This is a genomic window from Marinobacter lutaoensis, from assembly GCF_001981305.1.
GTDB classification, from domain to species: Bacteria; Pseudomonadota; Gammaproteobacteria; order Pseudomonadales; family Oleiphilaceae; genus Marinobacter; species Marinobacter lutaoensis.
On sequence record NZ_MSCW01000004.1, the window covers coordinates 1 to 227156 of the forward strand.

The following is a 227156-nucleotide window of genomic DNA, read 5'->3' on the forward strand; positions in this document are numbered from 1 at the left end:
ACGCCGAGGCGCTCACGCTGGAACGCATCTGGGTGGCGGAGTAAACGCGCGAGATCATGCAGAATCGCTTACTGAAAAAATCGGGATTCGGACGTTACGGATGCGAAGGAATGGAATCGGGATTCTGTTATGGGTGGCTGTCCTATTCGTGGCCGGCAATAACGCTTGGCGTGTCTACACCTCGGCCGCACCCGTTATGACCGCGTCGGTGTCGTCCGATGGCGCTTACGCCCTCACCGCCCACCGCGACCAGAAGCTGATCCTTTGGAGTCTGGCTCACCAGACACGAGAACCAAAAAAAGCCCCGCCCCCATGTGAGGGGCGCGGGGCCGAAGGTCGCCCGCCGGCTATGAGAAGCGGGCGACGCCCTTGGTACCGATTACCAGCGGGCGGTCAGCGCTACGCGCAGGGTGCGTCCCGGCTCGTTGACGCGGACCGCCTCGGGATTGAAGGGATCGGTGTTGGCCCGGCTGACGTGGGGAGCCCAGGCCTTGTCGAACAGGTTGTCGAGCGCCCAACCGAGGCTGAGGTTGCGCATCAGCGGATGGTTGCCGGACAGATTCAGCACGCCGTAGCCGGCCGAGGGCCCCGCGTCCAGGCCGGACACCGGATCGATCCGCTCCTGGCGGCGCGCTACCTGCCATTCCGCCTGTAGCGTATGACCTTGGGCCTGCCAGGCCAGGGTTTGCACGAACTGCACTGGCGGAATCTGCGGCAGCGCCGTGCCGTCGTCACGATTCTCGCCACGGACCGAGGCCAGCTTGGAGCGGGTGCTCCAGCGCCCGTTGTTCCATTGCAGGGCCGCTTCGACGCCCAGCAGGCGGGCGCTCACACTGCGGTAGCGCACCTGGTCCGAGGGGGTCTGGTCGCGCAGCACGAAGTCATCCACCCGGTCGACCCACAACGCCGGCCGCCACTGCCAGTTTCCGTCCTGTCCGGACAGAGCCAGCTCCAGCTTGTGGTGCTTCTCGGTGTCGAGGCCCGGGTTGCCGACCCAGCCGGTGCCGCGCACGATGTAGCGCTCGGTCACGCCTGGGGAGCGCACGCTGTGGGAGGCGGTCAGCTCCAGCGCCTGACGGTCGGAGAAACGCCAGTCGCCGCTCAGGAAGCCGCTGATGTTGTCGTCCACGGCATCCACGTCCGTCACGCCGTAGACGCTCTGGTACACCGAGGCCGGCGTCATCGGCATCGACGTCGGGTTCATCCGGAAACTGTCCCCGGCGCGGGTGGCGTCCATCTCCACCCGGTCGTAGCGCAGCCCGGCACCGAGGCGAAGGTTGACCCGGATACGGTGGAAGGCTTCCGCGAACAGGCCGACCCGGTCCCGCTCGACCCCGGGCCAAAGTAGCGAGGCCGTGTTGTCGAGGGCCATGCCGTTGTACATGGTGGCGTCCCAGTCGTTGCTTTCCACATCTACGCCCACGGCCAGATCCTTGGTGTAGCCGATGCTCTGGTCCAGGGTCAGCCGGGCGCCCCGGGTGCGGGTCTCGGAAGCGGTCAGCATTTTCATGGTGGCGTCACGCAGGCTGAAGTTGTCCATGACATGGTCGACATCCGCCTGCCAAGCCATCAGGTTCCAGCCGCCGTTGGCCACCGGCGCGCCGAGTTCCAGGCGGTACAGGTCGGTGTCGGTCTTCGGCGCGTCCATCCCGGCGCCGGCGTATTTCACGTCCCGCTCTTCCTGGCGGCTGGCCATGCCCTTGACGTAGAGGCCGCTGTCCGAAGTCCAGGCGCCGTCCAGCCGGCCCTCGGTGTTCTGGTAGGCGCTGCGCACGGTCTCGCCATCGCCGTCCTGGTAATCGTCCGCTTCGTCGTAACCGGCGGCCAGCCGCAGCCAGGCTTCGTCGCTGCCGACGGCGGCACTGCCGTTGACCAGCCAGCCGTCGCCATTGTCGGCGCCGCCGACGGTGAGGTGGCCGGTGCTGGCGCCGTCACCGAAGTCCGGCGCGGCGGTGGTGGCCACCACCTGGCCGCCGGCGATGGCGCCCCAGCGCAGGGTGCGGTTGCTGGTCCGCACCTCCAGCGCCGGCGGCAGGGCGGCACTGAGCCGGCTGGTGGGTGGGTCCATTCGGTTTGGGCAGGCGCCCTCGACCCGGATGCCGTCCAGCAGCACGTCCACCCGTTCCCGGCTCTGGCCCCGCACCACCGGCTCCAGGCCGCGCCCCCCCATCCGTGACAGCGACACCGCCGGATCCGCATCCAGCCGAGACACCGGCTCCGGCGTCAGGGCGGCTTCTGCCAGCCGTGCCGTTTCCGGGGATTGGCCTTCGGTTACCCGAATCAGGGGCGATGAGTCCAGGGTCTGGGCCTGGGCCGGCAGCGCGGCGGCACCGGCGACCATCAGTCCGATCACACGTGCCAGGGGCGTTTGGGTCATGGTTTCAAAGTCCTCGCCAGGGTCAATGCAACTTGGAAAATCGGTGTGGCGGCCATGATAGGGCCTGAACGCGGCGTTGGCTTGGGACACAATGCCGCACCCGAACAGGCCCTTCCATTGCTAGAATGCCGGCATGGAATGGTTGACTCACTCACAAGCCGGCTTTCGCCAGTCCGCCCGCTACCTGCTGTGGATGCGGGTGGCCATCATCGCCATCGCCCTGGTGGCGATGGCGATCGCCGAAACCATGGTGGCCCTACCCTACCGGGGCGAGGCGGTGCTGCTGTGCCTGGCCTACGGCGTGCTCTCGGTCTTGGCGTGGCTGTGGTTCATGCGCCGGCCGCCGGCCGCCCCGGTACCGGTCAGCGCCACCTTTCTGGCCGATCTGGCACTGATCGGCGGCTGGCTGTACCTGACCGGCGGCTACACCAATCCCCTAGTGTCGCTGCTGCTGTTGCCAATCGCGGTGGCCATCATTCTGGTGCCGGTCCGGCACAGCCTGGTGATCACGCTGGCCGGCATAGCCGTCTACACCGCGCTGATGCTCTGGCATGCCCCGATCGGCGCACAGGATCATCACCACGGCAACCTGGCGCAGCTGCACCTGGTGGGCATGTGGGCGACCTTCGCCCTGACCGCCGTGATCCTGCTGCTGGTGGCCGGCACCCTGGCACGGCGGCTGCGCCGCCAGCAGAGCCAGCTGGCGCGGTTTCGTGAGAACCGGCTGCGGGACGAGCAAATCATCGCCCTGGGCCTGTCCGCGGCGGCGGTGGCACACCGCCTGGGCACGCCCCTGAACACCCTGACCCTGTTGCTGGAGGAAGTCCGCGCCCAGCTGACCGCCCCCACCGGGCCAGACCGCGAAGCCGTGCGGGACGATCTGGACACCATGGAGCAGCAGCTGCGACTGTGCAGCGAGCATCTGCAACACCTCACCCGGGCGGCGGTGGAAGCCAAGGGCGCCCGCCGTGAAGTCCTGCCGGTGGCGCACTGGCTGGCGCGCCTGCGCGAGTCCGCCACCCTGCTGTGGCCGTCGGGCCCGATCCAGTGGCGACTGCCGTTTCCGGACACGCCGGTGGCGGTGGACGCCACCCTCGACCAGGCGGTGCTGAACCTGTTGGCGAACGCCCTGACCGCCAGCCCGGCGTGGGTCGGGGTCAGTGCCCGGGACACCGGCGACGGTCGGGTGGAAGTGGTGGTGGAAGATCAGGGGGACGGTCTGGAGGCGGCACTGCAGGGGGCACCGGGGGAGGAGGTGGTGGACTCCCGCAACGGCCTGGGTGTTGGCCTGTTCCTGTCCAACGCCACCATCCAGCGGCTGGGCGGCACCCTCAAGGCCCGCACCACCGGCCAGGGCACCACCATGGTGATCGACCTGCCCCGGGCCAGCGACACAGGAGCGCGAACGTGAGCGATGAGAGCCAGTGGCTGCTGATCGACGACGATGAATCCTTCCTGCGGGTGCTGCAGCGCTCGCTGGGGCGCCAGGGCGTCACCGCCCGGACCGCGAGCACGCCGGAACAAGCCCTGGAGGCCATCCGCCAGCCGGCCATCCGCCGCTGCGTGCTGGACCTGAACCTGGCCGGCGCCAGCGGCCTGCAGCTGTTGCCGGAACTGCGCGCCCGGCGCCCGGACCTGGAGGTGCTGGTGCTGACCGGTTACGGCAGCATCGCCACGGCGGTGGAAGCCATGCGGCGCGGCGCCGTGAACTACCTGTGCAAGCCGGTGACCGTGGCCCAGCTGCTGGCCGGCTTCGAACCCCTGGAAACACCCCCGGCCCTGCGTCCGGAACCACCCTCGGTGGAGGAGATGGAGTGGGAGCACATTCAGCGGGTGCTGAACGAACATCAGGGCAACATTTCCGCCACGGCCCGGGCCCTCAACATGCACCGGCGCACCCTTCAGCGCAAACTCCAGAAACACTCCCGCTGGCGCGGCTGACAATCGCCCGAAAAAATGATCTGGATCAATAAATTGCAATCAGGCGTCCGTGCACCGGCCGGACAGATCCGGTAGCATCGGTGGGCTCTCTGGCCCTCGAATCCCTGCCGGCACGCACGATGCCCGCATGAGTGCTACAGTCACAGAAGATACACAGGGAGGTGCGCTGGCCAGATGCCAGGACAATCAAGGGAGCCGAGCGAGCCACATGCCAAAACCGACGGATGCCGTAGCCCTTCCCCAGGGCATTGAAGCCAAACGTCTGGCCGTGATTGCCACCGCCACGCCCAACCTGGTGCTGCTCCTGGCCGCGGATGGCACCATCGAATGGGTCAATCCCAGCTTCGAAACCCAGTCCGGCTACCCGCTGTCGGAACTCCGGGGCCGCCGCCCCTGCGACAGGCTGTACGGCCCGGACACCGACCGGGACGCCCTGGCCAGAATCCAGCAACACCTGGATCAACGGCTGCCGGTGTCGGAAGACATCCTGCAGTACACCCGCCACGGCACCCCCTACTGGGTCCATGCCGTGTGCCTGCCCATCGGCGAGGCGCAGGGGCTGGCCCCCGGCTATGTCGTCATCCAGAACAACATCTCCGATCGCAAGCACAGCGAGCGCAGCCTGCGCATTGCCGCCAGCGTGTTCGATCGCAGCCACGAGGCGATCGTGATCACCGATCACAACAATCGCATTCTGGACGTCAACCCGGCCTTCTCCCGGATCACCGGCTACCGCCGCGACGAGGTGCTGGGGCTGGATCCGTCCATTCTCAGCTCGGGCCGCCACAGCGCCGCCTACTACCGGTCCATGTGGCAGGCAATCGAGAAGCACGACCATTGGCGCGGCGAAATCTGGAACCGGCGCAAGAACGGCGAGGAGTACGCCGAGCTGCTGTCCATCAGCCGGGTGCACCTGGATGAACCGGGGCAGTTCTACCACGTCGCCGCCTTTTCCGACATCACCGCCCTGAAGAACCACGCACGCGAACTCAACCGCGCCGCCAACTACGACGAACTCACCGGCCTGCCCAACCGCCAGCGGCTGGAAGAGCGCCTGCGCACGGCCCGGCGCCACGCCGAACGGCAGGGCCGGACCCTGTCCGTGTGCTATCTGGACATCGACGGTTTCAAGGCCTTCAACGACCGCATGGGACACGCCCTGGGTGACCAGGTGCTGCGGGTACTGGCCGACCGCCTGAGCCGGACCCTGCGCAGCGGCGACACCGTCGCCCGCATTGCCGGCGACGAGTTCGTGATCCTGCTCCAGAACGACCACGGCGAGGCCGTCTACCAGCGGATTCTGGCCACCATCAACGAGCCCATCGAGATCGGCAGCCAGAGCATCCGCCTGACCGCCAGCCTCGGCATCACCCATTTCCCCGAGGACGGCGCCGAGGTGGAGGGCCTGATCCGGCACGCCGACCAGGCCATGTATTCCGCCAAGGAAAAGGGACGCAACCAGTTCCACATGTTTGACCCCGGTCTGGACGAATGCCGCCGGCAGCGGCGCAACCAGCTGATGGAACTGTCCCGGGCCCTGGAGCACGGCGAGCTCGAACTCTTCTTCCAACCTCAGGTCCGGGTTTCGGACAACGCACTGATCGGGTTCGAGGCCCTGATCCGCTGGCGCCATCCGGAACGCGGCCTGCTGCTACCGCACCAGTTCCTGCCGGCGGTGGCCGACAGCCATCTGGAAACGCCCCTGGGACAGTGGGTGCTCAAGGAAGCCCTGCAGCAGCTCAACCTGTGGCGGGCGGCCGGGGAATCGCTCGGCGTCAGCATCAACATCAGCGTGCAGCACCTGCTGGACCGGAACTTCGTCCCGCATCTGGAGGATTACCTGCACAGCCACCCGGACGTCGACCCCGGCAGCATTACCCTGGAGGTTCTGGAAACCGCGGCGCTGAAGGATCTCAAGCGGGCCAGCGAGGTCCTGACCCGCTGCCAGGGGCTGGGACTGCAGGTGGCCCTGGACGACTTCGGCACCGGTTTTTCCTCCCTGACCTACCTGCGTACCCTGCCGGTGGACCTGATCAAGATCGACCAGAGCTTCGTCCTGAACATGCTCGACGACGCCAGCGACCGGGCCATTGTGGAAAGCGTGATTTTCCTGGCCCAGCGCTTCGCCCATCCGGTACTGGCCGAGGGCGTGGAAACCATGGAGCATGCGAGCGTGCTGCGGGAGATGGGCTGCAACCTGGTCCAGGGCTTCGGCATCGCTCGGCCCATGCCCGCCGCCGACACCCTGGCCTGGGCCCGTCAATGGCGCGGCCAGGCGCAGCGTCAGGGCGCCGGACGGCTCAGCCCGAGCCTGACCGGCGGCGAGGGGATCTGACCGGACCGAGCCGGCGCCCTAGGGCCGGTACCGGCGCGGATCCAGGGTGGTCAGCCGGTCGGGATGAAACACCATCAGACCGGTCACGAATGTGCCGTTGACAAACCCTTCCGGCAACATGAACAGGGGCAGGTAACGGATGTACTCGTCCACCAGCACATCCAGGGTATAAACACCGCCGCTCCAGAGCATCAGACACATCACCAAGCCGGCCGAGGCCACCGCCAGGGCCGCCCCGAAAAAGCCGCAGAAGAAGATATAGGCGAAGAAATTCCGGAAGTTGCGGTGGCGCTCCCACAGCATGATGCCGTGGCTCACCAGCGCCGGGACCATCACCGTCACCAAGCCGTTGGCGGCGAACATCAGCAGCGGCTCGCGGCCGGTCACCACGGTCAGCACCAGCGCCAGCAACCCGCTGAACACCGCCAACCCCCAGCCCAGCATCAGGGTGATCACGGTCATGCCGAAAATGTGAATGGCCAGGCCCGGCGAAATACCGGCCCGCAACTGCCACAGGAAACCCAGGGCCACGGCGGCCCCGTAGAACGAATGCTGCAGCGCGTCGTCCTTCCGGAACGCCCGCCAGTCCACGGCGCGCGCCGCCTGGATCAGGATCAGCACAAACAGGACAGCCGTGACCAGCCACTGGCTGCCCGATAGCAGGTTGTCTGTCATGCCCATGGCAACTTCCCCTCGGTCCTCAGCTCGGGCGAAGCCCCATGATACCGCCTACCCCCGTCCCCTGACCAAGCCGGGCCGGCGGACTAGGCGGTCCGGGCCAGGGCGGGCTGGCGTTCGGTGAGCGCCTGCCAGGCCTCGAAGGTGCTCAGGAACACCCGGCCGCTCAGGTGTGCCAGCAGCTCGGTGTCCCGCAGGCGGTCCATCACCGGCCCCTTCACCTCCGACAGGTGCAGACGCACGCCGGCGTCTTTCAGGCGCTCGTTGATGGCCTCCAGGCTCTCCAGTGCCGAGGCATCGATCAGATTGACCGCCGGGCACACCAGCACCAGGTCACGCAGTTCCCGTTCCCGGTTCACCAGATCCAGCACCGTTTCCTCCAGGAACCGGGCGTTGGCGAAATACAGGCTCTCGTCGACTCGCAGAAAGGTCACCTTCGGACACAACTCCACCTGATGCCGTAGCACGTTGCGGAAGTGCTCGGTGCCGGGCACCCGGCCCACCACCGCGCAGTGCGGCCGGCTGGTCCGATACAGGAACAGGCCGATGGACAGCGCCACGCCGGCGATGATGCCCGCCTCCACGCTGTGCAGCAGGGTCAGCAGGATGGTGGCCAGCATGGCGCCGAAATCCGCCTTGGAGTAGCGCCAGGTCCGCACCAGCGCCGGCAGGTCGATCAGCGACACCACCGCGACAATGATGGTGGCCGCCAGGGTGGCCTTGGGCAGGTAGGCAATGGCTGGCGTCACGAACACCGTTGCCAGGGCGATCCCCACCGCGGTGAAGGCGCCGGCGGCCGGGGTTTCGGCGCCGGCGTCAAAGTTGACCACGGAACGGGAGAACCCGCCGGTCACCGGCATACCGCCAGACAGCCCGGCGCCCAGATTGGCGGTGCCCAGACCGATCAGCTCCTGGTCCGGGTCGATCCGCTGCCGGCGCTTGGCGGCCAGGGTCTGCCCCACCGAGACCGACTCCACGAAGCCGACCACGCTGATCAGCAGCGCACCGACCGCCAGCTGCGACCACAGCCCCGGCTCCAGCGGCGGCAGGGTCAGCGATGGCAGGCCGGAGGGCACCTGGCCCACCAGGCGTACCCCCGCCTGCGCCAGGCCGAAAGCCCAGGCGACCCAGGTGGTGACCAGCACCGACAGGATCGGTGCCGTCTTGGTCAGGATGTCGGCCAGGCGCGCGCCCATGCCCAGGGCCATCAGCCAGGGTTTCAGGTAACGGCGCGCCCACAGCAGGAACAGCAGGGCCCCGGTGCCGATGGCCAGGGTGTGCAGGTTGGTGTGGGCGAGGTTGCGGGCCAGCGAGAGCAGGATATCCACGAGGTTGTGGCCGGACGCCTCGATCCCCAGCAGGTGCTTGAGCTGACTGGCGGCGATCACCAGACCGGAGGCGGTGATGAAGCCGGAGATCACCGGGTGGCTCAGGAAATTGGCCAGAAAGCCGAGCTTCAACACGCCCATCAGCGTCAGCATCAGTCCCGACATTACCGCCAGCAGCACCGCGCCGGCGACATAGGCGTCCGTGCCGGCTTCGGCGATCGGCGCCAGTGCCGCGGCGGTCATCAGCGAGGCCACCGCCACCGGGCCCACCGACAGCGTCCGGCTGGTCCCGAACACCGCGTAGATGGCCAGCGGCAAGATACTGGCGTACAACCCCACCTGGGCGGGCAACCCGGCCAGCAGCGCGTAGGCCAGCGATTGGGGGATCAGCATGACGGTGACGATCAGCGCGGCCACCAGATCGCTGGTGGCCTGATCGCGACCGTACCCGGGGGCCCACTGCAGGATGGGCAGGTACCGCTTGAGTCGATTCATGCCAGGCTCAGAACAGGTTGATCGGTACTTTCAGGTAGACCTGGCCGTTGTCCTCCGGCGGCGGCATGTGGCCGGCGCGCATGTTGACCTGGACCGACGGCAGGATCAGCCGCGGCATGTCCAGGGTCGCGTCCCGCTCGGTGCGCATGCGCACGAACTCGTCCTCGGTGATGCCGTCATGGACGTGCACATTGGACTCGCGCTGTTCCGCCACCGTGGTCTCGAACAGGTACTCGTCCCGGCCCGGTGCCTTGTAGTCGTGGCACATGAACAGGCGGGTCTCCGGCGGCAGGCTCAACACCTTGCGGATGGAACGGTACAGGGTGCGGGCATCGCCGCCGGGGAAATCACAGCGAGCGGTGCCGTAGTCCGGCATGAACAGGGTATCACCGACGAAGGCGGCGTCGCCAATCACGTAGGTCAGACAGGCGGGGGTGTGCCCCGGCGTGTGCAGGACCCGGCCTTCCAGGTTGCCGATCCGGAAGGTGTCGCCTTCCCGGAACAGGCGGTCAAACTGGCTGCCGTCCCGGGCGAACTCGGTGCCGGCGTTGAAGGCCTTGCCGAAGATCTCCTGGACATCGACGATGTGGGCCCCGATGCCGGTCCGGCCGCCCAGCTGCTCGTGCAGGTACGGCGCCGCGGACAGATGGTCGGCGTGGACATGGGTTTCCAGAATCCATTCCACCGACAGGCCGTTGTCCCGCACGTAGCGGATGATCTCATCGGCGGAGCGGACGTCGGTTCGGCCGGCGGCGTAGTCGAAGTCCAGAACCGAATCCACGATGGCACAGGACTGGCTGTCGGGATCGCGCACCACGTAACTGAAGGTGTTGGTGGGCTCGTCAAAAAAATGCTGGACGGCTGGCTGGCTCATGACATTCACCTCGGCTCTTGCGATATATCCATTTAAGTCTAAGGATATACCAAAGAGAAATATATGGTGAAATGTCAATTTTTCATATCAGGGCCGGTGCTGATACCCGGCCCCTCCGGGAAACCGCCGTCCGGGGCCGGTGACCCGCCCTTACTCCAGGCTCGCCAGCTTACGCCGGATCTCCTCGCGCCGGCCGGCGTCGGCCAAGGCCCGGCCCGGACGATCCGGGGCTTTGAGTGCCTTGCTCAGGTAGTCCCGGGCCCGCTCCGGCTCGCCCTGCTCGATCAGGAAATCGCCGTAGAAGTAGTTCGGATCAATGCCCTTAGGGTTGAGTTCCAGAGCCTTGCGCAGGTACTCCCGGGCCTTGTCGTCGTCCCCGAAGCCCAGGGGCCAGCCCGGCACTTGGTAGTAGAGACTGCCCAGGGAGGTGTAGGCGGAGCCGTCCAGTGCCGTGGCGTCCAGCTCCAGGGCCTGCTCCAAGGCTTGGCGGGCACGCTTGACCAAGCCCAGCGCTGCCAGCCCGCCCTTGGCTCCGGCATAGGTGCTCAGCACGATGCCCTGCCAGATTCTCGGCTCGGCCCGGTCCGGATAGGCTGCCACCAGCGTCTCGGCCTCCTTCGCCAGCGCCTCGAACGCCGATGCCCTGTCGCCCTCCGGCAGCCGGTACTGAATCTCGGCCCAGCGATGCTGGATCCGAGCCAAGTCCGTGCCCAGGTCTCCGGCCCAGGCCGGCGTGATCAGCAGCGCCAGCCAGACAACCAGCCATCGTGTCATGACGTCACCCCCGAATCGAGAAAGCGCCGGATCACCGGCAGTTGTTTCAGCAGAGCCCGGTCCACCAGGCACGGCAGCACTCCGTTGACCACCACGAACAGCTTCTCCGGCCAGCCCAGAAAACGGCGCCGGTCCCCCCGCGCCATGGCTCGAAGGATTTCCCGGGCCACCCGTTCCGGTGTGTCCATGGTATTGCCCAGTGCCCGGTTCAGGGCGGTCACCGGCTCCGGGTTCATGGCCGTGGCGGTGGCCCGGGGCGCGACATAGATCACCTGGACCGGCGTGTCGGCCAGCTCCCGCCGCAGCGCCTCGGTGAATCCCCGCAGGCCGAACTTGCTGGCGCAGTAGGCGGTGTAGCCCGGATAGCCGATGCTGCCGAAAGTGGAACCGACGAACACCAGGGTCCCGGCCCCCAGTCGCTGGAATCTGGGCCCGAAATGCCGGGCCACCAGCATCGCCGAGCGCAGGTTGACGTCCAGCTGGGCCGCCAGTGCCGCCAGCGGCAACGTGTCGTAAGCGGCGAACCGGTTCTGGCCGGCACAATGGATGACGCCGTCGATGCCCGGGTAGGCGCTGCTCAGGCGTTCCAGCTGGTCGGGCAGATCGTCACCCGCCAAATCCAGCTGCACGCTGGACAGCCCCGGCCGGTGCGGCACCCGCTCCGGCCTGCGGGCGGCGACGATCACCCGGGCACCGGCGGCCAGCAGCGGCTCGATCAGTGCCCGACCAATGCCGCCGGTACCGCCCAGCAGCAGGTATTCCCGGTCATGCAGCCTCATGGTTTGCCTCCCCGGCCCGTTGCGGCAGCGGGATGCTGTGCAGCATGTCGCCGTAGAGCCGGTACACCATGCGGGCGGCTTCGATGATCGCCTGCTGATCGTCCGGGTGTTCGATGCGATTCATCAGATTGCGGAAAAATTCGAAGTGCTCCTGATCCAGGGCGCCGTGCGAATACAGGTAGCTGAACGCCCGGTCCGGCAGTCCGAGCTGCTGCTGGATGGCCTGGCCGAGGGGCGTCGCCAGCTCGATGGAGGTGCCTTCGAGCACCTGCACCATGCCAAAGAACGCGACCGGGTTGCCGCGTTCGATCACGTCGTAGAGGTACGCCACCATCAGCTCGATGGCGACATGGGGGCGGCTGTGGCGCACAGCCTCTCGGTCCTCGCCGCAGGCAGCCAGGTCGTCGAGAATCCACTCGTGGTGGCCGTATTCTTCCTCGATGTACTCCACCAGCGCCTTGCGAACAAATTCCAGCCGTTCCGGCAGGCGGGCCCCGCAGGCCATCATCAGCGGCACCGTGTGCTTGACGTGGTGGAAGGCCTGGGTCAGAAACCAGGTGTAACTGTCCAGATGGAACCGCCCCTCGCGGATTGCGGTGATCACCGGAGCGCCCAGAACATGGGCCCGGGCCTCGGCGGTTTCGGTTTGCAGGCGATCAAAGAATGCCATGTGAGTGCCTCCTGGCGTGGGTGATGAGCAGGTCTGTGCGGCGTGGGCCGCCGCGTCGGTATTCAGGGGTGTCGCCTCGGCCAGCAGCGCTGGCAGATCCTGTCGGATGCGGTGGCGCACCGGCCGGCCGTTGGCGGTGAGGTAGCCATCGGCGGGGCTGAGCGGTCGCTGCCGGACAAACACCTGAGCCAGCCGGGCGTAGTCCGGCAAGGTGGCGTTGAGCCGGTTCAGAGCGGCCCGCAGCCGCTCGGGTGGCCACGGGCCGGTCAGTACCAGCAGCGCCGACAGCCGGGGTTCGCCATCGCCGAACACCACCGCTTGGCGGGCCCCCAGGGCCTGGGTCAGTTCACTTTCCAGCCACTCGGGGCTGACATTGCGACCGAAGCTGGTGATCAGCAGATGTTTGGCGCGTCCGTTGACCCGCAGGAAGCCGGCCTCGTCGTAGTCGCCGAGATCGCCGGTGTCCAGCGGTGTTTCCGGCGTCCCGGTCTGGCCGAGGTATCCCAGGAAAGCGTTGCCCCGCACCTGGATATGGCCCTTGTCATCCACCGTCACCCGGACATGGGACAACGGCTTGCCGACGGTGCCCGGACGGTCGTCGCCCGGTACGTTGAGGGCCACCACCGAACCGCACTCGGACAGGCCGTAACCCTCATACAGGGGCAATCCGGCGGCGCGCCCCCGGTGCAGCAGATCGGGCGACACCCGGCCACCGCCCACCGCCAGGAACCGGAACCCGCCGGTGTCGAGCGCCCCCTGCTCCGCCGCGGCCACCAGGGCCAGGGCCAGCTCTGGCACCAGGATCAGCGACTGCGGCCGGTGCCGGTTCAGGGCCGACACCATGCGCCCGGCCTCCAGGCCGCTGCTGCCGGTCATCCCCAGGGACCCCAGCGGCGCCACCGTGACCGTGGCGCCCATCAGCAGCGGCAGGTACACCCCAGCGACGTTTTCCAACAGCGTGGCCAGCGGCAGCAGGCACAGGTGCCGCCGCAGGGGGACGCCGGCCAGACGCGACTGCAGCGCCAGACTGGTGGCCGTCATCTGCGCCGCCGACAGACAGACACCCTTGGGGGTACCGGTACTGCCGGAGGTGAAGGTGATCTTGGCGGTCCCCGCCGGCAACCCGGAGCCAACCGGCGCCTCTGGCAGGGGGCGCCACCAGACGCCCTGGCCCAGCGGTTGCGCGCCCTCGGCCGGCTCGCTGTGGAGCATCGCCTCCAACCCCGCCTGCGCCGTCAGGTGCGCGACCTGGGCCGGGGAGAAGAACCCCGGCACCGGCACACAGACGACACCGGCCTGCAGGCAGGCCAGGTCCGCCAGCACCCAGGCCAGCGTGTTGTCGCCACACAGGCCCACCCGTTGTACCCCGGCCCGGCCCAGCGCCCGGGCCAGGCTGTCGATCGCCGCCGGCAGGTCGCCGTAACGGAGACCGCCCTCGGGGGAAACCAGCGCCGGCCGCTCCGGATGCCGCGCCGCGGCCTGGCGTATCCGCTCAAGCAGTGCAGCCATAACGCCCTCCCTCGCCGGCATAGCCGGCCGGCCCGGGTCCGGCTACCGGCCGCACCCGCTGCAACAGGCCGGTTCGGGCCAGGGCCGCCAGGCCCTCCGGCACCGACATCGCCATCACCACCGGCCGGTGCTCGTAGTAGCGCCCCCAGCCGCGGCCACCGTCGGGCAGGCGGGCGGGGTCGGCCGGGGCCAGCACCCGGGTGCCAATCCCGAGCCGGTCGAAACCGTTGCGCAGCTGACCGGTTCCGGTACAGACCACCCAGCGGTAACCCTCGGCGTCCAGCCAGACGGCCAGGGCCGCAAACAGGTAGCGGCTGACCCCGACCTCGACCCCCGCCAGGTGGGCGATCTCCGCCACCTGGCCGCGCTCCGGAGCGCCCGGCAGCCACTGTTCCACCGGCGCCGACAGATAGTCCTCCAGAAACAACCGCTCGCGACCGGCGTTGCGGAGTCCCACCGCCGCCAGCAGCGAGCCCTGGGCGGTGGTCAGGGTCAGCCATGCCGGTACCCGCAGCACCGGATCGGCACCGTAGGCCTGCCGGAACCGGCGCCGGACGAAGGCCGCGACGGCATCGGCGGTCCCGGAACCGGGGCCGACCCGGTTCAGCCAGCGTCCGGCACAGCGGACCAGCGGCACCGACTCGCCGGACCCCGGCGGACAACAGGTGGACATCACAAGCGGATCGGACATAACGGAACTCCAGCAACGGGGCCTCGCCCCAAGGGTACGGTTGCCAGAGTAGGGGGCGGGGCTTAACGCAGCCTTAAGGGCACCCGTGGAAAACCTTAAGCCAGCCTTAAGCTTCTCGGCCCCGGGGGCTTAAGGCTGGCTTAAGGAAGACTGGGTAGAGTGCCAGCCTGTCCCAATCGCCGGAGGGAAGCTCATGGTTCCGCAGACGCGCTTACACACCCGACACCGGTCACTGCCCAGGTTCCTCGTGATCGGGGGGCTGGCCACGCTGGCCCACTGGGGCGTGATGGCGCAGCTGCTGCACCTGGGGACCGGCCCCTACCTGGCCACCGGCTGGGGCGCCCTGACCGGCCTGGTGCTGAACTACCTCGGCCAGCACCGCTTGGCCTTCCGCTCCACGCTGCGCCACCGTGTCGCCCTGCCCCGGTACCTGGCCGCCGCCGGCACCGGCTGGCTGCTGAACCTGGGGGCTTTTGCCGCGGCGCTGGCGGTTCTGGATACCGTGGCACTGGCCCAGGTCCTGGCGACCGGAGGCGTGGCGCTGATCAACTACCTCATTGCCGATGGATTTGTCTTCCATGAACAGTCGAGCCAAGACCTACCCTGACCCGATGCTGAGCATCGTGATCCCGGTGCACAACGAGGCGGAGGTGATCCCGACGTTGCTGAACCGGCTGACCCAGGTGACCCGAACTCTGGACGGGCCGGTGGAGCTGCTGTTCGTCGACGACGGCAGCCGCGACAACTCCGTGGCCCTGCTGTTGCAGGCCCGCCGCCGGCACCCCGGCATCCGGGTGCTGCAGCTGTCGCGCAATTTCGGCAAGGAGGCGGCGGTGTCCGCCGGCCTTCAGCACGCCCGGGGCGAGGCGGTCATCCTCATGGACGCCGACCTGCAGGACCCCCCGGAACGGATTCCGGATATGCTGGCGGCCTGGCGCAAGGGGGCCGACGTGGTGTTGATGAAGCGCCGGACCCGGGCCGGCGAGAGCTGGCTCAAGCGCCTGACCGCACACCTGTTTTACCGTCTGATCAACCGGATCAGCGACGCGCCGATTCCGGTCGACACCGGCGATTTCCGGCTGATGAGCCGGCGCACGGTGGACGCTCTGAATCGCCTGCCCGAGCGCAACCGCTACCTCAAGGGCATGTTCGCCTGGGTCGGCATGCCCACGGTCACTCTGGAGTTCGACCGGGACCCGCGGCTGGCCGGTCGCACCAAGTGGAACTACCTCAAGCTCATGCACCTGGCGATGGAAGGGATCACGTCCTTCTCCACCCGGCCGCTGCGCCTGGCGCTGGTGCTGGGGCTACTGGCGGCGGGCACCGGCGGGCTGTTCGGGGTCTGGGAAGTGCTCAAGGCCCTGATCTTCGGCATCGACACCCCCGGCTACGCCTCGATGATCGCCATGATCACCTTCCTGTCGGGGGTCCAGCTGCTGTGCCTGGGCCTGCTCGGTGAATACGTCGGTCGGATCTACATGGAAACCAAGCAGCGTCCGGTGTTCATCGTCGCCGAAGACAGCGACGACAGCGCCCATCGACATCTGCCGCAACTGCGAGTCGCCGGCCATGACCCGGATCATTAATCCCCTGCTGGGCCTGCTGCTGGCCATCCTGTTGCTGCGCCTCGGGCTGGCGGCGGTGCTGCCGCTGGCCGACACCACCGAGCCCCGATACGCGGAAATCGCCCGGCTGATGGCCATCAGCGGCGACTGGATCACGCCCTGGTACGAACCCGGGGTGCCGTTCTGGGGCAAGCCACCGCTGTCGTTCTGGGCCCAGGCGCTGTCGTTCCGCTGGCTGGGCGTTTCCGAGCTGGCCGGCCGCCTGCCCTCCTGGCTCGCCACCCTGGCCATCGTCTACCTGGTCTACCGGACCCGGCGCGCCCTGCATCCGCGGCCGCACACGCCGCAGGCGCGCGACGCCGGGCTCTGGGCCGCCCTGATCTTCGCCACCACCACGCTCGGGTTCATGAGCGCCGGCACGGTGATGACCGACTCGTTCCTGGCGCTGGGCACTACCTTGGCACTGGCCAGCCTGGTGCTGCGGCTGCAGGGCGCCGCCCCGGTCTGGGGCGTGCTGTTCTTCCTGGGGCTGGCCATCGGGCTGCTGGCCAAGGGGCCCCTGACGCTGGTGCTGACCGGGCTGCCGATCGGCGTCTGGGTGCTGTCCACCGGCCAGTGGCGGCGCCTGTGGCAGTGTCTGCCCTGGCGTTCCGGCAGCCTGCTGACCCTGGCGCTGGTGCTGCCCTGGTACCTGCTGGCGGAGTGGAAGACCCCGGGCTTTCTGGACTACTTCATCGTCGGCGAGCATTTCAAGCGTTTCCTGGTCAGCAACTGGCAGGGGGACCGCTACGGCAACGCCCACGACTTCGCCCGGGGCACCATCTGGCTGTTCCTGCTGCTGGCCAGCCTGCCCTGGGGGCCGGTGGCCCTGGCCCGCTGGCGCCACCGTCCGGATCCGGACACCTGGCAGCCGGCGGCGGCCGGCATCGGTCGACTGGTCGTCGCCGCCGCCCTGACACCGGCACTGTTCTTCACCCTGGCCGGCAACATTCTCTGGACCTACGTTCTGCCGGGCCTGCCGTTCCTCGCGGTGCTGGCGACCCAGCGGCCACCGCGGCGCGCCCGGAGCCGGCAGGCCGCCCTGGCCGGAGTCCTGCTGATCCCGATGCTGGGCGTGGCGGCCGGCGGCTGGTTTGCTTGGCACCCGGACCGGCTGAAAACGGAAAAGGGGCTGATCCAGCGGCTCGAGCAACGGCCCGGCGCCGACCTGGCGCAGCTCACCTACATCAAGGCGGCCCCCTACTCCGCCCGTTTCTACAGCCGGGGCCAGGTCCGGACGATGGACCGGCAGACACTGACGCGGCGGCTGGATGCCGGTGACCTGACCGGCCTGAGCCTGGTGGCCGTCAGCAATCGCGACCACGCCCTGCTGGCGCGCTTGTCCGAGCTGACCCCGCCACTCGACCGGAACAGCCGCTACACTCTGTTCCGACTGCCACGGTCGAATGGCGACGCCACCCGGCCGGCCCGGGCCGGCCGGATGCACTACAATGCAAGCGAACCGCCCCTCGCGGCCGGAACGCCCCCGACCAGGACCGAACCGACGGACAGGCCATCCCATGCGAATACTGCTGGTTGAAGACGACCACCTGCTGGCCAACACCATGCTGGACATGCTCCGGGAGGAGCCCAACACCGTGGACTGGGTCGACGACGGCCGCCAGGCCCTGCACGCCCTGGCCGAGGAACACTTCGACTTGGCCATTCTGGATCTGACACTGCCCCGGGTCGACGGCCTGGACATCGTGCGCCAGGTGCGCCAGCAGGGCAACGACACCCCGATCATCATCCTGACCGCCCGGGCCGATCTGGAGGAGAAACTGCAGGGTCTGGACGCCGGGGCCGACGATTACCTCACCAAGCCCTTCGCGATGGCGGAACTCAAGGCCCGCATCCGGGCGGTGACCCGGCGGGGCCAAGGCGGCAGCCGGAGCGCTGAGCTGGCCGTCGGCCGGCTCACCCTGAACACCGACACCGGCCATCTGAGCATCGGCGGCGACACCCTGGCGCTGCCGCGCAGCGAGTTCCTGATCCTGCATTACCTGATGCGCCATCCGGATCAGGTTGCCACCCGACGGCGCCTGGAGGAGCAGCTGTACGGCTGGGATCAGGGGGCCGAGAGCAATGCCCTGGAGGTACACGTGCACCACCTGCGCCGGCGCATTGGCAAAGCCACCATCCGCACCGTGCGGGGGGTCGGTTACCTGCTGGACAGCCAGGCCGCCGCCGAGGCGCCGCCATGTCCCTGACCCGGACCCTCACCCTGCTGATCACCACCACGGTCCTGGTGATCGCGCTGATCGCCGCGCTCTGGAGCTACTCCCGAAGCAACCATCAGTTGGAGGAAGTGTTTGACGCGGAACTGGCGCAAAGCACCCGCATCGTCCAGGGTCTGATCCGTCACCTGGCCGGGAGGCAACCCCTGGAGCAGCTGTTCCATACCCTGGTCGAGATGCTGCAACTGCCAGAAAGTCCGGCCGTCGAGGGCGACGCCGACAGCGACGATGAAATCCTGCCCAACGGCGCCGGCCACAAGTACGAACGGAAGCTGGCCTTCGAGGTCTGGTCCGACCAACGCCAGCCTCTGCTGGACACCCTCAACGCCGACGATGCCGCCGGCCTGGAACCCGGCTTCGACTGGGCGGAGTCGGGCGGCTACCGCTGGCGGACCTTCACCCTGCGCGACCCGGTCACCGGCTTCTGGATCCGCGCCGCGCAACGGGAGGACGTGCGCCAGGAACTGAGCCAGGAGCTGGCCCTGGGCAATGTGTTGCCACTGCTGCTGGCGTTGCCGGTGCTGGTGGCGGCGGCGATTGCCGCCATCCAGTTCAGTTTCCGGCCCTTGCGACGGCTGGAGCGGCCGATCCGGAACATGGCGCCGGAGCGCATCCACCCCCTGGACGACCGCCAGGCGCCGCGGGAGGTGGTGGGTCTGGTGCAGGCGGTCAACGGCCTGCTCAAGCGCCTGGATCAGGCCCTGGAGCGGGAACGGCGGTTCTCCGCCGACGCCGCGCACGAGCTGAGAACGCCGCTCACCGCACTGCGGCTGAATCTGGAGAAACTGTCGGAACGCCACCCGGATGAGTTCGGCGGCCTGACCGCCTCGGTGGATCGCATGGTGCATCTGGTGGAACAGATGCTGCTGCTGAGCCGAGTCGACGCCGGCGTCGACTTCCGGACCGAGCGCCAGGACCTGGTGGAGCTGGTGGAACAGAGCATCGCCGACGTCACCCCCCTGGCCCTGAAAAAGCGGATTGAGCCCGAGCTGGACTCCGCCTGCGTGCTGGCGCTGGTGTCCTGCCATGGCGCCCTGATCAACACCCTGTTGCGGTCGCTGCTGGCCAACGCAATCCAGTACAGCCCCGCCGGCACCCGGGTAACCACCACCCTGAGGGAAGACGCCGGCGGCTATCTGGTGCGAATTTGCGACCAGGGGCCCGGCATTCCGCCCGAGGCCCGGGAACGGGCCCTCAGCCGCTTCACCCGCCTGGACCAACGTCAGGGCGAGGGTGCCGGCCTGGGGCTGGCGATCGCCCGCCGCATCGCCGAGCTGCACAAGGGCAGCCTGACCCTGGGTGACCGTGACGACGGCGGCCCCGGCCTGTGCGTGTCGGTCTGGCTGCCCGCCAGCGCCTAGCCGGGCACGAACACCGGATGGCCGTCCAGTTCGGTGGCCCTCAGCGACTGCCCGTACAGATTCTCCAGCGCCGCCGGCACCAGCATTTCCCGCACGGGTCCCCAGCACGCCTGACCATCTGGGAACAGCAGCAGCACCCGGTCGCACCAGCGCGCCGCCAGGTTCAGATCGTGCAGGCTCATGACCAGAGTGCGGCCCTCCCCGGCCAGCGCCCGTATCAGCTTCATCACCGCCACCTGATGATGCAGGTCCAGGTGATTGGTCGGTTCGTCCAGCAGCCAGACCCCCGGATCCTGGGTCAGCACCGTCGCCAACCGCACCCGCTGCCGCTCACCGCCGGACAGGGTGGTCACCAGGCGCTGTTCCAGATGGGCCATGTCGACCCGGTACAGAGCCTCCCGGGCCCGGGCTAGGTCGGCGGCGGACTCCATCTGCCAGGGCGCCAGCCAGGGATGGCGCCCGACCAGCGCAGTCTCCAGCACGGTGGCGGGGAAGCCGTCCTGGGGCTCCTGGAACACCAGGCCCAGGCGCCGGGCCAACTGCCGGCGACTCAGCTGCGGCAGCGGCGTCCCGCCGACGCGGACTTCGCCGCGCCGCGGCTCGCGCAGGCCGGCCAGGGTATGCAGCAGGCTGGTTTTGCCGACACCGTTAGGCCCCAGGATGCCCCAGACCTCGCCGGCCGCCGCCGACCACGACAGAGGCGCACCGTCGGTGCGGCCGGGGATGTCGACGATCAGCTCCCGAAGTTCCAGCATGGCCATGTCAGCGGTTCCGGTACAGCAGGTAGAGGAAGGTGGGCACGCCGATCATGGCGGTGACCACGCCCACCGGCAACTGCTCCGGCGCCACCACCCCCCGCGCCAGGGTATCGGCCAGCACCAGCAAGGTGCCGCCGGCCAGGGCGCAGGCCGGTAGGATCAGCCGCTGGTCGTTGCCGAGCAGCAGGCGCAGCAGGTGTGGGACCACCAGGCCGACAAAACCGACCGTGCCGGCGATGGTCACGGCGGTGGCAGTCATCAGGCTGGCGACCAGGTAGACCAGCCATTCCAGGGGCCGGACCGAAACCCCCAGCACGGCCGCCTGCAGGGGTCCCCGGGCAAGCACGTTGAGGGTCCGGCCGAGGGGCATCAGCAGCACACACACCCCAACCAGCAGTGCCAGCGCCGGCCCCGGCGACGCCGACTGGGACAGATCACCCATCAGCCAGTAGAGCATGCCCGGCAACTGCCGGGCCGGTGCCACCGCCAGCACCAGGGTGATCAACGCGCCCCAGCCGGAGGCCATCACCACCCCGGTCAACAGCAGCCGGGCCGGGGTCCAGCTACCGCTGCCATGGGCCAGCCCGAACACCAGCAGGGTCGACAGCAGGGCGCCGGCGAAGGCGGAGCCGGACACCAGCCAACCGGCCAGTCCGGACAGCATCGCCAGCAGCGCCGCGAAGGCCGCGCCTCCGGACAGGCCCAGCACGTAGGGATCGGCCAGGGGATTGCGCAGCAGCACCTGCATCAAGGCCCCCGCCACCGCCAGCAGGCCGCCGGTGGCAAAGGCCCCGAGCGTCCTCGGCAGTCGCAGTTCCAGCACCAGGGTGCGCTGCAGTTCGCTGCCACCGCCGGAGAGCACCGCCAGCACCTGTTCCAAGGACAGGTCGGCGCTGCCGGTGGCCACCGAGACCAGCACCGCCGCCAGTGCCGCCAGCAGCAGCAACGACAGCGGCCGGAGCAGATCAGAGGCGGCCACGGGCCTGCTCCAGACGCTGGCACAGTTCATGACTGCCCGCCGCCACCCGCAGGGTCGGCCGCTGCAGCAGCGACGGAGTCATCAGGAACAGGTTGTCCCGGGCCACCGCGGTCAGCTCCGGGAAGCGGCGCCAGCGCGCCAGCCAGCCGCCGTCGCCCCGACCGGCGGTGACGATCGCTTCCGGGTCTGCCGCCAGCACCGACTCCACCGTGACCCGGGGTACCAGCCGGGGCGAGTCGGCAAACACGTTGCGCCCTCCGCACAGGGCGATGGCCTTGCTGATCAGCTCGTCGCCGTTGACGGTCATCAGCGGCTGGTCCCAGACCTGGTAAAACACCCGCACCGGCCGGGCCTCACGGTAGCGGACCCGCAACTCGTCGATGGCGGCGCGGAACGCCGCCGCGCGCCGGGCCGCCAGGGCGTCATGTCCGGTCAGGTGCCCCAGCGCCTCCACCGCCCCGGCAATGTCGTCGAAGTCCCGGGGCGCCAGCCAGAACACCGGCACGCCGAGAGCCGCGAGGCGGTCCAGCTGGGTGCGGGCGTTGCCGTCGGTCCAGGCCACCACCAGCTCCGGTGCCAGGGCGACGATGGCCTCGAGGTCCAGCCGCTGACTGTCCCCCACCTGGGGCAGGCGGGCGGCCTCCGGCGGGTAGTCGCTCCAAGCGCTGACCGCCACCACCGCGTCGCCGGCTCCGGCGGAAAACAGCAACTCGGTGGCGCCCGGGGACAATGACACGACGCGCCCGGCCGGCGCCTCCAGACACAGCCGCTGCGCCAGGGCGTCGACCGCGCACCGGGGCGTCGCGGCCTGGCAAGCCAGGGACAGCAGCGCCAACAGGGCCAGTCCGGTGATGCGCGCCAACGCCGTGCTCATGAGGGTGTCGAGTCTCCCGGGGTGAGGTTACGGATGAAAATCATAGCGCGCCGACAGGAACACGATCCGGCCCGCGCTGATGTAGTCGGTCCCCGGCGCGTACCGGGCGGTGGCGTATTCCTTGTCCGCCACGTTGTCCACCGAGAGGGCGGCCCGCAGTCCCGGCATCAGCTCCCTGGATACCCGCAGGTCCCAGACGCCGAAGCCGGCAATACGCTCGCGTTTCGTGGTGAACGTGCTGCTGTCGTACACGTCATCGTCCCGATGGCTTTCGGCACGGAAGGTGGCCCCGAAGTTCCAGCGGGCCACCGTCTTGTCGAGATCGACCCGGACGGTGTTTTCCGCCCGCCGGACCAGCGGCTCGCCGGTCTGACGGTCCTCATAGTCGCCCACGGTCGCGGCGGCCTGCACGCGCCAGCCGGCCTGCTCCCAGCCACCGGTCAGCTCGATGCCCCGAAGCCGGGCCTCCGGCACGCTGCTGGCGGCGTTCTGTTTCGGCAAGGACAGGTCGTCCACATCCGAATGGAATACCGCGATGTCCCAGAAGGCGTGGGCATACCGTCCTTCCATTCCCAGTTCATAACTGACCGCTTCTTCCGGTTCAAGGTCCGGATTGCCAAATCCCGGATAGTACAGGTCATTGAAGGACGGCGCCTTGAACGAGGTTGCGGCACTGGCCCGCAGGCGGTGATGGCGGTCCAGCCGGTAGCCCACGGCGGAACCCCAGGTGGTCTGGTCGCCATAGGCTTCGTTGTCGTCGTTGCGCAGGCTGAGGTTGACATCGGTGCGACCGAAATTGAGCAGGGCCTGACCGAAGAAGGCGTGGTTGGAGCGGCTGGACTCGTCGTACGTCGTGGAGCCGTCCACCTGATCCACCTGGGACTCCGCGCCGATGACAAACTCATGAACCCCCAGCGTCACCCAGTTTTCGAGCCGGGAGGTACGGGTGACCGTGTCAATTTCATAGGGGCCGCCCCAGGTGCCGAAGGTTTCACCATCGATTTCATCCCTTGCGTCGGAAAACTGAAGGACGGTCCTCCAGGCCTCGGTCACCGGCACCTCCACCTGGACCCCGGCGGTCTGGAACAGAAAATCATCCTCCCCGCCTTCATACTCGACGTTGCCTTCCGCCGACAAAAACGTGAATCCGGCTTTGACGCCGTTGCCAAAGGTGTGGCTGGCACTGGCAACACCCGAGGTGTTCCGGTATCCCTTGTCGTCGCCGCCTTCGATGACCGGCGCGCCATCGGTACGGTAACGATTCACGCCCAGGGCGGCCCGGGTCCCGTTCTCGTTGACCGACGCGCCGGCGCCGTATTGCCGGGCATCGAAATTGCCACCGCCCACTTCCAGCCACGCGGAATGGCCAGGCTCCGAAGGCAGGGTAAAGGCCTGCACCACCCCGCCCACGGCATCCGCGCCGTACAGACTGCTGCGGCTGCCGCGGACAATTTCAACCCGTCGGATCAGCTGCGGAGGCAGATAGTTCCAGGCCGGCGAGCCGGTGGTGGCGGAGCGGATCCGGATTCCGTCCACCAACAGCGCCGAGGCATCGGAGGCGTGACCGCGCATGAAGACGCTGGTCTGCTTGCCGAACGAGCCGCTCTCGGTCAGAGACACCCCCGGCTGGGCGGCCATGACCTCGGAAAAGTTCACAGGCTGCTGGCGACGCAGGTCTTCCTCATCGACAACGGTCACGGAGGACAGCGTCTCACCCACGGTTGCCGGACCGAGCGTCGCGGTCACCACAATCGGATCCAGCCTGTCGGCATCTTCGTTTTCGGACTGGGCCGCCACGGCAAGGGGCAGGGCCGCCAGGGAAAGGCCGGCAAGGGTTGCCGGAATGGAACGTCTGGACATGTCTGTATTACTCCGCAGATCGCGCGCACCCGCACGGGAATCAGGCTTCGGTTGACCGGTTGCGGAGACATCCTCTGGGGCAGGAGGCAGACCGGCCGAGACGGGGGCCGGAATGTCGCCCACCCACGCTGCCCTCCGCAACTCCGGGTGTCCTTCCAGGCCGGTCTCCGGGCTTGCAGGTGGAAGCGCGCTTCCCGGGCAATCACCTTCCCATGCCAAGGGGCACAGTGGCGCGTTTGATTGCCGTTAACCTGCTTACCGTTGCGGGGGCAGCATCGGACTTGCTCTGGCCAGGGCCAGGCGCACCGATTTCCCGTTTCATCCGTCGCGCTTTGCGACGGACACCTGGAAAGGTGCCGCAAGGCTAGCAACAGCCGGCTCCGGGGTCAATCGGCGGAGCCGGGCTCCGGCGTGGCCAGCGCCGCCGCCTGTTGCTATAGTCCTTGATTAACTTACAGTTTTGCTTTCACACTCAAGCCAGGTCAGGGACGCGCATGCAGGCGGAACTCATCGATATCCGGAATCACATGGCCCAGTACCCGCCCTTCGACGAGATGCCGGAGGCACTGCTGGAGCAGGTGGTGCAGAGCATCGAGGTGCAGTATTTCCGGGCCGGAAGCGCCATTCTCGACTTCGGCCAGGACAGCCGCTGGCTCTATTACATCCGCAGCGGCGCGGTGGAGGTCTTCCGCCGCTCCGGCGAGTTGTACAACCGTCTCGGCGAGGGCGAGATCTTCGGCCAGATCGGCCTGCTGATGAACAAGCGGGTCCGGTTCCCGGCCCGGGCGCTGGAGGACACCCTGGTGTACCGGATTCCCGACGCCACCTTCCAGTACCTGTTCGAGCATGACGAGAATTTCGCCGACTTTGTCGAGATCGAGGACCGCAGCCGGTTGCGCTCGGCGCTGTCACGCCGGGAGAAGGCCAATGACCTGATGACGGCGCGGGTAACCCGCCTGATCGCCCGGCCAACGGTCTGGGCGCCCTGGACCGTGCGCCTGCAGGAAGCCGCCCGGATCATGACCGAACAGGGGGTCTCGGCGCTGCTGCTGATGGACGAAAGCACGATCCCGCCCCGGCTCAAGGGCATCGTCACCGACCGCGACCTGCGCACCCGGGCGGTCACCGAGGCGCTGCCCTCGGAAACCCCGATCAGCGACATCATGACCTCCGACCTGATCACCATCCGCTCCAGCGCCTACATCTTCGAGGCGATGCTGACCATGCTGCACAACAACGTCCATCACCTGCCGGTGATGGACGGCGACGAGGTGCGCGGCGTCATCGCCCTCTCGGACATCGTCAAGTACGAGAGCCAGAGCAGCCTGTACCTGGTCAGCAACATCCACCGCCAGAAGGACCTCAAGGGGCTGAAGCGGATCAGCCAGGAGGTTCCGGACACCTTCGTGCGCATGGTCAACGAGGACGCCAACTCCCACATGATCGGCAGCGCCATGGCGGGCATCGGCCGCAGCTTCACCCAGCGCCTGCTGGAGCTGGGCGAGGAAATGCTGGGCCCGCCGCCGGTGCCCTACTGTTTCATGGCCCTGGGCTCCATGGCCCGGGACGAGCAGCTGGTGGTTACCGACCAGGACAACGCCATGATCCTGGACGACCGTTTCGTGGCCGAGCAGCACGACGCGTATTTCCTGGCCCTGGCCCGGTTCGTCAGCGATGGCCTGGCCGAGTGTGGCTACACCTACTGCACCGGCGACATCATGGCCACCAACCCGAAATGGCGGCAGCCGCTGCGGGTCTGGCAGCAGTACTTCACCGACTGGATCGAGCACCCCAAGGCCGAGGCGCTGCTCAACAGCAACATCTTCTTCGATCTGGACGGCATCCATGGCCAGACCGAGTTTGCCGAAACCCTGAAAACCCTGATCGCGGAGAAGGCCAGCCACAGCCAGCGGTTCCTCACCCTGCTGGCGCGCAACGCCCTGAACCGAACCCCACCGCTGGGTTTTTTCCGGACCTTCGTGCTGGAGGAGGACGGCCAGCACCGCAAGACCTTCAACCTCAAGCGTCGCGGCACCGCGCCCCTGTCCGACTTGATCCGGGTGCATGCACTGGCCTGCGGTTCCCGGGCCCAGAACTCGTTCGAGCGGCTGCGCGATATCGGCAAGACCAAACTGCTGCTGGAGGACGACCTGGGGAACCTGAGGGACGCCCTGGAGTTCATTTCCATCGTCCGCATCCGGCACCAGGCCCTGGCCATCGAGGCCGGACGCAAGCCGGACAACAACGTGCAGCCGGAAGACCTGTCGCCGTTCGAGCGCAGCCACCTGAAGGACGCCTTCCAGGTGGTCAGCAACGCTCAGAAATTCCTGCGTTTCCGCTACAACGCCCAGGTCGGCCGCAATGCGCAGTAAGACCTCCATCGGCAAGGCCAGGCACCAGAACACCGACTGGCCGGCCCAGTACCGTGCCCTGGCCGCCCACACCCGGTCGCCCCAGCTCCGGGCCTTCTACCAGGCCGGCTGCGTGGCGCCGGACACAGCCATGGCGGAGGTGCCACTGGTGGCGCTGGATTTCGAGACCACCGGCCTGGACCCGAACCGGCATTCCATCGTCAGTATCGGCGTGGTGCCCTTCACCCTCCAGGGCATCCCGCTGGCACAGGCCTGGCATCAGCTGGTGCGGCCCCTGTTGCCGTTGAGCCGGGACTCGGTGGCGGTGCACGGCATCACCCACTCCGACCTGGATCAGGCGCCGGACCTGGCGGAGGTGCTGGATACCCTGTTCGGCTACCTGAACGGCCGCATTCCGGTGGTGCATTACCGGGCCATCGAGCGCCCATTCCTCAATGTCGCGTTGCAGTGGCGACTGGGCGAGGGCATCCGCTTTCCGGTACTCGACACCATGGCCATCGAGGCCCATCTGCATCCGAACCGGCACCCCAGCCGCTGGCAGAGGCTGCTGGGCAGGCAACCGGTCTCCATCCGCCTGGCGGACAGCCGGGGCCGTTACGGCCTGCCCCACTACCCGTCCCACAACGCCCTGACCGACGCCCTCGCCACCGCAGAGTTGCTGCAGGCGCAGATCCAGCATCATTTTCGCCCGGACACCCCGATCCGGGACCTGTGGCTGTAACGGGAGCGGGGGCGGGGGTTTTTGGTTAGACTAGGCGCCAAACGTGCAGTGAGGTTTCCGTGACAGGCAGGACAACAACGAAAGCGACGCCGGCCGATGCCTTCAGACGGGCCCGGCGGATGTGGCTCAAGGGCGAACGCATCCACCTCGCCTCCCTGGCGGACGAGCTCGCCATCGGGCGCGCCACCCTGTTTCGCTGGGTCGGCAACAAGGACCTGCTGATCGGCGAGATTCTCTGGTCCCTGTACGATCCCCTGCGCCAGGACGCCCTGGCGCGGACCCCGGGCGAAGGCGTCGATTACGTGGTGGCGGTGTACCGTTACATCAACTCCACCATCCTGCACTTCGAGCCGCTGCGGCGCTTCATCCACCAGGACCCGGAATACGCCCTCAAGATCCTGACCTCGTCCCAGTCCCTGCTGCACCGGCGCACGGTGGCCGCCAATACCGAGCTGCTGCGGTCACAGGTGGCGCGGGGTACGCTGGACCCGCCCATGAACCTGGACAGCCTGTCTTACTTCATGGTGCGCCTGGCCGAATCTTGCCTGTACAGCGACATCATCGGCGGTCGGGAACCCCGTGACGAGGAACTGGAGGACGCCTGCACCGCCGTGCGCATCCTGCTGGGCGGGCAGGCCTGACCGGGCCCGGCTCAGAGCTGGAGCGAACGCACTTCCAGGAACTCTTCCAGCCCCCACCGACCGAACTCCCGACCCAGGCCGGAATGGCCGAAACCACCGAACGGCGCCCGGGGGTTGAAGGCCCCGCCATTGACCGTCACCTGACCGCTGCGCAGACGGCCCGCCACCTGGCGAGCCCGCTCCGGATCGGCGGACCACACGGCGCCGGACAGGCCATAACGGGTGCCGTTGGCGATACCGATCGCCTCGGCCTCGTCCCGGTAGGGGATGACACACAGCACCGGCCCGAAGATTTCCTCCTGAGCGATACGGCTGTCCGGGCGCACATGGCCGAACACCGTCGCCTTGACGAAGTAGCCCCGCGCACAGCCTTCCGGCGCGTCCGGCCCGCCCGTCACCAGCGTGGCGCCTTCGGTCAGCCCCAGCCGGATGTAGTCCAGCACCCGCCGGTGCTGCTGCGCGGACGCCAGCGGCCCCAGGCGCGTGGCCTCATCCAGGGGATTGCCCGGGGTCATCCGCGCCACCGCCGCCGCAGCCAGCTCGCAGGCCTCGTCATGGCGGTCGGCGGGCACCAGCAGCCGGGTCAGGGCGGTGCAGGTCTGACCGGAGTTGAGCAGACAACTGTTGACGGTGCCCTTGACCGCCGCCGCCAGATCCGCATCCGGCAGCACCAGCGAAGCGGACTTGCCCCCCAGCTCCAGGGCCAGGCGCTTGCAATCGTCGGCGGCGGCGTGGGCGACACGCCGGCCGGTGTCGGTGGAGCCGGTGAAGGACAGCATGCGCACGTCCGGGTGGTGAATCAGGGCTTCGCCGGCGGTGGCGCCGGGGCCACAGACGAGGTTGAAGACCCCGGGCGGCAGCCCGGTACTGTCCAGGATTTCCGCCAGGATGTAGGCACTCTGGGGCGCCACTTCCGAGGGCTTGAGCACCACCGTACACCCCGCTGCCAGAGCCGGCACCACTTTCAGGACCGCCTGATGCAGCGGGTAATTCCAGGGTGTGATGCAGCCCACCACGCCCACCGGCAGGTACTGCACCTCGGAGTTGCCGACGGTCTCCCGGAACGGGAAGCTGGGCAGCAGGTCCAGATACGTCCGGGTCACGGTGGCCGGCAGTCCGGCCTGGATGGCGGTGGCCAGCCGGATCGGCATGCCCACTTCGCGACACACCGTCTGCGCGATCTCCCCGGCCCGGGCCAGGAGGCCCGAGTGCAGCTGCTCCAGTACCGCCAGACGGCGCGCCACCGGGCTTTGCGACCAGTCGTCAAAGGCGGCATGGGCCGCCGCCACCGCCTGGTCCATTTCAGCAGCCCCGGCCGCCGGCACCCGGGCGATCACCTCGCCGGTGGCGGCCTCGTGGACGTCGATCATGTCGCCGTCCCAGGCCACCCAGCGACCGTTGATGTAATTCCTGTTCAGCGTGTTCATGACACCTCCCGCGGCGCGTCGGAGCCTCTCATGTCAGATCGCCGAAACACCGGCCCTCGCGGACCAGGCGTTCCAGCAGCGGTGCCGGGCGCCACGACTCGCCACCCAGCCGCTCATGGTACCCACGGACGGCGGCCAGGATGGTGTCCAGGCCCACCTGGTCGGCCCAAAACAGAGGGCCGCCCCGGTAGGCCGGGAAGCCGTAGCCGTGGATCCAGATGACATCGATGTCCAGGGGGCGGTCGGCGATGCCTTCCTCCAGAATCCGGGCCGCCTCGTTGATCATCACGTACAGGCAGCGCTCAAGGATTTCCTGGTCGTCGATGGTACGGGTAGCGATCCCCTGCGCGCGCCGGAAGTCCTCGATCAGGGTCGCTACGTCCGGGTCCGGAAGCGGTGTCCGGCTGCCGTCCTCGTAGCGGTACACGCCGGCCTGGGTCTTCTGCCCGAGCCGGCCCCGTGCCACCAGCGTATCCATCCAGCTGTCGGGCACCACGACACCGGCCTTGCGCCGTTCTTCCCGGATGCGGTACCCCACATCGAGGCCCGCCAGATCGGCCATGGCGAACGGCCCCATCGGGAAGCCGAGATCGGTCAGCACCCGATCCACCTGCTGGGGGCTGGCCCCCTCGTTGACCAGCGCCAGCGCTTCGGCACCACGGACATGCAGCATCCGGTTGCCCACGAAGCCATAGCCGTTGCCCACCATCACGCCGACTTTGCCGATCCGGCGCGCCACCGCCATCACCGTGGCCTTGACCTCGTCCGAAGTCCGGCGGCCACGCACATTTTCCAGCAATTTCATGACGTTGGCGGGGCTGAAGAAGTGCATGCCCACCACGTCCTCCGGGCGGCGGGTGGCCGAGGCGATGGCGTCGATGTCCAGAGTGGAGGTGTTGGAGGCGAGGATGGCGCCGGGCTTGCAGACCGCATCCAGACGGGCAAAGATCGCCTGCTTGACGGCCAGATCCTCGAACACCGCCTCGATCACCAGGTCCACGTCCCGAAGGTCGTCGTAGTCGAGGCTGGGCTGGATCCGTGCCATGCGCTCCTCAATCTGGGCCGGGCTCAGTTTGCCCTTGCGGGCGGAATGCTCATAGTTGCGGCGAATCACCGCCAGCCCCCGGTCAAGCGCATCCTGACTGGCGTCCAGCAGAACCACCGGCATCCCGGCGTTGGCGAAATTCATGGCGATGCCACCGCCCATGGTACCGGCACCGACGACACCGACACGGCGAACCTCGCGAACCGGGGTCTCCTTGGCCAGGCCCTTCACCTTGGCAACCTGGCGCTCGGCGAAGAAGGCATGCACCAGGCCCGCGCGCTGGGGCGAGGCCATGCAGTCCAGGAACAGGGCCCGCTCCCGTTTCATGCCCTCGTCAAATGGCAGCGTGAACGCCGCTTCCACCGCGTCCACGCACTTGAACGGCGAGAACAGCCCCCGGGCCCGGATCTTCAAAGCATCCCGGAACTGTTGGAACACCTCGCTGCCCCGGTCCGCCTCCAGTTTGTCGGTGAGATCGCGGACACGGCGCACCGGGCGCCCCTCCGCCAGCACCCGTCGGGCGAAGGCCAGCCCCACCTGGCGGATATCGCCATCGGGCTCAACCGCGTCAACGATGCCCAGCGCCAGCGCTTCCTCGGCGCCGATGGGATCGCCCCGGGTGATCATCTCCAGCGCCTTGGCGGCGCCCGTCAGACGCGGCAGCCGCTGGGTGCCACCGGCGCCCGGCAGCAGGCCCAGTTTCACCTCCGGCAGGCCGACCCGGGCCGACGCCACGGCCACCCGGTAGTGACAGCCGAGCGCGGTCTCCAGGCCGCCCCCCAGGGCGGTGCCGTGAATCGCCGCCACCACCGGCTTGGTGCTGTTCTCGAACCGATGGATCACCTCCGGCAGGGTCGGCTCCAGCATCGGTTTGCCAAACTCCCGGATATCCGCCCCGGCCATGAAGGTGCGGCCCTCGCAGACCAGCAGCAGGACCCCGGCACCGGCATCCGCCAGCCCCTGCTCCAGGGCCGCCACCAGCCCGCTCCGGACGCCGTGGCCCAGGGCATTGACCGGCGGATAGTTCACGCAAATCACACCCACGCGGTCTTCACGGGTGTAGGTCACGACCTCGGACATACGCTTACCTCGCCACTTATATGGAATGTTGTTTTAACTAGCGAAACATAGGCGCGATTTAATACCAGTTTTTCACGGGATTCAACTTCCGGGGGTGACCGGCCCCGCCGGTATCAGCCGTGCTCGGCCAGCAGCTCCGCGAATATCGCCATGCCTTCGTCAACGACCTCCAGGGGGGCCGTCAGCGCCGGCAAAAAGCGGATTACGTTGCTCCGAATACCGCAGGTCAGCAGAATCAGGCCACGCCCGACCGCCTCCGCCGCCAGCGTTTTCGGCAGCTCGGTGTTGGGTCGGCTGGCCTGGCCGTCGTGAACGAACTCCACCGCCACCATGGCCCCCAGCTGGCGGACATCACCGATGATTTCCGGATGGCGGGCCTGCAGCTCGCGCAGCCTGCCACCGATCCGTTCGCCAACGGCCAGGGCACGCTGGCACAGCCGTTCCTCTTCGATGACCGCCAACACCGCCAGGCCCGCGGCACAGGCAATGGGCGAACCGCCGTAGGTGCCCCCCAGTCCCCCCGGGTTCGCCGCGTCCATGATCTCCGCCTTGCCAACCACCGCCGACAGCGGGAAGCCGCCCGCGATGCCCTTGGCCATGGTCATGATATCGGCCTCGATCCCCGCGTACTCGAGGGCGAACATCTTGCCGGTGCGGGCAAACCCGGTCTGGATTTCATCACAGATCAACAGGATGCCATGTTCATCACAGAGCGCCCGCAGCCGTTGCAGAAACTCGACGGGGGCCCGGTAGAAGCCACCCTCGCCCTGGACCGGCTCAATGACCACCGCCGCCACCTGATCCGGCTCGATGTCGGTCTTGAAGCGCATCCGCAGGGCCTCGAACACCTGGTCGTCGGACACGCCGTGATAGGCATTGGGGTACGGCAGACGATAGAGGTCGCCGGGGAAGGGCCCAAAACCCGCCTTGTAGGGCGCCACCTTGCCGGTCAGCCCCAGAGTCAGGTTGGTGCGGCCATGGAAGCCGCCGTCAAACGCGACGATGGCCCTGCGGCCGGTATGGGCCCGGGCGATCTTGACCGCGTTCTCCACCGCCTCCGCGCCGGTGCTGGCGAACATGGCCTTTTTCGCACTCGGACCAGGGGCGATCCGCACCAGCCGTTCCGCCAGTTCCACGGCAACGGCGTAGGGGGTGACGGTCAGGCAGCTGTGGGTGACCTTGTCCAGCTGGTTCCGGACCGCGGCGATCACCTTGGGGTGGCAGTGGCCGGTATTGACCACGGCGATACCGGCGCCGAAGTCGATGTAGCGCTTACCCTCGACATCCCACAGTTCCGCGTTGCGCGCCCGGTCCACGTAGATCGGGGCCAGGTTTCCCATTCCCCGGGCGATCACGGCTTCCTTGCGCTGTTGCAAGTGTTCGTTGGTCATGAATGAAACTCCATGGTTACGGCGGTTCAGAAACGGCCAACCGCCCGTCAGATGACTCGGCGCCCGGGTCAGCCGGGCCCCGGATGAATGTGTCCGGAAACACCCGGGCGCGTTACAACCCGCCCAGGCACAGGTACTTGAGTTCGGTGAACTCTTCCAGGCCGTACTTGGACCCCTCCCGACCGAGGCCCGACTCCTTGACGCCGCCGAACGGCGCCACTTCATTGGAGATCGCCCCCTCGTTGATCCCGACCATGCCGTATTCGAGGCCCTCGGCCACCCGCCAGATCCGCCCGACATCCCGGCTGTAGAAATAGGCCGCCAGGCCGAACGGGGTATCGTTGGCAATGGCCAGGGCCTCGGCCTCATCCCTGAAGGCAAGCACCGGCACCACGGGGCCGAAAATTTCCTCCCGGCACACCGACATGCCGGCGTCGACACCGGTCAGCACCGTCGGTGCGTAGAAGCCCGGCCCCGCCGGGTGGCGCTGCCCGCCCGCCAGCACCTGGGCTCCCGCCGAGCGGGCCTCGTTGACCAGGCGCTCGACCTTGGCCACGGCACTCTCATTGATCAGCGGCCCCAGGGTCACGCCGGTCTCGAGGCCATTCCCGACCTCAAGCTGGCTGACGGCGTGCGCCAGCCGGTCGAGGAAGGCGTCGTAGACGCGCTCCTGCACCAGAATTCGGTTGGCGCACACACAGGTCTGGCCGGCATTGCGAAACTTGGACCGCATCAGGCCCTGGACCGCGGCGTCGAGATCGGCATCGTCGAACACGATAAACGGGGCATTGCCCCCCAGTTCGAGGCCGAGCTTTTTCACGGTATCCGCGCACTGGCGCATCAGGGTCTTCCCCACCGGGGTCGAGCCGGTGAACGTCAGTTTTCGCACCCGAGGATCCGCGCACAGGGCTTGGCCAATCTCCGCCGCCCGCGTGCTGAGCACCAGTTGCAGGGCCTCGTCCGGAACCCCCGCCCGGTAGGCCAGGTTGACCAGCGCGATCGCCGACAGGGGGGTCAACTCCGACGGTTTGAGCACCACCGTGCAACCGGCGGCCAGCGCGGGCGCGACTTTCCGGGTGATCATCGCATTGGGGAAGTTCCACGGCGTGATCGCCGCCACGACACCGACCCCCTGGCGCAGCACGACCAGACGCTGGTTCGCCTGGTGGGCGGGGATGACATCGCCGTACAGCCGTTTCGCTTCCTCGGCAAACCACTCGACAAAGGAGGCACCGTAGAGCACTTCCCCCCGGGCCTCGGCCAGGGGTTTTCCCTGCTCCAGGGTCATCAGGGTGGCCAGGTCATCGGCATGTTCGACAATCAGGTCGAACCAACGCCGCAACACCGAGGCCCGGGCCTTGGCCGACAGCCGCTGCCAGGCTGGCAGCGCGCGACTGGCACGGGCAATGGCCGTTTCGGCGTCACCGGCACTGGCGTCGGCCAAGACCGCCAGGGTCTCGCCGGTGGCGGGGTTGGTGACCGCGAAGGTGCGGCTCCGGGCATGGCCGTCGCCGGGGCATTCTCCGGCCCGGTACCAGGGCGCCAGCAGGTGACTGAAATCGGATATAGGGGAACGGTTATTGCTTGCAAACATCGGTCTGATCACTCCGTGGAAGGGGCCGGCCTGTTCGCCCTAAGTAGGGGTGGCCTGCGCGTGCGGATCATCTTAGAGTGGGACCAAAAGTTTTATAAATAACGATGATTAAACATTTACTTTTATGAACGTAAAACAAAATCAGGACACCCCCAGCCCGGCCTCAGCGGTTATGGCGGAGCTGGGACAGGTGGGCGATTACGAGATCCGGCTGTTGCGGGTATTCAAGACCGTGGTGGAGTGTGGCGGCTTTTCCGCCGCCGAGGCCGTGCTCAACGTTAGCCGTTCCACCATCAGCGTGCACATGTCCAATCTGGAACAGCGCCTGAAGCTGACCCTGTGCACCCGGGGGCGCTCGGGCTTCGCCCTGACCGAGGACGGGGTCATCATCTACGACGCCGTACGGCGACTGTTCTCCCAGATGGAGGATTTCCGCTCCACCGTCAACGCGCTGCACGTGCAGGTCAGCGGCGAACTGAACCTGGTCGCCAGCGATACCATCAGCCTCGACAGCCGCAGCTGTTTTCCCGACGTGCTGGGGGCCTTCTGCCAGCGCGCGCCCGACGTCTACATCAACTTCGAAACCGCGCCCATGAACGAGATCGAGCGGCGCATTCTCAACGACGAGGCGGATGTGGGGTTCATCCCCTACCACCGGGAGCTGGACGGCCTGGTGTACCAGCCACTGTACGAAGAAACCTGCTACCTGTACTGCAGTGACGGCCATCCCCTGTTCGACCTCGACGACACCCCCGACCGGATCCGCGCCCGGGTGGGGGAATACAAACTGGTGCACGCGGGCATTCAGACCAACCCGCAGGTTGCCGTCCAGTTGCAGGGGCTGAACAAGGCCGCCTCGGCCTACTACTACGAAACCCGCCTTGCCATGGTGCTGTCCGGCGCCTATCTGGGCTTCCTGCCGGAGCAGTACGTCGAGCCCTGGGTCCAAAAGGGAAAGCTCAAGCCACTGCTGCCGGATGAGCGGGTGTACAAGCTCGGGATCGCCGCCATTACCCGCCGTCACGGCCGCTTCAACAAACCCAGGGATGTGTTCATGGAAGTTCTGGTTCAACACACCCGGCCGGAATTTCAGGCCGAGAGCCGGTGATCACGGTCGGGGCAAGCGCCCCGGCTCCGCCCATTCCGATACTTTTTTTACTCTTATTGCATACATAATCCCAAAATAATTCATATTTAAATCAAGGATATATGTAACATTGCCCGGCCTGTGCTAGCCTGTCCGGCAAGCACCCAGTCATGGTCATTGATGGCGAGAGACGGACATCATGATGAAAGTCATCAGTTTCGGAGAGGCCCTGATCGACATGCTCTCCAACCGCGTGGCCGGCACCGCGCCGGACGGGCCGGAAACCTTCACCCGCTTCCCGGGCGGCGCCCCGGCCAACGTCGCGGTGGCCGTCGCCAAGCTCGGCGGCCGCAGCTACTTCGCCGGCAAGGTGGGTCGGGACATGTTCGGCGATTGTCTGCGCGACGCAATGGCGGCGGCGGGCGTCCGCACCGACTATCTGCTGCAGACCGACCAGGCCAAAACCGCCCTGGCCTTCGTCTCCCTCGATGCCCGGGGCGAGCGCTCGTTCGAGTTCTACCGCTCGCCGTCGGCGGACCTGCTGTTCCGGCCCGAGGAGTTTCGGCCGGCGTGGTTTGCCGAGCCCGGCCTGTTCCATTTCTGCTCCAACACGCTGACCGAACCCGGCATTCGCGCCACCACCCTGGCCGGCATCGAACAGGCCCGCGCCGCCGGGTACCTGATCAGCTTTGACGTCAATCTGCGCCACAACCTGTGGCCGGCCGGGGTCGACCCGACGCCCTTCCTGTGGCAGGCCATCGCCCGCAGCGACCTGCTCAAGCTGTGCCGCGAGGAGCTGGCGTTCCTGTGCCGGGACCGGACCGAAGCCCAGGTGCTGGAGCGGATCCGCGCCGCCGGCGTCAGCCTGATCCTGATTACCGACGGCGGCGACCCGCTGTGCTATCAGGGCACGCGCCTAGCGGGCCGGCTGCACCCCCCGGCCACGCGGGCGGTCGACACCACGGCGGCCGGGGATGCCTTTACCGGGGGCGTCCTCTACGCCCTGGCGGAACGGGGTATCGATCGCGACCGCCTGGCCGCTCTGGACGACCGGGACCAGCTTGAGGCGATCCTGGACCTGGGGATGCGCTGCGGCGCGTTCACTGTCACCCGCAAGGGCGCCTTCGACGCCCTGCCCACTCAGGCAGACCTGAACGCCTAGTCCCGGCGCGTTGCCTGCGGCCTTCAGGCATCGGGGTGAAGCTGGTTCAGGTGCCGGCGGTAGCGTTGATAGGCGTCCCGGTAGCGGGCCACCGCCCCGGCCTCGGGCGTCACCGCCGAATCCGGGTCCAGGGCAACGAAACGGCCACACAGCTCCGCCAGGGAAACACCGGTGCCTCGCTGATGCTGTTCGCACCAGGCGGCCTGGATCGCCGCCCCCAACGCGGCGGCCTCCCCCACCCGGGGGCAGACCACCTGGGTGTCGAGAATCTCGGCCACCAGCCGGCGCCAGAGCGGGCTGCGCGCACCGCCCCCGATCAGGCGGATACTGTCGCAGCGGATTCCACTGGCCCGCAGCAGGTCGAGGCCATGGCGCAGGCCGAAGGTGGTCCCTTCCAGAGCCGCCCGGCAAAGATTGGCGGGAGTCAGATTCTGGGTGTTCAGTCCGAGCAGGCTGCCGCTGGCCCGGGGCAACGCCGGCACCCGCTCACCGTTCAGGAACGGCAGCAGGGTGATGCCGCCGGCGCCGATGCCGGCGCGGTCGGCCTCCTGCTGGAAGCGCTCGAGATCGTAACCGAACAGCGTGCGCACCTGATGGACGACCCCGGTCAGGTTCATGGTACAGATCAACGGCAGCCAGGCATTGCTGGAGGAACAGAACGGTGCCACCAGCGGCGACGACAGCACCGGCGGACGCTCGGTGCAGGCATAGAGCGCGCCGGACGTGCCAAGGCTCAGGGTGACAATGCCATCGGCGATGTTGCCGGTGCCGATGGCGCCCATCATGTTGTCGCCACCGCCGCTGGCCACCAGCACACCCTCCGCCAGCCCCAGCTCCCGCGCCAACGCCGGGCGCACCGTCGCCACCGGTTCCTCGGCCCGGAGCAGCCGTGGCAACGCCCGCTCCAGCCGCCCGTCCGGTGCGATCAAAGCCAGCACCTCGGGCGCCCAACGCCGGGTGCGCACATCGAAGTAGCCGGTACCGGAGGCGTCGCCACGCTCGGCGGCGCACTCACCGGTCAGCCAGTAATTGAGGTAATCGTGCGGCAGCAGGATCGTGCCGATCCGCCCGAAGGCCTCGGGCTCGTGCTGTTTCAGCCACAGCAGTTTGGACAGCGTATAGCCGGTGGCCGGCACCAGCCCCAGCCGTTCGAGACAGCCCGCCTCGCCCCCCAGCTGCGCCACCAGTTGGGCGTTCTGGGCCGCGCTTTCGGTGTCGCACCAGAGCTTGGCCGGCCGGATGACCGCGCCGGCACGATCCAGCAGCACCATGCCATGCTGCTGTCCGGACACGCCAATGGCACGGATCGCCCGGCCGTCGATGCCGGCACGGTCGAGCGCCTGACGATAGGCCTGGCGGAAGGCGTGAGTCCACCACTCAACGCGCTGCTCGCGGCGGCCGTTGGCGGCGCTGATCAGCTCATGGGCGGCCTGTCCTTCGCCCCGGATGCGAGCCTGCTCGGGATCCAGGATCACCACCTTGGTCCCCTGCGTGCCGCAGTCGACACCCAGATACATGGCTTACCGCCTCCCCGTCAGACGCTCGCGCAGCAGCTGTTCCAGCCGCCGCTGATCCGCCTCGAACCCCCGGATGCCCTCGGCCAGCTTGTCGGTGGCCATGGCATCCTCGTTCATCCGCCAGCGGAACTCGGCCTCGGTCAGCGGCGCCACGGGTTCCGCCGGTGCCTGCGGCTCCCGCCCCAGAACCGGTTCCAGCAGACCGTGCGTCGACGCCAGCTCATCGAGCAGCTCCGGGCTGATGGTCAGGCGGTCGCAGCCGGCGAGCGCCAGGATCTCGCCACAGTTGCGAAAACTCGCGCCCATGACCCGGGTGCGGTAGCCCTGCTGCCAGAAGTAACGCTGGATGCGCTGCACCGAGCGTACCCCCGGTTCCTGCGCCGGCGGGTCCTGCCGCTCCGGTTGGTGGCGCCGGTACCAGTCCAGGATCCGGCCCACGAAGGGCGAGATCAGCCATACGCCGGCCTCGGCGCAGGCCCGGGCCTGGACAAAGCTGAAGATCAGGGTGAGGTTGCAGGCAATGCCCTCGCGCTCGAGCACCTCGGCGGCGCGGATCCCCTCCCAGGTCGCGGCCAGCTTGATCAGGACCCGGTCGCGGCCGACGCCGGCCTGTTCATAGCCCGCAATCAGACGCCGTGCCTTGGCAATGCTGGCCTCGGTATCGAAGGACAGGCGGGCGTTGACCTCGGTGGAAACACGCCCCGGCACCGCCTCCAGGATCCGGCAGCCCAGGGCCACCACCAGGCGATCGCAGGCATCGTCGATGATCGCCTCCAGGTCCCCGCCGGTGCCGGCCGAAGCCTGCAGGACCGGATCGATCAGGGCGTCGTACTGGCCCGACTGCACCGCCTTCAGAATCAGCGACGGGTTGGTGGTGGCATCCTCCGGGGCGAAGCGGCGGATCGCCTCCAGATCGCCGGTATCGGCGACCACGACACTGTACTGTTTTAACTGCTCCAGAAGCGTGGGCATTCCTGAATTCTCCTTGACCGGGCCCGGACCACCGGGCCACACACTGAAGGGGTATCCGCCGGCGCCGGGCCGGCTCATTCAGCCAGCGTCAGCGCCAGGGTCCTGCGTACCCCCAGGGTCTGCAGGCGCTCGAGCTGCCGGCGGAAGGCGTCCACGAACGCCGGACAGGCTGGAATCTTCCGCCCGAATACCGGCTCCAGCGCCAGCACCCGCTCGACCTGGTCCGGCCCGGGGCGGGTCGCCTGAGCGACCTGTTCGGCCCGGGGGTCGCCCACCGTGAACGGGCGCCCCTGCTCATCCACCGCCCGCTGATACTGCACCCAGGCAGCGAAGATGAGGGCGGTCCGTGCCAGTGGCGCGCCGGTATCGATCTGGCGCATCAGGGTCGGCACCACGAACTTCGGCAGCCGTGACGAGCCGTCGTAGCCGATCCGGCTGATCTGGTCGCCGATGGCGACATTGGCGAAACGCTGGATCAGGGTGTCCTTGTACGCCGTCAGGTCGATACCGGGCACCGGTTTCAGCCCGGGCGTCACGTCCCGGTCCATATAGGCCCGGACATAGTCACGCAGTTGCCGGTCCTGCATGGTTTCATGGGCGTAGCGGTGGCCCAGCAGAGCCCCGAGGTAGGCCAAGGCCTGGTGGCCGCCGTTGAGCAGGCCAATCTTCATGTCCTCGTAGGGGGTCACGTCGTCGGTGAACTGGACGCCAACCGTTTCCCAGGCGGGCCGGCCGTCGCAGAAACGGTCCTCCAGAACCCACTGCGAGAAGGGTTCGGCCACCACCGGCCAGGCGTCCTCGATGCCGGTTTCCGCCTGCAGCCGGCGCCGGTGGGCGTCGCTGGTGGTCGGCGTGATGCGGTCTACCATCGAATTGGGGAAACAGACGTGCTCGGCGATCCAGTCGCCCAGGGCAGGATCGCGCCGCCGGGCAAATCCCAGCAGAGCGTTGCGCGCCACCCGGCCGTTGTGCGGCAGGTTATCGCAGGACATCACGGTGAACGGCGCAACGCCGGCGGCGCGCCGACGCGCCAGCGCCTCGGCCAGGAAACCGAACACCGTGGTGGGTGCCTCGGGGTGCGCCAGGTCGTGGCGGATCGCCGGCAGGTCGGCGAGAAACTCGCCGGTGTCGTCATCGGTGCAGTAACCGCCTTCGGTGATGGTCAGGGAGACGATGCGCGTCTGCGGCGACGCCAGCCGGGCGATCAGCCCCGGACGGTCCTCGTCGGCGAGCAGGAAGTCGCCGATCGCCCCCACCACCTGGATCCGGGTGTCGGCGCTGTCGCCCAGCTCGTAGAGGGTGTAGAGATAGTCCTGGGACACCAGCGCCTCACGCATGGCGCGGTCTTCCGGGCGCAGGCCGGCGCCGCAAATGCCCCATTCCATTGCCTGCCCCTGCTGGAGCAGCTGTTCGGTGTAAATGGCCTGATGCGCACGGTGGAAGCCGCCGACCCCAATGTGCACGATGCCCTGCCGGACCCGGCGGCGGTCGTACACGGGCCGGAGCACCCGCGCCGGCAGTCGAGCCAGTGTTTCGCTGTTGAGTTTCATCGTCGTTACCCCGGGCCGTTCGGCCCTGCCGTTGGTCATCCAGGGGGCGCCGCGGACAAGCAGCCCCGGGCCCGCCAGCCGGCGGGCCAGAATCCGGTTTGCACAGGTGTGGTTGCGAGGGCTCAGGCAGCCTGTGCCGGCGCCCCCGGTTTGGGCATGGCCCGGCCACTGGCGTCGAACAGGTGGCCGTGGGCGAGATCCGGCAGCAGCCCCACCCGGTCACCGAAACGCCCGGAGAAGTCTCCCGGGGCCCGCACGGTGAGGGTCTCGCCGCTGTCCGTCCTGACATAGCAGTAGGTGTCGGCCCCAAGGTGCTCAGTGACATCCAGGGTGACCTGGAACGGGCTCGCCTGGGCCTCGCACACCTGGATATGCTCCGGCCGTATCCCCAGCGTCACCGCGTCCCCCGGTTTCAGGCCCCGTCCCTCCAGCTCCAGGCGATACTCCGGCCCGCACGCCAGGGCCACCGAGACCGTGGAAGCCTCCGCCGCCGTCACCCGGCCATCGAGGAAGGCCATTCGCGGCGTGCCGATGAAGCCAGCCACGAAGCGGTTCACGGGGTGGTGATACAGCGTCAGCGGCGAGCCCACCTGTTCGATGCGGCCGCCGTTGAGCACCACGACCTTGTCCGCCAGCGTCATGGCCTCCACCTGGTCGTGGGTGACATAGATCATGGTGGCGTTCAGCTCCTGGTGCAGTCGCGCCAGTTCCAGCCGCATCTGCACGCGCAGCGCGGCATCCAGGTTGGAGAGGGGTTCATCAAACAGGAAGATCTTCGGATGACGGACGATCGCGCGCCCGATCGCCACCCGCTGGCGCTGACCGCCGGACAGGGCCCTGGGCTTGCGCTCCAGCAGGGGCTCAAGCTCCAGGATGCGGGCCGCCTCCGCCACCTTGGCCGCCACCTCGGCCTTGTCGACGCGGGCCAGGTCCAGCGCGAACGAGAGGTTCTTCCTCACGGTCATGTGCGGATACAGGGCGTAGGTCTGGAACACCATCGCCAGGTCGCGCCGAGCCGGCGCCATGTCGGTGATCTCGCGGTCGTCCAGATAGATGTGGCCGCCGGTCACCTCCTCCAGCCCGGCGATCAGGCGCAGCAGCGTGGATTTGCCACAGCCCGAGGGGCCGACGAAGACCACGAACTCATGGTCCTTGATGTCCAGATCAATGCCCTTGATGATTTCGGTCCCCTCGAAGACCTTGTGCAGATTACGGATTGTCAGATTCGCCATGGGGAAACCTTTTGTTATTTGACAGCACCGAAGGAAAGACCACGGACCAGTTGTTTCTGGCTCAGCCAGCCGAAGACCAGGATCGGCGCACAGGCCAGGGTCGAGACCGCGGACAGCTTCGCCCAGAACAGCCCCTCGGGGCTTGAGTAGGACGCCACCAGCGCCGTCAGCGGCGCGGCACTGGAGGAGGTGAGGTTGAGCGACCAGAACGCTTCGTTCCAGCTCAGGATCAGCGACAGCAGCACGGTGGAGGCGAGGCCGCCCTTGGCGATCGGCAGCAGCACGCGGCAGATCTCCTGCGCCGCCGTGGCACCGTCCAGGCGGGCCGCTTCGAGAATGTCCCGGGGGATTTCCTTGAAGTAGGTGTACACCATCCACACCATGATCGGCAGGTTGATCAGCGTGTAGATGATCACCAGTCCGGTCTTGGTATCGAGCAGGCCGAACTGTTTGAACAGCAGGTAGATGGGCACCAGCACCCCCACCGGCGGCAGCATCTTGGTGGACAGCATCCACAGCAGCGTACCCTTGGTGCGCCGGGTCTCGAAGAACGCCATGGAATACGCCGCCGGCACCGCCAGCAGCATGCCGAACAGGGTCGAGCCGAAGGACACCACCACCGAGTTCCAGGCGTAGTGGAAGTAGTCGCTGCGCTCGTCGATGTGCAGGTAGTTCTCCAGCGTCGGCCGGAACCACAGTTCCGGCGGGCTGGCGAAGGCCGCCAGCTCGGTCTTGAAGCTGGTCAGGATCATCCAGAGGATGGGGAAGAACAGCGCCAGGGCCACCAGCCAGGCCAGAGTGCCCAGCAGCAGGGTGCGCAGGCGACGCGTCTGTTTCAGGGTCAGCATCGTCTCGTCTCCTCAGGCCTTGTCGGTCAGGTTCCTGCCGATCATCCGTACCAGGACGAAGGCGGCGATGTTGGCGATGACCACCGCAATCAACCCGCCCGCCGAGGCCATGCCCACGTCGAACTGCAGCAGTGCCTGGCTGTAGATCAGGTACGCCAGGTTGGTGGTGTCGTAGCCGGGACCGCCGCCGGTGGTGGTGTAGATCTCGGCGAAGATCGACAGCAGGAAGATGGTCTCGATCATGATCACCACGGCGATGGGGCGGGCCAGGTGCGGCAGGGTGATGTGCCGGAAGATCGCCAACGGGCCGGCGCCGTCGAGGCGAGCGGCATCCTTCTGCTCCTGGTCCAGGGACTGCATGGCGGTCATCAGGATCAGCACCGCGAACGGGATCCACTGCCAGGACACGATCATGATGATCGACAGCAGCGGATACTCGGCGAACCAGTCGACCGGGGTGGCGCCGAACAGGCGCCAGACGGCAGCAAATACGCCGGACACCGGGTGCAGCAGCAGGTTTTTCCACACCAGGGCACTGACCGTGGGCATGATAAAGAACGGCGAGATCAGCATCACCCGCACGATGCCGCGCCCGAAGAACGGGGTGTCCACCAGTACCGCGATCAGGACCCCGGCGATCACGCTGATCGCCAGCACCGAAAGCACCAGCCACAGGGTGTTCAGGGCCCCGGCGACGAACCCCTCGTCGGTCAGGAAGTAGTGGTAGTTCTCCAGCCCGACGAACGGCTCGTCCCCGGGGTAGAGCAGGTTGTAGCGGATCAGGGAGAAATAGACCGTCATGGCCAGCGGCACCGCCATCCACAGCAGCAGCGACGCCACCGACGGCGACAGCATCGCCAGCCCGATGCGGCGCCCCCGACGGAGGCGGGGCGCCGGGTGTCGCGTTGTCGTTCCAGTTCTGGCCTCAGTCACGGTGTTCACCCCTGCCTGCAGACTCGTGATACTCATGGCTTGTTCCCATCCTTGTGAGTCGGCGCAAACCGCCCGGCGAACCGGGCCAGGTGCATCACTTGATGTAGCGCGCGCGTTTCATTTCCCGCTCGGACACCGCCTGGGCACTTTTCAGCGCCTGGGGCACCGACAGGCTGCCGGAAAGAGCACCGGAAACCAGCTTGCCGACCTGGGTGGCGATGGACTGGAACTCCGGAATCGAGACCAGCTGGATGCCGGTATAGGGCACCGGCTTGAGCGTCGGATCGTTCGGGTCGGCCCGCTCCAGCGAGGTCAGGGTCACCGCGGCGAACGGTGCCGCGTTCATGTACGCCTCGTTGCGGTAGGTGGACAAGCGGGTACCGGGGGGAATCGCGGCAATGCCGTACCGTTCCGCAACCAGCTCGGAATACTCCTTGGACGTCGCCCAGACCGCGAACGCCCGGGCCGCGTCCTTGGCATCGGAGCTGGAGGGGATCGCCAGCGCCCAGGACCAAAGCCAGCCTGCGCCCTTCGCCGTCACTTCCTTCGGCGCCAGCGCGAATCCGACCGCATCCGCCACCTCGCTCTGACTCGGATCGGTCACGAAGGCACCGGCCACGGTGGCGTCCACCCAGAGGGCACACTTGCCGGAATTGAACAACGCCAGATTTTCGTTAAAACCGTTGGACGAGGCGCCGGGCGGACCATACTGTCCCAGCAGATCGGTGTAGAAGGTGATGGCCCGGGTCCACTCGGGGCCGGTGAACTCGGGGTGCCAAGCCTCGTCGAACCACCGGGCCCCGAAGGCGTTGGCCAGCGTGGTCACCAGCGCCATGTTTTCACCCCAGCCGGCCTTGCCCCGCAGGCAGATGCCGTACTGTTCCTGCTCCGGCCGGTTCAGGGTCTTGGCGAACTCGCGGATCTGGTCCCAGCTGGGCTGTTCCGACATCGACAGTCCGGCGGCCTCGAACAGGTCCTTGCGGTAGTAGGTCATCGAGCTTTCGGCGTAGAACGGCAGGCCGTAGAGCGTGCCGTCCACCGACAGGCCATCCCGGACCGACGGGAAGATGTCGTCGACGTCGTAGCTGGCCGGCAGGTTCTCCATGGGCGTCAGCCAGCCCCGCGCACCCCACAGGCCGGTCTCGTACAGGCCGATGGTCATCAGGTCGAACTGTCCACCCTCGGTGGCGATATCGGTGGTCAGGCGCTGGCGCAGCACGTTCTCTTCCAGCACCACCCAGTCCAGCCGGATATCCGGGTGGGTTTTCTCGAACTCGGCGGAAAGCTTCTGCATCCGGACCATGTCACCGTTGTTGACCGTCCCGATGGTGACGGTGGTGCTGGCCCATGCGGTGGACGACATGGCGATGGCGGATGCCATCAGCACGGGAACTAGGCGGGTTTTCATCAAGACACACTCCTTTGCCGTGGCCGGCTCGTTGTTATCGTTCTAGGCACCCGACCGCCGTGCCGGAGGGGAACGGCGGGGAGCGAGGGTGACCCAATTAGACTGCATGCCCGGAGCCCGGACAAATCCATAATTGACTCAATCCCTGTACTTTTTTGCACACCCCGGAGCCCGGAATGGGCGGGCGGGCTGCCGCTCGCCTTGCCGGTTTACCCGTTTTTTCATTGGCTTATGGATTCCTGAAAAATCGGCGGGGTGAACAAAGTGTACAGATCCGGTGCAATTTCCTATCATGGGCCGTCACAAACAAAAACAACAGGCACCCAGGTGACGGCCATGACCTCTCGCCCACTTCGCCAATCCGATCCGTCGTACGAGCTGATTCCCCCGAAAACCAACGGTTCGATCCTGTACCGCCAGCACGGCTTCCCGGACGAGCTGGTGCGCTGGCACTACCACAAGGAATACGAGCTGCACCTGATCACCCACAGCACGGGCAAGGTGTTCGTCGGGGATTACATCGGTAACTTCTATCCCGGCAACCTGATCCTGACCGGCCCCAACCTGCCACACAACTGGATCAGCCATACCGACGAGCAGGACGTCTACCCGGAGCGCGACCGCGTGGTGGTGTTCACCGACGAGGTCATCCAGTCCGCCCGCCAGGTGATGCCGGAGTTCGGAGAACTGGACGACCTGCTCTACCGTTCGCGCTTTGGCATCCAGTTCGAAGGCCGGGACACGATCCGCCGCGCCTACGACCTGATGGACCGGATCGCCCACTCGGACGGGCTGGAAAGCCTGGGGCACTTCCTGGTGTTCATGGACATGCTGGCCAAAACCGACGACTACCGGCTGCTGTCGAGCGAAAACTACTTCTCGGTCGCCGGTGAAAAGAACCAGCAGCGGGTCAACCAGGCGGTGAACTACATCTTCGATCACTACCACGAGGACCTGTGCCTGGAGGAGGTGGCCGCCGAGCTGGACATGAAACCCTCCTACTTTTCACGTTTCTTCCGCCAGGCAACGGGGCGCCGCTTCGTGGAGTTCGTCAACAGCCTGCGCATCAACCGGGCTTGCGACCGCCTGGCCCACAGCGACATGTCGATCACCGAGATCTGCTTTGATGTCGGCTTCACCAACATTTCCAACTTCAACCGCCGGTTCATGGCCCTGAAAGGGATGACCCCCTCCGAATACCGCCGGCTCGCCGCGGTGGCCTGCTCGATCGAATGATCCGCGCCGGCGGGCCGCAGGGCCGTGCCACCTGTTGGTGCAAGGCGCCGGCAAAGGTTGAGCGGAGTTAACCTGAACATCGACTATTTGATATTTATCCCCCTATTCCCCTCATGCAGACTGCCCCTTGCCAGCCGTTGGATGCCAAGCGTTTGCATTTGCAAACGGCTCTTGGCTCAACCCTGTGCGAGTCATAACAACAACCTACCGCCAACACGCTACCGCCCAAGTGGCGCAACCTTGCAGTAGAACTAAGGGACTCGGAAAAATGAACGCTTTCTGGAAGACCACACGTAAAACACTCACGGCATTCGTTCTGGCCCTCGTGGCCGGCGTGACATCCATGCAGGCCATGGCGGAACAGACCTTCAACTGGCGCTTCAGCAACCTCTATTCCCGCGGCACCGCCTATGCGGAGGTCTATGAAAACTTCGCCAGAAACATCGAAACCATGTCCAACGGACGCATCAGGATCCAGGTGCTGTACGCTGGCGAGGGCGTGGGCCAGACCGGCGTGCTGGGCGCGGTCAAGTCCGGTCTGGTGCAAATGGGCGCCATCTTTCAGCCCGCCCATTCCGGTGAGATCCCCTTTGGCGTGGTGGAAATCGGTTTGCCCGGAACCACGGACGACGCCACCAAGCTGAGCGCGCTGTTCCACGAACAGGGCTGGCAGCCCATCCTCGAACAGGCCTACAACCAGCAGGGCGTCGAGTGGATCGAAACCTACTTTCAGCCCGCCGTCTATGTCCTCACCAACAAGCCCATCCGCTCCATCGATGACTTCAAGGGTCTGAAAATCCGCGCCCCCGGAGCCTATGGCAAATTCTTCCGCGAGCTGGGTGCCTCCCCGGTTTCCCTGGCCTGGAATGAAATCTATACGTCCCTGGCCACCGGCGTGATCGACGGCTCCATCGGCTCCAACCTGATCGACCACCGGGACGGCAACCACGTGGAAGTGGCGAAATACATGTACCCCCTGCCGGTGGCCGGTGCCCAGGCCATGCCGATCATCGTCAACAAGAAAGCCTGGGACAGCCTGCCGGAGGACCTCAAGGCGATCGTGAAAACCGCCGGCGCCCGGCATGCCCAGGAACAGCTGGACAAGTCCACGGTCTGGGTCAGCCAGGCGGTGGCGGACATGGAAGCCAAGGGACTGCAGTGGAGCCCCGAGCCGTCCGAGGCAGACCGCCAGGCCTGGCGGGCAGCGGCCAGGAAGGTCTGGAACGACTACGCCAAGGGCGACAAGATCAGCGCCGAGCTGGTGAAGATTCTGGAAGCCTCCGGCGCCGCCCACTAGGCAACGGAGCCTCGATGTCATGTTGTATTCGATCCTTCGATGCTGGTGCCAGGCGGTGGAGGCCCTGGTCACCGGCCTCGGGCGCCTGGTTGCCTGGGGCGTGCCCCTGCTGGCCCTGGTCGTCGCGTTTGAAGTGGTCTCCCGCTACCTGCTGAACCGTCCCACCGTATGGGCGTTCGATGTGTCCCTCTTCATCTTTGCCTACGTCGGCGCCCTTGGCGGCGCGTTCGCGCAGCAGCGCAAGGCACACATCAATGTGGACATTCTCTACCTGAGTGTTCCCCCTCGCTGGAAACACGTTTTCAACCTGCTGTCCTACCTGCTGGGGGGCTTTTTCCTGGTCATTGTCTGCCACCTAGGCTGGGGCAAGATGGAAGAAGCCATCGAATTCGATTACCGCCGGCAAAGTGAATGGGCTCCCTCGATGATCCATTTCTGGGTCATGATCGTGGCGGCATCGGCGGTGTTTCTGCTGCAGCTGAGCAGTGATTTCCTGCAGAACCTCTGGCAGCTGATGACCGGCCAGCCATTGCTCGATGACAGGGAGACGGGAGGTTCCGCATGATCAGCGTGGAGCTGCTGACCGCCGTTCTGTTCGGCTGCATCCTGATCGCCTTTGCCCTCGGGGTACAGGTGGGGCTGGCGCTGGGTGGCATTGCCATGCTGGTGGGCTACTTCACCTGGGGCGACGCGGTGTTCAACGTGGTCCCCACCACCCTGGAAGACAACTTCTTCAATTTCATCCTGCTGTCCATTCCCCTGTACATCTACATGGGCCAGCTGCTGACCCGCTCGGGGGTTGGCGAGGCCATGTTCAGCGCCAGTCAGGCCGTCATTGGCCGGGTCCGGGGGTCACTGGCCATCAGCGTGATCATCGTCTGCTCGCTGATCGGCGCCATGGTGGGGATTATCGGGGCGGGGATCATGACCTCGGGCAGCATCGCCCTGAAGCCCATGCTGGAGCGGGGCTATGACAAGCGTCTGGCGCTGGGGGTGATCATGGCCGGCGGCGGCCTCGGCATCCTGATCCCGCCCAGCGTGCCCATGATCATGTACAGCGCAGTCACGCAAAATTCCGTGGGCCGTCTCTTTGTCGCGGCCATCGTACCGGCGTTGCTGGCCGTGTTGATGTTCATCGCCTACATCGTCATCTCCTGCCGGCTCAACCCGGAGCGGGCCCCGCTGATGACCGAGGAAGAGCAGAACATGACCGGCCGGCAGCGCCTCAAGCGACTGCGGGACGGGGGACTGGGCCTGCTCCTGATCGTCGCGGTGCTGGGCTCGATCATGGCCGGCATCGCCACCCCGACCGAATCCGGCGCCATCGGCGTCATCGGCGTCATCGGCGCGGTGCTGCTCGCGGTGATCTACCGGCGCTTCAAACCCAGCCTCCTGCGCGTGGCCGGGGTGGAGACGACACTGCTGGTGGCGGTGGCCATGTGGATCATCATCGGCGCGTCGGTGTTCAGCAACTTTCATCTGTTGATGGGCATCCAGGGCCTGGTGGCCCGGTTTACCGCCGATCTGGGGCTGCCGCCCTGGGGGGTGATTCTGCTCATGCAGGGGATCATGCTGCTGCTGGGCTTCATCATCGACGAGTTCATCATCGTGCTCATGTGCGCCCCGATCTTCACGCCCATCGCCGTCAGCCTGGGCTATGATCCGGTCTGGTTCGGCATCCTGATGATTCTCAACATCGAAATTGCCATCCAGACCCCCCCCTATGGCTTCGCCCTGTTCTATCTCAAGGGCATCGCGCCACCGGGCGTCACGATGCTGGACATCTACCGCTCGATCACACCCTTCGTGCTGATCAAGCTGGCGGTCCTGATGCTCTGCATCGTGTTCCCCGAGCTGGTGCTGTGGCTGCCCGACCGGCTGATGGGCCCGGGTTGACCCCAGTGTCGCGCCGGCTCAGACCCCCAGCGACTCGATATCGCCCGCCAGCATGGCCAGCTGGTGGGCGATGGTGTCCCGCAGCCGGTCGGCGGGTACCAGGTAGGAGGGTGCGGAGCAGGTCAGCGCCATGATGGTGCCGTCCTGCAGGTGAATGGGCACGCCGGCGGAGTTGATGTTGCGGTCCCATTCCCCCAGGGATAGACAGAAGCCATGGGCCCTGTAGTCCTCCATGGCCTGCGTCAGGCCCTGCCGTTTCTCCGGCCAGTCCTCGCCATACTTGAGCGCCAGGGCGTCATCCAGCAGCGCGCGGTCCTGATCGCCGATGGCACAGTAATAAGCCCGACCGGCGGCCGTGGTGGCCAGGGGCAGCTTCAAGCCAATCTCCATACGCAGCAGCGAGGCTTCCGGCGGCAGCCGGTTCTCCACGTAGATCATGTGCAGGCGGTCCCGGCAGGTCAGCCCGACCGACATGTTGGTTTGGCGGGCAAACTCGTCCATGTAGGGCTTGGCCAGCTGGCGCACCTTGAGGTTGGAGACGTAGGCGTAGCCCAGGGCAAGCACGCCGGAGCTGAGCTGGTACTTTTCCAGCTGGGTGTTGTAGCTGAGGTAGCCCAGTTTGGTCAGGGTGTACGTCATCCGGGACACCGTGGGCTTGGGCAGGCCGGTGATGCGGGCGATGTCCTGGTTGCCGAGGATCACCGACCCCTGGGTGAAGGCGCGCAACACATCCAGGCCCCGGGACAGGGACTCCACGAACTTGCGGTCTTTTTCCGGTTTCACCGGCTCGCCCGCGTCGAAGGCCACCATCAGTTCCGGTGCGTTGTTTTTTGTCCGTGCCATCGTGGGGCGTCCTCCTGCTGATTCGCCAGTGCCGGTTCCGGGATCTGCTCGCATGTCGTCGGTCACCAAGAAGGCGCCATTTTAAGCGGTTAACCGCCGCCAGCACCAGAAACACGGCTCAAAATCCGCACCAACCCCCACCCATTTCGACCCGGCTTTTCAATCTGCCCGTGAATGTCGTGCCCCGCCGAGGCCTGCGCCAGGCTTGCATTCCCTATTCGGTCAAACTACGCTCTGAAAACCACAAATACAAAACTCTGTTTCGCACAACGAAACAGAACCGCAAATCACGCCATCAACAGGAGACTCACCATGGCTTCCGCCCCCTGGGACGACCTGCTCCATCTGGATCAGCAGCTGGACGAAACCGAACGCCAGGTCCGGGACAGCATCCGCAGCTTCTGCAACCAGCGCCTGATGCCCGGCATCCTCGAGGCCAACCGCCACGAAACCTTCGACCGCACCCTCTTCAACGAAATGGGCGAGCTGGGCATGCTCGGCGCGACCCTGCCGGAAGAATACGGCGGTCCGGGCCTCAACCATGTCTGCTACGGCCTGATCGCCCGGGAGGTCGAGCGGGTGGACTCGGCCTACCGGTCGGCGCTCAGCGTTCAGTCCTCGCTGGTCATGTACCCGATCTTCCGCTACGGCCAGGAGGCGCTGAAAAAGCGCATCCTGCCGAAGCTCGCATCCGGCGAGTGGGTGGGCTGCTTCGGCCTGACCGAGCCGAACCACGGCTCCGATCCCGGCGGCATGGAAACCCGCGCCCAAAAGGTCGACGGCGGTTACCGGCTGAGCGGCGCCAAGACCTGGATCACCAACGCTCCGATCGCCGATGTCTGTGTGGTCTGGGCCAAGCTGGAGGGACAGGTGACGGGGTTTGTCATCGAACGGGCGGGCGCCACCGGGCTGGACACCCCGAAGATCCCGGGCAAGTTCTCCCTGCGAGCCTCGGAGACGGGTTCCATTTTCATGGATGAGGTGTTCGTGCCGGAGGAAAACCGGCTGGGGGTGGAGGGCCTGAAGGGCCCCCTGAGCTGCCTGACCAAGGCCCGCTACGGCATCAGCTGGGGCGCCCTGGGCGCTGCCGAGTTCTGCTGGCACGCGGCCCGCCGCTACACCCTGGAACGCACGCAGTTCGGCCGGCCACTGGCGGCCAACCAGCTGGTGCAGAAGAAACTGGTGGACATGCAGACTGAAATCACCCTGGGACTGCAGGCGGTGCTGCGGCTCGGACGGATGATGGATGAGGGCACCGCGACACCGGATGCGGTGTCCCTGCTCAAACGCAACAACTGCGGCAAAGCCCTGGACATCGCCCGGGTCGCCCGTGACCTGCACGGCGGCAACGGGATCTGCGACGAGTACCACGTCATCCGCCACGTGATGAATCTGGAAGCCGTGAACACCTACGAAGGCACCCACGACATCCATGCCCTGATCCTGGGGCGGGGCCAAACCGGCATTCAGGCGTTCAGCTGAGCCGGCGTGGACGGCCGCCGGATGGCGGCCGTCCCGACGCTCATCCGATATCCACCAGGACTTCGCCGGGCACCACCCGGTCGCCCTTGGTCACGAACACGCCCTGCACCGTGCCGGACACCGTGGCCTTGACCTCGGTTTCCATTTTCATGGCCTCGACGATCAACACCGGGTCGCCGGCCGTCACCGTGTCCCCTTCCTTCACCAGGACATCGACGATGTTGCCCGGCATGCTGGTGGTGACATGCCCTTCCTTGGTGGCACTGGCACGGCCGCCGGATTTGGCGCCACGCTCGGCGGCGTCCGCCTCGGATTCCAGATGCACTTCCTCCGGCACCCCGTCCACCGTCATGTAAAAGCGGCGTTCGCGCTCGCTGACCGGGTTGGCGCCGGTCACGTGGATGTCGTAGGACTCGCCGTGCACGGTGATCTTGAACCGGGTCGCCACGGGGCCACCGCCTCCCGGGGTGGGCTCCGGCTCCAGCGGCTCCGGCTGCAGAGTGCCGTCACGGCGCTGCTCCAGATAGGTGCGGGCCTGATCCGGGAACATGGCGTAGGTGAGCACGTCCTCCTCACAGGTCGCCAGGTCGCCCACCTGCGTCCGCAGCTCGGCCAGCTCCCTCGGAATCAGGTTGGCGGGCCGCTCCTCGATCAGCTCCTCCTTACCCACGGCCCGCCGCTGCAGCTCCGGATCCACCGGGGCCGGAGCCTTGCCGTACCAGCCCTGCAGGTACTTCTTGACCTCGTTGGTGATGGACTCGTAACGCTTGCCGGACAGCACGTTGATCACCGCCTGGGTACCGACGATCTGGGAGGTCGGGGTCACCAGAGGCGGATAGCCCAGGTCCTTGCGCACCCGGGGGATTTCCTCGAACACGTCCTGAATGCGCTCCAGCGCGCCCTGCTCCCGCAGCTGGTTGGCGAGGTTCGACATCATACCGCCCGGCACCTGGGACAGCAGCACCGAGGTGTCCACGCCGTTGTACTCGCTCTCAAACTGGTGGTATTTCTTGCGCACTTCCCGGAAGTGGCGGGTGGCCTTGTCCAGCAGCGCCAGGTCCAGGCCCGTGTCGTAGCCGGCGTCGTGCAGAGCCGCCACCAGGGATTCGGTGGGGGGATGGCTGGTGCCGCCGGCGAAGGCGGACAGGGCGGTGTCGATGTGATCCACCCCGGCTTCCATCGCCGCCCACTGGCACATGGGGGCCATGCCGGAGGTGGCATGGGAATGCAGGAACACCGGCAGGTTCAGTGTCTGTTTCAGTTTGCCCACCAGCTCAGCGGTGACCGCCGGCGTGAGCAGGCCGGCCATGTCCTTGATGGCGATGCTGTCGGCGCCCATGTCGGCCATCGCCTTGGCCTGCTCCAGGTAGGCGTCGATGGTGTGCACCGGGCTGACGGTGTAGCAGATCGTGCCCTGGGCATGCTTGCCGGCCTTCTTCACAGCCCGGATGCTGGTTTCCAGGTTGCGCACGTCGTTCAGGGCGTCAAAGATGCGGAACACGTCCATGCCGTTCTCGGCCGCTTTGGCGACGAAGGCTTCCACCACGTCGTCGCCGTAATGGCGGTAGCCCAGCAGGTTCTGGCCCCGCAGCAGCATCTGCAGACGGGTGTTGGGCAGGGCCTTACGCAGGGTGCGCAGGCGTTCCCAGGGGTCTTCCTTCAGAAAGCGGACGCAGGCGTCGAAGGTGGCGCCGCCCCAGCATTCCAGCGACCAGTATCCGGCCTGGTCCAGCCACTCGCAGGCCGGCAGCATGTCTTCGGTACGCAGCCGCGTGGCAATCAGGGACTGGTGGGCGTCCCGCAGGATAACGTCAGTGATGTGAATCTTACGCTTGCTCATGGGATCTCTCCGGTATTCTTGTTACAGGCCCGCCTGGGCCGCGATGGCGGCGGCAATGGCCGTGGCAATGGATTCGGGGCGGGTCTTGGTGCTGTATTCCAGCAGTTGCGGGTTGCGTTCCACGAAGCCGGTGTTGAAGTTGGCGGCCTGGAAGTCCGGGTGCTCCAGGATCTGCCGGTAATAGGGGATGGTGGTCTGGACACCGTAGATGCCCATGTCCCCCAGCGCCCGGCGGGAACGGTCGATCAGCTCCGGCCAGTCCATGGCCCAGACGATCAGCTTGGCGCACATGGAGTCGTAGTAGGGCGGAATTTCATAACCGGTGTACATGTTGGCATCGGTACGCACACCCGGGCCACCGGCCGAGTAGTAGCGGCTGATCCGGCCGAAGCTGGGCAGGAAGCCGTTCTTGGGGTCCTCGGCGTTGATCCGGAACTGAGCCGCGAACCCACGGTAGTGGATGTCGTCCTGAGTCAGCCCCAGGGGCTCGCCGGCGGCGATGCGGATCTGCGCCTTGATGATGTCGACACCGGTGATTTCCTCGGTGATGGTGTGCTCCACCTGTACCCGGGTGTTCATTTCCATGAAGTAGAAGCTGCCGTCGTGGTCGAGCAGGAACTCCACGGTGCCGGCGTTGACGTAACCGCACTGCCGGGCCACGCGCTTGGCCAGCTCGCCGATGTGCTCCCGCTGGCTCTCCGACAGCTGGGGCGAGGGCGCCAGCTCGATCAGCTTCTGATTGCGGCGCTGGATCGAACAGTCGCGCTCGTACAGATGCACCACGTTGCCGTGCCCGTCCGCGAGAATCTGCACCTCGATGTGACGCGGCTCGATGATGCACTTTTCCAGATACACCTCGGCGCTGCCGAAGGCCTTGGTGGCCTCGGAGATGACCCGCTCGTAGTTCTGGCGCAGTTCCTTCTCGTTGTCACACCGACGGATACCTCGGCCACCGCCGCCGGAGGTGGCCTTGAGCATCACCGGATAGCCGATCTCGGCCGCCTGGACGACGGCGTCCTCCACGTCCTTCAGGTTGCCATCGGAACCGGGCGTCACCGGCACCCCGGCGGCGATGGCGGTCTGCCGGGCCTGGGTCTTGTCACCCATGGCGGCAATGGCCTCCGCGGACGGCCCGACGAAACGGATGCCCCGTTGCTCGCAGATGGCCGCCAACTCCGCGTTCTCGGACAGGAAGCCGTAACCGGGATGCAGGGCATCGCAGCCGGTCTCCACCGCCAGGTTGACGATGTGATGGGGGTTGAGGTACCCGGACAGCGGGTCCTTGCTGATCTGATAGGCCTCGTCGGCCTTTTTGACATGCAGCGAATACTGATCCGCTTCAGAGTAGATGGCCACTGAGCGGATACCCAGCTCACTACAGGCCCGGGCAATCCTGACCGCTATCTCACCGCGATTGGCGATCAGTAGCTTCCGTATAGCCATGGACAATCCTCCAGCTTGGGACGTCGGTTCGGTTAATTAATAAAGGAATGACATCCGCGAGAGACGCCACACGTTAACGATAGACCCGCCGCCGGAAAACCGGCAAACCGTCAGTTTCCGTAGCAATTTGTAACGGCGGACAGATGGACCGCCCGTGGGCGCGGCTACGACGCGGCCGCCAGCCGGGCCCGGGGATGAAAGCGGGCATTCACCCACAGCGAGAAAGCAATGACCGCGCCGCCGATCGCCAGACGCAGAAGGTCCGCGTCCCGGTTCCAGATCAGCAGGTTGACCAGCAGTCCGGCGGGAACCAGGGCATTGTTCATCACCGCCAGGGTGCCGGCGTCGACCCGGCACGCGCCCCGGTTCCACAGGAACAGCCCCAGGCCCGAGGCGGCGAACCCGAGCCAGGCGAGAATGCCCCACTGCAGGCCGGTACTGGGCAGCCGGTCCATGTTACCGAAGACCAGGAACGACGGCAGGGCCACCAGCAGCGCACCCAGGAAGAAGTAGCCAAAGGTGCGAAAGGGCGGTATCTCCAGCGGGTAACGCTGCATCAGGTGCTTGTAGCCCACCTGGCCAGCGGCGAAGGTGAAGTTGGCGACCTGCAACAACAGGAAGCCGGTGATGAAATCCTGACTCAGGCCGTCGTAGCGGATAATGCCGGCCCCGACGGTAGCGATGGCGGCGGCCAGCAGGGCCACCGGCGAGAAACGACGGGCCAGGGCATCGTCGACCAGAGTGACATACAGCGGTGTGAAAATGGTGAACAACAGCACCTCCGGTACCGTCAGGTAACCGAAGGAACGGTACAGGCACAGGTAGGTGATGCCGAACTGCAACATGCCGGTGCCGAGGATGCCGAGCCTGAGCGCCGCCGGCACCCCTCGCCAGCGCAGGAACGGCAGAAACACCAACGCCGCGATCAGCACCCGGGTCAGCACCGCGAAGTCACTGTCGACCCGACCGGCCAGGAATTCGCCGATCAGGCTGAAGGAAAAGGCCCAGAGAATCGTTACGAAAACCAGCAATGCCATGGCCACTCACCTCCTGTCATTCGAGGGGCGTAATGTACCCGCTTTTCGGTTAGGATGCAGGCCTGTTTTTTCCGTCAACCCAGGAACAGATCCGGCCCATGGACCCAACCCACCAACCCATGCCCGAGACCCGGCGCCCCCTGCTGCCAGGCATCGTTTCGGAATGGCGCACCCTGGCCCGCCTGGGCGGCCCGATCCTGATCGCCCAGGTGGCACAGATGGCCAACGGCGTTATCGACACCGTGATGGCCGGCCATGCCAGCGCCGAGGACCTGGCCGCAGTGGGCATCGGCAGCAGCCTGTGGATGCCCCTGTTCCTGTTCTTCATGGGGACCCTGAGCGCCCTGCAGCCGATCATTTCCGGCTACCATGGCGCGGGCCAGTGGCCTCGGGTCCTGCCGGTGACCTGGCAGGGCCTGTACCTGGCCGTGGTCAGCACGGTCCTGATGATCCTGGCGCTGATCAATGTCCAGCCGGTACTGGACCTGTTGTCCCTGGAACCGCAGACCGCCCGGGTCACCCAGGGCTACCTGGATGCCTTCGCCTGGGGCGTGCCGGCGATGCTGCTGATGGTGGCGCTGCGGGGGCTGACCGACGGCCTGGGCCATACCCGGGTGATCATGGCCTTCTCGGTGCTCTCGACCCTGGTCAACCTGCCTCTGAATTACATCTTCATCTACGGTCGTCTGGGGCTCCCGGCCATGGGCGGCGTGGGCTGCGGCTGGGCCACCGCCATCGCCAACAGCCTGGCGGCGGTGGCGCTGCTGGTGTACCTGAACCGTAGCCGGGCGTACCGCCGCTTTCACCTGCTGACCGGCTGGACCGCCCCGGACCGGGAGCGTCTGGGGGAGATTCTGCGCATCGGCATTCCAATCGGCTTCACCATTTTTGTGGAAGCCAGCATGTTTTCCGTGATTGCGCTGTTTCTGGCGCCGCTGGGTCCGGTGGTGGTGGCGGGGCACCAGATTGCCCTGAACGTGGTGTCGCTGCTGTTCATGCTGCCCCTGAGCCTGGGCATGGCGCTGACCCTGCGGGTCAGTTTCCTGATCGGTGCCGGCGCACCGACCACCGCCCGGCGACTGTCCCTGAGCGCCCTTGGACTGGCCGGCGTCATCGCCCTGGCGTTCGCCAGCGCTCTGCACGCCTTCGCTCCGGCCATCGCCGCCCTGTATTCCGACGAGGCGGATGTGCGCGCGGTCACCGTGACCCTGCTCGGCTTCGCCGCGCTGTTCCAGGTGGCGGACGTGGTTCAGGTTACCTGCATCAGCGCCCTGCGAGGCTATAAGGACACCCGCGTTCCCATGTTCATCATGCTGCTGTCGTTCTGGGGTATCGGCCTGCCCGTGGGTTACCTGCTGACCTTCACCGATCAGCTCTGGCCAGCCATGGGGGCGGCGGGCTTCTGGCTCGGGCTGACGGTGGGGCTGGCCACCGCCGGCCTGCTGCTGGGCTGGCGGCTGGTGCGCTATCCGGCGCTGCCCACTCAGGCCGACTGAGACGCCACGGCCATCAGAACATCGGCAAAGACAATTCGGTCGCGACCGCCGGCCTTGGCCTGGTACAGCGCATCGTCGGCCCGGGCGATCCAGCTTTCCACCGTTTCGCCGTGGCGCAGCAGCGCCACCCCGAACGACGCGGTCACCGGTCCGCCCGGGTGCTTCATATGCCGGCGCAGCACCTGTTGCAGGTGGCCCATCACCGCCTCCAGATCGGCGCCATCCACACCCGGCAACAGCAGCACGAACTCCTCGCCACCGTAACGGAACAGCTGGTCGGACTTGCGGGTGTTCTGGTCGATCAGCGTCACCAAGTCGGTCAGCACCTGGTCGCCAACGCTGTGACCATACTCGTCGTTGATTTTCTTGAAGTGGTCGATGTCCAGCAGCGCCAGCGCATAGGACAGGCCGGTCCGCTCGGCGTTCGCCGCCGCCATCTGCAGCTCCTCGTCCATGGAGCGGCGGTTCTTCACGCCGGTCAGCGGGTCCACCGTCGCCAGGTGCTCCAGCCGCCGGCGCTGGTTCTGGTTGCGCCGGGCGAAGACGTAGGCACAGGCACTGACCACCGCCGCCGTGGCCGCAAAGGACCACATCTGGACCGGTGACCGGAACGCCCCGCCGTGCACCATCAGGGCCAGGATGGACAACACATTCAGGGTCACCGCGATCCGGGGTGAGGTCAGGAAAAAGGTGGTGACCAGGCAGGGGTACAGCCAGAACAGACCCGGCTCCCCGACCACGAAGCCCACCAATACCGCGCCGGAGCAGGCCACCAGAGCCAGAAACAGCCCGCTCCGGCGGGTATCCCCGGTACGCCAGGCGTAGACCACGCCGGCGCTGATGCCCGTCAGGATGGTCAGATCGATGGCAGCGGCAAAGGGGTTACCCTGCAGAAACCGCAGCACCGCGAACGGGGTGATCCCGAGAATGGCGCTGGCGCCCAGCAGGGTAATGATGGACAGGCGGAAATCATTCCTGAGTCGGTGGAGCATCAAAGATATATCCAGAATGGTGTAATTCAGCGATTTGAGAATAGCTTACGCCGGTGCGGCTGGCGCCTTGAAGCTACGATTCTTAACAATTTGTGTGGATAGCCGCACGTTCAGTGACGCTGGGAAACGGGTACACTGGCAGCGAACTGTATCCGAAAGGGACACACGTGGAACCGGAAAGTCTCGTTCGCATCGCCCCGGGCGCCCTGGTGGTCGGCCGCCCCCTGCCCTGGACCGTCTACGATGCCGACGGCAAGGTGCTGCTGCGCCAGGGTTACGTCATTCACAGCGAATCCCAGCTGGAGCAACTGTTCCAACGGGGCCGGTTCCGGCCGCGACGGATTCCCCGGTCCCAGGACGCCCGCGCCGACGACACTCGCGACTGCAACCCCTTCGCCGAATACGCCGGCTTCCTGCACAGCCTGGAGGGGGTACTGACGGCCCTCACCGAACGCCAGGCCTCCGCCGAGCCGCGCCTGCTGGGCCTGGCCCGCCGGCTGGAACAGGTCTGCCAACAGTCGCCCGACGCCAGCCTCGCCCTGGTGCACCTCTACGCCGTGGCCCCCACCATCCAGGAGCAGATCCTGTTCCACGCCATCCTGTGTCAGCGGGTTGGCCAGACCCTGGCACTGGCGCCGGCCCGCCGGCTGGAGCTGGTCGCCGCCGCCCTGGCCGCCAACCTGGCCCTGGTGCCGGTGGCGGACCAGCTGAACGCATCCAGCCGGGTTCTCAGCGAACCGCAGCGCCAGGTCATCCGCAAGCACCCCGAACGGGCGGTACAGGCATTGCAGGCAGCGGGCCTCGACCGACCGACGCTGACGCGGATCATCGCCCAACACCACGAACGGTTCGACGGCGACGGCTACCCCCTGGGGCTGACCGGACACGAGCTGCTGCCGGAAGCGGAAACGCTGGCCCTGGCGGAACGCTATGTCGCGATGGTCACCCGGCGCGCCTATCGCGAGCGCCTGTCCATCCACGCCGCCCGCCAGGCCATCACCGGCCTGGCCGGTCGTGCCAGCCGGCCGGCGGTGGCCCGGGCCCTGCTTGATGTACTGGGGGAGTATCCGCCCGGCGTCCTGGTCCGGCTGGCCAGTCGCGAGATCGGGGTGGTGACCCGCCAACAGGGGCAGCCCCGGAGCCCAGTGGTGATGGCCATTGTCAACGCCGAGGGGCAGCGCTACGGCGGCTGCTTTGAACGGGACACCCGCCAGCCGGAATTCCGCATCCTTGGTCAGGAAGAGCCGGAACAGCTGCCGTCGATGGATTTCAGTCGCCTGTGGGGCCTCCGGACCTGATTGCCTGGAGGCCGCGCGGAGTCAGCGCAAGCCCAGCGCCTGGGCGTGGTGGAGCAGGTGGTCGTCGATGAAAGACGCAATGAAGAAGTAGCTGTGGTCGTAGCCACGATGCATCCGCAACTGGATGGGGTGGTGGTGCCGTTCGCAGGCGTCCACCAGTGCCTCGGGGTTCAGCTGGGTGTCCAGAAATTCATCGGCGGTGCCCTGGTCCACCAGCAGCGGCAGCCGTTCCCTGGCCTGGGGAATCAGCAAGGTGGCGTCCCACGCCGCCCAGCGCTCGCGGTCGTCCCCCAGGTAGCCGGAAAACGCCTTTTCGCCCCAGGGGCACTGAGACGGGTGGGCGATGGGGGCGAACGCCGACACGGAACGGTATCGGCCCGGGTTCCTGAGCGCGCAGACCAGCGCGCCGTGCCCCCCCATGGAGTGGCCGCTGATCGCGCGCTGGTCGGTGACCGGCAGCCGGGCCTCCACCAGCGCCGGCAGTTCCGTCACCACATAGTCGTACATCCGGTAGTGCCGGGCCCAGGGTTGCCGGGTGGCGTTGAGATAGAAGCCGGCACCGGAGCCGAAATCGTAGCTGTCGTCCTCGCCCGGCAGGTTGACGCCCCGGGGGCTGGTGTCCGGGCAGACAATGGCCAGACCCAGCTGCGCTGCCAGACGCTGGGCCCCGGCCTTCTGCATGAAATTCTGGTCGGTACAGGTCAGGCCGGACAGCCAGTACAGCACCGGCACCGGTGCCGGCTCCGGCCCCAGGGCGGCCGGCGGCAGGAACACGGCGAACTCCATGTCGCAGGCCAGCGCGTGGGAGGCATGGCGATAGCGGCGGTGTTCGCCGCCGAAGCACAGGTTGGTGGATAACAGCTCCATCAGGGGTCCCTTAAATGTCATCGGGTGGCTATCAGTCCTCGTCGGCGCTGGCGTAGCGGGGCTGGCTGTCGCCACACCCCATCCGCGCCAGCTCGGCGAGAATCGCGGTCCGGGTCACGATACCCACCAGCCGGCCGTGGTCAACCACCGGATAGACTTTCGGCTTGCCCGCCCCCAAGTTCTGGGCCAGATCCACCACCGAGAGGTCCGGCGCGACGGTGATCGGCTGGCGAAACATCACGTCGTCCACCACCGGCTCGCCCTCGCAGTGGTAGTTGCTGACCAGCAGCGTGTGGATGCAGTCCTGCTCGGACACGAAGCCAAGCACCCGCCGCTGCCCGTCCACCACCGGCAGGCCGGTCACGTGGTTGTCGAGCAGGGCCCGAACCACATCCGTCAGCGCGGTGCCGCAGCGAATGGGCTCGATGTGGTTCCACATCACATCGGATACTCTCGGCGAATGCATGGCCAACCCCTCAGTTCCAGACCACGGCCCGGGCAACCTCGCCCGGGCCTTCTCCTACTTGTAACCATAGGCAAAGGCGGGACAAAAGGAAATCCGTTTCCGGGAAAACGGTTTACAGAACGCTTTAGGCGACTAAACTCAATGAGTTATCCCCATAGCGGGTCAAACCATCCTGTCTTTTCATCCATGGCACAGATACGGAGAAACCCATGGAAGCCATCGAAAATCTCTTCAGCCAGCTGAACAGCTTGGTGTGGGGACCGCCCATGCTGGTCCTGATTCTGGGCGTCGGCCTGTTCCTGAGCCTCGGCCTGAAACTGATGCCCATCCTCAAGCTGGGCGCCGGATTCCGCCTGTTATGGCAGGGCCGAAGCGCACCCGGTTCGGAATCCGAGGGCGAAATCCCACCGTTCCAGGCGCTGATGACGGCCCTGTCGGCAACGGTCGGCACCGGCAACATCGCCGGCGTGGCCACGGCGGTTTTCCTGGGCGGACCGGGCGCCCTGTTCTGGATGTGGCTCACCGCCCTGGTCGGCATGGCGACCAAGTATTCCGAGGCGGTCCTGGCGGTCCGTTTCCGGGAAGTGGATGAACGTGGCGCCCACGTCGGTGGTCCCATGTACTACATTCGCAACGGCCTGGGCCGCAAGTGGGCTTGGCTGGGGGTTCTGTTCGCCGTGTTCGCCGCCATCGCCGGTTTCGGCATCGGCAACACGGTGCAGGCCAACTCGGTGGCCGATGTGCTGGAGGCCAACTTCGGCCTGCCGCACTGGATCACCGGCCTGATCCTCATGGTGCTGGTGGGTCTGGTACTGATTGGCGGCATCCGCCGTATCGGCCATGTCGCCAGCGCCCTGGTACCGCTGATGGCCATCTCCTACGTCGGCGCCGGGCTGGTGGTGCTGGCCATCAACGCCGCGGATATTCCCACCGCCCTGGCCTTGGTGTTCAAGCACGCCTTCAGCTCCGCCGCCGCCGAAGGCGGTTTCGCGGGCGCGGCGGTCTGGGCCGCCATTCGCTTCGGCGTCGCCCGGGGCATCTTCTCCAACGAGGCCGGTCTGGGCTCCGCGCCCATCGCCCATGCCGCCGCCCAGACCCGCAACCCGATCAACCAGGGCATGGTGGCCATGCTGGGCACCTTCATCGACACCATCATCATCTGCACCATCACCGGGCTGGTGATCATCACGTCCGGCACCTGGACCAGCGGCGAATCCGGCGCCGCCCTCACCTCGATGGCGTTCCAGGCGGCCCTGCCCGGCGTCGGCAACTATGTGGTGGCAATCGCCCTGGCGATCTTCGCCTTCACCACCATTCTGGGCTGGTCTTTCTACGGCGAGCGGTGCATCGAGTTCCTGTTCGGGGTCAAGGCCATCGTGCCTTACCGAATCGCCTGGATCCTCGCCGTGCCGGTCGGCGCCACGCTGAACCTGGGCTTCGTCTGGCTGGTGGCGGACACCCTCAATGCCATGATGGCGTTGCCCAACCTGGTGGCCCTGTTGCTGCTCAGCCCGGTTGTATTCCGGCTGACCCGGGACCATTTTGATAAAGAGAAGACCCGGAACGCATAGGCAAAGGAGGAAGCGTCATGAGTTTACGTCTTGGAGATACCGCACCGGATTTCGAACAAGAGTCCACGGAGGGTCGGATCCGTTTTCACGAGTGGCTTGGGGACAGCTGGGGCGTGCTGTTCTCGCACCCGGCCGATTTCACCCCGGTCTGCACCACCGAGCTTGGTCTGACCGCCAAGCTCAAGGAGGCGTTCGCCCAGCGCAACGTCAAGGCCATCGCCCTGAGCGTGGATCCGGTCGATTCGCACCATGAGTGGATCAAGGACATCGAGGAGACCCAGGGCTGCGCGGTGAACTTCCCGATCATTGCCGACGCCGACCGCAAGGTGTCCGAACTGTACGACATGATCCACCCGAACGCCGACAGCAGCCTGACGGTCCGCTCCCTGTTCGTGATCGACCCGAACAAGAAGATCCGGCTGATCATCACTTACCCGGCGTCCACTGGCCGGAACTTCAACGAGGTGCTGCGGGTGATCGACTCGCTGCAGATGACGGACGAGCACAAGGTCGCCACCCCGGGCAACTGGGAGCGGGGCGATGATGTGGTGATCGTGCCGTCGCTGCAGGACGAGGAGGAGATTCGCCAGCGCTTCCCGAAGGGGTACAAGAAAGTGAAATCCTATCTGCGGATGACACCGGACCCCACCGCTAACTGGAGCGGCAACTGAACCGGGGGCCGTGACCGCCCACAAAAAAGCCGGACGGTGAAGGCCGTCCGGCTTTTTCATGTCCGTGCGCGCGCGCAGGCTCAGAATGCCGGCACCACCGCGCCCTCGTACTTCTCCAGAATGAACTGGCGCACCGCGTCGGAGTTCAGCGCCTTGGCCAGTTTCTGCATGGCGTCGCTGTCCTTATTGTCCGGGCGAGCCACCAGGATGTTGACGTAGGGCGACTCGGAGCCTTCGATCACCAGGGCGTCCTCGGAAGGGTTCAGGCCCGCCTCCAGCGCGTAGTTGGTGTTGATCAGTGCCAGGTCGACCTGATCCAGGACCCGCGGCAGAGTCGCCGCCTCGAGTTCCTTGAAGTCCAGATGTTTCGGATTCTCGGCGATATCCCGCGGCGTCGCGGTGATCTTGCTGGCGTCCTTGAGGGTGATCAGCCCGGCCTTCTGCAACAACAGCAGGGCGCGACCGCCGTTGGTCGGGTCGTTGGGGATGGCCACCACCGCGCCGTCCTTGAGCTCGTCCAGAGACTGAATGCGGGAGGAATAGGCACCGAACGGCTCCACGTGCACACCGGTCACGGTCACCAGGTTGGTACCACGGCCGGCGTTGAACTCATCCAGGTACGGCTGGTGCTGGAAGAAGTTGGCATCCATCCGTTTCTGAGCCACCTGGATGTTGGGCTGGATGTAGTCCGTGAACACCTTCACGTCCAGCTCCACACCCTGTTCCGCCAGCGCCGGCTTGACGAACTCCAGAATCTCCGCGTGCGGCACCGGGGTCGCCGCCACCGACAGCTCCTCGGCCGCCGCCAGGGAAGAGAAACTCGCTGCGGCCGCCAGGGCCACGAGGGTTTTCTTCAGGTTCATTGCGTTCTCCTGTTGTAGATTATTTCCGACTGAAGTAGAGCACGAGACGGTCGCCCAGCATCTGCAGCACCTGCACGAAAATCACCAGCAGGGCCACGGTGATGACCATGACGTCGGTCTGGAAACGCTGGTAGCCGAAGCGGATCGCCAGGTCACCCAGGCCGCCACCGCCGATGACACCGGACATGGCGGCGTAGGACACCAGGGTAATCGCCGTCACCGTGATGCCGGCGATGATGCCCGGAAGCGCCTCCGGCAGTAAAGCCCCGAAGATGATCTGACGCACCGTGGCACCCATCGCCTGGGTCGCCTCGATGATGCCCCGGTCCACTTCCCGCAGCGAGGTTTCCACCAGCCGCGCGAAGAAGGGCGCGCCCCCGGCGACCAGCGGCGGAATGGCTCCGGCCACGCCCAGGGAGGTTCCGATCAGCATCACCGTGAACGGAATCATGACGATCAGCAGGATGATGAACGGTACCGACCGCAGCACATTGACCACGAACGAGAGAATGGCGTAAGCCACCGGCTGTTCCAGCAGCTGCCGCTTACCGGTCAGGAACAGCAGCACCCCGATCGGCAGCCCGATCAGCACGCTGAACAGCAGGGACAGGCCCACCATCACCAGGGTGTCCCAGCTGGCCCAGCCGATTTCCACCCAGTCAACATTGCTCAGCAAGGCGTCCATCAGCGCAGCACCTCCACATGCACGTCCGCCGCTTCAAATTCCCGCATCGCCGCCGCCAGGTCGCCGCCGACCAGGGACAGGGTGAGCTGGCCGTACGGGGTATCCTTGATGTGATCGATCCGGCCCGACAGGATGGAGAAGTCCACCCCGGACGTGCGCGCCACGCTGCCCAGCAGCGGCTGGTAGGTGGCCTCGCCCTTGAAGGTCAGGCGCAGGATGCGGCCCTCGGTTTTCTGCAGGTCCTGCTGCAGCTCTCGGTGATCGATATTCTCACTCTCGAACACGAAGTCGCGGGTGGTGGGGTGCTGCGGATGCAGGAACACCTCGCTGACCGGTCCCAACTCCACCACCCGGCCGGCGTCCATCACCGCCACCCGGTCGCAGACCCGGCGCACCACGTCCATCTCGTGGGTAATCAGCACCACCGTCAGTCCCAGTTCGCGGTTGATGTCCGCCAGCAGTTTCAGCACCGACTGGGTGGTCTGCGGGTCCAGCGCACTGGTGGCCTCGTCGCAGAGCAGGATCGACGGCCGACAGGCCAGCGCCCGGGCAATGCCGACCCGCTGTTTCTGGCCGCCGGACAGCTGCGACGGGAATTTGTGGGCGTGATCGGTCAGGCCGACCCGGGCCAACAGTTCCTCGACGCGGTCGCGGATCTCGGTCTTGCCATAGACGCCGGCCAGCTTCATCGGGAAGGCGATGTTGTCCGCCACCGTCTTGGACGAGAGCAGGTTGAAGTGCTGGAAAATCATGCCCACCTTGCGCCGGAAGGCCCGCAGCTCCTGAGGGTTGTAGCGGGTGATGTCCTCGCCGTCGACGAGGATGCGGCCGCCGGTGGGGCGCTCCAGCAGGTTGATCAGGCGGACCAGCGTGGACTTGCCCGCCCCGGAATGGCCGACGATGCCGAATACCTCGCCGGCGTCGATGCGCATATCGGTCGGGTGCAACGCGGGGATCGCCCGGTCACCGACCTGATAGGACTTCTGTACCTGGTCAAATACGATCACGGTCAGGGCCTTGTGGGTGCTGCGTTAAAAGCGGGCGATTATAACGCATTCACCGGGCAAACCCGAGTGGCACCGCCGCCCAGGAACGGACGGCGGCCATCGGCACATCCCCGTAGGACAGTGCCCCGGAGAGGCGGCGCCGGGGCGGGCCTCAGTGCAGGGCGCGGAGCTGGCGCGGATACAGCGCCGCCGTCACTTCCGGTTCGTCCAGCAGGTCCGCCAGCTCACGATCGACCTCGGTTTCCTCCCCCTCGGCCGGCAGCGGCTCGAACAGGGTGCTCAGCCAGGCCGCCACCGACGGCACCTCGTCGCGGTGGTAGTCGGTCGAGAGCGCACTGATGCGGCGGAAGCCGATGATGCGCTGGTGCCGGGGGTCTCGAATCTGCTCGAACCCACGCCAGTACACCCGGTCCCGGGTGTGCAGCTGCACGAACAGCGTGTCGATCGGGCCGGCGGCGTCCTCTCCGGCCACCGTGCCGTCGCCCTCGCCCGCCTCGGCGGAGCGTTGTCGAATGGTGGTCCAGGCCGGGTACAGCACCGCCACGGCGTCGGCTTCCACATGCTCCCGGGCCGCCCGCAGAATCAGGCCCCAGCGGGCCTTGTCGGCATCGGTTTCCAGGGACTGAATGGGCAAGTCGTAGCTTTCATCACGGGACAGGACGATCGCCATCATCGGGGCATCCAGCTCCCCCATGGCTTCGGCCTGCGCAACAGATACCAGTTCGTCGATTGCCATCGGTTGGTTCATGGGACGCTCGCCTCCTCGATGCCATCTGGTGGGACAGGAAGAATTGCACCTCCTGACTGACAGCATAGCGTGTTCCAGGGACAAAGATAAACGTGGGCGTGCGCAGCGCCGTTCTCACCCCGCCGGGAAGGCGTCGTCCAGGCGCTCGTACCGGGAGAACCAGGGGGTCGCCTCCTCCAGTTGGGCGGCGAGCTGGAACAAGCGGTCCTCGCGACCGTGCGGGGCACCGAGCTGCACCCCCACCGGCAGCCCGGCGGTGGTCCAGGCCAGCGGCATCGACATGGCGGGCGTGCCGGTGAGGTTGGCCAGCTGGGTGAATGGCGTCCGGGCCAGGCTGTCCAGCGCCATCTGCTCCACCTGGCCACTCTGATGCACCAGGCGTCCGGCCCTCAGGGCCAGCATCAGCCGGGCCGCCAGTTTCAGATGGACCGGCGTGTCCAGCTCGCCGATGCGGGCCGGTAGCTGGCCGGTGCTCGGGCACAAGTACAGGTCGAAGCGCTCGAAAAAGGTACCCAGCGCCCGGGCAAACTCGTTCCACTGCTGGCGCCGCCGCACATAGTCGGGCAGGGGCAGGGTGCGGCCCAGCAGGCCCAGCAGACGGGTCTCCAGCTCAAAGTCATCGTCGCTGGCGCCAAACTGGTCCCGGGCCCGGGCCATCAACGCCGATACCTCGCCGAAGTAGAGGGTCAGGTAGCAGCGCGCCAGCGCCATGCCGTCGAACTCGGGCCGGGCATAGTCCACCTGGTGGCCGAGATTGGCCAGGGTCCGGGCGGTGTCCTCCACCGCCGCGACACACTCGGGCGCCACCTCGGTGCCATAGGGCGAGGACGTGAACACACCGATGCGCAGCCGGCCCGGCGACAGAAGCATCGCCGTTTCGTAGGGCTCGGCGGGTGCGGCGATGACGAACGGGTCACCGGGGCTGGCTCCGCTGATCAGATCCAGCATGCGGGCGCTGTCCCGGACCGTGCGTGACACCACATGATCGATGGAAGCGCCGGTCCAGGCTTCACCCTGATGGGGCCCCGCCGACACCCGGCCCCGGGAGGGCTTGAGCCCGAACAGGCCGCAGTAGGCGGCGGGGATGCGGATGGATCCACCGCCGTCATTGGCCCCGGCCATGGGGACGATACCGGCGGCCACGGCGGCACCGGAGCCGCCGCTGGAGCCCCCCGGGGTCAGGCGTGGGTCCCACGGGTTCCGGCTCGGCCCCCACAACGCCGATTCGGTGACGGCCTTGAGGCCGAATTCCGGGGTGGTGGTTCGCCCCAGCGGAACCAAGCCCCCGTGCCGGGCCCTGCGCACGAACTCCGAATCCCTCGGTGCCCGGTTGTTGCGGAAGCTGCGACTGCCGTAGGTGCACGGATGTCCCGCCTGCTCCTGAGCCAGATCCTTCAGCAGAAACGGCACCCCGGCGAAGGGGGCGCCGGGGCTGACCGGCTGCGCCAGCGCTTCGGAAAACTGCGGGTGGCAAATGGCGTTCAGGGTGGCATTGACCCGGGCGGCGCGCTCGATCGCTGCCTCACAGACGTCCCGGGCAGAGACCTCACCACGCCGGATCAGGTCAGCCAGGGCGGTGGCGTCGTAGCGCAGGTATTCGGATGGTTTCATGACGGCGTCCGTTTGTTATTGTATTTTTGTCCCGCGACCGGGCGGGGCCGGGGCGGCCCCCAGCTTACGACAGCGGCCCCGGTTTTTCACCCTGAACCAGCCATCCCTCAGCCTCGGACATGCCCATGGAACTGACCCTGCTGCCGGAATCCCTGAGTCCGGCCATTGCCGGCCTGCTGTTACTGAGCTCCGCCGTCACTTCGATGATCACCGCCAGCCTGGGCGCCGGCGGTGGTGTGTTGCTGCTGGTGCTGATGGCCGGCTGGCTACCACCGGCGGCGATCATTCCGGTGCATGGCATGATTCAGCTCGGTTCCAACGCCGGCCGCAGCCTGCTGACCTGGCGGCACGTCGACTGGCGGGTCATCGCCGCCTTCGCCCCAGGGGTGCTGGTGGGCGCCGCGCTGGGGGCGTGGTTGCTGGTGGCGCTGCCCCCTTACCTGTGGCAACTGACCATCGCCCTGTTCGTGCTCTACCTGTGCTGGGGCCCGGCCCTGCCGAAAGCCGCCCTGGGCCGCACCGGGGTCTTCCTGGCGTCCGCGGCCACCAGTTTCATCAGTTTGTTCGTCGGCGCCACCGGCCCGTTGGTGGCGGCGTTCATCAAGCAGATCCACCGCGACCGGTTCCGCACCGTGGCCACCTTCGCCACCGCGATGTCGCTGCAGCACGCGCCCAAGGCCCTGGTGTTCGGAGCCGCCGGCTTCGCCTTCGCCGAGTGGTTGCCGTTTCTGCTGGCGATGATCGCCTGCGGCTTTGCCGGCACCTGGATTGGCCTGCACCTGCTGAAGAACCTGAGCAACCGGGGCTTCAACCGCATCTTCAATCTGGTCCTCAGCGCCCTGGCGCTGCGGCTGATCTGGCAGGCCGGCCACCTGGCCGGGTGGTGGCCGGGCTAGCCGGGCGGCGCGGGAACCACCACCACCATGTTCCGGCCCCGGGACTTGGCGACATAGCAGCCTTCGTCGGCCCGGGCCATGACCTCCCGGGGACCGCTGTCGTGGCGGGTGATCTCGGTCAGGCCGATGGACGTGGTGACGCCGTAGCGTACCCCGTCCTGCTCCAGATACAGAGCCTCCACCCGAGCCCGGATCTTTTCCGCCAGGGCTTCCGCCTGGTCCAGGCCACAGCCCGGCAGGATTACCCCGAACTCGTCGCCCCCCAGGCGCGCCACCGCATCGCTCTGGCGCACAGAATCCCGGAACAGCTCGGCCAGGCGCCGCAACAGGTCGTCGCCCAGCAGGTGTCCGCCCCGGTCGTTCACCGGCTTGAAATAGTCCAGATCGATCAGCATCAGAACCGACGGCCGGTCGTGCTGGACCGACTCCCCCAGGGTCTTCAGCAGCGCCGCCGTGAACGCCCGACGGTTCAGCAGCTGGGTCAAGCTGTCGTGGGTCGCCTCCCAGGACAAGCGCTGCTCCTCCCGGCGCCGCTCGCTGTCGTCCCGCAGGACGAACACCATGCGCTGGTTGTACTTGCCCTGGCGGATGTGCAGCATGGTCAGATCGATGTCGAAGGTTTCCGAACGCTGGTTGCGCAGGCAACCGTACAGGCTGTCCACCGTCTCCGCCGCCAGAAAATCCGCCAGTCCCCAGCGCCGGCCGCCCGCCTCGATGGTCACCAGTTCGAAGAAATTCTGCGCCTGGCACGGCTCGTGGGTGGCCATGTAGCGGCAGGCGGCTTCGTTGGCATAGCGGACCTGGCCGTCCACGTCGACCATCAGGACACCCTCCTGCAGCACGCCCAGGATCAGGTCGGCCTGCTGCTGTTCCTGGCGCAGGGCTTCTTCGACCTCCAGCTCGTGGGTAATGTCCTGCACCACCACAATGGTGCCCAGGGCCTTTTCCGGCGTCTCGATCACCGCCGCCATGACATCGGCCCAAACCACCCCGTACCGCTGCGGGCAGTTCAGGCGCACCCGCGACCGGAACACCTGCTGCCGGCGCAGCGCCTCCCGCCACCCAGCCAGTGCGCTGTCCCGGTCCGCCTCGTGCACGCTGTCCATCAGATAAGTCCGCTCGAGGTCGGACTGAGGACGCCCGAGGATGTCCTCGAACGTCGGGTTGACGAACTCGATGCGCCCCAGCACATCGGTCTGGACGATGCCGATCGGCGCGCTGCGCGACAGGGAGCGGAAAAACGCCTCCCGCTCGGCCAGGTGCGCCAGGGCATCTTCCCGCTCCTCGATCACCCGGTTGAAGGTTTGCGCCACCTCGCGGATTTCCTGGCCGCCAGCGACATCCAGGGGCTCGGCATGGGTGCCCAGGCGCCAAGCCCGGACCCGCCGTTCCAGCGCCTGCAACGGCGACATCAGGCTCCGGAATACCCACAGCGTGACCGGCACCAGTACCGCCAGCACCGCCAGCAGAATCCACAGGAAGGTGTCGGCGATGCGGGTGATCGGAGCAAAGGCTTCCCGGGTTGGCCAGACCGCCACCACGAACCAGGGCACCTGGGCCATCTGCTGCACCGACAGGATGCTCGGCGGGCCGCCGTCGCCGGGGCCGTGCCGGGTACCCTCGAAGCCGGACAACGCATCCGCCAGCACCGGATGGTCCGCCGGCACCGGGACCATGGCCTCCCGGGTTCGGCCGTTGGCGATCACCAGGCCGCTGCGGGTGGCCACCACCAGATAGCCGGAACCGCCCACCCGGACATGGGAAAACTCATTCAGAAAGTTGTCCCCCTGCAGCAGGATCGCGCCGCCGATCATACCGATGAACCGCCCCTGGTGGTTGAACACCGGCGCGGCGACCATCACCGCTGGCAGGTCCCGGTAATTGGACCGGTAGGGCTCGCTGATCACCGGCGTCAATCCCCGTGACACAGCCTGGAAATACGGCCGCGCCCGGACATTGAGCCCGGTTTGCCGGAAGCCGTCCGGGTACTCCGCCAGCACCTCGCCCTCGGCGTCGATCAGGTAAACCCCATCGAACTGATGCTGCAGGGCCACCTGCTGTTGCAGCAGGACCCGGGCACGCCCCCGGAAGGCCGTTTCCGACATGGTGAGGTTGCGGGCAACGTGGCTGAGCAGGGCCAGGCGCCGACCCAGTTTGTCGTCCAGCCCGGAGGCGACCAGCTCCGCCAGGGTCCTGACGTGATCACGGGCCTGCAGTTCCAGCTCGCCCCGGCTCAGCAGGGAGGCAGCGACGGACAGGATCAGGGCCGTCCCCAGCACGGCACCGAGTACCAGCACCACCGCCCGGTTTACCAGGCTGTCAAACCACCTTCCGATCAGCAAAACAGGGCCGCTCCCTCCATTCGTCCAACATCGGGCACCCGCCTGGGCAGGCCCCTGGCCACGCCGAAAAGAAACCCACTCGTCATCAGCTCCAGTCTAGCAAAGCCGGGGGGCCGGATCGGGCTAAATTGGCGCCAGCCCTTGAAAATAAAATAGTAACCATTATCATTTGCCTGTTACTTTCTTTGGCGAGAGGCGATCCCCATGTCCAACGTTCACTCAACCCTGTTCGCCGGCCCCCTCGGCCAGCTGATCGACATGGGCGGCCCGGTGATGGTCGTGCTGCTGGCCATGGCCGTCCTTGGCGTCGTGACCTTTTTCTACCTCATGCTGTACGGCACCTTCTGCACGCCCCGCCGGGACAAGCGGGTCAAACAGCTGGTCAGCCAGTGGCAGACCGACCCGGCAACGGCGGACCCGGCCCGGGCGGTGGCCGGCGCCGGCCTACGTGCCCGCATGAACCCGTTGCTGCACCTGGTTGCCAACACCGTCTCCGCCAGCCAGGCCCAGGCCGACCCCGAGCAGATTCGCGCCACCGCCGCGCGGGATGCGCAACACGCCCTGGAGCCGTTTGAGGCTCCCCTCAAGATCATCGAGGTGATCGCCGCACTCGCCCCCCTGCTGGGTCTGCTGGGCACCGTCATGGGCATGATGGATGCCTTCAGCGCCATGGCCGCCACCGAGGGCCGCGCCAACGCCGCGCAGCTGAGCGGCGGCATCTACGAAGCACTGGCCACCACCGCCGCCGGTCTGGTGGTTGCCATTCCCTTCGCCGCCCTGGCGGCCTGGATCGAGTTTCGCCTGCGCCGCGTGCACCAGACCGTCAACAGCACCCTGGTAACGGTCCTGCACGCCGCACCCCCGGAGGCCAGCGCCCCGGCAGCGGCCCAGCAGGACCGGACGGCGGCCGCGCCCGGAACGGACGAGAGCGGCCACGCCTACAGCCTCGATCACAAGCAGCGGTTGGTCCATGCAGCTGGTTGAGCCCCGTCCCAGCCGGCCGATGCCCATCCGCATCACGCCCCTGATCGACGTGGTGTTCATCCTGCTGGTGTTCTTCATGCTAACCAGCCGCCTGTTGCCCGTCGACTATCTGGAACTGGCCAACGACACCCGGGCCCAGGGCAGCCAGCAGGGCGATCCCATTCCGACTCTGACCGTCACCGCTCAGGGCACGGTTCGTTGGCAGGCGCGGATACTGACCCAGGCGGAGCTGGTCGACGCGCTGCGCGCAGCCGGCATCCGGGAAGTGAACCTGGCCACCGAGGACAGCGCGACCCTGGCCGCGTTTACCGAAACGCTCAGCCGGCTGGACGGCAACGGCATCACCACCCACTGGCAACGAACCCACTGACGCACCACCATGAACCCGCTGTTCCCCCCGCCCGCCACCTCGGGCAAGTCACTGCTGGCGCGCATGGAAGATGCCTTGCTGCCACTGATCAACCTGGTATTCCTGCTGCTGATGTTTTTCATCGTCGCGGGACAACTGGCCGATGAACCGCTGCCGGAACTGCCGGGCAGCCAGAGCAGCCCGCACCAACAGGCCCCCCAGGCCGACCTGGTGGTCACCGCCGAGGGTCGCTGGCGGATTCGCGCCGAGCCGGTCACCGAACAGCAGCTGGCGGCCCGCCTGCCGGCGCCATCCGACGACCATCCCCTGCGGATCGCCGCCGCCGACAGCCTGACCATGAGCGACCTGGAGCACCTGTTCCAGGTTCTGGAGCGGCTCGGCTACACCGAAATCCTGCTGCTGACGGAGCCGGCCTCATGACACCGAATGGGCGCTGGATCCGGGCCGCCTGCCTGGCGTTATCGCTGGTGTTCACCGCCGCCGTCGTGGCCTGGTCCCTTCCCGACCGCCCGCTGGAACTGACCCCACTGGGCGACGGCGCGGTGAATACCGTGCCGGCGATCCGCATCAGCCTGGCCGGCAAGCCGCAGCCGGCCGCCACGCCAGCCCCGGAGGCGGCGCCGGTCGCCGCGCCCGAGCCGGAGCCCGAGCCGGAACCCAAACCGGAACCCAAACCGGAGCCCAAACCGGAACCCAAACCAGAGCCCAAACCAAAATCCCAACCAAAGCCCAAACCGGCCCAGGAAACCGTCGCCCGGGAACCTCAGCCGGCGCCGGCCGGTACTCCGGGACAACCGGCGGAGGCCAACGCCGACGCGCGCAACCAGGCCGCCGTGCCGCTGCACACCGCCGGCTCCGCGCAAGCGGTGGACAACTATATCGCGCGCCTGAGCCAACACCTGGCCCGCTACTACGAATACCCGAGACGGGCCCGGCGCCTGGGTCAGGAAGGGACACCGGTGATCGTGTTCGAGTTCCGTCGCGACGGCACATTGATTCAGCACCAGCTTCGGGAATCCTCGGGGCACCCGCTGCTGGATCAGGCGGCGCTCGACATGCTGGTTCAGGCCGCCCCGCTGCCGGCGGTGCCCGACGACATTTCCGGCTCACATTTCCGGTTCGCGCTGCCGGTGCGCTTCCGCCTGCGCTGACCCGTTCCTGCTCCGAGATGTCGCGCCTGCGCCCGCCGGTGCACCTATTGCGTGCAGGGACCAGCCTCGCCAAGCGCCGCCCCTGGGCGCTCCGGATAAAACTAACCGACTGAATAAACGGGCTATTTGGCCTTTTCAGAAAAAACTGGCACAAACCCTGCTGGAGCCAACCCGTGGGGCCAGTGCCGGTCCCACTCACAGCGACAGGTTTTCTTGGACGACGGCGTCCTCCCGTGATCGGCTCCAGCCGGAAACGGGGGCGCCGTTTTTTTATGTGTGAACTATGGCAGCAACCGCGTCCGCAGGAGGGCGCCGGAAACGTGCCACAGGGGGAAAGGCTATGTCTTACATCGTACCTTCGGAGTTCGCGACCAAAATGGTCGATGCGGGCGAATCCAAAATCTACATGTCCACCCGGGACACGCTGATCCGTGCGTTCATGGCCGGCGCCATCCTGGCCCTGGCCGCAGCCTTCGCGGTCACCGTGGCGGTCCAGACCGGCGTCTTTCTGATCGGTGCGCTGCTGTTTCCCGTCGGCTTCATCATGCTCTATCTGATGGGCTTCGACCTGCTCACCGGGGTGTTCATGCTCACGCCCCTGGCGCTGCTCGACAAGCGCCCCGGCGTCACCGTTGCCGCGGTGCTGCGCAACTGGGGCTGGGTCTTCCTGGGCAACTTCGCCGGCGCGCTGACCGTGGCTTTTCTGATGGCCTTCATTTTCACCTACGGCTTCAGCACCGACCCCGGCCCTATCGGTACCAAGCTCGCCAGCGTGGGCGAGGCTCGTACCCTGGGCTACGCCCAATACGGGCTGGCCGGGTGGGTCACCATTTTCATCCGTGGCATGCTGTGCAACTGGATGGTATCCATGGGGGTGGTGGGCGCCATGATTTCCACCCACGTCAGCGGTAAGTTCCTGGCCATGTGGATGCCGATCATGCTGTTTTTCTTCATGGGCTTCGAACACTCGGTGGTGAACATGTTCCTGTTCCCCTCCGCCATGCTCATGGGGGGCGGCTTCTCCATCGCCGACTACTTCCTCTGGAACGAGATTCCGACCGCCCTGGGTAACCTGGTGGGCGGCCTCGCCTTCACCGGCCTGACCCTCTATGTCACCCATGTGCGCACGGCGCCGAAGCGCCCGGTGGCGACCGGCCTGGACCGCGCCCCCCTGACCTCCAGCCGGGCGTGAGCGCACCCGCTCCGTGCCAACCCGCGGGGGCCCGCACGCCCCCGCGCGGCCCGTCCGGCGGGGCTCCGGGCCTGCGGGTCACCTCGGGACAGCACTCCGAGGCCGGGCGCAAGCCGGTGAACCAGGACCGGCACGGCCTTGTCGTGCCCCCGCTACCGGCGCGGGCCATCAAGGGCATCGTCGCCGTCATCGCCGATGGCATCAGCAGCAGCAACGTCAGCCAGGTGGCCGCCGAGATCGCCGTGGCCGGCTTTCTGGACGACTACTACTCCACGCCCGACAGCTGGGGCGTGAAACAGTCCGGCGAGCGGGTGTTGCGCGCCCTCAACGCTTGGTTGCACGCTCACACCCGCCAGAGCCGGTTCCGCTACGATCTCGACCGGGGCTACCTCTGCACCTTCAGCGCGCTGGTACTCAAGTCCGCCACCGCCCACCTGTTCCATGTCGGCGACACCCGCATCTACCGCATGGCCGGAGGGCTGCCGGAGCCGTTGACCACCGATCACCGCCTGCCCCTGTCCGCCAGCACCGACGGCCTGAGCCGGGCCCTGGGCATGGACCCGCACCTGGAGATCGACTACCGGCAACTGAGCGTCGCCCCGGGGGACGTGTTCCTGCTGGCCAGCGATGGCGTTTACGAGCACCTGCGCCCGCGCGACATCGCCACGATTCTGGCACGGTATCCGGAGGATCTGACGGCCGCCGCCCGGGCCCTGGTGACAGCGGCCCTGAGCGCTGGCAGTCCGGATAACCTGACGGCCCAGCTGGTGCGGATCGACGCCCTGCCGGAGCCACGACAACACGACGAGCTCGGCGAGCCGTGGCAAGCCCGGCCCTTCGCCCCGGAGTGGCAACCGGGGCAGACGGTGGATGGTTTTCACATCCTCCGGACTCTGCACGCCAGCAGCCGCAGCCGGGTCTATCTGGCCCAGGACCTGGCTTCGGGTACCGAGGTGGTGCTCAAGTGCCCCGCCACCGAATTGCGCGAACAGCCCGACGCGCTGGCCGCATTCCAGGCCGAGGAGTGGGTCGCCCGGCGCATCCACAGCCCGCATGTGGCGCGGCCGTTCGCGGTGGACCGGCCACGGTCGTACCGTTACCTCGCCCTCACCTACCATCCGGGCCGTACCCTTCGGCAGTGGCTGCTGGATCAGCCGCGCCCGGACCTGCATCGGGTCCGCTCCCTGCTGGAACAGATCGCCGCCGGACTCCGGGCCTTCCACCGTCTGGCGATGGCGCATGGCGACCTCCGGCCCGACAACATCCTGCTGGACGACCACGGCACCGTTACCCTGATTGACTTCGGCGCCACGCAGGTGGCCGGATTGCAGGAACGGGCCCCCGACCCGGGCCCGCACTGGCCCCGGGGAGCGGCGCTCTACAGCGCGCCGGAAAGCTTTCTCGGCCAGCCCGCCAGTGCCGCCAGCGACCAGTTTTCCCTGGCCGTGATCGCCTACCAGATGCTGACCGGCCAGCTGCCCTACGGCGCCGAAATCCCAAAAACCCGCAGCCTGAGCCAGCAGCGACGGCTCAGACCGAGGCCCCTGGCGGTCGACCGGCCGGACCTGCCCGGGTGGCTGGAGCCGGCCCTGAAGCGGGCCCTCGCGATCGAACCCCACCGCCGCTACCCGGCCCTGTCGGAGTTTCTGTTCGACCTGAGTCGGCCACGGCCGGACTGGCAACAGCGCCATCGCCCGCCCTGGATGACGCGGCACCCGGTGGCGTTCTGGCAGGGGATATCGGCACTGTTGCTGCTGGCCCTGCTGGCCACCTGGGCCGGGCGCGTCTAGCCGGGCCATTTTTTGCCCGCCAGCAACGGCTCGCCCAACACCCGAGCAAGGGGCTGCCTGCAGCCACCGGCAGCCCACCCTTTTTCAATATTAACATTTTGATAAAAAAGGAAATTTTAGACCTGGCACGGGGTTTGTCTATGCCTCCTCGTCCACGGATCCATCCAGGGACAGACATTCATCAACACGTCATGGAGCAGACTATGCCAACTCCTTGTTATATCAGCATCGAAGGTCAAACCCAGGGCAACATCACCGCCGGCGCCTTTACCTCCGATTCGGTCGGCAACATCTACGTCGAGGGCCACGAAGACGAAGTCTTGGTCCAGGAATTCAGTCATGTGGTGACGGTTCCCACCGATCCCCAGTCCGGCCAGCCGTCTGGCCAGCGGGTGCATAAGCCGTTCAAGTTCACCGCCGCGCTGAACAAGGCCACGCCGCTGATGTACAACGCTCTGGCCTCCGGCGAGATGCTGCCGAAGGTGGAATTGAAGTGGTACCGCACCTCCGTCGAGGGTAAGCAGGAGCACTTCTTCTCCACCATCCTGGAGGATGCCACCATCATCAACATCGACTGCAAGATGCCCCATTGCCAGGATCCGTCCAAGGCCGAGTTCACCCAACTGGTCGAGGTCGCTCTGGCCTACCGCAAGGTGACCTGGGAGCATGTGGTCGCCGGCACCTCCGGTTCCGACGACTGGCGTTCGCCGATCGAAGCCTGACGCCCGTCCCCCTGGCTCGTGGCGGCCGGCCCTTCGGGGCCGGCCGTTTTCGTTTGAGGCGCCAGCCCCGCCCCGGTACCATGGACTTCTGTCTTGCAGGTACTCCATGGACACGTATTTCCCACACCAGCTCGGCCAGCTCATGTGCGAGGCCACCCTCCGGATTCTCTGGCCGCCCGCGGCGGACTGGCTCGGCCGGCAAGCTGCCGGCAGCGCTCTGCATTGTCGGGTGGGCACCGGCAAAGCCACCTATCACCGCTACGACCCGCAGCGGCGGCACCACCTGATCACCTACGGCATGCGCATGGTCGCCGCCAAGCAGGAAGCCGGCACCGCCGACGGCTGGCTGTCGACCCGGGAGATTCTGGCCCGGGGCTACTTTGACGGCGAACTCAGTACCCTGAACCTGCTGGCCCACACCTGCTGCCACGAATTCGCCCACCTGTTGCAGTGCAGCGCCGGGCAGCGCGCCCGTGGTTCGGTGCACAACCGCGAGTTCTACACCATCCTCGACGAACTGCACGCCAGCGGCGGCGCCGAGGCGACCCGACGGTTTCTCGCCGATGAAGCCGACCGGCGCGGCCTGCCCTTGTCCGACCGGCCGTTCCTGCTGCCGGAACCTCGGCAGCTGGCCCGGCAGTGGCGAATCGGGCAGGCGGTCACTTTCGGTGAAGGCCGACACCAGGGGCGGGTCGTCCGGATCAACCGCAAGACCTGCACCGTGGAGGGCACCGGCCCCTCCCGCGGCAGCCGGTTCCGGGTACCCCTGAGCCTGCTGCGACCGGCCTGAGGCGAGTCAGGTCAGCACGTCCGCCATGGACACCAGGGCCCGGGCCACCTCGGACAGTTTCCGGCCCTGATCCATGGCCAGCTTGCGCAGAACCCGATGCGCCTCGTCGTTGTCGATGTTGCGGTGCCGCATCAGCAGCAGCACCGCCTTTTCCTGGGTCTTTCGGTCTTCCAGCGCTTCCTTGGCACTCTGCAGTTCGTCCGTCATCTGCTGCAGCCGGCGCGCCTGCTCCTGCACCAGATCAAAGAGCGAACGGCCGAACTGGGGACCGACACCCTCGCTGTCCCAGGCTTCGGCCGGCCGGGCCTCGAGACCGGACTCGCACAGCACCAGCACCGGCTGGGCCGGATCGCTCCGCTGCGGATCCGCCAGAGCGGCGATCAGCGTCTCCTGGTGGGCCAGTGCGTGCCGGGCCTCGGCGAACCGATCCACACAGCGGGCACGGAAACTGCCCTCCACTGCGTCCTCCACCAGCTTCAGATCGTCAATCCGTTCCGTCATCAGCGTGAACCAGCGATCCGCCAGGCTCCGATCCAGGGTCTTGTATGGGCCCACCGAGCATCCCAAGCGCCGCAGCCGTTCGATCTCCGCCTCGCGCGGGTGGGCACGCAACCGGTCCCAGAGCTCCCGGGCCTCGTCGTCGGCAAAGCTGACGAACACCTCGAAACAGCGCTCCTGCGCCTCAACCAGGTGCATCATGCGCTGGGACAGGGCAGTGTCGAAGCCGCCACTGGAAAAGCCGGCCGAGCCCACCGCCCGCTCCTGACCGCAGAACTCCTTGCCGTTCATCAGGTGCACCATAGCCACCAGAGAACCGGCGATGGAGGGGTCGACGGCGGTGTCCGCCGCTTCGAACACCACCGTGATCAGGCGCTGGATCAGACGGCAGTATGCCGCCGTGGCCTCGCCGGCGGTCAGCGCCAGGCACTCCACGCGCCGGCGCAGGTCGGCCAGGCCGCCCAGCCCGTGCAAGGCCCCGGCAAGGTGGTTGAGCAGAGAACTGCTGACCGGCTGGGTCATCAGGGATTGGTGCACCTCCGCCAGCGCCTGATGGAACAGGACACACTGCTCGTCGGATGCCCGAACGATGGCGGCCCGCTCCCGGGCATACGTCTCACCCCCCGACCCCAGAAACACGTTGGAGGCGCCCCGCTCCCGTTGCAGCGCGTGCACCAGGTTGCCAATGCACTGGATCAGTTTGCCCAGCTGAAGAAAGTGCTCCAGATGCCGGAGTTCGCAGCGCTTGGAGGCGATGACATAGTCCGCGACCGAAGGTCCCGTCCCGGCACCGGACAAGGGTTTTGTGTTCATGTGTCCGCTCCTGCCGCGCCCGGCGGCACGACCTGGTCGATTCCTCCCCGACTCCAGCAATTAGCAGGCCAGCTCCTGGCCCGGGGCGACTCAAACTCGTGCATTGCGCCCCAGCAAAGGGCAGATTGCCCGGTCATGAACGCCGCCAACAATCACATCTAACGGATTTTAAAAGAAAAATAAAACTGGCACGAAGATCGCTTTATACCAGACAAGGATGAACGTCCCGGCCACGGACTCGGCCGGAGCATCAGATCATTGTTGTTGGCATTGGCGCCGGACCCTCAACGCCCTTCTGGGACGCGAGGCTCCGGCTTTTTTTGTTGCCTGAACGCCCCGGAGCGGATCCGGCCATGACGGTGAGGACGGTACACATGAGCAAGCAACACCTGGTGGTCATTGGCAATGGCATGGTCGGCCACCACTTTCTCGAACAGCTGATGGCCAGTCCGGCGGCAGCGACCTACCACCTGCGAGTGTTCGGCGCGGAGCAGCATCCGGCCTATGACCGGGTACACCTGTCGGACTATTTTTCGGGCGCCGGACACCGCGAGTTGGCGCTGGCCGGGCCGGACTGGTACGAGCGACACGGCATCCACCTGCACCTGGGCGAACCAGTGACGGCAATCGACCGGTCGGCGCGGACCGTAACCACCCCCGAGGGCGAATATTCCTATGACCGACTGGTGCTGGCCACCGGGTCCTATCCGTTCGTGCCGCCGATCCAGGGACGGGACCAGCCCGGCTGTTTCCTGTACCGCACCCTGGCGGATCTGGATGCCATCCGTGCCGCCGCGAGCGGGGCCCGCCGTGGCGTGGTGATCGGTGGCGGCCTGCTCGGCCTGGAAGCGGCCAATGCGCTGCGCAGCCTGGGTCTGGAGGCGCACGTAGTGGAGTTCGCGCCCCGGCTGATGCCGGTGCAGCTGGATGCCGAGGGCGGCGCGCTGCTGCGGCGCAGCATCGAGGCCCTGGGTGTGCGGGTGCACACGGAAAAGACCACCACCGCCATCCAGCCGGGCAGCGAACACCGGCTGCGCATGACCTTCGCTGACGACACCGTTCTGGAGACCGACCTGATCGTGTTTTCCGCCGGCATCCGGCCGGAGGACAGCCTGGCCCGGGCCAGTGGCCTGGATGTGGGCGAGCGGGGCGGCATCGTCATCGACAACCGGTGCACCACATCCGACCCGGACATTCACGCCATCGGTGAGTGTGCGTTGTGGAACCAGCGGGTGTTTGGACTGGTGGCGCCGGGCTACACGATGGCCCGCACCCTGGTTGCCGTGCTCAACGGTGATGACGGAGCGGCGTTCACCGGCGCCGATATGAGCACCAAACTGAAACTGCTGGGGGTGGATGTCGGCGCCATCGGCGACGCCCACGGCCAGACCCCCGGGGCCCGCAGCATCCGTTACCACGACGAGCAGGCCGGCGTGTACCGGCGCATGGTGGTCAGCGCCGACGGCAAGACCCTGCTGGGTGCCATCCTGGTGGGTGACAACAGCCGTTACGACACCCTGCTGCAGTACGCCCTGAACGGGCTGTCGCTGCCGGCCACCCCGGAGGCCCTGATTCTGCCCGACAGCGCCGGTCCCGCGCCGGTCCTGGGCGCCGACGCGCTACCGGAGACCGCGGCCATCTGCTCCTGCCACAACGTCACCAAGGGCGAGATCTGTGGCGTGATCGACGACGGCTGTACCGACCTGGCCGGCATCAAAGCCCAGACCCGGGCCAGCACCGGTTGCGGCGGCTGCGCGGCGTTGCTCAAGAGCGTGGTGGACAGCGAGCTGGAAAAACGCGGCGTGGCGGTCAGCAAGGACCTGTGCGAACACTTCCCCTACAGCCGGCAGGAGCTGTTCCATCTGGTCCGGGTGCAGGGCATCCGCACCTTTCAGGGACTGATCCGGCAGTACGGCCGGGGCCATGGTTGCGACATCTGTAAACCAACCGTGGCCTCAATCCTCGCCTCCTGCTGGAACGAGCACATTCTGGCCACCGACCATGTGCCGTTACAGGACACCAATGACACCTTCATGGCCAACATGCAGAAGAACGGCACCTACAGCATCGTGCCCCGGGTGCCCGGCGGCGAGATCACCCCGGACAAGCTGATCGCCCTGGGCGAAATCGCCCGGGAATACGACCTGTACACCAAAATCACCGGCGGCCAGCGGGTGGACCTGTTCGGCGCCACCTTGAACGAACTGCCGGAGATCTGGGAAAAGCTGATCGCCGCCGGTTTTGAAACCGGCCACGCCTACGGCAAATCCCTACGCACCGTGAAGTCCTGCGTCGGCAACACCTGGTGCCGCTACGGCGTGCAGGATTCGGTGGGCCTGGCGATCACCCTGGAGAACCGCTACAAGGGCCTGCGCGCACCGCACAAAATCAAGATGGCGGTATCCGGCTGCACCCGGGAGTGTGCCGAAGCCCAGAGCAAGGACATCGGCGTGATCGCCACCGAGAACGGCTGGAATCTGTACGTCTGCGGCAACGGCGGCATGCGCCCGCGCCACGCCGATCTGTTCGCCACCGACCTGTCCGACGACGAACTGATCCGCACCATCGACCGGCTGCTGATGTTCTACGTGCGCACCGCCGACCGGCTGCAACGCACCAGCGTCTGGCTGGAAAACCTGGAGGGCGGGCTGGACTACCTCAAAGCGGTGGTGTTGGAGGACAGCCTGGGCCTTGGCGCCGAGCTGGAGCAGCACATGGAGGACATCGTCAGCACCTACCAGTGTGAGTGGAAAACCGCCGTCGAAGACCCGGACAAGCGCAAGCGGTTCCGGGAGTTCGTCAACGCACCGGACAAGAAAGATCCGGTGCAGCAGTGGACCACCGAACGGGGTCAGCGCCGCCCGGCGCTGGAAAGCGCCTGAATCAGCGTATTCACCGGCAAAACGAGCAACGAAACAGACAGGAGACAACCATGACAGCACGCACAACCTGGGAAGCCGTTTGCACCGTCGAGGATCTGGTCCCGGATTCCGGCATCGCGGTCTGGACCGAGGCCGGCCCGGTGGCGGTGTTCTACCTGCCGCACCGGCTACCGGCGCTGTTTGCCATACAGCACACCGACCCGTTCACCGGCGCCAACGTCCTGGCCCGGGGCATCACCGGCGATCTGAACGGTGAACCGGTGGTGGCCTCGCCGCTGTACAAACAGCACTTCAGCCTGCGCGACGGCCACTGCTTGGAGGATCCGTCGGTGCAGGTACCGACCTACCCGGTGCGGCTGGAGGGCGGCCAAGTGCGGCTGGCGATAGCGGTGGCGAGCGACCGGGTGGCCTGAAGCGCTGCAGGCGTTCAGCCGAATCGGCGCGGCTCGGAGTTGCGGATCGAGATCTGATCGTTCAAGGTCCAGAAATCGTACAGGATACCGATCAGGAACAGACCGCCGGTGAGCAGGTAAATCACCCCGGTGATCCACTTGCCCATGTACATCCGGTGCACCCCGAACACGCCCAGGAAGGTCAGCAGCAGCCAGGACACGTTGTAGCTGATGTCACCGTCCCGGAAACGCAGGTCGGCCTCCCGGTCCATGGACGGGATCAGGAACAGGTCGACGATCCAGCCGATCAGAAACAGGCCAAAGGTGAAGAACCAGAGGGTGCCGGTCACCGGCTTGCCGTAGTAAAACCGGTGCGAGCCGAGAAAGCCAAACAGCCAGAGCAGGTAGCCGAAGAGTTTGCTGTGGGTGTCCGGTCGTTGCGTCATGGTGGCTCCTTGGATGTGCGGATCTACTCACGTATATGGGCCTGCTCCGGGGATTTGACAACCCCGGAGTCACGGCCCGAGTTCCGGTGCCGGGTCGGGCCCGCCCTCGCGGAATTCGCTGGCGGACTTGCCGGTCCATTTGCGGAACGCCCGGCTGAAATTGGAGAGGTCGGCGTAGCCGAGTTCATAGGCGATCTCACTCACCGACTGGTTGGTGTACCGCAGCAGCTGGATGGCGCGGTCCTTGAGCACCGCCTCGACGATTTCCCGGTAACTGGTTTCCCGCTCCGCCAGCCGCCGTTTCAGGGTCCGGGAGGACACGCAGAAACGCACCGCCATGGCCTCCAGCGACGGCAACGGCGCAGGCATGGTGCGCAGCACGTTACGCACGGCCAGGACGGTGTCGCCCTGCTCCCGGAGCGCCTTCTGCAACTCGAACTCGCACTGCTCGCGCGCCATCGCCGAGGCCTCGGCATCCGCCAAGCGCATGCGCACCGCCAGCAGCGGACGGGGGAACATCAGCATTTCCTCCGACTGACCATAGCGGAAGCGCACCGGCAGCTGGTCGGCAAAGTCGCGGTAGTAGGGCGGCTCGGGGGCGCTCAGGTGCACCGAGACACCGGGCAGTTTGCCGTCCTCGAGGGCAAAGCCGCGGGCCCGGGCGTCGTCCCGGTCGAGCAGCTGCTCGGTCAGCAGAATCAAGGTGGCACTGACCGTCTCGGCCAGGAAATCGTAGAGATCCGGCACCTCGAATTCGGTGCACAGCTGCACCAGGACCTGATCACCGGCCAGGGTCCGGTTCATGGTCAGGAAGGGGGCCCGCAACCGAAGGTAGCGCCGGACCGAGTCCAATGCGCCCTCGAAGGTGGGACTGGTGAGCGCGGCGAAACCGAGGGTACCGTGAATGGTCAGCCGCAGCTCCCGGGCCAGGGCGAAACTGAGGCCCTGGGCACCGGCGATGGCCCGGGCCCGTTGTGCCATGATCATGGCGTCGGTGACGAACACCCGGCTATCGTCCGCCTTGAGATCCTCGGCGCCGAATGCCAGCCCCTGGTACAGGGGGCGGTCGTCGTGGCCGAGCCGACGGACGGTCTCGCCCATCACCCGCAGATAGACCCCGGGAACCAGGAAAATTCCCAGCATCTGCCGTTCGTTGTCTGAGCCGGTCGTGGCCATAGCTGCATCCCGATGCCTGGATCATGAAGCCGGGTAACCCGTTCAGTCCCGACTCTAGCAGATGCCACGGTCGCCGGCAGTGGGGCCCGGGGCCACCCCGGCACCGTCAGCCCAGCCAATGCGGCCCTGGCCCATCCTGAACGACCGCCGTCCCTTTCTCGCCTTCCCCCGGCCGCGCGCCTGCCACAGACTGGAATCATGACATCAGGCCCCGTGTCTGTCGCAAAGGAGCAAGAGTATGCCAACCTCAACCACCCCTTCATCCACCGGCCGCAGGCCCGGGTCCCGGACTCCGGACACGGTCGCGATCAAACCCCAGCGCATGGGCTTCACCTTCGGTGCGGACGTGCCCCGCTACTGGGTGGCCGACAACTACCTGATCAGCCACACCATGAATGCCCTGTCGGTGCTGTTCCCGGAGGGCGAGCAGTTTTTTGTGGACTCGGTTCGGGCGTTCCGCGACCGGATCGACGACCCCAAACTCAAGGAGGACATCCGCGGTTTCATCGGCCAGGAGGCCATGCACTCCCTGGAGCATGACGCCATGAACGCCCATGTCCGGGCACTGGGTATGCCCATCGACGACATGGAACGGGATTTGAAGGTGCTGCTCGATACCGTGCGGCGGCTGCCCAAACGGCACCAGCTGGCCATTACCTGCGCGCTGGAACACATCACCGCGATGATGGCGGACATGTTGCTGGAGCGGGACGACATCCGCGAGGACATGCATGAGAGCATGCGACCGCTGTGGGTCTGGCACGCCATCGAGGAAACCGAGCACAAGGCGGTGGCCTTCGACGTGTTCCGCCACGTCGGCGGCACCTACGCCGAACGCACCGCCTACCTGGTGATCAGCACGGCGATGCTGGGCGTGGTCACCACCTGGTTCTCGGGCCGAATGATGCTGCGCGACCGTCGCAACTTCTCGCTGCGGGACGCCGGACGCGGACTGTGGCGCATGTGGGGGCGCAACGGCGCCTTTTCCAGCCTGATCCCCACCTGGGTGGCCTACTTCAAGCCCGGCTATCACCCCTGGGATAAGGACAACCGCGACCTGATCGCCCGCTTCAAGGCGGACATCCAGACCCACATCGCGCCGGAGTACCGCAACGGCAACCGCCGGACCCTGCAGTAACCCTACCTCAGTCCGGTCGGACCGGGCCCTGGCCCGACCGGATCACCTCGCCCTTGCGCCACAACCGCCACTCCCCGGGCTGGTACGGGTCCCAGGTCTCGTCCGTGGTCAGGGGTTCGGTGGCGATGATGCTGACCACGTCGTCCGGGGTGGTCTCGGCGGCGAAGTCCACGGTCAGGTCCGCATCCTTCAGCCGGGCCGGCCCAAACGGGGCCCGCCGGGTGATGCTGGTCATCTTCGTGGAGCAGTAGCTGAACAACCAGTCACCATTACTCAGCAGCAGATTGAACACCCCCTCGCTGGCGTAGGCGGCGGACAGCCGCACCAGCCATGCCAGCACCTCGTCCCGGGGACTGTCCCGGTGACAATGCCGGCGCAGATGGTTGAGCAGGTCACAGAACAGCGCTTCGCTGTCGGTGTCGCCCACCGGCTCATAGAAACCCTCGGGGCAGCGGAAACGCCGGAGCTGGCCGTTGTGGGCGAACACCCAGTAGCGGCCCCAGAGCTCGCGGATGAAGGGGTGGGTGTTGGCCAGGCAGATGTCGCCGACATTGGCCTGGCGGATGTGGCAGACCGCCACCTCGCTCTTGATCGGATGAGTCTGCACCACTTCGGCGATGCGGGAGCGGGCGCTGGCATCGGCGTCGTGGAAGGCCCGGACGCCCTTGCCCTCATAAAAGGCCACGCCCCAGCCATCTTTGTGCGGGCCGGTGACACCGCCCCGGCGGGTCAGGCCGGTGAAACTGAAGCACAGATCGGTGGGGGTATTGGCGCTCATCGCCAGCAGTTCACACATGGGCGTCGGCGGTCCTGACCTCGGGAATGACTCCGGCAAGCATACCGCAATCCATCACGGTTGCCAGCCGGAGGCGCGTTCTGTCCATTTTTTTCGTAAACTTACCAAAAAACAGGAGAGCATCCATGACCCTTACCCTGCCCATGCCCGCCACCAAGCGCATCGCGCTGGTCGCCCATGACCACTGCAAACCCACGCTGCTGGCCTGGGCACAGCGCCACCGCGAGCGCCTGAGCGCGCACCGACTGCACGCCACCGGCACCACCGGACACCTGCTGCAACGCCACCTCGAACTGCCCGTCCAGTGCCTGCTCAGCGGCCCGATGGGCGGCGACCAGCAGCTGGGCGCGCGCATCGCCGAGGGCGCCATGGATCTGTTGATCTTCTTCTGGGACCCGCTCAACGCCCAGCCCCACGACCCGGACATCAAGGCCCTGCTGCGCATCGCCGCGGTCTGGAACATTCCGGTGGCCTGCAACGAGGCCACGGCGGATTTCCTGCTCGACAGCCCGCTGATCGACAGCCGCTACCAACGCCGCGTTCCGGACCTGGACGCCTACATGGGCGACCGCACCGGCTCATGACGCCGGCCTGAGGCTGCCCCCCTCATCGATGCGAAACGGCAGGGTCACCACCGGCGGCCCGGCCGGCTCGCCCCGCAGCCGGCGCAGCAAGCTGTCGGCGGCCCGCCGTCCCATCTCCTCGCGCGGGGTGATCACGGTGGCCAGGCGGGGCACCACCACGGCGGCAATGTCGTGCCCATGGAAACCGGCGATGCCGATCCGATCCGGCACCGCGATCCCCCGTCGCTGGCACTCGAACAGCGCGCCGATGGCCAGGTCATCGTTGGTGCAGAACACGCCATCCAGCTCCGGCCAGCGCTCCAGCGCCTGGCCCAGCAGCAGGGCACCGCGGGTAAACGACGACGCCCGCTCGGTACGCAGGCTCCGGGGCTCCAGGCCATGGGCACGCATGGCCCGTTCGTAACCGTGAATCTTGAGCCGGGTACGCGCGTCCATGCGGGCGGCAAAGTAGACGATGCGGCGATGACCGCGCTCAATCATCCGCTCGGTCATGGCGAAGGAGGCGGCCTCGTTGTCGAAGCCAATGGCCTGTTCGATCGCCGGAGACACCGAATCCATCACCTCGACCACCGGCACTCCGGCGGTCTCGATCATCCGCCGCACCCGCTCGGTATGAACACTTTCGGACAGGATCAGGCCGTCGACGCTGTAGCCCAGCAGCGTGGCGATGCGCGCTTCCTCCGCTTGCGGACTGTAGCCATAGTGGGCCAGCATGGTCTGGTAGCCGGCCGGTTCGGTCACCGACTCCACGCCCCGGATCAGCTCGGCGAATACCTGGTTGGTCAGTGACGGCACCAGCAGGCCGATGGCCTGACTGCGCGAGCTGGAGAGGATGTCCGGCACCTTGTTGGGAATGTAGCCGAGCGCGTCGAGTGCCTGCTGGATCCGGGCGCGCAACGGTGCCGATACCTGCTCGGGCTTCTTCAGGTACCGGCTGACGGTCATCTTCGTCACCCCAACCCGGTCCGCCACGTCCTGAAGCGTGGGTCGTTTCTTCCTCTCTGTCATGCTGGTTCTCGCGCCTGCCCGGTTACCCGTAACATACTACCCCGCACCGGGCCGGAACCCAACTCGCCGGCGGCCTCAGCCGGCCCCGGCGCCAATCGCCGCCAGCACCTGCCGCAGCACCGCCTCCGGCGGCTGGTCGACGGGCACATGCACGGCCTCCTCGGGCGAAGGCTCGACCAGCTCGCGAAACTGGCTCTCCAGCATCGTCCGGCCGTTGAAGTAGTGGCCCTGGCGCTGGCAGTGGCGCCGCCAGATGGTGTCGAAGTCTCCCTTCAGGTAGATAAACACCGCGTCGTTGCCGGCGCGCAGCCGTTCCCGGTACTGCGGCTTCAGGCTGGAGCAGGCCAGCACCGCACCCGGGTGCTGGCACAACAACCGGTTCAGGGCCGCCAGCCAGTCCTGCCGGTCGGCGTCGTTCAGGGGAATGCCCCGGCGCATCTTGTCGACGTTTTCCGGCGGGTGAAAATCGTCGCCGTCGAAGAACGGCAGCCCCAGGGATTCGGCCAGGCGCGCGCCAATCAGCGACTTGCCGCACCCGGACACGCCCATCACCACGAAACGTTGCGTCCTGGCCATCGTCTACCGCCACCACAACGCCAGTTGGGGAAAGCCGAGCACCAGCGCCAGGGCCAGGATCTGCAGCAGGATAAACGGAACCAGCGAGCGGAAGATCTCCCCGAGGCTGATGTCGGCCGGTGCCACCGACTTGAGATAGAAAGCGGCGGGCCCGAACGGCGGCGACAGAAAGGACACCTGCATGTTCAGGCAAAACACCACGCCGAACCACACCGGATCCAGCCCGAGGTTGTTGATGATCGGCACGAAGATCGGCATCGTCAGCAACGCCACGCCGACCCAGTCCAGAAACATACCCAGCACCAGCAGGATCACCATCATGATGAGCACGGTGACCATGGCGTGGCCGTTGCTGAGCGACAGGATCACCGACTCGACAAAGTCGATGCCGCCCATCAGGTTGTAAACGCCGACCAGGGCACTGGCCCCCAGGCCAATCCAGATGATCATGCCGCAGGTCTGCAGGGTGGCCCGGGCGCTGTCCCGAATCATCGCCCAGTTCAGTTCGCCCCGCACCAGGGCGCTGATCATGATGCCGACGACGCCGAGCGCCGAGGCTTCGGTGACCGAGGCGACGCCGGTGTAGATGCTGCCGAGCACCATGGCCACGGTCAGCGCCGGGAACGCCAGCGCCCGACCGTAGCGGATCCGGCGTCCGTCGTCCCCGGCCAGCTCGTCATCGGAGGGTAGGGGTGCCAACGCCGGGTTCAGATGGCAGCGCACCAGCACGTACGCCATGTACAGGGCCGCCAAAATGGCCGCCGGCAGGAAAGCCGCCTTGAACAGGTCGCCGATCGACACGCTGGCCGTCATGCCGTAGATGATCAGCACGATGCTCGGTGGCATCATGGTGCCCAGTGCCCCACCGGCGCAGGTGGTGCCGATGGCCAGGCGCCGGTCATAGCCCAAGCGCAGCATCTGCGGCAGCGCGAGGATACCCAACAGTACCGTCTCGCCGCCGATCACGCCGGACATGGAGGCCAGGATCACCGCCACCACCAGGGTCTGCACCGCCACACCGCCGCGCAGGCGGCGCGCTACGCGACGCATCGCATCGAACAGATCCCGGGCAATGCCGGAGCGGTCCAGCAGCGCCGCCATCATCACGAACATCGGCACCGCCAGGAACACATAGCCGCTGGCAAAACTGTACATGCGGCTGGTGATCAGCGGCATCGCGTCCACACCGAACCAGCCCATGGTGAATAACAACGCCACCAGGCCGGTGACGAACGCCAGCTGCATGCCGGTCAGCAACAGACCGATCAGCAGCACCAGCATCAGCAGACTGCCCCAGGCAATCCCCACAGCGGACAGGTCAAACATCGGCCACCTCCCCGTCACCCGGCCGGCGCAGCGAGCGCAGGTCCACCAGGGCATGCAGCAGGCACTGCACGAACATCAGGCACACCACCAGCAGAATGACGGCCTTGAGCAGTGCCGGAAACGGGGGATTCCAGGCCGACCCGGAGGTTTCCAGGTGCAGCTCGCCCCAAGGCGCCAGCCAAGCGTTGCGTACCATGGTCCAGGCGCCCCAGGCCAGCAGGCCGGCAAACAGCAGGCCGGCCAAGGAATGGAACAGGTCCAGCCAGGCCCGCGTCCTCGCCGAGACCTGGTCGTACACCAGCACCACGCGCACGTGGCGATTGTTGGCCAGGGCATAGGCCCCGCCGACGATGAACAGGCTGCCGCCGATAAAGGCGGCGGTCTCGTGAACCCAAATGGTCGGGGCGTTGAACAGGTAGCGCATCAACACCTCGAAGAAGGAGATCGCCACGGTGAACACGAACAGCAGGCTCAGCAGATCGCCGATGCGCAGGATCCAGCGGTCCAGGCGGGTACGCGCTCGGGGCGTACCGGCCGGGACCTGACGGGGGGCGTGTGCAGGTTTCATGGAACATCTTCCCGGAACAGCGCGGGGCCAGGGCCCCGCGAGAGGCTAGGGCCGGCTCACAGCAGGCCGTTGTCTTCCAGATAGGCGGTGATGGAGCGGTACACCTTCATCGCGTTGTCGGACGCCTGGGCCATTTCGGCCCATTGACCCTTGGCGATCTCGCGAAATTTTCTGCGCTCCTCCGCCGACCAATCGTGGAGGGTGATGGCGGGGTTCCGGCGGGCTTCCCGGACCGCCTGCTGATCGGCGATGCGCAGCTGGGTGGTGATGTCACGGGCAAAGTCGCGCACCGACACGATCAGGATCTGTTGCAGGTCCTCCGGCAGCCGGTCCCATTTCTTCTGGCTGACCGAAACATCGATCAACGGCAGCGAATGGAAGCCCGGCTGCACCGGGTGCGGCGCGATGTCGTTCATCCCGGCCTTCTGGTTGGTGGAGAACACGGTGTAGTCGGCGGCGTCGATCACGCCCTTGCTCAGCGCCGTGAACACCTCGGAGCCGGGCAGGTTGACCGGCGCCGCGCCGGCGGCCGCGAACACCTTCTGCACCAGCCCTTCCGGCGCGCGCAGCTTCAGGCCCTTGAGATCGTCCACCCCGTCCAGCGGCACCTTGGACACCAGCGACTCGACACCGGTGGTGGACGCGCCGATGAAGCGGACGCCGTAGGGCGCGTACAAGGCTGTCATCAGCTCATTGCCGCCGCCGTAGTTCATGTACTGCAGCAGCTGGGAGGTGTCGGACCAGGCACCCACGGTGTTGCCAATCAGGCCAAACGCGGGGTCCTTGCCGGAAAAGTACCCGGTCGCCGTGATGTGACCGTCCAGAATCCCCATGCGAATGGCGTCCAGCGTCTCGGTGTGCTTGACCACGCTGCCCACCGGCAACAGCTGGATGGCCAGACGGCCGCCCGACATGGCCTCGACCCGGTCGGCCCACTGCTGCTGAATCTGGAAGTTACGGTCCCCCGAGGGATCGGACGACTGCATCTTGAAGGTGAATTCCGCGGCCAGCGCGGACAGGGAGAACAGCCCGGACAGGGCAACCACGAGCAGTTTCTGAACGGTTTTCATAAGACGTGTCCTGTCTTGTTCTTATATGACGGCACCTGGCGGGCAAGCGCCTGTTCGGTTTTGTCCGGAATTGTTACCGGTAACAATTTGCGACTTTACCGATAACATCGGTGCTTTTCAACCGTTCAGAATCGGTTCGTCATGGTGGTCGGCGACCGGCGAGGCAGGGGCCGCACCCGGCAAGGCCCCGGATGCGGCGACAGCGGGGCAGCGGCGCTCAGACGTAGAGGTTTTTACGGGAGAACCGCGCCACCAGCGGCTGATAGGCGGACCCCAAAAGCCGGTTCAGGGCATCGATCCCCCAGGCATCCGGGCCGACCAGGATGCGGGCCTCGTCCCGCAGAATACCCCGGACAATGATCTCCGCAGCCTTTTCCGGCGTGGTCATCGCCAGCTTGTCGAAGCCCCGGCGCTGCGCCTCGGCGTTCTCGGACTTGCCCATCCGCGCGGCCCGGGCGATGTTGGTGCGGATGCCGCCGGGATGCACACAGGACACCGCCACCGGCAGGCCCTCCAGCTGCATTTCCTGGCGCAGCGACTCGGTGAAGCCCCGGACCGCGAACTTGGCGGCGTTGTACGCGCTCTGCTTGGGCACACCGATCAGGCCGAAGACACTGGACAGGTTCACCACATGGCCGTCGCCGGAGGCAATCAGGTGCGGCAGGAAGGCCCGGGTACCGTGGGCCACGCCCCAGAAGTCGATGTCCATCACCCAGCGGAAATCCTCGTCGGTCATCTCCCGCACCGATGCAGACAGGGCCACGCCGGCGTTGTTGATCACCAGGTTGACCTGACCGAACGCCTTCGCCACCTGCTCGGCGTGGGCGTAGAGGGCGTCCCGATCCGAGACATCGAGCCGGTAGGTACGGACCTCGGCCCCTTCCAGCTGTGCCGCGGTTTCGGCCAGGCCGGCGTCGTTGATGTCGGACAGCGCCAGCCGGCAGCCCCGAGCGGCCAGCGACTTGGCCAGAGCGCGGCCGATGCCGGAGCCGGCGCCGGTGATCACGGCAACTTTCTTGTTCAGTTCCTTCATGTGGCAAGCCTCGTGTGGTGGTTTCCCCCGGCGACGACGCGGGGAAGAACCCTCACTGTAGGCGGCTCGCCCACCGGCGCCTATGGCACCGGCAGCCGGCGCCGGCGGGCAGCGCGGTCAGTCGTTGCCCGGCGACAGCAGGTTGTCCAACGGTTGTTCGTAACTGGGCGCGAATACCTCCAAGAAGTAACGCACCTCGGGCAAGCCCTCCTGTTCCAGGCGCTGGCGAATCTGCTCTGCGGCCGGTGCGAATTCGCGGTTGCCCGCGGCCAGCTCCGCCTGGCACTTGAGCCAGGCGGAGAGCCGATCGGCGGCCTTGATCAGTTCCCGCTCCTCCGGCGCCAGGGCGGACGCGCACAGGTAGGGCGCGAACGGCTCGCGCAGTTCCTCCGGCAACAGCGCCAGCAATTCCTTCTCCGCCTTGTGCTCGATATCGCCGAACGCCTCCCGCATCACCCGAGAGTGGTATTTCACCGGTGTCGGCAGGTCGCCGGTGATCACTTCGGTGGCGTCGTGGTAGAGGGCCACCGCCGCGATCCGGTCCGCCGACACCCGGCCCCCGAAGCGCTGGTTGCGGATCAACGCCAGGGCATGGGCCAGAGTCGCCACTTCCCAGGAATGGGTGGCGACGTTTTCCTCGATGGCATTGCGCATCAGCCCCCAGCGCCGAATCCAGCGCAGCCGCGATACGTAGGCAAAAAAGTGGCTTATCCGCTTGGACATAGGTCGCCCTCTCTATTTTTCTTGATGTCATCCGCCCCGGCGCCGGAAAGTCATGCTAACTTTCCTTACAGGACCCGTGAAACACAAAAGGATGTCTTGTGGCCCCGATCCGCCCCGTCACCGCCATGGTGCTCGCCTTCCTGCTCACCCTGGCGACGCTCCCGGCCAACGCCGCCGAACGCGAGATCCGGGTCGGCGTCTATCACTTTCCCCCGATCGCCAAGGTGAACCAGGACCACCGGCTGGAAGGTCTGTTGGCGGATGTTCTGGCCGCGCTGGCGACCCTCAACCCGCAGTACCGGTTCCGGATCGTGCACACCTCGCCCAAGCGCCGCTATCTGGATTTCGATGCCCGCCTCTACGACGTCATCTTCTTTGAAAGTGCGGACTGGCAGTGGCGGGACAAGCCGGCGCTGATCAGCCCGCCGCTGCTGCAGGACGAGGACCTGTTCATCGCCCTGGCCAAGCCCGGCCGCGACCAGTCGTTCTTTCATCACCTGGACCAGCGCCGAATCGTGGCCCGCGCCGGCTACCACTACGCCTTCGCCGACTTCGAGACCGATCCGGTCAAGCTCCAACAACGGTTCCACATCGAATTTTCCGACAGCAATCACCGGACCCTGCAACTGATCAAGGCGGACCGCCCCTCGGTGGCGGAGATCGGCCTGATCAACCACGCCTACCTGATGACCCACTTGGCGCAACACCCGGAGGACCGGGACCGGTTCCTGATACGCGAGCAACCGGACCAGATCTACCGGCTCAGCGTCATCGCCAACCCCGCCGGGCCGGTGACCACCCGGGACATCCTGCAGATGCTGACCCCGCTGGTGGCCGACGGTCGTTACCTGGCCTGGGTCGAGCACTGGGGGCTGCAGCTGCCGGATACCTTCGAGACCACCTTTCCGGCCTCGGCGACCGTCCCGGTCAGCGGGCGTCCAGGGCAAACGGCACAATGACATTGCCGGCGGGGCCCACCTCCGCCTGCCGGGACGGGTCACGCAGGAACACCTGCTGAGCCGGCACCCCGTGGCTTTCAGTCAGCAGCCGCTGTATCGCCAAGCCGCGGGCCTGAGCCAGGTTGTTCAGGGCTTCCGGCGGCAGTGAACGCGCACCGGCGAGGTAGGCGTCACGGGCCTGGGCCCAGGCCGTGTCCGACACCGGCTGCCCCGCCACGGCCAGCGACTCGCGCAACAGCGCCAGGCCATCGGCCTCCGGCGCAACGGCCCCCCGCACATTCAGCAGCAGCTCCGGCCGCTCCCGCAGCGCCTCCGCCAGTGCCGCAAGCTTGGCCGCCTCGCCGTCCGCCAGCGCTACGCTGCCGGGACGGAAGCGGACCTGGCCCAGGTCCTCGCCGGTCAGTCCAGTCATCTCAACAATGGAGCCCAGCATGCTGAACGGCGAGGCCGCCGCCTTGACCAGCAAATTGACGAAAGCCCGCATCACCACCTGGCCGACCTGGAAGCTCGGGTCCGATAGGTCGCCGCTGACCGGCAGATTCACGTCGATGACGCCATCGCTGTCGGTGAGCAGCGCCAGGCCCAGCTTCACCGGCGCCTTCAGGGCCTCGTCGCTGGCCACCGCCGAGCCCAGCTCGAGACGATCCATCAACACTTGGTTGCTGGCGTCTATGCGGGTGCCGGCGAGGTCGTAATCCAGGGCCAGATCAAGCTTGCCACTGTCCACACTGTAACCGAGGTAACGACCAAAATAGGGGGACAGCACCGGCAGTGACAGGTCCGAAAGCCGAAGTTTGAGCTGGGTGTGGTCGTCACTGCCGAGGGCGCCGAGGGTGCCGTTGAAGGTGAGCTCGCCGACGCCACCGACCCGGCCGGTCAAGGCCACCTGCCCCTGTTGGGGCGGAATGTTGCTGAGACCGACCACGGCACCGTTGAGCGCATCGAGGGTGGTGGTGAAGGCCGGCGCCAGAGTCCGGTCGGTGTAATCCACGCGGCCGTTTTCCACCTGCAGTTCCCCGATCCGGAAGATCAGCGCCGGGTTCGCCGTCGCACCGGCGTCACCGGTATCCGCGGCGGCGCGGTCGGAGCCCCCGGTATCGGCCTCGCCGGCCACCGGCACCCGCGCGACGTTGTAGAGGCCGTCGGTGTCCCGCACCAAATTGGCTTCGGGCGCCACCAGGGTGACCCGGCCGATCTCCAGCCGGGCCGGGTGAACGTTGTACTCGATGGGCGCCAGGCGCAGGGTCTGCCAGGCCAGCAGGCGGTCGCCGCCGTCCGGCAGGGTCAGCCGCAGCGCCTGAACTTCGGCGGTGCCGTTGAAGGTGCCGGTCAGGGGCGACTGCTGGGCGTCCAGGTCCAGATCACCGTCAAACGCCAGGGTGCCGCCGGCAATGGCCAGATTGGCGCCCTGGCTGAGGTAAGGCTGGAACGCGGCCAGCTCGATGCCGGAACCGGAGACCGAGGTTTCCAGGTTGAAGGGGCGCGGCGTGAACTGGCCCCGCAGCGCCAGTCGTCCCCCGTCGGTCAGGTCGGCATCCAGCTGATAGGGCACCGGCTCCTCGAGGCGGTCATCAAGGCCTCCGAGGGACAGGTTCAGGTGCGCCAGGGCCAGCGTCGCTTCCGATCCCGGCATCTGGTCACGCCAGTCCAACCGGCCGGCGTCCACCTGCACCCCGTCGAGCGACCAGCGGAAAGGCGGGGCATCCGCCGCCGTCCCGGTGGCCGCTGGCGCCGTCGAGTCGGACGCCGGCAGCGCCGCCAGCCAGTCGATTCGGCCGTCGGCCAGGCGACTCACCTGAAGCTCCGGCTGGCTCAGGCTGAGGGTCCCCAGGCGCAGCGAGCGCCCAGCCAGATCAAATTCGATGCCGTCCAGGGTCAGGTCCGCGACCGTCAGCCCCGGCGCCTCCTGAGCTCCGGACACGGCCAGGGCCAGCCCGGCCACGGACACCTCGCCGTTGCGAGTGACCAAGTGCAGGCCGCCGTCCATCTGCCATTCGTAATCCGTGCTCACCGTCACGCGGCCGTCCCGGAGTTCGTAGGGAATATGGGCGGACAGGAAATGCGCCAGGGTCTGTGAGCGGATGTCCGCCAGCCGCAACCGGCCGTGGGAATACAGCGGTTCCAGGCTGAGGCTGCCATGCCACTCCAGGGTCTGGCTGCCCGCCGCCGCCAGCAGATAGTAGTTGCCGTCCTCGCCCCGGGGCCAAGTGGCGAAATCCTGCAGCGACAGGTCCAGGGGCTGGATCCGGAAGGTTTCCGGCCGGGCCTGGCTGAAATCACGCACCATCAGTTCGCCACCCTCGATCGCCGCCTGTTCCAGCAGTATCCGCGGCAGCCCGGTCGGCTCCGGCTCGGCCGCCGGTTCGGTGGGCGGATGCTGGCGCTGCCAGTCGCGCGCCAGATTGATGCCTCCGTCCGCCAGCACATCCAGACGCAGGTAGGGCTCCCGCAGCAACACCTCCTGCATCGCCACCGTCCCCCCGAGCAGGGGCCAGAAGCCAAGGTTCACCCGCAACTGCTGGAGTGACAGCACCGGCTCGCCGTCGGCATCGGCGGCACTCAGGCCCGCCACCTCCAGGGTCAGGGCAAAAGGGTTGGCGCGCACGTCCGCCAATTCGAGCTGCCAGCCGAGCTGCTGACGCACTTGGTCCGGCAAGGCCCGCTGCAGCCACCAGGGCAGGACCAGGAAACCGGCAACGGCGTAGACCAGAATCAGGACCAGCACGGCAATGGCCAGGTTTCGGGCAACGGGTCGGCTTGAACGGCGAGCGGCCACGGCAGGCTCCTTGATGACGGGACGATGGACGGGCGACCGGAGCCCGGCGGGCTCCACCTCCATCTAGCATAATCGGCGCGGCTCGGCTTTGTCAGCCCAAAGCCCCTGACAGCTCCGATGGAACCCGTTATCCTCGATGGCCTCATCCGGCTGTGATTCTTCAAGAGGTAAGGAGACGGGAATGGACATCGGCGACATGCGTCGGGAGTTTGAAAGCGAGGGTCTGGACCGGGACGACCTGGACGATGACCCGATCCGCCAGTTCGAGCGCTGGTTCGAGGACGCCCGCACCGCCGGCATCCTGGAACCCAACGCCATGTCCCTGGCCACCGCCGGCGCGGACGGCATGCCCGATCTGCGCACGGTGCTGCTGAAGTACTTCGATGCCCGGGGGTTCGTGTTCTACACCAACTACGGCAGCCGCAAGGCCCGGGAACTCGAGGACAACCCCCGCGCCGCCCTGCTGTTCCCCTGGCTTGGACTGAACCGCCAGGTGCGCATCCAGGGGCCGGTGGAGAAGGTGAGCAAGGCCGAGTCCCTGCGCTATTTCGCGTCCCGCCCCCGGGGCAGCCAGATCGGCGCCTGGGTGTCGGAGCAGAGCCGCGCCATCACCTCCCGGGGGTTGCTGGAGCAGAAGGTAGCGGAGATGAAGCGCAAGTTTGCCGGCGGCGAGGTGCCCTTGCCCAGCTTCTGGGGCGGCTACCGGGTGGTGCCCGAACGCGTCGAATTCTGGCAGGGCCGGCCCAGCCGTCTGCACGATCGCTTCGAATACCTGAGAACCGACGACGGCTGGCACATCCAGCGCCTGCAACCGTGACCGGGAGTCGCCCATGACCACCCACACCCGCTGCCCGTGGTGCGGCACCGATCCGCTGTACGTGCACTACCACGACACCGTCTGGGGACGACCGGAATACGACGACCAGGCGCTGTTCGAGAAGCTGTGCCTGGACGGCCAGCAGGCCGGCCTGAGCTGGATCACCATCCTGCGCAAGCACGACAGCTACCGGGCCGCCTACGACCACTTCGACCCGGAGGCCATCGCCCGCTACGACGACGCCAAGGTGGCGCAACTGCTGGCCAACCCGGGCATCGTCCGCAACCGGCTCAAGGTACAGTCGATCATTCGCAACGCCCGAGCCTACCTGGCACTGCGGGAGCGGGGCGAGGGCTTCGCCGATTTTCTCTGGTCGTTCGTGGACGGCCGGCCGGTCCAGAACCAGTGGCGCACCCTGGCCGAGGTTCCAGCCACCAGCCCGGTGTCCGAGGCCATGTCCAAGGCCCTCAGGCAGCGGGGCTTCACCTTCGTCGGGCCCACCATCGTGTATGCGTTCATGCAGGCCTGCGGGCTGGTCAACGATCATCTGCTGGACTGCCCCCAGCACCACGAATGCCGGCAGTTGGGGCAATGATCCCTTGCCCGGGGGCGTGCGTACCTTAGCGGTAACGCAACCACAGAGGCAGACACCGTGATTTCCGTGGCAAGACTGGTCGCCCTGGTGGGGCTGGCCGGGCTGGTTCCGTTTCTGGCCGGGACCACCCTGCTGCTCCTGGCGCCGGACCCGGGCCCCGCCATACGCGCCGGATTCTATCTGTACAGCGCCGGCATCCTGGCGTTTATGGCGGGTGCCTACTGGCCGCTGGCCATGCAGCTGGAAGAGCGCAGCTATCCACTGTCGCCGATGGTGATGCTGCTGCTGAGCCAGGCGTTTTTCCTCCTCGCCGGTCTCGGCCTGCTGCTGGACGGCCCTGCCCGGGCGCTGCTGTACGGCCTTGGGTTTCTGGCACTCTATCTGGTGGATGCGCGCGGGCTGCGCGACTATTGGCCGGCCTGGTATCTCCGGCTGCGCCTGGGGCTGACGCTGGCCGTCGTGATCTGCCAGGGGCTGGTGGGGCTGGCGCGCTGAGGCGGCGACCGGCCGGTCACCGCCCCGGTGCCCCCGGGCTTACGCTGTGGACGCGGCGACGATGGCGTACTCGTGGTTGTGGGGTTCGATCAAGGCACCGTGCAGTGCCACGATGGCCTTCTCGAAATGGTCCTCGTCCATCACGAACTGGATGTCCACTTGGCGCATGCACTGATGGATGGCCAGGACGCTGATGCCGGCGTCCGCCAGTGATTTGACCGAACGCGACAGAATACCCGGCACTTTCATGTCGCTGCCAATGGCCGACACCAGCGCCACCTTGCGGGTGTTGATCTCGGCGTTGGGAAACGCCTCCTGAAGCGCCTTGACCACCCGCTTGACGTGCTTGAGCGTGCTGTCCACGTAGTGGGTGATGGTGTTGGCGTTGGTGTCCTTGGAGATGAAGCGGACCTTGAAACGGTTCAGGATGTCCAGGATCTTGCGATCCGAACCCGGCTCGCCCAGCATGTCCTGATCGAACACCTCGACGGCAAACACGCCCTTGGCGCCGGCGATGATTTCCACCTGCGGCTTCTCGCTGACGTAATCGCTGGTGATCAGGGTACCGGTGTGTTCCGGCTCGAAGGTGTTCATCACCCGCAGCGGAATCTCGTTCTGGCGCAGTCCCTTGCCGGCACGGGGGTGGATCGCTTCCATGCCCAGGTTGGCCAGCTGATCCGCCACGTCGTAATTGGTGCGCCCCAGCGGCACCACCTTATCCTCGCCGACAATCTTCGGGTCGGCGGAGCTGAGGTGGTATTCCTTGTGGATGATCGCCTCGCGGGCGTTGGTGATCACCGCCACCCGGCTGAAGGTCATTTCACTGTAGCCACGGTCGAAGGTGCGCATCAGCCCTTCCTTGCACTGGGCGTAACCGGTGACAATGGGCAGCTCGCGGCTCAGATCAATGGCGTCGAACGCCTGGCGAATCTTGTCGTCCAGCGGCAGCAGCTCGTTGTCGCGCCAGCCGGTGAGGTCCACGAAGCGGGCGTTGATGCCCTCCTGCTGCAACTTGAGGGCGGTATTGAAGGCGCTGTGCGCCTCGCCGATACCGGCCAGCATCTCGCGCACCGTCAGCAGATGCTCCTCCAGCTGAAATTGACCGTAAGAGCACAACCGCTGCAGGTCGATCAGGCAACCACGCACCCCCTCGATGCGGTCGGTGATGAACTGGTCGGCCTGCTGCTTGAGCATCGGGTCCCGGAACAGCTTGCCGTTGATGTCGGTCAGCAGCTTGATCAACTTGGTGAGGTCGTCGCCCCAGGCCCAGTCGGAGTCGGCGTCGGCGAACAGGGCATAAACCCCGGGCTCGCCGGTCTTCTTGTGTTCCAGCAGCTCGTTGGTGACGCCGCCGTAGGCCGACACCACGAAGATCCGCTGGTACAGGTCGCTCTTTCTGCGCTTGCCGAGGATGATGTTGTCGCGAACGGCCTCATAGTCGCTCATGGAGGTACCGCCGATTTTCTCGACGGTGTGTTGTGCTCTGGTCATAAGTTTGCCTTCGCTATCGTGCAAGAGTGGGACGTTGGCCGGAACCGGGGCGCCTTACGACGCCTCGCTCACACCTTCCTGCAGGATCTCGTCGACACTCCGCGCCAGCAGGGACACGCCTTTTTTCAGGTCGTCCTCGCTGGTGGTCAGCGGCATCAGACACTTGATCACTTCATCGTTGGGACCACTGGTCTCGATGATCAGGCCGTGCTCGAAGGCCCGCCGGGTGATCGGACCGGTCAAGTCCGGGTTGCGCGCCTCGATACCACGCATCATGCCCCGCCCCTTCAGCCTGAACTGGCCCGGGTACTTGTCGCAGATCGCCTGCAGGGCATCGCCCAGAACCTTGGACTTGGCCTTGACCTCATTGGCGAAGGCGTCGTCCTTCCAGTAGTGCTCGATGGCCGCGCGGGCGGTAATGAAGGCCATGTTGTTGCCGCGGAAGGTGCCGTTGTGCTCGCCCGGGTCCCACACGTCCAACTCCGGTTTGAACAGCACCAGGGCCATCGGCAGGCCGTATCCGCTCAGGGATTTGGAGACAGTGACGATGTCCGGCTTGATCCCGGCGAACTCGAAGCTGAAGAACTCACCGGTGCGGCCATTACCGGCCTGGATGTCGTCCACGATCAGCAGGATGTCGTGCTTACGGCACAGCTGTTCCAGGCCCTTGAGCCACTCGGAGCGGGCGGCGTTCAGCCCCCCTTCGCCCTGTACCGCCTCGACGATCACCGCCGCCGGCAGCTCGATGCCGGAGGAGTTGTCCGACAGCACCTTGTCCATGATCGCCAGGGTATCGACGTCGTCGCCCAGGTAGCCGTCGTAGAACATGAAATCGACGCTGCTGAGCGGGACGCCCACACCACCGCGGTGGTGCTGGTTACCGGTGGCCGCGACCGCCCCCATGGTGACGCCGTGGAAACCATTGGTGAAGGAGATGATGCCGGTCCGACCCTTCACCTTGCGGGCCAGTTTCAGCGCCGCCTCGACGCAGTTGGTGCCGGTGGGGCCGGTGAACTGCATCTTGTAGTCCAGCCCCCGCGGCTCCAGGATGTAGGTCTTGTAGGCCTCCATGAAGTCGTGCTTGGCGGTGGTGAACAGGTCCAGCCCCTGGCTTACGCCATCGGCCTCAATGTACTCGAGCAGCGCTCGCTTGAGGGTGTCGTTGTTGTGGCCGTAGTTCAGGGACCCGGCACCCGCCAGAAAGTCCAGGTATTCCTTGCCGTCCTCGGTGTACAGGTGGGCGTTCTTGGCACGGTTGAAGATGACCGGGAAGGCGCGGCTGTACACGCGGACTTCGGATTCGGTCGATTTGAAAATGTCCATGGTCTTGCCTCTTAGCATGTCAGGTTCGAGGTTGATTGCGCAGTGTTGCAAGCCGGGTGGCGGGCCCACCTCGGTGGCCCGCCGGCTCTGTGCGTTGGCATGGTCGGGTCCGTGGCACCATGCGTCGTGAACTCCAGGCTCACACCGGCTTCGTGAACGGACCGATGCGCAGCAGGAATTCGGAATCGTGCTGGCCGCCGAAGTGGCGCGCCCTCTCAAAGTGCTCGTGATAACTCAGCTCGGCGCCGAGATCCCGGGCAAACGAGCGGAACAGCGCCCAGGAGGCGGCGTTGTCCCCGGTAATCGTGGTTTCCAGATGGGTCACCTCCCGGCACGACTCACGGCCCACGATCTCCTTCAGCATGCGCTTGGCCAGCCCCTGGCCACGCCCTTTTTCATGCACCGCTACTTGCCAGACGAACAAGGTCTCCGGTTGTTTGGGAAGACGGTATCCGGAAATGAAGCCCACCAGCTCGCCATCCTTCTCCGCCGCCACGGCGGTATCGGCAAAATGGCTGCATTGCAGGAGGTTGCAGTAGATCGAGTTGGGGTCCAGCGGCGGGCACTCGGCCACCAGCTGGTGGAGTCTGAAGCCATCATCCTTGGTGGGTTGGCGCAGGGTGATGGCGGTGGTATTCGATCCTTCGACGGTCATGATGCGATCGGTCCGGTAAAAATTTAGTGCTAAATTATATAGACCACAAAATATATTTCAACCGGAACCGCACACCCCCGTGCCGCACCAGCCACGCCTGAACAGCTTAGACCGGACGGCGTTTAGCGCGAATGACAATCCCATGAAACTTTGGCAGGAAAGACCAGCTGTTCCGGCGTCAGGGCGGTGCCGGTCAGCAGCCGCTGGCGGTAGGAGCGTTCGGCCTCCGAGCCGGACGGCCACAGCGCGTCAAAGCGAGACAGCCACGCCGGCAGATCATAGGCCACCGGCACCAGGTCAAACCGGACGCCACGACAGGACACGCCCGCCAGCGCCTCCGGGGCCCCGGCCTCGCCGGCGGCCATGCGCACCAGAAGGCCGCGCGGGTCGTTGCTCAGGTTGCCCATGCCCGCCGAGCCGTTGTTGACCACCACCCGCTCACCCCCGGCCACCGGGCCGGACCAGAGCACCGGCAGGCAGGTGTGAGTGCACACCATGGCATCGGCACCGGTGGCACGGAACCAGTCCGCCACCTGCACCCCGTTGCCCGCCAGAAACGCCTCCCGGGCCAGGCCCCAGCCCGCCAGGGACTCCGGGTCACCGTGCAACAACAAAATCTTTAGGCCACCAAACATTAGACACCGGAAGCGGGGCAACCCCGACAGGGCCTGAGCCAAGTCCGGGTGCCGGGCCGCCACCGCCTGCAACCGCGCCATGATCCGGTTCGAACGCGCCACCACGCCGGCGTCGACAAAGTCGGGGTAGGCGCAGCCGCAACCGGCACCCGGCGAGGGCCGGGCCAGTTCGTACTCGACATTGCCCAGGCTGGCGGTGTGCGCCAGCACCCGCTCGTTCACCGCGCGGAACAGGGCATCACTGGCGTTGAACCAGTTGAAATCGCCGTTAAACAACAGGCGCACCCGACGCCCGGCCCGCCGCTCGGCCGCGGCCATGCGCTCGATCTCGTCCAGTGCCTCGAGGTTGCCGTACAAGCCGCCGATCACATACAGCACCTCGGCGGCGGCCGGCTCCGGCGACCGGCACAGGGTCTCGGGGCGGTACCGGTACGCCAGCGGGCAGGCTCGGCCTGCGTCCCCCGCCACGGTCAGGCCTCACCCGCGGCCAGGGAACGGCCAGCCAGGCGCCGCAGAAGCAGCGGCAGGAAAAAGCCGGCCGTGCAGATCAGGAAGCCCCAGGCGTTCACCCCCAGCAGCAGCCCGTACTTGCCGTCGCCGATGGCCCAGCTGGCCGGAATCAGGCCGACCGCCAGCAGCACGCCCAGGGTCAGGCCGGACCAGAAACTGAGATGGAAGCTCCAGGGCGACCAGCGGGTGACACTGTAAAACAGGAACACCGGCGCCAGCCCCATCACCATGGTGCCGGAGATGGTGGTGGCCTTGAGGATGTCGGTGCCGGCGAACATCGGCAGATTGCCGAGCAGGGCAAATACCACCATCACCACCGCACCCAGGCGCAGGCTGGGCAACCGCTCCCGCGCCCGCGAGGCCAGCCGGGGCAAGTCCACCGCCAGCGACTTGGCCAGCGAAGTGAAGGTGGAGTCTAGGGTGGAACCGGCCGAGGTCATCATCACCACGCTCATGAAGAACAGCGCCGCCAGCCCCAGCGACTGGCCCACGGCGGCGGGCGCGTTGCCCATGGCGTCAATGCCGTTGAGCCGGGCATGCACGCCCACCAGACTGAAGATGAACACTGCCACGAACCCCAGCAGACCCGCCACCACGAAGCTCTTGAGCATGGTCTTTTCCTTGTTGACGAAGCCCCGGTCGGTCAGCACCGGGTCATGGAAGGGGTAACTGAACAGCTGCAGCAACGCCACCAGCAGCAGATCGAACCCCGCCTCCAGGCGGAACTCACCGCTGCCAAGCAGCGCGCCGGGACCGTTGGCCGGCAGGATCAGGAACAGCACCGCGCCCACGAAGAACACGAACACCACCGCCTGAATCACATCGGTGAAAATCGAGGAGCGCAGGCCACCTTTGAGACTGTAGGCGAGGGTAAACAGGGTGAACAACATGGCTGCGGTGTAGTAGGGCCACTCGCCGGGTCGGCCGAAGTAGCCGCCGACCACTGCGGTGTTGCTCCACACTTCGTTGTACAGCCGGATCAGCACCGCCGCGGCGAACGCCAGCGCCGCCAGGCGACCGAACCGGGACGTGAGGAAATCCTGCAGGCTGCGGGCACCGGTCTGGGTCCGGATCAGGTAGATGATGTAGCCCGCCACCGGAATCGACAGCCAGTAGCTGGCGTAGGCCAGCCCGCCAACCACGCCATAGGCGGCTCCCAGGTTGGCGGCGTTGGTCACCGACTTGGCGAAGATCCAGCTGATGAAGAGGCTCGCCGTCAGCGACCATTGCCCGACCGGGTTACCCTGGTCGTCCGCGCCCCGATAGAAGGACTCCGCCGTGCGGCTGCGGGGCGACAAGGCGTACATCACCACCCCGTACACCAGCAGGAAGCCCCAGAACACCATTGCCTCGATTGTTGTCATCGTCGTTGTCCACCTTGTCTCTGTGTTGTCCGCCGGCCCCGGTCACGCCGGTGCCGAGCAGCTGGCGCCGAACCGGTAGCAGGCAAAGCACCGGTGGTGGCGCAGCATGATGCGCTGTTCCAGGCTTTCCGCCAGGGTCCCGCCCAGGTCGTACTGGGGGTCGTCGTCCACCAGGGTGCAGGCATACACCCGGACCCGCCCCTGTGTCTTCACCAGCATACGGGTGTAGGTGCACATGAAGTGGGCCCGGCTTTCCCGGGTCGGATATTTTTCCATGCAGGTCTCGGTGATTTCCGGACTGCCGTCCTCCGAGCCCGGCACCCCCAGGTCGGGAAAGGCGGTAAACGCCAGCGATTCGGGTATGCCGTGGGCACGGAACCGGGCGCGGAAGGCCGCTTCCACCGCCGCCGCGTCCTCGCCCGGGTCCGACTGCCGGGCGATGGACACCCGGAACCCCTGGGCCACCAGCCAGGCAATGCCTTCCATCGCCCGGGCGAAACTGCCCTCGCCACGACCGGCGTCGTGCCGGGCCGGGTCCGGGTGGTCCAGGCTGACCCGGAAGTGAATCGGATGCGGCTGCCGGACCAGGGGCGCCACCTGATGCCGGCGCCGCAACAGCGGTTCGGTGGCATTGGTGAGCACGAAGCAGGGCCGGTGCTCGCTGGCGTACGCGAGCAGGTTGACGAAGTCGCGGATCACGAACGGCTCGCCACCGGTGAAGGAAAACTGCTCGACCCCCAGAGCCAGGGCTTCGTCCAGCCGGGGCCGGGCGTCCGCCAGGGTCATGCCTTCAATGCGTCGGTCTCCCGGTTTCGAGCCCTCCAGACAGAACGGGCAGGCCAGGTTGCAGGCGGTGCCGGTGTGGATCCAGAGCTCTTTGAGCCGGTCGCTGTCGATGTAACCCCGGGGCTCGCCGTCGCGGGTGTGGGTCCAGCTGTCCCGGGCCCGGGGCTCCAGCACTTCGACGGCGGCAATGCGGCCGCCGGTCTTGCGGGTTTCAATCAGGGACATGGTCTCTCCTCGTTTATTGTTGCCTGTGACAACAGGGACACGGTCCTCGCGGCAATGTTACAGTGGCCGCGACCGTTCATTCCGACCCCGGATGGGCGGGGCCGCCCCGGCGCCAGCCATGAAACCGTTCCAGCCAGCGCAGCAGCCGCTGGGGCGCGTGCGCCCGTTTCCACTCCCCGGCGGCGTACTTGGCGGCCTCGCCCCAGGTCGGGTAGGGGTGAATGGTGGCCAGCAGCCGGTTCAGGCCCAGGCCGTGCGTCATCGCCAGGGTAAACTCGGCCAGGATGGCCCCGGCCTGGGCACCCACCACCACCGCCCCCAGGATCCGGTCCCGGCCCGGCACGGTGAGCACCTTGACGAACCCTCGCGCCTCGCCGTCGGCAATGGCCCGGTCCAGGTCGTCCAGGTCGTAGCGGGTCACCTCGTAGGGCACGCCCCGGGCCCGGGCCTCCTCCTCGCTCAGCCCCACCCGCGCCACCTCCGGACTGGTGAAGGTAACCCAGGGCATCACCCGGTAGTCCACCCGAAACCGCCGGAACTGGCCGAACAGGCCGTTTACCGCCGCGTACCAAGCTTGATGGGCGGCGGCGTGGGTAAACTGATAAGGCCCGGCGACATCGCCGCAGGCAAACACATGGGGGTAGCGTAGGCTCAGATCCTCGTTCACCGGCAGGGTGCCGTTGGCCCGGGGCTCCAGACCGATCCGCTCCAGCGCCAGCCCCTGGGTGTTGCCCACCCGTCCCAGCGCCACCAGCACCTCATCGAATGGAATACGCAGACACTGGCCGTCCTGTTCACAGTAGGCCACCTTCTCGCCCTGTTCGAGCCGGAACTCCGTGGCCGTGCAGTTCAGGCGAAGGTCGATGCCGTCGGCCTGGAATTGGTGCATGACCAGCGTCGACACGTCGGAGTCCTCCCGGGACAGCAGGCGATCGGCCCGTTCCACCTGGATCACCTGGCTGCCCAGGCGGGCAAACGCCTGGGCCAGCTCGCAGCCGATCGGGCCGCCGCCCAGCACCAGCAGACGCCCCGGCGGCTCGCGCAGGGACCACACCGTATCCGAGGTCAGCGGCGCCATGTCCGCCAAGCCGGGGATCGGCGGCATCGCCGGCCGGCCGCCGGTGGCCAGGATGATGCTGCGGGCCGTCAGGCGCCGGCAGCTGCCATCCGCCGCCCGCACCTCCACTTCCCAGGGTGTCACGAAAGACGCCTCGCCGGCCAGGCAGTCCACACCGAGGGCCCGGTAACGCTCCGGCGAGTCGTGTGGCTCCACCTGGCGGATCACCGCCTGCACCCGCTCCATGACGGTGCGGAACGAGCCCTGTACCGGCACCGACGCCAGGCCGTAACGATCCGCGTGGCGCAGGGTATCGGCGACCCGGGCGCTGCGGATCAGGGCCTTGGACGGCACGCAGCCGGTGTTCAGGCAGTCGCCGCCCATGCGTTGGCGTTCGATCAGCGCCACCTTCGCCTTGACGGCGGCGGCGATGTACGCCGATACCAGACCCGCCGAGCCGGCGCCGATGACGATCAGGTTGTAGTCAAACACCCTGGGTCGACGCCAGCCGGCGTAGACCCGGCGTCGGCGCAGCCAGGCCACCAGGGCCCTGGCCAGGAGTGGGAACAGACCGAGCAGGGCGAACGACAGCAGCAGCCCGCCCGAGACGATGTCCCCCGGGGCCTCGACCTGGCCCAGCTGGGTGCCGGCGTTGACGTACACGAAGGTCCCGGGCAGCATCGCCAGCCAGCTGACCCAGGCATAGGTCCACAACCGCATGCCGGTGAGCCCCATCACCAGGTTGACCAGGAAGAACGGAAACACCGGCACCAAGCGCAGGGTGGCCAGGTAGAAGGCACCATCGCGCTCGATGCCCCGGTCGATACGGGCCACGGTGTCCCGGTAACGGGCCCGCAGCGTGTCCCGGAGCAGGAACCGCGCCACCAGGAAGGCGACGCAGGCACCGACGGTAGACGCCAGGGACACCGCCAGCAAGCCCAGCAGGTTGCCGAACAGGGCGCCCCCGGCCAGGGTCAGCACCGCGGCGCCCGGCAGCGACAGCGACGTGACCAGGACATAGGTCAGGGTGTAGGCCAGCAACGCCAGGGTCCGGTGTTCGCCGATCCAAAACGTCAGCGCCTGACGGTTCTCTTTCAGCGCCTCCAGGGTCAGCCACTGGTCGGCCCCCAGCAGCCAGAAACTGGCCACCGCCAGCACAATCAGGGCAATCAGCACCCGCTTTCCGTTGTTCATGATGGTCTCCAGTACCGGAACGTTTCCCTTCAAACACGCAGCCGCGCCGATTGTTACACGAGTGAACCAAACCCGCGATCACCCCTCAAACCCGGCACGGGTTTCGCGACGGGGTGAACTATCCTTTGATAACAGGAAGCAACCGCTGTGGATACACAGGTGACCGATAACCAGGAAGCACAACTGATCCGAGGGCTCAGGGCGCGGGACGAATCCGCCTTCCGCGAGGCGGTCCGGAACTATACCCCCGGCATGATGGCGGTGGCCCGGTTCTATCTGGACCACGCCGCGGCCGAGGACGTGGTGCAGGATTGCTGGGTCACGGTCGTGACCGCGATCCGCGACTTCGAGGGCCGCTCCGGGCTGAAGACCTGGCTGCACCGGATCGTCGCCAACCGCTGCAAGAACCGCCTGCGCACCGCCCACCGGGAAGTGAACACCGAGTTCTCCGACGCCCTGGAGCCGGAGCTGGCCAAACGCTTCGACGCCCGGGGCCACTGGCAGAGCCCGCCGAGACAGCGTTGGTCGGAGGCCGCCGACGCCCTGTTGGAGAACGGCGCCCTGAACGACTGCCTGGACAAGCACCTGGGTCACCTGCCGGAAACCCAGCGTTCGGCCCTGATGCTCTACGAGGCCCACCAGCGCAGATCGGACGAGGTCTGTAACATTCTCGGGGTCAGCGCGTCCAACCTTCGGGTGCTGTTGCACCGGGCACGACAGAAAATCTTTCTCATGGTGGAAACGTTTCAGGAGACGGGCGAATGCTAAAGTGCCGGGATCTGGTGCGGGTGGCCAGCGACTATCTGGACGGGGAGCTGGACTGGCGGCAACGGCTGTCGGTATGGACGCACCTAGCCATCTGCGGCCACTGCCGGACCTTTCTCGGCAACCTCCGGGCCACCACCGCGTTGATGCGGGGCCACTCCGACAACCGGGCCCGGGAAGCGCTGGTCCGGCGCATCGACGAGCGCGTGGCGGAGGCCCTGGCCCGGGCCGAGGACCCGCCGTAACCCCCCGCTAGCGGCCGACGGAACGGTTCAGCTGCTCCACGAAGGCGGCCGGCAGCACATCCAGCACCGGCCGGGCATCGCCGCACACTTCTGGATTCGGAGCGGCGGGCTCCTCCGCCAGGGTCACCGGCGATTCCGACCAGTGCAGCAGCTCCAGGCGGCCGTCGTGCCGTTCCACCAGGGCGGTGCAGTGCTCGACCCAGTCACCGTCGTTGCAGTACAGGCCGTCCTCGCTGCGCAGGAAGCCGGCGGAATGGATGTGGCCGCAGATGAAACCGTCGTAGTGCCCTTTCTCGGCCACCGTCAGCGCCGCCAGCTCGAACCGGCGGATGAACGTCCGCGCCCGGCCGATGCGGGTCTTGATCCACGCCGCCAGCGACCAGTAGGGCTTGCCCTGCAACCGACGCAGCGCGTTGAACCAACGGTTCAGGCGCAACAGCAGGCCATGGGCGCGGTCACCCACCAGCAGCAACAGCGGGCTGCAGCGCACCACCTGATCGAACTGGTCTCCGTGACAGACCAAAAACTGACGGCCGTCGGCGGTGGTGTGGACGGCTTTCTCCCGCAGTTCGATGCCGGCGAAGGTCTGGCCACAGAAGCGCCGGAAAAATTCATCATGATTGCCCGGCACGTAGATCACCCGGGTTCCCTGCGCCGCCAGGTCCAGCAGCCGGTGAATCACCGCCCGGTGACTGTCCGGGAAGTGCGCGCGCCGCTGCATGGCGATCAGGTCGATGATGTCGCCGACCAGATACAGGGTGTCACATCGCACACTGGCCAGGAAATCCAGCAGATAGTCGGCCTGGCAGTCGGCCGTTCCCAGGTGCACATCGGAAATGAAAACGCTGCGGAACTGTCGCATGGGCGCCTCCCATCGTCTCGGGGACCGCGGTCGGGTTCTGGGTGTTCACCTTGGCAAGCCCCGGTGACAGCCCCGTGACACGGATGCGACAGTTTGGTGAAGCGGCCCCGGCGGCGGGGCCGGAAGCGTCAGCGCAGGTCCGGATTCAGGGTGTAGGTACCGGTTACCCGGGCGCTGGCCAGCACGTGCCCCTTCATGGCCTCGCGCACATCGTGGCCGTCAAACTCACCGGACAGGCCCAGGCTGTCCACGTCCAGCGCATGGACTTCGAAGTGGTAGTGATGCAGGCGCTCGTCGTTCCAGGGCGGACAGGGTCCGTCGTAACCGGCGTAGGTACCGGCCATGTCCGGATTGCCGGCCAGGAACTGAGTGTAGTTGTTGACCCCGCGCACGCCGATCGGACCGGGGCCCGGCGCCTTGCCCTTCGGCCGGACACCGTCGCTGTCCTCGCCCTCGGGAATGCGGTTGACCGACGCCGGGATATCCACCAGCACCCAGTGGAAGAAATCCACCCGGGGCAGGTCCCGGGGCACAACCCGCCCTTCCTGGTTGACATCGTCCGCCACGCTCGGCACGTCCGGGTCGAACATCAGGACCACGAAGCTCCGGGTGCCCTCCGGCGCGTCCTCCCAGGTCAGCTCCGGATTCCGGTTGGGACCAAAGCTCATGTGATCCTGTTCGTTATAGACCCCAAACGCGAACGTCTCCGGAATCGGTTGTCCGTCGTCGATACCATGTACACGCAGTTTCACGGAAACACCTCCTGTCGATGGTCGAATGCCGGCCCGCGCAACGGGCCGGGCCTGATCCAGTCGGGCCGGAACCGGCTGACCCGGGTCAACTCCCCGGAGGAAAGCCCTTGATCCTGGCACCGGATACACCATAGTAAAGGATAACCGCCAACCCAGAGGAGTCACGCATGCCGGACGAGCAATACAAGAAACTGCACCCGATCCTGAACGAGGTCACCCAGACCTACATTGATCTGTACACCAACCGGCCGAACGAAAAGACCCGTGAGCAGCTGATCAAGCTGGAAAACCTGCTGCACGAGAAACTGGAAGCCCTGCGCAAGGCACGGCAGGAGTAACACGGCTCAGCGCCACTTCTCCCGGGGTGGCGTGTACTGCCGGAACTGGCGGACCACCGCCTCCGGCGTGCGCACGCGAATCACCATGTCCAGATATTCCTGGGCCAGGAAGCCGTAGCGCTGCATGGTCCGGGCCATGGCAAACAGCGGTTCGTAAAAGCCGTTGACGTCGTAGACACCACACGGCTTGCGGTGAAAGCCGAGCTGGCCCCAGGTCCAGGCCTCAAACAGTTCCTCCAGCGTGCCGATGCCGCCGGGCAGCGCCAGGAAGCCGTCCGCCAACTCGGCCATGCGAGCCTTGCGCTGGTGCATGTCCGCCACCACGTGCAACTCGGTCAGCTGCGAGTGGGCCAGTTCCCGGTCACGCAGGGCCTCCGGAATCACCCCGTACACCCGGCCGCCGCCGGCCAGCACCGCATCGGCAAGAATGCCCATCAGGCCGACGTGACCACCGCCGAACACCACGTCCACGCCCTCGGCGGCCAGGTACCGCCCCAACGCCCGGGTAGCGTCGGCAAACACCGGATCGTTTCCTTCCCGGGACCCACAATACACCGCCAGTTTCATCGTACCTCCCGCTCGTTCGCAGTCGTCATCGCCACCGCCCGGCCCGCTTGGGTCACAATGGCCGGGCCCGGCGATGCACCATAGCAGAGACGGGCGCCGGATGCCGCCCCGGCCAAAGGGAGGAGAGCGCCGGGCCCTGGGGACCCGGCCCCAGGTTCAATTGTGCTCCCGGCCTTCTCCGCGTTAGTATTTGCAGCATTAGCTCCTTACCTTTCAGCTCGCCCTCGTCAGTGAGGACAGCCAAGCATTCTGGCAAACCGAAGAGTGTTTGGCTTTCTTCACTTCAGGGTCGGACAACTATGGAAAACCTGCATCATATCGTCGTGGTCGGCGGCGGCGCCGGAGGCCTGGAACTGGTCACCCGCCTGGGCAACAGCCTCGGCCGCAAGGGCAAGGCCCGCATCACTCTGGTGGACGCGGGCCTGACCCACGTCTGGAAACCGCTGCTGCACGAGGTGGCGTCCGGATCGCTGGACGCCAGCGCCAACGAAATCAACTACCGGGCCCACGCCCGCAAGCACCACTATGAGTTCCAGCTGGGCCGGATGAGTGGCCTCGATCGCCAGCGGAAACGGGTGGTCATCGCCCCCATTCAGGACGAGGAGGGCCGGGAGGTGGTACCGGAGCGGCACATCGGCTACGACACCCTGGTGATTGCCGTGGGCAGCACCGCCAACGATTTCGGCACGCCGGGTGCCCAGGAACACTGCCTGTTCCTGGACAGCCTGAAACAGGCCCGGCGTTTCCACAACCTGCTGTTGAACGCCTTCCTGCGCAAGAACCACGAGGCGACCCAGGGCCGCGACCACCGCCTGGACATCACCATCATCGGTGCCGGCGCCACCGGTGTCGAGCTGGCGGCAGAGCTGCGCCTGGCGTCCCGGGAGTTGCCGGTGTATGGCATGAACCATCTCAAGGCGTCGGATGTGTCCATCACCCTGGTGGAGGCCGCCGAGCGCATCCTGCCGGCGTTGCCCGGCCGCCTGTCCGCCGCCGCCACCCGGGAATTGGAACGCCAGCAGGTCCGGGTGCTGACCGGCCAGCCGGTGAGCGAGGTCCGCGCCGACCGAGTCATCCTCAAGGACGGTTCCGAGCTGCCGTCGGAAATGACCATCTGGGCCGCCGGCATCAAGGCGCCGTCGTTCCTGGCCAGTCTCGACGGCCTGGAGGTGAACCGGAGCAACCAGCTGGTGGTGGAGCAGACCCTGCAAACCACCCAGGATGTCGACATCTTCGCCTTCGGCGACTGCGCCGCCTGCCCACAACCGGGTTCCGAGCGGCCGGTGCCGCCCCGCGCCCAGGCCGCGCACCAGCAGGCGGACACCCTGTTCAAAACCCTGAGCCACCGGCTGGAAGGTAAACCGGACGTACCGTTCGTCTACAACGACCACGGTTCGCTGATCAACTTCAGCCGCTACACCGCAGTGGGCAACCTGATGGGCAATCTGTCCGGCCGCAGCATGTACATTGAAGGCAAGGTGGCCCGGCTGTTCTACGTGTCGCTGTACCGGATGCACCAGGTGGCGCTGCACGGGGTGATCCGCACCGGCGTAATCTGGCTGATGGATAAAATCAGCCGTGCCATGCACCCACGCCTGAAACTGCACTAGGCCTGAGTTCAGATAATAACCGTAGTACTTCGGAAAAACGAGCTAGAGGGACGGGGGTACCGGCAACGGCCCCCGCCCCGCCGTTTAATTATCGCAACCTGCTTCGACTATTATCTCGAATCAGGTTTGAAAATGTCATTTTGGGCATCTCCCGATCTTGTCATAAGGCTGTTCCTCCATCCCATTCCGTCTCATTTTTTCATGCAACTTTTTATGCTGCATGCAAAGGGTTTTGGCGTTAGGAGTCTGTATCTCTTTGTCCGGAAAGCTTCTAGCCTCGTTTATCCGATCCGCCAAACCAGAATTGGCATTGACCACTGTCGAGAACAGAGTTGTGAGTATCACTGCAAAAATGACCTTTTTCATATTAAACTCCTTTACCTGATTTAAGACGCCGATTTAATTTGTTCAGCTTAGTTTCAGGTTTGTGTGTTTTACTATGTTTGCTGAAGTCTGGCCGCTTTTCACTTGTCAGCCAGAACACGCGTCTCCACGAGTTAACTTTGCCGCGGGGATTACCCTGCGGTTTTTTTCTCGCGTCGTTCCAGAGCTTCGTGATAAGCGCGACCCTCTTCGGTCATCATTTTCAGGCGAGCCTCCATGCCACTTTCAGACATTGCTTCACGCGTCATCTGCCTGTGAAGGCGCTGCATCTTTTTATTTTTAAGAAAGTTCTTAGAGACCTGTTCATTATTCATATGAATGTAGTTGGGCTGCATTTCGTCGCCGGACGAAATGTTACTGGCAACTACAAATGTTGAAACAGAAAAGGCTGCCAAAAACAAAATCGATTTTTTCATAATTAAATCTCCTGGCTGGTTTGTGATTACATTTGAACATTAATTTCTGAAACCACCCTGAAATACAAAAAATAATTCTTTTGATATTTGCCAGGAATTAAGGAGACTCTGAATAAGTCGTCGAAATCAGCGATAATACGGCCGTCAACAACCGCACGCTTAGGATCGTTCCCACCGTGGATCACGGTCACCTTCTCCGAAGCCAAGTACCAAATTAAAAAGCGCAAAGCCCATCGCGAGATTTTTCTGGAGCGGATGGACAAACTGATCCCGTGGAAGCAGCTGGAGAAAAAGGTAGCCCGCCATTATCCCAAATGGTCAGGCTGGTCGCCCGCCTGAAGTATTCTGGGGTGACTACTCCGGGTCACAACAAAAGAGTAGCGCTCCTCTCATTGTTTGAACTCAGGCCTTCAGGTTCGAAGTTTGATAACCCTCAAACGCAGCGCATTCACAATCACGCTGACCGAGGACAGCGACATGGCGGCCGCTGCAAAGATCGGCGACAGCAGTATGCCGAAAAACGGATACAGAACACCTGCTGCGATGGGCACGCCTGCAGAGTTGTAGACAAACGCAAAAAACAGGTTCTGACGGATATTGCGCATGGTCGCCAGAGACAAACGGCGCGCCTCGACAATGCCCATCAGGTCGCCGCGTAGCAGCGTAATGCCGGCGCTTTCGATGGCGACATCGGTCCCGGTGCCCATGGCCACACCGACATCCGCCGTTGCCAGTGCAGGCGCATCGTTTACGCCGTCACCCGCCATCACGACAACACGGCCTTCGTCTTTCAGGCGCTGGACGATCTTGCCCTTATCTTCCGGCAGGACTTCCGCTTCCACTTCGTCGATATGCAGTTTTCGGGCAACTGCTTCAGCTGAAGTGCGGTTATCGCCGGTCAGCATGACCACCCGGATGCCGTCTTTTTGCAGCGCGGAAATAGCGGCTTCGGTGGTTTCCTTGACCGGATCGGCGATGGCAAGCAAACCGGCCACTTTGCCGTCTACGGCCGCGAAAATAACAGTCGCCCCATCCTGGCGGAGCTGGTCGGCTTCGCTTTCAAAGTCCGCGGTGTCCACATTTTCCGCTTCCATCAACAGCCGGTTTCCGAGCAATACCCGTCGTCCATCAATCCTACCGGTGACGCCCTTCCCATTGGGTGAATCAAAATCTTCCGCGTCCGGTAGTTTCAAGCCCATGGTCTTTGCTTTATCGAGAATGGCTTGGGCCAGCGGATGCTCACTGCCTTTCTCCAGGCCACCTGCATAACGCATGAGACTACTGTCATCGAACCCGTTGGCCGCGACAAGCCGGGTGACTTGCGGCTTGCCCTCTGTCAGCGTGCCGGTTTTATCCACCACCACGGTGTCCACCTTCTCCATACGCTCCAAGGCTTCCGCATCGCGAATCAGAACGCCACTCTGGGCACCGCGCCCAACCCCAACCATGATTGACATAGGTGTCGCCAGGCCCAGTGCGCAGGGGCAGGCAATGATCAGAACGCTAACGGCAGCAATTAAGCCGAAGGCCATGGGCGGTGTGGGCCCAAAAACAGACCATACGATAAAGGCGATGATCGCAATCACGATGACTGCCGGCACGAAGTAAGCGGCAACCTTGTCTGCGAGACCCTGAATCGGCGCCCGGCTGCGTTGCGCGCTGGCCACCATCTGCACAATCTGGGACAGCATGGTATCGCGGCCAACTTTGTCGGCCCGCATGATGAAGCTGCCCTGCTGGTTTATGCTGCCGCCGATCACTTGGTCGCCGGGTTTCTTGCTGACCGCCAGGGGCTCACCGGTCACCATGGATTCATCCACGTTGGAGCTGCCTTCAAGCACCTCGCCGTCCACCGGCACCTTGTCACCGGGGCGCACCCGCAGGCGGTCGCCCACCTTGACCTGATCAAGCGACACATCGGATTCGCTGCCATCGTCATTCAACTTCCTGGCTGTGGCGGGCGCCAGATCCAACAACGCTTTGATGGCGCCGGAGGTTTTCTCCCTGGCCCGCAATTCCAGCACCTGACCCAGCAATACCAGCACGACGATGACGGCCGCCGCCTCAAAATACACCGCCACCGAGCCGTCTTCCTGCCGGAAGGCGCCCGGGAATATCTGCGGCGCTAGTGTGGCTACCAAGCTGTAGATCAACGCCACGCCAGTACCAATGGCGATGAGAGTAAACATGTTCAGGTTACGGCTAGCCACGGATTTCCAGCCCCGGACAAAAAAGGGCCAACCGCACCAGAGCACCACCGGCGTCGCCAGCACCAACTGAATCCAGTTGGATATCTGAGGAGCAATCATGTGATCAAGCCCGGTCAGGTGTCCGCCCATTTCCAGCACCAGGACCGGCAATGTCAGCACCAGGCCAATCCAGAATCGGAGGGTCATGTCCCTGAGTTCTTCCGACGGCCCGTCATCCAGACTCACTTGCTCGGGCTCCAGAGCCATTCCACAGATGGGGCAGTCCCCCGGCCCTTGCTGGCGAATCTCCGGATGCATGGGGCAGGTATACATGGTGCCCGGCGCCACAGGCTCGCGCGGCTTATCCTCCTGGCCGAGATATTGCTCAGGGTCCGCCTCGAACTTTGACTGACAGCGGGACGAGCAGAAGTACCATGTTTTTCCACCGTACCGACTTCGATGATCCGCCGTATGCGGATCCACATTCATACCACAAACCGGATCCTTAACCCGATGTTCACCTGCCTCAGCGTGATTGTGAGCGGCAGTGTCATGGTAATGGGCGTGTTGGTACTCAGCCATTTTTGTCTCCCCTGGTTTCTGCCGGCCACTCCGAAAACGCAATGAAATACAGTAAAAACAGGTTGGCGACAGGAACGAGGATCAGAATGCCCATCCATCCCGGATACCCCGTGCGCTGGCATATTCGCCAGGCGGGTATAACCGCCACAATGGCAATCACCAGCATCCATAGCCAGTGGCCTGCCCACATCGTGTTCCCAAACATGTTGTCGTCCATCATGGCCGTGGCCTCCCGCCCAATTCCAGTTAATGGTGATGTTCGTGACTGTCGCCCTGGTACGCTTGCGCGGACTCGGGAGACCATTTAAGAAAGACCTGTTCGGATACCGCAATCACAATCATGGTTATAACGGCGACGCCAATAACAAAGGGGTCGGTATTCAGTTTGACCCAGAGGAAGCCGCCAAGTGCAAGCAGGTCCAGGATAATAGCTAGAGACGGCACCCAGGCTTTGGCCTTGATATCGTCCCGGAGATAGCGCAACACACCCCAATGAATGGCGATGTCCATAATCAGATAAAAAATGATACCCAATGCGGCAATACGGGACAGATCGAAGAACGCGGTCAGGATCAAGCCCAGAACAACGGTATAGACCAATGTGTGCTTCTGAATGCTACCGGGCATGCCGAAATGCCGGTGTGGCACCAGTTTCATTTCTGTCAGCATTGCGAGCATGCGAGACACTGCAAAGACGCTGGCCAGAATCCCACCCGCCGTGGCCATCATGGCAATCGCGACGGTAAACCAGACACCGTATTCACCCAGCGCCGGGCGCGCGGCGGCTGCAAGCGAGTAATCCTGCGTTTCGATGATCTCGGCCAGCGACAGGTTGCTGGCGACGGCGAACCCCACCAATGTGTAGATCAGCACGCAGGCGGCAATGGAAATAACGATGGCGCGGCCAACGTTCCGTTTTGGATCGATTACCTCAGAACCACTGTTGGTTATGGTAGTGAAGCCCTTGAATGCCAGTATCCCCAACGCCGTTGCGCCCAGAAAGTTGCCGATCGTTCCAGCTTCACCGGGCTGTGAAAAATCGACCGATATCGAGTCTGCAATCCAGACCCCAACCAGGCCGAAAATCAATATGCCGCCGATTTTCAGAATCCCGATAAACGAAGCGACCCCCTGAATCATCCGATTGCCCAGCAGGTTGATCAGAAACGCCGTCAGAATGAGCGCTACGCCGAGAACGGGAACCATGCGGCCACTGTCATCCCCACCGAATAGTTGCATGGTGTAGGAGCCAAAGGTGCGGGCCAGGAAGCTCTGGGCGATCACCATGGAAAAGTACATCAAAAGAGCATTGAAAGCCGTTGGCAGCCGGTTTCCATAGGCCTTGTGCAGGTACATGCCGATACCGCCGGCGGACGGGTAGGCATTGGAGATCTTGATGTAGGAATAGGCGCTGAAGCTGACGATCACAGCCGCTGCGAGAAAGGCCAGAGGGAAAAGCACACCGGTCATCTGCGCCATCTGCCCGGTCAGTGCAAAAATACCGGCACCAATCATGACACCGGTGCCCAGCATGACCGTCCCTGGTAAAGTGAGACTGCCTTCCTGATAGCGGGTGGTTCGGTCCTCCTCCCTGCTCATTGAACCTCCTGTTATTTTTTCATGGGTGGAATCTTGGAACAGCAGAACGGCTCATGCTTGGCATTCGCCCGAACGTTATCGTCGGTAAACCGGTACCAGGCCAGTTTGCACCGGGTCCACCATCCGGTTTTTATTCGGCCACCGTACGCTTTGATCAGTTCCAGTAACTCATCGACGGACCAGTGGGTTCCGTCGTACGTCACCTTCAATGTGCCATTCGACTCACGCTCGGCGAAATCAACGCAAGGGTGGTGACTAAGATCGTGGATCAGACCCTCCCATTGATTTTCTCCAAGCCCCTCGACGGCCAATTTCCGACGCAACAAAAACTGCTCCTGATTGGTTGCTTTGTGTGCTTTTGACATGGGGTGCCCCCTCTCTTCCTGATGACTTCTCCCTGTATCAAAACACTTCAACCTGAACAGCTACTGAAAATGGACACAGATTTTGGGTGGATTTGAGTTACATCAAATCATAATCGAGTAGGAGGGGGAGTTACCTCCCCCGTCCTCTCACACCACCGGGCATACGGTTCCGTACCACGGCGGTTCCCACTTCCCATTGCTGGGCGAGCTGCGTTCCGTTGATCTATCGCCTGTTGGAGTGAATTGCGCTGCAACGGTCTTCGAGGTTCCGCCTCGTCCACGTATGTTGCGAGCCCTCGTTCGAGGCATCTGCAAGCTCCAATCAGAGATTAGATCCGACTATCCACTCATAGTGGGTTCAGCCCTTCAGTACGCGGTAACGCACCTACTATGGCCTCTGCTGAGTTCTGATCCCCCATCTCCACCCCTCACGAGGTGGATAGCACAGTGGCAGAGAACCAGACTTCCCAGGGTAAGACGCGTGACCTTCACACTTATGCCTGCCGCATTTACGTCCACACCTTCCGTGTAAGTATTGGGCTTTGACGATAATCGCCGCCTTACCCGGTGTGACCGCCTCCTATGCGATTTCTGTTCGTCAGGCCAGTGCTTTGCCTGCGGCTTCCTTCAGATTCCACCTCGCGATGGACACCCTTGCCGTCCGGCTAGTGGTTCCCCTTACCGGGCCCACAGGGGACTTGCACCCCCAAGTCTTCCGGCCAGCACCACCTGGACCGGAACAGCGCCCGTCAAGGCGCTACGCGCCATGCCTGGCGCACGACGAAAAAGGACCATGGGTTTCCCCATGGCCCATTAGCATCAAAATGCTATTCGAGCGCCGACTACGGCAAACCAGTCTTCTGTGCTTCCACCACCGGTTTCAGCGAGGTCAGCGGTATCACCGTACTTCCGTTCATGCACCACGCCAACGTAAGGCGAAAAAGCGCGGTCGATCAGGTCGTAGCTCAGCCTGATGCCCGTTTCGGTTGAAACAAGTCCCTTTCCAACGCCTATTTCCCGATCTTCACTAAAAGCCACCGTCGCATCCAGGGTGACTGCAACGATCCAGTAGTTGGTCAGCAGCAACTCGTACTCTGCGTCCAGCTCGGCGGATGTCTCACCTTCGTTGCTGACATACAGGTTGGCATCAATCTCGAACCACTGCGGTGCAAGCCCGGCGACGCCCAGCACAGCGTACGTGCGATCCGGCCCTTGGGGTGTATCGAAGCGAACACCTGCCTTCGCGTCAAAGAATTTGGAGATAGGAACCTGTCCAACGAGCTGGTTTTCCAATCCCTCGTAGGTCTGTTCCTCAATGGCGTACTCGCCCTTGGTCAGCCAACGGACTTTGAAGTCGTCCGTACCGTAGAAAAAATCCGCATTCCAGGCTGCCAACTCCTCATCGTCATCGCTGTAACGATACTCGAACTCCTCGAATTGAACGCCCCAAGTCGTCAGCGGCTGTTTGCGTGCAGTGGTGTCATCAATCATGTCCTGAGCATGCACAGCCACTGGCAACAATGCCGCAGACAGCAAACTGCATAGTGTCAAAGACAGGCGAGAGCTCATACTTCACCTCCTTCTTTGGTCACAACATCGGCTTTCGCCTGGTTTGCATCAGGACCTCCCTCAACGATCACCTTGCGGAACATTCCGGCAGCTGCGTGATAGGACAGGTGGCAGTGGAACGCCCACTGGCCCGGTTCATCCACCTCGGTTTCTATGTAGACCGTCGTACCCGGGTTCACGCTCACGGTGTGCTTGATGGGGTTCCACTGGTCCGCGCCCACATCGAGGATCGACCACATGCCATGCAGGTGCATGGGGTGCGTCATCATGGTTTCATTGACAAACTTGAAGCGAACGCGCTCACCATATTTCAGGCGGATGGGATCTGCGTCTTCGTACTTAACACCATTGATGCTCCAAGTGTAGCGTTCCATGTTGCCAGTCAGGCGAAGCTCAATTTCTCTGGTCGGCTCGCGATCTTCATACAACGGGTCTTGAGCCTTCAGGTCGGCGTAGGACAGGAACTTACCGCCATTCGCTGCTGTAGGTAATAGTCCGCTGCCCTTAGCATAGAAAGGATCACTCGCCCCGCCTTTGGGCATCATCATGTCTCCGTGGTCCATACCGGCCATGCCCGAGTGATCCATACCCTCCATGCTGGAGTGATCCACCCCTTCCATCTGGGAGTGGCCCATGTCCTCCATATTGGAATGATCCATGCCAGCCATGTCTCCGTGATCCATACCACTCATGTCCGCCATAGTCAGACGTGCGGGTTCACGTAGCTGCGGTACCGCGGCCTCCATCCCGTCTTCAGGCGCCAACGTAGCTCTGGCGTAGCCAGAACGCCCCATCGACTCGGCGAAGATGGTGTAAGCCTGATGGTCTCTGGGGCGCACGATCACATCGTAGGTTTCTGCCACGCCGATCCGAAACTCGTCGACGGTGACCGGCTGCACATTGTTGCCATCCGCCTGTACCACCGTCATATCGAGGCCCGGAATCCGGATATCGAAATAGGTCATCGCCGAGGAGTTAATGAAGCGCAGACGGATGCGCTCGCCCGGCTCAAACAAACCGGTCCAGTTCTGCTCCGGCCCTTTGCCATTGATCAGGCCGGTAAACCCCTGCACATCTTCGACATCCGCTTTCATCATGCGCATGCTTCCCCAGGCAAGACGATCCTCAAGCGTACGCCAGAATCCCTGGCTCGAGGCATCGGAGAAAAACTCACCAATGGTCTGCTGCTGACGATTGTAGTAATCCGGCATCATTTTCAGATTCCGCATGATCCGATCACCGGAGTGCGGATGCTTGTCTGTCAGTTGGATCACGTACTCTCGATCGTAACGGAAGGGCTCTCGTTCTTTCGGCTCGATAATAATAGCGCCGTAAGCACCGTCGGGTTCTTGAAACCCAGAGTGGCTATGAAACCAGTAGGTTCCTGCTTGCTGGATAGGAAACTCATAGGTAAAGGTTTCTCCCGGCTTGATCCCCGGGAAACTGATACCTGGCACACCATCCTGATCGAAGGGAAGAATCAGACCGTGCCAATGAATGGAGGTCATTTCGTCCAGGTTGTTGGTAACGCTGATGCGGGCCGTCTCGCCTTCCTTGAACCTCAGAACCGGCCCAGGCGACTTCCCATTGTAGCCGATGCCCTCTTTAACAAACTCACCGGTATCTATCGTCACCCGATCAACGGTCAGACTATACTCCCCGGCTAACAGCAGCCCGGGCACCATCAGGCCGAGCAGTAACGCTCCCAAGCGAATGTTCATGTGTTCTACTCCAAACAGCATTGCGTGACAGCCAACCAGACGGTTCGCGGTCAGCTCGTCAGATCACTGGTTGCCTAAAAGTGACTTACTCAAATGTTACGTCGCCGTACATACCGGACTGATAATGGCCTGGAACATTGCAGGCGAACTCAATATTGCCTTTGTCGGCAAACTTCCAGATCACCTCCTGGCTCTGCCCGGGTTCCAGAAGCACGCTGTTCGGATCATCATGCTTCATAGAGTGGCCGTGGCCCATATCCATGTTCATCATGTCGTGGTTCAGCTTGTTACCCTGGATCACACCATGCTCAACCATCATTTGCATTTCTTTCTGATGTGCCTCATGCATGTCTGGGGTGCCAATGTTGAACTCGTGAACAAGCTTGCCCTTGTTCTCCACTACAAACCGAATGGTCTCGCCAGGCTTCACGCTGATTTCTTCCGGCTCGTAGTAGTTGTCGTACATTCTGACCGCTATGGTTCGAGTCACCTCCGAGGCTTTGCCAGGTTCGCCACTCGACGCACCGTGTCCGTGACCTCCGCCATGGGTACCGCCGGCATACGCTGTCACTGCCATCGACAATGCCACACTGGCCGCCGTCAGTTTTGCTAACTTCATCGTTTTCTCCTTAGGTCATCCGTCGTGGAAGCCTTGCAGGCTCCCACTGAAGCTTGAGCAATGCTCAGAATCCGCAAACACTTTCTCTTACCAACCTGAATTCTTTCTGAAAATCTGGAACTATCTTGCATTCAGATTGAATTCAGGTTGAACAGCGACACTGCAGGCTGGCAGGCCGATATGAGGATGGATCGATGCGTGTTTTAGTCGTTGAGGATGACCGATTGCTGGCCGAAGGGCTGGTCAGGCAGCTGGAAAAAGCAGGGTTCAGCGTTGATCACACGCCCAGCGCCAGAGAGGCAACCGTTCTTGGTGAGCAGGAGGACTATCGCGCCGTCATTCTGGATCTCGGCCTGCCTGACGGCAACGGCCTGGAGGTGCTGAAGCGGTGGAGATCCAACCTTGTGCAATGTCCGGTGTTGATCCTAACCGCTAGAGGCGATTGGCAGGACAAAGTCAATGGACTGAAAGCAGGAGCCGACGACTATCTTGCCAAGCCGTTCCAGACCGAGGAACTGATTGCCCGCATCAATGCTCTCATCCGTCGCAGTGAGGGTAGGGTCCATGCTCTGGTGAAAGTTGGCAGCTTTGAATTGGACGAGTACCGTCAAAGCCTTAGAACCCATGACGGTGCAGAACACTCACTGACGGGCACCGAATTCCGGCTTCTGCGTTGCCTGATGAGTCGCCCTGGCCACATATTTTCCAAGGAGCAGCTGATGGAGCAGCTATACAATCTGGATGATAGCCCGAGCGAAAATGTCATTGAAGCGTACATTCGGCGTTTACGGAAGCTGGTTGGCAAAGAGACGATCTCAACACGCCGGGGGCAGGGGTACGTGTTCAATGCTAAGCGTTAAAAAGCCAACTTCGGTAAAAGGCATGTTACTAGCACTGTTACTGCCGGCCGGAATAACTCTGATGGGGGTTGCCTGGTTTGTTCATGGTTTGCTCCTGGAGCGCATGTCGCGGGAGTTTCTTGAAAGCAGATTGAAAGACGAAGCGGCCTTTCTGGAACATCAAATTCGGGACGTCGAAGGCCGCATCGAATTGATCCGAACGGGTGACTACTTCCAAGATGTTTTTCATCATGCTTTTGCGATCCGAACGCCAGAACAGACGATCGTTGCACCGGACACCTGGGAACCTTTATTGACACCACTACTCGACCGCGAAACGGATGGAGCCCAACGCCTGGAAGACATCGACACCGACAACCGCCCCGTGGATATCCTCGCTTTCCGCCAGTCTTTCTGGGTGAACGAAACGCCCGTCGTCGTGATCGTGTCGGAAGATCTGGAGGCCCTGAAACGCAGCCAGGCTGAGCTCCACGCCTGGACGGCGGTGGTGTCGGTGCTATTGATCGTGCTTCTGGTTGCTGTTATTTGGATTGGCATCACATTGTCGTTACGTCCCGTGGTAACGTTGAAAAGGGCATTGAGAAAGTTGCAGGACGGCGAAATCTCCCGGATCACTGTTCAATCACCCGACGAGTTTCTGCCACTGGTTCTTCAGCTAAATCAGTTGCTTGATTCTCTGGACAAACGGTTAGAGCGTTCTCGAGAAGCTCTTGCAAACTTGTCTCACAGTGTCAAAACGCCCATAGCAGCTGTCCGGCAGATACTGGTGGACGATGATCGCCCATTGCCGAGCGAACTGAGGCACCAGCTGGCGATCCGTCTCAGCGACATCGACAAGCAGCTGGAGGCGGAAATGCGTCGCAGCCGCTTTGCCGGCCCCCAGGTGGGGAATACCGCGTATCCCGTCAAACAGGCTCGGGACCTGCTGTGGATGTTTGGTCGGCTGTATCCGGACAAGTCGTTCGAACTGTCCAGCTCAATTTCTGAAGATAGCCGTTGGCCGATAGAGGAGCACGATCTAAACGAAGTGCTGGGTAACCTGCTTGACAATGCAGGAAAATGGGCATCGTATTGTGTAGAGCTTTCGCTGAAGCAAATTGGTGACGTAAAACAGATCATCGTGACGGATGACGGCCCAGGCGTCGATAAGGATGATTTGTCCAATCTCGGCCAAAGAGGGCGTCGACTTGACGAGCAAACACCCGGCCACGGGCTCGGTCTTGCAATCGTACGAGAGATAGTCGCTCGCTATAGCGGCAAAATCCGTTTTGCGACAGAGCCGCGCGGAGGGTTGCGAGTAACTGTCGAGTTATAGAGAAGCTGATACCTATGGAGTTCTTGCCTAGGCAGTCCAACTCCCACCGATAAAACAGTAGCCTAAACCCTTGGGTTGCTTGAGCACTCGAATGTGAAGTTCCTTCCAGTGGGATGGTCCAGAATCAGGATTCCGTTGCGGGACCGCCGCTCGTAAATCGTTCCTGCGCCTGAAAAACAGTGCTTCACAATTTATTGAGAAAATCGATGTATAAAGCGATGCTAACGAGTGTGGGAACCAGTTTGGAGCGGGTGAAGGGAATCGAACCCTCGTATGCAGCTTGGGAAGCTGCCGTTCTACCATTGAACTACACCCGCCTGAGTGTTCACCGCGTGTGAAATATACGCGCACAGCCCGGGGTCGGGCAAGTCTTCTGTCTGGAGTGTGAATGGATCCAACCCTCACCCTGATCGGTGCCATGATGCTGGTGATCAGCATCGTGCTCAGTCCGCTGTCGAGCCGGCTCGGCATGCCGGTGCTGCTGATCTTTCTTGCCGTGGGAATGATCATGGGCGAGGACGGCCCGGGGGGGATCGAATTCGACAATTTCCAGTTGGCGTTCGTGGTCGCCAACCTGGCCCTCGGCGTGATCCTGCTCGACGGCGGCATGCGGACCCGGGCCCAGACCTTCCGGGTCGGCCTGCGGCCGGCCCTGGTGCTGGCCACGGCCGGGGTGTTCATGACCGCCCTGGGCGCGGCGCTGGTGGCTTGGTGGGTGTTCGACCTGTCCTGGCTCACCGCCCTGCTGATCGGGGCCATCATTTCCTCCACCGACGCCGCTGCGGTGTTTTCCCTGCTGCAGGGGCGTGGCCTGCACCTGAACGAACGGGTCAGTGCCACCCTGGAAATCGAGTCCGGCAGCAACGACCCGATGGCCATCTTCCTGACCCTGATGCTGGTGTCGCTGATCGATAACCCCGGCGACGGCGCCTTCTGGTCGGCCCTGACCATCCTGGTGAAACAGTTTGGCATCGGTGGCATCGCCGGCATCGCCGGCGGTTTCGCGGTGGTCCACCTGGCCAACCGCATCCGCCTGACGCCGTCGCTCTACCCCCTGCTGGTGGCGGCGGCCGGTATCGCGGTGTTCTCCGCCACCAACGCCCTGGGCGGCTCCGGCTTTCTGGCCATCTATCTGACCGGGGTGGTCATGGGCAACCGACCGGTGCGGATGATGCCGATGATCCTGCAGGTGCACGACGGCCTGGCGTGGCTGGCCCAGCTCTGCCTGTTCCTGATCCTGGGTCTGCTGGTCACCCCCTCGGAGCTGCTGCCGCTGGCCGGCAGCGGCCTGGTCCTGGCGCTGGCCCTGATTTTCGTGATCCGGCCGGTGACCGTGTTCGCCACCCTCTGGCCGTTCGGCTTCAAGCGCCGGGAGCTGGGCTTCATCGGCTGGGTCGGCCTGCGGGGTGCGGTGCCGATCGTCCTGGCCCTGTTCCCGGTCATCGCCGGGCTGCCCGAAGCTCAACTGGTCTTCCATGCCGCCTTCTTCATCGTATTGGTGTCACTGGTGGTCCAGGGCACCACCATGGCGCCCCTGGCACGCAGGCTGCGCCTGGAAGTGCCGGCCGGCGAGGAGCCCTACCGGCGGCTGCCCCTCGATGCCCCGGCCGCCGGCGAGCACGAACTGATGCTGTTCCCGTTACGGGGCAAGAACTGGCAAACACCGCGCCGGCTCGGTCAGTTGCGGTTCCCGGAGGGGGCGACCCTAGCCGGCGTGTTCCGGGACCGCCGCTGCCTGGCTCCCAAGCGCGACCTTGAGGTCGCCAGCGGCGACGTCATCGCCCTGTTTGCGCCACCCGCCGCGCTGCCCGAGCTGGGCCAGGCCCTCAGTGGCCGACAGGCACCGGAATACCTGGCGGAACGGGCTTTCTTCGGGGATTTCGTGCTCAACGGCGACGCGCTGCTGGGTGATGTCGAACAGGTGTACGGCATTGAGTTCGATGCGCTGTCACCGGACATCACCCTGGCCGAATGCTTTTCCATCAGCACCAAGGGCCATCCGGTGGTGGGTGACACCGTCACCCTGGGCCCGGTCACGCTGGTGGCCCGGGCCACCGACGCCGACCGGGTCACCAAGGTCGGCCTGAGAATGGACGGTTCACAGAACGGGTGAGCGTCGAGAGGTTTTGCCAACTTTCTTAACAAAATCGCCTAACAGTGGGGCCTTGGCTATGGTATAAACACCCCGTCGCGAACATGAAAGATTGGTAAGCTTGTACCATGCGGCTGTCCCGATACCTTGTCACATGCCTTCTGGGTGCTTTGTCGCTGCTGCCGCTGACCGCTGGCGCGGCGGATCTTCTGGCCCGTGCCGATATGCGCATGCCCACGCCGGACGCCCTGAAGCCCGAGCGGCTCGACATCAGTCAGGTGCTGGTGCGCAAGTCCGAACGGCGGCTCTACCTGCTGGCCGGCGAGGACGTGGTCCGCAGCTACCGCATCTCCCTCGGTGACAACCCTCAGGGGCACAAGCTGTACGAGGGGGACGAGCGCACCCCCGAAGGCGACTATGTGCTGGACTGGCGCAACCCCCACAGCGACTTTCACAAGTCGATCCACATCTCCTATCCCAGCCCCAGGGACCGGGAACTCGCCGAGGCCTGGGGCCTGGACCCCGGCGGCAACATCATGATCCACGGTTTGCCCAACGACGCCGGCGACCTGGCGTTCGCCTACGTCGGTCTGGACTGGACCGACGGCTGCATCGCGGTCACCAATGAGGCCATGGACGAAATCTGGCAACTGGTCCCCAACGGAACCCCAATTCGCATCCTGCCGTGAGACCACCATGACACAACGATTAAGTTGTTGTCATAAGCCAGGAAAATTTACATGTCCTTGGTTAACATTTGGTCTCGGAGTGTTTTACACTGTTTCACGAATCCGGTGGTCACAGGGCCTCCGGACCCGTATTTTCGGGAAGTGGTCTACACTTTCACTTCCAGTACACAGGAAATAACACGAGTAACAAGGGGACTTTACTATGCGTAAACTGACGATCGCTGGGATTGCTCTGGCCACGGCCCTGACTGCAGGTTGTGCCACCACCGACCAGGCCGCCATCGACGAAGCCAATGCCACCGCCAGCTCCGCCGAGCAAACCGCTGAAAACGCACTGAACACTGCCAACAGCGCGGCCAGCGCGGCTCGCACCGCCCAACAGACCGCCGAGGAAGCCCTGGCCGCAGCCCGTGCTGCCCAGAAAGCGGCTGACGAAGCCAACGAGCGCGCCAAGCGCATGCTGCAGAGCGCCAGCCAGAAGTAAGGCGGTCCTGACGCAAAAAAAGGCCGGTTCAACCGGCCTTTTTCATGGGCTCTCCGACTCGTCCGGTGCCGAAGCGCCGGTACCTCCCCCCGGTTTCAGAAACGACTTCATCATATCCAGCGGCAGCGGGAACACGATGGTCGAGGTGTTGTTGCTGCTCATGTCGGCCAGCGTCTGCAGATAACGCAGCTGCATGGCTCCGGAGTTGCTGGACATGACATTCGCGGCTTCCACCAGTTTGCGTGACGCCTGCAGCTCGCCCTCGGCGTGGATCACCTTGGCCCGCCGCTCGCGCTCGGCCTCGGCCTGCCGGGCGATGGCCCGGATCATGGACTCATTCAGATCCACATGCTTGATTTCCACGTTGGCCACCTTGATGCCCCACTCTTCGGTCTGGGCGTCGATGATCTCCTGGATGTCGGCATTGAGCTTGTCCCGCTCGGACAGCATCTCGTCCAGATCGTGCTTGCCCAGCACCGAGCGCAGGGTGGTCTGCGCCAGCTGGCTGGTGGCCGCCATATAGTCTTCCACCCGGATGATGGCGCGCTCCGGGTCCACCACCCGGAAGTACAGCACCGCGTTCACCCGCACGGTGACGTTGTCCTTGGAGATGACGTCCTGGCTGGGCACATCCAGGGTGATCATCCTCAGATCAACCCGGACCATCTGCTGGATGCCGGGGATGACAATGATCAGCCCCGGTCCCTTGACCCCCTGGAAGCGCCCCAGGAAAAACACCACGCCCCGTTCGTACTCCGGCAGGATCTTGATCGCCGAGCCAATGATGAGCAGCAGCACCACCGTAGGTGCCAGATAGGGAACCAGATCACCAAACATACGGCCTCCTTGTTTTGCCGTGGGATATCAGGCGCCGGCCTGGCCGTCGCCGCCTGTCAGTTCTACGTTCACGGTCAGACCCTCGACACCGGCCACCCGGACCGTGTCGCCGGCCGACACCGGCTGCCCGCAGCGGGCCTTCCAGCGCTCGCCGGCCACCTGCACGTGGCCGGCATAGTGGCCGTGTTCCGGCTGAAAATCATCGAGCGCCCGGGCCGTTTGCCCGTACATCTGGTCGCGGCCGGAAACCGGCGGTCGTCGGCGCAGGCCGATGAAGCGCGTCACCGTCCACAGGATAAAGCCCGCCGCCACCAGCGCCGTGCCACCGATGGTGGGCAATGAGATGTCCCGGTGGCTGCCGTCCATCAGAATCACCGAGCCGGCGACAAAGGCCAGAATGCCGCCAATGCCGAGCACACCGAAACTGGGAACAAACGCCTCGCCGACGATGAACGCCAGCCCCAGCACGATCAGGGCCAGACCCGCGTAGTTCACCGACAGCACCTGGAACGCAAACAGCGCCAGGATCAGGCAGATGGCGCCGATCACGCCCGGCACCACGGCGCCGGGGTTGGCCAGTTCGAACAGGATGCCGTAGAACCCGATGATCATCAGGAAGTAGGCCAGGTTGGGGTCGGTGATTACTGACAGCAACCGGGTACGCCAGTCCGGAGCCGAACGCACCAGCGCCAGCCCCGCGGTGGCCAGCGGCCGCTCGCCGGAGGCCATGCGCACCGTTCGCCCGTCGAGCTGGCGCAGCAGGTCGCCGAGGTCGTTCGCCACCACGTCAATGACCCCAAGCGCCAGAGCCTCCCGGGCACCCAGGTTCACTGCGTCGCGCACCGCCGATTCGGCCCAGTCGGCGTTCCGGCCGTGGTGTTCGGCCAGCCCCCGGATGTAGCTCACCGCGTCTTCCAGTACTTTGCGCTCCATCGCGGTGCCACCCCGCCGGGGTTCCGTCGCCTCCCCCGGGCCGGACGGCTCGGAGGCCGGGGTGTCGGTATCCGGTTGCGCCGGTTCCGCAGGCTCGCTGCCCGGCAAGCCGCCCATCTGGACCGGCGTTGCCGAGCCCAGGTGAGTAGCCGGGGCCATGGCGGCGATGTGGCTGCCGTACAGGATATAGGTGCCGGCACTGGCGGCCCGGGCGCCCTGGGGCGACACGTAGGTGGCCACCGGCACCCGCGAGGCGAGGATGGCCTTGATGATCCCGCGCATGGACTCCATCAGGCCGCCGGGCGTATCCATTTCGATCACCACCAGGGCCATGCCATCGGCCTCGGCCCGCCCGATGCCCCGTGTGACATAGTCCAGGGTAGCCGGGCCGATCGGCCCTGCCACAGTCAACACCAGTGCCTGGCCACCGCTCTGGGCGCTGGCGGGCACGGTGGCCAGCCCCACCAGCAGCAGACCGAACAAACCGGTGGCTCCCAGCAGCCACAGACGGATCCTAGCCATGCAAGCCCCTCCCTGTCGTTGTCGTGGCGGGCGCGGCGGCGGACTCAGAAGTACAGCTGCTGCTCCGGCGCCGAATGGTCGCCCGTCGGGTGTTGTTCCACCGGCTCGTCGCCGGCCATACGCGTCAGCTGCTCACCGATCATGGCGGGCAGGCCGTCCGCCCGCTCCACCGCGCGCTCAATGGCCCGGCGGTTCACCTCCACCGCCGGATGCCGGTCCCGGAACGCCGCCACTTCCGCCAGAACGCGCTGCCAGAGGTGGTCTCGGTCCTCTCTGGAATACTCCTCATGGGGGCGGTGCACTTCCAGCCAGACCTCTCCCTCGGACAATCCGATCTTGACCGGGTCCCGGATCACCTGAACCGGGGTGCCCTTGTCCACCTGATAGACGAACCGGGCAATGTCCTCGTTGTACATGCGGAAGCAGCCATGGCTGACCGGCAGGCCGACACCAAAACGCTTGTTGGTGCCGTGAATGAGGTACCCCTTTTCACTCAGCAACAGGGCATGGGTGCCCAGGGGGTTGTCCGGGCCCGGCGGCACCATGCGGGGCAGGGGGCGGCCGGAGGCCGCGTATTCGGCGCGAATGCTGGCAGGCGGGTACCAGGCCGGGGACTCCAACGGCATCACCACCTGGGCATCGGTCAGAGGCGAGGGGTTCTCCTCGGTCCCCACCCCCACCGGATAAACCTGCACCCGGCCATCGTCGGTAAAGTAGTAGAGCCGGTACTCCGCCAGGTTGATGACGATGCCGCGCCGCTGCGCTTCGTCGGGGATCACATAGCGGCGGGGCAGGATAATGGTGGTGCCCTCGCCCGGCAACCAGGGATCCACGCCGGGATTTGCCTTCACCAGCTCCAGATAGCCCAGCGCCAAGCGGTTGCCGAGGGCGGCGAAGGTGTCTTCGTAGCGGGTGGTGAAGGTTTCCAGGTGCCCCGCCAGATCCCCGTGAATGGTAAACGTGGGCACGCGGGGGCTGCGGTCCTCGACTGCCAGGCCGTCGTCGTCCGCCACCGCCCCGGCGGTGGCCGTCACCCCCAGCAGGGCTGTCATCATCAGGATCAGACAGGTCCGATACTTGGCAAACAACATAGCTCCGTTCCGAGAGTTAAAAGTCGTAAACCCACACCCACCGTGACAGGCACGCCCGTCAGGAGTTCACCAGAGCCCCCCACAGGGTCACCACGGCCAGCACCACGAACAGCAGACTGGCGCCCACCCGTGCGGTGGCCAGCGGCAGGCGCTCCATCAGCCAGCGACCCGCCATGATAACCGGGACATTGGCCAGCAACATCCCCACAGTCGTCCCCATGATAACCCAGAATGTCTCGGCGTACCGGGCAGCAAGCACCACGGTCGCCACCTGGGTCTTGTCGCCGATTTCCGCCAGGAAAAACATCACCGAGGTTGCCATGAACGCCCCCATGCCGAGAAACCGGGAAGATTCGCTGTCGTCCTTGTCCGGAATCAGCAGCCACAGGGCAATGGCGATGAAACTGACGGCCAGAATCCAGGGCAACCAGGCGTCAGGCAGCCAGCTCGCCACCCAGGCTCCGATCCAGGCGGACAACGCATGATTCAAAAGCGTCGCAAGGAGTATGCCCAGGATGATCGGCAGGCGCTGGCCATAGCGGGCGATCAGGAACAGGGACAGCAACTGGGTTTTGTCACCGATCTCGGCAATGGCGACCGCGAGGGTCGAGGCAAGGAAGGCATCCATGAATACGGCTCCAGGGCGGAAGACAGACATGAGGCAGCTCACCCTCCGCCCTTGGGGGTGATCTGCCTCAGGTCTTGCCAATCCCGCCAAACGACGGCGAGACACGGTGGCCATGGAGATTGGGCTCCAAGTGTGTTGACCACCGTTCGCCCGGTACCCGAAGGCCCGGCGCGAAGGCTACTCCCCTGAAGGTGCGCGTATCCTAGCCAATCCGGCGAGCGATCGCAACTAAGTCCGCATCCGCCAGACCGGAATCACGGCCAGCGCAACAAACACCGCCACCAGCCACCAGGCCCCGTGGAAGGCGGCGGGAGCCGGCAGTTCACCCTGGTGTTCCCCGAACTCCACCGCCAGCGCCACCAGGTTAACGCCAAAGGCACCCCCCAGCTGACGCGTGAAATTGATGGTGCTGGAGGCGGCCCCCAGCTGTTCCGGTCGCAGCGGATTCAGCGCCGCGGTGGACAGAGCCGGCAGCATGAAGCCAATACCGATCCGCCCCAGCACTGCCCAAAGGGCCAGCCAGCCAAACGCCAGCGCCTGGCCGGACAGAGCGAACAGGATGGCCGACAGGGCGAACAGCAGAATGCCGGTCACCACCAGGGAACGCGCGCTCCGGCGATCCGCCAGACGCCCCGCCAGAGGAAAGGTCACCCCCAGGACCACACCCGCCGGTAGCATCAACAACCCCGCCTCGGTGGCGGAAAACCCCAGGGATGTCTGCACGAACAGGGGGATCAGATAGGTGGAGCCAAACAAGGCCAGCCCCAGAGCCAGGGCGCCTAGGTTGGCTTGGCGGAACGAGGGCAGACGCAACAGCGCGAGATTGACCAGCGGATGCCGGGCCGTCCGCTCCCGGGCGATGAACAGCACCAGGCTCACCAGCATGACCAGGCCTTGGCCAAGCAGTCGCGTCTCCTGCCCGGACAACTGCTGCAGCCGGTTCAGGGTATCCAGGGCCAGGGCGATGGTGAGCCCCAGCAACGCCAGCCCCGGCCAGTCGAAACGATAGGGTTCGGGGCGCAAACGGGGCCACGGCAGGAAACGCCAGGCCATGACCACCCCCAGCAAGGTCACCGGCACCGGCGCGAACAGCACGTAGCGCCAGTCCAGTTCGTCCACCAGGACACCGCCGAGCACCGGCCCCAGCGCCGGGGCCAGGATCACCCCCATGCCGTAGATGCCCATCGCCTGGCCGCGCCGGTCCTGGGGAAAGATGCGGAACACCAGATACATGCCCATCGGCTGCATCAGTCCCGCCATCGCCCCCTGGCCGACCCGGGCGGCAATCAACTGCTCCGGTGAGACGGCGAAGCCGCCCGCGACGGAAATCAGGGAAAACAGCGCCATCGCGGTGGCCAGAGTCCGGCGCACGCCCCAGTGGTCCAACAACCAGGAAGAGGCCAGCATGGAGGTGGTCATGGCGGCGATGAACCCGGTCGCCAGCCAGTGCACCTGCCCCTGGCGAATCCCGAACTCCAGCATGATGTCATGCAGGGCAACGTTGACCACCGTGGCGCTCAGCACCGTCGCCATGGTGCCCAGCATCACCGTGCATACCGCCAGCCAGCGCCAGCGTTCTCCGTAGCGGGCCCGTAGACCCTCGACCGAATAATCCGTCAGGGCGGACTCCTATTTCTGCTTTTCGGCGTTTTCCATGATTTTCTGGAACACCTTCAGCGCACACGCCACTTCCTGGTCACCGATGCCGTCGAGCATCTCCTCCCGGAGCTTGGCCGCGCGCGCGGATAGATCGTCCATGAACGCCCGACCGGCGTCGGTCAGGTAGAGCCGGCGGGCCCGGCGGTCATTGGGGCAGGGGCGGCGCTCGATCAGACCCTGCTGCTCCAGGCTGTCCAGCAGCCGCACCAGGGTCGGATTCTCGATGGCCATCAGGTTGGCCAGCTCCCGTTGCGTCAGTCCTTCGCCCCCTTGCTGCAGGTACACCATGGTGCTCCAGCGGGCCTGGGTCACTCCCAGATCCTTGAGGCGTTCATCCAGCATCTTGCGCCAGCGGCGGGTCACCCGGGCCACGGCAAAGGGAAACTGCTCTCTCATGGGTCTCATGCTCCTCTCCGAGGGGGCCTTGCTGCCGCCTGGACGGCAGGCCACATGCTCACATTATCGAAAAGCCAACAATAGTATGCTAACCATTGGCATAAATACAGATACGGATGCAGAAACATATATGCGGGAAAACCGAAAGGCCGGAATCAACCGGCCTTCGGCATCTGCGACTCGGGCGGCGGCTCCTGCGCCTCTGGAGCCTCCTGAAACGCCTCGTTGCGCGGGTCCAGCTCGGTCAGCACCACGGAAGATTCGGGCATGGTGGTGACAAACTGTTCCTGGTCCGCCACCGGCACATCCTCGGTATGGCTGATTCGATAACTGGTGATCAGCGCCAGCAGGGTCAGGAAAACCGCCATTCCAAAAAACAGCCCCTCCGGCCCCAGCAGCGCGATCAGACGGGCCATCACGATCGGTCCGAGTACGCTGCCGATGCCGTAGCTGAGCAGCAGGGTGGCGCTGGCCGGCACGATGCGGCTGCTTTCCATGCGGTCATTGGTGATCGCCACCGCGACCGGATAGAGGGTGGCGGAAAGACCGACCACTGTGCCCACGAGCAGCATCAGCAGCCAGGGATCGAAGGCGCCCAGAAGCCCCACCAGAGCCGCGGCCAGGGCCGCCGTCAGTGCCACCCAGAACATCACCCGGCGACGGTCGAAGCGGTCACAGACCCGCCCCAGCGGCCAGGCCAGAATCATGGCGGCGACGATGGCACTGGCCATGAACGTGGAGACCTTCGCCAGGTCCAGGCCCACCAGAGTGGCATAGACCGGCCCCAGGGCGTAGAAGCCACCGATCAGCACCCCGCAGATAACCGCGCCGGCAACGCCGGTGAAAGACTCCCGCGCCAGGGTAAAGAACGACAGCCGGCTGACCTGTTCGATCACCGGCGCCTCCATTCGCGTCAGGGACAGCGGCACCAGCGCCAGGGTCAGCAGGATCGCGGCCAGGGAGAACGGCAAGAAACTGGCGGGATCACCGACGTTCACCAACAACTGGCCACCGGCGGCGGACAGGTAGAACACCACCTGATACACCGCGAACAGGGCGCCCCGGTTGGCGTTGGTGGCCCGGCTGGAGAACCAGCTCTCCACCACCACCAGGACACCGGCGATACTGAAACCGGACAACACCCGGAGAAACGCCCAGAACCCCATCGACAGCGCCATCGGATACATCAGCGACGCCACTGCCGCGAAGGCCGCGAACACGGCGAAGGCACGGATGTGACCCACCCGGCCGATGATCCGGTGCACGTACAGGGTACCCAGCACGAAGCCGATTGAGTAGCACACCAACACCCAGCCGATGATGTCCGGCGCCACCTGTTCGATCCCCAGGCGAATGCCCAGCAAGGTCATGAGAAAGGCATTGCCGGACACCAGCAGCACGATGCTCAGAATCAATGCGGACAAGGAGGCGACCATACGGGTCATGCAGCGGCTCCGGACCTTGGGATAGCAGATTGAATGGCCATGGCTGACACCATAGCAGCAGGGACCGGACATGGCCGGGAAAGGCATTACAGCAGCCGCTGCCGGAGCAGGCCACTAAGCACTTCCCGAGACCGATGCAAGCGCTTGCCGGGCACGGGCGCAATTTCACATAGTTTTACATTATTAATGGGCCGTAACAGACCGCATGACCGGGAGCAGGTAACATAAATCCAAGCTTTTCAATGGATCCGCGAGCGCCTGGATATGAAAAAGACGGACTGGCCCATCCGCTGGGATTTGCTTCTACGCTACCGACTGATTGAGACCATCGCACTGTGGGAAGGCCGCCTGACCACCAATCACATCTGTCACAGCTTCGGCATCGGCCGCCAGCAGGCGTCCAAGGACATCAACACCTACCTGCGGGAACTGGCGCCGGGGAACCTGCAGTACGACCGGCACCTCAAGGGTTATGTTCCGGCCCCGGAGTTCCGGCCGGTGGTGACCCGGGGTGACGTCGGCGAATACCTGGACCTGCTGGCGCGCCAGCAGAACCTGAGCCACACCTTCGAAAGCCTAGAACTGGGGCTGCCGGGCAGCCATGTGGTGACCACGCCCAACCGGGTCGTGCTGCCGGATACCATGCGGGCCGTGGTGAGCGCGATCCGTCAGGGTCGCCAGCTGCGCGCCAGCTACACCTCCCTGAGCCGGCCGGAACCCGCGGAAACCATCCTGGAGCCCCATACTCTCGTGTGCACCGGCAACAACTGGCATCTCAGGGCCTGGTGCGACTCCAACCGGGAATACCGGGACTTTGCCCTCAGCCGTTTCCGTTCCGCCCCCGAGGCCCTGCGGCAACGCGCCAAGCACACCCGGGACCAGGACGAGGACTGGAACCGCGAAGTGACCCTGGTGATCACCCCGGATCATCGTCTCACCGAAGCCCAGCAACGCATCATCGCCCGGGACTACGGCATGGACGACGGCCGCCTGGAAATCCACACCCGGGCCGCGCTGACCCCCTACGTGCTGTCCCGGCTCGGCATTACCTTCGACAACGAGCATCCGGACCCGCTGGTGCAGCAACTGGAGCTGGCCAACCCCGACCAGCTCGGCTTCGGCAGCCGCCGGGAGCGGGCGCTGAAGGCCGTGGCCGGCCTGTCCTGACCAGGCACGGTGCGGCACCACCGCGTCCTGACCGCCGCCCTGCTGCTACTGGCCGCCACCCCGGCCAGTGCCGGCGGTGACTGCGGCGACCCCTTCACCCCGATCGCCCGGATTCAGGGTGAGGGTGAACGCTCGCCCCTGGTGGGCCAGCCGGTCACCGTGGAAGGCGTGATGACCCTCGACGCCCGGGGCGACGGTGGCCTGCAGGGCTTCTACCTGCAACAGTCCGAGGCCGAGGCCGACGACAACCCCCGGACCTCCGAGGCCCTGTTCGTCTACACCCGACGACCCGGAGGCCAGCCCGGCACTCGCCTTCGCCTGACCGGCGAGGTTCGGGAGTACCGGGGCCTGACGGAACTGGCGAACGTCCAGACGCTGATCCTCTGCGGCCCGGCGCCACTGCCCGAGCCCCTGCCTCTGGAGCTGTCTGCCCGGGCCGATCTGGAACCCCTGGAAAACATGCGGGTGGCGGTGCCCACCACCGCCACGGTCGTGGACAGCCACAACCTGGCCCGCTACGGCGAACTGGAACTGGCCCCCTCAGACCCGGTGATCCCCACCGAATACCGGCCGCCGGCGCCCGGCGTACCGGATCTTCCGGCACGGAATGGTCACGGGCTGATTCTCGACGACGCCCGGGGTGTCCGCGACCCGCGCCCCATTCCCTGGCCCTCTGGCCAGCCCGGGCTGCGCCTGGGAGACACCCTGAGCGACCTGCAGGGTGTGCTGGACTACCGCTTCAACCGCTGGCGCCTGCAGCCGACCCGGCCACCCCGACACATTCCCGCCAACCCCAGGCCGCCGGCGCCGCCCCGCCCGGACACCGCCACCTTGCGGGTGATGGCCTTCAACCTGGCGAACCTGTTCAACGGCGACGGCCAGGGCGGGGGCTTCCCGACACCACGGGGCGCCACCAGCGAAGCCCAGTACCGACGCCAGCTCGACCGGCTGGTGGCACTGCTGACGGCGCCGGATCCGGATATCCTGACGCTCAGCGAACTGGAAAACGACGGTTACGACGAGCACAGCGCCGCCGCCGACCTCGCCCGGGCCTTGGGGCCCCGGTGGCACTTCGTGGCCACGCCCGGCGCCGACGGCCGGGACGCCATCCGGACCCTGATCTACTACCGGCGCGACCGGGTACGCCCGGTGGGCCCGCCTACCCGTTTCAGCAGCGGCCCGGGGCGCCCCCCGCAAATACAGGCCTTCCAGCGCTCAGCGGGCGGGCCGGTGGTGCGGGTCGTGGCGGTGCACCTCAAGTCCAAATCCTGCCAGGGCGCCGCCGGGGAAGAGCGGGACCGGGGCGACGGCCAGGGCTGCCACGCCGGGCAACGCACCCGGGCCGCCACCGCCCTGGTGGACGGGCTCCGCGCCCCACTCGAACCGGTCGCCGGCACGCTTATCGCCGGCGACTTCAACAGCTATAGCCAGGAAACACCGCTGCAGGTGTTGGCCGAGCACGGCTATGTCAACCTGCTGCCGCACTTCCATCCCTGTACCCCCGCCCAGTGCCGCCACTACACCTACCGCTACCGGGGTCACCGAGGTGCCCTGGACCACATTCTGGCCTCCTCCGCGCTGGTGCCTTCGGTGCTGGCCGCCCAGGCCTGGCTCGTCAACACCGACGAACCGCGCGGTCCGGGACTGCCGGAACCCGACTCGGGCCCCTGGGGCGTATCCGACCACAATCCGGTGATTGTCGACCTCCGGCTGTGACTGACCCGGCCGCCGCCCCGGCCGGGCGACCCGGCCAACGCCGGCCGCCACACGCACGCTAGACTGATGGCACGAGTTCGCGCAAGGACCTGCCATGCTATTCCCCAACCTCTGGCCCGCTGCCCGCACCGGGCAACGATGGCTGCTGAATGCCCGACGCCGCGTCACCACCGTGGACGGCCATCGCATGGTGTACCTGGAACGGGGCCACCCCCGCCCGGGACGGCCCACCGTGGTGCTGATCCACGGATTTGCCTCGATGAAGGAAAACTGGGCGTTGTGGCTCCAGGCCCTGCCCCGGCACTGGCACCTTCTGGTACCGGACCTGCCCGGACTGGGCGAGAGCGACTACCGGGTCGAGGCCTGCTACCGTTATCAAAGCCAGGCGCAGCGCCTGAACACCTGGCTGGAGCAGCAGCCCGCCGGCGACCTGCACCTGGCCGGCAGTTCCATGGGCGGGGCCATCGCCGCCATCCTCGCACACCACCTGGCCACCCCCCCGCGCAGCCTCACTCTGCTCAACAGCGCCGGCATTCCCGAACAGCCCGACCGGTCACCGGACGCGCCGTTCCAGAGCGACCGGGACCAGATCTTGATCCCCCGGGACTGGCGTGGGGTCTACCGGATGTTCAACAGCGTGGGCAATGGCCGGCCGTCGGTCCTGGGGGTGGCAATGACCGGGCTGCTCGGCCCGGACCTGCTGGGACGCACCCGCGCCCTGGAACACATTTTCCGGGACATGCTGGCCGACCCGCTGGCGCCGGCACGCTACCTGGGCAAGGACACGCCGCCGATGCAGGTGCAGTGGGGCGACCGCGACACCATCACCCCCACCCGTTGCGTGCGCTGGTTCGAACGGGCCACCCCCGGGGCCGAGCTTCATGTCTTCCCCGGGGTGGGTCACCTGCCCATGGTGGAGGTTCCCCGCCGCTCGGCATCGGTGTTCGCCCGTTTCGTGGCGCGCCACCAGCCCTGACAGCCGGTCGGGACCGGCGGGCCAATTGGCCCGAATGGCCCCGTTCTCAGTCACCGAAGCCAAGGGATTGTCCGTCGAAGCGCGCATAATCGGGCGACATAACCCGGCCTTGCATAACAACAACAGAACACAGGAACAGCAAAGGGGAACCCCATGCGCGCCTCCGCTTCCACGGCCAAGGACCTGGGCATGCCGGCCATCTACCTGCATACCCTGGCCCAGTTGCTACGCTCCATCGGCATTGATGACCGCAGCCTGCTGCTGCGGGTCGGGCTGGACCCGGACCGCCTGAACGCCACGGAACTGAGGGTCAGCCAGGCCCAGGCCAGCGAGTTCGTCACCCGGGCAATCATCGAAAGTGGCGAGCCGGGTCTCGGCATCCTGCTGGCCCAGGCGATGCAGCCGCCCACCCACGGTGCCTTGGGCACTGCCGTCATGAGCAGCCGCAACCTGGGCGAGGCCCTGGACCTGCTAACCCGCTACCTGACCCTGCGCGCGCCCCATTGGCACGTGCGCAAGCGCCTGACCCAGGGTCAGGCCTGGTACACCGTCACCTCGGAAGTGGACCCTGGGCCCCTGCATAATCTGATTCTGGACGCGGTGCTGCTGGGCTGTGTGTCCATGGGGACCCAGCTCACCGGTACCCCGGTGACCGGCATCCGGATCCTGCGCCGAGGCCCGGAACCGGCTTATTTCCAGCGCTTCCGTGCCCAGATACCGGTCCCGGTCCACTACGATGCCACCGAAGACGCCCTGCTGGTGCCCCAGGACCAGCTCGGCCTGCCCCTCCGGTTCTGCGACGAACGACGGGCGGCCGCCTCCCGGGCGGAGTGCGAACAGGCGCTGCAACGCCTGTCGGAAGATGCCGGCTTTGCCTGCCGGGTTCGCCGGGTCATCGAAACCAGCTACCCGTTCCCCCCCAAGCTGGCCCGGGTGGCGAGCACCCTGTTTGTCTCGGAGCGGACCCTGAAACGGCGACTTCAGGAAGAGCAGGCCAGTTTCCAGCACCTGGTGGACCAGGTGCGGTTGGAACGGGCCCGAGAACTGCTGACGCACACCGGCATGAACCTGAGCCAGATCGCCGATGCCCTGGGCTATGCCGACGCCGCCAACTTCACCCGCGCTTTCAAGCGCTGGACCGGGCGCAGCCCCAGCCGGTACCGAAGCGAAGCCCTGGCTGTGCCTGCCGAGGCGGGCCGCCCCCGGGCGAGCGCCTGATCTCAGTCGATGCCGATGAGCTTGTGCATCTGCAGGGTCAAGCGCCAACGGGGATGTGCCAGGCAATACTCAGTGGCCTTACGGGTATTGGCAAGCTTGACCGTATCTTCGCCGGAGGCCGGCGCGGCGGGTGACGCCATGGGGGACAGGAAGTAATGGCGGGCCTGGATATGCTCGAAACGCTCGGGCATCGCCAGGGGTTGAGGAAACACCAGTTTGAGCTCGTCGCAGCGGTCGACGACCACCGGCGCGTCGGCTTTGGGGCTGACACACAGCCAGTCGATGCCCGCCGGTGGCGACAGGGTACCGTTGGTCTCCACACCCACCTCAAAACCACGGCGGTGCAAGGCCGCCACCAATGCGTCGTCCAGCTGCAGCAGGGGCTCGCCACCGGTGCAGACCACATAGGGCCGCCCCGGTGCGGACGGCCACAAGCGCCACAGATGGTCCGCCAGTGCCTCCGCCGTCTCGAACACGCCGCCGTTCTGGCCGTCCGTGCCCACGAAGTCCGTATCGCAGAACGAACACACGGCCCGAGCCCGGTCCCGTTCCCGGCCATTCCAGAGGTTGCACTTGCTGAACCGACAGAACACCGCGGCGCGACCGGCCTGGGCACCCTCGCCCTGAAGCGTGTAGAAAGCCTCCTTGACCCGGTACATCAGACCGGCACCTCGTATTCCAGGGGATCGCGGACACCGTTGGCGGCGAAGGCTTCCAGGCGCTCGACGCAGGAGCCACAGCGGCCACAGGCCCGCTCGCGGCCGTTGTAGCAGGTCCAGGTGTGCCGGTAGTCCAACCCGAGTTTCAGGCCCTCCGCCAGGATCTGGCCCTTGTCCATGTGCATGAAGGGCGCCTCGATCGCTACCGGCTCATAGTTGGCGATACGGCAGACCGCATCCATCTTCTCCACGAATTCGGGCCGGCAGTCCGGATAGATGGCATGATCGCCACCATGGGCGCCGTACCAGACCGCCTGGGCACCGACGGTGACGGCGTAACCGGTGGCCAGCGACAGCAGGATCATGTTGCGGTTGGGCACCACCGTCGCCTTCATGCTTTCCTCTTCGTAATGCCCCTCCGGCACGTCGATGTCCGAGGTCAGCGAGGAGCCGCTCATCACCTCGGACATGGCGCGGATATCGAGCACCTTGTGTGGAATGGCCAACGCCTGGCACACCTGGCGGGCGCACGCCAGTTCACGGACATGGCGCTGGCCGTAGTCGAAGGACAGGGCATGAACCCGGAGGCCCCGGGCCAGGGCCCGGTGCAGGAGGGTGAAGGAGTCCATCCCCCCGGAATAGATCACTACCACGGTATCAGTCATTCGGAATCTCGCACTCGCAATGGCAATGACAGCCGACTGTCATCGGAGTTTTATACGGGCTGGACATATTGTAACAGTGCCACGTCAGGTTGGGTTCGCGTCCGGCGAGCTGGGCGGGTAAACTCGGCAAACACACGCCATTGGAACACTCGGACACCATGACCTGCGAATCGATTCCGGCCTTCATTGATTTCGAGGCCTCCAGCCTCGATCTCATTGCCAGCTACCCGATCGAAGTGGGCATCTGCCTGCCGGACGGGACCCTGCACAGCTGGCTCATCAGCCCCCATGCGCTGTGGCGGGACTGGTCGGAAAGCGCAGAACGGGTGCACGGCATCTCCCGGCGCACGCTTCAGGCCGATGGCCATGGGGTGCGGGAGGTGGCCCGCCGGCTGAACGAGCTATTGCCTCCGCAGGTGTTCTGCGATGCCTGGACTTTTGACAGTTTCTGGCTGCACCGGCTGTTCCGGGCCGCCAATCTGCAGCCCGAGTTCCAGCTGGAGTCCATTTCCATGCTGCTCAGTCCGCAGCAGGTCCGGGAGTGGTCGGGCGTCCGGCAACAGGTGATCGCCGAGCTGGGACTGCCGATTCACCGAGCCGCCAACGACGCCCTGATCCTGCACACCACCTGGAAGCGGATCACTTGCCAGGACGAAGCCGCAGAGTGAGGAACTGCAGGCCGTCTTTGAGGGTGTGGAGCGTCCAGTAGGTCGCCAGCGCCATCAGCACGGCACCGACCACGGTGAAGCCCAGGTCGGCCCCCACCACTTGGTCCCTGGCAAGGAGGAAATACACCGCCAGCGCGGCCATCAAAACCATTTCGACGATAAAATCGGAACGGAACCTGTTTCTGACTGATCCGGGTTCGTCGGACATGTTCTTCGTTTCAACCTCTGTCTTGAGTGGGATGAATGGACTTGGTCTGAGTGACTAAATTATCGCCAAAACAGAGGGCTGCCTCAGTACGAACTAGTGGCTACGCAGTTTCCGAGGGGCAAAAAAAAACGCAGCCGAACCGACTGCGTAGAAAGGAGAGATCCATAGACACCTGACTCGGCAGGCATCGCGGATTGCACAACGTAAAAACACGTGACGCTGCGCATTATGGGGATTCCGACCGCCTCCGTCTGTAGGGGTTTGCCGAAGCCGGCGAGCCCTTGCAAACGGCCCGGGAGGCTATACACTGACCATGGAATTCGTATTCGGGAGCCGTTATCCGATGTTGCATCATCAGCCCACTGTTGTCATAGCCGCCGACCGCCGCAAGGGGCCGTCCGCGCGTGCCATGGTGAAAGACATCTGACGGCTTTCGGCAGTCCCGGGAGCCTTCTTCGCGACCGGGTCCGATCTTCTGACAAACCCCGGTTGCTCCTGGCTCCGGGGTTTTGTTTTTGCAGCCGCAAAACGACAAGGAGAAGATCATGAAGAGACGTCCGACCACACGTGCCGCCAACGCACCAGCGGGCAATCGACAGGGCCCGATCAAGCGGCCCGAAAAATTGCCGCTGCTGGACGCGATCTGCAAGAAGCTGAACCAGCGGGTCAACTTGGACGACGAGCAGCGGGTGCTTGGCCTGTACGAGCGGGGCTGGATTTTCAAGGGCGTCCTGGGCAACCTCGACGGCGCCGAGGCCCGTTACGTCCGGGCCCTGGCCACCCGCTACAACTCCTGGATCGCCCGCCAGGTCGCCTGACGCCAACCCGGGGCGGGCCGGTCAGTGACGCCGGCCCGGCCCCTGCATCAGCACCACGTCACCGCCATGGACCATGGCGTAGTTGTTGATCACATCGTGAATCTTTTCCTGGGAATAGGGCTTGACCACATAGCCGTTGGCGCCGGCGCTGATCGCCCGCTGGATGCTGTCGATGGAATCGTCCGCCGTGACCAGCACGATGTGCTGGCTTTCGCGCCGCGCCTTGAACGCTTTCATCAGCTCGTGGCCATCCTCATCCGGCAGGCCAAGATCCAGCAACACGATATGATATTCACTCGCCTCGAACGCAGCCCGCGCCGAGGCGGCATCCTCCGCCTCCACCACCCGGGTGGCGCCGGCCCGGTAGAGCATGTCCCTGAGCTTGGCCCGCATTACGGGCTCATCCTCGACCACCAGCACTCGCAGATCCGTCATCTTGTTTCTCCCGTCGACTCCGGTCGATGCCCCGCACCGACCGCTGATCAATAAGGCCCGTTGCCGCTGCGCCGGGGCAGGTCCAGGGGGGCGGGTCGGACCGCACCGGCGGGGGTGTCCGGCGCTTCGTCCGACAGCGCGCCGGCGCCCGTCGAGCTGCCGGCATCACTGCCGAACCGGGTCAGCAGGTTGCTGATACTCACCGCGGTGCTGTACAGCGAAACCGCGATGATCAGCAGCACCGGCTGGACGAAGGCAACAAACCCCGGCACTTCGGCGTGACCGACGATACTGAGCATCAGAATGATCGCCGGCCCCAGCACCAGAAACAGCGTCAGGGCAATGAAGAACACGATGCGCTCCTTGTAACGCCCCAGATCCCGGTGGCTTACCAGCCCCAGCACAAACTTGCCCATCGCCAGCCCGGCCAGGATCGCCGAGGCAATGCTGAGGTCCGGCTGCAGCAGGGTGTCGTAGAGTTTGCCATCCCACAACCGCTGCATGCCAATCACCAGGAAGGGGAAGAGCACGAACAGGATGTCGGCGTAGGTGCCGTACATCATGCTCAGGGAATACTGTTCTTTGCGCTCGGAGCTGTCATTCATGTCAATGTTCCTGTCGTGGTTCCAGAATGTGCCGGGTCAGGGCGCCGCAGCCATAGCCGCCAGCGCCCGTGCCATCTGCTCATCGAGGCCGGCCAGCGCCTCGGCCACCTGTTGCCAGTCCGGTGCTGGCGTCCGCAGCAGGTGCTCCAGGGCACCGGCTTGCCGGGTCATGGCGGGGTAGCCCATGGCACCGGCGGTACCCTTGATCTGGTGCGCCTCGTGACGCAGGGTTTCCGGCCGGCGCTCGCGCAGCGCCCGGGCCATGGCCTGGCGCCGCTGATCCAGCCCGGACAGGAACTGACGCACCAGGTCTCCCAGCTCCGGTTCCTCGTCGACCGCCGGTGGCGGCGTCTCCGGGCTGTCCAGATAACGGATCAGCCGGTCGGGATCGATCGGCCGAGCCAGCGCCTCGTCGCAGCCGGCTTCCAACATGGCCGCGCGGGCCGGATCCCCATCCTGACACCAAGCAATGATCGGCCGCCGGAACCCCGCCTGGCGCAGCAGCCGGGTTGCCGCCACGCCATCCAGGCCTGGCAACTCCGGCGCCAGCAACAACAGCCGCACCGAATCCGACAGGGCGGTGCGGACCGCCTCGTCGCCTCCGGACACGAACACCACCTCCAGCCCCAGGCGGCCCAGAGCCTGTTCCGCCTGTCGCCGGTCGGCATCGCCGGCGGCCACCAGCACCCGCCCGCGCGCCGGCCCGGCGTCCGGGCGCCGGGGCAGATACCGTCCCAGCAGTTCGTAGAAGCGCTGCCTGTCGATCGGCTTGGCGAGGTGTTCATTGCAGCCCGCCAACCGGTAGTCGGCGATGTCCTCGGTCATCACGTTCGCGGTCAGGGCGACGACCGGGGTATTGACCCCCGCCTCGCGCAGGGCGGCCGTGGCATCCCGGCCGTTCATCACCGGCATCTGGATGTCCATCAGGATCAGGTCGAACGGCTCCCGGATCGCCATCTCCAGGGCTTCGGCACCGTTGCCGACGTGCACCAGTTCGGCGCCGGTGCGGGCCACCATCAATGACACCAGGCGCCGGTTGACGTCGTTGTCTTCGGCGCAGAGGATCCGGCCGGCCAGCCGGGGCACGTTCACCTGGGGCAAATCACCGCCTCGGGGGCCCAGTGCCGACGCGTCCCGCAGCAGGGGCACACCGTCCAGGCGCCCGGTGCGGATCGAGACTTCGAACTCGCTGCCCTCGCCATAGGTGCTGGCAACGGTAATGCTGCCCCCCAGCAGTTCCGCCAAACGCCGGGAAATGCTCAGGCCCAGCCCGGTGCCGCCGTACTGCCGGGAAATGGCGGCACTGCCCTGGGCGAAGGGATCGAACAACCGGCGCAGCTGCTCCGGTTTCATGCCGATGCCGGTATCGGTTACCCGGGCAATCAGCAGTTCCCGCGCTCGGTCGCAACGAACGGACAGGGAAATCGCACCCTTTTCCGTGAACTTCAGGGCATTACCGCACAGGTTGATAATGATTTGCCGGAAGCGGGTGGGGTCGGTATGAATCTGCTCGGGCAGGGGAAATTCACAGGCGACATGGAAATCCAGCCCCTTTTCCCGGGCCTTGGGCGCGAAAAATGCCCGGACATCCGCCAGGAACTCGGGCACGTTCACCGGCACGATGTCCACGTCGAGTTTGTTGGCGTCGATCTTCGAGTGATCCAGGATGTCGTTGACCAGATCCAGTAGATGGCGCCCGCTCCGAACCACCGTTTCCGCGCTGCGCCTTTTTTCCGCCTCGGTCAGGTCGGGGTCCAGCAGGGTTTCGCCGTAGCCGATGATGGCCGCCAGGGGGGTGCGGATCTCGTGACTCATGTTGGCCAGGAACTGGCTCTTCGCCTCGGCGGAGTTGCGGGCCAGCTCTTTCTCCAGACGCTCCTGCTCCCGTTCCCGCTCGATGCGCTGACGCTGGCGGCTTTCGGTGACATCGATGCAGGTGCCTTCCAGGTGCGTCGGCTCGCCGTCGGCATCGTAGGCGGTATGCAGCGACAGCGTGGCCCAGCGTTCGGCGCCGTCCCGGGTCAGATAGCGGGCCTCAATGCCCTTGACCGAGCCCTTGGCCTGCAACTGCTCCACCACCAGCCGACGCAACCGCTCATCGGCAATGCAGGTGTCCAGCACGTCCGGGTTGTGGCGGAGCAACTCCCGGCTGCTGTTGTATCCGAGCATGCGCGCCATGGCCGGGTTGGCGGTCACGAAGCGGCGTTCCCGCGACATCTGAAAGACCCCTTCCACCGCGTTGTCGAACAGCGACTGGTAGCGTTTCAGGTTGGCCAGGGCCCGCTGGCTCCAGGACAGCGCCTCACCCTGAACCTGCTTGATCCGGTCGGCAATGGAGAAGGAAAACAGGATGATCTGGGCGGTCAGCCCGATCTGCGGCGAGTAGCCGGTGAAGGTGTTCAGGGGCAGGTACCCCATCACAGTCAGGGCATAGATGCCGAAGCCCACCAACGCCAGGGTCCAGGCAAAGAAGTAGGAACGGGCCGCCGGGTTGGAATAGCGCCAGGACAGGTAACTGACCAGGATCAGGACCAGGCTCAGCAGGATGGAGCCAAGCACGATCCATTCCATGGCCACGTGATAGGGCAGGAAGAAACACAGGACGAAGGTCACTACCACCGAATAGAGGCACAGGCGGATGACCTGATCGAGATCGGCGGAGCGCTCCCGGGTTTCCAGCAGGGAACGGGCCATCAGCAGCCCCCAGAACCAGGTCAGGACGATCTGGAAATGCAGGTATTCCTTGCTGAACACGGCCGGACGGCTGTCCAGCAGCTGCACCCCATGCACCTGCTCGGTGACGATAAACACCGCGGCCGATACCAGATAGAGCACGTAGTAGACGTTGCTGCGTTCGCGCACGGACACCGCCACGAACAGGTTGTAGGCCAGGATCGCCAGGATCGCGCCCAGCAGCACGCCCCGCACGGCCTCGTCCACGGAGACCTTTTCAATGTAGGTGTCTGGTTGCCACAGGCTGATGGGCAGCCGGAAGGTGTTGGTGTTGATGACCCGGAGATAGGCGGTGGTGACGGTATCCGGCGCCAGCGCCAGGCGAAAGGTGGGATTGGGGACCGCCAGGTCCCGCTGCTGCCAGTTGTCGTGGTAACCGGCCCGGCGGTGGTCGACCAGGGTGCCGTCGCGCACCAGATACAGCCGGACCTCGTCCACCAGCGGCAACGCCAGTTCCAGCACCCAGTCCGTGGCTCCGGCACGGGGCTGGAGGTCCATCCGGATCCAGTAGGCCGACTCGGTATAACCGAAGTTGAGCACGCCGCCCTGGTGCTGGGTGAAGGCCGCCCGGCCCCGCCGGATGACTTCCTCCACCGTCAGGGATTTGTCGGGGTCTTCCAGATACCAGATGCAGGACCCCGGGTTGCGGATGCCAGTCACCCCCCGCTCCAGCTGCAGCCGGCCATCCCGACAGGCGTCCTGGGCCTGGGCTGGCAACGACACCACGGCCAGCGTCCACGCCATCAACCAGGCGAGGGCAGGTCCGGATACCAGGAAAGAACGCCGTTGCCGCAAAATGTGATCTCCCCGAGGGCGGATGCCGGTTATATGAATTATTGTCAGCATTCGGGCCGGGGCATGGCGCCCCACGGCTATTCACTTTAGCCGCAAATCCCACACAACGCACCTGAAAGGACTCCGGACATGAGACGTTCGCGCCTGTTCGCCGCCAGTACCGCCGTCGCTGCCGCCCTCGCCGGGGGCTGCGGCATGGAGGATACCGGCTCCAATGCCCTCAACCCGGCCACCGACGTCGACCCGGTGTTCTCCAGTTTCACCCTGACCGAACAGACCGACACCACTCTGTTTCACGACCTGCTGCTGGCGCTTGAGCCGGCACCCTACAGCGAGCCGGAAGCCGACACCCTGGCCGAGGCCATCCGCGACCAGCTGGCCCTGTTCCTGAACCTGAGCTACCAGCCCGGCCCGCCGCTCACCCTGGTGTCGGTCCGCAACCCCCTGGACCTGATGCGCCGGGTCATCGGCGAGAATGAGATCGAGAACTTCAATGAAGCACGCCGTTACATCAGTGCCCGGATCGACGAGGGCGTCGCGGGGGAATACAGCAACACCACCAACGATGCCCTGGTCCGCTTCACCGACCAGGGCGCCATTTTCGAAGGGCGGCCGATCACCGACTACGAGTGGCGCTATCCGATCGTCAAGTGGGTCTACACCCCGGACACCTCGAACCGGGTTACCCGGGTGCTCACCTGGGTCGCGTCCGGCGAGTTTCCCGAGGGCAGCACCCGCCCCAGCGCCACCCTGGGAACTCAGTTCGACCCGTCCGGTTTCCAGGCCATCGGCTACAACGACGGCGCCCGCCTGCACAGCGAAGGCAGCGTGGTGATCGAAGGCGAACGGGAGATGGCCTTTGTCCGGGACTATGACGGCGAGAACACCGATGCGATCACCATCGACGGCACCGCTGCCGGTACCGCGGAAGGCACGGCCGGTCCGGATTTCGAGTTCGGAGGGCAGACGGTGGATTGCCTGAAGGTGGTGATGCACTACGGCGAGAAGCGGGTCGATCTCTACACCTCGCGGGACGTCGATCCCGACGACGAGGCCTACTGCACGGCGCAAGACAGCCCGACCGCCAGCTACGCGACGGCCGACACCGGCCTGCGCCCCTGACCGGGGTCAAGTATCGTCCAGCCCCTTCAGGCCCCAGTTCCGAAGGAACCCCTTCTTGCGGTCGATGAGCCGCTGGTAGGTCGCGATCATGATGGCGGCGTGGGGGGCCCGGATCAAGCGCAGGGTTTCGATGCGGCGCTCCAGCCGCTCCACTTCCGACCGGATCTGCTCGCAGACGTGGCTGCGCACGCTGTCGTGGTGGTCCAGGTTGACCGAGCGGCGCTCCGGGTGCCCGGAACGATTGGGCTTGTCCATGGGGTCCTCATCCATTGAGTCGTTGCTCGTCCATTTTGGCAATGGGGCTCAGTGTGCCTCGTTGTCCCGCCGGTCACAATAAACGTGAACAGAGTTTCACTTAGGTTGGCACCGACGGACAGACACGACGCGATGGTTTTCTTTACACGCACCATCCCCTGCTATAGTTCCCTTGAAATTCAAAACACCGGGTCTGGCCCCACCAGGCCCCCCACGAATCCGAGCGAGCCATGACCGAAGCCACCGTTGCCGACACCCTGCGAGAATACCAGTCCCTGCTGGAGCTTCTGGACGATGCCTACTGGGAAGCCAGCACCATCCAGCACAAGGACATGCTCTATGACATCATCAGCATCCTGAGTCAGGAGGTGGCCGAAATTAACAAACTGAGCATCCAGGACCACCATTACCCCTACGAGGTCATCACCGAGGGCATCCGCCGGGTTGTCCCCAAACTCGAGCGGCTCGATGAAAACCGCGAGGACGTGATCCAGCGAACCCAGACCCTCACCGACTTCCGGGACATCCTGTCCTCCGTGCTGGGCATTCTGGAAGCCCAGGTCAAAACCCTGTAGGCCCGAGGCACGGGCCTCAGCCTACGGCCAGCGGTCGTTCCTGTTCCGGCAGCAACGGGAACGCCTGGCACACGTCGTAGACAAACCGCACCAATGCCGGCAGATGGTGCGCGACCAGCGGCAGGCCGGTGGTCAGCAGGCTGACCGAAATATCCCGCGCCGGGTCCGCCCAACACAGCTTGTTGATCAGCCCGATATGGCCGAACGCATGGCGGCTGCGGGGCCCCCAGAGACCAACCGGATTGCCGCCCAGCATCATGCCGGCGCTGAAACGCATGGGCACCAGCATGGTCCGGTCGAGCTGCAGTGACCCGAACTGCTGCACCGCCCGCCGGACCGTCATCTCGCTGCAGATGCGCCGCCCGTTCCAGACTCCGCCGTTGAGCATCATCTGGAAAAACCGCCCCATCTCCTCGGCGGTGCCACACAGATTGCCCGCCGGGATCACGGCTTCCTGGAAACGGGGATCGTTGGTCACGGCCTCCACCGTGCGGATGTCCCCCCCCAGGGCGCGACGGACAATCCAGGACACCGGAAATGGCGGCGTCGGACCGGTGGCATAGTTCAGGGCCAGATCATCCAGATGTGCCGGCTCGACACCGTAGGTGAACCAGCGCATGCCCATCGGCTTGCGCAGGTAGCGGTCCAGGTAGGCTTCGATGCTGTCGCCGGTGACCTTTTCCAGCACCCGCTGCAGCACGAAACCACCGGTGATGGCATGGTAGGCCACCTTGCCGCCATCCACCGCCACCGGCCGGGCCTGGCAGAGAATGCGCCAGACCTCGTCGCGGTCCCACAGCACCTCGATCGGCGTGTCCTTGGGAATGGCCGGAATCCCGCCCCGGTGGGACAGGATCTGGTGAACCGTGATGGTTCGCTTGCCCCGGCGGCCGAACTCCGGGCAGTAGTAGGACACCGGGTCCGTCAGATTGACCAGCCCCTGCTCCGACAGCCGGTGCATCAGCAGCGCCGTGACCGCCTTGGACGCGGAGAAATAGCAGATGGGGGTTTCCGTGGTCATGGGCACGCGCGCCGTCTCGGCGCTGTCGCCCGGGCCGTTACCCCGGGCGTGACCGATGGCCCGGTGCAGTATCGGCAGGCCCCGGTGCCGCAGGGACAGCTGGATGCCCGGATGCACGCCGGTGCGGTACAAGGCTTCCACGGAGCGCCAGAGCGCCTCGGCGACGGCGGGGTCGACGCCGGCCGCGGCCGGGTCCTCGGTGGCGGCGTCCCGGAAGGTGACGGCGCCAAGATCATCCGGCAGGGCACAGACATTCAGGGCTCGGCGGGCCAAGGCATGCATAGAACGGTTCCTGGGTGAGGGTTGGCGTTGTCCCGGCAGTGTATGCCGCGGAAGCCGCCGGCGCATTGACCACAACGGCCCCGGTGCCGCGTCACGGGCCGAAGCCGGCACCCTGACTCGGCTTCGGCCGGCGACTCGCGTGCGATCCCGGGGCCACCACGACGCAGTTGCGCCCCTGGGACTTGGCCTGGTACATGGCCCGGTCGGCCGACGCAAACAGCCGGTCCGCCTGGTCGCCATGGTCGGGATACACCGCCACGCCGATACTCACGGTCAGCGGGATCACCACGCCGGAGCCGAGGATGCAGCGGTGTTCGCTGACCCGCTGACGCAGGCGCTCGGCGGTCTCGGCGGCGCCGCGGGCGTCCATCTCCGGCAGAATGACAACAAATTCCTCGCCACCGAAACGGCCGACGATGTCCACCGTGCGCACGCTTTCGGCCAGCAGCCGCGTGACCGAGCGCAGCACCAGATCCCCGGCGGCGTGGCCATAAGTGTCATTGATGTCCTTGAAATGATCGAAGTCGATCCAGAGCAGAGCCATGGAGCGCCGGTAGCGGCTCGCCCTCTGCAGCTCCTCCTCCAACAGACGCGTCGCCTCGCGACGGTTGTACAGGCCGGTCAGCACGTCCCGGGTCGCCATTTCCTCCAGTTCCACCTCCAGGCGCTTGCGATCCGAAACGTCCAGAATGATCCCTTCCAGCACCCGCTCGCCGTTGTCCCCCTCGACGCCGCGCCCGCGCTCCCAGACCCAGATCTGGCTGCCGTCCTTGCGGATCACGGGATACTCCAGGGAAAACGATTCATTCCTGGCCACGGCGGCCGTCAGTTCCTGCGTGACCCGGTCGCTGTTGTCCTTGTCGGCGATCAAGTCGGCGTAGCTGACCACGCGGTTGCGGATCAGCTCGTCCGGCTGGTAGCCGGTCAGCCGCACACAGCCCTGGGACACGAACAGCATGGTCCAGTGGTCATCGAACAGGCAGCGGTACGCCATACCGGGCAGATTATCCATCAGGATCGAGAGCTGACGCTCGCGCTTGCGCAGGGCCTGACGCTGATGGTGCTGCAACGCCAGCAGGCGACGGTCCTTGTCGAACTGGCGCAGGGTGGCGACAAACAGCACCACGCCGGTGATCAGAACGAAGAACAGGCCCTTCCAGGTCTGCACCGCGGACAGCATCGCCGGATCCGGAAACCAGAGCTCCGCCAGGCGGTCGGAAAACGTGATCCAGCAGTAGCCAGCGACGATGTAGATCAGGGCGCCCCACAAAGCCCGACGGGCCGGCTCGCGACGATCCGAGAGCCACCTCAGGCTTTGCTTGTCGATACCGGATCTAGGCATGGGCACCCTGTAACAAAAAGACACAAAGACTGTACGAAAAATAGCCCCATCCACCCCATAAGTCGAGAATCTTCCGGCCTCGGAGGGGGCAAACAAAAGCCCGGGCCGTCTGCCGACGGCCCGGGCCCTTGCCGATAACCCGGGGCGTAACCCCGGGCAACCAGGTCTCCGTTACTGAAGCGAAGCGCAGGCCTCGTTCAGGATACGGTTGAAGGTCTCGCTTGGACGCATCACCTTGTTCACTTTTTCCTCGTTCGGGTGATAGTAGCCACCATTGTCCGCCGGATGGCCCTGCACCACGGTCATCTCTTCGAGGATCTTGTCCTTGTTCTCTTCCAGCTGCTGGGACAGCTTGCTGAAGAACGCCTTCAGTTCGGCATCCTCGTCCTGCTTGGCCAGCTCCTGAGCCCAGTAACGGGCCAGATGGAAGTGAGAACCGCGGTTGTCCAGCTCGCCGGTTACTCGGGATGGGGACTGGTTGTTTTCCAGCAGGCGTTCCGTGGCCTTGTCCAGGGTCTTGCCCAGCAGACGCGCACGCGGGTTGTTCTGCTTCTCACCCAGCTCTTCCAGCGACACGGCAACGGCCAGGAATTCACCCAGGGAATCCCAGCGCAGGTGGTTTTCCTGGAGCAGCTGCTGCACGTGCTTGGGCGCGGAACCACCGGCACCGGTTTCGTACAGACCGCCGCCGTTCAGCAGCGGCACGATGGACAGCATCTTGGCACTGGTCCCGAGTTCGAGGATCGGGAACAGGTCGGTGAGGTAATCACGCAGCACGTTGCCGGTTACAGAGATGGTGTCCTGACCACGGATCAGGCGCTCCATGGTGCAACGGATCGCCTTCACCGGCGGCATGATCTTGATGTCCAGACCGTCGGTGTCGTGCTCCTTCAGGTACATCTCGACCTTCTTGATCAGCTGGGCGTCGTGGGGACGCTCGTGATCCAGCCAGAAGATCGCCGGCATGCCGCTGGAGCGGGCCCGGGTCACCGCCAGCTTGACCCAGTCGCGGATCGGCAGGTCCTTGGTCTGGCAGGCCCGCCAGATGTCGCCCTGTTCCACCTGATGCTCGGTCAGGACCGTGCCGTCTTCGGCTACGATACGAACGACACCGTCTTCCTTGATCTCGAAGGTCTTGTCGTGGGAGCCGTATTCCTCGGCCTTCTGGGCCATCAGGCCGACGTTGGGCACGGTCCCCATGGTGGTCGGGTCGAAGGCGCCGTGGGTCTTACAGAAGTTGATCACTTCCTGATAGATGGTGGCGTAGGTGGACTCCGGCATGACCGCCTTGGTGTCCTTCAGCTTGCCGTCGCGGGCCCACATCTTGCCGGAGTTGCGGATCATGGCCGGCATGGAGGCGTCGACGATCACGTCGCTGGGCACGTGCAGGTTGGTGATGCCCTTGACCGAATCGACCATGGCGATTTCCGGACGATGCTCGTAGCAGGCGTGCAGGGCTTCCTGGATTTCCTCCTGCTTGGACTCCGGCAGCTGCTTGATCTTCTCGATGACCGAGGACAGGCCGTTGTTCGGATTGACGCCGATCTCATCGAACAGATCGCCGTACTTGTCGAACAGCTCCCGGAAGTAGACCTTCACCGCGTGACCGAACACGATCGGGTGAGAAATCTTCATCATGGTCGCCTTCACGTGCAGGGAGAACATGACGCCGGTTTTTTCGCAGTCCTCAATGCAGTCCTCGAAGAATTTCACGAGCTTCTTCTTGCTCATGAACATGGCGTCCAGCACTTCGCCTTCCTGCAGCGGCAGTTCGGACTTCAGGACAGTCTGCTCGCCCTTCTTGTTCTCGAACACGATGCGAGCATTGGTGGCCTTGTCCAGGGTGACGGACTGCTCGCTGGAGTAGAAGTCGCCGCCGCGCATGTGCGCCACGTGGGTCCGGGACGCCGGGCTCCACTCACCCATGCTGTGGGGGTGCTTGCGGGCATAGGCCTTGACCGCCGCCGGCGCGCGGCGATCGGAGTTGCCTTCCCGCAGTACCGGGTTGACGGCACTGCCCAGAACCTTGGCGTAACGGGCGTGGATTTCCTTCTCTTCCTCGGTTTCCGGGTGCTCCTTGAATTCGGGCACCTTGTAGCCCTGCTCGTTCAGCTCGCGGATGGCGGCCTGCAGCTGGGGAATGGAGGCGGAGATGTTCGGCAGCTTGATGATGTTGGCGTCCGGATCCTTGGTGTACTCACCCAATTCAGCCAGGGCATCCGGAACCCGCTGGTCTTCCTCCAGGTAGTCCGGAAACGCCGCCAGAATACGTGCCGCCAGGGAGATATCGCTGGTTTCGAACTCGATACCGGCCGGCTTGGCGAAGGTTTCCAGAATGGGAAGCAGTGACCGGGTCGCGAGGGCGGGCGCCTCGTCGGTCAGCGTGTAGACAATCTTGGCTTTGGATGATGTCATTTTCGTCCTCAGGCTATTGGGTGGATTCAGGACGGCCAGGGCAGGGTCCTGCGTCTTTTGGACGCACGGCCTGTGCCATGACGGATGGTAAAACTTTTGATAGGGCTACTAAGATACCATTTTTTCCTGAATTCTGGTTACGATCTTAGTATAAGAACGGACTCAAAAGTGCCAGAACTCCCGTTACAGGACGATGAAATGGCGGGAATTTACGAAACTTTCTAACATTTTGATTTTACTGGAACGGGCCTGCGGCAACGGGGCCGGCGCCACACCCCGGGCGACTCGGCCGTGCCCCGGAGCGGGGTTCGGCACGGCCGAGTGCCACGCGACATTGTCAACAATACGGCAGGCGCAACCGCCGGAGCGCCCTAGCCTGCCGGCAACAACCCCGCCTGTTCAAGCCGCTCGCGGATCAGGTCCAGCGCCTGGGGATTACCCAGGGCATCCCGGTTGTCGGCCTTGCTGGAGCCGTTGATCAGCCGGGCCACCGCCAGCTCCACTTTCTTGCCGCTGCGGGTGTAGGGAATGTCCGGCACCTCGACAATGTGCTTCGGCACATGCCGGGGGCTGGCCCCCTCGCGAATCCGGCCTTTCAGCCGCTGGACCAGCTCCCCGGTCAGGGCCTGGCCTTCGGCCGGCACCACCAGCAACACCACCTCCACGTCGCCATCGACCTGGCGGCCCACCACCAGGCTGTCCTTGACCTCGGGAACGGTCTCCACCTGGCGGTAGATTTCGGCGGTGCCGATGCGCACACCGCCCGGGTTCAGGGTGGCATCGGAGCGGCCGTAAATAATGGCGCCACCGTGTTCGGTGAATTCAATGAAATCGCCGTGCGCCCAGACTCCGGGGAAGGTGTTGAAGTAGGCGTCGCGGTATCGCTCGCCCTCGGGGTCGGCCCAGAAACAGACCGGCATGGACGGCAGCGGCTGGCGGCACACCAGCTCGCCCCGGCCCTCGGTCACCGGCTGGCCGTCATCGCCGTAGGCGGCCGCATCGACACCGAGGAAACGGCACTGAATTTCACCCCGGCGCACCGGCAGCAGCGGACAGGCGCCGACGAAACAGCCGCAGATGTCGGTACCGCCGGCGATGGAACCCAGCAGCGCCTTCGGGGCACCGTCGTCATAGATCCAGTCGTAGTCTTCCGGCAACAGCGGTGAGCCGGTGGAAAACACCACCCGCAGGGCACTCTGGTCCAGGGTTCGGGCCGGTTGCAGACCCGCCTTGCGGCAGCCGGCGATGAACCGGGCGCTGGTACCGAAGTGGGTCACCCGCTCTTCGGCCACGGTGCGCCACAGGAAGCCCAGGTCCGGGTAGCCCGGCGAGCCGTCCACGGTGATCACGGTGGCTCCGGTCATCAGCGCCGAAGCCTGCCAGTTCCACATCATCCAGCCACAGGTGGTGAAATAGAGGAAGCGGTCTTCGGGGCCGACATCGCCGTGCAGCATCAGCTCTTTGGCGTGGTTCACCAGCAACCCGGCGGTGCCGTGCACGATGCACTTGGGTTTGCCGGTGGTGCCGGAGGAATAGAGGATGTACACCGGATGCTCCGGTGCCACCGGCGTGAATGACGGCGGCTGACCGGCACCGGCGGCCAGGGCGTCCTGCCAGAGGGTCACCTTGTCTCCGGGTACCGGCGGCTGGTCCGGCAGTTGCGGCACACTGATCACAGTCTTCAGCGACGGCAGGCTGGCGATCAGCTCGGCGAACTCCTGCTGTCGCGGGAACACCTTGCCGCCATAGCCGTAACCATTGACCACGATCAGTGCCGCCGGCTCGATCTGACCGAAGCGGTCATTGATGGCGCCGATGCCAAAGTCCGGCGACGCGGAGCTCCAGATGGCGCCCAGGCTGGTGGCCGCCAGCATGCCCACCATGGCCTCGTAGCCGTTGGTGACCACACCCGCCACCCGGTCGCCCGGGCCGATGCCCTGGCTGCGCAGGAAGGCCTCCAGCGCACCGGCGTCCGCCTTCAGCTCGGCGTAGGTCTTGCGCAGCACCGGGCGGGTCTCGCAGTAGGCGACGATGGCCTCCCGCCCGGCGTGATCGCCGTCCGCCAGGCGCAGCAGGTTGGCGGCGAAATTCAGGCGCATGCCCGGGAACCACTCGGCGCCGGGCATGTCGCGCCGGCCCAGAACCCGCTCGGCGGGGGTCTCGCAGACCAGGCCACAGTAGTCCCAGACTGCCTGCCAGAAGGTCTCCAGCTGGTCGATGGACCACTGATGCAGGGCATGGTAGTCCGGGAAGGGACCGAACCCCCTGGACTCCAGCCAGGCCTTGAACCGGCCCATTCGGGACGACTGCAAGGTATCCTCGGAGGGAGACCAGACCACCGGTGATTGTTCTGTTGTACTCATCCGTCTCTCCTGTCGTTACTGCATGTGCCAGCCGTGACTGACCACGAAGGACTGCCCGGTCAGCGCGGCGGACGGGAATGCGGCCAGATGCACGGCCAGCTCCGCCACATCTTCGAGGGTGGTGAACTGGCCGTCCACGGTGTTCTTCAGCATCACATTGCGGATCACATCCTGCTCGGAAATGCCCAGCTCCCGGGCCTGCTCCGGAATCTGCTTGTCCACCAGCGGCGTGCGGACAAAGCCCGGGCAGATAATGTTACTGCGCACGCCGTGTTCCGCTCCCTCCTTGGCCACCGCCCGGCACAGCCCCAGCATGCCGTGCTTGGCGGCGACGTAAGGGGCCTTCAGAGGCGAGGCTTCCAGCGAGTGCACCGAGCCCATGTACAGCATGGTACCACCACCGTTGGCGTACATCTGCCGCAACGCGGCGCGGGTCAGCAGGAAGGCTCCGTCCAGGTGCACGCTGACCACCCGGCGCCAGTCCGCCAGGTCCAGTGTGTGCACCGGTTCGATGTGCTGAATGCCGGCGTTGGCCAGGGCAATGTCGAGGCCACCCCAGGTAGCCACCACCTGCTGAACGCCCGCCTCCACCGCCTGCTCGTCGGTGACATCCATGGCGATGGCCAGGGCGGTGCCGCCGGCCGCCTCGATGGCAGCGACGGTCTCGCCGGCGCTGTCCAGGGTCAGGTCGGCCACCGCCACTTTGGCGCCTTCACGACCGTAGGCTTCGGCGATGGCTCGGCCGATGCCGCGACCGGCACCGGTAATCAGGGCAATCCGATTGGTAAGACGCATGACACAGTCTCCTTAGTCATAGGCCACACTGGGCAGCCAGGTGGCGATCTCCGGCACCAGGAACACAACGGCCAGGGCCAGCAGCTGAATGAGAATGTAGGGCGCCACGCCCCGGTAGATGTCGGTGACCTTGATCTCCGGCGGCGCCACGCCCTTGATGTAGAACAGGGCAAACCCCACCGGCGGGGTCAGGAACGACGTCTGCAGACACATGGCGAACAGGATGGTGAACCAGACCAGGTCGAAGCCCAGCTGCTGCACCACCGGCGCCACCAGCGGCAGAATGATCAGGGTAATCTCCACCCAGTCCAGGAAGAAGCCCAGCAGAAACACCGCCGCCAGGATCGTCAGCACCACGCCATAGGGCCCGAACGGCAGGCCCAGCAACGCCTCCTCGATGACGGTGTCGCCGCCCAGGCCCCGCAGCACCACGGAAAACGCGGTGGCACCGAGGAAGATGGCAAAGATGAACGACGCGGTACGGGTGGTCTGGTACAGCGACGAACGCAGCACACTGAGATTGAGCCGACGCGCGGCGATCGCCAGGATCAGCGCACCCAGGGCACCGACACCGGACGCCTCGGTGGGAGTGGCAAGGCCGGCGAAGATCGAGCCCAGCACGCCGAGGATCAGCGCGGCGGTCGGCAGCACCGCTTTGGCCACCTCCCAGACCACGCGCCAGGTCACCGGTTCCAGGCCCTCCGGCACCGGCGCGATGCGCGGCTGCAGCAGCGGCCGACCCAAGGCATAGATCACGTACATGGCGCCAAGCAGAAGCCCGGGCAGGAACGCCCCCATGAACAGATCGCCCACCGACGCTTCCGGCACCGCCAGCCGGTCGGCCATCAGCACCAGCATGATCGACGGCGGAATCAGGATTCCCAGGGTGCCGGTGGCACAGGCGGTACCCACGGCAAAGCCCTTGTCGTACTTGTTCTGCATCATCACCGGCAGCGACAGCATGCCCAGCAGCACCACCGAGGCGCCGATAATGCCGGTGGTGGCCGCCAGCAGCACGCCGATCACGATCACCGTCACCGCGAAGCCGCCACGAACGTTGCCGAACAGTTTGACCATACTCTTCATCAGGCGCTCAGCGACGCCGGACTGGTCCAGCATAATACCCATGAAGATGAACATCGGCAGCGCCACCAACGTCTCGCTCTCGACGATGCCCCAGATCCGTTCCGGTACCAGCCCCATGGAGGAGGGGTAGTCGAACCACAGGTTGGCACCGAAGTCCTCCACCGCCACCACCCCGACCAGGGTCCAGATCACAGCGGTGCCCCCCAGCACCCAAGCCACCGGGAAACCGGTCATCAGGAGCACCCCGAAGGTCAGGAACATACCGATGACAAACAAGGTTTCGAGTTCCATCAGGCCGTGCCTCCCTTGACCGAGTGACCGTTCTCCACCTTGATCGGACGGGGAAAGCCGAACAGCAGGGCGGTGACCTTGAGCAACCGGGACAGCGCCGCCACCGCAATCAGCGCAAAGGCCAGCGCCAGAATGGCCTTGAGCACCCAGCGATGGGGCAGGCCGGCCGGGGCCGGGCTGGTTTCGCCCACCTCATAGGCACTGATGGCGTAGGGCACCATCTCGTACACCGCCAGCGCCAGGAACGGCAGCAACAGCAGCAGCAGGCCGAACAGCTCGATCCAGGCCTGGGTTTTCAACGACCAGCGCTCATGCAGGACATCGACCCGCACATGATCGTCCACCACCAGGGTGTAGGACAGCCCCAGCAGCCAACCGGCGCCGGCCACATGCCACTGCAGTTCTTCCAGCAAGACCGAACCCTGGCCAAACACATACCGGCCCACCACCGCCCAGATGATGATCCCGGTAACCACCAGCCAGAACCAGGCGGCCCCCTTGCCGATCCGCAGCAGGCCGGCATCGAGCCACTGGCTGATCCGGGTGGTGGGCAACTCGGTATGGTGATGAAGGAATTCGTCGGCGTCGGGAATGGACGCGCGCGGACTCCCGGAGGAGCCGTGATCAGACACCGTCATGGCTGAATACCTCGTTCAGAAAGCGTCGGAGCGAAACGACGATGGCCCCGAAGGGCCATCAAGGTGGATGCCGGCACCGGAGGGCGGCGCCGGCATCCCGGTCGGTGATTTACAGGTCGGCCGGCAGATAGGCCCGCTCATCCCAGACCTTGTAGGTCTCCATGAACGCCTGCTGACTTTCGTAGACGCGCTTGAAGTCCGCATCCTTGCCGGCTTCCTCTTCCAGCACCTGCTCGGTAACGGCCTTCAGTTTTTCCAGAACCTCGCGGGGGATCTGGTCGGCGTGGACACCCTTGTCCTGGAAGCCGGCCAGAACCGCGCCGTTCTTGTATTCACCCTCAGCCAGGCCACGGGTGGTGGCCGCGGTGCAGGAGGCCTCGACCAGCGCCTTCTGGGCCTTGCTGGCCTTATTCCATTCATCCTGATTGATCAGCATGTACTGGGCGGTGAACTGCTGATGCCAGCCCGGGAACAGGTTGTACTTGACCACCTGATCGAACCCGAGAATCTGGTCAATGGCCGGCATTGAGAACTCGGTGGCATCGATGGTGCCCTTTTCCAGCGCCTGATACAGCTCGCCACCCGGCATCATGGTCACGGACGCCCCCAGCTTCTCCAGCACCTTGCCGCCCAGGCCGGCGAAGCGGATCTTCATGCCCTTGTAGTCATCCAGGCTCTCGATCTTGTTGGCGTACCAGCCGGCGGTTTCCGGCCCGATGATGCCACACAGCTGCGCGTGCACCTTGAAGCCCTTATTGGCATAGACTTCCTGCAGCAGCTCATGGCCGCCGCCGTAGTAGTACCAGCCGATGTAGGCCCAGGGCTTCATACCGAACGGAACCGCGGCGAACAGCGGCACGGCCGGCACTTTGCCCTGATCGTAACCGATCCAGGTGTAGCCGGCGGACACCTTGCCGTCGGACACCGATTGCAGGATATCGAACGGCGGCACCAGCTTGCCCGGCTCGTAAACACGGACCTGGATGCTGCCACTGGAGGCGGTGGTGAGGTTGTCGGCGACCCAGGCGGCGGGAGAGCCGAGGCCGGGCAGGTTGGTGGCGAAAGCAACGGGCATTTTCCAACGCAGATCGTCGGCGAACGCCGTTCCAGCGGTCAGGGCAAGGGCACCGGCAATGCCGGCGAGGGCCTTGGACAATTTCATCGATGAGTCTCCTAGCATTGTTCTTATGTGGATCGCCATCCCAGAACGGATGTATCCGAATTTGGCCAGACAACGCAGGAAACAGGAGTGAGGGTCGGTGGGTCCAACAGGGGTACGTCAATCTTGTTTTCCGCGTTGTTCTGACGTCCTGCACCGGCAGCAAGGCAGGCATCGTGCCAATGCAACCTTCATCATTAAAATCAATAACTTATGATAAAAGCATGCAGGTTCGCCACGGAAAACCGTCCCGAATTCAGGACAGTTTTAGACTCAAGTCGTAGGCAGGTGTCCTGAAACTTGGACAATCGTCCGGAAATCAGGACAGTCGGGCGAGCTTCTCGTAGAGAACCGAACGGGAAATGCCCAGCAGACGCGCCGCCCGGGTGCGATTGCCCCGGGTCGCCAGCAGGGCTTCCTCGATGGCGTGGGCCTCCGCCTCGGCCAGGGTCTGGGCCAGCGGCCGTACCGGTCGCGGTGGCTGGGTGGCGACCGGGCGCGAGCCTTGGCGCGGCAGGACCTTGAAGATGGCGTCCGCGTCCAACACACCGCCGTCCTCGCTCATGGTCAGGGCCCGCTCCAGCACATTGCGCAGCTCGCGGACGTTGCCGGGCCAGTCGTAACTGCCAAGCGCAGCAACCCCGGTGTCGCTGATCTCGCCCCGCAGCCCGGAACCGACACAGATTTCCTCCAGCAGCGCCTCGCACAGTACTCCGAGATCGGCCAGCCGATCGCGCAGGGGCGGAATCGGAATTTCGAGCACGTTCAGGCGATAGTAAAGGTCGGAGCGGAAGCTGCCGTCGGCGATCATCGCCTCCAGGTTACGGCTGGTGGCGGCAATCACCCGTACGTCCACCGGCACCACCTTGTTGGAGCCGAGCGGCTCGATCTCGCCCTCCTGCAGGGCCCGCAGCAGCTTGGCCTGCAACGGCAGCGGCATATCGCCCACCTCGTCCAAGAACAGGGTGCCACCGTTGGCCAGCTGGAACTTGCCCTCCCGGGCTCGGCGGTCGGCGCCGGTGTAGGCGCCCGGCACCACGCCGAAGAACTCCGCCTCCAGCAGGTTGTCCGGCACCGCCGCCACGTTGACGCCGACGAACGGCTTGTCGGCGCGCCCGGACGCGGCATGGATGGCCTGGGCCAACACCTCCTTGCCCGTGCCGGTCTCGCCCAGCAGCAGCACCGGCATGTCGCGCCCCGCCGCCAGCCGCGCCCGCCGCTTCACCTCCAGCGCCGCCGGGCTGGCACCGACGAAGTCACCGAGGCTGTACCGGGTGCCCCGGGCCTTGCGCGCCAGCGCCTTGCGGGCAGCGGCCAGGTCCTGGTGCAGACGCCGGAATTTGCTGACCAACGGCGTCAGCGGTTGCAGGTCGTCGTACAGCACGAAGGCAACGGCACCGACGATATGCCCCTCGTCGTCGTAGAACGGCAGACGGGTCACCACCAGCTGCTGCCGGTTGTACTCCATGATGTCCAGCAGCAGCGGCTTGCCGGTCTGGACCACTTCCGGCATGCGGGTGTGGGGGATCACCGATTTCACCGGTCGTCCCAGGGCCTCGCCCGGGTCCCGGAGACCCAGCAGCTGCGAATAGCTCTGGTTGATCCAGGTGATGCGGGTGTCGCGGTCCACCGCGATGGCGCCGGCGCTGGCCTCCTCGAACATCGGAAACAGCGCCTCGACCAGGTCCCGTGTCAGGCCACGGCGATGGCGTTCTCCGAACAATTGTGTCATGCCCCTCTCCCCGACGCCGCGCCGGCGCCATTCACGATCCGGACATCCGGACATTTCGCCGGGAGTATAGGACCGACGACACGCCAGCGGCAAACCGGCCCGCCCGGCCCCGACTCAACCCAACCCCAGGAACGGGGCCAGGGAAAACGCCAGGATCCCGGCAATGGCCAGGCTGGCCGCCAGCACCGTCACGGGATGCCGGCGGCAGTGGCGCCAGAAGCCCGCCTCGCCCCGGGCCAGGCGCGCCTGATAGGCCTCGCGCTGGCGTTGCCGACGCTGCCGCTGGTAATCCTCCAGCAGCTGCCGGGCCCGGGTTGCCTCCCCGTCGTCATGGGTCCAGAAGCCGCCCATGCTGATACCCCAGCGGCTGGGCGGGGTTTCGTAGTAACGGATGCCATGGGCCTCGAACAGGGTCCGGATTTCGTCCGCTTCGTCGTCGGGCACATGGCGCAGGTTCATCAGGTGGTGGGGCATGGCATCGGCTGGCTGGTCACGGTCCGTGGGTTGCCATTATGCTAGCACCAAAGCCATCCGGACCGAATCCGAGACAGGACAGCGCATGACCCCACACCCCCTTCGCCTGCTGCTGGACTTCGATCAACGTGCGCAGCGGGACGGGGAACAGCCCCCGGACGTCCTGCACCGCCGGGACCGGCGCTTCGCGCTGGACTGCCAGCAACGGGGTGTCCAGCCCACGCTCGAACGCTGGCTGACGCATCAGGAACGGCTGTCCGGACCCGGTGCCGCCCCCGCCAGCCAGCGTCTCTTGCGGCGCTGGCGGGGCATCACCGCCGGCTTTGCCGGAGCCGGCGCGGTGCTGGGCATCGTCGCCATGGCGGGCCTGTTGTTCTATGACGGCAGCCAGCGCATCAACGTCACGGTGATCCTGGCCTTCGTGCTGCTGCAACTGGCCCTGGCTCTGGCCACCACCCTGCAGGCAGTGATCGGCTGGCAGCCCTGGCGCTGGCTGGGCCGGCGCCTGAGGTTGCCGGATGCGCCCCCGGTTCACGCCCGCCTGCGCCCGCTGTTCATGGCCCGTGCCGCCCAGGCTGGCGGCACCGCCTTCGCCCTGAGCGCTCTGGCCACCCTGCTGATCTTGGTGGTGGTGGAAGATCTGGCGTTTGGCTGGAGCTCCACCCTGACGCTGGCCAGTGACCGCTACCTGGCCCTGGTACGCGCCCTCGCCAGTCCCTGGGGCTGGCTCTGGCCGCAGGCGGTACCGACCCGGGAGCTGGTGGAAGGCACCCGATTCTTCCGGGCCGGGCCGGGACAGGAGGCAACGGATCCGGCGCTCTGGGGGCAGTGGTGGCCGTTCGTAACCCTGCTCTGGTGCACCTGGGTGTTGCTGCCCCGGCTGAGCCTGCTGGTGTTCAGCCACTGGCTGCTGCGCTGGCGTGCCAGCGGCCTGCTGGCCCGGCATCCGGCCCGACAGGCACTGCTCCGGCGCATGGCGAATCCAACCATCGACAGCGGCCACGACCAGGCCGGCGATGGCCTGCTGCCGGAGCCCCCCGCGGGCCGTTCCCCCGGGCCGGTGCCGGCAAGCGACCTGGCCATTGCCTGGGCCGGCGCGGCGGAACCCCGGTTGCCTTCGGCCTTGGCCCGGCTGGACGGACGCTACTACCGTGCCGGCGGCCGCGCCTCGCTGGCCGAGGACGACGCTGTCCTGGCCGAGGTCGGCACCCGACTGGACGTGGCCGCGCCGCCCCCCGTGCTGATCCTGACCCGGGGCTGGGAACCGCCCACCGGGGAGCTGCAGGACTTTCTGCTGGCGGCCCGGGCCCAGTGGCCGGGGTCGGCCCGGGTGGTCTTGGTGCCTCTGGCGGACCCGTCCGAGCCGGCACCCGGGCAGCGGTGGCTGGCCCCCTGGCAGCGCTTCGCCGAACGGCTGCCCACCGGTTTCGCCACGGTCGCGGTGGCGACCGGCGACACCGCCACAGTGCCGGAGTAGGTCCATGCCCTCTACACCTGCGTTCGCCGTGGTCGGCCACCCCAACAAGGGCAAGTCCAGCGTCGTCGCCACGCTGTCCCAGAACGACACCCTTGCCATTGCCCTGGAGCCGGGAACCACCCGCCGCCGCCAGTCCTATCCGATGTCGGTGGACGGGCGCCCTCTCTACACCCTGGTCGACACCCCCGGCTTCCAGCGGCCCCGTCGGGTGCTGCAGTGGCTGCAGGCCCACAGTCTGGACGCCGCCGACCGGCCGGATACGGTGCGGGCGTTCGTCCGCCAGCACCAGGACGACCCCCGCTTCGTGGACGAGTGCGAACTGCTGACCCCGATCCTCGAGGGGGCCGGCATCATTTATGTGGTGGACGGTTCCGTGCCCTACAGCGCCGAACACGAGGCGGAAATGACCATTCTGCGCTGGACCGGACGCCCAAGTCTGGCGCTGATCAACAGCATCGGCACCGGCGATCACCGCGAGGCCTGGCAGGCGGCGCTCGGCCAGTTCTTTCAGGTTGTACGCACGTTCGACGCGGTTCGCGCCCCATTCGAGCAACATTTAAGCCTGTTGCGAGCCTTTGGCCAGCTCGAGCCGGGCTGGGAGGTGCCCCTGGATCAAGCCACCCGGCTGCTGTCGGAGCAGCGGCGTCAACGCCGGCACCAAGCCGCCGTCTGGATTGCCGATACCCTGGCGGCCATGATGGCGCACCAGGTCCGGCAGCGGCTGACCCCGGGGCAGGCCGGGGACTCCGGACGGGCGGAACCGCTGCGCGACCGCTGGTTCCGGGATCAGCGCCGTCAGGAACAGACCCTGAGGACCCGGATCGAGCACCTGTACCGGCACCGCCGGTTGCAACGCCAGGAAGCGGAGCTGCACTGGCACCCGGATCCGGACCTGTTTGCCGAGGGCAATCTGCGCCACTGGGGGGTCAGCCGGGGCTATCTGGCCACCGTCGGCTTCGGCGCCGGCGCGGTCGGAGGCGCCGGCCTCGATGCCCTCACCCTGGGCTCCTCCCTGGGCGCGGCGGCGCTGGTGGGTGGGCTGATCGGCGCCGCCGGTAGCTATCTGGCCGGCGACCGGCTGCGGCTGCCGGTGCTGCAGCTGGGCCCGCTCAGGCAGGGGGTGCGCACCGCCCGCTTCGGGCCGGTGCAGGATCCCCAGTTCGGTTACGTGGTACTGGGTCGGGCGGTGGACCACTGGTGGCACGTGAGCCAGCGCAATCACGCCGGCCGGGATCTGCTGACGCTGGCGCCGGCGGACCAGCACTGGCTGACGGGGCTGGATCGCGCCAGTCGCCAGGCCATTCACCGGGCCTTCGAACGGGCCCGCCGGCAGCGGCCGCTGGAGCCCCGGCAGCACGCCGCCCTAGTGGCCGCGATCGAACAGGCCATGGCGGTTTACGAGGACTGGCGGTTGAACCGCACCTGATTCGCATGTTTATACTGCTGGGCTATTCCATCACACCATGAGGAATGCTTATGAAAATCGTACGAGTACAGGACATCATCGGTACCGAGCGCGAGGTCGAGGGCCCCGGCTGGACCAGCCGCCGCCTGCTGCTGAAAAAGGACGGCATGGGCTTCTCATTCCACGAGACCATCATCCCCGCCGGTTCCGAGAACACCTTCTGGTACAAGCACCACCTGGAGGCGGTGTACTGCGTGTCCGGCAACGGCTCCATCACCGATCTGGCCACCGGTGAGACTCACGAGATCACCGACGGCACCCTGTACGCCCTGGATAAACACGACAAGCACATCCTGCGCGGTGGCACCGAGGACATGCGCCTGATCTGTGCCTTCAACCCGCCGGTGACCGGCCGTGAAGTGCACGACGAAGACGGCGCCTACATGCCGGACCCGGACAACGACTGAGCCGGATCCAAACGCACGGGGCCGGCCCAAGGGCCGGCCCCGTGCCGACGTCCTCCGTCAGAGGTAATAGGCCGCCAGCGGAGGAAAACCGTTGAACTCGATGGCGCTGTAGGTGGTGGTGTAGGCCCCCGTCGACAGCCAGTACATGCGGTCGCCGATCGCCAGGTTCAGCGGCAGCGGGTACTTGTGGTGTTCGTACATGATGTCGGCGCTGTCACAGGTCGGCCCGGCAATCACGCAGTCCTCGCCCTCGCCGGATTTCTCCGTCCAGATCGGAAACTTGATGGCCTCGTCCAGAGTCTCGATCAGCCCGGAGAACTTGCCGACGTCGGTGAACACCCAGCGATGCAGCGCAGTGCGGGATTTGCGGGCGATCAGCACCACCTCGCTCACCAGCACGCCGGCGTTGGCGATCAGGGAGCGTCCCGGTTCGATGATGATCTCCGGCAGCGCGTCACCGAAATCCTCCCGCAGGAAGCGGGCGATCTCCTCGGCATACACCCCCAGCTCGTTGGTACGGGTCAGGTAGTTGGCGGGAAAACCACCACCCATGTTGATCATCCGCAACTCAATGCCGTCCTCTTCCTTCAGACGTTCGAAGATCACCTTCACCTTGTTCAGGGCCGCGTCCCAGGCACCGATCTCCCGCTGCTGGGAGCCGACGTGGAAAGAGACGCCGTAGGGCACCAGGCCCAGATCCCGGGCTAGGATCAGCAGATCCATGGCCATGTCGGTCTGGCAACCGAACTTGCGCGACAGCGGCCAGTCTGCGGTCAGCGTGCCCTCGGTGAGGATGCGCACGTACACCCTGGACCCAGGCGCGGCACGGGCGATGTTGCGCAGGTCCGCCTCGGAGTCCGTGGCGAACAGACGCACGCCCCGCTCGTAGAAGGTGCGGATGTCCTTCGCCTTCTTGATGGTGTTGCCGTAGCTGATCCGGTCACCGGTTACACCCAACGCCATCACCCGCTCCAGCTCGTAGACCGAGGCGATGTCGAAATTGGCCCCCTTGTCCCGCAGCAGGGTCAGGATCTGCGGTGCCGGATTCGCCTTCACCGCGTAATACACCTTGGCGTAGGGGAAACCTTCCACCAGTTCGTTGTACTGGCGGTCGATGGTGCCGGTGTCGACCACCAGAAACGGCGTTTCACGGCCATCGGCGAACGCCTTGATCCGCTGAAACGTGTCGTCGGCGTAGTAATCGGCAAGGTTGGCGTTGACGGCGTCGGTCATGGGTGCGGGTGCCTCCAGGGGCGAACAGGCATAAAAAAAGGTGCCACAGCCACGCTGCGACACCCGGTCGATGGCGCCATCATCGGGCCGCCGACCCGGCCGCGCCAGTGCGCACATCTACCCATGGGGATGGGCCACCGGCGTCGTCCCCGGTGGCACGAAAATTGGCGGCGGGTGCGCTCAGACCGCCACCGGCCAGAGCGGCGTCGGCCCGGTGGGTCCGTCCGGGTCCTGGGGCTCGGAGCGGCGCTTCAGATAGGCCAGGATCGCCTCCTGCAGCTGGCTGCCCTGGGCCAGCCCCTGGTTGCCAAACAGCCGGTTGAATTCCAGAACGTAGGGGTAACCGTCCACCAGGGCGATGTCGAAGCCGGCGTGATCGATCTCCAGCTCCCGGGCCAGGCGCAGCGCCAGATCGGTGGCCGCGGCCGGTACCGGCGCCTGGTCGATCTGGCCGCCCCGGGCGACGTTGTTGTAGAACCCCTGCTCGGCCTGGGTCCGCCAGTAGGCAGTGAGCACCTGATCGCCCACCACCACCACCCGCACGTCCCGGTCGATGGGCAGGTATTCCTGGGCGTACAACACGTCGGTACGCTCGCAGTAACGCTGCCAGTCCCGCCGGTCCTCGATCAGCCAGACCCCTTCCCCCATGCTGGCCTTGGGCAGCTTGGCCACGAACGGCAGGCTCAGGGTATCCCAGATCAGTTCCCGCTCCTGGGGCCCGTTGGCCTCGATCAGCGTCCAGGGCGTGTGCTCCGGCGCCACCGCCTGGAAGGCGCGCGTCATTTCCACCTTGTCGTGGCCGATGCGATAGCTGGCGACGCTTGGAAAGACCCGGCACTTGAGGCCATGCACCAGGGCATTGAGCTGCCAGTACTCCGGAAACAGCACCCAGTCCGCTTCCTGTAGCAGTGCCTTGTGACGCAGGAAATGCTCGGGCTTGAGCACCGTGGTGTTGGGAAACCCGAGCGTCCGAAACACATTGAAGGAAACAAAGTTCATGGAAGGTGAACCCCGCCAGCCAAAATTGGTCACATTTTATTCAGCTTTTGCGCCCTGGCAAGCCTGTCGCCTGCTAGGCTCAGGGGATGCCCACAATGGAGGCACAGACCATGGACGCCAACGCCGACGCCCTGCTCCGAAAGCTCCGGGACGACCACCAGTCCGGTGCCGCCCAGCTGGCCCTCTCGGCCCTGGACGGACTGGCGCAATGGCTGGACACCGGCCCGGTCCGGGCCGCCGACTGGCAGCGGATGGTGTCAGCGCTGGCCCGGGCCCGGCCCAGCATGGTGCCCCTGGGCAACGCCATGCAACGCTGCCGGGAGGGCCTGGCCGGGCCGGCCGACGCGGCGGACATCCGACCGTCCGCCCGGGCGGTGGTGGCCAGCGTGCGGGCCGACCTGGTCGAGGCCGGGGAGCGGGTGGCCCAACACGCGGCCTCCCAGGTGCCCGAGGGGGCACGGGTGCTGACCCACAGCCGCAGCTCCCAGGTGCTGGCACTGTTCCGCCTGCTGGTCAGGCGCGGCCAGCGCTGCTCGGTGATCTGCACCCAGGGCAGTCCCGGTAACGAGGGTTTTGTGCTGGCACGGGAACTGGACGCCCTGGGGCTGGAGGTCACCGTCGTCACCGACGCCCAGATGGGCCTGGTCATGGCGGACGCGGATCTGGTGTTGTCGGGCTGCGACACCTGGCTGGCTGACCGGCATTTCGTCAACAAGGCCGGCACCTATTTACTGGCCCTGGCGGCCCAGGACCAGGGCAAGCCCCTGTGGGTGCTGGCGGATCACTTCAAGGACAGCCCGGCCACCCGGGACACGGTGACGCTCGAAACCATGGCCGGCGCCGAGCTGGGCGCCCCCACCGGCACCCACATCCGGCCCCGCAATGTCTATTTCGAAACCATTCCGACGCGGCTGATCACCGGTCGGATCAGCGAGCGGGGCGTTTTTTCGTGCCCTGCTGAGGCTCGGCGCTGAAGGGATCCTCCGGCCACGGGTGCTTGGGATAGCGGCCGCGCATGTCCTTGCGCACCTCCGGGTAGACGTTGCGCCAGAAGCTGGCGAGGTCGGAGGTCACCGCCAGGGGGCGCTGGGCAGGGGACAGCAGGTGGATCACCACCGGAACCCGGCCGTCGGCCACCCGGGGGGTCTCGGTCCAGCCAAACAGGGCCTGCAGTTTGGCCGCCAGCACCGGCCCCTGATCGGCGGTATAGTCGAGGCGGATCCGCTGGCCGGTGGGGATGGTCAGAGCCGCGGGCGCCAGCGTGTCCAGGCGCTGTTGCTGGTGGTAGTCCAGCTCCGAGGTCAGGGCCTGGAGCAGGTTCAGTTTCGACAGTTCGGACCAGCGGCTGATCCCGACCAGGAACGGAGCCAGCCACTGGTCCAGCCGGGCCAACAGGGCGGCATCGTCGGTGGCCGGCCATTCACCCGGAAAACAACGGGCCAGCAGCGCCACCCGGGCCCGCCACTGGCGGGCCTCCGGGCTCCAGGGCAAGCTGTCCAGGCCCTTGCGGCGGACCGCAGCCAGCAACCCCTGTCGCAGCAACCCGGGGTCCACCGACGCCAGCGGCCGCTCCGCCAGCACCAGCTCGCCCAGCCGCCGTACCCGTCGGGCCACCACCGAGCCCCGGGACTCGTCCCAGTCTGCCTCGTCCCGCTCGACGATGTGTCCGGCCAGGTCCTGCTCCAGGACCGCCCGGTCCACCGGTGCCGCCAGGTAGATGGCGGCCTCCCGGGCCTGGCCGTCCAGGTCCGCCGCCACCAGCCAATCGTGCCGGGCCAGGGGATCGTCCTCCCGCAGCGCGGCACCACGGCCGTTGCTCAGTTGGTAGCGCGGCGCCGGCCCGGGGCGACGCCGGGCGATGCGGTCCGGATAGGCCAGGGCCAGCAGTCGGCCAACCTCGGCCTCGCCGGGCAGCTCGCCCTGGCCGGCCTCCGGCGACAGCCGCCGGGCCGCCTGGCGCACGGCCTTAAGCCGGGCCGGGTCCACGCCCACCGGGGCCTGCTCGCCACGCAATACCCGCAGGCGTTCGTGCAGATCGGCGCCCCGGCCCGGGCCCAGCAGGTCCCGCTCCTCGAGCAGGGCCGCCAGCTCCGCCGCCGGCCCGGCCAGTCCCAGCGCCCGGCCCCGGAGTACCATGTGCGCCAGCCGTGGGTGCGTGCCCAGCTGTCGGGCGGCCTTGCCGTGGTCGGTAATGGCCCCATCGCCGTCAAGCAGGTCCAGCCACTGCAACAGAGCCACCGCCTGCTGCCAGTGGGCCAGGGGCGGGGCATCGACCCAGGCCACCTGATCCGGCTGGCGCGCGCCCCACTGAGCCAGCTCCAGCACCAGCGGCGCCAGATCCGCCACCTGGATTTCCGGCGGCGTGAACTCGGCCAGGCCGAACTGCTCGGACTCGCTCCACAGGCGGTAGCAGACCCCGGGCTCCAGGCGCCCGGCCCGGCCCTTACGCTGTTCGGCGGAGGCCCGGGACACCCGGCCAGTAACCAGCCGGGTCATACCGCTGTTGGGGTCGAACACGGCACGGCGTTGCAGGCCGGCGTCAATCACCACCCGTACGCCGTCGATGGTCAGGCTGGTCTCGGCAATGGCGGTGGCCAGCACCACCTTGCGCTGGCCCTCGGGTGCCGGCGCGATGGCTTGGTCCTGCACCTCCGCCTGCAGGTTGCCATACAACGGAGCCAGCCGCACCGACGGCGGCAGCTGTCCGGTCAGCGCCCGGACAACGCGGCGGATCTCACCGGCACCGGGCAGAAACACCAGCAGGGAGCCGCTCTGGCTCTGCAGCGCTTCCCGGACGGTGGCAACCACATGGTCGGTCAAGTCACGGTGGCGCGGCAGGGGCCGGTACTCGACGGTCACCGGGTAAGCCCGGCCGGCGCTGGTCAGCACCGGCACGTCGCCCAGAACGCGGGCAATGGGGCCGGTGTCGAGGGTGGCGGACATCACCAGCAGGCGCAGGTCGGGGCGCAGCGCCTGCTGGGATTCCCGCACCAGGGCCAGGCCGAGGTCCGCCTGCAGGGAGCGCTCGTGGAACTCGTCAAACAGTACGGCGGCGTAGTCCTCGAGCATGGGATCGTCCTGGATCAGGCGGGAAAGGATGCCCTCGGTCACCACCTCGATCTGGGTCGCGGCGGAGACCCGGGTGTCCAGCCGGGTGCGGTAGCCCACGGTCTGGCCGGGCGCCTCACCCCGCTGAGCCGCCATGAACCGGGCCGCGGAGCGGGCCGCCAGCCGACGCGGCTCCAGCATCAGGATTTTTCGACCCTGGCGCCAGGGCGCGTCCAGCAGCGCCAGGGGCACCCGGGTGGTCTTGCCGGCACCGGGCGGTGCCTGCAGCAGGGCAGTGCTGGCATGTTCCAGAGTCCGGAGCAGTTCCGGCAGGATGGCATCGATGGGCAGCATGGGGATCCGTCTATTCAGGCAACCGGTTGTCGGGGGACCCAAAACGCAAAGGCCAGCCCGAAGGCCAGGGCGGCCACGCCGATTCCAAACGCGGCCGCCAGTGTACCACCGGCCTCCAGCCACTGCTTGGTGAGCCAGGGGCCGGCCATCTGGGTGAAGCCGTACAGCGCCACCATCGCCGCCGACAGCCGGGGACCCTGGTGGGGGTGCAGGGCGCGGCCAATGCGCTGGGTCAGCAGCACGGTACCGAGGAAGGTACCGCCCACCAGCACCGCACACAGGACCAGCCCCGGCGGCCCGGACCAGAGTACCGCCGCCAGCACGCCCAGCAGCTGGACCAGGAAGTTCAGGCGCAGCGCCGGCAAGTCACCAAGCCCGGCCCCCAGCCGGTTCCAGAGCCAGGGCGCGGGCAGCGTGCACAGGGCCACGATCAGCCAGGTGCCGTCCAGCAGCCAGTGGCCCGCCGGCAGGGTCTGGCGGGCCAGCAGCGGCAAAAACGTCATTGGCAGGATGTAGCCCAGGCCGGCGCCGGCGTAGGACAGGAACAGCGGCACGCTGGCCCGGTCCAACAGCGGCGTGGTGACCGGGGTGCCGTCGCGACCGGCGGGGTGCGGCAGCTCCAGCCGGATCAACCGGGCCACGCCCCACCACGCCAGCGGCACCGACAGCAGCGCCGCCGGCCACCAGCGGGCCGCGCCCTGCAACCGGTCGGCGGAGCCGGCCACCAGGGCACTGGACAGCAGCAGTCCCAGGCCGACACCCAAGTACACCAGGCCGCTGCGGTGGGCCCGCCGGTGCAGCACCAGCCATTCCAGGATCAGCGCCGGCACCTGCACGAACACCACGCCGTTGGCGATACCGTTGAGCATGCGGATGGCGGAGATCAGCCCGAGGCGGTCGGTCTGGGTCATCAACAGGGTGGTCAGCACATGCACCCCCAGCGCCAGGGGCAGCAACCGGCGGATCTGGTCCACCCGGTGCCAGCGGATGGCGAACATCGCCCCCACCAGATAACCCAGGTAGTTCCAGGTAGCCACGGCGGCGCCGCCGGCGGCGGTCAGCTGGCCATCCGCCACCAGGTAGGGCAGCAATGGGGTGTAGATGAACCGCCCCAGACCATGCACCACCAGCAACAGGATTGCGCCGGCGACCAGTACCGGGGCCATGGCCCCGGCGGAGGATGTGTCGCGAGAGGCCATGCGCTCAGGCGCCGTCCCGATCCTGACGGGCCTCGGCCCAGCGGTAGATGCGCCGGTACGCCTCGGCCAGCGCCTCGGGCCGGTGCGGCGGCTGGATCAGCGCCTGAACCTGGGCCTGGGGGTTGAGCAGGGCGAAGTGGCCGCTGTGGTCGACCAGCAGCTCGCCATCCACTTCCCGGTGCACGAACACCGCGCTCAGGCTCCGGGCCAGGGCCCGGGTGGTGTCCAGATCGCCGCTCAGGCCGTGGAAATGCTCACCGAAAAAGTGGGTGTACGCCTTCAGACGCTCGGGGGTGTCGTGCTCCGGATCCGCACTGATCAGCAGGTATTCCGGTTGCGGCAGGTCATCCGGCAGGCGTTGGTCCATCTGCCGCAGGTTGGCCATGGCGGCGGGGCAGATGTCCGGGCAGTTGGTGTAGCCGACAAAGGCAAAGGTCCAGTGGCCCTTGAGGTCTTCACGGGTCACCGGCTGGCCGTATTCGTTGGTCAGGGTGAATTCCGCCACCGGCCGGGCCTCGTCGTAAACGTAGACATTCAGCTCCGCCAGATCCGGCGCCGCCGGCGCGTCCCCGCCCACCAAGTACATTTGACGGGCGACCACCAGGCCAAAAATCAGCACCACCACCAACAGCAGGACGAACAGGGTAATCCGAACAGACCGATCCATGACAACTCCAGCGCTCGAACCCGGACGCGGGCCCGCGTCACCCCACGACCGGTCCGGGTTCAGAAGAACACAAAATGGTCCACTAGAAGTACCACAAACAGGCTCATCAGATAAGTGATGGAGTATTTGAAGGTATTCAGGGCCACGCGCCGGTCATCGCCCCGCAGCAGCCGGACGGCGTACAGGACAAAGCGCAGCCCCAGGGCCAGGGCGCCGGCCAGGTAGAGAACCCCGGACATACCTGTGACAAACGGTAGCAGGCTGACCGCCAGCAGCATCAGGGTGTACAGCAGGATGTGCAGTTCGGTGTAGCGATTGCCGTGGGTGACGGGCAGCATCGGAATGCCGGCCTTGGCGTATTCTTCCTTGCGGTGGATGGCCAGGGCCCAGAAGTGCGGCGGAGTCCAGGCAAAGATGATCAGCACCAGCAGCAGCGCGTGCCCTTCCACGTGGCCGGTGACAGCGGTCCAGCCCAGCAGCGGTGGCATCGCCCCGGCCAGCCCGCCGATGACGATGTTCTGGGGCGTGGCGCGTTTGAGAAACAGGGTATAGACACCGGCGTAACCCACCAGTGAGGCCAGGGTGAGCCAGGCGGTGAGGGGGTTGATCCAGAGCATCAGGATGGCCATGCCCAGACACGCCAGCACCGCCGCGAACAGCAGCGCGTCCACCGAGCCGATCCGGCCGGTGGCCACCGGCCGCTTGCGGGTGCGGGCCATCAGGGTATCGATGCGGTGGTCCACCACATGGTTGACCACGGCGGCGGCGCCGGCCAGCAGGGCAATGCCCAGGTTGCCGAGCAGCAGGGTGTCCCAGCCGGGCACACCGGGTGCCGCCAGCAGCATGCCGATGACCGAGGTCAGGATCATCAGCGCCACCACCCGGGGTTTGGTCAGCTCCAGGTAATCGCGCCAGGACAGTCGGGTGTCGGCCAGGCTCGCCTGTGCCGCCAGTGCCTTGATCGGTTCACTCATGCCGTTACCTCCCGTTGCATGGTGGCGCGCGCCGCTTCGACCGCGCGCGGCGAGCGCATCAGATGATGCCGCCAGACCAGGTGGATCACCGCCACCAGCAGCCCGGCCCCCATGGCGTTGTGCGCCACCGCGACCGCCAGCGGAATGTGCAGCAGAACATTGGCCATGCCCAGGCTGACCTGGGCCACCAGCGCGCCGGCGACCCAGAACAACGGCCACTCCAGACCCGTGTCGCTACGCCGGCGCCAGAGCCAGACCAGCAGTCCACCCAGGTAGAGCAGCACCAGCAGCGCGCCCAGCCGGTGACTGACGTGGATGGCGACCCGGCCGTCGGCGGTCAGCTGCCCCCCCAGATAGTTGGGGCCTACCTGCTGGGTCACGTCAAAGCCGTGGCGAAAATCCATGCCAGCGGGCCACCACTGCCCCTGGCAGGTGGGCAGGTCGGTACAGGCCACGGCGGCGTAGTTGGCGGCGGTCCAGGCACCCAGGGCAATCTGCAGGATGACCAGTAGCAGGGCGCCGTACAGCCAGGGACGAGCCGCGGCCAGCCGGGTGCCGGGGGCCGCCCCGGCCCCCTCCGGATCCCGGACCCGGCGCCAGAGCCGGAAACTCAACAGAGAGAGCAGGCTGAGGGTGGTGAAGCCACCGAGCAGATGCAGCGCCACCACCTGGGGCCAGAGTTTCAGGGTCACGGTCCACATGCCAAAGGCGGCCTGCAGTACGATGAAGCCGGCAATAAACAGCGGCAGCCGCACCGGCACCCCGGCCCGGCGGTGGCGCACGGCGTAGGCGGCCAGGCCAAACACCAGCAGCCCCAGGCTGCCGGCGGCGTAGCGGTGGATCATTTCGGGCCAGCCCTTGGCGACATCGACCGGGCTGTCCGGAAAGCGGGCGTTGGCAATGGCAATGTGGGCGTCGCTCTGGGGTACGGAGAGGAAGCCGTAACAGCCGGGCCAGTCGGGGCAGCCCAGGCCGGCGTGCACCAGCCGGGTCCAGGCGCCCAGCACGATCACCAGCACCGCCAGGGCGGCGGCCAGGGTGGCCCAGCGGGCCATACGGCGATGACAACGGTGGGTATCGGCCAGATTCATCGCGGACCTCACCCGAACCGGGACAGTTTGAGCAGGTGCTTGAGGTCTTCCAGCATGTCCTTGCCGGAGTGCTCGGGGCCGTACTGCATCATCACGTTACCCATTGGGTCGATCAGCAGCAGCCGCGGCGCCCGGCTCGGGTCGATGGCCTCGGGCCAGCGCCAGGCCGGCGTCGCGGCCGGCACCAGGCGTTCCATCAGCCGGTATTCCCGGTCCCAACGCTCAGACAAGGGCGCCGGCACCTGACCCAGGGCCGCAGCCCGGCCGACCCGGTTGGCGTTCTTGCCCAGGGCGATGTTGACCTGCCGGGCCAGATACAGCAGCTCCTGGCACGGCTCGCCGCAGTCGGTGGCCGCCACCAGCAGCAACCACTGGGGATCGGCGGCCCGGGGGCCAAAACGCTGCGCCAGGGGAGTTCCGGAGGCATCCTCGAGGCCGAGTGTCTGTACCGGGATCACCGGCTGCACCAGGGTCCCCCGGTTGGTGTGCCCGGTGGGATTGAGCCAGCCGGTATAGTACATGAGCGAGGCCAGCAGCATCGGCCCGAAGCCCACCAGGAACAGCAGCAGCGCGGTGCGCCGCCCTCGCCGGATCTGGGCCGGGCTGGGCCCGCCGCTGGCGTCGGGGGAATGGGGATCGGGCATCCGGTCAGCCATTGTCATTGTCATTATCGGCTCCTGTGGTTCGGTAACTCGCCACTACCGTCAATATAGTCAGTGCCAGGGCCAGCGCAAACCACTGCACGGCGTAACCGTAGTGGGTGCCCGGCGCCATCAGGTCGGGGGCCCAGTCCGCCCGGAACGCGCCCGGCTGGTCGTCGCCGTCGAGCCGGACCAGCAGCGGTGCCAGGCCCGGGACCTGCTGTTCCGCCTGGGCCCGGGGCAGGCGCTGAACCCGCCGTGGCCAACCGCTGGCCTCCGGGCCGGTGTCCGCCAGTACCGGCGGCTCGGGATAGTGAGCCAACCGCCCGGCCAGGGTGACGATGCCGGCCGGCGTCTGGACCTCGGGCAGCCGGTCCCGCCGGGCCGGAGCCGGCAACCAGCCCCGGTTCACCAGCACCGGGGGCCCTTCCAGGGGAAAGAAGGCGGTGATCACCTCGTAGCCCGGCCGGCCATCGCGGGTGCGGTTGTCCAGCAGCCAGCTCTGGTCGCCGTACAGGCCGGTGATTCGCACCGGCTGCCCCGGTTCCGGCTCGCTGGCCAGCAGCCCGGACCAGTCCAGGGTTTCGGCCTGGTGCTGCCAGCGATCCAGCAGGGCCTGCTTTTCCGCCGCCCGGTGCAGTTGCCAGATCCCCAGGGCAATCAGGACCGGCAGCAGCAGGCCGCTGAACAGCAGCAATCGCCAGTCCGCCCGCCCCCGCTGTTTCGTTGGCCGCGAATCCGTCATGCTCTGCTATAGTGAGGCGATCGGCGGCGCTGCCGCCGGTGCCCGCCATCCCGAATGTCAGGCCGAGGGGGCCCCGCCATGCTCAAGATCGTGATCGTCGTGCTGCTGCTTGCCGTGATCGCCAGCCTGTTCAGTGGCCTGTTCTTCCTGATCCGGGACCAGGGCCGGACGCGCCGGGTGGTGAATTCCCTGGCCGTCCGGGTCGCCCTGAGCATCCTGTTGCTGGCGGTGGTGCTGATTGCCCTCTGGCACGGCAGCCTGACCCTGAATCCGACGCCCTGAGCCTTCATTTCACAGGATGTAGACGAACACGAACAGGGCCAGCCAGACCACGTCCACGAAGTGCCAGTACCAGGCCGCCGCCTCGAAGCCGAAGTGGTTGTCCGCGGTGAAGTGCCCCTTGAACACCCGCACCAGCATGATGAACAGCATCAGGGTTCCCAGGGTGACATGGGCTCCGTGGAAGCCGGTGAGCATGAAAAAGGTACTGCCGTAGATGCCGGACTGCAGAGTCAGGTCCAGCTCCTGGTAGGCGTGCACATATTCCTCCGCCTGCAGCACCAGAAACGACAACCCGAGGACGATGGTGGCGCCCAGCCACACTTTCACCGTGTGCCGGTGGCCGGCCTTGAGGGCGTGGTGCGCCACCGTCACCGTGAACGAGGAGGACACCAACAACAGGGTGTTGATCAGGGGCAGCCCCCAGGGACCAATCACTTCCCGGGGCCCCGGATAGGCTTCCGGGTCCGGGTTCTGCACCAGCGGCCACGTGGCCTGGAAGCCCTCCCACAGCATCGCCGAGCTGCCCTTGTCGCCTTCCCCTCCCAGCCAAGGCACGGCGAACATCCGTACGTAGAACAGGGCCCCGAAGAAGGCGGCGAAGAACATCACCTCGGAGAAGATGAACCAGCTCATGCCCCAGCGGAAGGAGCGGTCCATCTGCGCGCTGTAGAGGCCGGCCCGGCTTTCCCGAATGACGCTGCCAAACCAGCCGAACAGCATGTAGGCCATGATCAGGGCGCCCACCATGAACATCACCCAGGCCCCGGTGGTGCTCTCGCCCCGGCCCCCGTTGACCAGAATGGAGGCCAGTCCGTACAGGGTGACCCCCAGGCCGATCGTGGCCACGATCGGCCATTTGCTTTGTTCCGGAACGTAGTACGTTTGGTTTTCCGCCATGACACTCTCCGACGGCCGAGCCGTTCTGCCTGTTGTTGTCATCACTCCCTGCCGGCTATTTCACCTCCGGCGGGGTGGAGAAGGTGTGGTAGGGCGCGGGCGAGGGCACCGTCCATTCCAGCCCCTCGGCACCCTCCCAGGGTTTGGCGGGCGCCGGCTCGCCGCCCCTCACGCAGCGCACCACAATGAGCAGGAACAGCAGCTGGGTGGCGCCGAACATGAACGCGCCGATGCTGGAGATCATGTTGAAATCGGCAAATTGCAGGGCGTAATCCGGAATCCGCCGGGGCATGCCGGCCAGCCCCAGGAAGTGCATCGGGAAGAAGGCGAGGTTCATGCCGATGAACGACAGCCAGAAGTGGGTCTTGGCCAGCGCTTCGTCGTACATGTGACCGGTCCACTTGGGCAGCCAGAAGTAGGCGGCGGCGAAGATGCCGAAAATGGCGCCGGGCACCAGCACGTAGTGGAAATGGGCCACCACGAAGTAGGTATCGTGGTACTGGAAATCCGAGGGCGCGATGGCCAGCATCAGCCCGGAAAAACCGCCGATGGTGAACAGGATGACGAAGGCCACGGCGAACAGCATCGGCGCTTCGAAACTGAGGGAACCCCGGAACATGGTGGCCACCCAGTTGAACACTTTCACCCCGGTGGGCACCGCGATCAACATGGTGGCGTACATGAAGAACAGCTGCCCGGCCAGCGGCACGCCCACCGTGAACATGTGGTGCGCCCAGACGATGAAGGACAGCAGGGCGATGGCGCCGACGGCATAGACCATGGAGGCGTAACCGAACAGCGGCTTGCGGGAAAACGCCGGAATGATGTGGGAGATGGCCCCGAACGCCGGCAGGATCATGATGTACACCTCAGGGTGCCCGAAGAACCAGAACACATGCTGAAACAGCACCGGGTCGCCACCGCCGGAGGCGTCGAAGAAACTGGTGCCGAAGTTGATGTCCATCAGCATCATGGTGACCACCCCGGCCAACACCGGCATCACCGCGATCAGCAGGAAGGCGGTGATCAGCCAGGTCCAGACGAACAGGGGCATTTTCATCAGCGTCATGCCCGGCGCCCGCAGGTTGAGGATGGTGGCGATGACGTTGATGGCCCCCATGATCGAGGAAATTCCCATGATGTGGATGGCGAAGATGAAGAAGGTGGTGCTGGGGGGGCCATAGGTGGTGGACAGGGGCGCGTAGAAGGTCCAGCCAAAGTTGGGCGCGCCGCCTTCCATGAACAGCGTGGACACCAGGATCAGGAAGGCGCACGGCAGCAGCCAGAAGCTCCAGTTGTTCATCCTGGGCAAGGCCATGTCCGGGGCCCCGATCATCAGCGGGATCATCCAGTTGGCCAGGCCGACGAACGCGGGCATGACGGCACCGAACACCATGATCAGGCCGTGCATGGTGGTCATCTGGTTGAAAAACTCCGGCTGCACGATCTGCAGGCCGGGCTGGAACAGTTCCGCCCGGATGACCATGGCCATACTGCCACCCAGCAGGAACATGGTGAAACTGAACACCAGGTACATGGTCCCGATGTCCTTGTGGTTGGTGGTCAGCAGCCACCGACTGATGCCCCTGGCCGGACCGTGATGATGTGCCTGGGCATGGGTATCTGCAACCGCGCTCATGAAAACCCCCCGTTACCGCCGTGATCGGCTGATGCTCGTTGTTATCTGGCGTCCGTTACTGCTGGTTCTTGAAGTCCAGGATCTGTTTCGGCGTGACCATGTCGCCGGTGCTGTTGCCCCAGGCGTTGCGCTCGTAGGTGATCACCGCCGCCAGGTCCACCTCGCTCAGCTGGCTGCCGAATGCCTGCATGGCGGTACCGGACTTGCCGTGGACCACGATGTCCATGTGCGCCGCCAGGTCGCCGGTGGCGATGGGGCTGCCCCGCAGCGCCGGGAAGGCCGGGGGTACACCGCGGCCGTCCGGCTGGTGGCAGGCCGCGCAGGTGGTCTGGTAGGTCTTCTCGCCCCGGGCCATCAGCTCCTCCAGGGTCCAGTCTTTCTGGGTCAGCTCACGCTCCTTCTCGGCGGCCGCTTTTTGCTCCGCCAGCCAGGTCTGGAACTCCGGCTCCGGCACCGCCCGCACCACCACCGGCATAAAGCCATGGTCCTTGCCGCACAGTTCGGTACACTGGCCGCGATACACTCCCGGTTCCTCGACCCGCACCCAAGCTTCGTTGATGAATCCGGGGATCGCATCTTTCTTGACCCCGAACTCGGGTACCCACCAGGAGTGGATCACGTCATTGGCGGTCAGCAGCAGGCGGACCTTTCGCCCCACCGGAATCACCAGGGGATTGTCCACCTCCAGCAGGTAGTGTTCGCCTTTCCGCTGGCGGTTGGCGATCTGGTCCCGGGGCGTGGCCAGGGTGGAGAAGTAGCCGAAATCCTGATCGACGTACTGGTACTGCCACTTCCACTGGTAACCGGTGACGCGGATGTCCAGCTCCGACTCGCTGGTGTCGTACATCTTCACCAGGGTGGCGGTGGCCGGAATCGCCATGGCGACGAGGATGACGAACGGAATGATGGTCCAGAGAATCTCGACCACGGTGTTCTCGTGGAAATTGGCGGGTTTGTGGCCCTGGGATTTGCGGTGCGCAAAGATGGACCAGAACATGACCCCGAACACCACCACGCCGATGGCGACGCAGATCCAGAGGATGGTCATGTGAAGGCTGAAGATCTCGTTACTGGTGCTGGTTACCCCGGGACGCATGTTCATGGTCCAGTCCGCCAAGGACACGGCCGGAACCGCCAGTCCGCCGAACAGGGCACCTGCCCGCTGAGCGTGCACGCGCATACTGTGTCTCCACAGAGTGTTATTCTTGTCGGATTTTGCGTGGTCCTTCCGCCCGGGTTCGCCCACCGTGGCCGCCGCCGGATCGGAATGGAAGCCTGCTTACGGATACCTCAGTTCCGAGTATAGACACAGATCAAGAAAAGGCTAAAAAATCGCCTAAAACCAAAAACGACTGACGCTGGACATCTAAAGAAGCAACGCTTATATGGCACACCGACTGCCCGCCACCGACCGCCGGCTCTGGGCCCTGGCCTGGCCACTGATGCTCACCAACCTCACCGTGCCCCTGCTGGGCCTGGTGGATACCGCCGTGCTCGGCCACCTGGAACGCCCGGAGTACCTGGGCGCGGTCGCGGTGGGCGCCAACGTGTTCAGCATCCTGTACTGGACCTTCGGATTCATGCGCATGGGCACCACCGGCCTGGCCGCGCAAGCCTGGGGCCAGCGGGATCCCTTCGCCCAGGTGGCGCTGCTGCTGCGCTCGGTGCTGCTGGCACTGGTCATCGGCCTGGTGCTGATCGCCGCACACTCGCCGCTGATCCGGGCCAGCCTGGCGCTGATGAATCCCAGCGCCGACGTTGCCGCCCTGGCGGCGGAATACGCCGCCATCCGCATCTGGAGTGCCCCCGCGGTGCTGTGCCAGTACACCCTCGTGGGCTGGCTGATCGGTACCCAGCACCCCCGGGGGCCGATGCTGATGCTGATCGCCGCCAACGGCCTGAACATCGTGCTGGACGTGCTGTTCGTCACCGGCCTGGGCTGGAACAGCCGGGGCGTCGCCCTGGCCACCGTGATCGCCGAGTACGGCGCGGCCCTGCTCGGCGTGGCCATCGTTCTGAAGCAGCTGCCTCCGGGCCCGTGGCTGAACCGGCGCCTGTTCGGGCAACCCGCCGACTACCTGCGCATCCTGCGGGTGAACCGGTACCTGCTGGTGCGTACCGTCGCACTGTTGCTGGTGCTGGCGTTCTTCACTGCCCAGGGCGCCCGCCAGGGTGACGTAACCCTGGCCGCCAACGCGGTGTTGCTGACTTTCCTGCTGGTCATTTCCAACGCGCTGGACGGCTTCGCCAATGCCGCCGAGGCGCTCATCGGCGAGGCCGTGGGCAAGGGCAGCCGGCGCCGCTTCCGCCGGGTCTTCCGCAGCGCCCTGCGCTGGTCGCTGTGGGGCGCATTGCTGCTGACTCTGGTCTTCGTGCTCGGCGGCCGCCAGCTGATCGCCCTGCTGACCGGCATCGAGGCGGTGCGGAGCACTGCCGGGCACTACCTGCCCTGGCTCTGGCTGCTGCCGTTCGCTGCAGTCTGGGGTTACCTGCTCGACGGCGTGTTCATCGGCGCCACCCGGACCCGGGACATGCAGAACACCATGCTGTTCTCCGCGCTCGGGGTGTTTCTGCCGGTGTGGTGGCTGACCACCGGCTGGGGCAACCACGGCCTCTGGTTCGCGCTGATCAGCCTGATGCTGGCGCGAGCCTTGAGCATGGGTCTGCTGTACTGGCGGCACACCCGGTCGGGGCGCTGGTTCCAGCCATCCTGAGCGCCCACGCGCAGCAAATGTCGGGCACAGCCGGCAACCCGACAAATGTCGACTACACTTGTCAGAAACGGCAGGCCCGCGGTGGTCGCAAGCCATGCTCTCCTGCCCGAACCGACCCACTGGGAACAAAGGAAGGCGCCTTGCGACCTCAATCCGTTCACACATCGGCATCTCCGGACATGACACCACAGGTCGTCCTCGAAATCATTGACCAGGCCCGGCGCCAGGAGGCCCGGTCCGGCACCTTTCTCCGCCAGTTGCGCGACAAGGTGCCGGAGTTGCCCCGCTCGGTGGTCATCGAGGGCTACCAGCCGGCCACCTGCCTGTTCCAGTTCACCCTTGAGTACATCGAGATGGCGCCCCGGCTGATCGAGTGCGTCGAAGCCTGCGCCCGGGAAGCGGGCACCCGGGAGCTGTTCGCGCCCTTCATCGACACCGCCATCCGCTACTTCACCCAACCCTCAGTGCTGCTGGTGCGCTACGACGGCCTGGACGGCCTGCTGATCCGCGCCTACCTGTGCCACCGGCTGATGGAGGAAATGTACGAGAACAACCGTTCCACCCGCGCCAGCGACCTGGTGGACCTGGAAGCCATCCGGGCCAACCTGCTGGCGCACCAGCTGATCGGCGAACCCTTCGCCAACGAGCTCGACGACGCGGTGGCCGTGACCGTCCTCCAGATCGCCGGCACCCCAGACTACTACGAACTGAATCTCACCCCCTTCGTGGAACAGGTGAACAACGCCGCCTGGGACTGGATGCGCCAGTACTGGGAAAACCTGCTGGTACGCAACCACATCCGCTTTTCACTGGGGGGCGTCTAGACCCAGACCGCGGCGGCGTCATTTCAGGGTTCATGCGGGACCGCCTAAAACGGTATCCTTGGTCCTCCGATCCCACACCTGACTCTGATCAAAGGAAGACTTTCCCATGCTGGACAACGCCGACCTGGGCAAACTGATTGTGCGCCTGACCCTCGGAGGATTGCTGCTGTTTCACGGTGTCGACAAGCTGCTCGACGGCACCGGTTTCATTGAACGGGAGCTGGCCAGCCACGGCCTACCGGCCTTTCTGGCCTACGGGGTATTCATCGGCGAGCTGATCGCGCCGCTGATGGTGATCCTCGGTTATCAAACCCGCATCGGCGCGCTGCTGATCGTCATCAACATGGTGGTGGCGATTGCCCTGGTCCATGCCCATCAGCTGATTGCCCTGGGCCGCAACGGTGGCCTGGTGCTGGAACTGCAGTACTTCTACCTGCTCAGTGCCCTGGCCCTGATTTTCCTCGGTCCGGGCAAGTACAAGCTGAAGAATTGACCCTGCCCGCCCGGCGGTTTTGACTCGGGCGATCATTTCCTGCACATTAGCGCGCTTTTCAGGGGGCCGGTTCCCACAAGGAGCCGGCCGGATCGCCATTCCTATCCGGAGTTTGCCATGAATGCCGTAGTCGCTGCGGTCCTGATCATGCTCGTGCTGAGCCTGTGCCGCATCCATGTCGTTGTCGCTCTCATCATCGGTGCCGTGTCCGGCGGCCTGCTGGCGGGCCTGTCGCTGGAAGACACCATCAACGCTTTCAACACCGGGCTCGGCGGCGGTGCCACGGTGGCGCTGTCCTACGCCACCCTGGGCGCCTTTGCCGTCGCCATCGGCAAGTCCGGCTTGGCGCACGCCCTGGCGGACAAGGCCCTGGCCTTGGTGGGCCGGCAGAACGATGGCCAGGCGGCCACCGGGATCCGGTATCTGATCATCGGCCTGCTGCTGGCAATCGCGGTGTCCTCGCAGAACGTGCTGCCGATTCACATCGCCTTCATCCCGCTGGTGGTACCGCCGCTGCTGTACGTGATGGCCAGGCTGAAGCTGGACCGCCGGCTGGTGGCCTGCGTGCTGGCGTTCGGCCTGATCACCCCCTACATGTTCCTGCCGATCGGCTTCGGCGGCATCTACCTGAAAGAAATCCTGCTGGCCAACGTCGCCGACAACGGCGTCGACGCCACCGACCTCAATGTCATGACCGCCATGGCGCTGCCGGCGCTGGGCATGCTGGTGGGCCTGCTGATCGCGGTGTTTTTCAGCTACCGGGGCGAGCGTGCCTACGATCTTGAGGTGATTGCCCGCACCGAGCGGGTGGACGTGCGCTACAGCCCGAAGACGCTGGTCATGGCGCTGATCGCCATTGCCGTGGCCTTCGTGGTGCAGCTGTGGCTGGATTCCATGATTCTGGGTGCGCTGGCCGGTTTCGTGCTGTTCAATCTGTCCGGCGTGGTGAAGTGGAAGGAAGCCGATGACCTGTTCACCGAAGGCATGAAGATGCTGGCCATGATCGGTTTCATCATGATCGCCGCCAACGGCTTCGCCGAGGTGATGCGCCAGACCGGGGAAATCGCGACGCTGGTGGAAAGCTCGGTGGCCGCCATCGGCGACAGCAAGGGCCTGGCGGCGTTGCTGATGCTGGCGGTTGGCCTGCTGATCACCATGGGGATCGGTTCGTCCTTCTCCACCATTCCGATCATCGCCGCCCTGTATGTTCCCCTGGCGCTGCAGCTGGGCTTCAGCCCGATGGCCATCGTCGCGCTGGTGGGCACGGCCGGTGCGCTGGGCGACGCCGGCTCACCGGCATCCGACTCCACCCTGGGTCCCACGGCCGGCCTGAACGCGGATGGCCAGCACAACCACATCTGGGACACCGTGGTGCCCACCTTCCTGCACTACAACCTGCCGTTGCTGGCCTTTGGCTGGCTGGCGGCTATGGTGCTCTGATTATTGCTCTTTGGAGCCTGCTCGCGGCCTTCATTCTATGATTGGGGGCTGCGAGGGCATGGGAGGCTTTTCTTCTGGAAAAAGAACTCGCTGCGCTCAGACACCTTTTCCCGGCAGAAAAGCCTCCCACACCCCCTGCCCCCTCGCAGCCCCCAAACCAGACGACCGTCAGTCCTCCTGCTTGGCCTTGAAAAACACCACCTGTTTCACCGTGTGGTCGTCGTCATTCTTACGCTTGTTCACCCGGGTTTCCAGCTCCGGGACCGGCGGCTCTTCCGACAGGGCATCGGTAAAACCGCAGGCCACGCACTCGCGCACTTGTCGTTCGTTGTCGTCCGTGAACATCACAATCTTGTCCATCTCGGCACAGCGGGGACACACCGCGCCGGCAATGAAACGTTTTGGGCTGGGCATGGGTCGATCACTCCAGAAAACACGGCGGCCACCCGTCGGGGGTGACCGCTCGGGATTGGTCAGGCGGCTTCGTCGATCATCCCGGACTGCCGCAGCAGGGCGTCCACTTTCGGCTCGCGGCCACGGAACGCCTTGAACAACGCCATCGGCTCCCGGGAGCCGCCTTTTTCCAGGATGTGCTCCAGGAAGGCACGACCGGTGGCCGGGTCGAAGATGCCGTGTTCCTCGAACAGGGAGAAGGCATCCGCCGCCAGCACCTCCGCCCACTTGTAGCTGTAGTAACCGGCGGCGTACCCTCCGGCGAAAATGTGGGAGAACGAATTCGGGAACCGGTTGAACTCGGGTGCCTGAACCACCGCGATCTCCTCCCGGACCTGGCGATGCACCGTCAGCGGATGGGTCGGCGCCTGCTCGGTGAATTCCGCGTGCAGGCGGAAGTCGAACAGCGCGAACTCCAGCTGGCGCACCATGGCCATGCCGGACTGGAAGTTCTTTGCCGCCAGCAGTTTTTCCAGCAAGGCCTCCGGCAGCGGCTCGCCGGTTTCGTGGTGGGCCGCAATCAGCGCCAGGGATTCGGGGTGCCAGCACCAGTTTTCCAGGAACTGGCTGGGCAGTTCAACCGCGTCCCAGGCCACGCCATTGATGCCGGACACATCCAGCACCTCCACCTGCGTCAGCATGTGATGCAGGCCATGGCCGAATTCGTGGAACAGGGTGGTGACCTCATCATGGGTCAGCAGCGACGGTTTGCCGTCCACCGGCGGCGTAAAGTTGCAGGTCAGGAACGCCACCGGCAGCTGCAGCCGGCCCCGGGCATCGCGCCAGCGCACCCGGCAGTCGGCCATCCAGGCACCGCCGCGTTTGCCCTGGCGGGCGTAGAGATCAAGATAGAACCAGGCCACCGGCTCGCCGTCGCGCCGGATGCAGTAGGCGTGGGCGTCGGGGTGCCAGGTTTCCACCTCCGGTCGTGCCTCGATCTGCACGCCGAACAGCTTTTCCGCCACCTTGAACAGGCCCGACACCACCCGGTCCACCGGGAACCAGGGACGCAGGGTCTCCGGGGAGATGTCGTAGCGTTGCTGCCGCAGCTTCTCGCTGTAGTAACCCACGTCCCAGGCCTGCAGGTCCTCGATACCGTACTGCTCCCGCGCGAATGCCCTGAGCTCGGCGAACTCCCGCTCCGCCACCGGCTTGGACTTGGCCGCCAGCTGGTTCAGGAAGGTCATGACCTCGTCGACGCTGCGGGCCATCTTGGTGGCCAGGGAGCGCTCGGCGTAGTTGTTGAACCCCAGCAGCCGGGCGAGGGCATGCCGACGCTTGAGGATCTCCGCCATCACCGGCGTGTTGTCCCAGCGGCCGGCATCCGGGCCCTGGTCGGACGCACGGGTGACGTAGGCCTCGTACACTTCCCGGCGCAGCTCGCGGTTGTCGCAATAGGTCATCACCGGGTAGAAGCTGGGGAAATCCAGGGTGATCACGAAGCCGTCCAGCTGCCGCTGACGCGCAGCCTGACGGGCGCCTTCCAGGGCCGTCTCCGGCAGTCCGGCCAGCACCTCCGGATCGGTGATGTGCTTGTACCAGTGCTGGGTGGCGTCGAGCACATTGTCGCTGAACTTGTTGCACAGCTCCGCCAGCTCCCGGGACAGGTCGGCGTAGCGCTTCTTCTGATCCTCCGGCAGGTCGACCCCGCCCAGGTGGAAGTCGCGCAGGGTGTTTTCCACCGCCTTGCGCTGAGCCTCGCTCAAATCGGCGAAGTCCGGCCGCGCCGCCAGTTTCTTGTAAGCGTTGCACAAGGCCGCGTTCTGGCTGACCTCGGTGCTGTATTCGGTGAGTTTTTCAAGGCAGCGTTTGTAAACCTGGCGCAGCTCGTCGTTGTTCATCACGCCATTGAGGTGCGAGATCACCGACCAGGCGTTGCTGAGACGGTTTTCCAGTGCCTCCATCGGCAGCGCCAGGGTTTCCCAGGTGGGGTCTTCCTGCTGTGCCAGCTGCTGTATCTTGACGCGGTTTTCGCTGAGAATCTGGTCAATGGCCGTTTCCATGTGCTCGGTCCGGACATGCTCGAACTTCGGCAACAGATCATCAGTCAGTAACGGATTATTCATAGCGCCTCTTCTCAGCCGTGATGGTCTTGGGTATGGTCGGGCGTACGCCATGTTAGCGGTACCCCCTGAAGTGACCGGATAAGGTTATATGTAATGACGAATGTACGCTCTCACAAGGGTAAAACACCACAATTCGGCGACCGCACCTGGGTTGATCCCAGCGCGGTGGTGATCGGCGACGTGCAGCTGGGCGCCGACTGTTCGGTATGGCCGATGACCGTGATCCGGGGCGACATGCACCGCATCCGCATCGGCGATCGCTGCAGCATCCAGGACGGTTCGGTGCTGCACATCACCCACGCCAGCGACTACAACCCCGGCGGTTACCCCCTGACCCTGGGCGACGATGTGACCGTCGGCCACAAGGCCTTGCTGCACGGCTGCACCATCGGCAGCCGGGTGCTGGTGGGCATGGGGGCCATCATCATGGACGGGGCGGTGGTGGAGGACGAGGTGATCGTCGGCGCCGGCTGCCTGGTGCCGCCGGGCAAGACCCTGGTGTCCGGCCACCTGTACGTGGGCTCGCCCTGCCGCCAGGCGCGGCCGCTGACCGACAAGGAGCGGACATTTTTCCGGTACACCGCCGCCAACTACGTCAAGCTCAAGGACGAGTACCTGGCCGGACAGGGCGACTGACGCCGATCAAAAATCCAGCAGCCGGCCTCTTGAAAAGCGAAGGCGCGCTCCTACATTGGCAATCAGCAGACGTTCACGGACCACCCTCCGGGCGGCGCCACCGGTTGGGAGTTGTTTCCGGGAACCCTGCGGAATCGTTTCGTCATGATTCGTTTTTCGCAGAAGGAGGTGAACCCCATGAACAACCTGACACGCTGGAATCCGCTCAACGAGATCGAAGACCTGATGAATCGCTACAACCGGATCTTCGGCCTGACCCACCCCGGCGAACGCGAAGGCAAGGACCTGTTCAGCCGGAGTGACTGGGCGCCGGCCGTGGACATCAAGGAAACCGGCGACGCCTTCCTGATCGAGGCGGAACTGCCGGGTCTGTCCAAGGACGACGTCAAGGTCACGGTGGATGACGGGGTCCTGGCCATCCAGGGCGAGCGCAAGCAGGAGACGGAAAGCTCCGACCACAAGGTGCACCGCATCGAGCGCTTCTACGGCCGCTTCATGCGTCGTTTCACCCTGCCGGACAACGTTGACGAGAACAGCGTCAAGGCCACCTTCAAGGACGGCCTGCTGACCCTGACCCTCAAGAAGGCCGAACCGAAGGAACCCAAGGCGATCGAAGTCCAGGTCGAGTAACCGGGGCCGTTTCACCCGCCCCCAGACTGACAGCGGAGCCCGGACTCAGTGTCCGGCCTCCGCTTTTCTTTTTGCCCCGGCGCGGATCAGAACCTGGGCGTATTCGCCGCTGCGGCGGTGCCCGGAGACCAGATCCAGCAGGGTGCGGCCCTGCTCGTCCTCCGCGTTCAGGTCGCGGCCCGCGGCCACGAAGAAGCCGATGAAGCGTTCGAAATCCTCCGCGCGCATGGCCCGGTAGGCCTTCAGCAGCACGTGATAATCGGCGTTGATGGCGGGATCGTAGGGCACGATGTCCAGGAACCCCCGGATACGCTCGTCACTCCATTCCTCGCCAATGACCTTGGGTTTATCGGGTCCACTCATGTCACTCTCTCCCGGTCGTCCGGCGGCGGGCCGGTGGCGGCCGCGCCATGTCCATTCAGGGCGCCCAGTATACGGACGCCTCCGGCGGCGGGTTAGATGAATTGCGAATGAGGATCTTCGGGGCGGGCATAAGGCCCCTGGCCCGGCGACTAGGGCAGGATCTCCACCGGCAGCTCGCCGGCATCCACGCAGCTCGGGTTGCGGATGGCGATTTCCACCCGGCGATTGCGCGCCCGGTGCTCCGGGGTGTCGTTGGGAACCAGGGGATTGGTCTCGGCGCGGCCGGCGGCGATCACCCGCTCGGCCGGAACCTGCCGGGTCATCACCAGTTCGTGCACCACCGACACCGCCCGCGCCGCCGACAGGTCCCAGTTGGAGCGGTAGCGGCTGCTGGCAATGGGGCGGTCGTCGGTGTGGCCGGACACCAGCACATCGCCGGTACAGTGGGCCAGCACCTTCACCACCCGCTCGATGATGGGAATCATTTCCGGCTTGATCTCCGCTTCACCGGAACGGAAGGTGGCATCCTCGGAAAAACGGATCACCACCTGCCGTTCGTCGTAGTTGACGCTCAGCGCGCCGGAAGCCACTTCCGGCTCCAGCGCCTGGATCAGCTGGCTGGCCAGGTCGATCACACCGGCGGGAACCTGGGTCGGCGCCTCGCCCTCGGTGCGTTCGTCGATGAACTGGGGCTCCAGCTCCAGGGAATCGGTGGGTTCGGGCAGGGAAACCGTGTCCGATTCGATCAGGGTCAGCGGCGAGCCGCCGACGCCGTCGGCCACCACGTTGCCGGAGCCGAAGGCCAGCGCCATGGAGTTGGCCATGGCCCGGTACTTCTCCACGTCCAGCTCGGAAAACGACAGCAGCAGGATGAAAAAGGTCAGCAGCAGGGTCGCCAGGTCGGCGAAAGTGACGATCCAGTCCGGCGTCGGGTTCTTCGACCGGGGCTTTTTCCGCTGGCGCCAGTCCACCGGATCACGCCTCCCGCTCGGGCATCAGACGCTTGCGTTGTTCCGGGGTCACGAACGATGACAGCAGCTCCGTCATCACCCGCGGGTTCTCGCCACGCATGATGCTGCGGATCGAGGTGGTGATCAGCACCTGGTTGCGCACCTCGTCCTCGCCCTTGAGCTGCAGCTTGTCCGCCAGCGGCAGGGCCATCAGCTGGGCGATGAAGGCGCCGTAGAGGGTGGTGAGCAGGGCAATGGCCATGGCCGGACCGATGGATGCGGGGTCGTCCAGGTTGTTGAGCATCTGCACCAGTCCCACCAGAGTGCCCAGCATACCGATCGCCGGAGCCGACTCGCCGATGCCCCGAAACACCCGCTCCGCCACCTCGTAGCGTTCCTGGGTCTGCTGGATTTCCTGGGCCAGCGCCTCCTCCACCAGCTCGGGCGGATGGCCATCGACGCACAGGTTGATGGCCTTGCGCAGGAACGGGTTGGCGGTGTCGTGGTTTTCCAGCCCGAGAATTCCCTCCTTGCGAACCACCTGGGCCAGGGTGCCGACTTCCCGGATCAGCTCGTCGGGGCGGTCCACGCGGTCGGTGAACGCGGCACTGAACGCCATCCGGAACGCACTCATGACCGAGGGCATCCGGAACTTGATCAGGGTGACGGCAAAGGTTCCGCCCAGGACGATGGCCAGCCCCGGCAGGTTCAGGAAGGTGAGGACGGAGGCGTTGGCCAGCATCGCCAGGACGACGATCAGCACCCCGGCCACCAACCCTACGAGCGTAAGAATATCCATGACGACCCCTTGTACGAGGATGCTTCCGGGCCCGGCCGGCCCGGGTTCACTCGGTACGCAACTGTTCGATGACCGGTGCCGTCTCCGGACGGACACCGCGCCAGACCCGGAAGGATTCCGCGGCCTGTTCCACCAGCATGCCCAGTCCGTCGTGGACCCGGGTTGCCCCCTGCGCCAGGGCCCACTGGTTGAAGGTGGTGGTCTGCAGAGAGTACATCATGTCATAGACCACGGTGTCCGCCCCGATCACATTTGCGGACAGCGGCGGCAGATCCCCCTGAAGACTGGCGCTGGTGCCATTGATGATCAGATCGAACGGCGCGGCCGGCGTCTCGAAACCACAGGCACCAAGCCGGGTGCTGTCGGCCTCCCGGGCGAACAGCCGGGCCAGTGCCTCGGCCTTGGCCAGGGTGCGGTTGGCAATCACCAGTTCCATCGGCCGCTCCGCCAGCAACGGCCCCAGCACGCCCCGCACCGCGCCGCCGGCACCCAGCACCAGCAGGCGCCGGCCGCCCAGCGCCACATCGAGGTTCACGGTCAGATCGCGCACCAAACCGACGCCATCGGTGTTGTCGGCCACCAGGGCGCCGTCCGGGTCCTGGAACAGGGTATTGGCCGCCCCCGCCAGCTCGGCGCGGGCAGTGCGACGTTCCGCCAGGCGCCAAGCCTCTTCCTTGAACGGCACGGTCACATTCAGACCCTTGCCGCCCCGGGCAAAGAACTGGCGCACGGTGTCGGCGAAGCCGTCCAGCGGCGCCTGGATCGCGGTGTACTCCACCGCCTGGCCGGTCTGCCGGGCAAACAGGCTGTGAATTCTGGGCGACTTGCTGTGGCTGATCGGGTGGCCGACCACCGCGTACAGGTCATGACTCATCACACACTCCCAGCCAGTCCCGACCGGTCAGGAAATGGTCGGTCAGGCGGGCTTCCTCGGTGCCGGGTTCCGGCACCCGGTTGTAATCCCACCGCACCAGGGGCGGCAGCGACATGAGAATGGATTCGGTCCGGCCGCCGGACTGCAGGCCAAACAGGGTGCCCCGGTCATACACCAGATTGAACTCGACATAGCGGCCCCGGCGGTAGAGCTGGAACTGCCGCTCCCGGTCGCCGTAGGCCATGTCCATCCGGCGCCGTACGATCGGCTCATACGCTTCAATATAGCTGTCGCCCACCGACCGCATCAGGGCAAAATCCCGCCCGAAGTCGCCGGTGTTGTGGTCATCGAAGAACAGCCCCCCGACGCCGCGCGGCTCCTGGCGGTGGCGCAGGTAGAAATACTCGTCGCACCAGGCCTTGAAGCGCGGGTAGACGGTCTCGCCAAAGGGGTCGCAGGCCGCCTTGGCGGTACGGTGCCAGGACACGCAGTCCTCCTCGAAGCCGTAGTAGGGCGTCAGGTCATAGCCACCCCCGAACCAGTACACCGGCTCGCCCTCCCTGGGGGTGGCGATGAAGAAGCGGACGTTGGCGTGGGAGGTCGGCACGTAGGGATTGCGAGGGTGAATCACCAAGGAGACCCCCATGGCCTGCCAGGGGGCACCGGCCAGGTGGGGCCGGTGGGCAGTGGCGGAGGCGGGCATGGCATCGCCCATGACGTGGGAAAAGTTCACCCCCCCCTTTTCGAAGACGCGCCCCTCCGAAATCACCCGGCTAATGCCGCCACCGCCTTCGGGGCGCGCCCAGGCGTCGCGGAGAAATCGGGCGTCGCCATCCAGGGCTTCCAGGCGCTGGCAGATGCGTGCCTGCAGGTCCAACAGGTAGGACTTGACGGCCCCGCTATCGGGTTGCTGTGACATGGCAAACTCCTATCGAAGCTGTTGACCGGTGACAATGTCGATGATGCGGCTGGGATTCCGGTTACCCCCCAAGCGGCCCGGCAGAATCAGATCCAGCTGATCGCCGAAGTAGCGGCGCACGTGCCAGGGCTGGCGCGCGGGCGGGCGGCCGGCCGGGTTGCAGGAGGTGGACACCAGTGGCATGCCAGCGGCCTCGCACAGGGCCCGCACGCCGGGGTGGGCGCTGACCCGCACCGCGATGGAGCGGTGCTGGCCGCGCACCCACGCCGGCACCTGTTCCCGGACATCGGGCAGCAGGCAGGTCACCGGGCCCGGCCAGTGGCGCGCAGCCTCGCGCTGCAGCTCCGGAGGCAGGGGATCGAGCAGGAAACGGATCTGGTCCACCGAGGCGGCCACCAGAATGACGCCCTTCTCGACCGGGCGCTGCTTCAGTTCCAGGATGCGTTCCACCGCCTGCCGGTCCCAGGGGTTGCAGCCCAGTCCCCAGACCGCCTCGGTGGGGTAGGCGATCACGCCACCGGTGTGGATCACCTGGCGGGCAAGGGACAAATGCCAATCACTGATGGGAGAGATCAGAGCCATGACTGTTTCATCGAATCAGAATGCGTGGAATCAGGGCACCGACTCAGGCCAGTCGCAGATAGCCACCGGGCGCGGAACCGGCCAGGCCCTGTAACTCCAGCAACAGCAGGGCCTGCATCAGTTGATCCGCCGGCAGGCCGGTGGCCAGGGCCAGTGCGTCGGTCGAAACCGGATCATACCCTAATGCCTCGAACACCGCGATTTCCCGTTGCTCCAGACCCGACAGGTCGGGCCGGTCCGGCGCCGGCGAGGGCTGCCGGGTCGACACCACCGGCGGCGACCACCACCCGGCCAGCTCCTCCAGCACATCGTCGACGGTTTCCACCAGGCGCGCGCCCTGCTTGATCAGCTGGTGGCAGCCGCGCGCCACCGGACTGTGAATCGAGCCGGGAATGGCAAACACTTCGCGTCCCTGCTCCAGCGCCAGTCGCGCGGTGATCAGCGAGCCGCTGCGCAAGCCCGCCTCGACCACCAGCACGCCCCGCGACAGGCCGCTGATGATGCGGTTGCGCTGGGGAAAGTGGCCGGCCCGGGCGGGGGTTCCAGGCGGATACTCGGAAACCAGTACGCCGCCGGCCACTACCCGGCGGCCCAGGGCCTCATGCTGACGCGGATAGCACCGGTCCAGTCCACAGCCGATCACCGCCACGGTCGGACAGCCGGCGTCCAGGGCACCGGCGTGAGCGGCGCCGTCGATGCCCAGAGCCAGTCCGCTGGTGACCAGCAGGCCCTGGCGGCTCAGTTCCGCCGCGAACTGGCGGGCATGCGCCAGCCCTGCCCGGGTCGCGTGGCGGCTGCCGACGATGCCGATCTGGTCCCGGGTCAGCAGGGCGGGATCGCCCCTGGCGTAAAGCACCAGGGGGGCGTCGGGAATGTGGCGCAACGCCTCCGGGTAGCGTTCGTCGGTCCAGGGCACCAGGGCGATGTCCTGGTGCCGGCAGGCCTCCAGGATGGCCGCGACCCGGCCCATCACCGGATGGCCGATGTCCATCCGGCGCCAAGCCTGTATACCGGCCAGGGTTTCGCGGGCCAGGCCGAGCTCCCGCAGCCGTTGCGGATCCACCTGCACCAGCCGGTCCAGGCGGTCGACCAGCGATCTGGCCGCCTCCCGGGCACGGACACCGAACCGGGGCAGTTCAGCCAGCAGCAGCCAGGGCGCGGCGGGGGCATCAAAGGGAGGGCAGGGGGGCGAGCCGGGGTCGGCTCCGGTCCACAGTTCGTGCACGGCAGTCTCGTCCTTGAGCAACGCGAGGCCGGGCATTCCCGCCCGGCCGAGTTCCATCCGAGGGCCGGGTATCCTCAGGGATTGGTGACCTTGTCGCCCACGGCCAGGGGGCGGGTCGCCTGTAGGATCAGGCCATAGCTCATTTTTTCATAGGTCTTGAATACCATCAGCAGGCCGGCACGCTCGGACGGCAGCTCGATGGTTTCTCCAGTCACCGGATCACGCACCAGGTTGCCGCTGCGCAGCACCGCCATGACGTTGCCCGGTTCGAGCCCGTCCCGGGCTCCGCGGTTGAGGGCCACCACGTTGAACTGACCGATCTGGCTGACCCCTCCGTCCACCGCGATCATCTTGCCCTCGACCTCCTGCTCCGGCGCACTGGGCACGAAACTTGTGGCGATCGGCCGGTCGACACTGGCCAGCAGACGGTCACCGATGCGGATTTCCTGGTTTGAGGCGGTCAGCTCCAGGGTCAGCACGTCGCCGTTCTCGGCGGTGACCCGGCCGGTGCCGATGCTGCGTGCCTCCAGGCCCAGAAATTCGCCGGTATCCGGGTCCCGGAACTCCTGGGTGCGACGGAAGATCCCGACCTTGTCCGCCGGTTTCTCACCCCGGGCGTAGATGCGGTCGCCGGCACCGGTGATGATGCGGCTGTCCTCGCCTTCCAGCACGTAGGGCGCGCCCTCGATCTCCTCCGGGGTCACGATGCGGGTGTCGGTGAGGAAACTGGCAATGGCATCGAGCGGAATGGCGGGAATCGGCGTGTCGATTGGTTCGGAGCGGACCTGGGGCGACAGTTTCACCACGTCGCTGCTGGCCACCTTGGTGATGCGGGGCTGACCATCAATGTAGACCAGGGCCAGGCGATCACCGGGATAGATCAGATGGGGGTTGGCCACCTGGGGGTTCACATGCCAGATTTCCGGCCAGTACCAGGGGTTGTTCAGGAAGCGCGCCGAGATGTCCCACAGGGTGTCCCCCTTGACGACAGTGTAACGCTCGGGATGGCCCGGCCGGAGCTCGGGTTGAGCCTGGGCCCAGGAAGTGAACAGCAGCATGGTGACTGCCAGAGCGTACAGCAGTTTCCTCATTGTCTAAGTCCTTGATCGCGTGCCTTGGGTCATTGCATTCGGTTGGGATGCAGCCGGATTCCTGCAGCTTATTACGATGTTATTCCTGTTACTATAGAAGAAGTCTCGGAAATTGTGATGTTATCTTTTGTTCTTCCAGTGGATTCTATTGACGCCGCTGAAAGATTTTCTCTATCAACTGGTCAGTTTGTACTCAATCGGCGAATTGAGGGATAATAGCGCCAATTTGCTCGGTCTGCCGCCGCATTTCAGCGATCGCATTCACACGGTTACATAAAAGAAAACAGCGACGCACCGGGCACCGTTTCAACAGGGCATATACGCAACGCTTATGATACTAGAGATCCTCGAATACCCGGACCCGCGCCTGCGCACCATCGCCCAACCGGTGGAGGCGGTGACGGACGACATCCGGAAGCTGATCGACGACATGTTCGAGACCATGTACGATGCCAAGGGCATCGGCTTGGCAGCCACCCAGGTCAACGTCCACAAGCAGATCATCGTCATGGACCTGTCCGAGGACAAAAGCGAGCCCCGGGTGTTCATCAACCCGGAAGTCGAGATTCTCGACGGCGAGCCGGAAGCCATGCAGGAAGGCTGCCTGTCCGTACCCGGTTTCTACGAGGACGTGGAGCGCATTGAGCACTGCCGGATCCGCGCCCTGGACCGGGACGGCCAGCCGTTCGAACTGGAAGCCCGAGGCCTGCTGGCGGTGTGCATCCAGCATGAGATGGACCACCTCAACGGCAAGCTTTTTGTCGACTACCTCAGCGCTCTCAAGCGCAACCGGATCAAGAAAAAGCTGGAAAAGCTGCACCGCAAGAGCGCCTGATCCGTCAGGGACGGGCCGAACCGAATGGAACCTGGACCGGGCAAAGGCCCGGTCTTTTCGTCTGCAAACCGGAACAGAGACGTTAACACTGTGCGAATCGTATTTGCCGGCACCCCCGATTTTGCCGCCACCGCCCTCCAGGCCCTGCTGGCCACGCACCATGAGCTGATTGCCGTCTACACCCAACCCGACCGGCCGGCCGGCCGGGGCCGCAAGCCGACCCCAAGCCCGGTGAAGCAGGTGGCGCTCGACGCCGGCCTGCCGGTGTTCCAGCCGGACACCCTGAAAACCGCCGATGCCCAGCAGACGCTGGCCGGCCTGGCCGCTGACGTCATGGTGGTGGCGGCCTACGGTCTGATCCTGCCCAAGGCGGTACTGGACCTGCCCCGTCACGGCTGCCTCAACATCCACGCCTCGCTGCTGCCCCGCTGGCGCGGCGCGGCGCCGATCCAGCGCGCCATCGCCGCCGGCGATACCGAGACCGGCATCACCATCATGCAGATGGACGAAGGCCTGGACACCGGCGCTATGCTGCTGAAGAAGGCCACCCCAATCCAGGCCGACGACACCGGCGGCCGCCTGCACGACCGGTTGGCCCGGCTCGGCGGCGAAGCCATCGTCGAGGCGCTGACCCGGCTGGAACAGGGGCGCCTGGCCGGCGAACCCCAGCGGCACGAGGAGGCTTGTTACGCCCACAAGCTGACCAAGGACGAAGGGCACATCGACTGGCACCAGCCGGCCGAGGTGATCGAGCGGCAGATCCGGGCATTCGACCCCTGGCCCGGCACCTACACCGAGCTGGACGGCCAGCGCCTCCGGCTGCACCAAGCCCACGTGGTGCCCGGCACCGGTACCCCCGGCACCGTCCTGCGCCGGGAGCGGGACGGCATCGACGTGGCCTGCGGCGAGGACGCCCTGCGCATCACCCGGCTGCAGCTGCCCGGCGCCCGGGCCCAGTCGGTCAACGACCTGATCAACGGCGGCAAGCCCCTGCTGCTGCCCGGCCAGGAGTTGCGCTGACATGAGCACCGACGCCCGGTCCCTGCGCGCACTGGCCGCCACCGTCCTGCTGGCGGTGGAGCAGGGCCAGTCCCTGTCCCAATGCCTGCCGCCGGCGCTGGCACGGCTGGCACCGGATACCCGACCCGCGCTGCAGGCCCTGTGTTACGGTGCCTGCCGCTGGTTCCACCGGCTCGACGACGAACTGCGCGGCCGGCTGCGCCGGCCCCTGCGCAAACACGACCGGATCATCCATCACCTGATGCTGCTGGCGTTGTTCCAACTGCGTTTCAGCGAGCAGGCCCGTTACGCCATCCTCAACGAATCGGTGGACGCCTGCCGGGAGCTGGGCAAGCCGCACCTGGCCGGCCTGGTCAACGGCGTGCTGCGGGCCGCCGAAAGGGAGGGCGCGCCGGCCCCCCGGGACGACGCGGCCCGCTTCAGCCACCCGGACTGGATGGTGGCCAAACTGCGCCACAACTGGCCCGGCCACTGGACCACCATCCTCGACGCCAACAACATCCAGGCCCCCATGACCCTGAGGGTCAATGCCCGCCGGTATCGCCGGGAGGACTACCTGGCCGAACTGGCGCGGGCCGGCATCGACGCCGAAGCCACCCGCTTCGCCACCATGGGCATCCAGCTGGTGCAACCGGTACCGGTGGAGCGGCTGCCCGGCTTTGCCGACGGCGCTGTCAGCGTCCAGGACGAAGCCGCCCAGTTATGCACCGGCCTGCTGGACCTGGCGCCGGGGCAACGGGTACTGGACGCCTGCGCCGCCCCCGGCGGCAAGACCTGCGCCATCCTCGAAGCCTGCCCGGCACTGGCCGACGTGGTGGCCATCGACGAGTCCGCCGAGCGGCTGCCCCGGATTGAGGACAACTTGGCGCGGCTGGACCTGGACGCCACCCTGATTCAGGCCGACGCCGCCGATCTGGAACGCTGGTGGGACGGGCGCCCCTTCGATCGCATCCTGCTGGACGTGCCCTGCAGCGCCACCGGCGTGATTCGCCGGCACCCGGACATCAAGCTGCTGCGCCGGGAATCGGACATCGTGCCCCTGGCCGGTATCCAGCTGGGCCTGCTGCAGGCCATGTGGTCCCTGCTGGCCCCGGGTGGACGCCTGGTGTACGCCACCTGTTCGGTGTTCCCGCAGGAAAACCACCGTATAATTCAGCGATTCCGCACCCAGTCTCCGGAGGCACGTCTGCTCGAGCCCGCCGTCGACTGGGGCCTGGATACCGGCGCCGGCCGGCAACTGCTGCCCAACCCGAACAGCCACGACGGCTTCTTCTACGCGGTACTGGAGAAACCCCGACCATGAAGATCCTGATTCTCGGCGCCGGCCAGGTCGGCGGCACCCTGGCCGAAAACCTGGCCAACGAAGCCAACGACATCACCGTGATTGACAGCGACGGAGCCCGGCTCCGGGAGCTTCAGGACCGCCTCGACATCCGTACCGTACAGGGCAAGGCCTCCTACCCCACCATCCTGCGCGCCGCCGGCGCGCCGGACGCGGACATGGTCATCGCCGTCACCAACAGCGACGAGACCAACATGGTGGCCTGCCAGGTCTCGAAGCTGCTGTACAAGACTCCGACCACCATCTGCCGGGTGCGCGCCAACGCCTATCTGGCCAAGCCGGAACTGTTCGCCAACAAGGACTCGGACAGCCCGGGCGGCTTCCCCATCGACGTACTGATCAGCCCCGAGCACTTGGTCACCAAGCACATCACCCGGCTGATCGAATACCCCGGCGCGCTGCAAGTACTGGAGTTTTCCAAGGGGCTGGCGCGGCTGGTGGCGATCCAGGCCACCAAGGGTGGCCCGCTGGTGGGCCACGAACTGTCCTACCTGCGCAACCACATGCCCCGCATCGATACCCGGGTCGCCGCCATCTTCCGCAAGGACCGCGCCATCATGCCCCAGGGCGATACCGTGATTGAGGACGGCGACGAGGTGTTCTTCATCGCCGCCACCGACCACATCCGCTCGGTCATGAGCGAGCTGCAACCGCTGGAGAAGCCTTACAAACGCATCTTCATCTGCGGCGGTGGCAACATCGGCCATCGACTGGCCAACACCCTGGAAAGTCGCTACCACGTCAAGCTGCTGGAACGGGACCACGACCGCTGCGTGACCCTGTCGGAAAACCTGCGCAAGACCGTGGTGCTGGAAGGGGATGCCGCCAACAAGGACATCCTGCTGGAGGAAAACATCGAGAACACCGACGTGTTCTGCGCGGTCACCAACGACGACGAAGCCAACATCATGGCCTCGCTGCTGGCCAAGCGCCTGGGCGCGCGCAAGGTGCTCACCCTGATCAACAACCCCGACTATGTGGACCTGATCCAGGGTGGCGAGATCGATGTCGCCATCTCACCCCAGCAGACCACCATCGGCAGCCTGCTCACCCACGTTCGCCGGGGCGACGTGGTCAATGTGTACTCACTGCGCCGGGGCGCCGCGGAGGCCATCGAAGCCATCGCCCACGGCGACCACCGCTCGTCGAAGGTGGTGGGGCGCCGGCTGGACGAGATCAACCTGCCGGAAGGCACCACCATCGGCGCCATCGTGCGCCACAACGAGGTGCTGATCGCCCACGACCACCTGCGGGTACAACCGGACGATCACGTCATCCTGTTCCTGGTGGACAAGTCCCGGGTCCGGGACGTGGAGAAGCTGTTCCAGGTGGGACTGACCTTCTTCTGACCGTGAAAACAACCACCTGGGCGGTGCTTAGAAATGCAGCGAAAGCGCGCGTATAATGCGCCTTCCTTTGGCGTGTCCCGGCGGGTGAACGGGACACCACACACAGACTGACTCAGCAGGCAAACGTCGTGACAGACAAGGCAACGAACACTCCCGCACCGGATATCAAGACCTTCCAGGGTCTGATCCTGGCTCTGCAGAACTTCTGGGCGCAGCACGGCTGCGTGGTCCTCCAGCCCCTGGACATGGAAGTGGGCGCCGGCACCTTCCACCCGGCCACCTTCCTGCGGGCCATCGGGCCGGAAACCTGGAACGCGGCCTATGTTCAGCCCAGCCGCCGTCCCACCGACGGCCGCTACGGGGAAAACCCCAACCGTCTGCAGCATTACTACCAGTTCCAGGTCGTGCTCAAGCCGTCCCCGGACAACATTCAGGAGCTCTACCTCGATTCCCTCCGGGCTCTGGGCCTGGACCCGCTGGTCCACGACATCCGCTTCGTCGAGGACAACTGGGAATCACCCACCCTGGGCGCCTGGGGTCTGGGCTGGGAAATCTGGCTCAACGGCATGGAAGTGACCCAGTTCACCTACTTCCAACAGGTGGGCGGCCTGGAATGCTATCCAGTCACCGGCGAACTGACCTACGGGCTGGAGCGTATCGCCATGTACCTGCAGGGCGTGGACAGCGTCTATGACTTGGTCTGGACCGACGGCCCGGACGGCGTGGTCACCTACGGCGACGTGTTCCACCAGAACGAGGTGGAGATGTCCGCCTACAACTTCGAGCAGGCCGACACCGACTTCCTGTTCCACTGCTTCGACGTGTATGAGCGGGAAAGTGCCCGCCTGATCGACGCCGGCCTGCCACTGCCGGCCTATGAGCAGGTACTGAAAGCCTCCCACACCTTCAACCTGCTGGACGCCCGGCACGCCATCTCCGTGACCGAGCGCCAGCGTTTTATCCTGCGGGTCCGCACCCTGGCCCGGTCGGTGGCCCAGGCCTACTTCGAAAGCCGGCGCAAGCTGGGCTTCCCGCTGGCGCCGGAGGCCCTGCGCGAGGAAGTCCTGGCCGCCACCGCGGCCGCCGAGGCCAAGGCCAACGGCAAGAAGGGCAAGAAACCGAACACGGCAGCGCAGGAACAGGGGAACGCATAACCATGGCAACACAGGATTTTCTGGTCGAACTGGGCACCGAGGAGCTGCCTCCGAAGGCCCTCAAACCACTGTCCGACGCCTTCACCCAGGGCATCGCCCAGGGTCTGAAGGACGCCGGCCTGGACTTTGGTCGGGTTGAGGCCTTCGCCGCCCCCCGCCGGCTGGCGGTGCGGGTCCGCGACCTGGCCGACGCCCAGCCGGACAAGCCGGTGGAAAAACGTGGCCCGGCGGTCAAGGCCGCGTTCGACGACGCCGGTAACCCGACCCGCGCCCTGACCGGCTTCGCCAACTCCCTGGGTGTGACCCCGGACCAGCTGGACACCCTGGAAACCGATAAGGGGGCCTGGCTGGTCTACCGTACCGTCGAGCAGGGCAAGGCCACGGTCGACCTGCTGCCGCAGCTGGTGGAGCAGGCGCTGGCGGCGCTGCCCATTCCCAAGCGCATGCGCTGGGGCGCCTACCGTACCGAGTTCGTGCGCCCGGTGCACTGGGTGGTGCTGCTGTACGGTAACCAAGTCATCAACACCCCGATCATGGGCCTGACCCCCGGCAACAAGACCCGGGGCCATCGTTTCCACTGCCCGGAACCGCTGATCGTGCCGACCCCGAACGACTACGAGGTGGTGCTCAAGCAGGAAGGCCATGTGCTGGCCGATTTCGCCGAGCGCCGCGAGCAGATCCGCGCCGGTGTGGAAGCCCTGGCGGAGCGGGAAACCGGCGGTCGCGCGGTGATCGACGAGGACCTGCTGGACGAGGTTACCGCCCTGAACGAGTGGCCGGTGCCGCTGATGGGCCGGTTCGAGGAACGCTTCCTGGCGGTGCCGCCGGAGGCTCTGATCTCCTCCATGAAGGAGCACCAGAAATACTTCCACGTGGTGGACCGGGACGGGCGCATGCTGCCGCTGTTCATCACCGTCGCCAACATCGAGAGCAAGGACCCGGCCCAGGTCATCGCCGGCAACGAGAAAGTGATTCGCCCGCGTCTGTCCGACGCCGCGTTCTTCTACGAAACCGACCGCAAGACCCGGCTGGAAGACCGCGTCGACGCGCTCAAGCCGATCGTGTTCCAGGAGAAACTGGGCAGCCTGTACGACAAGTCCATGCGGGTGGCGGCGCTGGCCCGCCGGATCGCCGAGGCCATCGGCAGCGACCCGGCCCTGGCCGAACGGGCGGCGCGCCTGGCCAAGACCGATCTGGTCACCGAGATGGTGCTGGAGTTCACCGAGCTGCAGGGCATCATGGGCCAGTACTACGCACGCCACGACGGCGAACCGGAAGAGGTGGCCCAGGCGCTGAACGAGCAGTACATGCCGCGCTTCGCCGGTGACGACCTGCCCACCACCCCGACCGGCTGCGCCGTGGCCATTGCCGACCGGATCGACTCGCTGGTGGGCCTGTTCGGCATCAACCAGCCGCCTTCCGGCACCCGCGACCCGTTCGCGCTGCGCCGGGCCGCCCTGGGTGTGCTGCGCATCATCATCGAGCGGCAGCTGCCGCTGGATCTGCAGACCCTGTGCGAATGGGCCGAGCAGAACTTCACCGTGCTCACCGAAACCCGGGTGGCGGACACCGTGGTGGACTACATGCTGGAGCGTTTCCGCGCCCACTACGAGGAACAGGGCATCGGCGCCGAGGTGTACCTGGCGGTGCATGCCCGCCGGCCGACCCGGCCGCTGGACTTCGATCGCCGGGTGAAGGCGGTCGAGGCCTTCCGCCAGCTGCCGGAGGCCCAGGCCCTGGCCGCCGCCAACAAGCGGGTGTCCAACATCCTCACCAAGCAGGGCGGTGACGACGTTCCCGAAAGCGTCGACACCGGCCGCCTGCAGGACGCCGCCGAGAAGGCCCTCGCCGCCAAGGTGGACGAACTCTCGGCCCAGGTGGGCCCACTGTTCGACCAGGGTGACTACGCCAGCGCCCTGACCGCCCTGGCCGGCCTGAGGGCGCCGGTGGACACCTTCTTCGACCAGGTCATGGTGATGGCCGAGGACGACGCGGTGCGGCGCAACCGCCTGGCCCTGCTCAACCGTCTGCGCAACCTGTTCCTGCGGGTCGCGGACATTTCCCTGTTGCCCACCGGGGGCTGACCCCGGTGCCACGGCCGGTTGCGGAGACCTGAGTGAAAAAACCCCCTTCGGGGGGTAGCCAAAACCCAAGGAATCCGTATAATACCGGCCGTTGTTCGGCGTGTGGCGCAGCCTGGTAGCGCACTTCGTTCGGGACGAAGGGGTCGCAGGTTCGAATCCTGCCACGCCGACCATTTCCTTCCCGTATCACTCGTTTCCCCCGTTTCCGGCTGTTGCAGCCAAGTCCCCGTTCCCCACGCATGGCGTCGCCTCCGAAGCTCTTGACTCCGGACTGCGCATCCCGTGAACTGTCTCCAGAATGGGATCGACCAAACATCGATTGCGAGGGACGCTCATGAAACAGCTGGGTTGGCGCCTGCTGGCCGCCGTGTTCGTGGCCCTCGGCCTCGTCGGCGCGGTGCTGCCGGTGATGCCGACCACGGTGTTCCTGCTGCTGGGGGCCTGGGCCGCCGGTCACGGCTGGCCGGGGTTGCACGACTGGCTGCTCGGCCACCCGCGCTACGGCCCGGTGATCGTCCAGTGGCGCAGCCACGGCATCGTGCCGCGCCGCGCCAAGTGGTTGGCCACCGGGTCCATTCTGGTCAGCATTGTCATCCTTTGCGTCGGCACCGACGTGGCCTGGCTGAAGTGGAGCATTCCGCCGCTGCTTGGCCTGCTGCTGATCTGGCTGTGGCGACGCCCGGAAAAGCCCGCCTGACCGGTTAGACCGACAGGTGGCGCCGGAACAGCGCCAGGGCGGCACCGAAGAACACCGTGCCAATCGCCGCCAGCGCCAGCATCTGCGGCCACACCACCTCGAGGCCGGCCCCCCGGTAGAGGATGGCTTGGGCCATGCTGACGAAATGCGTGGTGGGTGCCGCCAGCATCAGGTCCTGCACCAGTTCCGGCATGCTCTCGCGCGGGGTGATGCCGCCGGACAACAGTTGCAGTGGCAGGATGGTGAGGATCAGCAGCAAACCGAACTGCGGCATGGTTCGGGCCACGGTGCCGATCAGGATGCCGATGGCGGTGGTGGAAAACAGGTGGATCAGGGCTCCGCTCAGGAACAGCAGCACGGAGCCGCGAATGGGCACCTGCAGGCCGTACCGGATCACCAGGGTCACCGACAGGGTGGCCGCCAGCATCACCACCAGGCCATTGGCCCACACCTTGGCGGCCATGATTTCAAACGGCCGCAGCGGCATCACCATCAGGTGTTCGATGGTGCCGTGCTCCCGCTCCCGGATCAGAGCCGCGCCGGACAGGATGATGCTGATCAGGGTGATCTCGGTAATCAACTCCATCACGCCCCCGAACCAGGTGCCATCCAGATTGGGATTGAAGCTGACCCGGGTCACCAGGTTGATCGGCAGAGTCGAGGCCGAGCTGCCCGGCTCCAGGAACTCCGCCACCTCGGTGGTCACATAGCTCTGGATGTAGTTGGCGCCGATGAACGCCTGGGTCATGCGGGTGGCGTCGATGTTCAGCTGCAGGTCCGTGACCCGGCCTTCCCGGATGTCCCGTTCGAACCCATCGGGGATAACCAAGGCAAAGGTGTACAGACCCTTGTCCAGCAGCTCGTCCACCTGCTCGAAGCCGATCAGCGCCGGCGTCTGGAACCAGGGCGGCTGGAAGGCATTGATCAGACGGCCGGACAGCACCGTCTGGTCCTGGTCCACCACCGCGATCGGCGCGTTGTTCAATTCCAGGGAGCCGGCCGAGCCGGCGGCGTAGACCATCAGCGAGAAGGCCACCGCGACGAACACCAGCAGCACCTTGTCACGCCACAGACTGCGCAGTTCCTTGACCCCGAGGTGCCAGATGCTGGCGATGGCGTTTCGTTTGCGTGTCGTCATGGCTCACCGTCCCTGTTTACGCAGCAGCAGCACGGACATCAGGGTCAGCACCGGGATGAACGCCGCCAGGATCAGGAAGGCGGACTGCAGGTCGTGCAGATATAGGCCCTTGGTGAACACTCCCCGACTGATCTGCAAGAACCAGGTCGCCGGCCAGACCTGGCCGATCAGAGCCGAGGGCCCGTCCAGCGACGACACCGGCTCGGTCAGCCCGGAGAACTGCACGGTCGGCAGAATGGTGAGGATGGCGGTGGCCGCCAGCGCCGCGATCTGGGTCGAGGCGAACGCCGAGATCACCTGGCCCAGACCGGTGGTGGCGGTGACATAGAGCAGCGCACCCAGGGTCAGCGCCAGCACGCCGCCCTTGATGGGCACCTCGAACACCAGCAGCGCCAGCAGCACCAGGCTGCCGTAACTGACCATGCTGAAGCCGATGTAAGGCAACTGCTTGCCCAGCAGAAACTCCAGTCGCGTCACCGGGGTGACGTACAGGTTGGTGATGGAACCCAGCTCCTTCTCCCGGACAATCCCCAGGGCCATCAGAATGGCGGGGATAAAGATCAACAGGATCGGGATCACCGCCGGCACCATCGCGTCGATGCTGCGGAAATCCTGGTTGTAGCGGTAGCGGTCCTGCACCGACGCCAGACTCAGGGTGGGGACCACGCCGTAGGTCCGTAACGCCAGCGCCTGCAGGTAGTTCAGGTGCAATCCCTGGACATAGCCGAGCATGGTCTCGCCCCGGAACGGCATGGCGCCGTCGATCCAGACCGCCAGTTCGGTGTCCCGGCCCCGCTTCACGTTCTCGCCGAAACCGGGCGGTATCACGAACACCAGGCTGAGCTCCCCGGATTCCATGCGCGTCTCCAGCTCGGCCATGGTCTGTACCGGCGCCCGTTCGACAAAGTAGCGGGAGCCGGAAACCGCGGCGATGTAATCACGGCTTTGGGGGGTCTGATCCTGGTCCAGCACGGCGAACGGCAGGTTTTCCACATCCATGGTGATGCCGTAGCCGAGAATCAGCATCAGCAGGGCCGAGCCGACAAAGGCGAAGGCCATCCGGATTGGGTCGCGCAGCAGTTCCCGGGTCTCCCGGCGGCCATAGGCCCACAGGCGCCGCCAGCTGAAGCCCCGGCCGGGCCCGGAGGCGCTCTCGCCGGTCAGCAGGGCGGCCTCGCCGGCGCCCTCCGGCTCCCGGTCCACCGCTTCCAAGGTGTGCATAAAGGCGCCTTCCAGATGGTCCGCGCCGGCCTGTTCGATCAGCGCCGCGGGCGTATCACAGGTCAGCACCTCGCCGGCGTGCATCAGGGAAATGCGGTCGCAGCGCTCGCCCTCGTTCATGAAATGGGTGGAGATGAAAATGGTCACGCCGTCCTCCCGGGACAGGCGCATCAGCAGCTGCCAGAACCGGTTGCGGGCGGCGGGATCAACGCCGGAGGTGGGCTCGTCGAGAATCAGCAGTTCTGGCCGGTGCACCACCGCCACCGCCAGCGACAGCCGCTGGCGCACCCCCAGGGGCAGAGCCCCGGCGGGCCGGTCCATGACCGCCTTGAGGTCGAATTGCTCCGCCAGGGTCCGCACCCGGTCCGCCAGCTCCGCCTCCGGCAGGCGGAACAGGCGGGCGTGCAGTTCCAGGTTCTGGCGCACCGTCAGTTCGCCGTACAGGGAGAATGACTGGGACATGTAGCCCACCCGCTGCCGGGTGTTCAGATCCTTGGCGTCCAGGGGCGCGCCGAACAGCGACACCTCACCCTCAGTGGGGGTGAGCAGGCCGGTCAGCATTTTCATGGTGGTGGTCTTGCCACAGCCGTTGGAACCCAGAAAGCCGAAAATCTCGCCCTTGCGGATGGCGAAGCTGACATCCCGCACCGCGGTGAAGTTGCCGAAGCGCTGGGTCAGATGGTGTGCCTCGATGGCCGGCACCGCGTCTGCCGCCCAGGGCAGGGCGTCGGTGACGGCCGCCGAGGCGTCGGCGCCGCTGTCACGGCGTTCCGGCGGCAGCAGGGCGATGAAGGCATCGTCCAGGGTGTCGCTGCCGGTCCGTTCGCGTAACGCCTGGGGCGAGCCGGTGGCCAGAATCCGGCCCTCGTCCATGGCCACCAGCCAGTCGAACCGCTCCGCTTCCTCCATGTAGGCGGTGGCCACCACCACGCTCATGCCGGGCTGCTGAGCCCGGATGGTCGCGATCAGGTCCCAGAAGCGTTTGCGCGACAGGGGGTCGACACCGGTGGTGGGCTCATCCAGGATCAGCAGATCGGGGTTGTGGACCAGGGCACAGCACAGCCCCAGTTTCTGCTTCATGCCGCCGGACAGCTTGCCCGCCGGCCGGTCCCGGAATGCCAGCAGGCCCGTGGCCCGCAGCAGGCGTTCGATCTGCTGGCGCCGGCGCGGGCCGATGAGGCCGAACAGGTCGGCGAAGAACTCGATGTTCTCATCCACCGTCAGGCTGTGATAAAGGTTGCCGCCCAGCCCCTGGGGCATGTAGGCGATGCGGGGGGCCACCTGGCCGCGGTAGCGGCCATCCGCCATGTCGCCGCCGAGCACTGTCAGCGCCCCATGCTGCAGACGCCGGGCCCCGGCCAGCAGGCCCAGCAGGGTGGATTTGCCGACGCCGTCGGGACCGATCAGGCCCACCATGCAGCCGGCCGGCACCTCCAGTTGGATATCGACCAGGGCCTGACGATCGCCGTAGGCGTGCCGGACATCCTTGAGCCGGGCAACGATCTCAGGCATCCGGCAGGGCCACCTGCAGCGCTTCCGGCCACGGCTGGCGCTCATCCAGCCGCACGTAAGCCTCTCCCGGAACGCCGGTCTTCACCCGGTCCCGGTAGGCCCGCAGCAGTTCCGGATCGATGCGGATTCGCACCCGGAACATCAGTTTTTCCCGCTCCGTGCGCGTTTCCACCGATTTGGGTGTGAACTGCGCCTCGGCGGCGACGAAGCTCACCTCGGCGGGGACCACGTAGTCGGGCAGGGCGTCCAGAATGATCCGGGCCTCGGCCCCCACCCGGACCTTGCCCGCCTCGGCGGTGGGCAGGAAGATGGTCATGTAGACATCGCTGACGTCCAGCACGGTGGCCACCTTGCCGCCCGCCGCCAGCACCTCGCCCGGCTCCGCCAGCCGGTACAGCACGCGCCCGCCCACCGGGCTGACCAGGCGGCTGTCGTCGATGTTGGTCTGGATCTGTCGGATCGACGCCCGCGCCGCCTCGATGCCGGCATCGGCGGAGGCCACCTGCACCCGCGCCGCCTGCAGGGCGGCGGCGGCGGTTTCCGCCGCGGTGCGGGCTTGGTCCAGCTGCTCCCGGGACACATGGCCCTTGTCCATCAGCGACTCGAAGCGGGCCAGTTCCGCCCGCGCCAGCCGCCGTTCGCTTTCCCGCTGCACCACCACCGCCTCAGCCAAGCGCTTGCTCTCCTCGGCCTGGGCCAGGTTGGCCTGGGCCGCCGCCAAGCGCGCTTCCAGTTCATCGGTGTCCATCTGGGCGACGACGGTTCCGGCGTCGATCAGGTCACCCTCCCGGACGAAGAAGCTGTCCAGACGGCCGGCGATGCGGGTGGCGACGTCCACTTCCGTGGCCTCGATCCGGCCGTTGCCCACAGCGATGGTGTCGGGCAGTTCGCCGTTGCGGGAGACAATCACCCAGGCAGCCCCGGCGATGACCGCAACCAGGGCACAGGCGACAAGCAGTTTCACGGTCAGACGTGTGGCGGGCGACGACATATGGGAATCCCTAATCCTTTGTCCGGGAAAAGAAAAATCGTATGCGGAACACCTTAACCCGGATCGAACAGCCCGTGGGACTGATCCCGGTCAATGAATGCGCACATTTCATGGAAGCAGAGCCAATGCGTCATACCGATTGGTCTACCCTGGGAATACTAGTCTCAAAATCTTAAGAAAGCTAAACAATCGTCCCGCCAATGCGTCCTCGTTATTGGCAACCACGGCAAGGAGTCTCGGCATGATCCCGACCAACGAAACGGACCTTCCGGAGGAACACAAGGGGGATCTGGCCTCCCGTTTTCCCACCGCCTACACCATTCTGTTCGGCCTGATTGTCCTGATGGCGGCGCTGACCTGGGTGATTCCGGCGGGCCAGTACCAGCGGGAAACCAACGAAAGCGTCGGCCGCGAGGTGGCCATTCCCGGCACCTACCAGGAGACCGAAGCCAACCCCCAGGGGTTCACCGACATCCTGCTGGCGCCGGTGGCGGGCTTCTATGATCCGGACAGTTACTTGGCCAATGCCATCGACGTGGCCCTGTTCGTGCTCTTCCTGGGCGGCTTTCTGGGGGTCACCAACGCCACCGGCGCCATCGACACCGGCATCAAGACCGCCATGCGGCACATGGCCGGCCGGGAAATCTGGATGATTCCGATCCTGATGGCACTGTTCGCCGTCGGCGGCACCACCTACGGCATGGCGGAGGAGACCCTGGCGTTCTACGCCATCCTGATACCGGTGGTGATCTCCGCCGGCTACGACGCTGTCACCGGCGTCGCCATCATCCTGATCGGCGCGGGCATCGGCGTGCTGGGCTCCACCATCAACCCGTTCGCCACGGTCATCGCCTCCAACGCCGCCAGCATTCCCTTCACCGACGGTCTGGTGGCCCGCTTCGTGCTGCTGATCGGCGGCCTGGTGATCTGCGCCGCCTACGTGATGCGCTACGCCCGCCGGGTCAAGGCCGATCCGGAACGTTCGGTGGTGGCGCGGCAACGGGAGGCCCACCGCCGGATCTTCCTGCAGGGTCACGAAGCGGAGTTCGCGGACGCCCGCCTGAGCACCACCCAGAAGCTGGTGCTGGTGGTGTTCGGCCTGACTTTCGTGATCATGATCTGGGGCGTGTCGTCCCAGGGCTGGTGGATGGCGCGCATGAGCGCCCTGTTCCTGGGTGCCGCCATCGTCATTGGGCTGCTGGCCCGCCTGGGCGAGAAGGCACTGACCGGCCGCTTCGTCGACGGCGCCCGGGACCTGCTGGGCGTGGCGCTGGTGGTGGGTCTGGCCCGGGGCATCGTGGTGATCATGGAGCAGGGCCTGATCGCCGACACCATTCTGCACGGGGCGGAACAGTCGGTTGGTGGCCTGTCCAACCTGCTGTTCATCAACCTGGTGTTCTGGATCGAGGTGGGCATGAGCTTTTTCGTGCCGTCGTCGTCCGGCCTGGCGGTACTGTCCATGCCCATCCTCGCGCCCCTGGCGGATTTCGCCGGGGTCGGGCGGGAACTGGTGGTCACCGCCTATCAGTCGGCCAACGGCCTGGTCAATCTGATCAACCCCACCTTCGCGGTGGTGGTGGGCGGACTCGCCATCGGCCGGGTGTCCTACGATCGCTGGCTGGCCTTCATCTGGCCGCTGCTGGTCATCCTGACCCTGTTCATTTCCCTGGTCCTCTGCCTCTCGGCGCTGCTCTGACCCAAACCTAGGAGATCCCGACATGACCACCACGCCCACCCTTGGCGTCCATTCCGAAACCGGCACCCTGCGGCAGGTGATCGTCGCCCGTCCCGGCCTGGCCCATCGCCGGCTCACCCCCTCCAACTGCGCTGAGCTGCTGTTCGACGACGTGTTCTGGGTCAAGCAGGCCCAGAAGGACCACGCGGTATTCACGCAGCTGATGCGCGAGCGGGGCGTCGAAGTGCTGGATGTGAACGATCTGCTGGCGGACACTCTGGACCTCGCCGACGCCCGGCGCTGGGTGCTCGACCACCGGATCAACCACGACCACGTCGGCATGGGCATGCTGGCGGACCTGCGCGCCTGGCTGGACGAGCTGCCCGGCCGGCAGCTGGCGGAGTACCTGATGGGCGGCCTGCGGGTGTCGGACCTGCCGTTTGCCCCCACCGGCCTGTTCGGCAATCACCTCGGGCCGCTGGGATTCGTGCTGCCGCCGCTGCCCAACTTCCTGTTCACCCGGGACAACAGCGCCTGGATCTACGGCGGCGTCACCCTTAACCCGATGCACTGGCCGGCGCGCAAGCCGGAAACCCTGCTGATGACCGCCATCTACCGTTTTCATCCCCGGTTCGCCGGCCACGTCCGGGAGCACTGGGGCGATCCCCTGAAAGACCACGGCCTGGCCACCCTGGAGGGCGGCGACGTGATGCCGGTGGGCCAGGGCACGGTCCTGGTGGGCATGGGCGAGCGCTCCTCGCCCCAAGGCGTGGGCCAGCTGGCCCGGGCCCTGTTCGAGAGCGGCGACGCCGAGCGGGTGATCGCCTGCCAGATTCCGAAGGCGAGGGCCTCCATGCACCTGGACACCGTCTTCACTTTCTGCGGCGGCAACGTCGTCACCACCTTCAAGGAAGTGGCCGACGAGATCGTCTGCTACGACCTGTACCCGAGCCAGGACCAACAGCCGTTCCGCTTCCATCAGGACTCCCGGCACCTGTTCGAGGTGGTTGCCGAAGTCCTCGGCTACCCCAGCCTGGAGGTGGTGCCCACCGGCGGTGACGATCCGGCCGAACGGGAGCGGGAGCAGTGGAACGACGGCAACAACGTGCTGGCACTCAGCCCCGGCGTGGTGGTCGGCTACGACCGCAACGACGACACCAACGCCGCCCTGAGCGCCGTCGGCATCGAGGTGCTGGCCATGCCGGGGGCGGAACTGGGCCGTGGCCGCGGCGGCGGCCGCTGTATGAGCTGCCCAACCATCCGAGACCCGGCCTGATGGCCAAGGAGACCTGTCATGGCGTTCAACCTGAAAAACCGGCACTTCCTGACCCTGCGCGACTTCTCGCCCCGGGAAATCGAGTTCCTGCTGAAACTGGCGGCCGACCTCAAGGCCGCCAAGTACGCCGGCACCGAGGTGCCGACACTCGCTGGCAAGGACATTGCCCTGATCTTCGAAAAGAACTCCACCCGGACCCGGGTCGGCTTCGAAGTGGCGGCCTACGACCAGGGCGCCCGGGTCACCTACCTGGGCCCCACCGGTACCCACATCGGACACAAGGAATCGGTGCGTGACACCGCCCGGGTGCTGGGTCGCATCTACGATGCCATCGAATACCGCGGCTTCGGCCAGGCCGTGGTGGAGGAGCTGGCGGCACACGCTGGCGTGCCGGTGTTCAACGGCCTTACCGATGAATTCCACCCGACCCAGATCCTGGCGGATTTCCTGACCATGCGCGAGCACGTCGAAAAACCCCTGCGTCAGGTCGCCTTTGCCTTCCTGGGCGACGCCGGCAACAACATGGGGGACAGCCTGATGCTCGGCGCCGCCAAGATGGGCATGGACGTGCGCCTGTGCGCGCCCCGGGCCTGCTGGCCAGACCCGGACCTCGTCGCGGCGGCGGAGGCGGTGGCCGACCAGACCGGCGCGAGGATCACCCTGACCGAGGACATCGACGAGGCGGTGCGGCAGGTGGACTTCGTCTACACCGACGTGTGGCTGTCCATGGGCGAGCCCAAGGACAAATGGCAGGAGCGCATCGACCTGCTGCTGCCCTACCAGGTCAACGCCGGGGTGATGGCCCGGACCGGCAACCCCAGAGCCCGCTTCATGCACTGCCTGCCCGCCTTCCACAACACCGAGACCCGCGTCGGCCAGGACATCCAGGCGCAGTTCGGCCTGAGTGCGATGGAGGTGACCGAGGAGGTGTTTGAAAGCGACGCCTCGATCGTCTTCGACCAGGCGGAAAACCGCATGCACACCATCAAGGCGGTGCTGGTCGCCACCCTCGGAGGCTGACCATGCTGATCGTCGCCGCCCTGGGCGGAAACGCCATGCTGCAACGGGGAGAGGCGCTGACCGAAGACAACCAGCGCCGCAACATCCGCAGGGCCGCCAAACCCCTGGCGGACCTGGTCCGGGCCGGACACCGGCTGGTGGTGACCCACGGCAACGGCCCCCAGGTCGGCCTGCTGGCCCTGCAGGGCATCGCCTACAAACCCGACGAGCTGTTTTCCCTGGATGTCTTGGGTGCCGAGTCCGAGGGCATGATCGGCTATATGATCGAGCAGGAACTGGAAAACGAGCTGGCGCACCAGGTGCCGGTGGCCACCCTGCTGACCCAGGTGATCGTCGATGCCCGGGATCCCGCGTTCCGGAATCCGACCAAATTCATCGGCCCGGTCTACGACTACGAGGAAGCCCGCACTCGGGCCGACCACCTGGGCTGGCAGATTGCCCGGGACGGCGACCACTGGCGCCGGGTCGTACCCTCGCCCCGGCCGGCGGAGATCCCGGACCTGAACATCATCCGCTTCCTGATCGAACGGGGCGCCATCGCCATCTGCGCCGGCGGAGGTGGCATTCCGGTGATCCGCCGCCCGGACGGCAGCCTGACCGGCGTTGAGGCGGTGATCGACAAGGACGCGGTCAGCGCCCGGCTGGCCATCGAACTGGGCGCCGACCGGCTGCTGCTGCTGACCGACGTGGACGGCGTCTACCGGGACTTCGGTACCGACCACGCCACCCGGCTGAGTCACCTGACCCTGGCCGAGGCCGAGGGCATCGACGCGCCGGCCGGCTCCATGGGACCCAAGCTGCAGGCGGCCCGGGACTTCGCCGCTCGGGGCGGGGACGCGGTGATCGGGCGCCTGGACGATGCCCTCAACCTGGTGGCGGGCCGGGCCGGCACCCGGATTCACCGGCCGGCCTGAACGCCGCTCAGGTCGCCGTCTCGGCCCGGCCGAACTGGGCCAGGAACGCCGGCACCTCGGCCGCCGGCATGGGGCGGCTGAAATGATAGCCCTGGGCAATATCGCAGCCGGCCACCGTCAGGTGAACCACCTGCTCCCGGGTTTCCACCCCCTCCGCCACCACGCTCAGGTTCATGCGCTTGGCCAGGATGATGGTGGAGGACACGATCGGACTGTCGTCATGACGGTTGCAGATCTTCGCCACCAGGCTGCGGTCGATCTTCAGCTTGCTGACCGGCACCGCCTCCAAATGGGCCAGCCCGGAATAGCCGGTGCCGAAGTCGTCCAGGCTCAGACTCATGCCGGCGGCCCGCAACGCCTCCAGATGGGCCAGGGCGGTGCTGTCCAGTATCGAGGTTTCGGTAATTTCCAGATCGAACCGGTCCGGCCCGACACCGTGCTGCGCCAGAATCGCCAGCACCCGCTCGCTGAAATCCGGTTGCGCCAGCTGCACCGGCGAGGCATTGACCGCCACCACCTGCGGCGGCAGTCCCTGCTCGCGCCAAGCCACGATCTGCTCACAGGCCAGCCGCACCACCTCCAGCCCCAGGGGCACGATAAACCCGGTAGACTCCGCCAGCGGCACGAAACGGTCCGGATACACCAGCCCGAAGCGGGGATGCTGCCAGCGCACCAACGCCTCGAAACCACACACCTGCAGGCTGTCCAGCGCCACCTGGGGCTGGAAATGGAGCACGAACTCCCGGTTGTGCAGGGCCTCCGAGAACGACTGCTCCAGGTGAAACTGCTCCACGTCCCGCAGGTTGAGGGACTGGTCGAAAAACCGGTACTGCCCGCGCCCCGCTTTTTTCGCCGAATACATGGCGGCGTCGGCACAGCGGATGAGTTCATCCAGGGCCTGGCCGTCCCGGGGCGCGATGGCGATGCCGATGCTGGGGCTGTTCTTCAGTTCGGTGCCGTCCAGCTCGTAGGGCGATGACAGGCGTCGGGCCAGTTCCCGGGCCCAGTCCTCGATGTCCCGCTCCCGCCGTTCCCCCGCCAACAGCACCACGAATTCATCGCCGCCGAAGCGGGCCGCCAGGTCTTCCGTGCCAAGCAGTCGCTGGATCCGGCCCGCCACCGCCTGCAAGAGCAAGTCTCCCACCTGATGGCCGAGACTGTCGTTGATCGACTTGAACCGGTCCAGGTCGATGAACATCAGCGCCGCCAGCCGCCGCGCCCGCCGTTGCTGCTCCAGCCGCGCGCCGGCTTCTTCCAGGAACTGGCGCCGATTGAGCAGGCCGCTGAGGTGGTCGATGGCCGCAATCCGACGGCTGCGAGCGTGCTCGGATTCCAGGCGTTCGATCAGCTGCTGGTTGCGCGCCTCGGAGGCCTGCAGGGCATCGAGTACCGTCTGCTGGCGCTGCAGGGCGCGGATCAGCCACAGGGTGACGGCGGTTACCACCAGGGTCATCAGCAAGGTCAGCGCCAGCTGGTTGTAGCAGGTCCGAGTCTGGCTGGCGAGAATGGCCCGGTGCGGTTGTGCCAGCGTGACCGTGAAGCCGTTGGCCGCGCGCGTCACGTACACGTACTGGTAACGCTCGCCGTCCGCCGTCTCGAACGTCCGGTCACCACTGCTGACCCGCCGCTCCAGGTCTGGCCGGACCCGGGGCGTATCGATGTCCGCGGCCATCACGCCGCTGCTGTCGGCGCGCATCCATTCGTGGCCGTCCGGACCCAGGATCTGGACAAAGGCCCCCTCGCCAATGACCACATGCTGCAGCAGGCCCGCCAGATAGCCAATGTCCAGCTCCAGCAGAATCAGCTGTTCCAGCTGCTCGGTGCCCGGGCGCGCGACCGGAACCAGGAACGGCAAGCGCCAGCCCGGCAGGCCCACCGGCGCCGACTCGTCGTACCGCGGCAACAACGGCGTGGCACCGAAGCGTTCGCCGTGCTGCCGGGCCTGCGCCAGCCACGGCCCCAGCTGCGGCCGGGCGGAGTGGCGGTGGGAGGAATAACGCAGCTCGCCCCCGGTGTCGTAGACGCTCAGCCGGTTGAACACCGGGTCCTCTGCCAGCAGGCTCAGCAGGCGGTCATCACGGTTCAGGGCCTCGGGATCGGGGTATTCGGTCGCGATGACGCGGGCCATGGCACTGGCCCGGTCGGTCATCTGTTTCAGGCTTTCGGAGACCACCAGCGCCAGGTTGATATGCTGGGAACGGCTCGCCGCCAGGGCTTCCGAACGGGCCGTGACGGACTGGTAGATGAACAGCGCCCAGGTCGACAGCACCGTGATCACCCCCAGCGCCAGCATGGTGACCTGGACAGAGCTCAGTGACGAGGCATGTGGGTTCTGCATTCGGCCGTTATTCCGGAATTCGATGGTGATTCGGCAACTGCGTCGACCATCCGCTGGCAACGACCAGGGGCCAGACACCGCCCGGGCTCCAGGCCCGCCGATGTCCGATCCGGCGACACGGTACCGGCTGGCTGTGGCATTTCCATGACAGCGTCGCTAAATTACAAATCGATATAACGATATTCTTATTTGTTTGGTAGGATGGACCTCCAAGGCCCGTTCCGATCCGCCAACAACGACAAAAGAGGTCCAAGGCATGAATTCGAACGCCGCTACCCCCAAGAAGCACACCGTGGTTATCGTCGGCGGGGGCGCCGCCGGCATCTCCGTGGCCGCCAGCCTGCACCGGCGGGACCACAGTCTGGACCTGGCCGTGATCGAACCGGCCTCGGTGCATCACTATCAGCCGGGCTGGACCCTGGTCGGCGGCGGCGTGTTCCGGGAAGAGATCACCGCCCGTCCCATGTCGACGGTGATGCCGGACTTCGTGCAATGGTACCAGCAGGCCGTGCAGGCGCTGGACCCGGACCAGCACCGGGTGCAGCTGTCGGACGGTCGCTGGCTTGCCTATGACATTCTGGTGCTGGCGCCGGGGCTGGAACTGAACTGGGGCGCCATCGATGGCCTGGAGGCGACGCTGGGGCAGAACGGCGTCACGTCCAACTACCAGCAGGGCCTGGCCCGTTACACCTGGGACCTGGTGCAGCAGCTGCGACAAGGCCGGGCCCTGTTCAGCCAGCCGCCAATGCCGATCAAGTGCGCGGGCGCGCCGCAGAAGGCCATGTACCTGTCCTGCGATCACTGGCGGCGGCAGGGGGTGCTGGGCAACATCGACGTGCAGTTCCACAACGCCGGCGCCGTGCTGTTCGGCGTGGCCGCCTACGTGCCGGCGCTGGAAGCCTATGTGCGGCGCTACGGCATCGATCTCAACTTTCAAAGCAACCTGGTGGCAGTGAACGGTCCGGCCCGCACCGCCACCTTCCGGCACACCGACGCCGAGGGCAACAGCCAGGACCGGGAGGTGACCTTCGACCTGCTGCACGCGGTCCCGCCGCAACGGGCTCCCGCCTTCATCCGCACATCCACCCTGGCCAACGGCGACGGCTGGCTGGACCTGGAAGACGACACCCTGCGCCACCGCCGCTACGCCAATGTGTTCGGGCTGGGGGATGTCAGCGGTACCGGCAACGCCAAGACCGCCGCGGCGGTCCGCAAGCAGGCGCCGGTGGTGGCGGAAAACCTGATCGCCACCCTGCGCAACCAGCCGCTGCGGGCCGCCTACCTGGGCTACGGCTCCTGCCCGCTGACCGTGGAACGGGGCCGCATCGTACTGGCGGAATTCGGTTATGGCGGCACCCTGCAGCCCACCTTCCCGAAGTGGATCAACGACGGCACCCAGGCAACCCGGGCCGCCTGGTGGCTGAAAGCCAAGCAGCTGCCGACCCTCTACTGGCACGGCATGCTGAAGGGCCATGAGTGGCTGGCCCGGCCGGCCCGCCGGGGCTGAGCCTGCCGGTCAGTAGGCGTCCCGGATCAGGTTGATGCCCGGCATCAGCACCTCGCGCCAGGCCGCGCCCAGCTCCGGGGTGTAGTCCGGATCGTGGGCGCGCACGGTTTTCACCAGGGCGTCCAGCCACAGTGCGTACCACTCCGGTCGGATGTTGTAGCGCCGACGACTGTGGCTTTCCCCCAGTGCCCGGAGCTTGCGATCCGACATGCCCCGGGCGTACAGGATCAGCTGCATGACGCCATGCCTCAGCAGATGGCGCTGGGCCGCCATGTCGGTATCCCGAAACAGCGCGCGAATGTCGTCCGAACTGGCCATGAAATGGTGGTAGAAATCCTCGAAGAAGGCCTCCTTGCGGCAGCAGCGGCCATAGCTCTGGAACACCAGATCCGTGTTGTTCATGGGCGGTGAATGTCCTTTGGCAGGGAAAGCTTGTCATTAAGGGCCAGGCATTCTAGCGCCCCCGCCCGACAAAACCACTACCGCGTGTAACCGGAGGCCGCCCTAGGCGCCCGGCGCCGGGGTGGAAAACCACCACTGGGGCAGCAGGCTGCGCACCTCCGGCCGGGTGAAGCGGTCGTCAATCAGCCAGATCACGCCCCGGTCCCGGGGCGTGCGGATCACCCGTCCCGCCGCCTGCGCCACCTTCTGCAGGCCGGGAATCCGGTAGGCGTAGTCGTGACCGGCGCCAAAACGACGCTCCAGGCGCTGGCGCAGCTGTTCGTGCCAGGCGTCGAAGGGGGGCAGTCCCAGCGTCGCCACGAAGGCCCCGATCAGCTGCTCCCCGGGCAGGTCGATGCCCTCACCGAAGATGCCGCCCAGCACCGCGAAGGCGACGCCGGCGCCGGGTTCTCGGAAGGGCGCCAGAAATGCCGCCCGCCCGGCTTCGGTCAGGCCGGGGGTCTGGCGCCGCTGGGGGACTTCCGGCCAGTGCTCGGCCAGGGTATCGGCCACGGCGGTCAGGTAATCAAAGCTGCTGAAGAAGGCGAGGTAATGCCCCGGGCGTTCCCGGAACTGCCGGGCAATCAGGTCGGCGATGGGACGCAGAGACTGCGCCCGGTCCGGTTTCCGGGTGCTGATGTTGGGGGTGAAGCACAGCCGTAACTGGTCGGCAGAGAAGGGACTGGGCAGGCGGGTGAAGGCGGTATCCGCCGGCAGCCCGAGCAGGTCGCGATGGTACACCCCCGGGGTCAGGGTGGCGGAAAACAGCAACACCGAGTGAGCGGCGGCGAAGCGCTCCCGCAGAAAGTCCGCCGGCACCAGGTTGTGCAGTGTCAACGTCGCCTGACCGCGTCCGGGCCGATGGTACTCACACAGGGAGTGATCGCCGAAGCGTTCCGCCAGTTTCAGGAAGGCCACACTGTCGAACAGCAGCTCCTGCAGGGGTCGGTCCGGCGGCTGCTCCGCCAGATAATCGCCGAGCGCCGAGACCAACAGCTGCAGGCCGGCCACCAGGGCCCGGGGCGGACCCGGCTCCAGAAACACCGGGTGCTGCGCCGGCTCGCTCCGGGCCAGGGCCTGCCAGGCTCGCGCCACCCGGGCCAGAGGGCCCCGCAGTGGGGGCGGCGCCGTTCGCCGCACCCGCAGCAGGCGCTGCTGGCTCAGGCGGACCGAGTACATGCCCCGGGCACGGTCCACCAGATTGTGAGCTTCATCCACCAGCACCGTAGCCTGCCACTGGTTCTGCAACACCAGGGCATGCAGCAGGGCGGACTGGTCGAACATCCGGTTCACGTCCGCCACCACCAGATCGCACCAGCGGGCCATTTCCTGGGCCAGGAAGTAGGGACACACCGCGTGCTCGGCGGCGATACGGGCGAGCCGATCCCGACTCAGAACTCCGGCCTCGACCGCCGCCTGGCGCGCCGCCGGCAGCCGGTCAAAAAAGCCCCGGGCCAGTGGGCAGGCATCGCCGTGGCAAGCCTTGTCCGGGTGCTCGCAGGCATCGTCCCGGGCCACCAGTTCCAGCACCCGCAGGGACCAGGCCGCCGACGCCGGCTGCGCCCGGCGGAGCCGCGCCACCGCATCCAGAACCAGGGCCCGGGCGGTGTTGCGGCAGGTCAGATAGAACACCCGGTCCTGACCGCCCCGGGCCAGGGCCATTAGGGCCGGGAACAGCGTACCCAGGGTTTTGCCCAGACCGGTGGGGGCTTCCAGCAGCAAGCGACCGCCGCTCCGGGCGTTTCGGTAGACCGTCTCGGCCAGCGGGCGCTGGTGCGGCCGGAACGCCGGGAACGGAAACTGCAGCCCGGCCAGGCAAGCGTCCCGGCGCGCCCGGTGCGCCACCTCCTGCTCGGCCCAGTCACGGTAGCGCCGGCACAGGTCTTCCAGCGCTTGCCACAGGTCGTCGGCGCCGGCGGTTTCCGTCAACCGGGTTTCCCGGTCCCGCCCCAGGTCGTAATACACCAGCGCCAGCTCCACCGAGGCTCGCCCCAGCTGGCGGCAGAGCAGGGCGCCGTAGGCCCGCAACTGGGCCCAGTGCAGCGCCCGCTGCGCCGGTCGCAGGCGCGCCAGATCCCCCCGGTGCGTCTTGATCTCCTCCAGCCGGCCGGCCTCCGGATCGTACCCGTCGGCACGCCCGGACAACTTGATGCCCATGCACTCACCAGTCAGCACGTATTCACTGACATAGCGACCGCTCCGGCGCTGCTGGAGTGTCCGGTGGCCGGCGATGCCCTGTTCGGCGGTGGGCGCCGGGGTGTACCGGATGTCCAGATCGCCGGTGCGCGCAGCAAATTCGCACAGGGTACGCACCGCCACTTTCACGGCGCGGACTCCGGCGCGTGCCAGCGCAGATAGCAGACGCTGGCCGGAATGCCCTGATGGGCAAAATAGACGAGCCAACGCCGCTGGTGGTCCTGCAGCCGGTCCCCCGGCCCCTTTACCTCGATCAGTTCGTAGCGTGACCCCGACCTGTCCGCCGGCCGGAACCGAATCAGGTCGGGAAAGCCGCTGCGATGGCCGCGCACGTCCTGCAGCAGGCGCCGGAACATGGCCTCCAGGTGGCCGGCGGGAATGCACGCCAGAGCCCGTTCCAGCAGGGGCCGGGACAGCTCGGACCAAGCCACGAACGGGTTGGCCAGCCCGTATTTGGCATCCCAGGTGTCAAGGATGTCGGTCCGGTAGTCGTCCGTACGCAGCCGGGCCAGGCAGGTGGCGAACCCGGCCTGGCGGCGAGCCACGAAATCCGGCCAGGCCAGGTCGGCCGGAGCGGCGTGGAAGGGATGAAAGAAAGCGCCGGGCAGGGGCTCGAACACCGCCGGCCAGCACAGCAGGCCAAACAGGCCCGGAATCAGGCAGTTTTCCACATAGGCCACCGGGGCATCGTCCCGGTGCAGATGCCGGGCCACCGCCGCCTCCACCGGACCGGTGGGGCCCGGCAGGTTCAGGGTCCACTCCCGGATCGTCGGTCGGGGCGCGGGTGGGGGCGCGGGCAGATTCAGCTTGCGCGCCAAGCGCCGGCGCAACCGGGCCAACCCTTCCGCCTCGGCTTCACCCTGGCCGGAAGGATCATCGCCGGCGTCCGACTCGGGCAGGGTGGCCAGCAACCGCCAGGCATCCTCGATCCGGCCGTCGCGCTCCAGCAGGCGCAGGCGCTTCAGGTGCGCCTCGGGATGGCCGGAGGCGGCATAGGCTCTCAGTGCCAGGTCCCTGTCGCCGCCCCGGTCCGCCAGCCGGCCCAGTTCCAGCAGCAGCCGGTCCCGGCGCCGGTCCAGCCAGGGGTTGCCCGAGGCCTCCGGTACCTGCGGCCAGACCGCCCCGGGCTCGACGCCGGCGTCCAGTTGCTCGCGGCACTGGTGCAGTACCAGGTAACGGTCCACGTGGTCCCGGCACTGGAAGGCACGGGACGCCGGTGTGAACGGCACCCGCTCATACTGCTGATGGCCCAGCTCCACCAGCACGAAATCGGCCCAGCCCTGGCGCAGGTTGCCGAAGAACATCAACCGGACCCGCTCAAACAGGGCCATGTCGGTCAGTTGCACCACCGGCCCGGGCAGCGCTCCCGGCCACCGTTTCAGGGGGTTCGGCACGCTCATCTCCGGGCTCAGCCGTGCCTGCAGCTCCCGTTTGGGCAGGGATCGGGGCAGGCCGAGGCTCGCCAGCAGCGGGGCGAACGCCTGGCGCAGCTCCGCCAGGGTATAGAGCCGGAACAGGTCGGCCAGGGCCAGCTCCGGGTCGGTCCGCAGCCAGCCACCGTCGGCCAGGCAGGCCAGGGCGTCGGCCACCGGCAGCTCGGGGTAGGCCAGCTTGTCGGCGCGGAACAGCTCGCCGGTGCGCATCACCAACCGGGTCAGCAACGCCCGGGCCGGCTCCGGCAGCACCCGGAAGGCATCCAGACGCCGCCGTTCGGCCGGGGTCAACAGATCACCGTGGTGGGCCAGGACCCAGCCCACCACTGTCTCCATGTTTTCCAAGTAGTACAGCGGGTTGGCGAGGTCGGCGCCGCGCGGTGCCAGGGTATCGGAAGCGGTGGCCATGGGTAGATCGAATGGGGTCTCGGCACGGGTCTGGACAGGGTGTGGCTCCTCACTGTACGACGATGCCGGCCATCGCTCAAATCCGTGCCGGGCATCCGCATCGGCGGCAAATTGCGTTACCCTTTACCCTGCGGGGGTCCCGCGAGCCAGCAACCCAGTCCGATGTGCCGATCAGGAAGCCCATGCCCGACAGCCACAGCCTGCAACCCGGATTCCACGCCATTCACGCCAATCACCTGGAAGACCTGCGCCGGGCGGTGGTGTTTCTGTGCCGCCAGAGCCCCCTGCCACCGCTGGAAAGCGAAACCTTTCTGGTACAGAGCAACGGCATCGCTCAGTGGCTGAAGCTGGCGCTGGCGGAAAAACGTCAGGACCCGGGCATCGACGGCGGGCTGGGCATCGCCGCCGGTGTCGAGTTCCTGTTTCCGGCCCGTTTCATCTGGCAGGCCTACCGGGCGGTGCTGCCGGACGGCGAGGTGCCGGAGCAGTCGCCGTTCGACAAGCCGCGCCTGGTCTGGCGCCTGTACCGGCTGCTGCCGGAGGTGGTGCACAGCGACGACGCCTACCAGCCCCTGGCCCGGTTTCTGGACGGCCATGATCCGGCCCAACGCACCTTCCAGCTGGCCGAAAAGGTGGCCGACCTGTTCGACCAGTACCAGGTGTTCCGCGCCGACTGGTTGAGCGCCTGGGAGCAGGGCCGGGACCTGCTGCTGACCGCCCGGGACGGCGAACAGCCGCTGGATCCGGACACCCGCTGGCAGCCGCTGCTGTGGCGTCGGCTGGTGGCGGACGTGGGGGCGCAGGCCGGCACCAGCCGCTCGCGTATCCACACCCGGTTCCTGACCGAGGGCCGGCAACGGGCCGCACCCGCCAACCCGGCCCGGCTGCCCCGGCGCATCGTGGTGTTTGGCGTGTCCTCGCTGCCCCGGCAGGCGCTGGAGGCACTGCACGTGCTCAGCCGCTTCAGCCAAGTGGTGCTGTGCGTGCACAACCCCTGCCAGTACTACTGGGCCGACATCGTCAGCGACCGGGATCTGCTCAGGGCCCAGCGCCGTCGGGGCCGGCCGCACCCGACCCTCGCCGCCGTCACCGATCCGGAACAGTTGCACCAGCACGCCAATCCGCTGCTGGCGGCCTGGGGCAAGCAGGGCCGGGACTACATTCGACTGCTGGACGAGTTCGATGAACCGGACGCCTACCGCGGCCGGCTCGACACCCCCGACCACAAGATCGACATTTTTTCCGACCACGGTGATCCGGCCTCGCCCAGGCTACTGCACCAGATCCAGAACGATATCCACAACCTGACGCCACTCCGGGAGGCCCGCGAGCAACAACGGCCGCTGGATCTGGCGGAGGATCACTCCATCGCTTTTCATGAAGCCCACAGCCCACAGCGGGAGGTGGAAATCCTGCACGACCAGCTGCTGGCGGCCTTCAACGCCGATCCCAGCCTGCGACCGCGAGACGTGATGGTGATGGTGCCGGACATCAACACCTACGCACCGCACATCCAGGCGGTGTTCGGCCGTTACCCCGCCGGTCATCGCCGCCATATTCCCTTCACCCTGTCCGACCAGGGCCAGCGCCACCACGAGCCGGTGCTGATCGCCCTCGAAACCCTACTGTCCCTGCCCCGCAGCCGCTTTGGTGCCAGCGAGATCCTGAGCCTGCTGGAAGTGCCCAGCCTGCGCGCCCGGTTCGGGCTGGACGAGGCGGACCTGCCACTGATCCGCCGCTGGGTGGAGGGTGCCAACATCCGCTGGGGCCTGCACGCCCGCCAGCGCCACAGCCTGGACCTGCCCGAGGGGCTGGAACGCAACACCTGGCAGGCCGGGCTGCGGGCCATGCTGCTGGGCTACAGCCTGGGCGAGGCAGAGCCCTGGGCCGGCGTCGAGCCTTACCCCGAGGTGGCCGGCCTGCAAGCCAGCCTAGCCGGCCAGCTGGCCGAGTTCGTCCAGCAGCTGGAGCAGCTGTGGCAGGCACTGCAGACGCCCCGCACCCCGGAGGCCTGGGGCCGCCTGCTCGCCGACCTGCTGGAGCGCTTCTTCGGCCCAGTCAGCGGCGCCGACCTGTTGCGACTGAACCGGTTCCGTCGGCAGCTGGAGCACTGGCTGGACGATACCCGCGCCGCCGGCCTGGACCAGCCGCTGCCGCTGGCCATCGTCCGGGACGTGCTGTTGTCCGGCCTGGACGAGGCCGGCCTGAACCAGCGATTCCTGGCGGGTAAGGTCAACTTCGCCACCCTGATGCCGATGCGCGCCATTCCATTCCGGCGAATCTGCCTGTTGGGCATGAACGACGGTGACTACCCCCGTTCGCGGCCACCGGTGGACTTCGACCTGATGGCCCGGGATTATCGCCCCGGCGACCGCTCCCGCCGTGAGGACGACCGCTACCTGTTCCTGGAAGCCCTGTTGTCGGCGCGGGAACAGCTGTACATCAGCTGGGTCGGTCGCAGCATCCGCGACGATTCCGAACGACCGCCCTCGGTACTGGTGGCGCAGCTCCGGGACTATCTGGACAGCCTCTGGCAGGTCCCCGGCCAGCCGGACCTGAGCGCCAGCCAAGCCCTGACCACCCGACACCCTCTGCAGCCGTTCAGCCGGGCCTATTTTCCCTCGGACAACGCCCGCCCAGACCAACCCGACCAGCCCCGGCCCGTGGCCGAGGTGGTGCGCGACCGGCGTCTGTTCACCTTCGAGAAGGAATGGCGCGAGGCTCATAGCCCCGGCCAGCCCGCCGGCGAACGGGAAGCGCTGCCGTACCGGGCGCCAGAGGAGCCTCTGCGGAGCGCCGACCTGGGCCAGTTCCTGAAACAGCCCATGGCAACCTTCTACCAACACCGCCTGCAGGTCCGGTTCGAAACGGTCGAGGAGGAGGACACCGACACCGAATCCTTCGACCTCAGCGGTCTGGATCGCTGGCGCCTGGATCAGGAACTGATCCGCGACGCCGTGCTCAAGGCCGGCTCCGAAGATGAGCTGGCGCAGCGCACCCGGGCCGTGCTCGACCGCATGGCCCGCCGCGGCGAGCTGGGCATGGGCCTGACCGAGCAGCACCTGCGCACGGAACTGTCG

General features: G+C 65.9%; 200 protein-coding genes, 2 tRNA genes and 1 riboswitch (1 of these 203 running past the window's edge). Of the genes, 81 read left to right on the forward strand and 121 right to left on the reverse strand.

Annotation, left to right across the window (positions count from 1 at the left end):
- Positions 1–379: 379 nt before the first annotated feature.
- Positions 380–2377 (reverse strand): TonB-dependent receptor domain-containing protein, encoded by a 1998-nt coding sequence (locus BTO32_RS04685; RefSeq protein WP_175618638.1) that lies wholly within the window; start codon positions 2375–2377, stop codon positions 380–382.
- Between the two features lie 133 nt (positions 2378–2510).
- On the opposite strand from BTO32_RS04685, the gene BTO32_RS04690 reads away from it, so the two are divergent.
- From BTO32_RS04690 to BTO32_RS04700, 3 genes are all read left to right on the forward strand, one after another.
- Positions 2511–3788, forward strand: a complete 1278-nt coding sequence (locus tag BTO32_RS04690) for a sensor histidine kinase (RefSeq protein ID WP_076723304.1) — start codon at positions 2511–2513, stop codon at positions 3786–3788.
- Entirely contained in the window at positions 3785–4318 is a 534-nt protein-coding gene (locus BTO32_RS04695) for a response regulator transcription factor (RefSeq protein WP_076723305.1), read from the forward strand. Before BTO32_RS04690 ends, BTO32_RS04695 begins: the two co-directional genes overlap by 4 nt.
- Before the next feature lie 208 nt (positions 4319–4526).
- Complete coding sequence (locus tag BTO32_RS04700; protein ID WP_076723306.1) at positions 4527–6653, forward strand: putative bifunctional diguanylate cyclase/phosphodiesterase; 2127 nt, start codon at positions 4527–4529, stop codon at positions 6651–6653.
- Positions 6654–6671: 18 nt separating this feature from the next.
- Here BTO32_RS04700 and BTO32_RS04705 read toward each other — a convergent pair whose 3' ends face one another.
- From BTO32_RS04705 to BTO32_RS04735, 7 genes are all read right to left on the reverse strand, one after another.
- Positions 6672–7334 (reverse strand): energy-coupling factor ABC transporter permease, encoded by a 663-nt coding sequence (locus BTO32_RS04705; protein ID WP_076723307.1) that lies wholly within the window; start codon positions 7332–7334, stop codon positions 6672–6674.
- 83 nt (positions 7335–7417) lie between these two features.
- Complete coding sequence (locus BTO32_RS04710; protein WP_076723308.1) at positions 7418–9154, reverse strand: SulP family inorganic anion transporter; 1737 nt, start codon at positions 9152–9154, stop codon at positions 7418–7420.
- A gap of 7 nt (positions 9155–9161) precedes the next feature.
- The gene (locus BTO32_RS04715) at positions 9162–10028 is read right to left on the reverse strand and encodes an MBL fold metallo-hydrolase (protein ID WP_076723309.1); all 867 of its coding nucleotides are present in this window, start codon (positions 10026–10028) and stop codon (positions 9162–9164) included.
- A gap of 150 nt (positions 10029–10178) precedes the next feature.
- A complete protein-coding gene (locus tag BTO32_RS04720; protein ID WP_076723310.1) occupies positions 10179–10802 on the reverse strand; it encodes a tetratricopeptide repeat protein in 624 nt (207 codons plus the stop codon).
- On the reverse strand, positions 10799–11581 hold the full coding sequence (locus tag BTO32_RS04725; RefSeq protein ID WP_076723311.1) for an SDR family oxidoreductase: 783 nt from the start codon (positions 11579–11581) through the stop codon (positions 10799–10801). The genes BTO32_RS04720 and BTO32_RS04725 overlap by 4 nt, the downstream gene beginning before the upstream one ends.
- Positions 11568–13760 (reverse strand): AMP-binding protein, encoded by a 2193-nt coding sequence (locus BTO32_RS04730; RefSeq protein WP_076723312.1) that lies wholly within the window; start codon positions 13758–13760, stop codon positions 11568–11570. The genes BTO32_RS04725 and BTO32_RS04730 overlap by 14 nt, the downstream gene beginning before the upstream one ends.
- Positions 13744–14451, reverse strand: coding sequence for a thermostable hemolysin (locus BTO32_RS04735; protein WP_076723313.1), 708 nt, complete (start codon positions 14449–14451; stop codon positions 13744–13746). Before BTO32_RS04735 ends, BTO32_RS04730 begins: the two co-directional genes overlap by 17 nt.
- Before the next feature lie 193 nt (positions 14452–14644).
- Here BTO32_RS04735 and BTO32_RS04740 point away from each other — a divergent pair, with 193 nt between their 5' ends.
- The 5 genes from BTO32_RS04740 to BTO32_RS04760 are packed head-to-tail and all read left to right on the forward strand — an operon-like array spanning position 14645 to position 19653.
- Positions 14645–15058, forward strand: a complete 414-nt coding sequence (locus BTO32_RS04740; RefSeq protein WP_076723314.1) for a GtrA family protein — start codon at positions 14645–14647, stop codon at positions 15056–15058.
- Complete coding sequence (locus BTO32_RS04745) at positions 15030–16037, forward strand: glycosyltransferase family 2 protein (protein WP_245820271.1); 1008 nt, start codon at positions 15030–15032, stop codon at positions 16035–16037. The genes BTO32_RS04740 and BTO32_RS04745 overlap by 29 nt, the downstream gene beginning before the upstream one ends.
- On the forward strand, positions 16021–17595 hold the full coding sequence (locus tag BTO32_RS04750; RefSeq protein WP_076723316.1) for an ArnT family glycosyltransferase: 1575 nt from the start codon (positions 16021–16023) through the stop codon (positions 17593–17595). The genes BTO32_RS04745 and BTO32_RS04750 overlap by 17 nt, the downstream gene beginning before the upstream one ends.
- Positions 17576–18265 carry a response regulator gene (locus BTO32_RS04755; protein WP_076723317.1) on the forward strand — a complete coding sequence of 230 codons (690 nt, stop codon included), beginning with the start codon at positions 17576–17578 and terminating at the stop codon, positions 18263–18265. The genes BTO32_RS04750 and BTO32_RS04755 overlap by 20 nt, the downstream gene beginning before the upstream one ends.
- The gene (locus tag BTO32_RS04760) at positions 18256–19653 is read left to right on the forward strand and encodes an ATP-binding protein (protein ID WP_076723318.1); all 1398 of its coding nucleotides are present in this window, start codon (positions 18256–18258) and stop codon (positions 19651–19653) included. The genes BTO32_RS04755 and BTO32_RS04760 overlap by 10 nt, the downstream gene beginning before the upstream one ends.
- Here BTO32_RS04760 and BTO32_RS04765 read toward each other — a convergent pair.
- The 4 genes from BTO32_RS04765 to BTO32_RS04780 are packed head-to-tail and all read right to left on the reverse strand — an operon-like array spanning position 19650 to position 24124.
- Positions 19650–20414 (reverse strand): ABC transporter ATP-binding protein, encoded by a 765-nt coding sequence (locus BTO32_RS04765; protein WP_076723319.1) that lies wholly within the window; start codon positions 20412–20414, stop codon positions 19650–19652. The two genes, BTO32_RS04760 and BTO32_RS04765, sit on opposite strands and share 4 nt — an antisense overlap.
- A gap of 1 nt (position 20415) precedes the next feature.
- Positions 20416–21375, reverse strand: a complete 960-nt coding sequence (locus tag BTO32_RS04770) for an iron chelate uptake ABC transporter family permease subunit (RefSeq protein ID WP_176281557.1) — start codon at positions 21373–21375, stop codon at positions 20416–20418.
- A gap of 1 nt (position 21376) precedes the next feature.
- The gene (locus BTO32_RS04775) at positions 21377–22264 is read right to left on the reverse strand and encodes a cobalamin-binding protein (RefSeq protein WP_076723321.1); all 888 of its coding nucleotides are present in this window, start codon (positions 22262–22264) and stop codon (positions 21377–21379) included.
- Between the two features lie 27 nt (positions 22265–22291).
- Positions 22292–24124: a TonB-dependent receptor domain-containing protein gene (locus tag BTO32_RS04780; protein ID WP_076723322.1), complete on the reverse strand. Its 1833-nt coding sequence runs from the start codon at positions 24122–24124 to the stop codon at positions 22292–22294.
- Positions 24125–24265: 141 nt separating this feature from the next.
- A riboswitch (cobalamin riboswitch) is annotated at positions 24266–24488 on the reverse strand.
- A 130-nt stretch (positions 24489–24618) separates the two neighbouring features.
- Between BTO32_RS04780 and BTO32_RS04785 the strand changes: the two genes are divergently transcribed.
- The 3 genes from BTO32_RS04785 to BTO32_RS04795 are packed head-to-tail and all read left to right on the forward strand — an operon-like array spanning position 24619 to position 27858.
- Positions 24619–26496: a DUF294 nucleotidyltransferase-like domain-containing protein gene (locus BTO32_RS04785; RefSeq protein WP_076723323.1), complete on the forward strand. Its 1878-nt coding sequence runs from the start codon at positions 24619–24621 to the stop codon at positions 26494–26496.
- The gene (locus BTO32_RS04790) at positions 26486–27217 is read left to right on the forward strand and encodes a 3'-5' exonuclease (protein WP_076723324.1); all 732 of its coding nucleotides are present in this window, start codon (positions 26486–26488) and stop codon (positions 27215–27217) included. Before BTO32_RS04785 ends, BTO32_RS04790 begins: the two co-directional genes overlap by 11 nt.
- 59 nt (positions 27218–27276) lie before the next feature.
- Positions 27277–27858 (forward strand): QsdR family transcriptional regulator, encoded by a 582-nt coding sequence (locus tag BTO32_RS04795; RefSeq protein ID WP_139339023.1) that lies wholly within the window; start codon positions 27277–27279, stop codon positions 27856–27858.
- A gap of 11 nt (positions 27859–27869) precedes the next feature.
- On the opposite strand, the gene BTO32_RS04800 is transcribed toward BTO32_RS04795, so the two are convergent.
- The 4 genes from BTO32_RS04800 to BTO32_RS04815 form a co-directional block, all read right to left on the reverse strand.
- Entirely contained in the window at positions 27870–29285 is a 1416-nt protein-coding gene (locus BTO32_RS04800) for an aldehyde dehydrogenase family protein (RefSeq protein ID WP_076723326.1), read from the reverse strand.
- Between the two features lie 28 nt (positions 29286–29313).
- Entirely contained in the window at positions 29314–31410 is a 2097-nt protein-coding gene (locus BTO32_RS04805; protein WP_076723327.1) for a 3-hydroxyacyl-CoA dehydrogenase NAD-binding domain-containing protein, read from the reverse strand.
- Between the two features lie 113 nt (positions 31411–31523).
- Positions 31524–32801, reverse strand: coding sequence for a 4-aminobutyrate--2-oxoglutarate transaminase (gabT, locus tag BTO32_RS04810; RefSeq protein WP_076723328.1), 1278 nt, complete (start codon positions 32799–32801; stop codon positions 31524–31526).
- 112 nt (positions 32802–32913) lie between these two features.
- Positions 32914–34395 (reverse strand): NAD-dependent succinate-semialdehyde dehydrogenase, encoded by a 1482-nt coding sequence (locus BTO32_RS04815; protein WP_084206784.1) that lies wholly within the window; start codon positions 34393–34395, stop codon positions 32914–32916.
- Positions 34396–34519: 124 nt separating this feature from the next.
- Here BTO32_RS04815 and BTO32_RS04820 point away from each other — a divergent pair, with 124 nt between their 5' ends.
- Positions 34520–35503 carry a LysR family transcriptional regulator gene (locus BTO32_RS04820; protein ID WP_245820273.1) on the forward strand — a complete coding sequence of 328 codons (984 nt, stop codon included), beginning with the start codon at positions 34520–34522 and terminating at the stop codon, positions 35501–35503.
- 178 nt (positions 35504–35681) lie between these two features.
- On the forward strand, positions 35682–36644 hold the full coding sequence (locus tag BTO32_RS04825; protein WP_076723330.1) for a carbohydrate kinase family protein: 963 nt from the start codon (positions 35682–35684) through the stop codon (positions 36642–36644).
- 23 nt (positions 36645–36667) lie between these two features.
- Here BTO32_RS04825 and xylB read toward each other — a convergent pair whose 3' ends face one another.
- The 7 genes from xylB to BTO32_RS04860 all read right to left on the reverse strand — a co-directional run bounded on the left by xylB (position 36668) and on the right by BTO32_RS04860 (position 45077).
- Complete coding sequence (gene xylB / locus BTO32_RS04830; protein WP_076723331.1) at positions 36668–38161, reverse strand: xylulokinase; 1494 nt, start codon at positions 38159–38161, stop codon at positions 36668–36670.
- Positions 38162–38164: 3 nt separating this feature from the next.
- Positions 38165–39133, reverse strand: coding sequence for a transaldolase (tal, locus tag BTO32_RS04835; RefSeq protein WP_076723332.1), 969 nt, complete (start codon positions 39131–39133; stop codon positions 38165–38167).
- 74 nt (positions 39134–39207) lie between these two features.
- The gene (locus BTO32_RS04840; RefSeq protein WP_076723333.1) at positions 39208–40683 is read right to left on the reverse strand and encodes a mannitol dehydrogenase family protein; all 1476 of its coding nucleotides are present in this window, start codon (positions 40681–40683) and stop codon (positions 39208–39210) included.
- 122 nt (positions 40684–40805) lie between these two features.
- Complete coding sequence (locus BTO32_RS04845; protein ID WP_076723334.1) at positions 40806–41915, reverse strand: ABC transporter ATP-binding protein; 1110 nt, start codon at positions 41913–41915, stop codon at positions 40806–40808.
- A gap of 14 nt (positions 41916–41929) precedes the next feature.
- A complete protein-coding gene (locus BTO32_RS04850; RefSeq protein ID WP_076723335.1) occupies positions 41930–42763 on the reverse strand; it encodes a carbohydrate ABC transporter permease in 834 nt (277 codons plus the stop codon).
- Positions 42764–42775: 12 nt separating this feature from the next.
- Complete coding sequence (locus BTO32_RS04855) at positions 42776–43732, reverse strand: carbohydrate ABC transporter permease (protein ID WP_076723336.1); 957 nt, start codon at positions 43730–43732, stop codon at positions 42776–42778.
- Positions 43733–43790: 58 nt separating this feature from the next.
- The gene (locus tag BTO32_RS04860; RefSeq protein WP_425435219.1) at positions 43791–45077 is read right to left on the reverse strand and encodes an ABC transporter substrate-binding protein; all 1287 of its coding nucleotides are present in this window, start codon (positions 45075–45077) and stop codon (positions 43791–43793) included.
- A 363-nt stretch (positions 45078–45440) separates the two neighbouring features.
- On the opposite strand from BTO32_RS04860, the gene BTO32_RS04865 reads away from it, so the two are divergent.
- The 4 genes from BTO32_RS04865 to BTO32_RS04880 all read left to right on the forward strand — a co-directional run bounded on the left by BTO32_RS04865 (position 45441) and on the right by BTO32_RS04880 (position 49533).
- Positions 45441–46340: an AraC family transcriptional regulator gene (locus BTO32_RS04865; protein ID WP_076723338.1), complete on the forward strand. Its 900-nt coding sequence runs from the start codon at positions 45441–45443 to the stop codon at positions 46338–46340.
- Positions 46341–46608: 268 nt separating this feature from the next.
- On the forward strand, positions 46609–47637 hold the full coding sequence (locus BTO32_RS04870) for a TRAP transporter substrate-binding protein (protein ID WP_076723339.1): 1029 nt from the start codon (positions 46609–46611) through the stop codon (positions 47635–47637).
- Between the two features lie 19 nt (positions 47638–47656).
- Positions 47657–48202, forward strand: coding sequence for a TRAP transporter small permease subunit (locus BTO32_RS04875; protein WP_076723340.1), 546 nt, complete (start codon positions 47657–47659; stop codon positions 48200–48202).
- Positions 48199–49533 carry a TRAP transporter large permease gene (locus BTO32_RS04880; RefSeq protein WP_245820274.1) on the forward strand — a complete coding sequence of 445 codons (1335 nt, stop codon included), beginning with the start codon at positions 48199–48201 and terminating at the stop codon, positions 49531–49533. The genes BTO32_RS04875 and BTO32_RS04880 overlap by 4 nt, the downstream gene beginning before the upstream one ends.
- Before the next feature lie 18 nt (positions 49534–49551).
- On the opposite strand, the gene BTO32_RS04885 is transcribed toward BTO32_RS04880, so the two are convergent.
- Positions 49552–50376 (reverse strand): IclR family transcriptional regulator, encoded by an 825-nt coding sequence (locus tag BTO32_RS04885; RefSeq protein ID WP_076723341.1) that lies wholly within the window; start codon positions 50374–50376, stop codon positions 49552–49554.
- Positions 50377–50688: 312 nt separating this feature from the next.
- Between BTO32_RS04885 and BTO32_RS04890 the strand changes: the two genes are divergently transcribed.
- Positions 50689–51858 carry an acyl-CoA dehydrogenase gene (locus tag BTO32_RS04890; RefSeq protein WP_076723342.1) on the forward strand — a complete coding sequence of 390 codons (1170 nt, stop codon included), beginning with the start codon at positions 50689–50691 and terminating at the stop codon, positions 51856–51858.
- 40 nt (positions 51859–51898) lie between these two features.
- Here the strand turns inward: BTO32_RS04890 and oadA are convergent, their stop codons facing one another.
- The 3 genes from oadA to BTO32_RS04905 form a co-directional block, all read right to left on the reverse strand.
- Positions 51899–53698: a sodium-extruding oxaloacetate decarboxylase subunit alpha gene (oadA, locus tag BTO32_RS04895; protein WP_076723343.1), complete on the reverse strand. Its 1800-nt coding sequence runs from the start codon at positions 53696–53698 to the stop codon at positions 51899–51901.
- 21 nt (positions 53699–53719) lie between these two features.
- Positions 53720–55141 carry an acetyl-CoA carboxylase biotin carboxylase subunit gene (locus BTO32_RS04900; RefSeq protein WP_076723344.1) on the reverse strand — a complete coding sequence of 474 codons (1422 nt, stop codon included), beginning with the start codon at positions 55139–55141 and terminating at the stop codon, positions 53720–53722.
- A gap of 164 nt (positions 55142–55305) precedes the next feature.
- Positions 55306–56178: a carboxylate/amino acid/amine transporter gene (locus BTO32_RS04905; RefSeq protein ID WP_076723345.1), complete on the reverse strand. Its 873-nt coding sequence runs from the start codon at positions 56176–56178 to the stop codon at positions 55306–55308.
- A gap of 98 nt (positions 56179–56276) precedes the next feature.
- Between BTO32_RS04905 and BTO32_RS04910 the strand changes: the two genes are divergently transcribed.
- Positions 56277–57674, forward strand: coding sequence for an MATE family efflux transporter (locus tag BTO32_RS04910; RefSeq protein WP_076723346.1), 1398 nt, complete (start codon positions 56277–56279; stop codon positions 57672–57674).
- Here BTO32_RS04910 and BTO32_RS04915 read toward each other — a convergent pair.
- Positions 57662–58666 carry a GGDEF domain-containing protein gene (locus BTO32_RS04915; protein WP_076723347.1) on the reverse strand — a complete coding sequence of 335 codons (1005 nt, stop codon included), beginning with the start codon at positions 58664–58666 and terminating at the stop codon, positions 57662–57664. The two genes, BTO32_RS04910 and BTO32_RS04915, sit on opposite strands and share 13 nt — an antisense overlap.
- A 167-nt stretch (positions 58667–58833) precedes the next feature.
- On the opposite strand from BTO32_RS04915, the gene BTO32_RS04920 reads away from it, so the two are divergent.
- The gene (locus BTO32_RS04920) at positions 58834–59964 is read left to right on the forward strand and encodes an HD-GYP domain-containing protein (RefSeq protein ID WP_076723348.1); all 1131 of its coding nucleotides are present in this window, start codon (positions 58834–58836) and stop codon (positions 59962–59964) included.
- 21 nt (positions 59965–59985) lie between these two features.
- On the opposite strand, the gene fghA is transcribed toward BTO32_RS04920, so the two are convergent.
- Together fghA and BTO32_RS04930 are read right to left on the reverse strand one after the other, a co-directional pair.
- Positions 59986–60831, reverse strand: a complete 846-nt coding sequence (fghA, locus tag BTO32_RS04925; RefSeq protein WP_076723349.1) for an S-formylglutathione hydrolase — start codon at positions 60829–60831, stop codon at positions 59986–59988.
- A gap of 31 nt (positions 60832–60862) precedes the next feature.
- Positions 60863–61297: a CBS domain-containing protein gene (locus BTO32_RS04930; RefSeq protein ID WP_076723350.1), complete on the reverse strand. Its 435-nt coding sequence runs from the start codon at positions 61295–61297 to the stop codon at positions 60863–60865.
- A 209-nt stretch (positions 61298–61506) separates the two neighbouring features.
- Here BTO32_RS04930 and BTO32_RS04935 point away from each other — a divergent pair, with 209 nt between their 5' ends.
- Both BTO32_RS04935 and BTO32_RS04940 read left to right on the forward strand, forming a co-directional pair.
- Entirely contained in the window at positions 61507–62868 is a 1362-nt protein-coding gene (locus BTO32_RS04935) for an alanine/glycine:cation symporter family protein (protein ID WP_076723351.1), read from the forward strand.
- 17 nt (positions 62869–62885) lie between these two features.
- Positions 62886–63539 (forward strand): peroxiredoxin, encoded by a 654-nt coding sequence (locus BTO32_RS04940; protein WP_076723352.1) that lies wholly within the window; start codon positions 62886–62888, stop codon positions 63537–63539.
- 80 nt (positions 63540–63619) lie between these two features.
- Here the strand turns inward: BTO32_RS04940 and BTO32_RS04945 are convergent, their stop codons facing one another.
- The 5 genes from BTO32_RS04945 to BTO32_RS04965 form a co-directional block, all read right to left on the reverse strand.
- A complete protein-coding gene (locus BTO32_RS04945) occupies positions 63620–64402 on the reverse strand; it encodes a MetQ/NlpA family ABC transporter substrate-binding protein (RefSeq protein WP_076723353.1) in 783 nt (260 codons plus the stop codon).
- A 19-nt stretch (positions 64403–64421) separates the two neighbouring features.
- Positions 64422–65087 carry a methionine ABC transporter permease gene (locus tag BTO32_RS04950; protein WP_076723354.1) on the reverse strand — a complete coding sequence of 222 codons (666 nt, stop codon included), beginning with the start codon at positions 65085–65087 and terminating at the stop codon, positions 64422–64424.
- Complete coding sequence (locus tag BTO32_RS04955) at positions 65087–66094, reverse strand: methionine ABC transporter ATP-binding protein (RefSeq protein WP_076723355.1); 1008 nt, start codon at positions 66092–66094, stop codon at positions 65087–65089. Before BTO32_RS04955 ends, BTO32_RS04950 begins: the two co-directional genes overlap by 1 nt.
- Positions 66095–66245: 151 nt before the next feature.
- Complete coding sequence (locus BTO32_RS04960) at positions 66246–66842, reverse strand: hypothetical protein (RefSeq protein WP_076723356.1); 597 nt, start codon at positions 66840–66842, stop codon at positions 66246–66248.
- A 114-nt stretch (positions 66843–66956) separates the two neighbouring features.
- Positions 66957–68453, reverse strand: a complete 1497-nt coding sequence (locus BTO32_RS04965) for an amidase (protein WP_076723357.1) — start codon at positions 68451–68453, stop codon at positions 66957–66959.
- Positions 68454–68578: 125 nt separating this feature from the next.
- Between BTO32_RS04965 and BTO32_RS04970 the strand changes: the two genes are divergently transcribed.
- Positions 68579–69349 carry a sulfite exporter TauE/SafE family protein gene (locus tag BTO32_RS04970; protein ID WP_139339024.1) on the forward strand — a complete coding sequence of 257 codons (771 nt, stop codon included), beginning with the start codon at positions 68579–68581 and terminating at the stop codon, positions 69347–69349.
- Here BTO32_RS04970 and BTO32_RS04975 read toward each other — a convergent pair.
- On the reverse strand, positions 69346–71691 hold the full coding sequence (locus tag BTO32_RS04975; RefSeq protein WP_342742302.1) for a sensor domain-containing diguanylate cyclase: 2346 nt from the start codon (positions 71689–71691) through the stop codon (positions 69346–69348). The two genes, BTO32_RS04970 and BTO32_RS04975, sit on opposite strands and share 4 nt — an antisense overlap.
- A 204-nt stretch (positions 71692–71895) precedes the next feature.
- On the opposite strand from BTO32_RS04975, the gene BTO32_RS04980 reads away from it, so the two are divergent.
- The 8 genes from BTO32_RS04980 to BTO32_RS05015 all read left to right on the forward strand — a co-directional run bounded on the left by BTO32_RS04980 (position 71896) and on the right by BTO32_RS05015 (position 78690).
- The gene (locus tag BTO32_RS04980) at positions 71896–72675 is read left to right on the forward strand and encodes a MotA/TolQ/ExbB proton channel family protein (RefSeq protein WP_076723359.1); all 780 of its coding nucleotides are present in this window, start codon (positions 71896–71898) and stop codon (positions 72673–72675) included.
- Positions 72662–73045: an ExbD/TolR family protein gene (locus BTO32_RS04985; RefSeq protein WP_076723360.1), complete on the forward strand. Its 384-nt coding sequence runs from the start codon at positions 72662–72664 to the stop codon at positions 73043–73045. The genes BTO32_RS04980 and BTO32_RS04985 overlap by 14 nt, the downstream gene beginning before the upstream one ends.
- A 9-nt stretch (positions 73046–73054) precedes the next feature.
- Positions 73055–73465: an ExbD/TolR family protein gene (locus BTO32_RS04990; protein ID WP_076723361.1), complete on the forward strand. Its 411-nt coding sequence runs from the start codon at positions 73055–73057 to the stop codon at positions 73463–73465.
- The gene (locus tag BTO32_RS04995) at positions 73462–74196 is read left to right on the forward strand and encodes an energy transducer TonB (RefSeq protein ID WP_076723362.1); all 735 of its coding nucleotides are present in this window, start codon (positions 73462–73464) and stop codon (positions 74194–74196) included. The genes BTO32_RS04990 and BTO32_RS04995 overlap by 4 nt, the downstream gene beginning before the upstream one ends.
- Before the next feature lie 340 nt (positions 74197–74536).
- Positions 74537–75388 (forward strand): formate/nitrite transporter family protein, encoded by an 852-nt coding sequence (locus tag BTO32_RS05000; protein WP_076723363.1) that lies wholly within the window; start codon positions 74537–74539, stop codon positions 75386–75388.
- 71 nt (positions 75389–75459) lie between these two features.
- Positions 75460–77178 (forward strand): bifunctional protein-serine/threonine kinase/phosphatase, encoded by a 1719-nt coding sequence (locus BTO32_RS05005; protein ID WP_076723768.1) that lies wholly within the window; start codon positions 75460–75462, stop codon positions 77176–77178.
- Positions 77179–77381: 203 nt separating this feature from the next.
- The gene (locus BTO32_RS05010; RefSeq protein ID WP_076723364.1) at positions 77382–77900 is read left to right on the forward strand and encodes an Hcp family type VI secretion system effector; all 519 of its coding nucleotides are present in this window, start codon (positions 77382–77384) and stop codon (positions 77898–77900) included.
- A gap of 106 nt (positions 77901–78006) precedes the next feature.
- The gene (locus BTO32_RS05015; RefSeq protein ID WP_084206786.1) at positions 78007–78690 is read left to right on the forward strand and encodes a hypothetical protein; all 684 of its coding nucleotides are present in this window, start codon (positions 78007–78009) and stop codon (positions 78688–78690) included.
- Between the two features lie 6 nt (positions 78691–78696).
- Here BTO32_RS05015 and BTO32_RS05020 read toward each other — a convergent pair whose 3' ends face one another.
- Entirely contained in the window at positions 78697–80001 is a 1305-nt protein-coding gene (locus tag BTO32_RS05020; protein WP_076723365.1) for a nitrate regulatory protein, read from the reverse strand.
- A gap of 353 nt (positions 80002–80354) precedes the next feature.
- On the opposite strand from BTO32_RS05020, the gene nirB reads away from it, so the two are divergent.
- Complete coding sequence (nirB, locus tag BTO32_RS05025; RefSeq protein WP_425435218.1) at positions 80355–82883, forward strand: nitrite reductase large subunit NirB; 2529 nt, start codon at positions 80355–80357, stop codon at positions 82881–82883.
- Between the two features lie 50 nt (positions 82884–82933).
- Positions 82934–83296 (forward strand): nitrite reductase small subunit NirD, encoded by a 363-nt coding sequence (gene nirD / locus BTO32_RS05030; protein WP_076723367.1) that lies wholly within the window; start codon positions 82934–82936, stop codon positions 83294–83296.
- Between the two features lie 14 nt (positions 83297–83310).
- Here the strand turns inward: nirD and BTO32_RS05035 are convergent, their stop codons facing one another.
- On the reverse strand, positions 83311–83721 hold the full coding sequence (locus BTO32_RS05035) for an NINE protein (protein ID WP_076723368.1): 411 nt from the start codon (positions 83719–83721) through the stop codon (positions 83311–83313).
- Positions 83722–83790: 69 nt separating this feature from the next.
- Positions 83791–84897: a helix-turn-helix domain-containing protein gene (locus BTO32_RS05040; RefSeq protein ID WP_076723369.1), complete on the reverse strand. Its 1107-nt coding sequence runs from the start codon at positions 84895–84897 to the stop codon at positions 83791–83793.
- A gap of 238 nt (positions 84898–85135) precedes the next feature.
- Here BTO32_RS05040 and BTO32_RS05045 point away from each other — a divergent pair, with 238 nt between their 5' ends.
- Complete coding sequence (locus BTO32_RS05045; RefSeq protein ID WP_076723370.1) at positions 85136–86035, forward strand: metal-dependent hydrolase; 900 nt, start codon at positions 85136–85138, stop codon at positions 86033–86035.
- Between the two features lie 7 nt (positions 86036–86042).
- Here the strand turns inward: BTO32_RS05045 and BTO32_RS05050 are convergent, their stop codons facing one another.
- Complete coding sequence (locus BTO32_RS05050; RefSeq protein ID WP_076723371.1) at positions 86043–86831, reverse strand: class II glutamine amidotransferase; 789 nt, start codon at positions 86829–86831, stop codon at positions 86043–86045.
- Between the two features lie 125 nt (positions 86832–86956).
- On the opposite strand from BTO32_RS05050, the gene BTO32_RS05055 reads away from it, so the two are divergent.
- Complete coding sequence (locus tag BTO32_RS05055; RefSeq protein WP_076723372.1) at positions 86957–87415, forward strand: methylglyoxal synthase; 459 nt, start codon at positions 86957–86959, stop codon at positions 87413–87415.
- Here BTO32_RS05055 and gntR read toward each other — a convergent pair.
- The 7 genes from gntR to yfbR all read right to left on the reverse strand — a co-directional run bounded on the left by gntR (position 87410) and on the right by yfbR (position 93719).
- Positions 87410–88423 (reverse strand): gluconate operon transcriptional repressor GntR, encoded by a 1014-nt coding sequence (gene gntR / locus BTO32_RS05060; RefSeq protein ID WP_076723373.1) that lies wholly within the window; start codon positions 88421–88423, stop codon positions 87410–87412. The genes BTO32_RS05055 and gntR overlap by 6 nt on opposite strands.
- A gap of 75 nt (positions 88424–88498) precedes the next feature.
- Entirely contained in the window at positions 88499–88999 is a 501-nt protein-coding gene (locus tag BTO32_RS05065; protein WP_076723374.1) for a gluconokinase, read from the reverse strand.
- A 3-nt stretch (positions 89000–89002) separates the two neighbouring features.
- Complete coding sequence (locus BTO32_RS05070) at positions 89003–90325, reverse strand: TRAP transporter large permease (protein ID WP_076723375.1); 1323 nt, start codon at positions 90323–90325, stop codon at positions 89003–89005.
- The gene (locus BTO32_RS05075) at positions 90318–90893 is read right to left on the reverse strand and encodes a TRAP transporter small permease subunit (protein ID WP_076723376.1); all 576 of its coding nucleotides are present in this window, start codon (positions 90891–90893) and stop codon (positions 90318–90320) included. The genes BTO32_RS05070 and BTO32_RS05075 overlap by 8 nt, the downstream gene beginning before the upstream one ends.
- Before the next feature lie 56 nt (positions 90894–90949).
- Complete coding sequence (locus BTO32_RS05080; RefSeq protein WP_076723377.1) at positions 90950–91963, reverse strand: TRAP transporter substrate-binding protein; 1014 nt, start codon at positions 91961–91963, stop codon at positions 90950–90952.
- A 217-nt stretch (positions 91964–92180) separates the two neighbouring features.
- Positions 92181–92996 (reverse strand): SDR family NAD(P)-dependent oxidoreductase, encoded by an 816-nt coding sequence (locus BTO32_RS05085; protein ID WP_076723378.1) that lies wholly within the window; start codon positions 92994–92996, stop codon positions 92181–92183.
- A gap of 117 nt (positions 92997–93113) precedes the next feature.
- Positions 93114–93719 (reverse strand): 5'-deoxynucleotidase, encoded by a 606-nt coding sequence (yfbR, locus tag BTO32_RS05090; protein ID WP_076723379.1) that lies wholly within the window; start codon positions 93717–93719, stop codon positions 93114–93116.
- A 98-nt stretch (positions 93720–93817) separates the two neighbouring features.
- Between yfbR and BTO32_RS05095 the strand changes: the two genes are divergently transcribed.
- Positions 93818–94678, forward strand: coding sequence for a transporter substrate-binding domain-containing protein (locus BTO32_RS05095; RefSeq protein WP_245820275.1), 861 nt, complete (start codon positions 93818–93820; stop codon positions 94676–94678).
- On the opposite strand, the gene BTO32_RS05100 is transcribed toward BTO32_RS05095, so the two are convergent.
- Positions 94647–97454 carry a DUF748 domain-containing protein gene (locus BTO32_RS05100; protein WP_245820276.1) on the reverse strand — a complete coding sequence of 936 codons (2808 nt, stop codon included), beginning with the start codon at positions 97452–97454 and terminating at the stop codon, positions 94647–94649. The two genes, BTO32_RS05095 and BTO32_RS05100, sit on opposite strands and share 32 nt — an antisense overlap.
- A gap of 181 nt (positions 97455–97635) precedes the next feature.
- On the opposite strand from BTO32_RS05100, the gene pdxH reads away from it, so the two are divergent.
- From pdxH to BTO32_RS05115, 3 genes are all read left to right on the forward strand, one after another.
- A complete protein-coding gene (pdxH, locus tag BTO32_RS05105) occupies positions 97636–98271 on the forward strand; it encodes a pyridoxamine 5'-phosphate oxidase (protein WP_076723380.1) in 636 nt (211 codons plus the stop codon).
- Positions 98272–98284: 13 nt separating this feature from the next.
- Entirely contained in the window at positions 98285–98866 is a 582-nt protein-coding gene (locus BTO32_RS05110; RefSeq protein ID WP_076723381.1) for a DNA-3-methyladenine glycosylase I, read from the forward strand.
- A gap of 66 nt (positions 98867–98932) precedes the next feature.
- Complete coding sequence (locus BTO32_RS05115) at positions 98933–99361, forward strand: DUF3429 domain-containing protein (protein ID WP_245820277.1); 429 nt, start codon at positions 98933–98935, stop codon at positions 99359–99361.
- A gap of 39 nt (positions 99362–99400) precedes the next feature.
- Here BTO32_RS05115 and BTO32_RS05120 read toward each other — a convergent pair whose 3' ends face one another.
- From BTO32_RS05120 to BTO32_RS05150, 7 genes are all read right to left on the reverse strand, one after another.
- The gene (locus BTO32_RS05120) at positions 99401–100852 is read right to left on the reverse strand and encodes an aspartate kinase (protein ID WP_076723383.1); all 1452 of its coding nucleotides are present in this window, start codon (positions 100850–100852) and stop codon (positions 99401–99403) included.
- 54 nt (positions 100853–100906) lie between these two features.
- Positions 100907–102175 (reverse strand): diaminobutyrate--2-oxoglutarate transaminase, encoded by a 1269-nt coding sequence (ectB, locus tag BTO32_RS05125; RefSeq protein ID WP_076723384.1) that lies wholly within the window; start codon positions 102173–102175, stop codon positions 100907–100909.
- A gap of 139 nt (positions 102176–102314) precedes the next feature.
- Positions 102315–102830, reverse strand: coding sequence for a diaminobutyrate acetyltransferase (ectA, locus tag BTO32_RS05130; protein ID WP_076723385.1), 516 nt, complete (start codon positions 102828–102830; stop codon positions 102315–102317).
- 122 nt (positions 102831–102952) lie between these two features.
- Complete coding sequence (locus BTO32_RS05135) at positions 102953–103933, reverse strand: metallophosphoesterase family protein (protein ID WP_076723386.1); 981 nt, start codon at positions 103931–103933, stop codon at positions 102953–102955.
- A gap of 2 nt (positions 103934–103935) precedes the next feature.
- A complete protein-coding gene (locus tag BTO32_RS05140) occupies positions 103936–105339 on the reverse strand; it encodes a sodium:solute symporter family transporter (RefSeq protein ID WP_076723387.1) in 1404 nt (467 codons plus the stop codon).
- A gap of 42 nt (positions 105340–105381) precedes the next feature.
- A complete protein-coding gene (locus BTO32_RS05145) occupies positions 105382–106350 on the reverse strand; it encodes a radical SAM protein (RefSeq protein ID WP_076723388.1) in 969 nt (322 codons plus the stop codon).
- A 76-nt stretch (positions 106351–106426) separates the two neighbouring features.
- Entirely contained in the window at positions 106427–108601 is a 2175-nt protein-coding gene (locus BTO32_RS05150; RefSeq protein ID WP_076723389.1) for an FAD-dependent oxidoreductase, read from the reverse strand.
- A 147-nt stretch (positions 108602–108748) separates the two neighbouring features.
- On the opposite strand from BTO32_RS05150, the gene BTO32_RS05155 reads away from it, so the two are divergent.
- Both BTO32_RS05155 and BTO32_RS05160 read left to right on the forward strand, forming a co-directional pair.
- Positions 108749–109369, forward strand: coding sequence for an RNA polymerase sigma factor (locus BTO32_RS05155; RefSeq protein WP_076723390.1), 621 nt, complete (start codon positions 108749–108751; stop codon positions 109367–109369).
- Positions 109363–109611 carry an anti-sigma factor family protein gene (locus BTO32_RS05160; RefSeq protein WP_076723391.1) on the forward strand — a complete coding sequence of 83 codons (249 nt, stop codon included), beginning with the start codon at positions 109363–109365 and terminating at the stop codon, positions 109609–109611. Before BTO32_RS05155 ends, BTO32_RS05160 begins: the two co-directional genes overlap by 7 nt.
- Positions 109612–109618: 7 nt before the next feature.
- Here the strand turns inward: BTO32_RS05160 and BTO32_RS05165 are convergent, their stop codons facing one another.
- Together BTO32_RS05165 and BTO32_RS05170 are read right to left on the reverse strand one after the other, a co-directional pair.
- Positions 109619–110473, reverse strand: a complete 855-nt coding sequence (locus BTO32_RS05165) for a UDP-2,3-diacylglucosamine diphosphatase (protein WP_076723392.1) — start codon at positions 110471–110473, stop codon at positions 109619–109621.
- A 128-nt stretch (positions 110474–110601) separates the two neighbouring features.
- The gene (locus BTO32_RS05170; RefSeq protein WP_076723393.1) at positions 110602–111225 is read right to left on the reverse strand and encodes a YbhB/YbcL family Raf kinase inhibitor-like protein; all 624 of its coding nucleotides are present in this window, start codon (positions 111223–111225) and stop codon (positions 110602–110604) included.
- A gap of 167 nt (positions 111226–111392) precedes the next feature.
- Here BTO32_RS05170 and BTO32_RS17880 point away from each other — a divergent pair, with 167 nt between their 5' ends.
- Positions 111393–111563 carry a hypothetical protein gene (locus tag BTO32_RS17880; RefSeq protein WP_175618639.1) on the forward strand — a complete coding sequence of 57 codons (171 nt, stop codon included), beginning with the start codon at positions 111393–111395 and terminating at the stop codon, positions 111561–111563.
- A 6-nt stretch (positions 111564–111569) separates the two neighbouring features.
- Here BTO32_RS17880 and BTO32_RS05175 read toward each other — a convergent pair whose 3' ends face one another.
- On the reverse strand, positions 111570–112130 hold the full coding sequence (locus tag BTO32_RS05175) for an LOG family protein (protein ID WP_076723394.1): 561 nt from the start codon (positions 112128–112130) through the stop codon (positions 111570–111572).
- 299 nt (positions 112131–112429) lie between these two features.
- On the opposite strand from BTO32_RS05175, the gene BTO32_RS05180 reads away from it, so the two are divergent.
- On the forward strand, positions 112430–113740 hold the full coding sequence (locus BTO32_RS05180) for an NAD(P)/FAD-dependent oxidoreductase (RefSeq protein ID WP_076723395.1): 1311 nt from the start codon (positions 112430–112432) through the stop codon (positions 113738–113740).
- Positions 113741–113875: 135 nt separating this feature from the next.
- Here the strand turns inward: BTO32_RS05180 and BTO32_RS05185 are convergent, their stop codons facing one another.
- The 9 genes from BTO32_RS05185 to BTO32_RS05230 all read right to left on the reverse strand — a co-directional run bounded on the left by BTO32_RS05185 (position 113876) and on the right by BTO32_RS05230 (position 123142).
- Entirely contained in the window at positions 113876–114106 is a 231-nt protein-coding gene (locus tag BTO32_RS05185) for a hypothetical protein (protein ID WP_076723396.1), read from the reverse strand.
- 149 nt (positions 114107–114255) lie between these two features.
- Positions 114256–114540: a hypothetical protein gene (locus BTO32_RS05190; RefSeq protein ID WP_076723397.1), complete on the reverse strand. Its 285-nt coding sequence runs from the start codon at positions 114538–114540 to the stop codon at positions 114256–114258.
- A 410-nt stretch (positions 114541–114950) separates the two neighbouring features.
- Positions 114951–117311 carry a heavy metal translocating P-type ATPase gene (locus tag BTO32_RS05200; RefSeq protein ID WP_076723398.1) on the reverse strand — a complete coding sequence of 787 codons (2361 nt, stop codon included), beginning with the start codon at positions 117309–117311 and terminating at the stop codon, positions 114951–114953.
- The gene (locus tag BTO32_RS05205) at positions 117304–117531 is read right to left on the reverse strand and encodes a hypothetical protein (protein ID WP_076723399.1); all 228 of its coding nucleotides are present in this window, start codon (positions 117529–117531) and stop codon (positions 117304–117306) included. The genes BTO32_RS05200 and BTO32_RS05205 overlap by 8 nt, the downstream gene beginning before the upstream one ends.
- 26 nt (positions 117532–117557) lie before the next feature.
- Positions 117558–118910 carry an APC family permease gene (locus BTO32_RS05210; protein WP_076723400.1) on the reverse strand — a complete coding sequence of 451 codons (1353 nt, stop codon included), beginning with the start codon at positions 118908–118910 and terminating at the stop codon, positions 117558–117560.
- A gap of 11 nt (positions 118911–118921) precedes the next feature.
- Positions 118922–119275, reverse strand: a complete 354-nt coding sequence (locus BTO32_RS05215; RefSeq protein WP_076723401.1) for a hypothetical protein — start codon at positions 119273–119275, stop codon at positions 118922–118924.
- Positions 119276–120094: 819 nt separating this feature from the next.
- Entirely contained in the window at positions 120095–120844 is a 750-nt protein-coding gene (locus BTO32_RS05220) for a copper resistance protein B (RefSeq protein WP_076723402.1), read from the reverse strand.
- Complete coding sequence (locus BTO32_RS05225; RefSeq protein WP_076723403.1) at positions 120841–122565, reverse strand: copper resistance system multicopper oxidase; 1725 nt, start codon at positions 122563–122565, stop codon at positions 120841–120843. The genes BTO32_RS05220 and BTO32_RS05225 overlap by 4 nt, the downstream gene beginning before the upstream one ends.
- 85 nt (positions 122566–122650) lie before the next feature.
- A complete protein-coding gene (locus BTO32_RS05230) occupies positions 122651–123142 on the reverse strand; it encodes a cupredoxin domain-containing protein (RefSeq protein WP_425435220.1) in 492 nt (163 codons plus the stop codon).
- Between the two features lie 236 nt (positions 123143–123378).
- Here BTO32_RS05230 and BTO32_RS05235 point away from each other — a divergent pair, with 236 nt between their 5' ends.
- Positions 123379–124044 (forward strand): response regulator transcription factor, encoded by a 666-nt coding sequence (locus tag BTO32_RS05235; protein WP_076723405.1) that lies wholly within the window; start codon positions 123379–123381, stop codon positions 124042–124044.
- A complete protein-coding gene (locus tag BTO32_RS05240; protein ID WP_076723406.1) occupies positions 124031–125359 on the forward strand; it encodes a sensor histidine kinase in 1329 nt (442 codons plus the stop codon). Before BTO32_RS05235 ends, BTO32_RS05240 begins: the two co-directional genes overlap by 14 nt.
- A 243-nt stretch (positions 125360–125602) precedes the next feature.
- On the opposite strand, the gene BTO32_RS05245 is transcribed toward BTO32_RS05240, so the two are convergent.
- Positions 125603–125676 (reverse strand) — tRNA-Gly (locus tag BTO32_RS05245).
- A 71-nt stretch (positions 125677–125747) separates the two neighbouring features.
- On the opposite strand from BTO32_RS05245, the gene BTO32_RS05250 reads away from it, so the two are divergent.
- The 3 genes from BTO32_RS05250 (at position 125748) to BTO32_RS05260 (ending at position 128624) form a co-directional block, all read left to right on the forward strand.
- The gene (locus tag BTO32_RS05250; protein ID WP_076723407.1) at positions 125748–127472 is read left to right on the forward strand and encodes a potassium/proton antiporter; all 1725 of its coding nucleotides are present in this window, start codon (positions 125748–125750) and stop codon (positions 127470–127472) included.
- A gap of 107 nt (positions 127473–127579) precedes the next feature.
- Positions 127580–128140 carry a L,D-transpeptidase family protein gene (locus tag BTO32_RS05255; RefSeq protein ID WP_076723408.1) on the forward strand — a complete coding sequence of 187 codons (561 nt, stop codon included), beginning with the start codon at positions 127580–127582 and terminating at the stop codon, positions 128138–128140.
- Positions 128141–128342: 202 nt separating this feature from the next.
- The gene (locus BTO32_RS05260) at positions 128343–128624 is read left to right on the forward strand and encodes an Lpp/OprI family alanine-zipper lipoprotein (protein ID WP_076723409.1); all 282 of its coding nucleotides are present in this window, start codon (positions 128343–128345) and stop codon (positions 128622–128624) included.
- A gap of 42 nt (positions 128625–128666) precedes the next feature.
- Here the strand turns inward: BTO32_RS05260 and BTO32_RS05265 are convergent, their stop codons facing one another.
- The 7 genes from BTO32_RS05265 to BTO32_RS05295 form a co-directional block, all read right to left on the reverse strand.
- On the reverse strand, positions 128667–129461 hold the full coding sequence (locus tag BTO32_RS05265) for a slipin family protein (protein ID WP_076723410.1): 795 nt from the start codon (positions 129459–129461) through the stop codon (positions 128667–128669).
- Positions 129462–129488: 27 nt separating this feature from the next.
- Entirely contained in the window at positions 129489–130916 is a 1428-nt protein-coding gene (locus BTO32_RS05270) for an NfeD family protein (protein ID WP_076723411.1), read from the reverse strand.
- A 44-nt stretch (positions 130917–130960) separates the two neighbouring features.
- The gene (locus BTO32_RS05275; RefSeq protein ID WP_425435221.1) at positions 130961–132004 is read right to left on the reverse strand and encodes a L,D-transpeptidase family protein; all 1044 of its coding nucleotides are present in this window, start codon (positions 132002–132004) and stop codon (positions 130961–130963) included.
- A 61-nt stretch (positions 132005–132065) separates the two neighbouring features.
- Positions 132066–132635 carry a TMEM165/GDT1 family protein gene (locus BTO32_RS05280; RefSeq protein WP_076723412.1) on the reverse strand — a complete coding sequence of 190 codons (570 nt, stop codon included), beginning with the start codon at positions 132633–132635 and terminating at the stop codon, positions 132066–132068.
- A 228-nt stretch (positions 132636–132863) separates the two neighbouring features.
- Positions 132864–134255, reverse strand: a complete 1392-nt coding sequence (locus tag BTO32_RS05285) for a DHA2 family efflux MFS transporter permease subunit (protein ID WP_076723413.1) — start codon at positions 134253–134255, stop codon at positions 132864–132866.
- A 9-nt stretch (positions 134256–134264) separates the two neighbouring features.
- A complete protein-coding gene (locus BTO32_RS05290; protein WP_076723414.1) occupies positions 134265–134690 on the reverse strand; it encodes a MarR family transcriptional regulator in 426 nt (141 codons plus the stop codon).
- Positions 134691–134845: 155 nt separating this feature from the next.
- Positions 134846–136135: an MFS transporter gene (locus BTO32_RS05295; protein ID WP_076723415.1), complete on the reverse strand. Its 1290-nt coding sequence runs from the start codon at positions 136133–136135 to the stop codon at positions 134846–134848.
- Positions 136136–136399: 264 nt separating this feature from the next.
- Here BTO32_RS05295 and BTO32_RS05300 point away from each other — a divergent pair, with 264 nt between their 5' ends.
- From BTO32_RS05300 to BTO32_RS05315, 4 genes are all read left to right on the forward strand, one after another.
- Positions 136400–137302 (forward strand): helix-turn-helix transcriptional regulator, encoded by a 903-nt coding sequence (locus tag BTO32_RS05300; protein WP_076723416.1) that lies wholly within the window; start codon positions 136400–136402, stop codon positions 137300–137302.
- A gap of 9 nt (positions 137303–137311) precedes the next feature.
- Positions 137312–139018, forward strand: a complete 1707-nt coding sequence (locus BTO32_RS05305) for an ExeM/NucH family extracellular endonuclease (protein WP_076723417.1) — start codon at positions 137312–137314, stop codon at positions 139016–139018.
- A 94-nt stretch (positions 139019–139112) separates the two neighbouring features.
- Positions 139113–139994 (forward strand): alpha/beta fold hydrolase, encoded by an 882-nt coding sequence (locus tag BTO32_RS05310; RefSeq protein ID WP_076723418.1) that lies wholly within the window; start codon positions 139113–139115, stop codon positions 139992–139994.
- A 153-nt stretch (positions 139995–140147) separates the two neighbouring features.
- The gene (locus BTO32_RS05315) at positions 140148–141212 is read left to right on the forward strand and encodes an AraC family transcriptional regulator (RefSeq protein ID WP_076723419.1); all 1065 of its coding nucleotides are present in this window, start codon (positions 140148–140150) and stop codon (positions 141210–141212) included.
- Between the two features lie 2 nt (positions 141213–141214).
- Here the strand turns inward: BTO32_RS05315 and queE are convergent, their stop codons facing one another.
- Both queE and queC read right to left on the reverse strand, forming a co-directional pair.
- Positions 141215–141871, reverse strand: coding sequence for a 7-carboxy-7-deazaguanine synthase (gene queE, locus BTO32_RS05320; RefSeq protein ID WP_076723420.1), 657 nt, complete (start codon positions 141869–141871; stop codon positions 141215–141217).
- Positions 141871–142536, reverse strand: coding sequence for a 7-cyano-7-deazaguanine synthase QueC (gene queC / locus BTO32_RS05325; RefSeq protein ID WP_076723421.1), 666 nt, complete (start codon positions 142534–142536; stop codon positions 141871–141873). Before queC ends, queE begins: the two co-directional genes overlap by 1 nt.
- Positions 142537–142694: 158 nt before the next feature.
- Between queC and BTO32_RS05330 the strand changes: the two genes are divergently transcribed.
- Positions 142695–143204 carry a 3'-5' exonuclease gene (locus BTO32_RS05330; protein ID WP_076723422.1) on the forward strand — a complete coding sequence of 170 codons (510 nt, stop codon included), beginning with the start codon at positions 142695–142697 and terminating at the stop codon, positions 143202–143204.
- Here the strand turns inward: BTO32_RS05330 and BTO32_RS05335 are convergent.
- Positions 143176–143412 carry a hypothetical protein gene (locus BTO32_RS05335; protein ID WP_076723423.1) on the reverse strand — a complete coding sequence of 79 codons (237 nt, stop codon included), beginning with the start codon at positions 143410–143412 and terminating at the stop codon, positions 143176–143178. The genes BTO32_RS05330 and BTO32_RS05335 overlap by 29 nt on opposite strands.
- Positions 143413–143957: 545 nt before the next feature.
- On the opposite strand from BTO32_RS05335, the gene BTO32_RS05340 reads away from it, so the two are divergent.
- Complete coding sequence (locus BTO32_RS05340) at positions 143958–144230, forward strand: hypothetical protein (protein ID WP_076723424.1); 273 nt, start codon at positions 143958–143960, stop codon at positions 144228–144230.
- A gap of 21 nt (positions 144231–144251) precedes the next feature.
- Here BTO32_RS05340 and BTO32_RS05345 read toward each other — a convergent pair whose 3' ends face one another.
- From BTO32_RS05345 to BTO32_RS05355, 3 genes are read right to left on the reverse strand one after another with little or no spacing between them, the layout of a single operon-like run.
- The gene (locus BTO32_RS05345) at positions 144252–144665 is read right to left on the reverse strand and encodes a response regulator (protein WP_076723425.1); all 414 of its coding nucleotides are present in this window, start codon (positions 144663–144665) and stop codon (positions 144252–144254) included.
- Between the two features lie 47 nt (positions 144666–144712).
- The gene (locus BTO32_RS05350) at positions 144713–145270 is read right to left on the reverse strand and encodes a hypothetical protein (RefSeq protein ID WP_076723426.1); all 558 of its coding nucleotides are present in this window, start codon (positions 145268–145270) and stop codon (positions 144713–144715) included.
- 36 nt (positions 145271–145306) lie between these two features.
- Complete coding sequence (locus BTO32_RS05355) at positions 145307–148798, reverse strand: 7TM diverse intracellular signaling domain-containing protein (protein ID WP_076723427.1); 3492 nt, start codon at positions 148796–148798, stop codon at positions 145307–145309.
- Between the two features lie 129 nt (positions 148799–148927).
- Here BTO32_RS05355 and BTO32_RS05360 point away from each other — a divergent pair, with 129 nt between their 5' ends.
- A complete protein-coding gene (locus tag BTO32_RS05360; protein ID WP_076723428.1) occupies positions 148928–149920 on the forward strand; it encodes an RNA-binding protein in 993 nt (330 codons plus the stop codon).
- Positions 149921–149926: 6 nt separating this feature from the next.
- Here BTO32_RS05360 and BTO32_RS05365 read toward each other — a convergent pair whose 3' ends face one another.
- Complete coding sequence (locus BTO32_RS05365; RefSeq protein ID WP_076723773.1) at positions 149927–150175, reverse strand: hypothetical protein; 249 nt, start codon at positions 150173–150175, stop codon at positions 149927–149929.
- A gap of 230 nt (positions 150176–150405) precedes the next feature.
- Between BTO32_RS05365 and BTO32_RS05370 the strand changes: the two genes are divergently transcribed.
- Positions 150406–150750 (forward strand): hypothetical protein, encoded by a 345-nt coding sequence (locus BTO32_RS05370; protein ID WP_076723429.1) that lies wholly within the window; start codon positions 150406–150408, stop codon positions 150748–150750.
- 16 nt (positions 150751–150766) lie between these two features.
- On the opposite strand, the gene BTO32_RS05375 is transcribed toward BTO32_RS05370, so the two are convergent.
- From BTO32_RS05375 to BTO32_RS05420, 10 genes are all read right to left on the reverse strand, one after another.
- A complete protein-coding gene (locus BTO32_RS05375; RefSeq protein ID WP_076723430.1) occupies positions 150767–152053 on the reverse strand; it encodes a serine hydrolase domain-containing protein in 1287 nt (428 codons plus the stop codon).
- Between the two features lie 91 nt (positions 152054–152144).
- Positions 152145–153395, reverse strand: a complete 1251-nt coding sequence (locus BTO32_RS05380) for a sensor domain-containing diguanylate cyclase (RefSeq protein ID WP_076723431.1) — start codon at positions 153393–153395, stop codon at positions 152145–152147.
- Between the two features lie 171 nt (positions 153396–153566).
- On the reverse strand, positions 153567–155810 hold the full coding sequence (locus BTO32_RS05385; protein WP_076723432.1) for an NADP-dependent isocitrate dehydrogenase: 2244 nt from the start codon (positions 155808–155810) through the stop codon (positions 153567–153569).
- 371 nt (positions 155811–156181) lie between these two features.
- The gene (locus BTO32_RS05390; protein WP_076723433.1) at positions 156182–158173 is read right to left on the reverse strand and encodes an acetoacetate--CoA ligase; all 1992 of its coding nucleotides are present in this window, start codon (positions 158171–158173) and stop codon (positions 156182–156184) included.
- Positions 158174–158188: 15 nt separating this feature from the next.
- Positions 158189–158968, reverse strand: a complete 780-nt coding sequence (locus BTO32_RS05395) for a 3-hydroxybutyrate dehydrogenase (protein WP_076723434.1) — start codon at positions 158966–158968, stop codon at positions 158189–158191.
- Between the two features lie 12 nt (positions 158969–158980).
- Positions 158981–160345, reverse strand: a complete 1365-nt coding sequence (locus BTO32_RS05400) for a TRAP transporter large permease (protein WP_076723435.1) — start codon at positions 160343–160345, stop codon at positions 158981–158983.
- On the reverse strand, positions 160345–160983 hold the full coding sequence (locus tag BTO32_RS05405) for a TRAP transporter small permease subunit (protein WP_076723436.1): 639 nt from the start codon (positions 160981–160983) through the stop codon (positions 160345–160347). Before BTO32_RS05405 ends, BTO32_RS05400 begins: the two co-directional genes overlap by 1 nt.
- A gap of 109 nt (positions 160984–161092) precedes the next feature.
- Positions 161093–162145 (reverse strand): TRAP transporter substrate-binding protein, encoded by a 1053-nt coding sequence (locus tag BTO32_RS05410; RefSeq protein WP_076723437.1) that lies wholly within the window; start codon positions 162143–162145, stop codon positions 161093–161095.
- A gap of 316 nt (positions 162146–162461) precedes the next feature.
- Positions 162462–163874, reverse strand: coding sequence for a sigma-54 interaction domain-containing protein (locus tag BTO32_RS05415; protein WP_076723438.1), 1413 nt, complete (start codon positions 163872–163874; stop codon positions 162462–162464).
- Positions 163875–163988: 114 nt separating this feature from the next.
- Positions 163989–164348, reverse strand: a complete 360-nt coding sequence (locus BTO32_RS05420) for a DUF6164 family protein (protein ID WP_076723439.1) — start codon at positions 164346–164348, stop codon at positions 163989–163991.
- An 85-nt stretch (positions 164349–164433) separates the two neighbouring features.
- Here BTO32_RS05420 and BTO32_RS05425 point away from each other — a divergent pair, with 85 nt between their 5' ends.
- Genes BTO32_RS05425 through BTO32_RS05435 form a run of 3 tightly spaced genes read left to right on the forward strand, consistent with a single transcriptional unit; the run spans position 164434 to position 167697 of the window.
- Positions 164434–165825: a DUF2868 domain-containing protein gene (locus tag BTO32_RS05425; RefSeq protein WP_076723440.1), complete on the forward strand. Its 1392-nt coding sequence runs from the start codon at positions 164434–164436 to the stop codon at positions 165823–165825.
- A gap of 4 nt (positions 165826–165829) precedes the next feature.
- Complete coding sequence (locus BTO32_RS05430; protein ID WP_076723441.1) at positions 165830–167251, forward strand: GTPase/DUF3482 domain-containing protein; 1422 nt, start codon at positions 165830–165832, stop codon at positions 167249–167251.
- 50 nt (positions 167252–167301) lie between these two features.
- Positions 167302–167697, forward strand: a complete 396-nt coding sequence (locus tag BTO32_RS05435) for an ectoine synthase (RefSeq protein WP_076723442.1) — start codon at positions 167302–167304, stop codon at positions 167695–167697.
- A 57-nt stretch (positions 167698–167754) separates the two neighbouring features.
- Here BTO32_RS05435 and BTO32_RS05440 read toward each other — a convergent pair whose 3' ends face one another.
- Entirely contained in the window at positions 167755–168930 is a 1176-nt protein-coding gene (locus BTO32_RS05440; protein ID WP_076723774.1) for a type III PLP-dependent enzyme, read from the reverse strand.
- Between the two features lie 180 nt (positions 168931–169110).
- Positions 169111–169929, reverse strand: a complete 819-nt coding sequence (locus tag BTO32_RS05445) for an ATP-grasp domain-containing protein (RefSeq protein WP_076723443.1) — start codon at positions 169927–169929, stop codon at positions 169111–169113.
- Positions 169930–170024: 95 nt separating this feature from the next.
- Between BTO32_RS05445 and BTO32_RS05450 the strand changes: the two genes are divergently transcribed.
- Positions 170025–170903, forward strand: a complete 879-nt coding sequence (locus BTO32_RS05450) for an eIF2B alpha/beta/delta subunit family protein (protein WP_245820278.1) — start codon at positions 170025–170027, stop codon at positions 170901–170903.
- Here BTO32_RS05450 and hrpB read toward each other — a convergent pair.
- Genes hrpB through BTO32_RS05485 form a run of 7 tightly spaced genes read right to left on the reverse strand, consistent with a single transcriptional unit; the run spans position 170857 to position 178648 of the window.
- Complete coding sequence (hrpB, locus tag BTO32_RS05455; RefSeq protein WP_076723445.1) at positions 170857–173331, reverse strand: ATP-dependent helicase HrpB; 2475 nt, start codon at positions 173329–173331, stop codon at positions 170857–170859. The genes BTO32_RS05450 and hrpB overlap by 47 nt on opposite strands.
- A gap of 14 nt (positions 173332–173345) precedes the next feature.
- On the reverse strand, positions 173346–174530 hold the full coding sequence (locus BTO32_RS05460; protein ID WP_076723448.1) for a YbfB/YjiJ family MFS transporter: 1185 nt from the start codon (positions 174528–174530) through the stop codon (positions 173346–173348).
- Between the two features lie 4 nt (positions 174531–174534).
- Entirely contained in the window at positions 174535–175197 is a 663-nt protein-coding gene (locus BTO32_RS05465) for an SCO family protein (RefSeq protein WP_076723450.1), read from the reverse strand.
- A gap of 59 nt (positions 175198–175256) precedes the next feature.
- Positions 175257–176171: a heme o synthase gene (gene cyoE, locus BTO32_RS05470; protein ID WP_076723452.1), complete on the reverse strand. Its 915-nt coding sequence runs from the start codon at positions 176169–176171 to the stop codon at positions 175257–175259.
- Complete coding sequence (locus BTO32_RS05475; protein ID WP_076723454.1) at positions 176168–177262, reverse strand: COX15/CtaA family protein; 1095 nt, start codon at positions 177260–177262, stop codon at positions 176168–176170. Before BTO32_RS05475 ends, cyoE begins: the two co-directional genes overlap by 4 nt.
- Before the next feature lie 8 nt (positions 177263–177270).
- Positions 177271–177930, reverse strand: coding sequence for a hypothetical protein (locus BTO32_RS05480; RefSeq protein ID WP_342742303.1), 660 nt, complete (start codon positions 177928–177930; stop codon positions 177271–177273).
- Complete coding sequence (locus BTO32_RS05485; protein WP_076723458.1) at positions 177911–178648, reverse strand: SURF1 family protein; 738 nt, start codon at positions 178646–178648, stop codon at positions 177911–177913. Before BTO32_RS05485 ends, BTO32_RS05480 begins: the two co-directional genes overlap by 20 nt.
- A gap of 78 nt (positions 178649–178726) precedes the next feature.
- On the opposite strand from BTO32_RS05485, the gene BTO32_RS05490 reads away from it, so the two are divergent.
- On the forward strand, positions 178727–178930 hold the full coding sequence (locus tag BTO32_RS05490; protein ID WP_076723460.1) for a twin transmembrane helix small protein: 204 nt from the start codon (positions 178727–178729) through the stop codon (positions 178928–178930).
- A 9-nt stretch (positions 178931–178939) separates the two neighbouring features.
- Here BTO32_RS05490 and BTO32_RS05495 read toward each other — a convergent pair whose 3' ends face one another.
- The 3 genes from BTO32_RS05495 to coxB are packed head-to-tail and all read right to left on the reverse strand — an operon-like array spanning position 178940 to position 182646.
- Positions 178940–179827 (reverse strand): cytochrome c oxidase subunit 3, encoded by an 888-nt coding sequence (locus tag BTO32_RS05495; protein ID WP_076723462.1) that lies wholly within the window; start codon positions 179825–179827, stop codon positions 178940–178942.
- A 55-nt stretch (positions 179828–179882) separates the two neighbouring features.
- A complete protein-coding gene (gene ctaD, locus BTO32_RS05500; RefSeq protein WP_076723465.1) occupies positions 179883–181466 on the reverse strand; it encodes a cytochrome c oxidase subunit I in 1584 nt (527 codons plus the stop codon).
- A 55-nt stretch (positions 181467–181521) separates the two neighbouring features.
- Positions 181522–182646 (reverse strand): cytochrome c oxidase subunit II, encoded by a 1125-nt coding sequence (gene coxB, locus BTO32_RS05505; RefSeq protein WP_076723467.1) that lies wholly within the window; start codon positions 182644–182646, stop codon positions 181522–181524.
- A 205-nt stretch (positions 182647–182851) separates the two neighbouring features.
- Here coxB and BTO32_RS05510 point away from each other — a divergent pair, with 205 nt between their 5' ends.
- The 4 genes from BTO32_RS05510 to BTO32_RS05525 all read left to right on the forward strand — a co-directional run bounded on the left by BTO32_RS05510 (position 182852) and on the right by BTO32_RS05525 (position 186937).
- Positions 182852–184180, forward strand: coding sequence for an MATE family efflux transporter (locus BTO32_RS05510; RefSeq protein ID WP_076723470.1), 1329 nt, complete (start codon positions 182852–182854; stop codon positions 184178–184180).
- Between the two features lie 179 nt (positions 184181–184359).
- The gene (locus BTO32_RS05515; protein ID WP_076723472.1) at positions 184360–185004 is read left to right on the forward strand and encodes a hypothetical protein; all 645 of its coding nucleotides are present in this window, start codon (positions 184360–184362) and stop codon (positions 185002–185004) included.
- A 106-nt stretch (positions 185005–185110) separates the two neighbouring features.
- Positions 185111–185497, forward strand: a complete 387-nt coding sequence (locus tag BTO32_RS05520) for a DoxX family protein (RefSeq protein ID WP_076723475.1) — start codon at positions 185111–185113, stop codon at positions 185495–185497.
- Positions 185498–185614: 117 nt separating this feature from the next.
- On the forward strand, positions 185615–186937 hold the full coding sequence (locus BTO32_RS05525) for a Na+/H+ antiporter family protein (protein ID WP_076723478.1): 1323 nt from the start codon (positions 185615–185617) through the stop codon (positions 186935–186937).
- A gap of 168 nt (positions 186938–187105) precedes the next feature.
- Here BTO32_RS05525 and BTO32_RS05530 read toward each other — a convergent pair whose 3' ends face one another.
- Together BTO32_RS05530 and prlC are read right to left on the reverse strand one after the other, a co-directional pair.
- On the reverse strand, positions 187106–187351 hold the full coding sequence (locus BTO32_RS05530) for a YheV family putative zinc ribbon protein (RefSeq protein WP_076723481.1): 246 nt from the start codon (positions 187349–187351) through the stop codon (positions 187106–187108).
- A 59-nt stretch (positions 187352–187410) separates the two neighbouring features.
- Complete coding sequence (gene prlC, locus BTO32_RS05535; protein ID WP_076723483.1) at positions 187411–189456, reverse strand: oligopeptidase A; 2046 nt, start codon at positions 189454–189456, stop codon at positions 187411–187413.
- A 93-nt stretch (positions 189457–189549) separates the two neighbouring features.
- Here prlC and BTO32_RS05540 point away from each other — a divergent pair, with 93 nt between their 5' ends.
- On the forward strand, positions 189550–190092 hold the full coding sequence (locus tag BTO32_RS05540) for a gamma carbonic anhydrase family protein (RefSeq protein ID WP_076723485.1): 543 nt from the start codon (positions 189550–189552) through the stop codon (positions 190090–190092).
- 177 nt (positions 190093–190269) lie between these two features.
- Complete coding sequence (locus tag BTO32_RS05545) at positions 190270–190722, forward strand: Hsp20/alpha crystallin family protein (RefSeq protein ID WP_076723776.1); 453 nt, start codon at positions 190270–190272, stop codon at positions 190720–190722.
- A gap of 45 nt (positions 190723–190767) precedes the next feature.
- On the opposite strand, the gene BTO32_RS05550 is transcribed toward BTO32_RS05545, so the two are convergent.
- From BTO32_RS05550 to BTO32_RS05585, 8 genes are all read right to left on the reverse strand, one after another.
- Positions 190768–191085 carry a PA4642 family protein gene (locus BTO32_RS05550; protein WP_076723487.1) on the reverse strand — a complete coding sequence of 106 codons (318 nt, stop codon included), beginning with the start codon at positions 191083–191085 and terminating at the stop codon, positions 190768–190770.
- Between the two features lie 149 nt (positions 191086–191234).
- Positions 191235–192056, reverse strand: a complete 822-nt coding sequence (gene tssL, locus BTO32_RS05555; RefSeq protein WP_076723489.1) for a type VI secretion system protein TssL, long form — start codon at positions 192054–192056, stop codon at positions 191235–191237.
- Positions 192057–192060: 4 nt separating this feature from the next.
- On the reverse strand, positions 192061–192834 hold the full coding sequence (locus BTO32_RS05560) for a motility protein A (RefSeq protein WP_076723491.1): 774 nt from the start codon (positions 192832–192834) through the stop codon (positions 192061–192063).
- A gap of 46 nt (positions 192835–192880) precedes the next feature.
- Entirely contained in the window at positions 192881–193708 is an 828-nt protein-coding gene (gene aroE, locus BTO32_RS05565; protein WP_076723494.1) for a shikimate dehydrogenase, read from the reverse strand.
- Positions 193698–194627 (reverse strand): oxygen-dependent coproporphyrinogen oxidase, encoded by a 930-nt coding sequence (hemF, locus tag BTO32_RS05570; RefSeq protein WP_076723496.1) that lies wholly within the window; start codon positions 194625–194627, stop codon positions 193698–193700. Before hemF ends, aroE begins: the two co-directional genes overlap by 11 nt.
- Positions 194628–194636: 9 nt before the next feature.
- Positions 194637–195209, reverse strand: a complete 573-nt coding sequence (gene tsaC, locus BTO32_RS05575) for an L-threonylcarbamoyladenylate synthase type 1 TsaC (protein WP_076723499.1) — start codon at positions 195207–195209, stop codon at positions 194637–194639.
- A 43-nt stretch (positions 195210–195252) separates the two neighbouring features.
- The gene (gene dprA / locus BTO32_RS05580) at positions 195253–196491 is read right to left on the reverse strand and encodes a DNA-processing protein DprA (RefSeq protein WP_245820279.1); all 1239 of its coding nucleotides are present in this window, start codon (positions 196489–196491) and stop codon (positions 195253–195255) included.
- A gap of 17 nt (positions 196492–196508) precedes the next feature.
- On the reverse strand, positions 196509–197525 hold the full coding sequence (locus BTO32_RS05585) for a LysM peptidoglycan-binding domain-containing protein (RefSeq protein WP_076723502.1): 1017 nt from the start codon (positions 197523–197525) through the stop codon (positions 196509–196511).
- A gap of 331 nt (positions 197526–197856) precedes the next feature.
- Here BTO32_RS05585 and def point away from each other — a divergent pair, with 331 nt between their 5' ends.
- The 8 genes from def to BTO32_RS05625 all read left to right on the forward strand — a co-directional run bounded on the left by def (position 197857) and on the right by BTO32_RS05625 (position 206006).
- Positions 197857–198360, forward strand: coding sequence for a peptide deformylase (def, locus tag BTO32_RS05590; protein ID WP_076723505.1), 504 nt, complete (start codon positions 197857–197859; stop codon positions 198358–198360).
- 90 nt (positions 198361–198450) lie between these two features.
- On the forward strand, positions 198451–199380 hold the full coding sequence (gene fmt, locus BTO32_RS05595) for a methionyl-tRNA formyltransferase (RefSeq protein WP_076723508.1): 930 nt from the start codon (positions 198451–198453) through the stop codon (positions 199378–199380).
- 1 nt (position 199381) lies between these two features.
- The gene (gene rsmB, locus BTO32_RS05600; protein WP_076723511.1) at positions 199382–200683 is read left to right on the forward strand and encodes a 16S rRNA (cytosine(967)-C(5))-methyltransferase RsmB; all 1302 of its coding nucleotides are present in this window, start codon (positions 199382–199384) and stop codon (positions 200681–200683) included.
- Positions 200680–202071: a Trk system potassium transporter TrkA gene (gene trkA, locus BTO32_RS05605; RefSeq protein ID WP_076723513.1), complete on the forward strand. Its 1392-nt coding sequence runs from the start codon at positions 200680–200682 to the stop codon at positions 202069–202071. The genes rsmB and trkA overlap by 4 nt, the downstream gene beginning before the upstream one ends.
- Positions 202072–202199: 128 nt before the next feature.
- Positions 202200–203225 carry a glycine--tRNA ligase subunit alpha gene (gene glyQ / locus BTO32_RS05610; RefSeq protein WP_076723515.1) on the forward strand — a complete coding sequence of 342 codons (1026 nt, stop codon included), beginning with the start codon at positions 202200–202202 and terminating at the stop codon, positions 203223–203225.
- Positions 203226–203227: 2 nt separating this feature from the next.
- The gene (glyS, locus tag BTO32_RS05615) at positions 203228–205309 is read left to right on the forward strand and encodes a glycine--tRNA ligase subunit beta (protein WP_076723518.1); all 2082 of its coding nucleotides are present in this window, start codon (positions 203228–203230) and stop codon (positions 205307–205309) included.
- A gap of 96 nt (positions 205310–205405) precedes the next feature.
- A tRNA-Pro gene (locus BTO32_RS05620) sits at positions 205406–205482 on the forward strand.
- A gap of 161 nt (positions 205483–205643) precedes the next feature.
- Positions 205644–206006, forward strand: coding sequence for a YbaN family protein (locus BTO32_RS05625; RefSeq protein WP_076723520.1), 363 nt, complete (start codon positions 205644–205646; stop codon positions 206004–206006).
- A gap of 4 nt (positions 206007–206010) precedes the next feature.
- On the opposite strand, the gene BTO32_RS05630 is transcribed toward BTO32_RS05625, so the two are convergent.
- From BTO32_RS05630 to BTO32_RS05640, 3 genes are read right to left on the reverse strand one after another with little or no spacing between them, the layout of a single operon-like run.
- Entirely contained in the window at positions 206011–207144 is a 1134-nt protein-coding gene (locus tag BTO32_RS05630; RefSeq protein ID WP_076723523.1) for an ABC transporter permease, read from the reverse strand.
- A gap of 3 nt (positions 207145–207147) precedes the next feature.
- Positions 207148–209877: a ribosome-associated ATPase/putative transporter RbbA gene (gene rbbA, locus BTO32_RS05635; RefSeq protein WP_076723525.1), complete on the reverse strand. Its 2730-nt coding sequence runs from the start codon at positions 209875–209877 to the stop codon at positions 207148–207150.
- Positions 209870–210868, reverse strand: coding sequence for an HlyD family secretion protein (locus BTO32_RS05640; protein ID WP_076723527.1), 999 nt, complete (start codon positions 210866–210868; stop codon positions 209870–209872). The genes rbbA and BTO32_RS05640 overlap by 8 nt, the downstream gene beginning before the upstream one ends.
- Positions 210869–211109: 241 nt before the next feature.
- Here BTO32_RS05640 and BTO32_RS05645 point away from each other — a divergent pair, with 241 nt between their 5' ends.
- From BTO32_RS05645 to arcC, 4 genes are read left to right on the forward strand one after another with little or no spacing between them, the layout of a single operon-like run.
- Positions 211110–212564, forward strand: a complete 1455-nt coding sequence (locus BTO32_RS05645) for a YfcC family protein (protein ID WP_076723529.1) — start codon at positions 211110–211112, stop codon at positions 212562–212564.
- A 22-nt stretch (positions 212565–212586) separates the two neighbouring features.
- The gene (locus tag BTO32_RS05650; protein WP_076723531.1) at positions 212587–213819 is read left to right on the forward strand and encodes an arginine deiminase; all 1233 of its coding nucleotides are present in this window, start codon (positions 212587–212589) and stop codon (positions 213817–213819) included.
- Between the two features lie 18 nt (positions 213820–213837).
- Positions 213838–214839 carry an ornithine carbamoyltransferase gene (gene argF / locus BTO32_RS05655; protein ID WP_076723534.1) on the forward strand — a complete coding sequence of 334 codons (1002 nt, stop codon included), beginning with the start codon at positions 213838–213840 and terminating at the stop codon, positions 214837–214839.
- Between the two features lie 2 nt (positions 214840–214841).
- Entirely contained in the window at positions 214842–215753 is a 912-nt protein-coding gene (gene arcC, locus BTO32_RS05660; protein WP_076723536.1) for a carbamate kinase, read from the forward strand.
- Between the two features lie 7 nt (positions 215754–215760).
- Here arcC and BTO32_RS05665 read toward each other — a convergent pair whose 3' ends face one another.
- Positions 215761–218091 carry a putative bifunctional diguanylate cyclase/phosphodiesterase gene (locus tag BTO32_RS05665; protein ID WP_076723539.1) on the reverse strand — a complete coding sequence of 777 codons (2331 nt, stop codon included), beginning with the start codon at positions 218089–218091 and terminating at the stop codon, positions 215761–215763.
- Positions 218092–218347: 256 nt separating this feature from the next.
- Between BTO32_RS05665 and BTO32_RS05670 the strand changes: the two genes are divergently transcribed.
- A complete protein-coding gene (locus BTO32_RS05670) occupies positions 218348–219598 on the forward strand; it encodes an NAD(P)/FAD-dependent oxidoreductase (RefSeq protein ID WP_076723541.1) in 1251 nt (416 codons plus the stop codon).
- A 9-nt stretch (positions 219599–219607) separates the two neighbouring features.
- On the opposite strand, the gene BTO32_RS05675 is transcribed toward BTO32_RS05670, so the two are convergent.
- The 3 genes from BTO32_RS05675 to BTO32_RS05685 form a co-directional block, all read right to left on the reverse strand.
- Complete coding sequence (locus BTO32_RS05675) at positions 219608–220000, reverse strand: globin (RefSeq protein WP_076723543.1); 393 nt, start codon at positions 219998–220000, stop codon at positions 219608–219610.
- A gap of 102 nt (positions 220001–220102) precedes the next feature.
- A complete protein-coding gene (locus tag BTO32_RS05680) occupies positions 220103–222364 on the reverse strand; it encodes an ATP-dependent DNA helicase (RefSeq protein WP_076723545.1) in 2262 nt (753 codons plus the stop codon).
- Positions 222361–224076, reverse strand: coding sequence for a VRR-NUC domain-containing protein (locus BTO32_RS05685; protein WP_076723548.1), 1716 nt, complete (start codon positions 224074–224076; stop codon positions 222361–222363). The genes BTO32_RS05680 and BTO32_RS05685 overlap by 4 nt, the downstream gene beginning before the upstream one ends.
- Before the next feature lie 182 nt (positions 224077–224258).
- On the opposite strand from BTO32_RS05685, the gene recC reads away from it, so the two are divergent.
- Positions 224259–227156, forward strand: partial view of an exodeoxyribonuclease V subunit gamma gene (recC, locus tag BTO32_RS05690; protein ID WP_076723550.1) — the 5' portion only. Its footprint extends 690 nt past the window's final position; 2898 of the gene's 3588 nt are visible here — the first part of the coding sequence; the start codon lies at positions 224259–224261; its stop codon lies off the right edge, out of view.

What these genes read in the sequence shown, in the direction of transcription:
- BTO32_RS04685 (WP_175618638.1), bottom strand. Translation starts at nt 2,377, where the DNA reads ATGACCCAAACGCCCCTGGCACGTGTGATCGGACTGATGGTCGCCGGT.
- BTO32_RS04690 (WP_076723304.1), top strand. Translation starts at nt 2,511, where the DNA reads ATGGAATGGTTGACTCACTCACAAGCCGGCTTTCGCCAGTCCGCCCGC.
- BTO32_RS04700 (WP_076723306.1), top strand. Translation starts at nt 4,527, where the DNA reads ATGCCAAAACCGACGGATGCCGTAGCCCTTCCCCAGGGCATTGAAGCC.
- BTO32_RS04705 (WP_076723307.1), bottom strand. Translation starts at nt 7,334, where the DNA reads ATGGGCATGACAGACAACCTGCTATCGGGCAGCCAGTGGCTGGTCACG.
- BTO32_RS04710 (WP_076723308.1), bottom strand. Translation starts at nt 9,154, where the DNA reads ATGAATCGACTCAAGCGGTACCTGCCCATCCTGCAGTGGGCCCCCGGG.
- BTO32_RS04715 (WP_076723309.1), bottom strand. Translation starts at nt 10,028, where the DNA reads ATGAGCCAGCCAGCCGTCCAGCATTTTTTTGACGAGCCCACCAACACC.
- BTO32_RS04720 (WP_076723310.1), bottom strand. Translation starts at nt 10,802, where the DNA reads ATGACACGATGGCTGGTTGTCTGGCTGGCGCTGCTGATCACGCCGGCC.
- BTO32_RS04725 (WP_076723311.1), bottom strand. Translation starts at nt 11,581, where the DNA reads ATGAGGCTGCATGACCGGGAATACCTGCTGCTGGGCGGTACCGGCGGC.
- BTO32_RS04730 (WP_076723312.1), bottom strand. Translation starts at nt 13,760, where the DNA reads ATGGCTGCACTGCTTGAGCGGATACGCCAGGCCGCGGCGCGGCATCCG.
- BTO32_RS04735 (WP_076723313.1), bottom strand. Translation starts at nt 14,451, where the DNA reads ATGTCCGATCCGCTTGTGATGTCCACCTGTTGTCCGCCGGGGTCCGGC.
- BTO32_RS04740 (WP_076723314.1), top strand. Translation starts at nt 14,645, where the DNA reads ATGGTTCCGCAGACGCGCTTACACACCCGACACCGGTCACTGCCCAGG.
- BTO32_RS04745 (WP_245820271.1), top strand. Translation starts at nt 15,030, where the DNA reads ATGAACAGTCGAGCCAAGACCTACCCTGACCCGATGCTGAGCATCGTG.
- BTO32_RS04750 (WP_076723316.1), top strand. Translation starts at nt 16,021, where the DNA reads ATGACCCGGATCATTAATCCCCTGCTGGGCCTGCTGCTGGCCATCCTG.
- BTO32_RS04755 (WP_076723317.1), top strand. Translation starts at nt 17,576, where the DNA reads ATGCGAATACTGCTGGTTGAAGACGACCACCTGCTGGCCAACACCATG.
- BTO32_RS04760 (WP_076723318.1), top strand. Translation starts at nt 18,256, where the DNA reads ATGTCCCTGACCCGGACCCTCACCCTGCTGATCACCACCACGGTCCTG.
- BTO32_RS04765 (WP_076723319.1), bottom strand. Translation starts at nt 20,414, where the DNA reads ATGGCCATGCTGGAACTTCGGGAGCTGATCGTCGACATCCCCGGCCGC.
- BTO32_RS04775 (WP_076723321.1), bottom strand. Translation starts at nt 22,264, where the DNA reads ATGAGCACGGCGTTGGCGCGCATCACCGGACTGGCCCTGTTGGCGCTG.
- BTO32_RS04780 (WP_076723322.1), bottom strand. Translation starts at nt 24,124, where the DNA reads ATGTCCAGACGTTCCATTCCGGCAACCCTTGCCGGCCTTTCCCTGGCG.
- BTO32_RS04785 (WP_076723323.1), top strand. Translation starts at nt 24,619, where the DNA reads ATGCAGGCGGAACTCATCGATATCCGGAATCACATGGCCCAGTACCCG.
- BTO32_RS04790 (WP_076723324.1), top strand. Translation starts at nt 26,486, where the DNA reads ATGCGCAGTAAGACCTCCATCGGCAAGGCCAGGCACCAGAACACCGAC.
- BTO32_RS04800 (WP_076723326.1), bottom strand. Translation starts at nt 29,285, where the DNA reads ATGAACACGCTGAACAGGAATTACATCAACGGTCGCTGGGTGGCCTGG.
- BTO32_RS04805 (WP_076723327.1), bottom strand. Translation starts at nt 31,410, where the DNA reads ATGTCCGAGGTCGTGACCTACACCCGTGAAGACCGCGTGGGTGTGATT.
- gabT (WP_076723328.1), bottom strand. Translation starts at nt 32,801, where the DNA reads ATGACCAACGAACACTTGCAACAGCGCAAGGAAGCCGTGATCGCCCGG.
- BTO32_RS04815 (WP_084206784.1), bottom strand. Translation starts at nt 34,395, where the DNA reads ATGTTTGCAAGCAATAACCGTTCCCCTATATCCGATTTCAGTCACCTG.
- BTO32_RS04820 (WP_245820273.1), top strand. Translation starts at nt 34,520, where the DNA reads ATGAACGTAAAACAAAATCAGGACACCCCCAGCCCGGCCTCAGCGGTT.
- BTO32_RS04825 (WP_076723330.1), top strand. Translation starts at nt 35,682, where the DNA reads ATGATGAAAGTCATCAGTTTCGGAGAGGCCCTGATCGACATGCTCTCC.
- xylB (WP_076723331.1), bottom strand. Translation starts at nt 38,161, where the DNA reads ATGTATCTGGGTGTCGACTGCGGCACGCAGGGGACCAAGGTGGTGATC.
- tal (WP_076723332.1), bottom strand. Translation starts at nt 39,133, where the DNA reads ATGCCCACGCTTCTGGAGCAGTTAAAACAGTACAGTGTCGTGGTCGCC.
- BTO32_RS04840 (WP_076723333.1), bottom strand. Translation starts at nt 40,683, where the DNA reads ATGAAACTCAACAGCGAAACACTGGCTCGACTGCCGGCGCGGGTGCTC.
- BTO32_RS04845 (WP_076723334.1), bottom strand. Translation starts at nt 41,915, where the DNA reads ATGGCGAATCTGACAATCCGTAATCTGCACAAGGTCTTCGAGGGGACC.
- BTO32_RS04850 (WP_076723335.1), bottom strand. Translation starts at nt 42,763, where the DNA reads ATGCTGACCCTGAAACAGACGCGTCGCCTGCGCACCCTGCTGCTGGGC.
- BTO32_RS04855 (WP_076723336.1), bottom strand. Translation starts at nt 43,732, where the DNA reads ATGAGTATCACGAGTCTGCAGGCAGGGGTGAACACCGTGACTGAGGCC.
- BTO32_RS04860 (WP_425435219.1), bottom strand. Translation starts at nt 45,077, where the DNA reads ATGGCATCCGCCATCGCCATGTCGTCCACCGCATGGGCCAGCACCACC.
- BTO32_RS04865 (WP_076723338.1), top strand. Translation starts at nt 45,441, where the DNA reads ATGACCTCTCGCCCACTTCGCCAATCCGATCCGTCGTACGAGCTGATT.
- BTO32_RS04870 (WP_076723339.1), top strand. Translation starts at nt 46,609, where the DNA reads ATGAACGCTTTCTGGAAGACCACACGTAAAACACTCACGGCATTCGTT.
- BTO32_RS04875 (WP_076723340.1), top strand. Translation starts at nt 47,657, where the DNA reads ATGTTGTATTCGATCCTTCGATGCTGGTGCCAGGCGGTGGAGGCCCTG.
- BTO32_RS04880 (WP_245820274.1), top strand. Translation starts at nt 48,199, where the DNA reads ATGATCAGCGTGGAGCTGCTGACCGCCGTTCTGTTCGGCTGCATCCTG.
- BTO32_RS04885 (WP_076723341.1), bottom strand. Translation starts at nt 50,376, where the DNA reads ATGGCACGGACAAAAAACAACGCACCGGAACTGATGGTGGCCTTCGAC.
- BTO32_RS04890 (WP_076723342.1), top strand. Translation starts at nt 50,689, where the DNA reads ATGGCTTCCGCCCCCTGGGACGACCTGCTCCATCTGGATCAGCAGCTG.
- oadA (WP_076723343.1), bottom strand. Translation starts at nt 53,698, where the DNA reads ATGAGCAAGCGTAAGATTCACATCACTGACGTTATCCTGCGGGACGCC.
- BTO32_RS04900 (WP_076723344.1), bottom strand. Translation starts at nt 55,141, where the DNA reads ATGGCTATACGGAAGCTACTGATCGCCAATCGCGGTGAGATAGCGGTC.
- BTO32_RS04905 (WP_076723345.1), bottom strand. Translation starts at nt 56,178, where the DNA reads ATGGCATTGCTGGTTTTCGTAACGATTCTCTGGGCCTTTTCCTTCAGC.
- BTO32_RS04910 (WP_076723346.1), top strand. Translation starts at nt 56,277, where the DNA reads ATGGACCCAACCCACCAACCCATGCCCGAGACCCGGCGCCCCCTGCTG.
- BTO32_RS04915 (WP_076723347.1), bottom strand. Translation starts at nt 58,666, where the DNA reads ATGCTCCACCGACTCAGGAATGATTTCCGCCTGTCCATCATTACCCTG.
- fghA (WP_076723349.1), bottom strand. Translation starts at nt 60,831, where the DNA reads ATGGAGCTGTTATCCACCAACCTGTGCTTCGGCGGCGAACACCGCCGC.
- BTO32_RS04930 (WP_076723350.1), bottom strand. Translation starts at nt 61,297, where the DNA reads ATGCATTCGCCGAGAGTATCCGATGTGATGTGGAACCACATCGAGCCC.
- BTO32_RS04935 (WP_076723351.1), top strand. Translation starts at nt 61,507, where the DNA reads ATGGAAGCCATCGAAAATCTCTTCAGCCAGCTGAACAGCTTGGTGTGG.
- BTO32_RS04940 (WP_076723352.1), top strand. Translation starts at nt 62,886, where the DNA reads ATGAGTTTACGTCTTGGAGATACCGCACCGGATTTCGAACAAGAGTCC.
- BTO32_RS04945 (WP_076723353.1), bottom strand. Translation starts at nt 64,402, where the DNA reads ATGAACCTGAAGAAAACCCTCGTGGCCCTGGCGGCCGCAGCGAGTTTC.
- BTO32_RS04950 (WP_076723354.1), bottom strand. Translation starts at nt 65,087, where the DNA reads ATGGACGCCTTGCTGAGCAATGTTGACTGGGTGGAAATCGGCTGGGCC.
- BTO32_RS04960 (WP_076723356.1), bottom strand. Translation starts at nt 66,842, where the DNA reads ATGAACCAACCGATGGCAATCGACGAACTGGTATCTGTTGCGCAGGCC.
- BTO32_RS04965 (WP_076723357.1), bottom strand. Translation starts at nt 68,453, where the DNA reads ATGAAACCATCCGAATACCTGCGCTACGACGCCACCGCCCTGGCTGAC.
- BTO32_RS04970 (WP_139339024.1), top strand. Translation starts at nt 68,579, where the DNA reads ATGGAACTGACCCTGCTGCCGGAATCCCTGAGTCCGGCCATTGCCGGC.
- BTO32_RS04980 (WP_076723359.1), top strand. Translation starts at nt 71,896, where the DNA reads ATGTCCAACGTTCACTCAACCCTGTTCGCCGGCCCCCTCGGCCAGCTG.
- BTO32_RS04985 (WP_076723360.1), top strand. Translation starts at nt 72,662, where the DNA reads ATGCAGCTGGTTGAGCCCCGTCCCAGCCGGCCGATGCCCATCCGCATC.
- BTO32_RS04990 (WP_076723361.1), top strand. Translation starts at nt 73,055, where the DNA reads ATGAACCCGCTGTTCCCCCCGCCCGCCACCTCGGGCAAGTCACTGCTG.
- BTO32_RS04995 (WP_076723362.1), top strand. Translation starts at nt 73,462, where the DNA reads ATGACACCGAATGGGCGCTGGATCCGGGCCGCCTGCCTGGCGTTATCG.
- BTO32_RS05000 (WP_076723363.1), top strand. Translation starts at nt 74,537, where the DNA reads ATGTCTTACATCGTACCTTCGGAGTTCGCGACCAAAATGGTCGATGCG.
- BTO32_RS05010 (WP_076723364.1), top strand. Translation starts at nt 77,382, where the DNA reads ATGCCAACTCCTTGTTATATCAGCATCGAAGGTCAAACCCAGGGCAAC.
- BTO32_RS05015 (WP_084206786.1), top strand. Translation starts at nt 78,007, where the DNA reads ATGGACACGTATTTCCCACACCAGCTCGGCCAGCTCATGTGCGAGGCC.
- BTO32_RS05020 (WP_076723365.1), bottom strand. Translation starts at nt 80,001, where the DNA reads ATGAACACAAAACCCTTGTCCGGTGCCGGGACGGGACCTTCGGTCGCG.
- nirB (WP_425435218.1), top strand. Translation starts at nt 80,355, where the DNA reads ATGACGGTGAGGACGGTACACATGAGCAAGCAACACCTGGTGGTCATT.
- nirD (WP_076723367.1), top strand. Translation starts at nt 82,934, where the DNA reads ATGACAGCACGCACAACCTGGGAAGCCGTTTGCACCGTCGAGGATCTG.
- BTO32_RS05035 (WP_076723368.1), bottom strand. Translation starts at nt 83,721, where the DNA reads ATGACGCAACGACCGGACACCCACAGCAAACTCTTCGGCTACCTGCTC.
- BTO32_RS05040 (WP_076723369.1), bottom strand. Translation starts at nt 84,897, where the DNA reads ATGGCCACGACCGGCTCAGACAACGAACGGCAGATGCTGGGAATTTTC.
- BTO32_RS05045 (WP_076723370.1), top strand. Translation starts at nt 85,136, where the DNA reads ATGCCAACCTCAACCACCCCTTCATCCACCGGCCGCAGGCCCGGGTCC.
- BTO32_RS05050 (WP_076723371.1), bottom strand. Translation starts at nt 86,831, where the DNA reads ATGTGTGAACTGCTGGCGATGAGCGCCAATACCCCCACCGATCTGTGC.
- BTO32_RS05055 (WP_076723372.1), top strand. Translation starts at nt 86,957, where the DNA reads ATGACCCTTACCCTGCCCATGCCCGCCACCAAGCGCATCGCGCTGGTC.
- gntR (WP_076723373.1), bottom strand. Translation starts at nt 88,423, where the DNA reads ATGACAGAGAGGAAGAAACGACCCACGCTTCAGGACGTGGCGGACCGG.
- BTO32_RS05065 (WP_076723374.1), bottom strand. Translation starts at nt 88,999, where the DNA reads ATGGCCAGGACGCAACGTTTCGTGGTGATGGGCGTGTCCGGGTGCGGC.
- BTO32_RS05070 (WP_076723375.1), bottom strand. Translation starts at nt 90,325, where the DNA reads ATGTTTGACCTGTCCGCTGTGGGGATTGCCTGGGGCAGTCTGCTGATG.
- BTO32_RS05075 (WP_076723376.1), bottom strand. Translation starts at nt 90,893, where the DNA reads ATGAAACCTGCACACGCCCCCCGTCAGGTCCCGGCCGGTACGCCCCGA.
- BTO32_RS05080 (WP_076723377.1), bottom strand. Translation starts at nt 91,963, where the DNA reads ATGAAAACCGTTCAGAAACTGCTCGTGGTTGCCCTGTCCGGGCTGTTC.
- BTO32_RS05085 (WP_076723378.1), bottom strand. Translation starts at nt 92,996, where the DNA reads ATGAAGGAACTGAACAAGAAAGTTGCCGTGATCACCGGCGCCGGCTCC.
- yfbR (WP_076723379.1), bottom strand. Translation starts at nt 93,719, where the DNA reads ATGTCCAAGCGGATAAGCCACTTTTTTGCCTACGTATCGCGGCTGCGC.
- pdxH (WP_076723380.1), top strand. Translation starts at nt 97,636, where the DNA reads ATGGACATCGGCGACATGCGTCGGGAGTTTGAAAGCGAGGGTCTGGAC.
- BTO32_RS05110 (WP_076723381.1), top strand. Translation starts at nt 98,285, where the DNA reads ATGACCACCCACACCCGCTGCCCGTGGTGCGGCACCGATCCGCTGTAC.
- BTO32_RS05120 (WP_076723383.1), bottom strand. Translation starts at nt 100,852, where the DNA reads ATGACCAGAGCACAACACACCGTCGAGAAAATCGGCGGTACCTCCATG.
- ectB (WP_076723384.1), bottom strand. Translation starts at nt 102,175, where the DNA reads ATGGACATTTTCAAATCGACCGAATCCGAAGTCCGCGTGTACAGCCGC.
- ectA (WP_076723385.1), bottom strand. Translation starts at nt 102,830, where the DNA reads ATGACCGTCGAAGGATCGAATACCACCGCCATCACCCTGCGCCAACCC.
- BTO32_RS05140 (WP_076723387.1), bottom strand. Translation starts at nt 105,339, where the DNA reads ATGACAACAATCGAGGCAATGGTGTTCTGGGGCTTCCTGCTGGTGTAC.
- BTO32_RS05145 (WP_076723388.1), bottom strand. Translation starts at nt 106,350, where the DNA reads ATGTCCCTGATTGAAACCCGCAAGACCGGCGGCCGCATTGCCGCCGTC.
- BTO32_RS05150 (WP_076723389.1), bottom strand. Translation starts at nt 108,601, where the DNA reads ATGAACAACGGAAAGCGGGTGCTGATTGCCCTGATTGTGCTGGCGGTG.
- BTO32_RS05160 (WP_076723391.1), top strand. Translation starts at nt 109,363, where the DNA reads ATGCTAAAGTGCCGGGATCTGGTGCGGGTGGCCAGCGACTATCTGGAC.
- BTO32_RS05165 (WP_076723392.1), bottom strand. Translation starts at nt 110,473, where the DNA reads ATGCGACAGTTCCGCAGCGTTTTCATTTCCGATGTGCACCTGGGAACG.
- BTO32_RS17880 (WP_175618639.1), top strand. Translation starts at nt 111,393, where the DNA reads ATGCCGGACGAGCAATACAAGAAACTGCACCCGATCCTGAACGAGGTC.
- BTO32_RS05175 (WP_076723394.1), bottom strand. Translation starts at nt 112,130, where the DNA reads ATGAAACTGGCGGTGTATTGTGGGTCCCGGGAAGGAAACGATCCGGTG.
- BTO32_RS05180 (WP_076723395.1), top strand. Translation starts at nt 112,430, where the DNA reads ATGGAAAACCTGCATCATATCGTCGTGGTCGGCGGCGGCGCCGGAGGC.
- BTO32_RS05185 (WP_076723396.1), bottom strand. Translation starts at nt 114,106, where the DNA reads ATGAAAAAGGTCATTTTTGCAGTGATACTCACAACTCTGTTCTCGACA.
- BTO32_RS05190 (WP_076723397.1), bottom strand. Translation starts at nt 114,540, where the DNA reads ATGAAAAAATCGATTTTGTTTTTGGCAGCCTTTTCTGTTTCAACATTT.
- BTO32_RS05200 (WP_076723398.1), bottom strand. Translation starts at nt 117,311, where the DNA reads ATGGCTGAGTACCAACACGCCCATTACCATGACACTGCCGCTCACAAT.
- BTO32_RS05205 (WP_076723399.1), bottom strand. Translation starts at nt 117,531, where the DNA reads ATGATGGACGACAACATGTTTGGGAACACGATGTGGGCAGGCCACTGG.
- BTO32_RS05210 (WP_076723400.1), bottom strand. Translation starts at nt 118,910, where the DNA reads ATGAGCAGGGAGGAGGACCGAACCACCCGCTATCAGGAAGGCAGTCTC.
- BTO32_RS05215 (WP_076723401.1), bottom strand. Translation starts at nt 119,275, where the DNA reads ATGTCAAAAGCACACAAAGCAACCAATCAGGAGCAGTTTTTGTTGCGT.
- BTO32_RS05220 (WP_076723402.1), bottom strand. Translation starts at nt 120,844, where the DNA reads ATGAGCTCTCGCCTGTCTTTGACACTATGCAGTTTGCTGTCTGCGGCA.
- BTO32_RS05225 (WP_076723403.1), bottom strand. Translation starts at nt 122,565, where the DNA reads ATGAACATTCGCTTGGGAGCGTTACTGCTCGGCCTGATGGTGCCCGGG.
- BTO32_RS05230 (WP_425435220.1), bottom strand. Translation starts at nt 123,142, where the DNA reads ATGGCAGTGACAGCGTATGCCGGCGGTACCCATGGCGGAGGTCACGGA.
- BTO32_RS05235 (WP_076723405.1), top strand. Translation starts at nt 123,379, where the DNA reads ATGCGTGTTTTAGTCGTTGAGGATGACCGATTGCTGGCCGAAGGGCTG.
- BTO32_RS05240 (WP_076723406.1), top strand. Translation starts at nt 124,031, where the DNA reads ATGCTAAGCGTTAAAAAGCCAACTTCGGTAAAAGGCATGTTACTAGCA.
- BTO32_RS05250 (WP_076723407.1), top strand. Translation starts at nt 125,748, where the DNA reads ATGGATCCAACCCTCACCCTGATCGGTGCCATGATGCTGGTGATCAGC.
- BTO32_RS05255 (WP_076723408.1), top strand. Translation starts at nt 127,580, where the DNA reads ATGCGGCTGTCCCGATACCTTGTCACATGCCTTCTGGGTGCTTTGTCG.
- BTO32_RS05260 (WP_076723409.1), top strand. Translation starts at nt 128,343, where the DNA reads ATGCGTAAACTGACGATCGCTGGGATTGCTCTGGCCACGGCCCTGACT.
- BTO32_RS05265 (WP_076723410.1), bottom strand. Translation starts at nt 129,461, where the DNA reads ATGTTTGGTGATCTGGTTCCCTATCTGGCACCTACGGTGGTGCTGCTG.
- BTO32_RS05270 (WP_076723411.1), bottom strand. Translation starts at nt 130,916, where the DNA reads ATGGCTAGGATCCGTCTGTGGCTGCTGGGAGCCACCGGTTTGTTCGGT.
- BTO32_RS05280 (WP_076723412.1), bottom strand. Translation starts at nt 132,635, where the DNA reads ATGGATGCCTTCCTTGCCTCGACCCTCGCGGTCGCCATTGCCGAGATC.
- BTO32_RS05290 (WP_076723414.1), bottom strand. Translation starts at nt 134,690, where the DNA reads ATGAGAGAGCAGTTTCCCTTTGCCGTGGCCCGGGTGACCCGCCGCTGG.
- BTO32_RS05295 (WP_076723415.1), bottom strand. Translation starts at nt 136,135, where the DNA reads ATGACCCGTATGGTCGCCTCCTTGTCCGCATTGATTCTGAGCATCGTG.
- BTO32_RS05300 (WP_076723416.1), top strand. Translation starts at nt 136,400, where the DNA reads ATGAAAAAGACGGACTGGCCCATCCGCTGGGATTTGCTTCTACGCTAC.
- BTO32_RS05310 (WP_076723418.1), top strand. Translation starts at nt 139,113, where the DNA reads ATGCTATTCCCCAACCTCTGGCCCGCTGCCCGCACCGGGCAACGATGG.
- BTO32_RS05315 (WP_076723419.1), top strand. Translation starts at nt 140,148, where the DNA reads ATGCGCGCCTCCGCTTCCACGGCCAAGGACCTGGGCATGCCGGCCATC.
- queE (WP_076723420.1), bottom strand. Translation starts at nt 141,871, where the DNA reads ATGTACCGGGTCAAGGAGGCTTTCTACACGCTTCAGGGCGAGGGTGCC.
- queC (WP_076723421.1), bottom strand. Translation starts at nt 142,536, where the DNA reads ATGACTGATACCGTGGTAGTGATCTATTCCGGGGGGATGGACTCCTTC.
- BTO32_RS05330 (WP_076723422.1), top strand. Translation starts at nt 142,695, where the DNA reads ATGACCTGCGAATCGATTCCGGCCTTCATTGATTTCGAGGCCTCCAGC.
- BTO32_RS05335 (WP_076723423.1), bottom strand. Translation starts at nt 143,412, where the DNA reads ATGTCCGACGAACCCGGATCAGTCAGAAACAGGTTCCGTTCCGATTTT.
- BTO32_RS05340 (WP_076723424.1), top strand. Translation starts at nt 143,958, where the DNA reads ATGAAGAGACGTCCGACCACACGTGCCGCCAACGCACCAGCGGGCAAT.
- BTO32_RS05345 (WP_076723425.1), bottom strand. Translation starts at nt 144,665, where the DNA reads ATGACGGATCTGCGAGTGCTGGTGGTCGAGGATGAGCCCGTAATGCGG.
- BTO32_RS05350 (WP_076723426.1), bottom strand. Translation starts at nt 145,270, where the DNA reads ATGAATGACAGCTCCGAGCGCAAAGAACAGTATTCCCTGAGCATGATG.
- BTO32_RS05360 (WP_076723428.1), top strand. Translation starts at nt 148,928, where the DNA reads ATGAGACGTTCGCGCCTGTTCGCCGCCAGTACCGCCGTCGCTGCCGCC.
- BTO32_RS05365 (WP_076723773.1), bottom strand. Translation starts at nt 150,175, where the DNA reads ATGGACAAGCCCAATCGTTCCGGGCACCCGGAGCGCCGCTCGGTCAAC.
- BTO32_RS05370 (WP_076723429.1), top strand. Translation starts at nt 150,406, where the DNA reads ATGACCGAAGCCACCGTTGCCGACACCCTGCGAGAATACCAGTCCCTG.
- BTO32_RS05375 (WP_076723430.1), bottom strand. Translation starts at nt 152,053, where the DNA reads ATGCATGCCTTGGCCCGCCGAGCCCTGAATGTCTGTGCCCTGCCGGAT.
- BTO32_RS05380 (WP_076723431.1), bottom strand. Translation starts at nt 153,395, where the DNA reads ATGCCTAGATCCGGTATCGACAAGCAAAGCCTGAGGTGGCTCTCGGAT.
- BTO32_RS05385 (WP_076723432.1), bottom strand. Translation starts at nt 155,810, where the DNA reads ATGACATCATCCAAAGCCAAGATTGTCTACACGCTGACCGACGAGGCG.
- BTO32_RS05390 (WP_076723433.1), bottom strand. Translation starts at nt 158,173, where the DNA reads ATGAGTACAACAGAACAATCACCGGTGGTCTGGTCTCCCTCCGAGGAT.
- BTO32_RS05395 (WP_076723434.1), bottom strand. Translation starts at nt 158,968, where the DNA reads ATGCGTCTTACCAATCGGATTGCCCTGATTACCGGTGCCGGTCGCGGC.
- BTO32_RS05400 (WP_076723435.1), bottom strand. Translation starts at nt 160,345, where the DNA reads ATGGAACTCGAAACCTTGTTTGTCATCGGTATGTTCCTGACCTTCGGG.
- BTO32_RS05405 (WP_076723436.1), bottom strand. Translation starts at nt 160,983, where the DNA reads ATGACGGTGTCTGATCACGGCTCCTCCGGGAGTCCGCGCGCGTCCATT.
- BTO32_RS05410 (WP_076723437.1), bottom strand. Translation starts at nt 162,145, where the DNA reads ATGAAATTGTCCAAGGCCCTCGCCGGCATTGCCGGTGCCCTTGCCCTG.
- BTO32_RS05415 (WP_076723438.1), bottom strand. Translation starts at nt 163,874, where the DNA reads ATGACACAATTGTTCGGAGAACGCCATCGCCGTGGCCTGACACGGGAC.
- BTO32_RS05420 (WP_076723439.1), bottom strand. Translation starts at nt 164,348, where the DNA reads ATGCCCCACCACCTGATGAACCTGCGCCATGTGCCCGACGACGAAGCG.
- BTO32_RS05425 (WP_076723440.1), top strand. Translation starts at nt 164,434, where the DNA reads ATGACCCCACACCCCCTTCGCCTGCTGCTGGACTTCGATCAACGTGCG.
- BTO32_RS05430 (WP_076723441.1), top strand. Translation starts at nt 165,830, where the DNA reads ATGCCCTCTACACCTGCGTTCGCCGTGGTCGGCCACCCCAACAAGGGC.
- BTO32_RS05435 (WP_076723442.1), top strand. Translation starts at nt 167,302, where the DNA reads ATGAAAATCGTACGAGTACAGGACATCATCGGTACCGAGCGCGAGGTC.
- BTO32_RS05440 (WP_076723774.1), bottom strand. Translation starts at nt 168,930, where the DNA reads ATGACCGACGCCGTCAACGCCAACCTTGCCGATTACTACGCCGACGAC.
- BTO32_RS05445 (WP_076723443.1), bottom strand. Translation starts at nt 169,929, where the DNA reads ATGAACTTTGTTTCCTTCAATGTGTTTCGGACGCTCGGGTTTCCCAAC.
- BTO32_RS05450 (WP_245820278.1), top strand. Translation starts at nt 170,025, where the DNA reads ATGGAGGCACAGACCATGGACGCCAACGCCGACGCCCTGCTCCGAAAG.
- hrpB (WP_076723445.1), bottom strand. Translation starts at nt 173,331, where the DNA reads ATGCTGCCCATCGATGCCATCCTGCCGGAACTGCTCCGGACTCTGGAA.
- BTO32_RS05460 (WP_076723448.1), bottom strand. Translation starts at nt 174,530, where the DNA reads ATGGCCTCTCGCGACACATCCTCCGCCGGGGCCATGGCCCCGGTACTG.
- BTO32_RS05465 (WP_076723450.1), bottom strand. Translation starts at nt 175,197, where the DNA reads ATGGATCGGTCTGTTCGGATTACCCTGTTCGTCCTGCTGTTGGTGGTG.
- cyoE (WP_076723452.1), bottom strand. Translation starts at nt 176,171, where the DNA reads ATGAGTGAACCGATCAAGGCACTGGCGGCACAGGCGAGCCTGGCCGAC.
- BTO32_RS05475 (WP_076723454.1), bottom strand. Translation starts at nt 177,262, where the DNA reads ATGAATCTGGCCGATACCCACCGTTGTCATCGCCGTATGGCCCGCTGG.
- BTO32_RS05480 (WP_342742303.1), bottom strand. Translation starts at nt 177,930, where the DNA reads ATGACAATGACAATGGCTGACCGGATGCCCGATCCCCATTCCCCCGAC.
- BTO32_RS05485 (WP_076723458.1), bottom strand. Translation starts at nt 178,648, where the DNA reads ATGACGGATTCGCGGCCAACGAAACAGCGGGGGCGGGCGGACTGGCGA.
- BTO32_RS05490 (WP_076723460.1), top strand. Translation starts at nt 178,727, where the DNA reads ATGCTCAAGATCGTGATCGTCGTGCTGCTGCTTGCCGTGATCGCCAGC.
- BTO32_RS05495 (WP_076723462.1), bottom strand. Translation starts at nt 179,827, where the DNA reads ATGGCGGAAAACCAAACGTACTACGTTCCGGAACAAAGCAAATGGCCG.
- ctaD (WP_076723465.1), bottom strand. Translation starts at nt 181,466, where the DNA reads ATGAGCGCGGTTGCAGATACCCATGCCCAGGCACATCATCACGGTCCG.
- coxB (WP_076723467.1), bottom strand. Translation starts at nt 182,646, where the DNA reads ATGCGCGTGCACGCTCAGCGGGCAGGTGCCCTGTTCGGCGGACTGGCG.
- BTO32_RS05510 (WP_076723470.1), top strand. Translation starts at nt 182,852, where the DNA reads ATGGCACACCGACTGCCCGCCACCGACCGCCGGCTCTGGGCCCTGGCC.
- BTO32_RS05515 (WP_076723472.1), top strand. Translation starts at nt 184,360, where the DNA reads ATGACACCACAGGTCGTCCTCGAAATCATTGACCAGGCCCGGCGCCAG.
- BTO32_RS05520 (WP_076723475.1), top strand. Translation starts at nt 185,111, where the DNA reads ATGCTGGACAACGCCGACCTGGGCAAACTGATTGTGCGCCTGACCCTC.
- BTO32_RS05525 (WP_076723478.1), top strand. Translation starts at nt 185,615, where the DNA reads ATGAATGCCGTAGTCGCTGCGGTCCTGATCATGCTCGTGCTGAGCCTG.
- BTO32_RS05530 (WP_076723481.1), bottom strand. Translation starts at nt 187,351, where the DNA reads ATGCCCAGCCCAAAACGTTTCATTGCCGGCGCGGTGTGTCCCCGCTGT.
- prlC (WP_076723483.1), bottom strand. Translation starts at nt 189,456, where the DNA reads ATGAATAATCCGTTACTGACTGATGATCTGTTGCCGAAGTTCGAGCAT.
- BTO32_RS05540 (WP_076723485.1), top strand. Translation starts at nt 189,550, where the DNA reads ATGACGAATGTACGCTCTCACAAGGGTAAAACACCACAATTCGGCGAC.
- BTO32_RS05545 (WP_076723776.1), top strand. Translation starts at nt 190,270, where the DNA reads ATGAACAACCTGACACGCTGGAATCCGCTCAACGAGATCGAAGACCTG.
- BTO32_RS05550 (WP_076723487.1), bottom strand. Translation starts at nt 191,085, where the DNA reads ATGAGTGGACCCGATAAACCCAAGGTCATTGGCGAGGAATGGAGTGAC.
- BTO32_RS05560 (WP_076723491.1), bottom strand. Translation starts at nt 192,834, where the DNA reads ATGGATATTCTTACGCTCGTAGGGTTGGTGGCCGGGGTGCTGATCGTC.
- aroE (WP_076723494.1), bottom strand. Translation starts at nt 193,708, where the DNA reads ATGAGTCATGACCTGTACGCGGTGGTCGGCCACCCGATCAGCCACAGC.
- hemF (WP_076723496.1), bottom strand. Translation starts at nt 194,627, where the DNA reads ATGTCACAGCAACCCGATAGCGGGGCCGTCAAGTCCTACCTGTTGGAC.
- tsaC (WP_076723499.1), bottom strand. Translation starts at nt 195,209, where the DNA reads ATGGCTCTGATCTCTCCCATCAGTGATTGGCATTTGTCCCTTGCCCGC.
- dprA (WP_245820279.1), bottom strand. Translation starts at nt 196,491, where the DNA reads ATGGAACTCGGCCGGGCGGGAATGCCCGGCCTCGCGTTGCTCAAGGAC.
- BTO32_RS05585 (WP_076723502.1), bottom strand. Translation starts at nt 197,525, where the DNA reads ATGAGGAAACTGCTGTACGCTCTGGCAGTCACCATGCTGCTGTTCACT.
- def (WP_076723505.1), top strand. Translation starts at nt 197,857, where the DNA reads ATGATACTAGAGATCCTCGAATACCCGGACCCGCGCCTGCGCACCATC.
- rsmB (WP_076723511.1), top strand. Translation starts at nt 199,382, where the DNA reads ATGAGCACCGACGCCCGGTCCCTGCGCGCACTGGCCGCCACCGTCCTG.
- trkA (WP_076723513.1), top strand. Translation starts at nt 200,680, where the DNA reads ATGAAGATCCTGATTCTCGGCGCCGGCCAGGTCGGCGGCACCCTGGCC.
- glyS (WP_076723518.1), top strand. Translation starts at nt 203,228, where the DNA reads ATGGCAACACAGGATTTTCTGGTCGAACTGGGCACCGAGGAGCTGCCT.
- BTO32_RS05625 (WP_076723520.1), top strand. Translation starts at nt 205,644, where the DNA reads ATGAAACAGCTGGGTTGGCGCCTGCTGGCCGCCGTGTTCGTGGCCCTC.
- BTO32_RS05630 (WP_076723523.1), bottom strand. Translation starts at nt 207,144, where the DNA reads ATGACGACACGCAAACGAAACGCCATCGCCAGCATCTGGCACCTCGGG.
- rbbA (WP_076723525.1), bottom strand. Translation starts at nt 209,877, where the DNA reads ATGCCTGAGATCGTTGCCCGGCTCAAGGATGTCCGGCACGCCTACGGC.
- BTO32_RS05640 (WP_076723527.1), bottom strand. Translation starts at nt 210,868, where the DNA reads ATGTCGTCGCCCGCCACACGTCTGACCGTGAAACTGCTTGTCGCCTGT.
- BTO32_RS05645 (WP_076723529.1), top strand. Translation starts at nt 211,110, where the DNA reads ATGATCCCGACCAACGAAACGGACCTTCCGGAGGAACACAAGGGGGAT.
- BTO32_RS05650 (WP_076723531.1), top strand. Translation starts at nt 212,587, where the DNA reads ATGACCACCACGCCCACCCTTGGCGTCCATTCCGAAACCGGCACCCTG.
- argF (WP_076723534.1), top strand. Translation starts at nt 213,838, where the DNA reads ATGGCGTTCAACCTGAAAAACCGGCACTTCCTGACCCTGCGCGACTTC.
- arcC (WP_076723536.1), top strand. Translation starts at nt 214,842, where the DNA reads ATGCTGATCGTCGCCGCCCTGGGCGGAAACGCCATGCTGCAACGGGGA.
- BTO32_RS05665 (WP_076723539.1), bottom strand. Translation starts at nt 218,091, where the DNA reads ATGCAGAACCCACATGCCTCGTCACTGAGCTCTGTCCAGGTCACCATG.
- BTO32_RS05670 (WP_076723541.1), top strand. Translation starts at nt 218,348, where the DNA reads ATGAATTCGAACGCCGCTACCCCCAAGAAGCACACCGTGGTTATCGTC.
- BTO32_RS05675 (WP_076723543.1), bottom strand. Translation starts at nt 220,000, where the DNA reads ATGAACAACACGGATCTGGTGTTCCAGAGCTATGGCCGCTGCTGCCGC.
- BTO32_RS05685 (WP_076723548.1), bottom strand. Translation starts at nt 224,076, where the DNA reads ATGGCCACCGCTTCCGATACCCTGGCACCGCGCGGCGCCGACCTCGCC.